Source organism: Terribacillus sp. DMT04, from assembly GCF_019056395.1.
Classification (GTDB): Bacteria; Bacillota; Bacilli; order Bacillales; family Amphibacillaceae; genus Terribacillus; species Terribacillus aidingensis_A.
In genome coordinates this window covers 2,862,281-3,092,966 of the sequence record NZ_CP077639.1, presented here as the reverse complement: position 1 = coordinate 3,092,966, position 230,686 = coordinate 2,862,281, and the positions used below count along the sequence as shown (strand labels likewise).

Annotated in this window: 207 protein-coding genes, 1 pseudogene and 3 riboswitches (1 of these 211 only partly in view); of the genes and pseudogenes, 120 read left to right on the top strand and 88 right to left on the bottom strand. The window is 43.2% G+C overall.

The features are described 5' to 3' along the window. Positions 1-10: 10 nt before the first annotated feature. From KS242_RS15905 to KS242_RS15885, 5 genes are all read right to left on the bottom strand, one after another. The gene (locus tag KS242_RS15905) at positions 11-832 is read right to left on the bottom strand and encodes a hypothetical protein (RefSeq protein WP_217322235.1); all 822 of its coding nucleotides are present in this window, start codon (positions 830-832) and stop codon (positions 11-13) included. A gap of 234 nt (positions 833-1,066) precedes the next feature. Beyond that, positions 1,067-3,010 carry a S9 family peptidase gene (locus KS242_RS15900; RefSeq protein ID WP_217322234.1) on the bottom strand — a complete coding sequence of 648 codons (1,944 nt, stop codon included), beginning with the start codon at positions 3,008-3,010 and terminating at the stop codon, positions 1,067-1,069. A 99-nt stretch (positions 3,011-3,109) separates the two neighbouring features. Beyond that, positions 3,110-4,009, bottom strand: a complete 900-nt coding sequence (locus tag KS242_RS15895) for an NAD(P)/FAD-dependent oxidoreductase (protein ID WP_371747561.1) — start codon at positions 4,007-4,009, stop codon at positions 3,110-3,112. 60 nt (positions 4,010-4,069) lie between these two features. Then, positions 4,070-4,510 carry an Rrf2 family transcriptional regulator gene (locus KS242_RS15890; protein ID WP_217322232.1) on the bottom strand — a complete coding sequence of 147 codons (441 nt, stop codon included), beginning with the start codon at positions 4,508-4,510 and terminating at the stop codon, positions 4,070-4,072. Positions 4,511-4,590: 80 nt separating this feature from the next. Continuing rightward, positions 4,591-5,520, bottom strand: a complete 930-nt coding sequence (locus tag KS242_RS15885; RefSeq protein WP_217322231.1) for a LysR substrate-binding domain-containing protein — start codon at positions 5,518-5,520, stop codon at positions 4,591-4,593. 139 nt (positions 5,521-5,659) lie between these two features. Between KS242_RS15885 and KS242_RS15880 the strand changes: the two genes are divergently transcribed. Together KS242_RS15880 and KS242_RS15875 are read left to right on the top strand one after the other, a co-directional pair. Further along, a complete protein-coding gene (locus KS242_RS15880) occupies positions 5,660-7,666 on the top strand; it encodes a YhgE/Pip domain-containing protein (RefSeq protein ID WP_217322230.1) in 2,007 nt (668 codons plus the stop codon). Between the two features lie 82 nt (positions 7,667-7,748). Next, entirely contained in the window at positions 7,749-8,381 is a 633-nt protein-coding gene (locus tag KS242_RS15875) for a pentapeptide repeat-containing protein (protein ID WP_217322229.1), read from the top strand. 27 nt (positions 8,382-8,408) lie between these two features. On the opposite strand, the gene KS242_RS15870 is transcribed toward KS242_RS15875, so the two are convergent. Then, the gene (locus KS242_RS15870; RefSeq protein WP_217322228.1) at positions 8,409-10,208 is read right to left on the bottom strand and encodes an L-lactate permease; all 1,800 of its coding nucleotides are present in this window, start codon (positions 10,206-10,208) and stop codon (positions 8,409-8,411) included. A 151-nt stretch (positions 10,209-10,359) separates the two neighbouring features. Here KS242_RS15870 and KS242_RS15865 point away from each other — a divergent pair, with 151 nt between their 5' ends. The 5 genes from KS242_RS15865 to KS242_RS15845 all read left to right on the top strand — a co-directional run bounded on the left by KS242_RS15865 (position 10,360) and on the right by KS242_RS15845 (position 16,429). Next, positions 10,360-11,070 (top strand): FadR/GntR family transcriptional regulator, encoded by a 711-nt coding sequence (locus KS242_RS15865; RefSeq protein WP_217322227.1) that lies wholly within the window; start codon positions 10,360-10,362, stop codon positions 11,068-11,070. Positions 11,071-11,198: 128 nt separating this feature from the next. Continuing rightward, on the top strand, positions 11,199-11,915 hold the full coding sequence (locus KS242_RS15860; protein ID WP_217322226.1) for a (Fe-S)-binding protein: 717 nt from the start codon (positions 11,199-11,201) through the stop codon (positions 11,913-11,915). A 16-nt stretch (positions 11,916-11,931) separates the two neighbouring features. Next, positions 11,932-13,362 carry a LutB/LldF family L-lactate oxidation iron-sulfur protein gene (locus KS242_RS15855; RefSeq protein WP_217322225.1) on the top strand — a complete coding sequence of 477 codons (1,431 nt, stop codon included), beginning with the start codon at positions 11,932-11,934 and terminating at the stop codon, positions 13,360-13,362. Further along, positions 13,359-14,066, top strand: a complete 708-nt coding sequence (locus tag KS242_RS15850) for a LutC/YkgG family protein (protein WP_217322224.1) — start codon at positions 13,359-13,361, stop codon at positions 14,064-14,066. The genes KS242_RS15855 and KS242_RS15850 overlap by 4 nt, the downstream gene beginning before the upstream one ends. Positions 14,067-14,242: 176 nt before the next feature. Next, positions 14,243-16,429: an alpha-galactosidase gene (locus KS242_RS15845; protein WP_217322223.1), complete on the top strand. Its 2,187-nt coding sequence runs from the start codon at positions 14,243-14,245 to the stop codon at positions 16,427-16,429. Between the two features lie 229 nt (positions 16,430-16,658). Here the strand turns inward: KS242_RS15845 and KS242_RS15840 are convergent, their stop codons facing one another. Continuing rightward, the gene (locus KS242_RS15840; RefSeq protein WP_217322222.1) at positions 16,659-17,468 is read right to left on the bottom strand and encodes a DnaA N-terminal domain-containing protein; all 810 of its coding nucleotides are present in this window, start codon (positions 17,466-17,468) and stop codon (positions 16,659-16,661) included. A gap of 140 nt (positions 17,469-17,608) precedes the next feature. On the opposite strand from KS242_RS15840, the gene KS242_RS15835 reads away from it, so the two are divergent. After that, positions 17,609-18,220 carry a LysE/ArgO family amino acid transporter gene (locus KS242_RS15835; RefSeq protein ID WP_254391738.1) on the top strand — a complete coding sequence of 204 codons (612 nt, stop codon included), beginning with the start codon at positions 17,609-17,611 and terminating at the stop codon, positions 18,218-18,220. Between the two features lie 437 nt (positions 18,221-18,657). After that, positions 18,658-19,974 (top strand): branched-chain amino acid transport system II carrier protein, encoded by a 1,317-nt coding sequence (gene brnQ, locus KS242_RS15830; protein WP_217322220.1) that lies wholly within the window; start codon positions 18,658-18,660, stop codon positions 19,972-19,974. 39 nt (positions 19,975-20,013) lie between these two features. Here brnQ and KS242_RS15825 read toward each other — a convergent pair whose 3' ends face one another. Beyond that, the gene (locus tag KS242_RS15825) at positions 20,014-20,433 is read right to left on the bottom strand and encodes a DUF4064 domain-containing protein (protein WP_217322219.1); all 420 of its coding nucleotides are present in this window, start codon (positions 20,431-20,433) and stop codon (positions 20,014-20,016) included. 154 nt (positions 20,434-20,587) lie between these two features. On the opposite strand from KS242_RS15825, the gene KS242_RS15820 reads away from it, so the two are divergent. The 3 genes from KS242_RS15820 (at position 20,588) to KS242_RS15810 (ending at position 22,678) form a co-directional block, all read left to right on the top strand. Beyond that, a complete protein-coding gene (locus KS242_RS15820) occupies positions 20,588-20,980 on the top strand; it encodes a YfmQ family protein (protein ID WP_217322218.1) in 393 nt (130 codons plus the stop codon). A gap of 45 nt (positions 20,981-21,025) precedes the next feature. Beyond that, the gene (locus KS242_RS15815) at positions 21,026-21,529 is read left to right on the top strand and encodes a GNAT family N-acetyltransferase (RefSeq protein ID WP_217322217.1); all 504 of its coding nucleotides are present in this window, start codon (positions 21,026-21,028) and stop codon (positions 21,527-21,529) included. A 96-nt stretch (positions 21,530-21,625) separates the two neighbouring features. Continuing rightward, complete coding sequence (locus tag KS242_RS15810; RefSeq protein ID WP_217322216.1) at positions 21,626-22,678, top strand: tetratricopeptide repeat protein; 1,053 nt, start codon at positions 21,626-21,628, stop codon at positions 22,676-22,678. A gap of 63 nt (positions 22,679-22,741) precedes the next feature. Here KS242_RS15810 and KS242_RS15805 read toward each other — a convergent pair whose 3' ends face one another. The 3 genes from KS242_RS15805 to KS242_RS15795 all read right to left on the bottom strand — a co-directional run bounded on the left by KS242_RS15805 (position 22,742) and on the right by KS242_RS15795 (position 26,018). Then, a complete protein-coding gene (locus tag KS242_RS15805) occupies positions 22,742-23,089 on the bottom strand; it encodes a hypothetical protein (RefSeq protein ID WP_217322215.1) in 348 nt (115 codons plus the stop codon). A gap of 598 nt (positions 23,090-23,687) precedes the next feature. Beyond that, entirely contained in the window at positions 23,688-24,905 is a 1,218-nt protein-coding gene (locus tag KS242_RS15800; protein ID WP_217322214.1) for an IS110 family RNA-guided transposase, read from the bottom strand. A gap of 255 nt (positions 24,906-25,160) precedes the next feature. Next, positions 25,161-26,018: an N-acetylmuramoyl-L-alanine amidase gene (locus KS242_RS15795; protein ID WP_217322213.1), complete on the bottom strand. Its 858-nt coding sequence runs from the start codon at positions 26,016-26,018 to the stop codon at positions 25,161-25,163. A 101-nt stretch (positions 26,019-26,119) separates the two neighbouring features. Between KS242_RS15795 and maa the strand changes: the two genes are divergently transcribed. Together maa and KS242_RS15785 are read left to right on the top strand one after the other, a co-directional pair. Beyond that, entirely contained in the window at positions 26,120-26,683 is a 564-nt protein-coding gene (gene maa / locus KS242_RS15790) for a maltose O-acetyltransferase (RefSeq protein WP_217322212.1), read from the top strand. A 71-nt stretch (positions 26,684-26,754) separates the two neighbouring features. Further along, on the top strand, positions 26,755-27,894 hold the full coding sequence (locus KS242_RS15785) for an ROK family transcriptional regulator (RefSeq protein WP_217322211.1): 1,140 nt from the start codon (positions 26,755-26,757) through the stop codon (positions 27,892-27,894). 24 nt (positions 27,895-27,918) lie between these two features. On the opposite strand, the gene KS242_RS15780 is transcribed toward KS242_RS15785, so the two are convergent. The 6 genes from KS242_RS15780 to KS242_RS15755 form a co-directional block, all read right to left on the bottom strand. Next, the gene (locus KS242_RS15780; protein WP_217322210.1) at positions 27,919-28,548 is read right to left on the bottom strand and encodes a class D sortase; all 630 of its coding nucleotides are present in this window, start codon (positions 28,546-28,548) and stop codon (positions 27,919-27,921) included. A 12-nt stretch (positions 28,549-28,560) separates the two neighbouring features. Beyond that, positions 28,561-30,264: a YyaL domain-containing protein gene (locus tag KS242_RS15775; protein WP_217322209.1), complete on the bottom strand. Its 1,704-nt coding sequence runs from the start codon at positions 30,262-30,264 to the stop codon at positions 28,561-28,563. 64 nt (positions 30,265-30,328) lie between these two features. Further along, on the bottom strand, positions 30,329-39,667 hold the full coding sequence (locus tag KS242_RS15770; RefSeq protein ID WP_217322208.1) for an Ig-like domain-containing protein: 9,339 nt from the start codon (positions 39,665-39,667) through the stop codon (positions 30,329-30,331). A gap of 370 nt (positions 39,668-40,037) precedes the next feature. Continuing rightward, a complete protein-coding gene (locus tag KS242_RS15765; protein ID WP_254391737.1) occupies positions 40,038-41,069 on the bottom strand; it encodes an aldose epimerase family protein in 1,032 nt (343 codons plus the stop codon). After that, positions 41,066-42,559, bottom strand: a complete 1,494-nt coding sequence (gene galT / locus KS242_RS15760; RefSeq protein ID WP_217322207.1) for a UDP-glucose--hexose-1-phosphate uridylyltransferase — start codon at positions 42,557-42,559, stop codon at positions 41,066-41,068. Before galT ends, KS242_RS15765 begins: the two co-directional genes overlap by 4 nt. Before the next feature lie 14 nt (positions 42,560-42,573). Further along, positions 42,574-43,746, bottom strand: a complete 1,173-nt coding sequence (locus KS242_RS15755; protein ID WP_217322206.1) for a galactokinase — start codon at positions 43,744-43,746, stop codon at positions 42,574-42,576. 167 nt (positions 43,747-43,913) lie between these two features. Here KS242_RS15755 and KS242_RS15750 point away from each other — a divergent pair, with 167 nt between their 5' ends. The 5 genes from KS242_RS15750 to KS242_RS15730 all read left to right on the top strand — a co-directional run bounded on the left by KS242_RS15750 (position 43,914) and on the right by KS242_RS15730 (position 50,009). Then, complete coding sequence (locus KS242_RS15750) at positions 43,914-45,962, top strand: beta-galactosidase (RefSeq protein ID WP_217322205.1); 2,049 nt, start codon at positions 43,914-43,916, stop codon at positions 45,960-45,962. A gap of 52 nt (positions 45,963-46,014) precedes the next feature. Beyond that, positions 46,015-46,119: riboswitch (SAM riboswitch) on the top strand. A gap of 91 nt (positions 46,120-46,210) precedes the next feature. Further along, positions 46,211-47,629, top strand: coding sequence for an S-methylmethionine permease (gene mmuP, locus KS242_RS15745; RefSeq protein ID WP_217322204.1), 1,419 nt, complete (start codon positions 46,211-46,213; stop codon positions 47,627-47,629). Then, on the top strand, positions 47,589-48,524 hold the full coding sequence (mmuM, locus tag KS242_RS15740; RefSeq protein WP_217322203.1) for a homocysteine S-methyltransferase: 936 nt from the start codon (positions 47,589-47,591) through the stop codon (positions 48,522-48,524). Before mmuP ends, mmuM begins: the two co-directional genes overlap by 41 nt. 78 nt (positions 48,525-48,602) lie before the next feature. After that, complete coding sequence (locus KS242_RS15735; RefSeq protein WP_254391736.1) at positions 48,603-49,469, top strand: SDR family oxidoreductase; 867 nt, start codon at positions 48,603-48,605, stop codon at positions 49,467-49,469. Positions 49,470-49,580: 111 nt separating this feature from the next. Next, entirely contained in the window at positions 49,581-50,009 is a 429-nt protein-coding gene (locus KS242_RS15730; protein WP_217322202.1) for a hypothetical protein, read from the top strand. Between the two features lie 516 nt (positions 50,010-50,525). On the opposite strand, the gene KS242_RS15725 is transcribed toward KS242_RS15730, so the two are convergent. After that, entirely contained in the window at positions 50,526-51,707 is a 1,182-nt protein-coding gene (locus KS242_RS15725; RefSeq protein WP_217322201.1) for an MFS transporter, read from the bottom strand. A 133-nt stretch (positions 51,708-51,840) separates the two neighbouring features. Between KS242_RS15725 and KS242_RS15720 the strand changes: the two genes are divergently transcribed. The 4 genes from KS242_RS15720 to KS242_RS15705 all read left to right on the top strand — a co-directional run bounded on the left by KS242_RS15720 (position 51,841) and on the right by KS242_RS15705 (position 56,655). Beyond that, a complete protein-coding gene (locus KS242_RS15720) occupies positions 51,841-52,764 on the top strand; it encodes an alpha/beta hydrolase (RefSeq protein ID WP_217322200.1) in 924 nt (307 codons plus the stop codon). A 58-nt stretch (positions 52,765-52,822) separates the two neighbouring features. Continuing rightward, the gene (locus KS242_RS15715; protein ID WP_254391735.1) at positions 52,823-53,032 is read left to right on the top strand and encodes a DUF2642 domain-containing protein; all 210 of its coding nucleotides are present in this window, start codon (positions 52,823-52,825) and stop codon (positions 53,030-53,032) included. A gap of 254 nt (positions 53,033-53,286) precedes the next feature. Beyond that, positions 53,287-55,191, top strand: coding sequence for a beta-glucoside-specific PTS transporter subunit IIABC (locus KS242_RS15710; protein WP_217322199.1), 1,905 nt, complete (start codon positions 53,287-53,289; stop codon positions 55,189-55,191). A 21-nt stretch (positions 55,192-55,212) separates the two neighbouring features. Continuing rightward, the gene (locus KS242_RS15705; RefSeq protein ID WP_217322198.1) at positions 55,213-56,655 is read left to right on the top strand and encodes a glycoside hydrolase family 1 protein; all 1,443 of its coding nucleotides are present in this window, start codon (positions 55,213-55,215) and stop codon (positions 56,653-56,655) included. A gap of 43 nt (positions 56,656-56,698) precedes the next feature. Here the strand turns inward: KS242_RS15705 and KS242_RS15700 are convergent, their stop codons facing one another. The 4 genes from KS242_RS15700 to KS242_RS15685 are packed head-to-tail and all read right to left on the bottom strand — an operon-like array spanning position 56,699 to position 60,458. After that, on the bottom strand, positions 56,699-57,766 hold the full coding sequence (locus KS242_RS15700; protein WP_217322197.1) for an ABC transporter substrate-binding protein: 1,068 nt from the start codon (positions 57,764-57,766) through the stop codon (positions 56,699-56,701). After that, positions 57,763-58,524 (bottom strand): ABC transporter permease, encoded by a 762-nt coding sequence (locus KS242_RS15695; protein WP_371747642.1) that lies wholly within the window; start codon positions 58,522-58,524, stop codon positions 57,763-57,765. Before KS242_RS15695 ends, KS242_RS15700 begins: the two co-directional genes overlap by 4 nt. 37 nt (positions 58,525-58,561) lie before the next feature. Beyond that, entirely contained in the window at positions 58,562-59,371 is an 810-nt protein-coding gene (locus KS242_RS15690; RefSeq protein WP_217322195.1) for an ABC transporter permease, read from the bottom strand. Next, the gene (locus KS242_RS15685) at positions 59,361-60,458 is read right to left on the bottom strand and encodes an ABC transporter ATP-binding protein (RefSeq protein ID WP_217322194.1); all 1,098 of its coding nucleotides are present in this window, start codon (positions 60,456-60,458) and stop codon (positions 59,361-59,363) included. The genes KS242_RS15690 and KS242_RS15685 overlap by 11 nt, the downstream gene beginning before the upstream one ends. A gap of 158 nt (positions 60,459-60,616) precedes the next feature. Between KS242_RS15685 and KS242_RS15680 the strand changes: the two genes are divergently transcribed. Continuing rightward, entirely contained in the window at positions 60,617-60,913 is a 297-nt protein-coding gene (locus KS242_RS15680; protein ID WP_217322193.1) for a hypothetical protein, read from the top strand. 60 nt (positions 60,914-60,973) lie between these two features. Here KS242_RS15680 and KS242_RS15675 read toward each other — a convergent pair whose 3' ends face one another. From KS242_RS15675 to KS242_RS15660, 4 genes are all read right to left on the bottom strand, one after another. Continuing rightward, positions 60,974-61,300 (bottom strand): four-helix bundle copper-binding protein, encoded by a 327-nt coding sequence (locus KS242_RS15675; RefSeq protein WP_217322192.1) that lies wholly within the window; start codon positions 61,298-61,300, stop codon positions 60,974-60,976. Between the two features lie 400 nt (positions 61,301-61,700). Continuing rightward, the gene (locus KS242_RS15670) at positions 61,701-62,132 is read right to left on the bottom strand and encodes a hypothetical protein (RefSeq protein ID WP_217322191.1); all 432 of its coding nucleotides are present in this window, start codon (positions 62,130-62,132) and stop codon (positions 61,701-61,703) included. 99 nt (positions 62,133-62,231) lie between these two features. After that, positions 62,232-63,458, bottom strand: a complete 1,227-nt coding sequence (locus KS242_RS15665; RefSeq protein WP_217322190.1) for a glycosyltransferase family 4 protein — start codon at positions 63,456-63,458, stop codon at positions 62,232-62,234. Positions 63,459-63,595: 137 nt separating this feature from the next. Next, positions 63,596-64,327, bottom strand: a complete 732-nt coding sequence (locus tag KS242_RS15660) for a glycosyltransferase family 2 protein (RefSeq protein WP_217322189.1) — start codon at positions 64,325-64,327, stop codon at positions 63,596-63,598. A gap of 86 nt (positions 64,328-64,413) precedes the next feature. Between KS242_RS15660 and KS242_RS15655 the strand changes: the two genes are divergently transcribed. After that, positions 64,414-65,502 carry a glycosyltransferase family 4 protein gene (locus KS242_RS15655; RefSeq protein ID WP_217322188.1) on the top strand — a complete coding sequence of 363 codons (1,089 nt, stop codon included), beginning with the start codon at positions 64,414-64,416 and terminating at the stop codon, positions 65,500-65,502. Here KS242_RS15655 and KS242_RS15650 read toward each other — a convergent pair. From KS242_RS15650 to wecB, 3 genes are read right to left on the bottom strand one after another with little or no spacing between them, the layout of a single operon-like run. Then, positions 65,481-66,314, bottom strand: coding sequence for a dTDP-4-dehydrorhamnose reductase family protein (locus KS242_RS15650; RefSeq protein WP_217322187.1), 834 nt, complete (start codon positions 66,312-66,314; stop codon positions 65,481-65,483). The two genes, KS242_RS15655 and KS242_RS15650, sit on opposite strands and share 22 nt — an antisense overlap. Beyond that, the gene (locus KS242_RS15645; RefSeq protein ID WP_217322186.1) at positions 66,314-67,300 is read right to left on the bottom strand and encodes a polysaccharide biosynthesis protein; all 987 of its coding nucleotides are present in this window, start codon (positions 67,298-67,300) and stop codon (positions 66,314-66,316) included. Before KS242_RS15645 ends, KS242_RS15650 begins: the two co-directional genes overlap by 1 nt. Beyond that, positions 67,293-68,384 (bottom strand): non-hydrolyzing UDP-N-acetylglucosamine 2-epimerase, encoded by a 1,092-nt coding sequence (gene wecB / locus KS242_RS15640; RefSeq protein ID WP_217322185.1) that lies wholly within the window; start codon positions 68,382-68,384, stop codon positions 67,293-67,295. Before wecB ends, KS242_RS15645 begins: the two co-directional genes overlap by 8 nt. Positions 68,385-68,551: 167 nt before the next feature. Here wecB and KS242_RS15635 point away from each other — a divergent pair, with 167 nt between their 5' ends. The 6 genes from KS242_RS15635 to KS242_RS15610 all read left to right on the top strand — a co-directional run bounded on the left by KS242_RS15635 (position 68,552) and on the right by KS242_RS15610 (position 73,317). Next, positions 68,552-68,998, top strand: a complete 447-nt coding sequence (locus tag KS242_RS15635) for a hypothetical protein (protein ID WP_217322184.1) — start codon at positions 68,552-68,554, stop codon at positions 68,996-68,998. Positions 68,999-69,112: 114 nt separating this feature from the next. Beyond that, positions 69,113-70,324: a glycosyltransferase family 4 protein gene (locus KS242_RS15630; protein ID WP_217322183.1), complete on the top strand. Its 1,212-nt coding sequence runs from the start codon at positions 69,113-69,115 to the stop codon at positions 70,322-70,324. Between the two features lie 14 nt (positions 70,325-70,338). Further along, the gene (locus tag KS242_RS15625) at positions 70,339-71,238 is read left to right on the top strand and encodes an NAD-dependent epimerase/dehydratase family protein (RefSeq protein WP_217322182.1); all 900 of its coding nucleotides are present in this window, start codon (positions 70,339-70,341) and stop codon (positions 71,236-71,238) included. 86 nt (positions 71,239-71,324) lie between these two features. Then, positions 71,325-71,948: a DUF1796 family putative cysteine peptidase gene (locus tag KS242_RS15620; protein WP_217322181.1), complete on the top strand. Its 624-nt coding sequence runs from the start codon at positions 71,325-71,327 to the stop codon at positions 71,946-71,948. A gap of 12 nt (positions 71,949-71,960) precedes the next feature. Then, positions 71,961-72,854, top strand: a complete 894-nt coding sequence (locus KS242_RS15615; protein WP_217322180.1) for an NAD-dependent epimerase/dehydratase family protein — start codon at positions 71,961-71,963, stop codon at positions 72,852-72,854. Positions 72,855-72,945: 91 nt separating this feature from the next. Then, complete coding sequence (locus tag KS242_RS15610; protein ID WP_217322179.1) at positions 72,946-73,317, top strand: hypothetical protein; 372 nt, start codon at positions 72,946-72,948, stop codon at positions 73,315-73,317. Between the two features lie 211 nt (positions 73,318-73,528). On the opposite strand, the pseudogene hisA reads toward KS242_RS15610, so the two are convergent. Then, positions 73,529-74,283: pseudogene (gene hisA / locus KS242_RS15605) on the bottom strand (phosphoribosylformimino-5-aminoimidazole carboxamide ribotide isomerase). A 77-nt stretch (positions 74,284-74,360) separates the two neighbouring features. Then, positions 74,361-75,878: a glycosyltransferase family 2 protein gene (locus tag KS242_RS15600; protein ID WP_254391734.1), complete on the bottom strand. Its 1,518-nt coding sequence runs from the start codon at positions 75,876-75,878 to the stop codon at positions 74,361-74,363. Positions 75,879-76,137: 259 nt separating this feature from the next. Between KS242_RS15600 and KS242_RS15595 the strand changes: the two genes are divergently transcribed. From KS242_RS15595 to KS242_RS15560, 8 genes are all read left to right on the top strand, one after another. Beyond that, positions 76,138-76,806 (top strand): peptide-methionine (S)-S-oxide reductase MsrA, encoded by a 669-nt coding sequence (locus tag KS242_RS15595; protein WP_217322178.1) that lies wholly within the window; start codon positions 76,138-76,140, stop codon positions 76,804-76,806. A 9-nt stretch (positions 76,807-76,815) separates the two neighbouring features. After that, positions 76,816-77,535, top strand: a complete 720-nt coding sequence (locus KS242_RS15590) for an N-acetyltransferase (protein WP_217322177.1) — start codon at positions 76,816-76,818, stop codon at positions 77,533-77,535. A 74-nt stretch (positions 77,536-77,609) separates the two neighbouring features. Further along, positions 77,610-78,431 carry a sugar-phosphatase gene (gene yidA, locus KS242_RS15585; RefSeq protein ID WP_217322176.1) on the top strand — a complete coding sequence of 274 codons (822 nt, stop codon included), beginning with the start codon at positions 77,610-77,612 and terminating at the stop codon, positions 78,429-78,431. Next, complete coding sequence (locus KS242_RS15580) at positions 78,428-79,306, top strand: aldose 1-epimerase family protein (protein WP_217322175.1); 879 nt, start codon at positions 78,428-78,430, stop codon at positions 79,304-79,306. Before yidA ends, KS242_RS15580 begins: the two co-directional genes overlap by 4 nt. Positions 79,307-80,019: 713 nt before the next feature. Continuing rightward, a complete protein-coding gene (locus tag KS242_RS15575) occupies positions 80,020-81,201 on the top strand; it encodes a NupC/NupG family nucleoside CNT transporter (protein ID WP_217322174.1) in 1,182 nt (393 codons plus the stop codon). A 92-nt stretch (positions 81,202-81,293) separates the two neighbouring features. Continuing rightward, on the top strand, positions 81,294-82,166 hold the full coding sequence (locus tag KS242_RS15570) for a VOC family protein (RefSeq protein ID WP_217322173.1): 873 nt from the start codon (positions 81,294-81,296) through the stop codon (positions 82,164-82,166). A 92-nt stretch (positions 82,167-82,258) separates the two neighbouring features. Beyond that, positions 82,259-83,449 carry a hypothetical protein gene (locus KS242_RS15565; RefSeq protein WP_217322172.1) on the top strand — a complete coding sequence of 397 codons (1,191 nt, stop codon included), beginning with the start codon at positions 82,259-82,261 and terminating at the stop codon, positions 83,447-83,449. Positions 83,450-83,564: 115 nt separating this feature from the next. Further along, positions 83,565-85,355, top strand: a complete 1,791-nt coding sequence (locus tag KS242_RS15560) for a solute:sodium symporter family transporter (protein WP_217322171.1) — start codon at positions 83,565-83,567, stop codon at positions 85,353-85,355. A gap of 148 nt (positions 85,356-85,503) precedes the next feature. Here KS242_RS15560 and KS242_RS15555 read toward each other — a convergent pair whose 3' ends face one another. The 3 genes from KS242_RS15555 to KS242_RS15545 all read right to left on the bottom strand — a co-directional run bounded on the left by KS242_RS15555 (position 85,504) and on the right by KS242_RS15545 (position 90,621). Continuing rightward, the gene (locus KS242_RS15555) at positions 85,504-86,496 is read right to left on the bottom strand and encodes a glycosyltransferase family 2 protein (protein WP_217322170.1); all 993 of its coding nucleotides are present in this window, start codon (positions 86,494-86,496) and stop codon (positions 85,504-85,506) included. Next, positions 86,493-88,199 (bottom strand): DUF6044 family protein, encoded by a 1,707-nt coding sequence (locus tag KS242_RS15550; RefSeq protein WP_371747560.1) that lies wholly within the window; start codon positions 88,197-88,199, stop codon positions 86,493-86,495. The genes KS242_RS15555 and KS242_RS15550 overlap by 4 nt, the downstream gene beginning before the upstream one ends. A gap of 67 nt (positions 88,200-88,266) precedes the next feature. After that, positions 88,267-90,621, bottom strand: coding sequence for a putative bifunctional diguanylate cyclase/phosphodiesterase (locus KS242_RS15545; RefSeq protein ID WP_217322168.1), 2,355 nt, complete (start codon positions 90,619-90,621; stop codon positions 88,267-88,269). 112 nt (positions 90,622-90,733) lie between these two features. Here KS242_RS15545 and purT point away from each other — a divergent pair, with 112 nt between their 5' ends. Genes purT through KS242_RS15530 form a run of 3 tightly spaced genes read left to right on the top strand, consistent with a single transcriptional unit; the run spans position 90,734 to position 93,678 of the window. Then, a complete protein-coding gene (gene purT, locus KS242_RS15540; protein WP_217322167.1) occupies positions 90,734-91,906 on the top strand; it encodes a formate-dependent phosphoribosylglycinamide formyltransferase in 1,173 nt (390 codons plus the stop codon). Further along, positions 91,893-92,234: an avidin-fold protein gene (locus KS242_RS15535; protein ID WP_217322166.1), complete on the top strand. Its 342-nt coding sequence runs from the start codon at positions 91,893-91,895 to the stop codon at positions 92,232-92,234. The genes purT and KS242_RS15535 overlap by 14 nt, the downstream gene beginning before the upstream one ends. Positions 92,235-92,292: 58 nt before the next feature. Then, the gene (locus KS242_RS15530) at positions 92,293-93,678 is read left to right on the top strand and encodes a vWA domain-containing protein (protein WP_217322165.1); all 1,386 of its coding nucleotides are present in this window, start codon (positions 92,293-92,295) and stop codon (positions 93,676-93,678) included. A gap of 383 nt (positions 93,679-94,061) precedes the next feature. Here the strand turns inward: KS242_RS15530 and KS242_RS15525 are convergent, their stop codons facing one another. Beyond that, the gene (locus KS242_RS15525) at positions 94,062-94,730 is read right to left on the bottom strand and encodes a DUF4396 domain-containing protein (RefSeq protein ID WP_217322164.1); all 669 of its coding nucleotides are present in this window, start codon (positions 94,728-94,730) and stop codon (positions 94,062-94,064) included. 183 nt (positions 94,731-94,913) lie between these two features. On the opposite strand from KS242_RS15525, the gene KS242_RS15520 reads away from it, so the two are divergent. After that, complete coding sequence (locus KS242_RS15520) at positions 94,914-96,239, top strand: MFS transporter (RefSeq protein ID WP_217322163.1); 1,326 nt, start codon at positions 94,914-94,916, stop codon at positions 96,237-96,239. On the opposite strand, the gene KS242_RS15515 is transcribed toward KS242_RS15520, so the two are convergent. Both KS242_RS15515 and KS242_RS15510 read right to left on the bottom strand, forming a co-directional pair. After that, on the bottom strand, positions 96,236-96,589 hold the full coding sequence (locus tag KS242_RS15515) for a hypothetical protein (protein ID WP_217322162.1): 354 nt from the start codon (positions 96,587-96,589) through the stop codon (positions 96,236-96,238). The genes KS242_RS15520 and KS242_RS15515 overlap by 4 nt on opposite strands. Positions 96,590-96,772: 183 nt before the next feature. Beyond that, on the bottom strand, positions 96,773-97,690 hold the full coding sequence (locus KS242_RS15510) for a methyl-accepting chemotaxis protein (protein ID WP_217322161.1): 918 nt from the start codon (positions 97,688-97,690) through the stop codon (positions 96,773-96,775). A 370-nt stretch (positions 97,691-98,060) separates the two neighbouring features. Between KS242_RS15510 and KS242_RS15505 the strand changes: the two genes are divergently transcribed. Both KS242_RS15505 and KS242_RS15500 read left to right on the top strand, forming a co-directional pair. After that, entirely contained in the window at positions 98,061-98,780 is a 720-nt protein-coding gene (locus KS242_RS15505; RefSeq protein ID WP_254391882.1) for an AzlC family ABC transporter permease, read from the top strand. Continuing rightward, a complete protein-coding gene (locus KS242_RS15500; protein ID WP_217322159.1) occupies positions 98,777-99,106 on the top strand; it encodes an AzlD domain-containing protein in 330 nt (109 codons plus the stop codon). Before KS242_RS15505 ends, KS242_RS15500 begins: the two co-directional genes overlap by 4 nt. 23 nt (positions 99,107-99,129) lie before the next feature. On the opposite strand, the gene KS242_RS15495 is transcribed toward KS242_RS15500, so the two are convergent. Together KS242_RS15495 and KS242_RS15490 are read right to left on the bottom strand one after the other, a co-directional pair. After that, the gene (locus tag KS242_RS15495) at positions 99,130-100,491 is read right to left on the bottom strand and encodes an MFS transporter (RefSeq protein ID WP_217322158.1); all 1,362 of its coding nucleotides are present in this window, start codon (positions 100,489-100,491) and stop codon (positions 99,130-99,132) included. Next, positions 100,488-100,646 carry a hypothetical protein gene (locus KS242_RS15490; protein WP_217322157.1) on the bottom strand — a complete coding sequence of 53 codons (159 nt, stop codon included), beginning with the start codon at positions 100,644-100,646 and terminating at the stop codon, positions 100,488-100,490. The genes KS242_RS15495 and KS242_RS15490 overlap by 4 nt, the downstream gene beginning before the upstream one ends. 378 nt (positions 100,647-101,024) lie before the next feature. On the opposite strand from KS242_RS15490, the gene KS242_RS15485 reads away from it, so the two are divergent. The 4 genes from KS242_RS15485 to KS242_RS15470 all read left to right on the top strand — a co-directional run bounded on the left by KS242_RS15485 (position 101,025) and on the right by KS242_RS15470 (position 104,258). Then, positions 101,025-101,837, top strand: a complete 813-nt coding sequence (locus tag KS242_RS15485) for an amino acid ABC transporter substrate-binding protein (RefSeq protein ID WP_217322156.1) — start codon at positions 101,025-101,027, stop codon at positions 101,835-101,837. Continuing rightward, positions 101,824-102,522, top strand: coding sequence for an amino acid ABC transporter permease (locus KS242_RS15480; protein ID WP_217322155.1), 699 nt, complete (start codon positions 101,824-101,826; stop codon positions 102,520-102,522). Before KS242_RS15485 ends, KS242_RS15480 begins: the two co-directional genes overlap by 14 nt. A 12-nt stretch (positions 102,523-102,534) precedes the next feature. Next, the gene (locus KS242_RS15475) at positions 102,535-103,281 is read left to right on the top strand and encodes an amino acid ABC transporter ATP-binding protein (protein WP_217322154.1); all 747 of its coding nucleotides are present in this window, start codon (positions 102,535-102,537) and stop codon (positions 103,279-103,281) included. 209 nt (positions 103,282-103,490) lie between these two features. Further along, entirely contained in the window at positions 103,491-104,258 is a 768-nt protein-coding gene (locus KS242_RS15470) for an SDR family NAD(P)-dependent oxidoreductase (protein WP_217322153.1), read from the top strand. 510 nt (positions 104,259-104,768) lie between these two features. Here KS242_RS15470 and KS242_RS15465 read toward each other — a convergent pair. The 3 genes from KS242_RS15465 to KS242_RS15455 form a co-directional block, all read right to left on the bottom strand. Further along, the gene (locus tag KS242_RS15465) at positions 104,769-105,701 is read right to left on the bottom strand and encodes an aldo/keto reductase (RefSeq protein WP_217322152.1); all 933 of its coding nucleotides are present in this window, start codon (positions 105,699-105,701) and stop codon (positions 104,769-104,771) included. A 95-nt stretch (positions 105,702-105,796) separates the two neighbouring features. After that, positions 105,797-107,995, bottom strand: coding sequence for an MMPL family transporter (locus tag KS242_RS15460; protein WP_217322151.1), 2,199 nt, complete (start codon positions 107,993-107,995; stop codon positions 105,797-105,799). A 73-nt stretch (positions 107,996-108,068) separates the two neighbouring features. Continuing rightward, positions 108,069-108,677 carry a TetR/AcrR family transcriptional regulator gene (locus tag KS242_RS15455; protein ID WP_217322150.1) on the bottom strand — a complete coding sequence of 203 codons (609 nt, stop codon included), beginning with the start codon at positions 108,675-108,677 and terminating at the stop codon, positions 108,069-108,071. A gap of 112 nt (positions 108,678-108,789) precedes the next feature. On the opposite strand from KS242_RS15455, the gene KS242_RS15450 reads away from it, so the two are divergent. Both KS242_RS15450 and KS242_RS15445 read left to right on the top strand, forming a co-directional pair. Continuing rightward, the gene (locus KS242_RS15450) at positions 108,790-109,725 is read left to right on the top strand and encodes an alpha/beta hydrolase (RefSeq protein WP_217322149.1); all 936 of its coding nucleotides are present in this window, start codon (positions 108,790-108,792) and stop codon (positions 109,723-109,725) included. Between the two features lie 159 nt (positions 109,726-109,884). After that, the gene (locus tag KS242_RS15445) at positions 109,885-111,369 is read left to right on the top strand and encodes an aldehyde dehydrogenase family protein (RefSeq protein WP_217322148.1); all 1,485 of its coding nucleotides are present in this window, start codon (positions 109,885-109,887) and stop codon (positions 111,367-111,369) included. 74 nt (positions 111,370-111,443) lie between these two features. Here the strand turns inward: KS242_RS15445 and KS242_RS15440 are convergent, their stop codons facing one another. From KS242_RS15440 to pepT, 5 genes are all read right to left on the bottom strand, one after another. Continuing rightward, complete coding sequence (locus KS242_RS15440) at positions 111,444-111,647, bottom strand: hypothetical protein (protein WP_217322147.1); 204 nt, start codon at positions 111,645-111,647, stop codon at positions 111,444-111,446. Positions 111,648-111,793: 146 nt separating this feature from the next. Beyond that, complete coding sequence (locus tag KS242_RS15435; protein WP_217322146.1) at positions 111,794-113,482, bottom strand: IS1182 family transposase; 1,689 nt, start codon at positions 113,480-113,482, stop codon at positions 111,794-111,796. A gap of 265 nt (positions 113,483-113,747) precedes the next feature. Beyond that, a complete protein-coding gene (locus KS242_RS15430) occupies positions 113,748-114,353 on the bottom strand; it encodes an alpha/beta hydrolase (RefSeq protein ID WP_217322145.1) in 606 nt (201 codons plus the stop codon). Between the two features lie 14 nt (positions 114,354-114,367). After that, positions 114,368-114,820: a MarR family winged helix-turn-helix transcriptional regulator gene (locus KS242_RS15425; RefSeq protein ID WP_217322144.1), complete on the bottom strand. Its 453-nt coding sequence runs from the start codon at positions 114,818-114,820 to the stop codon at positions 114,368-114,370. 98 nt (positions 114,821-114,918) lie between these two features. Beyond that, on the bottom strand, positions 114,919-116,154 hold the full coding sequence (gene pepT / locus KS242_RS15420; RefSeq protein ID WP_217322143.1) for a peptidase T: 1,236 nt from the start codon (positions 116,152-116,154) through the stop codon (positions 114,919-114,921). A 108-nt stretch (positions 116,155-116,262) separates the two neighbouring features. Here pepT and KS242_RS15415 point away from each other — a divergent pair, with 108 nt between their 5' ends. The 6 genes from KS242_RS15415 to KS242_RS15395 all read left to right on the top strand — a co-directional run bounded on the left by KS242_RS15415 (position 116,263) and on the right by KS242_RS15395 (position 121,485). Then, the gene (locus tag KS242_RS15415) at positions 116,263-117,363 is read left to right on the top strand and encodes an NAD(P)/FAD-dependent oxidoreductase (RefSeq protein WP_217322142.1); all 1,101 of its coding nucleotides are present in this window, start codon (positions 116,263-116,265) and stop codon (positions 117,361-117,363) included. Between the two features lie 38 nt (positions 117,364-117,401). Continuing rightward, positions 117,402-118,367: an alpha/beta hydrolase gene (locus tag KS242_RS15410; protein WP_217322141.1), complete on the top strand. Its 966-nt coding sequence runs from the start codon at positions 117,402-117,404 to the stop codon at positions 118,365-118,367. Positions 118,368-118,632: 265 nt separating this feature from the next. Beyond that, entirely contained in the window at positions 118,633-119,523 is an 891-nt protein-coding gene (locus KS242_RS15405; protein WP_217322140.1) for a DUF3800 domain-containing protein, read from the top strand. 212 nt (positions 119,524-119,735) lie between these two features. Continuing rightward, complete coding sequence (locus KS242_RS18125; RefSeq protein ID WP_254391733.1) at positions 119,736-119,999, top strand: hypothetical protein; 264 nt, start codon at positions 119,736-119,738, stop codon at positions 119,997-119,999. Beyond that, a complete protein-coding gene (locus tag KS242_RS15400) occupies positions 119,996-120,985 on the top strand; it encodes an MFS transporter (RefSeq protein WP_254391732.1) in 990 nt (329 codons plus the stop codon). Before KS242_RS18125 ends, KS242_RS15400 begins: the two co-directional genes overlap by 4 nt. An 89-nt stretch (positions 120,986-121,074) precedes the next feature. Next, entirely contained in the window at positions 121,075-121,485 is a 411-nt protein-coding gene (locus tag KS242_RS15395) for a hypothetical protein (RefSeq protein ID WP_217322139.1), read from the top strand. A 55-nt stretch (positions 121,486-121,540) separates the two neighbouring features. On the opposite strand, the gene KS242_RS15390 is transcribed toward KS242_RS15395, so the two are convergent. Together KS242_RS15390 and KS242_RS15385 are read right to left on the bottom strand one after the other, a co-directional pair. Further along, complete coding sequence (locus KS242_RS15390; protein ID WP_217322138.1) at positions 121,541-122,506, bottom strand: cation diffusion facilitator family transporter; 966 nt, start codon at positions 122,504-122,506, stop codon at positions 121,541-121,543. A gap of 18 nt (positions 122,507-122,524) precedes the next feature. Next, positions 122,525-122,833 carry an ArsR/SmtB family transcription factor gene (locus KS242_RS15385; RefSeq protein WP_217322137.1) on the bottom strand — a complete coding sequence of 103 codons (309 nt, stop codon included), beginning with the start codon at positions 122,831-122,833 and terminating at the stop codon, positions 122,525-122,527. A 477-nt stretch (positions 122,834-123,310) separates the two neighbouring features. Between KS242_RS15385 and KS242_RS15380 the strand changes: the two genes are divergently transcribed. From KS242_RS15380 to KS242_RS15370, 3 genes are all read left to right on the top strand, one after another. Continuing rightward, complete coding sequence (locus KS242_RS15380) at positions 123,311-124,900, top strand: SulP family inorganic anion transporter (protein WP_217324193.1); 1,590 nt, start codon at positions 123,311-123,313, stop codon at positions 124,898-124,900. A 522-nt stretch (positions 124,901-125,422) separates the two neighbouring features. Continuing rightward, the gene (locus tag KS242_RS15375; protein ID WP_217322136.1) at positions 125,423-127,273 is read left to right on the top strand and encodes a S8 family serine peptidase; all 1,851 of its coding nucleotides are present in this window, start codon (positions 125,423-125,425) and stop codon (positions 127,271-127,273) included. A gap of 111 nt (positions 127,274-127,384) precedes the next feature. After that, positions 127,385-129,295 carry a S8 family peptidase gene (locus KS242_RS15370; protein WP_217322135.1) on the top strand — a complete coding sequence of 637 codons (1,911 nt, stop codon included), beginning with the start codon at positions 127,385-127,387 and terminating at the stop codon, positions 129,293-129,295. 438 nt (positions 129,296-129,733) lie between these two features. Here KS242_RS15370 and uvsE read toward each other — a convergent pair whose 3' ends face one another. After that, entirely contained in the window at positions 129,734-130,690 is a 957-nt protein-coding gene (gene uvsE / locus KS242_RS15365; RefSeq protein ID WP_217322134.1) for a UV DNA damage repair endonuclease UvsE, read from the bottom strand. A gap of 189 nt (positions 130,691-130,879) precedes the next feature. Between uvsE and KS242_RS15360 the strand changes: the two genes are divergently transcribed. The 5 genes from KS242_RS15360 to KS242_RS15340 all read left to right on the top strand — a co-directional run bounded on the left by KS242_RS15360 (position 130,880) and on the right by KS242_RS15340 (position 134,821). Then, positions 130,880-131,392: a DUF4178 domain-containing protein gene (locus KS242_RS15360; RefSeq protein WP_217324192.1), complete on the top strand. Its 513-nt coding sequence runs from the start codon at positions 130,880-130,882 to the stop codon at positions 131,390-131,392. A 23-nt stretch (positions 131,393-131,415) separates the two neighbouring features. Further along, the gene (locus tag KS242_RS15355; protein WP_217322133.1) at positions 131,416-132,084 is read left to right on the top strand and encodes a PspA/IM30 family protein; all 669 of its coding nucleotides are present in this window, start codon (positions 131,416-131,418) and stop codon (positions 132,082-132,084) included. 95 nt (positions 132,085-132,179) lie between these two features. Further along, on the top strand, positions 132,180-132,821 hold the full coding sequence (locus KS242_RS15350) for a DUF4247 domain-containing protein (RefSeq protein ID WP_217322132.1): 642 nt from the start codon (positions 132,180-132,182) through the stop codon (positions 132,819-132,821). A 25-nt stretch (positions 132,822-132,846) separates the two neighbouring features. Then, positions 132,847-133,242, top strand: a complete 396-nt coding sequence (locus KS242_RS15345) for a DUF350 domain-containing protein (RefSeq protein WP_217322131.1) — start codon at positions 132,847-132,849, stop codon at positions 133,240-133,242. A gap of 25 nt (positions 133,243-133,267) precedes the next feature. Then, positions 133,268-134,821: a polyamine aminopropyltransferase gene (locus KS242_RS15340; RefSeq protein WP_217322130.1), complete on the top strand. Its 1,554-nt coding sequence runs from the start codon at positions 133,268-133,270 to the stop codon at positions 134,819-134,821. Here KS242_RS15340 and KS242_RS15335 read toward each other — a convergent pair. After that, complete coding sequence (locus KS242_RS15335; RefSeq protein ID WP_217322129.1) at positions 134,818-135,258, bottom strand: Lrp/AsnC family transcriptional regulator; 441 nt, start codon at positions 135,256-135,258, stop codon at positions 134,818-134,820. The genes KS242_RS15340 and KS242_RS15335 overlap by 4 nt on opposite strands. 208 nt (positions 135,259-135,466) lie before the next feature. Between KS242_RS15335 and KS242_RS15330 the strand changes: the two genes are divergently transcribed. From KS242_RS15330 to aguB, 4 genes are all read left to right on the top strand, one after another. Continuing rightward, positions 135,467-136,084, top strand: coding sequence for a YitT family protein (locus KS242_RS15330; RefSeq protein ID WP_254391731.1), 618 nt, complete (start codon positions 135,467-135,469; stop codon positions 136,082-136,084). A 59-nt stretch (positions 136,085-136,143) separates the two neighbouring features. Further along, on the top strand, positions 136,144-136,965 hold the full coding sequence (locus KS242_RS15325; protein WP_217322128.1) for a DUF2785 domain-containing protein: 822 nt from the start codon (positions 136,144-136,146) through the stop codon (positions 136,963-136,965). A 76-nt stretch (positions 136,966-137,041) separates the two neighbouring features. Further along, on the top strand, positions 137,042-138,082 hold the full coding sequence (locus KS242_RS15320; protein ID WP_217322127.1) for an agmatine deiminase family protein: 1,041 nt from the start codon (positions 137,042-137,044) through the stop codon (positions 138,080-138,082). Then, on the top strand, positions 138,079-138,954 hold the full coding sequence (gene aguB / locus KS242_RS15315; protein WP_217322126.1) for an N-carbamoylputrescine amidase: 876 nt from the start codon (positions 138,079-138,081) through the stop codon (positions 138,952-138,954). Before KS242_RS15320 ends, aguB begins: the two co-directional genes overlap by 4 nt. A 38-nt stretch (positions 138,955-138,992) precedes the next feature. Here aguB and KS242_RS15310 read toward each other — a convergent pair whose 3' ends face one another. From KS242_RS15310 to KS242_RS15290, 5 genes are all read right to left on the bottom strand, one after another. Beyond that, the gene (locus KS242_RS15310) at positions 138,993-139,319 is read right to left on the bottom strand and encodes a YnfA family protein (protein WP_217322125.1); all 327 of its coding nucleotides are present in this window, start codon (positions 139,317-139,319) and stop codon (positions 138,993-138,995) included. A gap of 81 nt (positions 139,320-139,400) precedes the next feature. Next, on the bottom strand, positions 139,401-140,300 hold the full coding sequence (locus tag KS242_RS15305) for a glycine betaine ABC transporter substrate-binding protein (RefSeq protein WP_217322124.1): 900 nt from the start codon (positions 140,298-140,300) through the stop codon (positions 139,401-139,403). An 18-nt stretch (positions 140,301-140,318) separates the two neighbouring features. Next, complete coding sequence (locus tag KS242_RS15300) at positions 140,319-141,068, bottom strand: ABC transporter permease (protein WP_217322123.1); 750 nt, start codon at positions 141,066-141,068, stop codon at positions 140,319-140,321. Positions 141,069-141,082: 14 nt separating this feature from the next. Beyond that, positions 141,083-142,054 carry an ABC transporter ATP-binding protein gene (locus tag KS242_RS15295; RefSeq protein ID WP_217322122.1) on the bottom strand — a complete coding sequence of 324 codons (972 nt, stop codon included), beginning with the start codon at positions 142,052-142,054 and terminating at the stop codon, positions 141,083-141,085. Positions 142,055-142,067: 13 nt separating this feature from the next. Continuing rightward, entirely contained in the window at positions 142,068-142,721 is a 654-nt protein-coding gene (locus KS242_RS15290) for an ABC transporter permease (protein WP_371747641.1), read from the bottom strand. A 443-nt stretch (positions 142,722-143,164) separates the two neighbouring features. Between KS242_RS15290 and KS242_RS15285 the strand changes: the two genes are divergently transcribed. From KS242_RS15285 to KS242_RS15270, 4 genes are all read left to right on the top strand, one after another. After that, positions 143,165-144,184: a PTS sugar transporter subunit IIC gene (locus KS242_RS15285; RefSeq protein WP_217322121.1), complete on the top strand. Its 1,020-nt coding sequence runs from the start codon at positions 143,165-143,167 to the stop codon at positions 144,182-144,184. Between the two features lie 104 nt (positions 144,185-144,288). Then, complete coding sequence (locus KS242_RS15280; protein WP_254391730.1) at positions 144,289-145,242, top strand: bile acid:sodium symporter family protein; 954 nt, start codon at positions 144,289-144,291, stop codon at positions 145,240-145,242. 106 nt (positions 145,243-145,348) lie between these two features. Continuing rightward, positions 145,349-146,098: a ZIP family metal transporter gene (locus KS242_RS15275; protein WP_217322120.1), complete on the top strand. Its 750-nt coding sequence runs from the start codon at positions 145,349-145,351 to the stop codon at positions 146,096-146,098. Positions 146,099-146,437: 339 nt separating this feature from the next. Next, positions 146,438-148,210 carry an IS1182 family transposase gene (locus KS242_RS15270; RefSeq protein ID WP_254391729.1) on the top strand — a complete coding sequence of 591 codons (1,773 nt, stop codon included), beginning with the start codon at positions 146,438-146,440 and terminating at the stop codon, positions 148,208-148,210. Here the strand turns inward: KS242_RS15270 and KS242_RS15265 are convergent. The 5 genes from KS242_RS15265 to KS242_RS15245 form a co-directional block, all read right to left on the bottom strand. After that, positions 148,123-149,451, bottom strand: a complete 1,329-nt coding sequence (locus KS242_RS15265) for an ABC transporter substrate-binding protein (RefSeq protein WP_217322119.1) — start codon at positions 149,449-149,451, stop codon at positions 148,123-148,125. The two genes, KS242_RS15270 and KS242_RS15265, sit on opposite strands and share 88 nt — an antisense overlap. A 19-nt stretch (positions 149,452-149,470) precedes the next feature. Then, the gene (locus KS242_RS15260; RefSeq protein ID WP_217322118.1) at positions 149,471-150,283 is read right to left on the bottom strand and encodes a carbohydrate ABC transporter permease; all 813 of its coding nucleotides are present in this window, start codon (positions 150,281-150,283) and stop codon (positions 149,471-149,473) included. Further along, positions 150,280-151,203, bottom strand: a complete 924-nt coding sequence (locus KS242_RS15255) for a carbohydrate ABC transporter permease (protein ID WP_217322117.1) — start codon at positions 151,201-151,203, stop codon at positions 150,280-150,282. The genes KS242_RS15260 and KS242_RS15255 overlap by 4 nt, the downstream gene beginning before the upstream one ends. Continuing rightward, on the bottom strand, positions 151,200-152,324 hold the full coding sequence (locus KS242_RS15250) for an ABC transporter ATP-binding protein (RefSeq protein ID WP_217322116.1): 1,125 nt from the start codon (positions 152,322-152,324) through the stop codon (positions 151,200-151,202). Before KS242_RS15250 ends, KS242_RS15255 begins: the two co-directional genes overlap by 4 nt. Before the next feature lie 190 nt (positions 152,325-152,514). Further along, positions 152,515-152,766 carry a GlsB/YeaQ/YmgE family stress response membrane protein gene (locus tag KS242_RS15245; protein WP_217322115.1) on the bottom strand — a complete coding sequence of 84 codons (252 nt, stop codon included), beginning with the start codon at positions 152,764-152,766 and terminating at the stop codon, positions 152,515-152,517. A gap of 261 nt (positions 152,767-153,027) precedes the next feature. Here KS242_RS15245 and KS242_RS15240 point away from each other — a divergent pair, with 261 nt between their 5' ends. Then, positions 153,028-153,840 (top strand): glycerophosphodiester phosphodiesterase, encoded by an 813-nt coding sequence (locus KS242_RS15240; protein WP_217322114.1) that lies wholly within the window; start codon positions 153,028-153,030, stop codon positions 153,838-153,840. Between the two features lie 40 nt (positions 153,841-153,880). Here KS242_RS15240 and KS242_RS15235 read toward each other — a convergent pair whose 3' ends face one another. Next, entirely contained in the window at positions 153,881-154,021 is a 141-nt protein-coding gene (locus KS242_RS15235; RefSeq protein WP_217322113.1) for a hypothetical protein, read from the bottom strand. 197 nt (positions 154,022-154,218) lie between these two features. Here KS242_RS15235 and KS242_RS15230 point away from each other — a divergent pair, with 197 nt between their 5' ends. The 4 genes from KS242_RS15230 to KS242_RS15215 all read left to right on the top strand — a co-directional run bounded on the left by KS242_RS15230 (position 154,219) and on the right by KS242_RS15215 (position 157,771). After that, complete coding sequence (locus tag KS242_RS15230) at positions 154,219-154,545, top strand: MerR family transcriptional regulator (protein ID WP_077306802.1); 327 nt, start codon at positions 154,219-154,221, stop codon at positions 154,543-154,545. A gap of 524 nt (positions 154,546-155,069) precedes the next feature. Continuing rightward, a riboswitch (SAM riboswitch) is annotated at positions 155,070-155,181 on the top strand. A gap of 92 nt (positions 155,182-155,273) precedes the next feature. Then, positions 155,274-156,083 carry a MetQ/NlpA family ABC transporter substrate-binding protein gene (locus KS242_RS15225; RefSeq protein ID WP_217322112.1) on the top strand — a complete coding sequence of 270 codons (810 nt, stop codon included), beginning with the start codon at positions 155,274-155,276 and terminating at the stop codon, positions 156,081-156,083. Positions 156,084-156,095: 12 nt separating this feature from the next. Then, on the top strand, positions 156,096-157,109 hold the full coding sequence (locus KS242_RS15220) for a methionine ABC transporter ATP-binding protein (protein ID WP_217322111.1): 1,014 nt from the start codon (positions 156,096-156,098) through the stop codon (positions 157,107-157,109). Beyond that, entirely contained in the window at positions 157,106-157,771 is a 666-nt protein-coding gene (locus KS242_RS15215) for a methionine ABC transporter permease (RefSeq protein WP_254391728.1), read from the top strand. The genes KS242_RS15220 and KS242_RS15215 overlap by 4 nt, the downstream gene beginning before the upstream one ends. Before the next feature lie 50 nt (positions 157,772-157,821). Here KS242_RS15215 and KS242_RS15210 read toward each other — a convergent pair whose 3' ends face one another. Both KS242_RS15210 and KS242_RS15205 read right to left on the bottom strand, forming a co-directional pair. Beyond that, on the bottom strand, positions 157,822-158,820 hold the full coding sequence (locus KS242_RS15210; protein WP_217322110.1) for an inorganic phosphate transporter: 999 nt from the start codon (positions 158,818-158,820) through the stop codon (positions 157,822-157,824). Between the two features lie 10 nt (positions 158,821-158,830). Beyond that, positions 158,831-159,448, bottom strand: a complete 618-nt coding sequence (locus tag KS242_RS15205) for a DUF47 domain-containing protein (protein WP_217322109.1) — start codon at positions 159,446-159,448, stop codon at positions 158,831-158,833. 185 nt (positions 159,449-159,633) lie between these two features. Between KS242_RS15205 and KS242_RS15200 the strand changes: the two genes are divergently transcribed. Further along, entirely contained in the window at positions 159,634-159,930 is a 297-nt protein-coding gene (locus KS242_RS15200) for a HesB/YadR/YfhF family protein (RefSeq protein ID WP_217322108.1), read from the top strand. A 30-nt stretch (positions 159,931-159,960) separates the two neighbouring features. Here KS242_RS15200 and KS242_RS15195 read toward each other — a convergent pair whose 3' ends face one another. Then, positions 159,961-161,211: a M20/M25/M40 family metallo-hydrolase gene (locus tag KS242_RS15195; RefSeq protein WP_217322107.1), complete on the bottom strand. Its 1,251-nt coding sequence runs from the start codon at positions 161,209-161,211 to the stop codon at positions 159,961-159,963. A gap of 211 nt (positions 161,212-161,422) precedes the next feature. Between KS242_RS15195 and KS242_RS15190 the strand changes: the two genes are divergently transcribed. The 12 genes from KS242_RS15190 (at position 161,423) to KS242_RS15135 (ending at position 172,961) form a co-directional block, all read left to right on the top strand. Next, positions 161,423-162,229, top strand: coding sequence for a basic amino acid ABC transporter substrate-binding protein (locus tag KS242_RS15190; protein ID WP_217322106.1), 807 nt, complete (start codon positions 161,423-161,425; stop codon positions 162,227-162,229). 81 nt (positions 162,230-162,310) lie between these two features. Then, positions 162,311-163,024, top strand: coding sequence for an amino acid ABC transporter permease (locus tag KS242_RS15185; RefSeq protein ID WP_217322105.1), 714 nt, complete (start codon positions 162,311-162,313; stop codon positions 163,022-163,024). Continuing rightward, positions 162,963-163,685 (top strand): amino acid ABC transporter ATP-binding protein, encoded by a 723-nt coding sequence (locus KS242_RS15180; protein WP_217322104.1) that lies wholly within the window; start codon positions 162,963-162,965, stop codon positions 163,683-163,685. Before KS242_RS15185 ends, KS242_RS15180 begins: the two co-directional genes overlap by 62 nt. Before the next feature lie 474 nt (positions 163,686-164,159). Beyond that, the gene (locus KS242_RS15175; RefSeq protein WP_217322103.1) at positions 164,160-164,936 is read left to right on the top strand and encodes an ABC transporter ATP-binding protein; all 777 of its coding nucleotides are present in this window, start codon (positions 164,160-164,162) and stop codon (positions 164,934-164,936) included. Then, entirely contained in the window at positions 164,923-165,738 is an 816-nt protein-coding gene (locus KS242_RS15170; RefSeq protein WP_217324187.1) for an ABC transporter permease, read from the top strand. Before KS242_RS15175 ends, KS242_RS15170 begins: the two co-directional genes overlap by 14 nt. An 11-nt stretch (positions 165,739-165,749) precedes the next feature. Next, a complete protein-coding gene (locus KS242_RS15165; RefSeq protein WP_217322102.1) occupies positions 165,750-166,757 on the top strand; it encodes an ABC transporter substrate-binding protein in 1,008 nt (335 codons plus the stop codon). A gap of 170 nt (positions 166,758-166,927) precedes the next feature. Further along, positions 166,928-167,728, top strand: a complete 801-nt coding sequence (zupT, locus tag KS242_RS15160) for a zinc transporter ZupT (RefSeq protein ID WP_077306828.1) — start codon at positions 166,928-166,930, stop codon at positions 167,726-167,728. A gap of 72 nt (positions 167,729-167,800) precedes the next feature. Next, positions 167,801-168,757, top strand: coding sequence for an aminopeptidase (locus tag KS242_RS15155; protein WP_217322101.1), 957 nt, complete (start codon positions 167,801-167,803; stop codon positions 168,755-168,757). A 287-nt stretch (positions 168,758-169,044) separates the two neighbouring features. Beyond that, on the top strand, positions 169,045-170,169 hold the full coding sequence (locus KS242_RS15150; protein ID WP_217322100.1) for an ABC transporter ATP-binding protein: 1,125 nt from the start codon (positions 169,045-169,047) through the stop codon (positions 170,167-170,169). 78 nt (positions 170,170-170,247) lie between these two features. After that, entirely contained in the window at positions 170,248-170,760 is a 513-nt protein-coding gene (locus tag KS242_RS15145; RefSeq protein ID WP_217322099.1) for a YfiT family bacillithiol transferase, read from the top strand. Between the two features lie 472 nt (positions 170,761-171,232). Continuing rightward, complete coding sequence (locus KS242_RS15140) at positions 171,233-172,018, top strand: SDR family oxidoreductase (RefSeq protein ID WP_217322098.1); 786 nt, start codon at positions 171,233-171,235, stop codon at positions 172,016-172,018. Positions 172,019-172,058: 40 nt separating this feature from the next. Further along, complete coding sequence (locus KS242_RS15135; RefSeq protein ID WP_217322097.1) at positions 172,059-172,961, top strand: NAD(P)/FAD-dependent oxidoreductase; 903 nt, start codon at positions 172,059-172,061, stop codon at positions 172,959-172,961. A 17-nt stretch (positions 172,962-172,978) separates the two neighbouring features. Here KS242_RS15135 and KS242_RS15130 read toward each other — a convergent pair whose 3' ends face one another. The 4 genes from KS242_RS15130 to KS242_RS15115 are packed head-to-tail and all read right to left on the bottom strand — an operon-like array spanning position 172,979 to position 178,152. Then, the gene (locus KS242_RS15130) at positions 172,979-174,130 is read right to left on the bottom strand and encodes a mannitol-1-phosphate 5-dehydrogenase (protein WP_217322096.1); all 1,152 of its coding nucleotides are present in this window, start codon (positions 174,128-174,130) and stop codon (positions 172,979-172,981) included. Further along, complete coding sequence (locus KS242_RS15125; RefSeq protein WP_217322095.1) at positions 174,130-174,561, bottom strand: PTS mannitol transporter subunit IIA; 432 nt, start codon at positions 174,559-174,561, stop codon at positions 174,130-174,132. The genes KS242_RS15130 and KS242_RS15125 overlap by 1 nt, the downstream gene beginning before the upstream one ends. A 2-nt stretch (positions 174,562-174,563) precedes the next feature. Further along, positions 174,564-176,654: a BglG family transcription antiterminator gene (locus tag KS242_RS15120; RefSeq protein ID WP_217322094.1), complete on the bottom strand. Its 2,091-nt coding sequence runs from the start codon at positions 176,652-176,654 to the stop codon at positions 174,564-174,566. A 16-nt stretch (positions 176,655-176,670) separates the two neighbouring features. Next, the gene (locus tag KS242_RS15115) at positions 176,671-178,152 is read right to left on the bottom strand and encodes a PTS mannitol transporter subunit IIBC (RefSeq protein ID WP_217322093.1); all 1,482 of its coding nucleotides are present in this window, start codon (positions 178,150-178,152) and stop codon (positions 176,671-176,673) included. Between the two features lie 312 nt (positions 178,153-178,464). On the opposite strand from KS242_RS15115, the gene motA reads away from it, so the two are divergent. The 3 genes from motA (at position 178,465) to KS242_RS15100 (ending at position 181,014) form a co-directional block, all read left to right on the top strand. Then, on the top strand, positions 178,465-179,256 hold the full coding sequence (gene motA / locus KS242_RS15110; RefSeq protein WP_217322092.1) for a flagellar motor stator protein MotA: 792 nt from the start codon (positions 178,465-178,467) through the stop codon (positions 179,254-179,256). Then, positions 179,253-180,077 (top strand): flagellar motor protein MotB, encoded by an 825-nt coding sequence (gene motB, locus KS242_RS15105; protein WP_217322091.1) that lies wholly within the window; start codon positions 179,253-179,255, stop codon positions 180,075-180,077. The genes motA and motB overlap by 4 nt, the downstream gene beginning before the upstream one ends. Positions 180,078-180,213: 136 nt before the next feature. Further along, entirely contained in the window at positions 180,214-181,014 is an 801-nt protein-coding gene (locus tag KS242_RS15100; RefSeq protein WP_217322090.1) for a hypothetical protein, read from the top strand. Here KS242_RS15100 and KS242_RS15095 read toward each other — a convergent pair. Continuing rightward, positions 181,011-181,802, bottom strand: coding sequence for a histidinol-phosphatase HisJ family protein (locus tag KS242_RS15095; RefSeq protein WP_217322089.1), 792 nt, complete (start codon positions 181,800-181,802; stop codon positions 181,011-181,013). The two genes, KS242_RS15100 and KS242_RS15095, sit on opposite strands and share 4 nt — an antisense overlap. 112 nt (positions 181,803-181,914) lie before the next feature. Further along, entirely contained in the window at positions 181,915-182,847 is a 933-nt protein-coding gene (locus KS242_RS15090; protein WP_217322088.1) for a nucleoside hydrolase, read from the bottom strand. A gap of 98 nt (positions 182,848-182,945) precedes the next feature. Here KS242_RS15090 and KS242_RS15085 point away from each other — a divergent pair, with 98 nt between their 5' ends. Continuing rightward, positions 182,946-183,890 (top strand): fumarylacetoacetate hydrolase family protein, encoded by a 945-nt coding sequence (locus KS242_RS15085; protein ID WP_217322087.1) that lies wholly within the window; start codon positions 182,946-182,948, stop codon positions 183,888-183,890. Between the two features lie 47 nt (positions 183,891-183,937). Here the strand turns inward: KS242_RS15085 and KS242_RS15080 are convergent, their stop codons facing one another. The 3 genes from KS242_RS15080 to KS242_RS15070 all read right to left on the bottom strand — a co-directional run bounded on the left by KS242_RS15080 (position 183,938) and on the right by KS242_RS15070 (position 186,960). Next, positions 183,938-184,195, bottom strand: a complete 258-nt coding sequence (locus tag KS242_RS15080; protein WP_371747559.1) for an HPr family phosphocarrier protein — start codon at positions 184,193-184,195, stop codon at positions 183,938-183,940. 452 nt (positions 184,196-184,647) lie between these two features. Further along, entirely contained in the window at positions 184,648-185,394 is a 747-nt protein-coding gene (locus KS242_RS15075) for a GntR family transcriptional regulator (RefSeq protein ID WP_217322086.1), read from the bottom strand. Positions 185,395-185,517: 123 nt separating this feature from the next. Further along, positions 185,518-186,960: a sodium/proline symporter gene (locus KS242_RS15070; RefSeq protein WP_217322085.1), complete on the bottom strand. Its 1,443-nt coding sequence runs from the start codon at positions 186,958-186,960 to the stop codon at positions 185,518-185,520. 360 nt (positions 186,961-187,320) lie between these two features. On the opposite strand from KS242_RS15070, the gene argC reads away from it, so the two are divergent. The 9 genes from argC to KS242_RS15025 all read left to right on the top strand — a co-directional run bounded on the left by argC (position 187,321) and on the right by KS242_RS15025 (position 195,839). Continuing rightward, positions 187,321-188,358 carry an N-acetyl-gamma-glutamyl-phosphate reductase gene (gene argC / locus KS242_RS15065; protein WP_217322084.1) on the top strand — a complete coding sequence of 346 codons (1,038 nt, stop codon included), beginning with the start codon at positions 187,321-187,323 and terminating at the stop codon, positions 188,356-188,358. Positions 188,359-188,372: 14 nt separating this feature from the next. Continuing rightward, positions 188,373-189,596: a bifunctional glutamate N-acetyltransferase/amino-acid acetyltransferase ArgJ gene (gene argJ / locus KS242_RS15060; protein WP_217322083.1), complete on the top strand. Its 1,224-nt coding sequence runs from the start codon at positions 188,373-188,375 to the stop codon at positions 189,594-189,596. A 12-nt stretch (positions 189,597-189,608) separates the two neighbouring features. After that, a complete protein-coding gene (gene argB / locus KS242_RS15055; protein ID WP_217322082.1) occupies positions 189,609-190,409 on the top strand; it encodes an acetylglutamate kinase in 801 nt (266 codons plus the stop codon). Next, entirely contained in the window at positions 190,402-191,580 is a 1,179-nt protein-coding gene (locus tag KS242_RS15050) for an acetylornithine transaminase (protein ID WP_217322081.1), read from the top strand. The genes argB and KS242_RS15050 overlap by 8 nt, the downstream gene beginning before the upstream one ends. Before the next feature lie 152 nt (positions 191,581-191,732). After that, entirely contained in the window at positions 191,733-192,629 is an 897-nt protein-coding gene (gene purU / locus KS242_RS15045) for a formyltetrahydrofolate deformylase (protein ID WP_217322080.1), read from the top strand. Between the two features lie 13 nt (positions 192,630-192,642). Next, complete coding sequence (gene rbsK, locus KS242_RS15040; RefSeq protein ID WP_217322079.1) at positions 192,643-193,533, top strand: ribokinase; 891 nt, start codon at positions 192,643-192,645, stop codon at positions 193,531-193,533. 45 nt (positions 193,534-193,578) lie between these two features. Continuing rightward, positions 193,579-194,076 (top strand): preQ(1) synthase, encoded by a 498-nt coding sequence (queF, locus tag KS242_RS15035; RefSeq protein WP_077306874.1) that lies wholly within the window; start codon positions 193,579-193,581, stop codon positions 194,074-194,076. A gap of 584 nt (positions 194,077-194,660) precedes the next feature. Then, entirely contained in the window at positions 194,661-195,161 is a 501-nt protein-coding gene (locus KS242_RS15030) for an LPXTG cell wall anchor domain-containing protein (RefSeq protein ID WP_217322078.1), read from the top strand. Positions 195,162-195,218: 57 nt separating this feature from the next. Next, a complete protein-coding gene (locus KS242_RS15025) occupies positions 195,219-195,839 on the top strand; it encodes a class D sortase (RefSeq protein WP_217322077.1) in 621 nt (206 codons plus the stop codon). 36 nt (positions 195,840-195,875) lie between these two features. Here the strand turns inward: KS242_RS15025 and KS242_RS15020 are convergent, their stop codons facing one another. Beyond that, positions 195,876-196,883 (bottom strand): NADP-dependent oxidoreductase, encoded by a 1,008-nt coding sequence (locus KS242_RS15020; protein ID WP_217322076.1) that lies wholly within the window; start codon positions 196,881-196,883, stop codon positions 195,876-195,878. 138 nt (positions 196,884-197,021) lie between these two features. Between KS242_RS15020 and KS242_RS15015 the strand changes: the two genes are divergently transcribed. The 3 genes from KS242_RS15015 to KS242_RS15005 all read left to right on the top strand — a co-directional run bounded on the left by KS242_RS15015 (position 197,022) and on the right by KS242_RS15005 (position 198,908). Further along, positions 197,022-197,459 carry a DUF2188 domain-containing protein gene (locus KS242_RS15015; protein WP_217322075.1) on the top strand — a complete coding sequence of 146 codons (438 nt, stop codon included), beginning with the start codon at positions 197,022-197,024 and terminating at the stop codon, positions 197,457-197,459. A gap of 135 nt (positions 197,460-197,594) precedes the next feature. Then, positions 197,595-198,506 (top strand): DUF1002 domain-containing protein, encoded by a 912-nt coding sequence (locus KS242_RS15010; RefSeq protein ID WP_254391727.1) that lies wholly within the window; start codon positions 197,595-197,597, stop codon positions 198,504-198,506. 15 nt (positions 198,507-198,521) lie between these two features. Next, the gene (locus KS242_RS15005) at positions 198,522-198,908 is read left to right on the top strand and encodes a RidA family protein (RefSeq protein ID WP_217322074.1); all 387 of its coding nucleotides are present in this window, start codon (positions 198,522-198,524) and stop codon (positions 198,906-198,908) included. 36 nt (positions 198,909-198,944) lie between these two features. Here KS242_RS15005 and KS242_RS15000 read toward each other — a convergent pair whose 3' ends face one another. Then, positions 198,945-200,168, bottom strand: coding sequence for an MFS transporter (locus KS242_RS15000; RefSeq protein WP_217322073.1), 1,224 nt, complete (start codon positions 200,166-200,168; stop codon positions 198,945-198,947). Between the two features lie 235 nt (positions 200,169-200,403). On the opposite strand from KS242_RS15000, the gene helD reads away from it, so the two are divergent. Continuing rightward, on the top strand, positions 200,404-202,716 hold the full coding sequence (gene helD / locus KS242_RS14995) for an RNA polymerase recycling motor HelD (protein ID WP_217322072.1): 2,313 nt from the start codon (positions 200,404-200,406) through the stop codon (positions 202,714-202,716). Positions 202,717-202,753: 37 nt separating this feature from the next. Here helD and KS242_RS14990 read toward each other — a convergent pair whose 3' ends face one another. Both KS242_RS14990 and KS242_RS14985 read right to left on the bottom strand, forming a co-directional pair. Next, positions 202,754-204,187, bottom strand: a complete 1,434-nt coding sequence (locus KS242_RS14990; RefSeq protein ID WP_217322071.1) for an anion permease — start codon at positions 204,185-204,187, stop codon at positions 202,754-202,756. A gap of 318 nt (positions 204,188-204,505) precedes the next feature. Beyond that, positions 204,506-205,366, bottom strand: a complete 861-nt coding sequence (locus KS242_RS14985; RefSeq protein ID WP_217322070.1) for an NAD(P)-dependent oxidoreductase — start codon at positions 205,364-205,366, stop codon at positions 204,506-204,508. Positions 205,367-205,468: 102 nt separating this feature from the next. On the opposite strand from KS242_RS14985, the gene KS242_RS14980 reads away from it, so the two are divergent. The 3 genes from KS242_RS14980 to KS242_RS14970 all read left to right on the top strand — a co-directional run bounded on the left by KS242_RS14980 (position 205,469) and on the right by KS242_RS14970 (position 208,434). Further along, on the top strand, positions 205,469-206,476 hold the full coding sequence (locus KS242_RS14980) for an LLM class flavin-dependent oxidoreductase (RefSeq protein WP_217322069.1): 1,008 nt from the start codon (positions 205,469-205,471) through the stop codon (positions 206,474-206,476). Between the two features lie 47 nt (positions 206,477-206,523). Continuing rightward, a riboswitch (SAM riboswitch) is annotated at positions 206,524-206,640 on the top strand. A 104-nt stretch (positions 206,641-206,744) separates the two neighbouring features. Further along, the gene (locus KS242_RS14975) at positions 206,745-207,764 is read left to right on the top strand and encodes an LLM class flavin-dependent oxidoreductase (protein ID WP_217322068.1); all 1,020 of its coding nucleotides are present in this window, start codon (positions 206,745-206,747) and stop codon (positions 207,762-207,764) included. Positions 207,765-207,843: 79 nt separating this feature from the next. Continuing rightward, on the top strand, positions 207,844-208,434 hold the full coding sequence (locus KS242_RS14970) for an NUDIX hydrolase (protein WP_217322067.1): 591 nt from the start codon (positions 207,844-207,846) through the stop codon (positions 208,432-208,434). 39 nt (positions 208,435-208,473) lie between these two features. Here KS242_RS14970 and KS242_RS14965 read toward each other — a convergent pair whose 3' ends face one another. Both KS242_RS14965 and KS242_RS14960 read right to left on the bottom strand, forming a co-directional pair. Beyond that, positions 208,474-209,703 (bottom strand): aminopeptidase, encoded by a 1,230-nt coding sequence (locus KS242_RS14965; RefSeq protein WP_217322066.1) that lies wholly within the window; start codon positions 209,701-209,703, stop codon positions 208,474-208,476. A gap of 50 nt (positions 209,704-209,753) precedes the next feature. Then, positions 209,754-210,263 carry a YiiX/YebB-like N1pC/P60 family cysteine hydrolase gene (locus tag KS242_RS14960; protein ID WP_217322065.1) on the bottom strand — a complete coding sequence of 170 codons (510 nt, stop codon included), beginning with the start codon at positions 210,261-210,263 and terminating at the stop codon, positions 209,754-209,756. Between the two features lie 109 nt (positions 210,264-210,372). On the opposite strand from KS242_RS14960, the gene KS242_RS14955 reads away from it, so the two are divergent. Both KS242_RS14955 and KS242_RS14950 read left to right on the top strand, forming a co-directional pair. Next, positions 210,373-211,125 (top strand): 2OG-Fe dioxygenase family protein, encoded by a 753-nt coding sequence (locus KS242_RS14955; RefSeq protein ID WP_217322064.1) that lies wholly within the window; start codon positions 210,373-210,375, stop codon positions 211,123-211,125. A gap of 15 nt (positions 211,126-211,140) precedes the next feature. Then, positions 211,141-211,650, top strand: coding sequence for a GNAT family N-acetyltransferase (locus tag KS242_RS14950; protein ID WP_217322063.1), 510 nt, complete (start codon positions 211,141-211,143; stop codon positions 211,648-211,650). A 6-nt stretch (positions 211,651-211,656) separates the two neighbouring features. On the opposite strand, the gene KS242_RS14945 is transcribed toward KS242_RS14950, so the two are convergent. Continuing rightward, positions 211,657-212,208 carry a histidine phosphatase family protein gene (locus tag KS242_RS14945; RefSeq protein ID WP_254391726.1) on the bottom strand — a complete coding sequence of 184 codons (552 nt, stop codon included), beginning with the start codon at positions 212,206-212,208 and terminating at the stop codon, positions 211,657-211,659. A gap of 118 nt (positions 212,209-212,326) precedes the next feature. On the opposite strand from KS242_RS14945, the gene KS242_RS14940 reads away from it, so the two are divergent. From KS242_RS14940 to KS242_RS14920, 5 genes are all read left to right on the top strand, one after another. Then, positions 212,327-213,292 carry a ring-cleaving dioxygenase gene (locus tag KS242_RS14940; RefSeq protein WP_217324183.1) on the top strand — a complete coding sequence of 322 codons (966 nt, stop codon included), beginning with the start codon at positions 212,327-212,329 and terminating at the stop codon, positions 213,290-213,292. A gap of 183 nt (positions 213,293-213,475) precedes the next feature. Then, positions 213,476-215,269 (top strand): adenine deaminase, encoded by a 1,794-nt coding sequence (ade, locus tag KS242_RS14935; RefSeq protein WP_217322062.1) that lies wholly within the window; start codon positions 213,476-213,478, stop codon positions 215,267-215,269. A 372-nt stretch (positions 215,270-215,641) separates the two neighbouring features. Next, a complete protein-coding gene (locus tag KS242_RS14930) occupies positions 215,642-216,967 on the top strand; it encodes a Na+/H+ antiporter family protein (RefSeq protein WP_217322061.1) in 1,326 nt (441 codons plus the stop codon). A gap of 67 nt (positions 216,968-217,034) precedes the next feature. Next, positions 217,035-218,435 carry an amidase gene (locus KS242_RS14925; protein ID WP_217322060.1) on the top strand — a complete coding sequence of 467 codons (1,401 nt, stop codon included), beginning with the start codon at positions 217,035-217,037 and terminating at the stop codon, positions 218,433-218,435. 178 nt (positions 218,436-218,613) lie between these two features. After that, complete coding sequence (locus KS242_RS14920; RefSeq protein WP_254391725.1) at positions 218,614-222,189, top strand: 5'-nucleotidase C-terminal domain-containing protein; 3,576 nt, start codon at positions 218,614-218,616, stop codon at positions 222,187-222,189. Between the two features lie 41 nt (positions 222,190-222,230). Here the strand turns inward: KS242_RS14920 and nhaC are convergent, their stop codons facing one another. The 3 genes from nhaC to KS242_RS14905 form a co-directional block, all read right to left on the bottom strand. Next, positions 222,231-223,628 (bottom strand): Na+/H+ antiporter NhaC, encoded by a 1,398-nt coding sequence (gene nhaC / locus KS242_RS14915; RefSeq protein WP_217322059.1) that lies wholly within the window; start codon positions 223,626-223,628, stop codon positions 222,231-222,233. A gap of 105 nt (positions 223,629-223,733) precedes the next feature. Then, positions 223,734-225,161, bottom strand: coding sequence for an aspartate ammonia-lyase (gene aspA / locus KS242_RS14910; RefSeq protein ID WP_217322058.1), 1,428 nt, complete (start codon positions 225,159-225,161; stop codon positions 223,734-223,736). Between the two features lie 25 nt (positions 225,162-225,186). Continuing rightward, positions 225,187-226,182 (bottom strand): asparaginase, encoded by a 996-nt coding sequence (locus KS242_RS14905; protein ID WP_217322057.1) that lies wholly within the window; start codon positions 226,180-226,182, stop codon positions 225,187-225,189. A 175-nt stretch (positions 226,183-226,357) separates the two neighbouring features. Between KS242_RS14905 and KS242_RS14900 the strand changes: the two genes are divergently transcribed. Continuing rightward, positions 226,358-226,675: a helix-turn-helix domain-containing protein gene (locus tag KS242_RS14900; RefSeq protein WP_217322056.1), complete on the top strand. Its 318-nt coding sequence runs from the start codon at positions 226,358-226,360 to the stop codon at positions 226,673-226,675. 34 nt (positions 226,676-226,709) lie between these two features. Here KS242_RS14900 and KS242_RS14895 read toward each other — a convergent pair whose 3' ends face one another. Then, positions 226,710-227,540: an ABC transporter ATP-binding protein gene (locus KS242_RS14895; protein ID WP_217322055.1), complete on the bottom strand. Its 831-nt coding sequence runs from the start codon at positions 227,538-227,540 to the stop codon at positions 226,710-226,712. A 225-nt stretch (positions 227,541-227,765) separates the two neighbouring features. Here KS242_RS14895 and KS242_RS14890 point away from each other — a divergent pair, with 225 nt between their 5' ends. Continuing rightward, positions 227,766-228,329, top strand: coding sequence for a nitroreductase family protein (locus KS242_RS14890; RefSeq protein WP_217322054.1), 564 nt, complete (start codon positions 227,766-227,768; stop codon positions 228,327-228,329). A gap of 42 nt (positions 228,330-228,371) precedes the next feature. On the opposite strand, the gene phnE (KS242_RS14885) is transcribed toward KS242_RS14890, so the two are convergent. The 3 genes in view from phnE (KS242_RS14885) to phnC are tightly spaced (each overlapping or abutting the next) and all read right to left on the bottom strand, a layout consistent with a single transcriptional unit that may run on beyond the window. Next, positions 228,372-229,184, bottom strand: a complete 813-nt coding sequence (gene phnE / locus KS242_RS14885) for a phosphonate ABC transporter, permease protein PhnE (protein ID WP_217322053.1) — start codon at positions 229,182-229,184, stop codon at positions 228,372-228,374. Next, positions 229,181-229,978, bottom strand: coding sequence for a phosphonate ABC transporter, permease protein PhnE (phnE, locus tag KS242_RS14880; RefSeq protein ID WP_217322052.1), 798 nt, complete (start codon positions 229,976-229,978; stop codon positions 229,181-229,183). Before phnE (KS242_RS14880) ends, phnE (KS242_RS14885) begins: the two co-directional genes overlap by 4 nt. Beyond that, on the bottom strand, positions 229,975-230,686 hold the 3' portion of the coding sequence (gene phnC, locus KS242_RS14875) for a phosphonate ABC transporter ATP-binding protein (protein WP_217322051.1). 68 nt of this gene lie beyond the right edge of the window; only the last 712 of its 780 coding nucleotides appear in the window; the start codon falls outside the window, past its right edge; it ends in the stop codon at positions 229,975-229,977. The genes phnE (KS242_RS14880) and phnC overlap by 4 nt, the downstream gene beginning before the upstream one ends.

Sequence of the window (230,686 nt, the reverse complement as noted above, 5' to 3'; positions counted from 1 at the left end):
AGAACCAGGTTCAATTAGCTGAACCTGGTTTTATTGATTCTGCTGCATCCATTGCTGCATCTAATTCTTCCAGCTTGACCTCTGCTTGTCTAAAATCCTCCACCAACCCATTAAGCTTTTCATCCATACTTTCTGGGGTATTAGTAGTTGCATATGTAATTAGCGCTTGTACTTGCCGGTCCAGGGAAGAGCGTAAGTTATTCGTAATGTAAATAATGCTGTTGGTTTCTGATTTGGATAAGACGTTTGGATAGGATTGAAGCATCTTCTCGATATGATTCAATTGTGCATATTCCTCTTCATTTAAAGAACTGATAGTAATATTGGATTGCGTGAGCATTTGCTTCGTTGTTTTGTTTTCGTTCTCTGACATAAAAATGCGCAGTTTATTTTTCTCGCTTGGAAAGCGAATCTTTTCAATGAGCTCGTGCAGGTTCTGGCTTATCGAAGCTTTATATAGGGGCTGGGCGGTTTGCCAAAGCTTGGATGCGTCTTTCTGCTGCTGCTTTGTCATGTTATCGATGTCCTCGTGCAGGGTCTTTATAGCCGGGCTGATGTCATTAGAAGAATCGATAATAGCTTCACTGCCAGCAGCATATGCAATTATATTGAAATTGTCGCGAATGTTATAGTAGTTGGCGTAATTAAAAGAAGCATCTTGTTCTTTGGTAGCTTGCTTATAAATGTTCATCGCATCTTTGTAGGCAGCGGATAAAGAATTCTCCTGACTGGTAGGAGGGCTTTGGTCTGCGGCGGCTTCGGTAGTGGATGTATGGCTGCATCCTGTAAAGAGCAGGGATATAAGAATAATGATTACGATATGTTTTGTCATGTCGCAGAACCTCCTTAGTGAATATGTCATAATACCTGCTATTATGACAAAAATAGAGTTCTTTTGACACACTTTATTGTTAAATTTTTCATAAAAGTATATTTCAAATGAATATAGATGTATTAATTGATTGCGCCGAGAAAGAGGTGGTCAGAGAGAAGGGGAAGATGTATTGGGATGTTTCAATTTCTATAAAAAAGGCCTCAGCTGTATAGAGTTGCTGAGGCCTTCCTTTTATATATATTGCTTCATCCACGCACAAACTTGTTCCAGCAGATCAACACGATAAGATGGTTTGCCGCTTTTCAGCAAGGTGTGATTGGATGCCGGGTATCGGATTAATCTTGTTGTTTTGTCCCAGCGCTTCAATGCGGTGTAGAGTTCATCTGCTTGGCTGACAGGGCAGCGTAAGTCTGCTTCTCCGTGGATGAGGAGCAGTGGTGTTTCCACGTCTTGTACATGTGCGATTGGAGAGTGTTCCCATAGTCTGTCAGCGTTCTCCCAGATGTTGCCGCCAACAATTCCTTCTGTGTAAGCAATACCGATATCACTTGTGTTGTAAAAGGAAACCCAGTTCGAGATACAGCGCTGTGATACAGCTGCTTTGAATTTGTTTGTTTGACCGATAATCCAATTGGTCATTAATCCGCCATAACTCCCGCCTGTAACTCCCAGACGAGATGAATCTAAGAAGGAATAGGTGTTTAGGGCAGACGCAAGTCCGGTCATAATGTCACGATAATCGCCGTTGCCAAAGTCGCCTCTGCAAGCTTGGGTCAAAGCTTGTCCATAGCCCACACTGCCTCTCGGATTAAGGAAAAGTACGGCATATCCTTGCGCGGTGAGAGCCTGCATTTCATAGCTGTACATATTGGTGTAAGCGGAGTGCGGTCCGCCATGAATTTGCAGAATGAGCGGTACTTTTCCAAGCGTAATCTCAGCAGGAGGCATCATCCATCCTTGCAGTTTGGTGCCATCAAAGGAAGTGAACCAGAATTCTTCCGGGATACTTTGCCACGTATCTTCATGGAATGCGGTATGAAAATTTGTAAGCTGTTTTTCTGTCATCGTTTCCAAATCTAGTCGATAAATCTCACTAAGACTGGTCGGTGTGAGCGCGGCATAAATAAGATAACGTCCATCTGCACTTATTGCTGCGTCATAAATATCTTTCTCTCCTGGTGTCACTTGAATCGGCGCATCCCCGGCAAAACGGTAAATATGTACTTTTCCCAGTTTGGTAACAAGCGCATAAACGGCCTTGCTGACAGGATGAACAATTGGTGCTGTGTAAGCATCCGAGAATTTCGCATCATTGAGAGAGGCGCTCCCCACATGAATGTCCTCGCTATGATGTAGTTCTGGAATACCATTTGTTCCGAGACGGTAAAGTTGATTAGAAGTACCGCTGCCGAATGCTTGATCATTTGCGATAAGCATAAAGGTTTGTTCATCAGCATTGTAAGTGAACTTTTGAATATACAAGCTGGAATCTGACCGTTTAGTAATAGTACAATCTTGTATCGCAACGGTGTAAAGATCTTGTATCTGCCTCTCCCGACGATTATAAGCATCTTCGCCTGACAAAGATCCCGCTGTAAAGGCGATGTGTTTGCTGTCTGGGAGCCATTGTGCATGGTTTACGTCGAAGGCGCCTTCTGTTAGCTGGCGAATGCTGTTATCTGCTAAACAAAACAAAAATAGATGCGTGTATGTACCAGCGTAAAAACCTGTGCCTTCTTGTTTGAAATAGATCTGTTCATATACATGTCCAAGATTGTCGGAGTTCACCTGCTTAGCCGGATCAGCATGAATAGCTGCAGTGAATAACAAATGTGAACCATCGGGTGACCATTGATAGGATAGAATGGATGCCGGGTAATCAACTAACTGTGCTGCTTTCCCCTGTCCATCCAGCATCCAGATGGCTTTTTTCTCTTTTCCGCGCAGGAAAGTAAGGCTGCCTTCAGGTGACCAAGATGGAAGCATATCAAAGCCTTCACCAGGTATTGTTTTAACGATCGAATCGCTGATTGTTTTGATAGCTGTGTGATAGTTGTTATTTTTTTTATTGATACTACGATCCACATAGGCGATTGTGTTATCAGAATGAACAGTTAAACCGGATAGCCAATGGTGATCGAGCAAATCTTCCGGGGTGAAATAACGCTTTGCCAATGTTGAAACGCCTCCCTGTCTATTTGACATTAATTGTATCGAAATATAAGGGAATGCGACAATATAAACTCCTAACGTAAAGAGCATGCAGCTAGTATTCTAGAATGCTTCCATCGTCAAATCACTGTTCACTCCTATTGCGGCAAGAGATCCGTGTGCCGCAGCGAGGATGAGTTGAGAAGGACCGGCAATAGTAGAGTCGCCTGCAGCATAAAGACCAGGAATAGAAGTTCTGCCTAAATTGTCAATCTTAATTCCGCCATTATCGTCCGTCTTATAACCAAGCGAAGAGGCGAAATGATGTGTCTGTGAGAGTTCTGTTATTACAAATCCTCCAGTGCGCGCCAATTCTTCCCCATTTTTCAAGATAACCGTTTTTAATATTCCAGCAGATCCCTCCAGTTTAGCTATCTTTTCTTCTACGACGCGAATGTCGTATTGTTGAAGCATTGCTTTATCTTCCTCGGGAATAATGGACAGCCCATTGGTGCAAACAATTAAATCCTTACTCCATTGCGAGATGACCTTTGCCATATGTGCGCCATGTTTGTTCTCTGCGATTAACACCAACGGCTGATCACGTAATTCCCACCCATCGCAATAAGGACAGCTGAACAGACTCTTTCCATACATATCGTAAATGCCTGGTACATTCGGTAAATTCTCCTTTAGCCCTGTTGCGAGAATGACTTTTTTGGCGGAGAATGTTTCGCCGTTCTGTGTTTGGAGCTGAAATGCGGATTCACTCGTTTTTTCAATCCTCACAATCTCCGTATTATGAATGGTAATGGAAGGGTACTTACGCAAGTCATCGTGTGCAAAGCTGCGAAATTCGCTTGGGGAAACGCCATCTCTTGTAATAAAACCATGGGACTCGTGCGTCACAGCATTTCTCGGCTTGGCATGATCAAATAACACAATATTTCTTCTGGCTCTGCCTAAAACAAGTGCAGCATTTAATCCAGCCGGACCTCCGCCTATAATGGCACAATCTAACATGTTCATTCCTCCTATAGATATTATGGATTGTCATTATCTTTGATTGGTATAAAGAAAAAATCAACCCGCTTCGGATTGAAGGTATTGTGAAGCTCGGCGGTCGATTTTTTCTAGTACTTGTTCAATCGTTTGTGATTGCAAGTGTTCTTCCATTTTTCTTTCCGCATCGTTCATCACGTGCTGGATGAAACAATTTTCGTTTTCGTGTGCGTGCGATTCCAGGCCGCATTGAAACAAAGGGTTTTGACCTTCCACAGCTTGGATTACATCCCAGAAAGAAATGTCTCGGACATGCTTCATTAATTTGTATCCGCCTTTTACGCCAGTTGCAGATGAGATTAACCCAGCTTTTACAAGCGTTGTCAGCACCTTCGAAAGATAAGTGGGCGAGACTTTCTGCAATTCAGCTAAAGGCTTTACACCGACTGACTTACCAGATGGAAGCAAACCAAGAAAAGCAATAGAGTGAAGTGCGTAGTTGGTAGCTTTGGAATATTTCATGACGTCAACCTCGTTATTGTAGTTTTCATGTGTCTATAATATCTTCTGGATTTAGTAAAGTCAATGTGCATGCTTTGTATTTAATTCGATTTACCCTCCATACGCTGTGCTGTAATAGCATGCAGCTTTCCTTCTAATTCATGAAAATAGCTCGTCAGGTAATGCTGGAACTGTTTTGCAATTGGGCTGAGAAATCTTCTGGAAGACCATGCTGCGCCAATCGTGCGTTCGCAAACAGGTTCACTTATCCGAACGACAGGCAGCTGTTCTACTTTGCTTCCGGTCAGGGAGACAGCCGGGATAAAAGCGATACCCAAGCCATTGCGAACAAGATCGCCAATAACACCCGGTTCATCGCCTTCAAAAGCAATATGCGGCTGAAAACCAGCTAGCTGACAATATGTATCCGTTAGACCGCGGATACCATGGCCTTCGTTCATGCTGACAAAGGCTTCTTCTCGAAGTTCTGCTAAAGTGACGGAGTGCTTTGTTTCAAGCCAGTGTCCAGGCGGGGCGATAAGCAGAATTTCTTCTGTGATCAGCGGCTGCCATTCTATATCCTCTGACTCAAAGGGAGCCGAAGTAATACAGAAATCAAGCTCGCCATTGCGCAGCTTATCCGTCATTGTCGAGACAGTGTGAACGTATTGTTTGAAGTGAACAGCAGGCTGTTTCTGCAGAAAACCGCTAATTAAATCAGGCAGTACTCTTGGAATAGTCACAGAAAGTTTTAGGCTTTTATCGGCTTCCTCATTCGAGGCATGCAGTTCTCTTCTAGCTTCCTGCAGCTCATGAAGCACCGCATCCACGCGCTTGAGAAACATCTTGCCATTGTCGTTTAATTTGATTTGGCGATTAAGACGCTCAAAGAGTTTTACACCTATATCTTCTTCCAGTCGGCTGATGGCCTTGCTAAGCGAAGGCTGGGCGATATTGAGCGCTTCGGCAGCAAGTGTCATATGTTCTAGTTCTGCGACCTTTTTGAAATAGTGAAGTTGCAGCAATTCCATATTTGGCCTTCTTTCGGATAGCTTTAGAGCTATTGTTTATAACAATATATATATTATACATCATATAAGAAAGCCGTTATGCTATTTAGATGTTCCATATAGATGTTCAATATTTCACAAAGGTAAAGGTGAGGAAACTATGAAAGGATTAAAACTAGGTTTTTTTGATATAAAGCGGATGTGGCAGCACAAGCATGGGCGAATTGCACTTCTATTTCTACTTATTATTCCAGTTATCTATGCTTCGCTGTTTCTAGGTGGTTACTGGGATCCGTACGGTCATGTAGAAGACCTGCCTGTGGCTGTTGTTAACCAAGATGAAGGTGCCAGCATGGATGGAGAACAAATGCATGCTGGGAATGATTTTATAAAAGAATTGAAAAAGAGCAAATCACTCGACTTTGATTTTGTCTCCAATGAGAAGGCAGAAGAAGGTTTGGATGACGGGAAGTATTATATGATAGTGACAATCCCGAAAGACTTCTCTGAAAGTGTTACAACCTTGAGGGATGATGAACCGCAGCAAGCGGAGCTGACGTATGAAGTTAATCCAGGGAAGAACTTTGTAGCGTCACAAATCAGTTCCTCTGCTATGGAAAAAATGAAAACAAAGCTGGCGAGCAGTATCACAAAATCATATGCTGACAGTGTGTTTACAAGTTTCCATGAAGTTGCTTCCGGCTTGCAAGATGCAGGAGACGGCGCAGGAGATTTGCATACAGGAATTACAGATGAGCAAAGCGGTCTGAAGGATTTGCAAACCGGCATTGGCGACGTGCATAATGGCGCAGCTGATTTAGCGAGCGGCGCAGATAAGCTGGCTGGTGCCCAAGGCGAATTGTCTGATGGTATTGGCAGCTTAAACACAGGTGCGAGCGATTTAGCGGACGGATTAGGGCAGCTGGATGAAGGGGCCGACTCGCTAGCAGCAAATAACGAAAAGATAGCGGATAGCTTAACTGATTGGCAGAAACAAAGCAAAAAGCTATCTGAAAACCAACAAGCATTCACATCTGGTTCAGAAGACTTGAGTAAGCTAATTGCATCTTATATGAAAGAGCACCCAGAACTTGAGGATGATCAAGCATTCCAGCAAATAGCTGCAGTATCTGACAAAATGGCAGATTCATCTGCGAAATTAGCAGACGGTCAGCAGAAGCTTGGCGAAGGTGCCAATAAACTCGCAAACAGTGAACACAAACTTGCCGATGGAGTGGATACATTCAGTGAGAAACTTGGTTCTGCTGTTAGCGGTGCAAATAAAGTAGCTAGCGGGGCAGCAGATTTGGATGATGGATTTGCTGCGTACACGAAAGGTTTCGATTCCTTACAAAGCGGCGCAGCACAGCTTGCGTCCGGTACAGATGACCTTTCCAATGGCGCAGCGAAACTTAACGATGGTATTAATAAGCTTTCCGATGGTTCGGATGAGCTTGCAACTAGCTTGCACGATGCTGCGGCTAAAACAAGTGACATTCAGTCAAGTGATGCTTTGACAACAATGTTCGCTGATCCAGTTAAACTGACAGAAAAACAACTGTCCGATGTACCGAATTATGGTGTTGGTATTGCACCGTACTTCTTGTCACTGGCATTATTTGTGGGTGGTTTAATGGCAGCTAATATCCTGCCGCTTGGCAGAAGACAGGACATGCAAGTGTCAGGCACTGTACAATTCTTCAGTAAGCTGACACTCGTTTATATCGTAGCAATTGTACAGGCGGTTATCCTTGATCTGATTTTCTTATTCGGATTCCAAGTGGATGTACAAAGTGTTCCACTGTTGTTCTTGTCCAGCATCATTGTATCCATGACAGTTATGACAATAATTCTCGCACTGGTGACGATATTCGGTAACTTAGGTAAATTGCTTGCCATTGTATTGCTAGTTATTCAGCTGGCATCCTGCGGCGGCACCTTCCCTAGCGAACTAACCGTATCTGGGTTGGCTGCTGTAGGTAAATACTTGCCAATGGCACATTCCTTGCACAGCTTGCAAGAAGCAATTACGCTAGGTGACTGGTCTGTACTAAGTCACCAGCTGATCGATTTACTTATTTATCTAGTAGTAATCGGTGTTATCGGCTGGGTGGTTTCCCATTTGCAGCATCGACCAAAACAAGATACAGAGCAAGAAGCAGCATAATGAAAAGCTCGCCTATTAGGCGGGCTTTTTGCATTGACATACTATGATAGACTTTAAGCATCACATATAAAGGATACGTGTTATGCAAATCGATAAACCGAAACTATTAAATAACTTACCTGAAAAAAGAATGCATGATATTTTCTTTGAAGAAGAACCTGAATTGGAGAATTGTCAGGTACTGCAAGCTGATTTTGAGAATGAATCGGTCGACCGGCTTCGTTTGTCAAAAGTGATCATCCGCAACAGTCGCTTCAACCATACGGATTTTACAGGAATAGATTTACTGGATGTGCGCTTTGAGAATTGCGATTTTTCGAATGTGAAAATGAGTAAATCTTCCATCCACCGCGTGGAGTTCCACGGCTGTAAGCTGCTTGGTGCAGACTTGACGGAATCTAGCTTAGGGAATGTCTCTTTTACAGATTCACTTGTAAATCTTGTATCATTCGGCCAATCAAAGTTGGAGAAAGTCCTATTTTCCTCCAGTGGTCTGCAAGGTGCAGACTTCTACGGCTGCCGAATGAAAAAACTGGAGTTTGCTGCTTGTGACTTGAATGAAGCAAACTTCGAGCAAACGTCATTAAAAGGAATAGATCTCAGCACAAGCAGTTTTCAGCAGCTTACTGTTTCAATCGAAAATTTAAAAGGCTGTATCGTATCACCAAACCAAGCAATTCAGTTTGCAGCTTTAATAGGACTTGTTATTAAGTGAAAAAGCTTCCCAACTCGGGAAGCTTTTTTAAGCGGCTGTCTTTAAGGCACTCTTTGCAGTGACGAGACGCAGGATATACAGCATGACAATTACTGCATATAGAAGCAGCCAGATATTCAAGATGCCATGGATAAGCGCCATGCCAAGGAATCCGGCGGCAAGCACATAATAGGACATGGGAAGAATGGCTTTCCGGATGAGTGCGCCTTCCTTGCCGACTAATCCAACTGTAGCGGACGCGGCAACGATGTTATGGACACAAATCATATTTCCGGCAGCGCCACCGACAGCTTGCAATGCGACTACCGTTCCAGACTGATGTACATCTAAGCCGATGTTGCCAGCAGCGCCAAATTGGAACAAGGAAAACATCATGTTGCTGAAAGTGTTGCTTCCTGCGATAAAGGCACCCAGTGCACCAACTGTCGGTGCGACAATTGGCCAGAAACTGCCGGTTAAGATGGCAACCGATTCAGCAAGAATGAGCGGCATATTTTGCCCGGCGAGTGCTTCTGTTGCGGCATTGACTTTGTCGGCTGCCAAGGAAGTATTGAGGAAAATCTTAATCATAGGCACCGCGAACAACAATGCTATACCAGCGCTGACAGCTGTTTTAAAGGAATGCTTCCAAGCATTTTTGTATGCTTGCAGCTTCATCCTGTGCAGGAAGAAAGTTAGGACAGAAACAATCACAAATAGAAAACCAGGCAGATAAAGTGGTGTGGAAGTAGTAGTTATCCCGGACCCGAATGTATCGGAGAATACAAGCTTCCAGGATTCAAGCAATTGTTTGAATGGATCAAAGGAACGGGACAGAACAAGTATCCCTGCAACCAATACATAAGGAAGCCAAGCCATCCAGGTAGAGATAGAGCGAGCAGCTTTTTCTTGTGCAGGAGCTTGATTAAGTTTGCCAATCCAGTCGGCTTCCCATTGACTTCTGTCTGGGAAATCAAATGTCTTATCTTTGGGCATAAACCAGCCTTGCCGTGCAGCAGGTACTACAATCAGAAGAGCAATGAGAGCACCTAGCAAGGAAGGGAATTCAGGTCCTAGTAAAATGCCGATTAAGTAATAAGGAATAGTAAAGGCAATCCCGGCAAATAAAGCGAATTTCCAAGCACGAAGTCCTTCCAAGAAAGATTTATTCGGTCCAAAGAAGCGGGTAAGCATAGCCGATACAAACAGAGGAATGATAGACCCGACGATGCCGTGAACAAGAACCACATCAGAAGTGATACGAAGCAAATACTCAAAATAGCCCATGTCCGTTTGCTGCAGACCGGACATCACAGCTTGTTGATCTGTCAGCCCTGTATTGACACCAATTAAAATAGGCGTTCCTACGGCACCGAAGGAAACTGGTGTACTTTGGATGATCAAGGATACGAGAACGGCAGCCATGGCTGGGAACCCGACAGCAACAAGTAACGGCGCGGCAATCGCAGCTGCTGTACCATAACCTGCAGCACCTTCAATAAAGGAGCCGAACAGCCAAGCAATTAGAATAGCTTGAATACGACGGTCTGGAGAGATAGTCATAAAGCCGCGGCGAATTGTGTGGATGGCACCTGATTCCTTTACTGTGTTCAGCAGCAGGACAGCGCCGAATACAATGAAGATAACTTCCAGTGCAGTTACGAGACCATTAAAGGCAGCACCAGCTACAACATTTGTTTTCGTTCCCCAGACGAAAACGGCAATTAGTGCAGTAACAACAAGTGCAATTGGCATTGCTTTACTTGCCGGCCAGTTTAAAATGACTAAGAATAACAATATCGTTACGATTGGTACAATAGCGATTAAAGATAATACAAGTAAGCTCATTGTCCTCTCCACCCCTTTGGTAAGCGTTTACAATTAAATAGTATAAATAAGGTCATCTGATGACCCGCTTATATTATAGAATGGTCTTTTTTAAAAATGCAATGAAATTTTGGAAAATTTCCGTTTATAATGAGGGAGAGGTGAGAACCCAATGAAATACAAACAAATAAAACCAAAAAAGATATATGAACAAGTAGCAGATGAGCTGCTTGTGATGATAAGAAAAGGTAATCTGCAGCCAGGAGAAAAGCTGGATAGTGTGACCCAGCTAGCTGAGAACTTTCAGGTTGGGCGTTCAGCGATTCGTGAGGCGTTAGCTACACTTCGGGCGATGGGCTTGGTGGAAATGAAGCAAGGGGAAGGAACCTATGTGAAGGCGTTCGAGCCGGAAGAAATTGTTTACCCACTGCAGCATGCCTTGCTTATGAGTATGGAAGACCGATCAGAGCTTATGGAAGTTCGTAACATACTGGAGACGGGAATTGCAGCATCAGCAGCACGAAATAGATCAGAGGAAGATTTAGCACAGATGGAGCAAGCTCTCACGGAGATGAGGCAATATGAAGGCGATCCGGAAAATGGCGAGAAAGCTGACCTTGCCTTTCACCTGACGATTGCACACGCAGCCAAAAACAAATTGCTGCTTCGTTTGATGCATCATGTGTCTGATTTAACAGCAGAATCGATGAAAGAGACAAGACAGATCTGTTTATTTGGGACAGAGACTGCGCCAGAGGAATTGAACAAACAGCACGAAGCAATCCTCCAAGCCATCCGCTTGCAGCAGCCGGAACAAGCACGAATGGCTATGATTTCACACCTGGAATACGTAGAAGATGTATTGCGCGCTTATATGGAATAGAGAGAAGCCGCCCGGAAAGGGTTGGCTTTTTTCGTATAGGTAGCACTTGGAAAATGTAAGCGTTTGTAGTATGCTAAAATCAGACAATAGAACAGGTCATCTGATGACCTTATCTGCGGGGTGAAAGCATGAAGGTTACTTTATTTGCGACATGTATTGTGGATATGTTTCAATCCGATGTTGGGATAGCAACCGTTGAGATATTGGAAAGGCTGGGCTGTGAGATTGCGTTTCCGACTGGTCAGGTCTGCTGCGGGCAGCCTGCCTTCAACTCTGGGTATGTTGAAGATGCGAAAAAAGCAATGAAGAAAATGATTGCCACGTTTGAGGATGCGGAAGTAATTGTGACGCCGTCCGGTTCTTGTGCCACGATGTTCAAAGAATATCAGCATGTATTCAAAGATGATCCAGTTTGGCGTCCGCGAGCAGAGCGCCTGGCAGCAAAAACATATGAACTAACGGAGTTTATTGTAGATGTATTAAAAGTGGAGGATGTTGGTGCGAAGTTAGATGGCGTTGCAACGTATCATCCGTCTTGCCATATGACACGGCTGCTCGGTGTGAAAGATGCACCAATGAAGTTGTTGTCTCGTGTAGAGGGCTTAGAAATGCAACCGCTTCCGAACGCACAGAACTGCTGCGGTTTTGGCGGGACGTTTGCTGTGAAGATGGGGAACATTTCAGAACAAATGGTTGATGAGAAAGTAGATTCTGTATCTGAAACAAAAGCGAGCTATCTGATTGGGGCAGACGGCGGTTGTTTGATGAATATTGGGGGAAGAATGCAGCGGCGAGGCAAACCGGTCAAAGTGATGCACATTGCCGAAGTATTGAACAGCAGATAAAGGGGGCGGAACAGCCATGGCGATGAAAATAGGGAATGAGAAGTTTAAAAATAACGTTAATAAACAGATGGAAGACACGTTTATGCGCGGAGCAGTTGCCGGAGCACAAGAGCGGCTTCGCACAAGAAGGCTGGATGCAGCGGAGGAGCTCGGCAACTGGGAGGAATGGCGGTCTCATGGCGAAGAGATACGTCAGCATACATTAGACAATCTCGACTATTATTTACAAGAGCTTTCGGAGAATCTGCAAAAGCGCGGGGGACATGTATTTTTTGCAGATACAGCTGAAGATGCCAATGATTATGTGAAGGGCATCGTAAAAGAAAAGCGTGCCAAAAAAATCTTGAAGGCAAAGTCGATGGTTACTGAAGAAATCGGTTTAAATGATGTGCTGCAGCAGGAAGGCTGTGATGTCATTGAAACAGACCTTGGCGAATACATTCTGCAGCTGGATGATCATGATCCACCTTCCCATATCGTTACACCTGCACTTCATAAAAATAAAGAGCAAATCAAGGATGTATTTACTGAAAAACTGGAATATAAATTGACGTCCAAACCAGAAGAGCTTGCACTGCATGCAAGAGAAAAACTTCGTGAAGAATTTTTGCAAGCGGATATTGGTATTACAGGCTGCAACTTTGCCATTGCTGAGTCCGGCTCTGTTGGCTTGGTAACGAATGAAGGAAATGCCGGGATGGTGTCTGACTTACCAGATACGCAAATCTGTGTAATGGGGATGGAACGGATTGTTCCAACATTTGAGGAATTTGAGGTGCTTGTCGGATTGTTAACGCGGAGTGCTGTCGGCCAGAAGCTAACGAGCTATATTACTGCTTTAACAGGCCCGCGGACAGCGGAAGAAGTCGATGGTCCAGCTGAATTTCACCTTGTTATCGTGGACAATGGCCGCTCCGGTATCTTAGGAACTGAATTTCAGTCAGTCTTGCAATGTATCCGGTGTGCAGCATGTATTAATGTTTGTCCGGTCTACCGGCATATTGGTGGACATTCTTATAACTCTATTTATCCAGGTCCGATTGGAGCAGTGCTTACACCGCTGTTAGGCGGTTATGATGATTTCAAAGAGCTGCCGTACGCGTCAACACTTTGTGGTGCTTGTACCGATGCCTGCCCGGTTAAGATTCCGCTGCATACGCTCCTGCACCAACATCGCCAAGTAATTGTCGAACGGGAAGGACGTGCGCCTATATCAGAAAAGCTAGCGATGAAAGCATTCGGACTAGGAGCTTCTTCTAATCCGCTTTACGCAGCAGGGTCGAAAATGGCCAATTCCGTGATGAAGCCTTTTACAAAGGATGAAACCATATCAAAAGGACCTGGTCCGTTGAAGGCATGGACAGAGATTCGTGACTTCCCTGCACCTAACAAAGAACGTTTCCGTGATTGGTTCAAGCAGCATGACAAGGAGCGTGGTGATGCATGATACAAAATCGGGAAAAGTTTCTAGCGAATGTCGCCAGCCGTCTTAGCCGAACATCAGTACAAACAGAAAGACCAGTTCGTAATTGGAAGTTCCGGCCGCAAGATAAAACACTGACAAATAAAACGCCAGATGAACTTGTCAGCATTCTTCGAGATCAATGCCGACTCATCCATACCGATCTGATAGAAACCACAGCACAAGATCTGCAAAATGTGCTGGAGGAAACAGTCGCTTCTTATGGCGGCGGTCCGCTGGCAATTTGGAAGGATCCACGCTACAAAGAATTTGGTTTGCAAGGACAAATGGAGAAGTGGCGAATGGAAGGAACTGCTGTACACGAATGGGATCCGAATCTTGGTTATGATAATGTTGCCATTGCAGAAAAAGCCAACATTGGCATTACCTTCAGCGATATCACACTCGCTGAATCAGGTACCGTTGTGCTTTTTTCTGGTGAAGGAAAGGGACGGTCGGTCAGCCTGCTTCCGCATAAATACATTGCACTCATACCAAAAAGCACCATTGTTCCGCGTATGACCCAGGCGGCGCAGCAAATCTCCAAACAAGTGCAAGAAGGAAAAGCAATTGCCTCTTGTATTAACTTCATTACGGGTCCAAGCAACTCTGCGGATATTGAGATGAACTTGGTTGTAGGTGTACATGGACCAGTGAAGGCAGCTTATATTGTTATTGAAGATAGATAAGGCGACATGCTCTGCAGAAGGCGATTCATAGAATAGCCTTCTTATTCTTTTTCTTGATTGATAGCGCTTTCTTTGCTAGGCTTAGCTTGTTAGAATAAGATGCTTTATATAAAGAATAATAACAATTATAAACGCCAGACAGATTATAGAATAAAGCCTGAGGGGGTATTCAGTTAATGGGGATTCAATTCGATAAGACACAGCGTATTTTTCACTTGCAAGGAAAAGCAACTAGTTATGTCATACAGCTGGAGCGGGATGGCTATGTAACCCACCAGTATTGGGGGAGAAAGATTCGGCAGTTTCGAAATAGCAATCGCCAGCAGTACATAGATCGTTCCTTTTCCCCGAATCCTTATTATCGTGACCGAACGTTTTCTTTAGATAACCTGCCTCAGGAATATCCACAGTATGGTAACTCAGATTTCCGGAAGCCGGCTTATCATATTCAATTGGATAATGGATCAACTGTAACTGATTTGCGGTACAAATCACATCGTATATATAACGGCAAACCAAAGCTTACAGCACTGCCAGCGACCTATGCGGGTCAAGCAGATGCTGAAACGCTGGAACTTGTGATGCAGGATGAACATTTAAACTTGGAAGTTCTGTTATTGTATACCGTCTTCAGCAACTATGATGTGGTAACAAGATCCGTTCAGTTTCGTAACAAAGGCAAACAAAAGCTAAAACTGCTGCAGGCCGCCAGTGTTAGTGTTGATTTTCGCCGATCTGACTTTGATATGCTGACATTTCCTGGTGCGTGGGGGAAAGAGCGACATATGGAGAAACGGCCTTTGCAGTCAGGTATACAATCTGCTGAAAGTACACGTGGAGCGAGCAGCCACCAGCAGCATCCATTTATCGGGTTAATGGAAAAGCACACAACAGAGGATCACGGGGAAGTATTCGGCTTTCACTTGGTTTACAGCGGAAACTTTCTAGCACAGGCGGAAGTTGATCAATTTGCAACCACGCGTGTCACACTCGGAATTAATCCATTTGATTTCTCCTGGCTGCTAGAACCTGAAGAAACCTTTCAAACGCCTGAAGCTGTCCTCGTCTATTCCTCGGATGGTCTTGGCAGTATGTCTGATACGCTGCATCACTTTTATCAACAGCACCTTGTAAGAGGGGAACACAAAGATAAGGAACGGCCAATTCTTATCAATAACTGGGAAGCAACGTATTTTGATTTTAATGCCGATAAAATAGAGCAAATCGCGAAAGCAGGCAGTGAGCTAGGATTGGAATTGTTCGTACTGGATGACGGCTGGTTCCAGAACCGAAACTCTGATTCTACTTCTCTAGGAGACTGGTTTGTTGATAAAAAGAAGCTGCCGAATGGGTTGGAAGACATAGCGAAACGGGTGAATGATTTTGGAATGCAATTTGGTCTTTGGCTTGAACCAGAGATGGTATCAGTAGACAGTGAGCTGTACCGCGAGCATCCGGATTGGTGTTTGCATATTCCGGATCGCTACCGAACAGAAAGTCGTGATCAGCTTGTCCTTGATTTTTCCCGGGCGGATGTTCGAAAGGAGATCATCAAGCGCGTATCTGATATTCTTGGCAGCGCACCGATTAGTTACGTAAAGTGGGATATGAACCGTCATTTATCAGAAGTAGGATCGGCAGCTCTTCCTGCTGAACGGCAGCGAGAAACAGCACATCGACACATACTTGGTGTTTATGAAGTGATGGAGACGCTCACCTCTCGTTTTCCGCATATCTTATTTGAAAGCTGTTCCGGTGGGGGCGGACGTTATGATCCGGGCATTTTGTATTATATGCCGCAAACGTGGACGAGTGATAATACTGATGCAGTATCCCGGCTTAAAATTCAATATGCCACCAGCCTGCTATATCCAGTTGCATCAATGGCATCCCACGTATCCGATGTGCCAAATCACCAAGTACACCGTTTTACTTCGTTAACGATGCGCGGCGATGTAGCGATGGCTGGCAATCTCGGTTACGAATTGGATCTTACCAAACTTAGTGAAGAAGAGAAGCAAGTAGTCAGCCAGCAAATAGCATTTTATAAGGAAATTCGGAGTCTTGTACAATTTGGAAACTTTTATCGCTTGAAAAGTCCCTTTGACGGAAATGAGACAGCTTGGATGTTTGTCACGGAAGATAAAACGGAGGCCTATGTCTGTTATTACCGAGTGCTTGCAGAACCGGCCGCCCCGCTTGCTGTGCTGCGAATGAAAGGGCTTGATCTATTAAAGGATTATGCTGTGCAGGGAACGGATGAAGTGTATAGCGGAGAAGAACTGGAATATAGCGGAATTAGAGTGCCAGCAACACTTCAAGGGGACTTTGTAAGTTATACATGGTATTTAAAAGCAGAATAAGTTGCCTTTGAAGGCGGCATTTTTGAAGAACTAGATAAAATCTGCTGCGGTTATCGTATACGCTAACTATTCAGACAGTGCATAAACAAAGGTACGAGCATATCATTCTAGCTGTAAATATATCAGTCACATTATTGGAAACACAATTGCTGTTGTGGAGGAATATCTCTTGAAAGGACTGATATAAGTAGCTTTATTATAAGGAAAGGCTGCGACTAAGCAGCCTTTTTTATGTTTGGGAAAATGTATCTTTTTCGTCTTTGGTACGAAACCAGATTATATATCCGGGAGCGCAGGAGGCAATTAATTTTGCATGTGTTGACTCCAGCCAGTATTTTGCGAATTCATTGCTGGTTATAACAAATAGATGATTATCCTTTTCAAGGAATCTAGTACTCTCAAACCAGGTTGAATATACTGGCTGAGATAATTGATCTTTCAGTGCTTGTTTCAATTTCTTTTCTTGCTGCAGCTGCATAGGAGTAAAATCTTCCTGTAGTGGAAGTGAGAGGCTGGTACCAGATGATATGTCTGATTCTGTGCTGACGTCTAATAGAGCTCTCTCATGTAAAAGCTGCAGAGAGATTGGTAATTCTTCAAGCAGATGTTCCGGAAGCAAAGGCGTATGGTCATTAGCTCGAAATACAGGAACGATTGGCAAACTTGGATCGGATGAGGCAAATCGCTCATACATTCGGACGAATCCATACATCTCTAAAAACCGCAATTGCTGATGTAAATGCTCAATTTTTATTCGTGTTTTCTCAGCCAACAGTTGCAGATTAACAGGCTGTGGTTTCTGCTTGTCTGACTTTAGTGCCTTAGATATATGAAACAAAAGAAAGAGAGCTTCGCTGCCAAGAGCAGCACCCCAAAAATCACTAATATAATCGGTTCTATCTGTGCATTGTACGGTAGGAATGGAAGAAAAGGGTTGATCTAACAGCATTTCTTCATAATCCAATTCTCTGATATGTCCGGGATCTGTATGGCGGTGGGAGTAGTTGTGAATGAAGTAACGGTAGCTTTCTCTAGACATAAATTATCCTCCATAAATTAAAGTGGGTTACTAGGTTAGCAAAGAAAAACATGGAAAAGTAGGCTTGAAAATCATCCGTTATTTGCTATAACACATAATTCTTTATGGTCAAGAGAATCCGTTCTCTTATCAAGTCATTCATGTCTAATTCACACGGCGTGCTTCTGGCATTCGGACTCATCTTACCTCTTGGGGGTCAAAATGTATTTTTATTCAACCGAGGGATTATTCAAAAGCGATGGATTTCTACATTACCTGCCGTAATTACAGCGGGTATGGCAGATACAGTGATGATCTCCATAGCAGTCAGTGGAATTTCTGTACTTGTATGGAGTATACCGTGGATTCAAGTTGTATTGTACGGAGTAGGGTCATGTTTTCTTCTTTATATCGGATATAGCGTATGGAAGGCAGCTCCGAACAATACTCGAACTGGAGAAGAACGCTTTCCACCTCGTAAGCAGATCGCTTTTGCTGCATCAGTCTCCTTATTAAATCCACATGCTATTTTAGATATTATTGGTGTTATTGGAACGAGTTCATTGGCATACACCGGGACAGAAAAATGGACGTTTACGATTGCTTGTATCCTTGTGTCGTGGTTATGGTTCATTGGATTAGCTGCCGCGGGGAGACTGGTCGGACGATTGGATACCCAGGGTAAGATGATTGTAGTACTCAATCGAGTATCAGCGGTACTGATATGGATAATGGCTATTTTGATACTTGTCAGGTTCATAAAAGCATTATAGAAAATATACAAAACAATAGTGCTTTGACTTTATAGTAAGTTCGAACAATTCTGATATAAAATTCACAATTGTTCGGAATTTTCGATTGAATTGTTCATTTTGAACGTAAGCATTTACTGTGATTTTCATCCAATCTATTCAATCGAAATGAAATAACTCAACGTCCTATAGATTAGAATAACAGGAAATAGACCATACTGTTTCCAAAAAAAGAATATGCAGGTTCAACGAAGAAACGCTTATCAGCTGGCCGAGCCTCATTATGCATAAATATAAAATTGAGGATTTTTTGCATAGAATTCCTTTTAAAAAAACTCCTTGAATGTTACCTTATTCAGTATTATACTAGCTTCTATTGTGTCAGAAAATCTGACAAAAGTCAGACTATTTTTACGTTATTTATCAGACTTTTCGAATAGTTAGTTGGAGGTTTTTGTGTGTCACAGAAGGTACCAGGTAAATTTACAATCATGCTTGGCTTGATGCTTTTTGCTTTATTCTTTGGAGCAGGGAATTTAATTTTTCCACCAATGCTAGGGCAGCAAGCTGGTGAAAATATATGGGTAGCAAATGCAGGGTTTCTTGTAACGGGTGTTGGACTGCCTTTAATTGGTATAATTGCTTTTGTTTTCTCTGGTGAGAAAGATCTTATGTCCTTATCCAGCAGAGTACATCCGGTTTTCGGAATTGTTTATACGGTTATTTTGTATCTTGCTATCGGTCCGTTTTTCGCAATTCCGCGTGCGGGGAATGTATCTTATGAGATTGGCTTGAAGCAGCCATTTTTGTCTGCAGATACTGGGCCGTTTCCATTAATTGTTTTCTCAATTATCTTCTTTTTGATAACGTGTTTATTGTCCTTAAACCCGACGAAGATTATTGATATAATTGGTAAATTCTTAACACCAATCAAGCTGACGTTTATTGGCTTGCTTGTGCTAGTTGCAATCATATATCCAATCGGGAAAATCAAGGCACCGACAAGTGAGTATGCGAGCAATGCTTTCTTTAATGGATTCCAAGAAGGTTATTTAACACTTGATGCGCTTGTAGCATGTGTTTTCGGGATTATTATCGTTAATGCACTTAAAGGTAAAGGCATAACAAAAAAAGCAACGGTAATGAAGGTTTGCTTACTAGCAACTGGCCTGGCAGCAGTTGTTCTTGGTGTAATTTATACAGCACTTGCTTTTATGGGGGCTTCCAGTGTCAATGAGCTTGGTTATCTGGATAATGGGGCCGAAATTCTGGCTGATGTTTCTAACCATTACTTTGGCTCTTGGGGACAAATCTTCCTTGGGCTAATGATTACAGTAGCCTGTCTCACAACGAGTGTTGGTTTAATTACATCATGTTCAACTTTCTTTCATGAGTTAATGCCACGTATTTCTTATAAGACTTTCGCAGTTATCCTGTCTATCTTTAGTGCGATTGTTTCGATGGTTGGGCTTACACAACTGATTTCCATTTCTGTTCCAGTATTGATGGCAATCTACCCGATTACGATCAGCCTTGTGTTCCTAACATTCCTTCATTCGCTATTTAAAGGGAGAAGAGGCGTATACATCGGCAGTCTTGTGCTGACATTTTGTGTGAGTTTCTTTGACGGATTAAATGAGGCTGGTCTGCAAGTTACAGCAGTAAATAATCTTTTCATGAAGATATTGCCTTTTTATGATGTGGGTCTTGGATGGCTTGTGCCTTCTATCTTAGGAGGTTTGCTTGGACTACTAGTGTCTCGGATTAGAAAATAAGATGAAGAGAAATCTCCTCCTGTTCGGGAGGAGATTTTCTTATGCTGGCCGGGTTCTAAGCTTCCCGCCGGCAATAAACAATAAGATAGGGACAATAATGGTTAGTAAAGATAGAATTGCTGCGCTAAATAAAGTAAAGCGAGCTGCGGCCGGTTTCTTAGAGATTAACAAGAAACCAACCAATACAATGAAACAAATAATGGCGATATAAACTGTAGGGATGACGAAGAAAAATTGCAGTACACCCAGTGTTTCCGCTGCCATGTCGCTGAGTGAAATCGACGGCGCTTCGCCTGTGTCCAGCTGTCGCTGATATTTCGGATCATTTTCTAAAAATGTCGTCACGGCTTGTTTCATAGAATCGTTCTGCGGCAGTGTGATGGTGAATACGAGACTCCCGATAAAAGTTAGAAGCAATAATGTGAGTGCAATACTTGTTAAGGTTTTAGAAGTTTTCAAGATTGTTTACCTCCTTTTTCCAGTATAAGCGCAGCTGCTGGCTGTTGGAATAGAACCAAAGACGTATCTGTCAATTACTTGTCAAAATTGTATCAGTGAAAGTGGCAGGAAATATGGTATTATAAGCAGGATTAAATGGAATTGAGGCGAGCATATGTCTTGGGTTTTTATTGTTGTATTGATTGTTGCCAGTCTGATTAAGATTTTGGCTGCTTCTGCACCGAGTGCTGTTGTTGAAAGAATAGGCAAACGATTTCAGCTTCACCCATCCTTATCATATGATGTCTCCGTTAAAAAAGGTGAAGAAGTCTTACTGGATGAGGAGAAACAGCGTCTAGTAGATGCTTTTAACGAGTCTAATTTTCTCGAAAAGTATTACTATCCGCCAGCTCCTGAAGGAATTCCATTTGAGATTGAAGCGATCAATGCGTATTATTATCTATACCCTTATGCAGACAGAGTAGATGTCTTTAAATATAGAAAGAAAAAAGTTTATGCGTATAGTTTACGTTCTGAATTCATGCAAAGACAGGTGCACACCGATTAAAGTTTCCTTTATAATGGATAGAAACAGGAAACGGATGTGTGCCGGATGACAATAAAAAACTTAACCATAGGTTCTCCGCTAATTGTTTCGGCGGCAGCATTTTACCAAGATGCATGGCAAGTGGAGGATACGACGATTGCCTCTCGTTTTGAACGCCATAGTACGTATCCAGGATATTGCGGACTCGTACAGCTAGACGAAAAAGGCAATATAGTGGGGTTGGTATACGGATATATCTCGAAACAGGGACAATATTATCATGATTTATTGCACTCGGCGCTGCAGGAGAATGGCAAATCCGCTTGGCTTGAAGATTGCTTTGAATTAGTAGAGTTAGTAGTCTCACCAACATTGCGCGGACAAGGAATTGGAACGTCGCTGCTCATGCAGCTACTTACTGATGTTTCAAATTCAACAGCTGTCTTGACAACTCGAGAGAAAAATACCGGAGCAATTCGTCTATATGAACGGAATGGTTGGGAATTGCTGAAAGACGCCTTTTATCCGAATGGTAAAGCATATCGAATATACGGGAAAAAGCTGTTATAATCCGATTCACCACCTGGTGGGTCTTTTTTCATTCTAACTCCTAAACATTACCGTTAACCAACCGATGATTCCTAAGAAAAGAAGGAGGGTGAGCCAATGCACCAGACAGATTTGAAACAAACAGAAACGTTCAACGTGCTGCTTGATGATCTGTATGAAAATATCAAGTCAGAACAGATAAAAGCTGCGGAGCATGTCCGACTTAAGATAGCTGAACAGGAAATGGTTATTCGTGATGAGCAACTGCTTGCAAGGAGTATGCTGTACGATGCCCGCTTGGAGACGCTGAAAGGTAACTTGGAAAAGGGCGAGCAACTATTGGAAGGTGTTGCTGATGCATTTGCGCTCACCAGCGAAAATCTTTATTATTATCATTTCTTTAAAGGTCTGCTGCTTTACAGGCAAACCAATCTTCAAGAGGCTATTATCGAATACGAACGTGCAGAGCCATTCTTATCAGGGCAAATTGATCATCGAGAAGTATCTGATTTTTATTATAAGTTGGCAAATACTTACTACCATATGAATATGACTGCCTTCTCGATCTTAAATGCGGATAAAGCAATTGAAGCAGCTTTACGCTACAAGCAAGACTTACAGGTTGCTAAGTGCCGCTTGCTCCAAGGGTTGAATTACATGGAATCAGCCAACTTCCGTAAAGCAGAAGAACTGTTTCAAGCGTCATTAGAGCACGATACATCGCAGTCTGAATTAAAGCTGCCGTTATACGTGCACCATAATCTTGGTGTACTTTATTTTAAGCAAAATCAGCTTGAGAAGGCGATTCTCCATATGGAGCAATCGATGGACTACAAGCATCCAGACTATTATATAAAGAGTCTTTATTATGTAACCGACTGCAGCTTTCGCCTTGGTCTGAAAGAACGTGCTATGCAGTATTTTGCAGAAGGTTTTACGTTAAGCAAAGAACGTGATGATGATGCGTATAAGTGGATGTTTGCCATGCTTCATAAACAATATGTGGATCAAGATAGTCTTGAAGGCGTTTGGCGGGAAGGAATTGAGTATTTCCAGTCCATTCATGATAACCATAAAGTACGTCATTTTGCAGAGCAGTTCGCGAAATATTATACAGACCATCGAGATTTCGAAAAAGCATCTCGCTACTATTTGCTGGCTTTGAAATAAATAGGTGCGTGTGTTAAAAGGCTTGTTGGAAAAGGAGTCAAGAGGGCAAACTCCTTTTCCATGTCATGACAGCTTCCAAGCTGGAATTAAGCTATGAAATTGGAAGAAGTAGCTCATTGGGATGTGCATCATGGTGTATAAAGCAAGTGTTGTCGCATAGGTGAGGAACCAAGTTGGGATTGTGACTTGCAGGAATACGTATAATAGCAGCATTCCAACCGGAAATGGAACGAATACAATAAGCCAGATAGGTGCTCTGAAAGCCTCCGTTAAAGCACCCAAGCTGACGACAGCAAAACCGATGGTAAGTGCCTGCCAGATTGGTAATCCATGCTGAAAAAATAAGCTGCCTATGTAATAAGACAGTCCGGTAAGTGTTATAGCTAGAATAAAATCAACTATATACTTCAACTTATTCCCTCCTCTTACTTTCCTGATTATACAATTATACGAAACAAGAAGTGTGTGTATGAGTAAAGAGTCTGGGAAATAATTGTTTAAGATATAAAAAAATCCAAACAATACTGCAATTAAAAGCAGTATTGTTTGGATTTTTTGCATTGTAAACGAATAGGAGAGCAGCGCTTCGGAAATACACTCCGCTTTCCTGCGGGAGTCTCCGTGTATTTCCTACGCTGATTCTTGTTGTGAGGACCCTTAGCTGATTCTTGTTGTGAGGACCCTTACTAGTATAGAAAGAATACGTAGACTCCTCGAAAATAAAAAGCGATTTTCTTGTCGGGCATCTACTTCAAAAGCCATTCTTGTCCGACGATAACAGCTAGATTTGGAAAGAAGCAGCTGTCAGAGGGCTGTGTGAAAAAGTATGGATCTAGTCATCGTTCGTTTTTAGGATGAACTAATCTTGTTTTGTCTCATACTCTTTCCTACGTTTAGTCAAGTACTTATTCATAGCTTTTTAATATAGGTTATAGCCTTTTTTGGGTATAGGAAATAAACCTCGTTGTATTTATTTTTAAAACGAGGGAGAATTCGTGATACAATGAAGTTAGTGGTCCATAGAGACCGTGTACGAGTAATCGTACAATGTATTATTCTTGATCATGGAATAAATACATTTGAGAAGCTTGTTCATGCAAGCTACGGTGGCAACCTTATCCTTCTTGGGTACAGGTTGCTTTTTTAGTTTGTAATAATAGTCGACAATGTGATTGGGAGCTGCTTTTTGTTGGCGGATCATGTTTCGGACAATGAAGTATAATATTTTTCTTCCCTTAGGGTTTCCTCGTTTATTAATGTGATCTTGGCCATGATACTTTCCAGATTGATATCTTCGGATATCAATTCCTACAAAAGCGTTGACTTTCTTATGATCTGGGAAGCGAGACAAGTCACCAAATTCACCGATAAAAAGCGCTGCGCTAATTTCTCCAATTCCTGGAAGGCTGGTTAGTAACTCGAACTCAGGCAGTTCTTTTGAACCATCAATCATTTGATTAGAAATTTTCTCTTTTTCCTCTAATAGTTGAAGTAGCTGGAGCGCATAGTACTGCACTTTTTGGGTTTGAATACTATCTGGAGATACTGCAGGATAGGATTCTTTGGCATAATCTATTATTTGAACAGCCTTTTGTTTTGCACGATTTTCGGAAATTTTCTTAGTGGTACTTCTAATCAATAGATTTTTTATCTTGGTCTGGCTCGATTTCAAAACAAGCACAGGATGAGGGAACAAACTGATAAGTGTTAAGGCATAAGGTGTAATCCTGCTTGAGAAGAATTGTTCCAGCTCCGGAAAACTTAATTGAAGGGCATGGTGCAGATACATACGCATACGCTTTATCTCACCCTCTATTTCTTGATAGAAACGCGCAAAATCACGGAGTCGATGATAAAGGTCGGGCTGTTGAACTTTTTCTTCCCTGGAGTGCAGGTGGTGAGCTTGCGCTAATTTATGCGCATCATTTTTGTCTGTTTTCCAGCTTCGGAGAGTAGCCATTTCGAGCTGTTTTTTAGCCGCAAGGGGATTCAACAGACAATAACGTAACTGATTCTTTTGACAGAAGGTTTCCACTGGTTTCGAATAAATGCCGGTGGATTCAAACACAAGAACCGGGTCACCAGGGAGATTCCGGATTTCCTCAAGTAAGGTGTTAAAGCCTGTCTGCGTGTGTCTTAGTTCCCCTTCAGCTAAACAGATTTCACCCTGATAAATGACTTTATAGCTTTTCCCCATTGATACATCTAAAGCAATTACATACTCCAATTTATATCTCCTCTCACGTGTTTTGAAAGGTCTTCACTTTTTCATTTCGATTCCAATTTCCTATACACGAGCTCCATTGGCCCCAACATACTTAAATCTGATTCAGAAATGAAAGTGAAGAAGCTCGGTTTTAAATTCGGATTCAAGATCCCAGAGGCTGATCGAGCTTTCTTTCACCTCTCACTATACTCCTAAAAAGAAAAATAGTGGGCAAAGTCATCCGTCGATGACCTTACCCACTAATCTTAGTATGTTTTAACTTGCATAATTTTTAATACCGTCTGCGATTGAATTCGCAACTTTGTCCTGATATCCTGTGTCTTTTAGGAGAATGGCATCAGCTGGATTGGAGATGAATCCAGTTTCTACAAGTACAGCTGGCATTGATGTGTGCCGTAATACGTAGAAGTCAGAACTGCGTGTGCCGCGGTCTCCATTGTCTGTATTCGCTGCAAGAGCTGTTTGAATGCTGGAAGCTAGCTGCTTCCCGCTGTTGCTGGACCCATAATAGTATGATTCTAGTCCTTGTGCGGCGGAAGTAGTTGCACTATTGGCATGTACACTGACAAAAATATCTGCTCCCCAGTTATTTGATATGCTGGCGCGGTCAGCTAATGGAATAAAGATATCTTCACTGCGTGTCATTTTTACATCAAACCCGTTATGAAGCAATTGATTCTGCAGTCTCTTAGAGATAGATAATGCTACAGATTTCTCTTCTGTGTCGTTTCCAATGGCTCCAGGGTCCTTCCCGCCGTGTCCGGGATCAATAATAATCTTCCGGATAGGGTGGTGAGCCGGTTTGGATGATTCTTTCGGAGCTGGCGCTGTCTGCTTTTGGACAGATGTTACATAATCCAAACTGACAAATCCCGTTTGACTATGAATGGTAATCTGTCCCCAGCCATCACCTCTATCAATATACTGAAACTGTGTACCTGCCGGGAATTTTCCGAGTATAGCAGCGTCGGTCGTAGGAGCGGCTCTAATATTTAAGTTTGCTGTTGTCTGTCCCGTTTGGGAAGTGCTAGCATCTGCTTGGGTTGGCAGGATGAAGAGAATGGCAACGAGTATTAAAAGAATAGGTAGTGCAATTTTTATGGCGGTATGCATCGTAATTCTCCTTTGCGATATAATAGAAACAGTATGAACATCGTTTAAGAGTTTTATAACATCAGATACATAATCTGTGAGAATAATAGGGGGGAGAGCAAATGAAGACAGAACGAGAAAAGATGGTTGCTGGTGAGCTTTACCGACCTTCTGATAAGGAATTAACTGATAGGCGTATGGAAATGCGGGAGCTAGTTAGGCGTTATAATAATTCGACAAGCTATGAGCATGAAGAACGAGCGGAGATACTTGAGCAAATTTTTGGCTCTTCAAAAGGCAGTGATGCATACATTGAACCTACCTTTCGCTGTGATTACGGGTACAACATTCATCTTGGGAAAAACTTTTATGCGAACTTTGACTGTGTGATGTTGGATACTTGTGAGATTAAAATGGGGGATAATTGTATGCTTGCTCCAGGTGTGCACATTTACACAGCAACGCACCCGCTTCATCCTGTGGAGCGTAACTCCGGATACGAGCTGGGCAAGCCGGTAACCATTGGGGATAATGTCTGGATTGGCGGACGTGCCATTATCAATCCTGGCGTAACCATTGGACATAACGCCGTCATTGCATCAGGAGCAGTTGTCACGAAGGATGTACCTGCCAATACGGTAGTTGGAGGCAATCCGGCGAAAACGATAAAAGTAATTGAGGTCTGAGATTTTTGTGAGAAGCTGGCGTCAGCGTAAACATGCTATACTCGGAGTATCAAAAAAGTGGAGCGGTTCATATGCAGCGTGGTACGTTTCAATTAATGAAAACAGTAAATAGGTCATTAATATTAAATAAAATCCGATTAGCGGCCCCCATATCAAGAGCTGCTATTGCCAAGGAGACAGGGCTGACACCGCCAACTGTAAGTACAATCGTCAAAGAATTGATGGAACAAGGATTAGTGGTGGAAAGTACGCTTGGTTCTTCCAGTGGTGGGCGGAAACCGAAGATGCTCCGTATTCAGACGGAAGGATTGTATGTGATCGGAGTGGATGCCGGACCGGAAACAGTTGATTGTATACTGACGACCCTTACTGGTGAGGTAATTGGTACTGTTTCCAGTAAACTTGACGTACATACTAATCGTGAATTTCTTATGCAGCTGTCCCAAGCTGTCGATTATTTACTGGAAAGTTATTCGGTGAAAAAAGAGCATATCCTGGGTATTGGCATAGCCATGCACGGAGTAGTCGATGCGGAAGCTGGAATAGGACAGGTTGCCCCGATTTTAAAGCTGCATCATATACCAATTAAGCAAGAAATGGAAAGGGTATTTGGTGTACCTGTGAAAGTGGAGAACGATGCACGTGCCATGGCACTTGGTGAATCATGGTTTGGCAAGTACGATACACGTGATACAATCGTTGCAGTTAATATAGGAAGCGGAATTGGCGCTGGTATTATCATTCAGGGCAGGCTGCTTCGCGGAGCAGCAGGACTTGCTGGTGAATTCGGTCATATGTCGATAGATTTGAATGGTGAAATATGTGCATGTGGAAATCGCGGCTGTTTACAGACCTTTGCCAGTGGTCCGGCTATCGCCAAGCGAGCTGGAATGATAAGCGGCGAAGCTGTTTACCAGGCAGCTCTGAAGGGCGAGGAAACAGCAATAAATGTCCTGCAAGAAACCGGCAGGACATTAGGCATAGGATTGATTAACTTGATTCACCTTTTGAATCCTGACCGCATTATATTGGGCGGCGGAGTGATGCAAAGTGCAGCATATCTTCTTCCGATGCTAAGAGAAGAGATAGAAGCGAGAGCGCTGACTGAAGAAGCAACCAGAACGGAAATCCTTATTAGCGAACTGAGAGAGCGGGCTACAGTGCTTGGTGCAGTTGCCTTATTATTGGAAGAAATTTTTGCATCCGTATAAAGAGCACAGCAGCTGGCTGTGCTCTTAGTTTGGCTTTGCGTAGATAAGATAACGTTCTGTCGGAGAGCCAATTCCGGTAAATGGATAGCAGGTCATTAAAACTAAAGACTCACGATTACCAGGTGTGATGACATCTGTTTCTGTTTCATGGACGATTTCATGGGCAGACATGGTGTAAGTGAACGTGCCGCTTCTGGTTTCTATAACTAATTCATCACCATCTTCCAGCTCACCTGCGCGTTTGAAAGTAGAATCATTATGACCAGCTAAAAATACTTGTTCTCTTTGACCAGGTAAACCGCTGCTCGGAACATGTCCCACACTGGCTCGAAGCTCTGGCGGATCCGTCCCTTCCGAAATTGGAACCTCTAGATTAATAGAAGGAATCCGCAGAACACCAACAATGTCACCTTCTTTAAGTGAATCGGAAATCGTTTTTGTACTATCTTGCTCCGATTCATCTGAGTTGTTCCGCGGTTCTTTCTCCGCGTTCACTTGAGCTGTTGTTCCTTCCTGATTTCCTTCAGCCAGCATACTAGTCGCTTCGGCTAACAATTCTTCACTTTCCTTTTCTGATTGAACATAATTGTATGCGGTGAACGAAAGAAAAACGATGCCAACGATCAAGAGAATATATCCAGTTAATTTCAGCATCTTACATACCTCCTAGGAAGGAATAAGGGACTGTTCTGGTTCTTCAGATAAGTAGTAGCTGGCATACAAACAATAAGCACTAATATGCTGCTGCAAATCATCAATGCGCACCCGAAATTGCTGTTGTCTATTAAAGAAACTCCCTACGACTAAACCAGGTTTCTCCATAAACATTGCTATCTCAGGATAAAAGTATCCATTCCGCTGCTGATCTGCCCGGGAATGGATGGTCTCTTCTAAACGTCTCAAATCAAACCCGCGCAGCAGATGACCTAGTTGATTGTGGTGCATTCGATCAATCAGCATCCGTGCACAAACTAAGATGTGCAAGTGAGTAGGGGATGGCAGCGTGTTTCCTTTCATAGCAGCTATACGTTTTTCAATGGAGTCGAGCTTCATCTTAAAGTATCGCCGGTCCGGTATAATGCCTGTCATCTCGTACACTGCATAGCTTAACCAGTGGTTTGGTGCAGGCTGTGCTCTTCGATTAACAAAATGTTCAAAAGCAAGCTTGCTTCTTTCCAGCCATAATGGCTGATTGTCCAATTGAAATAAACGCAGCAGCGCATAAACTGCTTTTGCGTCATAACCAGCTTGGTGCTGCTTTGCTGTAATATTAAGGAAACTGCCGCTTTTATTTTGGAGTGCGAGTATACCATTTGCTAATCTTTGTGCGACCGCTCGATATCTGTTATCTCCAGTGAGAGATTCATAGTCCGCAATCGCTATAATAGCAGCGGCTGTCGCACCGAGAGAAAAGAGCTGATTTTTCGAATCTCTTTGAATGAGTGTGCTTTGGTTATCTTTTTCGACTTGGAAAGTCAGAAGATAATCCAAAGCTGCTTTTATCTTTTGCAGCAGTGTTGCGTCTTCTTGCTGCAAAAGTGTCTTCCATCTATACCCGTCTGCTAAAGCGTGAATTGCATCTGCATGCCGCATTACATTATAAGCCGAAATAGAATCAGCCGAAGCTGCATAGACACCATAATCAAACTTTCCGGTAGATAGCACCCGGTTTTTAAGATGATTTGTTCCGCATTCTATAAGTTTGTCAATATGATTAGCTAGATGTCTGACTGTACGTATACCATTTTTGTGGCTTCCATGCTGAAGGGGAATTACAGCATTTGTTCCGATGAATACGGATATGGTATCGAACAAGTAGACTGTCTGCTCTTTGTAGTCGGAAAGTTTAAATGGATTTAAAGGTCGGTTCCAAGCTCGCTTCAGCAGATAAGTATTAACTGCTTCCTCGTTCCAAGTCATTAATCCAGTGCTTTTTGTTTCTTGCAAAAAACGGTTGCCATTTATCTCTTGATTGAGGAAGGCAAGCCTAAAGTCTTGTTCAAAGCTAATGCCGTATGGAAAGCTGCTAACTTTTGAGACAGCAGTCTTCTTCTCGAGCATATGAAAAGCCAGAGGTTTTACTTGGCTGACAGCATTAATCTTCACCCACGGAAAGATAACATTGTTTTTCTTGCTGTGTGTATCGATTCGTTTGAGCAGATTTGCCACAGCTGTATCGAAGTGATGGTGACCGGAAATACAGACATCGGCCCGCGCATCCGGCTTCCCCAAGGAAGCGAAGAGTATGTATGTGTAGGATGTATGTGCTTGTACAGATGAGGAAACCTTGTCTTTAAGAGCATGCAGCTGTGTCTCTATTAAATCCAATTGCATTTGAATTTTAGTTGTAGAATAAGGTTGTATTTGCATGATGCTTCCTCCTTTATGTAGGAGTAAGAGGAGTGAAAACCACTCCCCTTACCAGGTTCATTACTTATTGTTTTTTTCTTCTGAAGCGAGATGCAAGCAGAGAAAATGCTCCTGCAAACAACGCGCCAGTTCCTAGTAAAATAGATGTGAAGAAATTGTTGGACGTTTGCGGCAGCTGGTTTCCATTATAAGAGGACCCGCTAGGAAGGAGATTACTAGAATCGCCATTTCCTTGCATGGAGCCGTCTGTATTTATAGGTGAACCATTGCCGGATCCAACAGTTACTGTTTCTGGCTCTGTCTTGTTACCGTCTTGATCTTCACCAATGACAGTAACTTCCTCTCCGGAATTTAATCCTGGAGCCGGAACCGACCAGTTGCCATTTTCATCAACTGTTGTTTCTTCTGTATTCCCATTAGGAAGGACAACGACAACCTCGGTACCAGGTACGCCTCCCCCGGAAATTATCTCTTCATCTTCATCAATTGGATTCACTGTAATTGGGTCAGAGGTATCTGCCTCGTTTTCATCTACAGTGACAACAACTGGGTCACTTACATTTCCCGCAGAATCCGTTACAACTACCGTTATCTCTTCCCCAGATTCTTGAGAAGGAATCTTAATTTCCCAATTTCCATTTTTATCTACTTGTGTTTCCGCTGTAGTACCGTCAGGCAGCGTAACAACGATTGTAGAGTCAGGTTCAGCATCTCCAGAAATTAACGTGTCTTCTTCATCAATCGGATTCACAGTTGGAGCATCAGGTGCATTTGTATCTGCTTCTTCAACAGGGACAACGACAGGATCGCTTGTGTTATCAGCCGGATCCGTTACGACAACAATGATGTCATCGCCAGGCTCCTGAGCCGGGATTTCCACTTCCCAATTGCCGTCTTCATCTACCGGAGTTTCTACCGTAGTACCATCAGGCAGCGTAACCACAACCGTAGAGTCAGGCTCAGCATCACCAGAAATAGTCTCATTATTATCTGTGACAGGGTCAACAGAAGGGGCATCCGGAGCTTCTGTATCCTGGTTCGCATCTTCAACAGGAACAACGACAGGATCACTTGTGTTGTCCGCTGGATCCGTCACGACAACAATAATGTCCTCGCCAGGTTCTTGAGCCGGGATATCAACTTCCCAGTTACCATCTTCATCTACCGGAGTTTCTACCGTAGTACCATCAGGAAGTGTAACCACAACCGTAGAATCAGGCTCAGCGTCACCAGAAACGGTATCATCTTCATCTGTGACAGGGTCAACAGAAGGAACCTCTGGAGCTTCTGTATCCTGGTTCGCATCTTCGACAGGAACAACGACAGGATCGCTTGTGTTATCAGCCGGATCCGTCACGACAACAATAATGTCATCACCAGGCTCCTGAGCCGGGATGTCAACTTCCCAGTTACCATCTTCATCTACCGGAGTTTCTACCGTAGTACCATCAGGCAGTGTAACCACAACTGTAGCGTCAGGCTCAGCGTCACCAGAAACGGTATCATTTTCATCTGTGACAGGATCAACAGAAGGAGTAGCTGGAGCTTCCGTATCCTGGTTCGCATCTTCGACAGGGACAACGACAGGATCGCTAACGTTATCAGCCGGATCTGTTACGACAACAATAATGTCGTCGCCAGGCTCCTGAGCCGGGATGTCAACTTCCCAATTGCCGTCTTCGTCCACTGGAGCTTCCACTGTATTACCGTCTGGCAGTGTAACAACGACTGTAGAATCAGGTTCAGCATCACCAGAAATGGTCTCATTTTCGTCGGTTACAGGATTAACAGAAGGAGTATCCGGAGCCTCTGTATCCTGATTTGCATCTTCGACAGGAACAACGACAGGGTCGCTTGTGTTGTCCGCTGGATCGGTCACGACAACAATAATGTCGTCGCCAGGTTCTTGAGCCGGGATTTCCACTTCCCAATTGCCGTTTTCGTCTACTGGAGCTTCTACTGTATTGCCATCAGGCAGCGTAACAACGACTGTGGAATCAGGCTCAGCATCCCCAGAAACGGTCTCATTTTCATCTGTGACAGGATCAACAGAAGGAGTATCCGGAGCCTCTGTATCCTGATTTGCATCTTCAACAGGAACAACGACAGGATCGCTTGTGTTGTCCGCTGGATCCGTCACGACAACAATAATGTCGTCGCCAGGCTCCTGAGTCGGAATATCAACTTCCCAGTTACCATCTTCATCTACTGGAGCTTCTACTGTATTGCCATCAGGCAGCGTAACAACGACTGTAGAATCAGGCTCAGCATCCCCAGAAATGGTATCATTTTCGTCGGTTACAGGATCAACAGAAGGAACCACTGGAGCTTCCGTATCTTGATTTGCATCTTCGACAGGAACAACGACAGGAGCACTTGTGTTGTCCGCTGGATCCGTTACGACAACAATAATGTCGTCGCCAGGCTCCTGAGCTGGGATGTCAACTTCCCAGTTACCATCTTCATCTACCGGAGTTTCTACCGTAGTACCGTCAGGCAGTGTAACAACAACCGTAGCGTCAGGCTCAGCGTCACCAGAAACGGTCTCATTTTCATCTGTGACAGGATCAACAGAAGGAACCTCTGGAGCTTCCGTATCCTGGTTCGCATCTTCGACAGGGACAACGACAGGATTGCTTGTGTTATCAGCCGGATCCGTTACGACAACAATAATGTCGTCGCCAGGCTCCTGAGCCGGGATTTCTACTTCCCAATTGCCGCCTTCATCTACCGGAGTTTCTACTGTATTGCCATCAGGCAGCGTAACAACGACTGTGGAATCAGGCTCAGCATCACCAGAAACAGTCTCATTTTCGTCGGTTACAGGATCAACAGAAGGAGTATCCGGAGCCTCTGTATCCTGATTTGCATCTTCAACAGGAACAACGACAGGATCGCTTGTGTTGTCCGCTGGATCCGTCACGACAACAATAATGTCGTCGCCAGGTTCTTGAGTCGGAATATCAACTTCCCAATTGCCGTCTTCGTCCACTGGAGCTTCCACTGTATTACCGCCTGGCAGTGTAACAACGACTGTAGAATCAGGTTCAGCATCACCAGAAATGGTATCATCTTCATCTGTGACAGGGTCAACAGAAGGAGTAGCTGGAGCTTCTGTATCACTGTTTTCTACCGGAACAATGACAGGGTCACTGGTATTACCAGCTGGATCTGTCACTATGACGATAATTTCCTCATTGGGGTTTTGAGCAGGTATGTCAGTTTCCCAATTACCGTCTGCACCTACTGTCGTTTCCACTGTTGAACCATCTGGAAGTGTGACAACAACAGTAGAATCAGGTTCTGCACTGCCAGAAAGAGAAGTATCAATATCTGTTACAGGGTCTACAGCTGGACTTTCTGGTGCAAGACCATCTGTAACCGTAATAACTTGTGCTTCGCTTTGGTTGCCTGCTGCATCTGAAGAAACAATAGTAAGTTCGTCACCGGCAGCTTGTACTGGAATAGAGACAGACCAGTTGCCGTTACTATCTGTAGTCGTTTCTAGCTGTGATCCATCTGGTAAAGTAACCGCAATAGTAGATTCAGGTTCTGCAATACCACTCAGCGCAGTATCCGTATTAGATACTGGTAAAGCAATAGGTGCAGGTGGAGCTTCCGTATCATCACCAACAGTTATTACTGTAGGTTCACTTGAATTACCATTCTCGTCCGTTTCAACAATTTGTATTTCACTGCCTGCTTCTTGTGGCGGAATTTCAGCAGACCATTGCCCTTGGTCATCTGCTCTAGTTTCTATCAACGTACCATCAGCCAAGTAGAGCGTAATAAACGACCCGAATCCAGAAAGACCAAAGATGAAGTTATCGCCTGCAGAAATAGGTGCTGCTACAGGAGGTGCAGGAATTTCTGATGCACCAGGCATCACTGTAATGCTGACAGATTCACTGACATTACGCGCATCATCAACAGCTACCACTGAAATCGTTTCATCAGCGTCTAAGTTAGGGATGCTAGCGGTCCATTCTCCATTTACACCTGCAGTTGTATTTATTATCGTACCATCAGGTAGCGTAACCACGATATCTGCATTAGGTTCTGCAGTACCGGAAAGAGAAGTATCATCTGAGCTTACAGGATTAACTGCAGGTGCTTCTGGAGCGGTTGTATCAGAATTCGTTACTTCAACTGTATTTGCGCCGCTCACATTCCCTGCTTCGTCAATTGCGACAACAGAGACTACACTTCCTGCTTCTTGAGCCGATATAGTAATTGACCAGTTACCGTCAGCGTCAGCTGTTGTGTTAACAGTAGAACCATTTGGCAATGTGACGATGATATCAGCATTTGCTTCCGTCGTACCGGAAAGAGAAGTATCATCATTATCTACTGAATTGATCTCAGGTACAGCTGGTGCTTCGGTATCTGCGTTGGTAACGGTGACTGTCTCAGAATTACTCGTATTGCCAGCCACATCCACAGCTACAACGGAGATCTGGCTGCCAGGATCTTGAGCCGGAATGTCAACCGTCCAGTTGCCATCAGCATCCGCAGTAGTTCGAACAGCAGAACCATCCGGTAGCGTTACGATAACGTCCGCATTCGCTTCCGTCGTACCGGAAAGAGAAGTATCGTCGCTATCCACTGGGTTGATTTCAGGAACTATCGGAGCAGTAACATCAGCGTTTGTGACAGCAATTGTTCCAGATTCACTCGTATTGCCAGCCTCATCAACAGCCACAACAGAAATCTGACTGCCAGGATCTTGAGCCGGAATGTCAACCGTCCAGTTACCGTTAGTATCCACAGTTGTTTGAACAGCAGAACCATCAGGCAGCGTTACGACAACGTCCGCGTTTGCTTCCGTCGTACCGGAAAGAGAGAGGTCATCGCTGTCTACTGGGTTAATTTCTGGAATTGCAGGAGCAGTTGTATCTGCGTTTGTGACAGCAATTGTTCCGTTCCCGCTAACATTGCCAGCATTATCAACAGCTACAACTGAAAGAGTGCTGCCAGGATCTTGAGCCGGAATGTCAACCGCCCAGTTACCGTCAGCATCAGCAGTAGTTCGAACAGCAGAACCATCAGGTAGTGTTACGATAACGTCCGCATTTGCTTCCGTCGTACCGGAAAGAGAAGTGTCGTCGCTATCTACTGCATTAATCTCTGGAACAACTGGTGCGGTTACATCTGCATTGGTAACATCCGCTGTTCCAGCCTCACTCGTATTGCCAGCCTCATCGATCGCCACTACGGAAATCTGGCTGCCAGGATCTTGAGTCGGAATGTCAACGGCCCAGTTACCCTCGGCATCTGCGGTAGTTTGAACAGCAGTACCATCCGGCAGTGTGACGATAACGTCCGCATTTTCTTCCGTCGTACCGGAAAGAGAAGTATCGTCGCTATCCACTGGGTTGATTTCAGGAACTATCGGAGCAGTTGTATCTGCGTTTGTGACAGCAATTGTTCCGTTCCCGCTAACATTGCCAGCATTATCAACAGCTACAACTGAAAGAGTGCTGCCAGGAACTTGAGCCGGAATGTCAACTGTCCAGTTACCATCCGCATCCGCAGTAGTTCGAACGGCAGAACCATCAGGTAGTGTTACGATAACGTCCGCATTCGCTTCTGTCGTACCGGAAAGAGAGAGGTCATCGCTGTCTACTGGGTTAATTTCTGGAATTGCAGGAGCAGTAATATCAGCGTTTGTGACAGCAATTGTTCCAGCCTCACTCGTATTGCCAGCCTCATCAACAGCCACCACAGAGATCTGACTGCCAGGATCTTGAGTCGGAATGTCAACCGTCCAGTTACCTTCAGCATCTGCGGTAGTTCGAACAGCAGAGCCATCCGGCAGCGTTACGACAACGTCCGCATTCGCTTCCGTCGTACCGGAAAGAGAGAGGTCATCGCTGTCTACTGGGTTAATTTCTGGAATTGCAGGAGCAGTAATATCAGCGTTTGTGACAGCAATTGTTCCAGCTTCACTTACGTTGCCAGCCTCATCAACAGCCACAACAGAAATCTGACTGCCAGGATCTTGAGCCGGAATGTCAACCGTCCAGTTGCCATCAGCATCCGCAGTCGTTCGAACAGCAGAACCATCAGGCAGCGTTACGATAACGTCCGCATTTTCTTCCGTTGTACCGGAAAGAGAAGTGTCATCGCTGTTTACCGGGTTGGTTTCTGGAATTGCAGGAGCAGTAATATCTGCGTTTGTGACAGCAATTGTTCCGTTCCCGCTAACATTGCCAGCATCATCAACAGCTACAACTGAAAGCGTACTGCCAGGATCTTGAGTCGGAATATCAACCGACCAGTTACCATTCGCATCCGCGGTAGTTCGAACAGCAGAGCCATCCGGCAGCGTTACGATAACATCTGTATTCGCTTCTGCCGTACCGGAAAGAGAAGTGTCATCGCTGTCTACTGGGTCAATATTAGGTGTATTTGGTGCCTCTGTATCTGCATTCGTAACTTGAATTGCACCACTGTCGCTTTGGTTTCCGGCTTCATCGACAGCTGCAACAGTTAGCACAGCGCCAGGATCTTGAACTGGAATCTCAGCCGTCCAGTTGCCATCCGCATCCGCGGTAGTTTTTACCTCCGTTCCGTCTGGCAGCGTTACGATAATGTCAGAATTTGCTTCCGCTGAACCAGATAGGGAAGTATCATCGCTATCTATCGGATTGATATCAGGTACTGCAGGAGCAGTAACATCAGCGTTTGTTACTACAACAGATTCGGATTCGCTTTCATTGCCAGCTTCATCGATTGCAATTGCTGAGATTTCATCGCCGGGTTCCTGAGCCGGAATCTCTGCATTCCAATTGCCGTCAGAATCGGCAATTGCTTCTACTGTAGTTCCATCCGGAAGCGTAACGATAATGGTTGCATTTGCTTCGCCCGTACCGGAAATGAATGTATCATCGCTATTTATCGGATTGATTTCCGGAGCAGCTGGCGGGGCTGAATCATAATTATTTACAACCACGACGCTTGCATCACTTTGGTTTCCTGCATTATCAATTGCCACAACGGAAATCTCGCTGCCGGGTTCTTGTTCAGGAATTTCTATATCCCAGTTACCGTCAGCGTCTGTTCTTGTCTCTACTTTTGTACCATCAGAAAATGTAAGTTCAATGTCGGTGTTTGGTTCTGCTGTACCAGAAAGAGAATTGTCATTGCTATCAACAGGATTAATTTCTGGAGCAGCCGGTGCTTCTGTATCTGCATTCGTTACAGTTGCAGTACTCGCTGCACTCTCATTTCCTGCATCATCCGTGGCTGTTACGTTAATGATATTGCCAGGATCTTGGGCTTGAATATCAACCATCCAGTTACCGTCAGCATCCGCAGTCGTTTCAACAACTGACCCGTCTGGCAACGTAACATCAATCGCTGCATTCGGTTCTGCTGTACCAGAAAGGGACGTGTCATCGCTATCAATAGCGTCAATTTCTGGAGCGGCGGGTGCATCAGTATCTGCATTCGTTACTGTAACAGTCCCAGCGTCACTCTCGTTACCAGCCTCATCGACTGCAATAGCAGAAATATCGGATCCTGCTTCTTGAGCAGGAATATCAACTGTCCAGTTGCCGTCTGCATCCGCAGCGGCTTCTGCTTCCGAACCGTCAGGCAATGTCACGATAATTGTTGCGTTTGGTTCCGCCGTACCAGAAAGAGTTGTATCGTCGTTATCAATTGGACTAATTTCCGGAGCGGCGGGTGCATCAGTATCTGCATTCGTTACTGTAACAGTCCCAGCGCCACTCTCGTTACCAGCCTCATCGACTGCAATAGCAGAAATATCAGATCCTGCTTCTTGAGCTGGAATATCAACTGTCCAGTTGCCGTCTGCATCCGCAGCGGCTTCTGCCTCCGAACCGTCAGGTAATGTCACGAAAATGGTTGTGTTAGGTTCCGCTGTACCAGAAAGAGTTGTATCGTCGTTATCAATTGGAGTAATTTCCGGAGCGGCGGGTGCATCAGTATCTGCATTCGTTACTGTAACCGTCCCAGCGTCACTCTCGTTACCAGCTTCGTCGATTGCAATAGCAGAAATATCAGATCCTGCTTCTTGAGCTGGAATGTCAACAGCCCAGTTGCCGTCTGCATTCGCAGTTGTTTCGGAGGTCGTACCATCAGGCAATGTTACGACAATGTCAGCATTTGCTTCAGCTGTACCTGTTAACGTAGTATCCTCATTGGTAATTGGTGCAATAACGGGAGCAGCTGGCGGTTCTGTATCTGCGCCACCGCCGACATCTGTTACTACAGCCGTGCCAGGGTTACTTTGATTGCCAGCTGCATCCGTTGCAACGACAGAAATCTCACTATCCGGCTCTTGTGCTGGAATCTCAGCCGACCAATTACCATTGGCATCGGTTTCTGCTTTAATAACAGTTCCATCTGCAAGCGTAATTGTTATTGTTGATTCAGCTTCTGCAGTACCGGAAAGAGTAGTATCATCGCTATCAACCGGTGCAATTTCCGGAGCTGCAGGTGCTTCGGTATCTGCATTTGTCACGGTTGTTGTGCCAGCTGGACTTTGATTACCGGCTGCATCGGTCGCAGTGGCAGAAATAGTTCCGCCTGGCGCTTGTTCTGGTATTGCAGTTGACCAGTTGCCGTTTGCATCGGCAGTGGCAGTGGCAGTCGAACCATCAGGCAAGGTGATATTAATCTGTGCATTTGCCTCAGCAGTACCAGATAAAGTTGTATCATCACTATCCACAGCGCTAAGAACAGGAGCTTCCGGAGGTTGTGTATCGGATATTCCTGTCGCAAGTGATGCCGCAGCACCTCTTCTGTTAAGCAGATCTACCGTAGCGATAAGAGAATCTGTTGTGACACCACGGAAATCTAACCGGCCGTCAGGTGCCGTTGGAAGTTCTGTAATTCCTAAGCTGCGCAAGTTAATACGAGCTGTAAAAGTAGTTGGGCTTGCTACAGAAAGTCCGAGTGTGTGTCGGACATTTGCTCCAAATGAGTTGGTAGCAGTGTTGAACGTAATATTAGATCCTTGCACTGTACCAGTATGATTAAGTGCAATACCGCCTACACCCGCATAAGGAATGGAATAATTAATAGTAGTTGCGCTGCGAATATTAGGGTTCTGCAATAGACCAGACAATTCTTCAGGCAGTTGGAAGTTAGGAGAGTAATTGCTTATCGCACCGATATTCGCTAACTGATTCCCGCGAAGTCGAAGTGTCAGCACACCGTCTTGATAAGTGGCACCTAGCGTTTGGTTGCCCAGAACAGCTATATCGGCAGCTTCAGCAGTGTACTTGCTGAGCACCTTTTGCTCAGAATCGTATACGTAAGGAGTGACAACGATTGCCGCAGCAGTTAGAAGAGCGGAGGAGCGCTTTGCCATCCGCAGTTTGTTTTTTCGCTGCATATTCTTTTTGTGGTCATAGTTCTTTTGTTTGCCCATCCTTTTACCTTCTTTCGTTAGTAGTTTGGCTGATGCAGGGTTAAACGACTGATAACAAAATCGAGATACTCATCAACTAGATTGTCGCAACCTCCTCGTTATGTACAATATTGCTGCGAATTGTGTTACAAAATGTAACTTCTGCGTAACATTAGTCGATACAATAAAGAATTTTTGTGTAAAATTCAAAGAATACCACTATAAAATGGATATTTTGATAGGTTAGTACCTTTTGTGAAAGACTTCATCTAGGGAAAAGGTAACCGTTAAAGAGAGGCAGAGCGAAATGCGCTCGTTAAGAAGGGTTTTTATACTAGGAGGTAAGACACAGAAAAACAGCTAATCGAATGATTAGCTGTTCCTTAGATTTTTATTTAATAGAAAAAGAGAAGATAGTTTCTTTCTCATACTTCTCTTCTGGCTGCAGAATAATATCGGGAAAGCCGCTGTGATGCAAGCTGGCAGGAAAAGCTTGCGTTTCAAAGCATATTCCTAAATATTTCTCTGATTGGCGTTCTTTTAATTCCAATGTATCATCAAGACCATTGCTCGTGTACAAAACAACACCCGGTTGGTTGGAGTCGATTGTCATTAGACGGCCGCTTGCCGGATCATATAAGCCAGCTTTCGGTTTCTCGTTGTTAGAGAACAAAAAGTAATGATCAATACCTTCTCCAGCCAGCCGAAGCTGTTCATGAGATGCACTGAAAATATCGGCTAGCGTTCTAAATGATTGCAAATTGAAGGGGGAGCCTTCCGTATCCAACAGCTTTCCTGTAGAGATGAGCTCTTCATCTAGCTCTGTGAAATAACTGCTGGCAACCATTGCTTGCTGTTCTGCAATGGATCTTTTTAAGCCGCCGCTCAAGTTGAAGTAGGTATGATTGGTTAGTGTCACAGGTGTAGCTTGATCAGTCGTCGCTTCATAAAGAATGGTGAACTTATTATCCTCAGTCAATGTGTACGTGACGACTACGTTTAATTTACCAGGGTAGCCTCCTTCACCATCCGCACTTGTGTAGGAAAGTCGGAGGCCATTCGTTCGGTCGTGCTCGAAAGTCTCTACATCCCAAAGAACTTGATGAAACCCTTCCGGCCCGCCATGCAAATGGTGATTGCCTTCGTTTGCGGGCAGTGGATAAACCTTGCCATTCAACTCAAATTGGGCATCTTCTATACGACCAGCTACTCGTCCGATAAGCGCGCCAAAGTAATTCGGATTATCTTTGTAATCCTCCAAATTGCGGTAACTTAGCACGATATTCTCTGACTTTCCATGCTTATTTGGAACTTCTAAAGAAGTAATAATACCCCCGAAGTTTAGTACTTCAAGTTTCATGCCGCTTGAATTGGTAACTGTATATAATGTCCAATCATCTTGTAATGGAGTTTTTTCAATCAATTCGACACCACTTTCTGATTTAGTTTCGTAATAAAGCGCTGGAAGGTTTCATCATCTTTGAAAACACCAGCGTCCTCAAGCACTCGGACGAATTTCTCACCTAACTCTTTGCGAACTACTTCTTCTGCGTATTCCAGGTTGTGCAGAAAACCATGCTTATCGCGCAGTTCTTGCGCCCAGTCCTGTTGGGCAGGATCTACTTCCTCCACTTCGCCAGCTAAGAATTTATAAATTGTCTCCAGCTCTTCCTTGAGCCGGGGAGGAAGTACCGCTAGTCCCATCACTTCAATCAGGCCAATATTTTCTTTTTTGATATGATGAACATCTGCATGTGGATGGAAGATACCAAGCGGATGCGTAGCGGACGTTCGGTTGTTGCGTAAAACAAGATCTATTTCATACAAATCATCACGCTTCCTTGCAATCGGTGTAATCGTGTTATGGCGTGTTTTATCTGTGTAAGCGAGAATCTCTGCATTGGAATCATCGTAGTTATACCAAAACGAGTAAATACTCTCAGCAGCTGCAGTCAGCTTTTCTTTGTCACTCGCTTGCAGCCGAATGACAGAGAGCGGCCAATTGAGTACGGCAGCTTTCACTTCAGGGTGGGCGTGTATAGAAAATGTGTACTTTTCTTCTGCATTTGTCATAGCAAATGTATATCGCCCAGCTTGGTAGTGGTCATGCGATAATATAGAACCTCCCACAATAGGCAAATCTGCGTTAGAACCAATAAAGTAGTGGGGAAACTGTTCGACAAACTCGAGCAATCTGGCAAATGCTTCTTCATTTATCTTCATGTCGCGGTGTTCCTCTGACAGCACAATGCTGTGCTCTTCATAGTACACGTAAGGAGAGTACTGGAGGTACCACGTTTCATCTTGCAAGGAGAGTTCAATGAGTCTGTGGTTAGAACGTGCAGGGTAGCCGATTCTCCCCGCGTAGCCCTCATTCTCCTTACACAGCACACAAGCAGGATACGAAACGTCTTGTTTTATCATTCGTTCGCGTTTGATTTGTTCTGGATCTTTCTCGGGTTTGGATAAATTAATGGTAATATCCATCTCTCCGTATTTTGTTTGCGCTTTATAAGAAATGTTTTTCTTGATTCGATTCATTTGAATGTAGTTGCTGTTCTTACTTAGATTATAGAAATAGTTGGTTGCTTTTTCAGGTGATTCGTCATAATAGTGATCAAATAGTGTCTGAACAGTAGAAGGACGAGGCATAAAGCAATCCATTAAGGATGCAGCAAGCATCTCCTTCTCATCTAGTACATTATCAATGATTTCTTCATTAACAGCGTAATCTATTATGCGATCAACTAAATCAGGTATAGATCCTTCGCTCGTCAGTATTTTATGCATTGGGTAATTGTCCATTCCGAGCAAGTGAATCACTTGGTTACGTACATACGTTTTATCTCGTTCCTTGATTAAACCTTCTTGACATGTTTGTTCCAATAAAGCTTCGATATCTGAATAAATCATCTGTCTCACATCCCTTATGCTAGTTCTTTAGCGCCATCACCAATTGTTGCCGTATAGAAAGTTGCTTTATATCCGATTTCTTCTTCATAACGCTGTTGAATCCCTGCCTGGATAGCGTCTGCTTTGTCTTTTTCAACAAGCGCAATGGCGCAGCCGCCAAATCCGGCACCTGTCATGCGGGCTCCAAGAACACCTTGTTGTGACCAGGCAGCCTCCACAAGTGCATCTAGTTCCTTACCAGTTACTTCATAATCATCCCGCAATGAACGGTGCGACTCATTCATCAATTCCCCGAAAGCGGTCAAGTCATGCTTCTGCAGCCGCTTCAAGGCCTCGATTGTTCGATTGTTTTCATAAACGGCATGACGGGCGCGCTTTATGTGGGTTGGATTGCTAATCAGTGTATAATGCTGTTCAAATGCTTCTGGTGTAAGTTCTCCGAGACTTTGAATAGACAATTGCTGCTGCAAATCTCGCAGTGCTGCTTCGCATTGGGAGCGGCGTTCGTTATACTTCGAACCTGATAGTGCCCGCTGTTTATTCGTATTCGCTATCAAGATGACGTGCTCGGTTAAATCTACTGGGGCATGCTGGTAATCTAACGATTGACAGTCTAGCAGTATAGCGTGCCCCTGTTTACCCATGCCGACTGCGAATTGATCCATTATCCCGCTATTCACGCCAATATAGTCGTTTTCAACGCGCTGCCCAATCTGAACGAGTGGAATTCGGTCAATCCCAATGTCATACATGTGATCCGCCAGGACGCCGGTTACAAGTTCAATAGAAGCAGAAGAGGAGAGGCCTGCGCCGTTCGGTATATTTCCGTAAAAAAGAATATCCATGCCAGCATTCATTTTGTCAGCATATTGCTGTAAGTAAAGCAGCATGCCTTTTGGATAGTTCGCCCAGTCATCTTCGTCACGATAGCTGAGATCTTCTAAAGTAGAAGTTATGATACCGCTTTCATTGAGGTTGATACTATAAAATCGCAGTAAGTTATCTTGGCGTTTAGCTGCTAGAGCATACGTACCATAGGAAATGGCTGCGGGGAAGACATGACCGCCATTGTAATCCGTATGCTCACCAATTAAGTTGATCCTGCCCGGAGCGAAGAAGCGGCGAGGTGTTTCTGTTGTTTGGAAGATCTTCTGGAACTCAGCTGTCAAATTAGGGATATTCGTCATAATGATATAACCTCCTTGGTATACTTTATTAATTTAATTAATTAAGTTACGGTTAGTGTACTATATGCGTAAGGGGGTAGCAAGGATTACTTCTTTTAAGAAGGAGAATAGAGATGATTGGCGTATCATATATTGTAAACGCTTACTAAGTGCAGGGGGAAACGGAGATGACAAACAACAAACGTAATATAAACGTACCATTTCTGCTTCATGGCGGAGATTATAATCCAGATCAATGGCTGAAATATCCTGATGTCTTAAAAGAAGATATTCAATTCATGCAAGCAGCAAACACGAATACATTTTCTATCGGTATATTTGCGTGGAGTGCTTTGGAACCGGAGGAAGGTGTGTACACGTTCGAATGGCTGGATAAGATTTTCGATGATATTCATGCTTTTGGTGGGAAGGTAATTCTGGCTACCCCAAGCGGAGCGCGTCCAGCGTGGTTGTCACAAAAGTATCCTGATGTTCTTCGGGTTAACGCAGCTCGAGTCAAGCAGCTGCATGGTGGCAGGCATAATCATTGCTTCACCTCTCCTGCTTATCTAGAAAAGACCCAAAACATGAATCGGAAACTAGCAGAAAGATACGGCGAGCATCCAGCGTTGCTGTTATGGCATATTTCCAATGAATACAGCGGTGATTGTCATTGTGATCGGTGTCAGACTGCTTTTCGTGAGTGGTTAAAAGAGCGCTACGATGGCGGTTTGGATGCGTTAAATGATGCGTGGTGGGGGCCGTTCTGGAGCCATGCCTTTACAAATTGGGAACAAGTAGAATCTCCATCACCGAATGGGGAGGATGGTGTCCATGGTTTGCGCTTGGATTGGCGGCGGTTCGTGACAGATCAGACGATCCGGTTCATGGAAAATGAGATGGTTCCGATTCGTGAGCTTACACCGGATATCCCGGTAACGACAAATTTTATGGCAGACACCCCAGATTTAATACCATTCCGTGGTCTGGATTATCAGCGATTTGCAGATAAAATTGATGTAATCAGCTGGGATGCGTATCCGACTTGGCATAACGATTGGGAAACAACAGCCGAACTGGCAATGAAGGTAGGGTTTATCGATGACTTGTACCGTACGATGAAAGATCAGCCGTTTCTTTTAATGGAGAACACACCGAGTATGGTCAACTGGCATCCGGTGAACAAAGCAAAGCGGCCTGGAATGCATATACTCTCCTCGATGCAAATGATTGCCCATGGATCGGATAGCATCTTATATTTTCAGTGGCGTAAATCACGTGGGTCAACGGAGAAATTCCATGGAGCTGTTGTCGATCATGATCGTTCGCCGGATAACCGTGTCTTCCGTGAAGTAGCAGCACTCGGCGCAAACATGGAAAAACTGGCGTGCTTAGCAGGTGCGCATCGGACGGCGGAAGTGGCTTTGCTTTATGATTGGGAAAACGATTGGGCGCTAGAGGATGCGCAAGGATATGGGTTGGATTCCAAGCAGTATATCAAGACGATGCATGCACATTATCGGCCATTTTGGAAACGTGATATCCCGGTAGATGTGATTGGAAAAACACACAATTTCCAAAAGTATAAGCTATTGGTTGTACCTATGCTTTATATGATGGAAAACAAGACTGCAGAAAAATTAGAGAAGTTTGTGCAAGCGGGCGGCCGACTCGTGATGACCTATATTAGCGGTGTGGCAGACGAGCATGACTTAGTGCACCCTGGTGCTTGGCAGGAAAAACTCGCAGATATCTTTGGATTGCGTCCTGCCGAAACAGACACGCTGTACCCGGCGGATCGCAACAGTGTAGAGTACAAAGGGAAGGCGTATGAATTAAAAGACTATGCCACTGTATTAAAACTTCATGGAGCAAAGGCAATTGGCAGCTATGAAAAAGACTTTTATGCAGGCACACCTGCTATCACCGAACATGCTTATGGAGAGGGCAGTGCTTATTATATTGGTGCTAGGCTGGAAGATGCATTTCAAGAGGATTTCTACGAGGAGTTGCTGTTAAAGGAGCATATCGTTGCGCCTGTTCGTATTAAGAAGGAAGCAGATGTCTCTGTCCAAGTCCGGTTTCATGCCCACACCACTTTTGTCTTTATCATGAACTTTAGTGAAAGTGAAAAAGCAATTGAAATGGATCAAACATATCAAGATATACTTCAAGGTGGCTCATTAGAAGGGCACTATTTGTTAAAACCATATGAAGTAAAAGTGCTTCAATTCTAAATATTTTATTGACATTTTTGACAGCCGCTGATATTGTAAATGCAATTCCATAATCTTATCCAGAGAAGCAGAGGGACTGGCCCGGTGAAGCTTCAGCAACAGGTCGCAAGGATACTGTGCTAATTCCAGCGGGTGGATGCCACCTGATAGATGAGACGTTCGCAGATTATTTGTCAGTTCAGCACATCCTCTTGGGTGTGCTTTTTTTGTTGACAAAATACTTAGATTGATAGAAATGAGGCTGTCATATGACATCGAAACGAAATTTTAAACGACACATGCAGACGCGTCATCTTATTATGCTTTCACTCGGTGGTGTCATTGGGACAGGGTTGTTTTTAAGCTCTGGTTATACAATTCAACAAGCTGGTCCTTTTGGAACGGTGCTAGCCTATTTAATTGGAGCGTTAGTTGTTTACCTCGTTATGCTTTGCTTAGGCGAACTTGCTGTACATATGCCTGAAACAGGAGCATTTCACAGCTATGCACATACATACATAGGACCAGCAACAGGATATGTTGTTGCATGGCTGTACTGGCTGACGTGGACAGTAGCTTTAGGCTCAGAGTTTACAGCTGCCGGACTGCTTATGCAGCGCTGGTTTCCAGAGATCAATGTATGGATTTGGAGTGCGCTGTTTGCTGGTTTAGTTTTCTTTTTAAATAGTGTTGCCGTGCGCTTTTTTGCTGAATCGGAGTTTTGGTTCTCATTCGTAAAAGTAGCTGCTATTATTCTTTTTATCTTAATTGGCACAGCTGCCATTTTCGGAATTATCCCGATGCACGATACAGAAACGGCACCATTGTTTACGAACTTTACGGATGCTGGATTGCTGCCTAATGGAGCTTTTGCCATTCTTTTGACAATGTTGGCAGTTAATTTTGCTTTTTCTGGTACCGAGTTAATTGGTATTGCATCAGGAGAGACAGAAGATCCGCAGAAAACCGTGCCAAAAGCAATTCGTACCACAGTCATCAGACTGGTTATCTTCTTTGTCGGGACCATTATAGTGCTATCCGCCTTGCTTCCTTTTCAAGAAGCCGGTGTGCTGGAAAGTCCCTTTGTAACGGTGCTGTCACGCGTTGGGATACCATATGCTGCGGATGTGATGAACTTTGTTATTTTAACAGCAATCCTTTCGGCTGCGAATTCAGGGCTATATGCTTCGAGCAGAATGCTGTGGTCATTGGGAGATAAAAAGCTTATTCCGCAGTACTTTGCCAAGCTTTCTAAACAGGGTATCCCGCTGCGCGCGACTGTCTGGAGCATGGGAGGGGGAGCACTCGCTTTACTGTCGAGTATCATTGCGCCGGAAACTATTTATCTTGTTTTAGTATCTGTTTCTGGTCTTGCGGTTGTAGCCGTATGGATGAGTATTGCTTTATCTCAATTTTTCTTCCGGCGCCGTTTTCGCAAAGCGGGGCATGCGGACAAAGAACTTGGCTACCGAACGCCATGGTATCCAGTTGTGCCGATTACAGCTTTCTTGTTATGCCTGGCGTCTGTTATCGGTATCGCATTTGATCCTACTCAAGTGATTGCCTTGTATTGTACAATCCCATTCGTGCTATTTTGTTACGCTGCTTATTATATTACCGAATATACAAAGAAGAGGAGACAACGTCATGCCAAGCAATCCGATTCAACAACTGCTGAACAAGCATAAAGTAATGATTCTTGATGGTGCATTAGGAACAGAATTAGAAAGACAAGGATGCAATCTAGAGGATCCCTTATGGTCAGCACGCATTCTTTTGGAGCAGCCAGAATTGATTCGCCAAACACACTTGAACTATTTCCGAGCTGGTGCCGATTGTGCCATCACTTCCAGCTATCAAGCTTCTGTTGAGGGTTTCCAGTCTCGGGGGCTGGAGGAGGAAGAAGCGCTGAACTTGATTGGAAAAACAGTTAAGTTAGCAGCAGAAGCAAGAGAGATTTATAGCCAAGAAGCAAAAGTTCCTAATCAAGTGTTACCGCTCGTTGCAGGATCTGTGGGTCCATATGGCGCCTTTTTGGCAGACGGTTCGGAATATCGAGGAGATTATCAAGTATCCGATAAGGTACTGAAAGATTTTCATAAACCGCGTATGCAAGCTTTGCTGGAAGCTGGCGCCGATCTGCTGGCTTTTGAAACAATTCCATCGTTACAAGAAGCGGAAATCTTAATTGATTTGCTAAAAGAATATCCGAATTCTTCCGCGTGGCTTACGTTTACGCATCAGGATGCGCATCATATTAGTGATGGAACTCCTCTTAACCGCTGTGCAGAATTGGCGGCTAGCAGTGACCAGATTGCAGCAATTGGATTAAACTGTGCGCCAATTTCGGTAGTGACAGACGCTGTGAAAGAACTAAGAAAACATACATTAAAACCTATCATTGTTTATCCAAACTCAGGTGAACAGTATGATGCAGTGTCTAAAACATGGTCAGGTACAGAGGGATTGGAAACACTGGCTGGCTGCTCTTCGGAATGGTATAAAGCTGGTGCGCAAATTATTGGTGGGTGCTGCCGCACGACGCCGCAGCAGATTCAGCACTTGACCAAGCAATGGCGTTAGAATTGCAATTGACGTTTTGTAATGGGGAAACAGAGGAAAAGTAATGTATCCATTATTAAGAAAAAGGAGCGTTTCCCCATGAAACCAAAAGATATGATGAATGGCCAAACTAGTACCCACCAGCAGGATCGTCAACCCGGGATAGAAGCGAAGATGGACCCATTGCCGAATCAGCCGCTCGACTATAAAGGTGCTGGCAGATTGGAAGGAAAAGCAGCCCTTATAACTGGCGGAGATTCTGGTATAGGCCGTGCAGTAGCGATCTTATATGCTAAGGAAGGTGCAGACGTTGCCATTTCCTACCTTGATGAAACGGAAGATGCAGAGGAAACGAAGCGACTTGTAGAAGCGGAAGGAAAACGCTGCTTGCTGCTGCCGGGAGATATTAAAGTTGAAGAGCATTGTATCAACTTAGTCGAAAAGACAGTTGAGGAATTTGGGAAGATTAATATTCTCGTAAACAATGCAGCAATTCAATATGTGAGAGAGGATGTTTTGGAGATTTCTTCTGAGCAATTTGAGGAAGTGTTCCAAGTCAATTTCTTCTCCCAATTTTATTTAACGAAAGCTGCCGTCCGTCATATGAAAGCTGGTGACTCGATTATAAGTACATCTTCTATTAATGCTTATCGCGGAAATCCAATGTTCATGGATTACTCTGCGACCAAAGGGGCAATTACAGCGTGGACACGCAGTATTGCACAAAGTCTTATCAAGAAAGGGATTCGCGCCAATTCGGTTGCGCCTGGACCGGTTTGGACACCGCTCATTCCAGCTACAATTGGCGAAGATAAAATTGAACAGTTTGGCCAAGACAGCTTAATGGGCCGTCCAGGTCAGCCATCTGAACATGCGTGGCCTTATGTGATGCTTGCTTCAGATGAAGCTTCTTATATGACAGGGCAAGCCATCCATATTAACGGCGGTTCTTACACATCATCTTAATTATTTAGGCCTTGTCGGTTTCCGACAGGGCCTTTTTTGTTTAATGCAGCCAGGATAGGGAACAACAATTTTATCAGGTGACACGCAGAACTGACGGAAGGAGGGGGAAATGTGTATATTAAATTCCATGATGAAAATCATGAAATCAAATATCAACTATTAAGAGCGGACGTTAAGAATGCAGAAGCTCTGGAGAATAAAGGGTGCCTTGCTGTTCTATACCTAATGGCAGGAGACAGCAGGCTGGACAAGTTGTTCAGATCGTACTTTCAAATTGAGAGCTGCCAGTTTGCATATAAAAGGATGTTAAATGACTATGAACTGGATTCCGACTTACTTCGCCTAGCTAAGCTGGCAGCTCATCTGTTTGATGGGCGAGTGGAAATGACACCAATGCTGCTTGATGAGATACACGAAGATCGGGATTGGTTCTTAGCCTGGAATGCCGTAATGATGAGGCGCTTTGGCACCGTAACTGGCTACGAAGTACCTTCGAATAAGTTTTACCAAAGTTATATTACAGAAGACTTTAGTGTGTAATGACAGAAAATAATTGGAAAACACCAAACTTATATGCAATCTCGCTTAAGAGGATGTATGTAAGTTTGGTGTTTTTTTAGAAACGTAAAAGAATTGGAGAATAGGTACGCTACAGGCATATTGCATTCCGTATTTTTACACAAAAAAGTATCCAACAAAACGTTGAATACAGTTTAAGTAAAAAATTTAGTTAAGGGGGTTACATGAATTATTCCCTCTGTGCAGAAAGTTAAACCTAAAAGGTGAAGGTTTTTTAAAAAAGAGCAGAAATAGTAGGCACATTAAAAAGAAGCAGCTGTCTTGCACTCGCTGCTTCTCTTGCTTTATTCGTTATCGGATTCCTCTTCATTCATTTCAAACAGATGATCTAAGTATGGTTCTAGCTCGAATGAATCTTCCTCGGCATAGGTAGTGAAAACGTCTCTGGTTAATGAACTCATGATTAATCCTCCTTGTGATTGGGTTTGTAGTTATAAGATACCCAATCTAGCTAACTGGTAATCATCCAATTACCGATTAAGAGGATTTTTTTAAACTATGAAAGTTTCGTTTAACCGAAAACACTTGCATGACAATCATGAGCAGATTGACAGCAATCAAAACGAAAATTGAGTAAGAGAAGCTGCCGGTCATATCATTTACCGCGCCTAAAATTATTGGACCGAACGAACCAATAATATAACCTATAGCCTGCACCATCGCTGACCAAGAAGCAGCTGCTTGATGCGTGGAGGTTACGTCGATGGGAAGGAGCATGTTCATCGCGAACAGTCCGCCTGCACCGAGACCAATAAAGCATGCGGCCAGCCAAGGCATCAAGGAGAATAAAATCATGCCAAAGCCAATCATTTCAAAAATAGCCGCCAGTACAAGCCAGAACAAACGGCTCGGAATTTTGTTTAGTAAGTAAGGTACTGCTAGATTAGCAGGAACCTGCAGAATCATGAAAATAACAAGCAGATTGGCTGCATAGGTCTTGCTGTAGCCCATATTCTCAACAATAGGGGGCAGCCAGGCGGTCAAAGAATAAAAGATGAAAGCCATACCGCCGAAAGAAAAGGTGAGCAGCCATGCATTCCACTGATTCCACGGTAACTTCTCAGCACCGCCGAAAGTCTGGACAGCACGATCATTTTTTTTCTGAGGCAGTACCACTAAAACCCAGATTACAATTGCAAGCAATGCCAGCAAGGACCAGGATGCCAGCGCAATTTGCCATGAGTCAAATAGACGCTGAATAGGTGCTACACCGCCGGAAGCGAAACCTGCACCCACTGCCAATGCTGCCGTATAAATGCTGATCATAAATGCGCTATTGTGAGGGAAATACTTCTTTATATAACCGGAAAGAAGCGGGCCAGCTGCAGCAATACCTATTCCTGCTAAAAAAGCTGTCATGAGCAGAAATGAGGAAGTATGAGAAAATAAGCGGATTACCGTACCAATGCCAATAACACCTAATGACCAGGCAATAACATATTCAAGCGAGAACCGATTGGCTAGCTTTGCTGCCACAGGTGAGAAGACGCCCATACATAAAACGGGTATGGAGGTGAGCAGGCTTGCGCTAGATGCATTCATATGTAACTCAGATTGAATCGTTTCGATGAGCGGAGAGATAGAGTTAATGGCAGGCCGAAGATTTAACGCCGCCGCAAACAAAGCAATGCCTAACCAAATGACTGTTGATTTCTTCACGTACAGTACCCCCATCCTTATCCATTCATTTATTGTAAACCTTCTGGAAGACTGCCGCAATGCAGCTGTGTTTAAATTATAGGGGAATAGTGGAAAATATTTTAGTAAGAAGGAAAGGGAAGGAGTTCGAATAATGGAATTAAATCCAAAGATTAAAGCATTCTTGGAGGAGGTAAATGCGCAGCCAATATCGCTGGAAAACGTGTCGCCTGAACAGTTTCGGAGTCAGGCAAGAATGCAAAGCGATGGACCAAAACAAGAAGTTGCTAAGGTAGAAGATCAAACAATTGATTTAAAAGACAGATCAGTACCAATCCGAATTTATCGGTCAGAGGATAAGACACAGCCTGCTCTTGTTTTTTATCATGGTGGCGGATGGGTTGTTGGCAGTATTGAATCACATGATGCAACGTGTCGTGAGCTTGCCAACTTGGCAGCGTGCACAGTTATCTCCGTTGACTACCGACTGGCGCCAGAACATCGTTTCCCAGCAGCTGTAGAAGATGCGTATGATGCGTTTCAATGGATAGCAGACCATGCAGAGGCACTGGGGATTGCGGGCAGCAAGCTTGCCGTAGGCGGTGACAGTGCAGGCGGGAATTTAGCAACTGTCGTTTGTCTGCTGGCAGAGGAAAGAGGAGAACAGAAGCCAGTTTTCCAACTGCTGTTATATCCTTCTACTGGGTACATTGGTGAAGAACCAGCATCGCTAAATGAAAATGCAGAAGGATATTTATTATCGAAGAACTTGATGACTTGGTTCCGATCGCATTATTACCGGACGGAAGCAGATCGACTTCATCCGCATGCAGCTCCAATTCATTCTGATCTGCTGCATACATTGCCGCCAGCAGCAATCTTGACTGCTCAGTTTGATCCGCTTCGAGATGAAGCACAAGCTTTTGCAGCCAAGCTGCAGCAAGAGGGTGTTGATGTATTTGTTAAGAATTATGAAGGTTTAATTCACGGTTTTGCCGGATTCTCGGCGCACGTAGAAGAAGCACGTGAAGCAATGGAAGAAGGAGTTGCTAAGCTAAAACAAGCTTTGCATGCTTAATGTATGGCACATCTATCTCAGCTAGGCATATGTTGTAAAACATAAAGGAGGGATAGGTGTGCATTTTCAAACAAATCAGGTGACAGCAGAACCATATGTATTTCAACTATTACAAAGTTTAACCGGCGGAAGAGTGGTCGTGGAATCCCCGGGTGACAGCTACCGTGGCATTCTTATTGATGCAAAACCGGATCATATCGCTATAAAAGATGGTGATTCTGTTTTTTATATTAGAACAATGCAAATTATCTCCGTCATGCCAGATTAAAATCAGTGTAAGCGTTGACAAGTATCCGCTTACATGATAAGTTATGAGTGTAATACAAAACAGCATACAACTATCCTTTAGGATTGTTACTGATAAGCAGGCAAAACCTAAATTATATTCCTTAAGCAAAGGCGACTTTGTGCATGGGGTGTAGTTTGGGTTTTTTTGTGTACCAAAGAGGGCTTATCTGCGAAAAAAGGATAAAGGCGGCATCCTTTATCCTCATCATACTATCCCCGAATGGAGGGTCTAACATGAACCATCGTAAAACAGCTGAAGAAATTTTGCAATTAGTAGGTGGGGAGGCTAATGTTCAAAGTGTTATTCATTGTATGACACGTCTGCGTTTTAATCTTTATGACAATAGCAAAGCAGATCGTCAGGCGTTGGAGCAAGTAGATGGTGTGCTTGGTTCCAATATTAGCGGTAGCCAATTCCAGCTGATCATCGGGAATGAAGTGCCAAAGGTTTACAAAGAAATCATTGCGAACAGCGGGTTAAGCGAATCGAGCAATACAGAAAGTGCATCAAAATCGAAAGAAAAGAAAAACGTGATTAGTTCCATCTTTGATGTTATCTCGGGTGTATTTACACCGATACTTCCAGCGATTGCTGGAGCAGGGATGATCAAAGGGATTACTGCATTGCTGCTTACATTTGGCTGGCTGCAAGATACTTCCCAAACTTATCAGATTTTAACGGTCATAGGAGACGGTGCTTTTTACTTCCTGCCAATCCTGCTTGCGGTCAGTGCAGCGCGTAAGTTCGGTTCTAATCAGTTTGTAGCGGCTGCGATAGCTGCATCCATCCTGCATCCAACGCTTACCGCGATGTTTGCAGCAGGAGGAGACATCTCCTTTGCTGGATTGCCGGTAACGATTGCAACGTATTCATCTACGGTGATACCAATCTTACTTGCTATATGGATTGCCTCTTATGTAGAGAAATGGATTGATCGTATAACACATGCATCACTAAAGCTAATTATTGTCCCAACAGTAACTTTGTTAGTTGTAGTACCAGTCACATTAATAACAGTAGGACCTCTAGGAGCAATTTTAGGAAACTATCTATCTACTGGCATGAGTTTCATGTTTGAGCACGCAGGTATTTTGGCTACTATTCTGCTTGCAGGTACTTTCTCTCTAATTATCATGACTGGGATGCATTATGCGTTTACGCCAATCGTTATTAATAACATTGCAGTCAATGGCTATGATTACATTATTCCAGCGATGTTCCTTGCCAATTTCGGACAAGCGGGCGCAGCTTTTGCGGTTGCACTTAAATCGAAGAATAAAAAGTTTAAATCATTGTCCTATACAACAGCAATAACTGCAGTAATGGGTGTTACTGAACCAGCTATGTATGGTGTGAACATGAAGTTAAAGAAACCGTTCGTAGCTGCATTGATTGGTGCAGCAATCGGCGGAGCTCTTTACGGAATTACAGATGTGAAAGCTTATATCGTGGCAGGAATTGTTGGTCTTCCGGGTATTCCTGTCTTAATAGGACCTGAATTTGTCTTTGCGCTTCTTGGTCTGTTGTTAGCATTCGTTTCAGCAGCAGTAGTTACGTGGATTCTTGGCTTTGAAGATGTTCTTGCTCCTGCTGAAGAAACAACAGCTGCAGATCAAGATACGGTTGAAAAAGAAGAAACAATCGTAACAGACAAAACATCGGAAGTTATTGCAAGCCCACTTACAGGAGAAGTTCGACCGCTTGGGGAAGTTAGTGATCCGACATTCGCACAGGAGATTATGGGAAAAGGTGCAGCTATCTTCCCATCAGCAGGTGAAGTTGTTTCACCAATTGATGGAGAAGTCGTTACAGTGTTTGCAACCAAGCATGCGATTGGCTTAAAAAGTTCAAGTGGTGCGGAAGTGCTAATTCATGTAGGTATTGATACTGTCAAATTAAATGGGGAACATTTCACAGCACATATTGAATCAGGAGCCAAAGTGCAAAAAGGACAGAAGCTGCTGTCCTTTGACAGAGAAGCCATTCAGGCTGCTGGATATGACTTAATTACACCAGTCATTATCACGAATACTGCAGAGTATGAAGATGTTAATCAGCTTGCAGAAGGGACAGTTCGTACTGGAGAGGCATTACTAGACTTAGCAGTACCGAATGAAACGTCGAAAGAAGCATCTTAATTTGTGAAGGAGAGAAAAACAATGACAAAAACGACAGTATTTCCAAAAGACTTCCTTTGGGGCGGCGCTACTGCCGCTAACCAAATGGAAGGTGGCTTCCATGAAGGGAATAAAGGTTTAAACATTGCAGATGTCCTGCCAGGTGGTAAGCAGCGCCTGCGCATATTAGCTGAACCTGGCTTTAATTTTGAAATAGATACAGACAAGTATACGTATCCAAACCACGAAGCAATTGATTTCTATCACCGCTATAAAGAGGATATTGCGTTGTTCGCCGAAATGGGCTTCAAGGTATTCAGGATGTCGATTGCTTGGACGCGTATTTTCCCGCAAGGCGATGAGCTGGAGCCAAATGAAGAAGGACTGGCGTTTTATGACCGTGTATTCGATGAACTGCATAAGCATGGCATCGAGCCAGTTGTCACGATTTCGCATTATGAGATGCCGGTTAACTTGGTAAAAGAATATGGCGGCTGGAAGAACCGGGAAGTTATCACATTCTTTGAACGCTACGCAAAAGCTGTGCTGGATCGTTATAAAGATAAAGTGAAATATTGGATGACATTCAACGAAATTAACAGCGGACTTATCATGCCAATTATGAGCCTTGGATTCTCCATCCAGCCTGGTGAGCATAAATATCAGTCTGTTGTACAAGGGCTTCATCATCAGTTTGTAGCTAGTGCAAAAGCAGTACAATATTGCCATGAAGTGAACCCTGAAGCACAGATTGGCTGTATGATCATTTATGCACCTGTTTATGCCTTTGACAGCAATCCGGAAAATGTGTTTTATGCCAATCAGGAAGCACGCCTGTTCAATAACTATTGCGGCGATGTGATGGTACGCGGTTCTTACCCAGCTTTTGCTAAGCGTTTCTTGAAGGAGCAAGGGGTAGAACTTGAAATTGCAGAAGGTGACTTGGAAGCAATTCAAAATGGAACAGTTGATTATATCGGCTTCAGCTACTACATGTCCCGTACTGAGAAAATGAAGAAATCTGAGGAAGAAAAGGCGCAGGGGAATTTTATGGCCGGTGTGAAGAATCCTTTCCTTCAAGCAAGTGACTGGGGCTGGGAAATTGATCCACTAGGTTTGCGAATTGCACTGAATGATCTGTATGATCGTTATCAAGTACCATTATTCATTGTTGAGAATGGTCTTGGTGCGTATGACAAAGTGGAAGAAGACGGCAGTGTTAATGACGATTATCGCATTGCATACTTACGTGATCACATCCAAGCAATGGGAGAAGCGATAGAAGACGGTGTTGATTTGATGGGCTATACAAGCTGGGGCTGCATTGACTTGGTGAGTGCATCTACTGGGGAGTATTCGAAGCGTTACGGTTTCATTTATGTGGATAAGCACGATGATGGAAGCGGTACACTAGAGCGAAGCAAGAAGAAATCCTTCCATTGGTATAAAAAAGTAATTGCGTCAGATGGAGCGGACTTGTCCTAATATAAAGCGAAAAGGCATGTGTCACTAGACACATGCCTTTTGCTTATTCCATTTTAAATTTGAGGAATAATTCATTAAAGCGACCCAGCTTCTCTGGTCCAAGGTTCTCATAAACTTCGAGCCGTTCCGTTTGTTCAGGTGATGGGTAGAAACGTTTGTCATTCACCATTTCTTCTGGCATATATTGTAATGCTTCCTCATTCGGTGTGGAATAGCTTACGTACTCGGTGTTTTTTGCTGCAACTTTCGGATCGAGCATGTAATTAATAAACGCATGTGCAGCATCAACATTCTTGGCTGTTTTTGGTATAACCATATTATCAAACCAAAGATTGGAACCTTCTTCTGGAAGCACATAATCTAAATCTTCATTTTCCCCCATGATTTCGGATGCATCACCGGACCAAACAACGCCGATAGACGCTTCGCCGGATGCAAGCAGCATCTTGTTCTCATCGCCAAGCAGTGCTTTCACATTCGGCTTTAGAGAGACTAGCTTATCATAAGCCTCTTGCAAATGATCGGGATCTGTATCATTCAGCGAATAGCCAAGGCTGTTTAGTCCCATGCCGATAATTTCACGAGAACTGTCGGTGAAAATAATTTCATTCTTTAAAGCTGGATTCCAGAGATCATTCCAGCTGTTTATCTCCATACCGTCCAGTTGTTTACTGTTATAAACAATTCCTACGGTTCCCCAGAAGTAAGGAATTGAATATTTATTATCCGGGTCAAATGATAAATCTAAGAAACGTTCGTCAATATATTTCAAGTTCGGAATCTTGCTATGATCAATTGGCAGCAGCAGATCTTCTTCTTTCAGCTTTTCAATCATATACTCAGAAGGAACGGCAATATCATAGCTTGTACCGCCTTGCTGAATTTTTGTCATCATCGCTTCATTGGTATCAAATGTTTCATAAATGACCGTGATACCAGTTTCTTCTTCAAAGCTGTCTAACACTTCAGGGTCAATATAGTCGCCCCAGTTATACACAGTAAGCGTATTGTTGCCCGAGTAGCCTTGCGAGGCATTCAAACGGGAGATTGTGAAAAGCAGAATACCGCATACTGCCAGAATTACGACAGCCAAACGAACAAGTTGTTTCATTTGTACACCTCCACATCAGGTGCTTTCTTGGTCCGGTTTGTAATTAGATAATAAATAACCACGATGACCATTGTTATGAGAAAGATAATGGTGGACAGTGCATTTATATCTAATGAAATACCACGTCTTGCTAACGAATAGATCTCTACTGACAATGTTGTAAAGCCATTCCCGGTTACAAAGAACGTAACGGCAAAGTCATCCAGTGAATAAGTTAACGCCATAAAGAAGCCGGCGAATATTCCAGGAGTGATATAAGGTATCACTACCTTGGTCATGACTTCCCAGCGAGAAGCGCCTAAGTCTCTTGCTGCATCCAGAAGAGATGGACTCATCTCCGAAATCTTTGGCAGGACCATCAGCACAACAATCGGAATGCTAAAAGCGATATGCGAAAGCAATACCGAATAAAAGCCAAGTTTTAAGCCTGCTATTGTGAACAATATTAGAAAAGAGGCACCGATAATAACATCCGGACTGACAATGAGTATATTGTTCAAAGACAATAGACTGTCTTTCGCCCGGTGAGAACGCACCTTATTAATCATCATAGCACCCAGCACACCTATAATCGTTGAAATCAAAGCAGACAGCAGCGCAATAACAACTGTATTCAACACAATAATAAGCAGTCTGGTGTTCTGAAACAGCTCGCGATACCAATCAAGCGTAAAGCTTTCAAATCCATACATTGTTCCGCCGCTGTTAAAGGAATAAAAGATTAAATAAAAGATTGGTAAGTAAAGCAGTGCAAACATAACAATTAAAAATATCCGTGACAGGGGAGAAATTCTCTTATCCACGTGCTCTCCTCCTTTTTGTTCCAGTTGCAAACATAACAATGAACATAAAGATGATCAGGAAGACGGCAATTGTTGATCCCATGCCCCAATCCTGCGTGACAAGGAATTGCTGTTCGATTGCGGTACCGAGTGTAATAACTTGGCTGCCTGCAATAAGACGAGTCAGCATAAACAAAGACAATGCCGGAATGAATGTAATCTGACATCCTGCTTTCACACCATCAATTGTTAGCGGGAAGACAATTCTTCGGAATGTCGTCCAGCGGGAAGCGCCTAAGTCGTTTGCTGCATCCAAGTAGGTTGGATTCAGCTTGTCCAACGAGTTAAAGATAGGCAGAATCATAAACGGAATGAAAATATATACGGCAACGAACACAAAGCTGAAATCCGTGAATAACAGCTGTCTGGATCCGATACCTACTGCTTCAAGCAATTTATTTGCCATCCCGTAGGTGCCGAAAATACCAAGGAAAGCATAAGCTTTCAACAACAAATTAATCCAGCTTGGCACAATTATTAATAGCAGCCAAAGCTGCTTGTGTTTTAGCTTTGTCAGCAAGTAAGCTGTTGGGTAAGCAAAGAGCAGCGTAACAAGTGTAATCAAAAATGCATACCAAAATGAACTTAATGTCATTTCCAAATAGATTGGAGTAAAGAAATTTTGATAATTTGTTAGTGAGAAATCACCATTCAAGTCTTGGAAAGAATAATACAACACGAGCAGAATCGGTGCGATAACGAAGAAAGCGATCCAGATAATATAAGGGACCATATACAGACTGCGAGTTGATTTATTCTCCATCACTGTATGCCTCTAGTCGTTTATCAAATTCTTCTTCTGTTTCATTCAGACGCATAACGTGAATGGCCTCCGGCTCGAAGGCGAGACCGATTTCTTCGCCGACTACTGCTTTCTTCGTTGAATGGACAAGCCATTCATTTCCAGCTTCATCATAGCTGGAAATTTCATAGTGAACGCCGCGGAACAGCTGGGAATCCACTTTAACGCGCAAATTACCGGAATCTGCGCTTGTTATATGCAAATCCTCGGGTCTGATGACAATTTCGATAGGTTCATTCGGCTGTAAACCTTGGTCTACACAAGCAAATCGCTTGCCGGTGAACTCTACTTCATAGTCACGGATCATCCGTCCATCAACAATGTTGGATTCTCCGATAAAGTCTGCCACAAAGCGGTTGATTGGCTCATCGTATATATCCGTTGGCGTGCCGCTTTGCTCAATTTTACCGTTATTCAGGACAAATATCTCATCTGAAAGTGCCAATGCTTCTTCTTGGTCATGGGTAACGAAGATAAAGGTGATGCCAAGACGCTGCTGCATCTCACGTAACTCGTACTGCATCTCCGTACGCAATTTCAAATCAAGAGCTGATAATGGCTCATCCAGAAGGATTACTTCCGGCTCATTGACGACAGCGCGAGCAATAGCCACACGCTGGCGCTGTCCGCCAGACATTTCGCTGATTTCCCGTTTTTCGTAGCCTGCAAGATTAACAAAGCGCAATGCTTCGGTTACTTTTTCGTCAATCTGCTTTTGCGGCATTTTCTTAATGCGCAAACCGAAAGCGACGTTCTCAAAAACGTTTAAGTGTGGAAATAGAGCATAGTCCTGGAATACCGTATTTACAGAACGCTTATTGGCAGGTATTTTGTTTAGCGGTTTCCCATCAAACAGCATATCGCCAGAAGTCGGTTCTGTGAAACCGGCAATCAAACGGAGTATCGTCGTTTTTCCGCAGCCCGAGGGACCTAGAAGGGTATAAAATTTACCCCGCTCAATCTCGAAACTGACGCTGTCTAAGATGGTGGCTTCTTTATCGTATTGCTTTATGACATTGTTGAATTGAATGATCGGCTTCTTTGTCATTGTCATCTCCCTTGTTTCTACTACGTATTTTAAAAAACTAGACGTACCATTATACGACAGAATATGCTAGTTGAATAGAACTTTTTCTGTATGAAACATTTTCCGGTATGATACGTATATGTAAGTAAGTGAAAAGGTGTATAGAGAGGCGGAATAGAATGTCTGCAGTGAGAACGATGAAACTGATTACTGGAATTATGGAAGCTATCTTGGCAGTTCCTGTTTTAGGTGCAATTATTATTGTATCAAATGGCTGGATGCCTTTGATTATCATGCTTGTTTTGCATATTATTGCACTTCTGTTGGCTGTCCGGGTGCAAGGACCGCTTGGCGGCAGTATTGTAGGGATAGTTGCTTCCTGTCTCGGCTGGATTCCTTTTGTCGGCTGGATCCTACATGCCGCAGCAGCGATTGTCTTGCTGGTCGAGTCTTTTTCAAGACGGCTTCAGCGCTAAACTTAGCATACCCAGAATAATGAAAAAGACTGCCTAATAGAAATGGCAGTCTTTTTTGCATTACGCTGCCATTGTACGGCAAGCATCTGCACACGCAAAGCACACATCCGCGCAATCTTGGCAATGTTTTGCTTCGTGCTGGCGGCAGATTTCGCCGCAAGCTTGGCATACTTCTGCGCAAAGAGTGCACACTTGCTCGGCAAACGGACTGTTTCGCTGCATCGATTGAACAGCAAACGCACACATATCCGCACACTCGCGATCCATCCGGATGCAATCTGCCATCATCTTAACGTTATCTTCCAATAAGCACGCGTCATAACAGCTGTTGCACGCTTCCATGCATTCGATGCAGGCTTGGATACACTTCTCATAGTTCGGGTTCATTATGGTACCTCCTCTGTTATTACGGTACCTGTTTACCCTGCCCGAATCGCTTTCTAACATGAAAAAGTATGTAGAAAACGGCACCTTATACAGATGCCGTTAGCTATTTATTAATAAGGGAATGGCGGGGAAGGAGGTGTCAGGAATGAGGCACCCCATCTTGTGCCACCTTCACATTTGTGATCACATTTGTCGCAATCACACGCATGTTTTTCCTCTTCTTTTTCGCAGCATTCTTCTTGCTTGCATATATATTTGCGTCTCGGTTTAATCTTGCAGTCTGGCCAATAATAACCCATATAGTTCACCACCTCTCTACAATACAATATGAAAGCAGCGACAGATTAGGCAGGGCTATTAGAAAAGAGGACAAGCAAAATTTGCTCATCCTCTTGAAGTTTTACTCGGCAAACGAAATTCCGTTAAAGCTCTCTGGACCTACTCGAATCGCTCCAATTAAGTTCGTTGATACGAACGCAGTATACGTGAGCTGCCCGCTCGCTGGCGGTGCAACGTTAATGTCTGATCCATTAAAGTTAAACGACTGCGGTCCAAGTATTTGCAGGTCTAGGTTGTAAACAGCTGAAAATACAGTTGGATCTGTTGGTGCTGTACCTCGTACGATTCTAACTGTCACGCTAGTCAGCAAAGGAAGCAGGGGAAGCTGTATAGAGATGATGCCGCTTAGCTGTGTTCGAATCGGAGTTGTTGCTTCTGTTACGACTAGACCAATCTGACCAAATAAAACTGGTGTACCGGTTGCAATCGGTGAGGCAATGGAACCGGACGTACTAGCATTCTGGGATGTTCTTGCATCAAGAAGTATAGTCATGGTGATGTCCTCCTTTCTAATGAAGATACTTTATTGTATGATTCGTACTCCATTGTGAAAGGGACAGCCAACCCATGGCAGGTGATTCGATTTTCAGGTTCACTCCGGAAGCCCGAGTGCTTTTTTGTATAAGTTGATGGTGTTGTTTCCCATATTTATAAGCGACCATTGCTGTTCGGCCCAATGTTTCGCTTGGTTGCCGAGCTGTTGGCGAAGTGGAGCGTCTTGAAGCAAACGAGCTAGCTGCTGTGCCAGACTTTCTGGATTACCAGTCTCTGAGAGCAGTCCAGTTACACCTTCTTGCACCATCTCAGGTAAGCCGCCGGCATCGCTGACAACTACAGGCAGACTGCTAAGCTGTGCTTCTATAACGGAGTACGGCTGTGTATCCTGCAGACTTGGTGAAACAAAGATATCGGCAGTATCCAGAAAGCCCTTTACATTTGGTATGGAACCAAAGAGTTTAATGTCTGCTGACAGACCTGCATCCTTAATTTGATTCTTAATTGATTTAACAGCATCTCCGCTGCCAAGTATCCAGCATTCCCAATCTGGTGTGACTGCTTTTAGCTGTCTCAAGGCCTCCACCAGAATGTGCACACCTTTCACTTGGACAATTCTTCCCGCAAACAAAATAACGGGTTTCTTCTTAGCGGGTATAAGCTCTAGCTGCTGCGGACTCTGCCGGAAAGCTTCTATATCTATTCCATACGGAAATTGAACAAATCGTTGTTCTGATAGGTGATGCTGCTGCATAATATCCAACTTCGTAATATTGGCTGGTGTGTGGATCAACTCACTAACATGACAGCCTATATGCTCCAAGTGCACGTTATATTGGTATTCAAAGCTCTCATATAGTTCTGCAGGTTCTATTTTTGGATGACGTCCTTTAATTGATAGCGCTATTTCCTTTGAAAGATAGCCGTGAATACTTGTAACGATAGGAATGTGAGCAGGTTTTATACGGTCGATAGCAGCTGCTGCAATGATATCTTGTGCGTGAATTATCTCGTATTTGGATAAGTCTAATGCCAGCCCGGTTAATTCCAAGCTATATTTCAAAACCTCTGTTAGATAAATGGATGTGTATGATTCCAGCTTTGGAAAAGACGCCAGCATCTGCTCTTCGATAATAGGCTTGACGTCGGCCGCTTTAAAAGGAGCTTCTTGGCCAATAATTCGATATTCTGTCATTTCTTCATTTTGTGCCAGGATATCAACTTCATGTCCGTTTCTTGTTAACTCATTGCGGAGGTTTCTTACAACTGTCCATAATCCTCCGACATACGGAAGCGGATAATAGGAAATAATCAAGATTTTCATATACATCAGCTCCCTAGTTTGTTTTTCCGTATCGTTTCATAAGCGGAAGGAGTCGGTGATCAGGTATGCGGTAGCCAGGAGGGGCAAGTTTAATTAAGGAAGCTATCTGCTTCTTTTTCATCGTACAATCTCCTTCTTTAATAGAATGTAGGGTGTTGTTGCAAGTAATCTTCGAGAATCGGACGATAATGTGTTTCGATTGTGTTCATTTCATGTATGATTTGCGGCTGATATCTGGAAGTTCCGGATTCCTCGTGGGAACGGAAATGAATGAGCGGCTGGTCAATGTAATGCATACGAAAACCGCTTAGCAGGATTCGGAACCATAAATCATAATCGTGTGTATATAAAAACCCAGGGTTGAAGGCCCCGGTAGTATCTAAAATGTCTTTACGGATTACAATCGTGCATCCGTTGACAGGATTTACTGTCAGGAAGGTTTCGTAAACTTCTCTTAGATTATTTGTAGGAGAAAAGCGTTTGCCGCACCAAGGAATATAAACTTGATTATCTTTGTCCATCAGATGGTAGTTGGAAAAGCAGACTGGCGCTTTGTTGGCTAACATATAGTCCATTTGCACTTGAATCTTATGCGGCAAAAACATATCGTCAGAGCTTAGCCAGGCTATATATTCCCCGGTGCTATGCTGAATGCCGTAGTTAAGTGCAGTGGCTGTTCCGCCATTATCTTTTCGAATATAAGTGATCTGCTCCATATAAGGCTGAATTTTATCAACCTCTTCCGTAGATCCATCGTCTACTACGATGACTTCTATATTTGGGTATGTTTGATCCAAAGCACTTTGAATCGCGATAGGAACATATTTATCATTGTAAAAAGGGATAATAATCGTTACTTTCGGCAGCATTGCCGCGTCCTCCTAAATATCATATTTTTTCTGCCTCCAGCATAAGCATGAAATGGATATTGTACGCCTAGTAAAGGAGGCAGAACATGAAAGTGTTATTTGTATTTTACGTTCCAAGCGGTGGCGTAGAGACGCTTAATCGGCAGAGAAGAGCTGCGCTGGAATTGGAAGGTATCTCTGCACACTTTTTGTATTATGAAAAACGTCGTGAACTCGTAAATGACCACGGAGCGCCGGTGTATATAACAAACGAAGATGCAGACATCAAGCAGATTTTCGACGCGAATAATTTCGATGCAGCTGTTGTCACATCTGATTTCTTGAGTTTTGCACGTTTTCGAAGACTCGGGTTTACAGGCAAGCTTATATTAGAATCGCAAGGATTTGGACCTAAAGAAGTTGCTTACTCACAACTTGAGCTGGCAGTACCGCTTGTTAACAGTTATGCAAATGGGTTGCTGCATCCAATGACACAACATATTGCAGATATATACCAGCATTTTTATCCGACAACACCGACGTTTGGGTTTGACATCTGCTTCGATACGGACAGCTTTGCGTACATGGCTGGAACAGCTGCCGACCAACCAATCATCGCATGGATAGGCAGATTAGAAGACAATAAAAACTGGCGGGAGTTTCTCCTGATTGCCCATAAACTGTTAACGGAATATCGGCAGGATTTGCAGTTTTATATGTTCCATGATCCTTCGCTTGCGGCACAAAGTGAAAATGACGACTTTGAACAGATGCTGGACAGTTTGCAGCTGCGAGCGCATGTGTCCATTTTCCCGGATGTTCCGCATACCGATATGCCTTATTACTTCTCTTTAATAGGTGATTCAGGCGGTTTCTTACTATCAACATCCAAGGTAGAAAGCGCTGGGTATGCAGTAATAGAAGCTATCAGCTGCACCTGCCCTGTACTAACGACAGATTCAGATGGCGTACGCCGAGCAGTTATTCATAATCAAACAGGGAAATATTACGATATAGGTAATCCTGATTCAGCGCTTCGAGAAGCGAAAGAATTAATAGTTAATATAGATCAGCGTACGTATATTCGCGAGAACGGACTTCGGCATGTGAAGGAAAGGTTTAGTCTTAATAACTATGCAAGCTCGTTTAAGCAAATGCTGCTGGACTTAGGCATTCAGGATACGAGCAGCGGATAAATTTGCCGTTGTTCCTCCACCATTTCACGAAAGCTTGGTACAGCATATGCAGGTGATTTTCTGGTGTTTACAATGGTTCTATCCAGCACATGAGCGGCATCCGGGATAATGTGGATGTCGTTCTTTTGATAGACCTCTTTGAAAAGCTGCAACAGGTCGTGTTTGCTTATTTTATTTTCAGGACAAAGGTGGAATAACCCGCTTGTTTGCTGTTGAATGAAGAAGTCTGTTGCTTTGGCTAGCTCGAGTGTTGTTACGCCATTCCAGTAAACGTTCTCAAATCCTTTAATTTGTCCGCTTTGATTCATAAACCAATGAAACAGACCAATACCGTCTTGTTTTAGCTCGGGTCCGATAATCGACGTTCGAATAGTCAGGTGCGGTGCTGTTGTGATTTCACCAAGCTGTTTGGATTGTGCATAAACAGAATCTCCATCACGGAAGTCTGATTCTTTGTATTGTCCCGTTTTACCGGAGAAGACACAATCTGTGCTAATTTGAATCAAACGCCCCTGTTTTCTGTCCATGAAAGCAGCAAGCTGGTGAGGCAGCAGACTGTTTACTCGGAAAGCTAAGAGTGGGTTTTGCTCTGCAGCCTCATTTAGAATACCGGTACAGTTGATAACAACGGCCGGTTCTAAGGCATTAATCAGCTGTTCTACTGCAGAAGTGTCAACTGCATCCAGGTAAATACTATTCTTATCCGTTCGATCGCGGGAAGTATAATACACATCGTAATCCGGCTTCTTGCGCAGGTAACTGTACATTACATGCCCCGCCATTCCCTTTCCGCCGAGGATAAGTATTTTCATTAAATAAAACCACCTTTTGCGAGCATGCTTTGGATTTCTTTTAGTGAAAGCAGGTTCTGGCTGGAATTGTAATCAGTAATCTCCACTTTTTTATAACCTTTATACTGGTCTTTAATTGCTTCTGTTTTGATATCTGGCAGGATAACAAAGTAGCGATCATCATAAACAATTGCCGAATTGCTTTCATTAATCGTCAATAATAACTCATGAATTTTCTCTCCAGGACGAATGCCTAACGTTTCAAACTCAATATCCTTTGTGCCAGAGGCGTCCATTAATACTTTTGCAAGATCTGTAATCTTAATAGCAGGCATCTTCATTATGAAGATTTCGCCGCCTACAGCTTCAAAGGTTGCTTTGAATACAAGTTTGATGGCGTCTTCTACTGTTAAGAAGAAACGTGTCATTTCTGGATCGGTGATGCCGATTTTGCCTTTTTGACGAATTGCTTTCTTGAAGACGTGAATGACACTTCCGTTTGTTCCAAGTACGTTTCCACCCCGAATACATACGAAAGTTGTGTTTGCATGAAGTGTATTTGCGTGTGTAATCAATCTTTCTCCCATTGCCTTGGAGAGGCCATAGAAGTTGGCAGGATCGGAAGCTTTGTCGGTTGAGATGTAAATTACTTTATCGATTTTATGATGAATGGCTGCATCAATAACATGCTGTGTTCCTAATACATTAGTCTTAAGCGCTTCCAGCGGCTGATCTTCACATACTGGTACGTGTTTAAGTGCTGCAAGGTGGAATAAATAGTCCACGCCTTCGGTTGCTTCAATTAATGCTTCGCGGTCACGGATATCGCCGATTTTGAAATGCAGCTTCGGGTTGTTGTCAAATTCGTGCTTCATTGTAAACTGATGTGATTCATTACGGGAGAAGATACGTATCTCTTTCGGGCGGTGAAGCAGCAGCTGTTTGACAAGCTCATATCCCCAAGAGCCCGTTCCTCCAGTAATAAAAATTGTTTTATCTTTAAACAATCTTCAAACCTCCTAAAATAATTTTGATCACCTTATCCGATACATTTGGGTCAGCATATCCTTTTGGAAACTCCCAATCTTTGGTGGCAGCAGCCATTATGAGTGCGGACCGTGCAATCGCCGTAGTGTCGATACCTGAAACGATATTGCTGCCGCAAGCGACAGTTTCAGGCCGTTCTGTCGTTTTGCGTACTGTCACTGTTGGTACGTGGAACAGACAGCATTCTTCTTGTACCGTTCCGCTGTCGGTCATTGCCAGCAGTGCATGTTTTTCGAGTGTCACAAAATCAAAGAAACCAAATGGCTGATGGAACTCAACGAGCGGACTTACAGTCACGTCATTTAGCTGACTGATCTTTGATTGCGTCCGTGGATGGATGCTGCAAATCATGCGCTTATTTAATTGCTCAGCTGCAGCGCTTAATCCGTTGATAATCGTCCGCAGTTTATCCGGATGATCTACATTTTCTGCGCGGTGTATGGTTGTCAGCAAATAGGATTGTTTCTTCAGCTTTAGTTCTTTAAGAATTCGACTTTTTTGAATGCTGGCAGTGTATTGATTAAGCACTTCAAAGATTGGATTTCCGGATACGACGATGCGATTCGCCGGAAGACCTTCGCGCAGTAAGTTTTCTCTGCTGCCAGGTGTATAAGGCAGGTTAAGGCTGGAGATTGCATCAATAACACGTCTGTTCTTCTCCTCTGGCACCTCCAAATCAAAACAGCGGTTGCCTGCTTCCATATGGATAACTGGTATGTGCATCCGTTCTGCGAGCAAAGCGCTGAGAGCGCTGTTTGTGTCTCCTAACACAAGTACTTTATCCGGTCTCTCCTTTTCCAGGATGACCTCCAGCTCCTTATACATCGTTGCCAGCTGCTCGCCTAATGTCTGCTGGCTCTGTGACAAAATGTAATCCGGCTTTCGGATATGCATTTCATCAAAAAATACATCACTTAAATTGGAGGTGTAGTTTTGACCGGTGTGTACAAGTACGTGCGATTCTGCCAGCAAATCTAGTTTTCTGATTATGATAGATAGCCGGATAATTTCGGGGCGTGTTCCTAAGACAGTTAAAACCTTCACAAGTAACCTCCTTTAAAACCGCTAGCTGCAAGCGTATTTTCGTTGATTAGTATATGGATAGATTGTGAAAGGGATTGGATAGATACACAGGAATGACATTTTTTTTCTTGTCAGCAATAACAAAGGAGCGGGATGTTCATATACTGGCTGTGGAAAGGATGATAAAAGTGCCGAAAAAAATACCTACGCGACTATATGGCAGAAGAGCAATGGGTCCTTCCGCAGGAGGAACCATTTGGGGAGGGGCGTTTTCACCTACGAGAGGCTTTCCGGCGACGTTTCCTGTGGCATCTTCGAAAGCAGCAGAACCGATAGACGAAGTTCCAGCACCCGAACCTGTTCCTCCAGTTGATGCAGTACCCCCAACAGAAGTGCAGCAGCCAGCCGTGCCATTAGTGGTTCCTCCTACAACAGAAGTGCAGCAGTCAGCAATACCATTAGCGGAACCACCAGCTGAACCAAATTTTGTGCCAGCAACTCCAGTTCCATACCAGCCAGAACAGATAAACGGTTTTAAAACGGAGTTGAATGCTGACGGAACCAGGTCTATTTTCATTAACAGCAGCCGAATCACCATACCTGATCTCGACATTTTAGCTGCTATTCCGGATTGATTAAGCTTCCTGCTGAGGCAGGGGGCCTTTTTTGTACCAAGCACACGCTTCAAGTTTCGCCATATACTGTTAAGGGCTTATTAATGGGCGTTTATTCGTATGGGAGGTAATACAATGAAAATCTTGTTAGCAACATATTGGTCCATTCCGCATTTGGGCGGGGTATGGAATTATCTTTCTCAGCTGAAAAGCAGACTGGTGGATCTGGGTCATACTGTTGATATTATGGGGTATGGCGGAGAGAACACGTATATTCAAGTCTCTGGACACGAACAGACTATCCCAAAGGAACGTTGGTCTGCTTATGTGTATAGCACCCTCCAGAAGAACAGTTTCCCAAAAGTGTATTCAAATCACTTAGTCGAATACACAGAAGTGCAGCGGTACACATATGAACTAGCCGCCGCAGAATTTGGGCTCGCTGATTATGACATCATTCACACGCACGATGTCATTTCCACCGTGGCATTGGATCGAGCACGTCCTGAAGGTGTTCCGCTTATCGCCACGCTGCACGGCCTGGTATCTCATGAAATACGTCATCAGCTTACAACCATTCATAAATCTCCGACATCCAATCTTGCACGTGCCTACTTTGATGAGATTGAGAGATTAGGAGCTTCTAGTGCAGATGTGACAATTACAGCCAATGAGTGGCTGCAGAAAATACTAGTGGAAGAATTTGGAGTACCTGAAGATAAATTCGAAAAACTGCATTATGGATTCTCGGTGGAACGTTTCCAAGAAGAGCAAGCCAAACCAACAACAATGCAAACGCCGCCAGGAAAGAAAGTAATTATCTATGCGGGCAGACTTATTGAACTCAAAGGTGTTCATTATCTTATTGAGGCATTAGCATCCTTAAAAGAACGTGATGATTGGGTGTGCTGGATTGTCGGAGATGGCAATCGAAAGCAACATTTGCAAGCTCAAGTGACGAGTTTAGGGTTGGGTGATAAGGTGCTTTTCCTTGGAAAGCGAGAGGACGTTCCAGTTCTATTAAAATTAGCGGATATTAGTGTGCTTCCAAGTTTGATGGATAACCAGCCTCTTAGTGTGATTGAATCACAGGTTAGCAGTAAACCTGTTATTGTGACAGACGCGGGCGGACTGCCTGAAATGGTTGAACATGGGGAAACAGGCTTAATCGTACCTAAAGGGGATGCACCAGCTTTACAAGAGGCAATTGAAACATTGCTGGAAGATGATGACTATCGTAAGCAGCTCGGAGAACAAGCCCGAGAATGGGGCCTGCAGCATTGGTCAATGGATGTAGGCGTAGAACGACTCTTAGAAATTTATAAACGCTTTGCACCAGACAGCTGATCAGGAGGTCCATCATGAAAATAATTGTGACTGGCGGAGCAGGGTTTATCGGTTCCCACCTTGTGAAGACACTACAAGGTGAGGGGCATGAGGTGGTCATTTTAGATGATCTCTCAGCTGGAAATACTGATATGCCGCAGGATATAAAGTTATATCAATTTGATGTTAAAAGCGCAGATGCGTATCGAGCCGTCATTGAAGAGCAGCCTGACATACTGTTCCATTTAGCAGCGCAGGCAGATGTGACAAAAAGCATATTAAATCCAGTGCAAGATGCAGATGTAAATATTGGCGGTACGATTAATATGCTGGAAGCGAGCCGTACCGCAGGGGTAAAGAAATTTATTTTTGCGTCCACATCTGCTGTCTATGGTGACATCGAGAAAATACTGGTCCATGAAGAGGATAAAGCAAACCCCATCTCTTATTATGGTTTATCCAAATTATCTGCTGAGAAGTACATTCAGCTATTTCATCAATTTTATCAGCTTCCATACACAATTCTCCGTTACGGAAATGTTTACGGACCAGGTCAGAAGCCGAAGGGAGAAGGAGGCGTTGTAGCGGTGTTCTTAGAAAAATTAAAGCGAAAAGAACCAATCATGATTCACGGAGATGGCACCCAATCCAGGGACTTTATCTTTGTGAGTGATATCGTTACAGCTAATATTGCTGCCATGCAGAAGCAAGAAAGCGGTATTTACCATGCTAGTACGGGTATCAGCGCATCGATTCTTGATTTAGTGGAGTGTTTCAAGCAGATACATCCTTCCTTAGACATGCAATTCACTTCCAGTCGTTCAGGAGACATTTCGCACAGCTGCCTTAGTAATGATAAAGCTGTTGCGCATCTAAAATGGCTGCCAACTACATCTCTTACGGATGGTATCAGGAAGGCATGGCTCCAGATGTAATTTTCTTTAAACTGGACGGTTTGCTCTTCCAGAAACAAAACGAGTGAATCTAATAGATAGAGGAGATTGCAAAAGGAGGGATATATGTGGGGAATGATTTGTTAAAAGGCGGCTATGATGCTGTGTTTAGTCTTGGAGATCTTTGTCTTGGAGCAATCCAAATGAAGAAAAATAAGCTTCGGCCATTTTCAGGGCCGCTTGATTGGATGGGCTCACCGCTGCTGCCTAATGTAATACAGCTGTTTGAGAAGCGTTTCGTCGATTTTATGCTGCACGAAAACCTGCGTATTGTCGGTCACGCTACAACAGATATGCTGCTTGTTTCAGATGACAGGAATCTTATTATGTCGAATCATGATTTTCATACAGCAGAGAACAGTTTGACACAGCTGGCGGCATATCCACAAGTGAAGCAGAAGCTGGATCGCCGTGTGAATCGGCTGCTGGAAAAACTCCTTACAGCGCAGCGTATTTTATTTGTTCGCACGAATGCAACAGTGGAGGATACGGCAGAACTGCAGCGTGTGCTCCGTTCCATAATTGAACATGATTTCCGAATTCTTGTCGTGAACCATGGTCCGGTTTCCGGGATTGTCGAAAAGCACTGGCCGATAGATAACGTTTATAGTGTAGAGCTGCCAGACAATGAAATATGGGAAGGGAATAATGCACTCTGGAAACAGTTGTTTCAAGATGTACATTTGGTGTAACAGGAGGTATGTATGGAAAAGCGGATCCTAATTACAGGGGCAAGCGGTTTTACCGGTCGTCATACAGTAAAGCATTTCCTGGAAAAAGGGTATGCTGTCGATGCGGTAACAAGGAAAACGAAGCTTGATGACATTGGAGAGAAGCTGACAATTCATACACTGGATTTGACGGAGAAAGCTGCCGTACATGCACTATTGGAAAAGATAAGACCAGACTATATTCTCCATCTTGCAGGAGAGAATAGTGTGCCTGCATCTTGGGAGACACCGTTAAAAAGCTGGCAGGCAAATGTGGAATCTACACTTTATATAGTGGAAGCTATTCGAGCCATTAAGATACCAGCTCGTGTGGTCGTTGCTGGAAGTGTGCTGCAAGATGACGCAGCCAGCTTAGTATCGCCTAAGCACCCATACAGTCTAACGAAAACATTGCAGACGACGGTAGGTCTCGCGTGGCATAATCTGTTTGGCGCAGATGTTATGATTGCCAAACCTTCTAATATAATTGGCCCGGGTAAATCAAATGGTGTATGTACATTATTTGCGAAACAAATCCGTCAGCTAAAGGAAACAGGTGAAGTGCAGTTTCAAGTTGGCGATGTCACAGTAACAAGAGATTTTATTGATGTGAGAGATTTGGCGGAAGCTTACGAAGTGTTGTTTCTGCATGGGAAAGCTGGAGAAACGTATGAAATCACCTCGGGACGATGGGTTTCATTAGGAGAAGTTTTGTCGGTACTTCGACAAGTGAGCAGCTACAATTTCTCGATACATGCGAAAACTGAGGCAGCAATTGAAGCAAAGCTGTCAATGACAGCAGAAAAAATACGTGCACTTGGCTGGGAGCCGATGCGTACGCTTACTGCTTCTTTAACAGATGTATGGGAATACACAGCCAAGCATTAGATTGTTCACACTTTCTTTACACACAATCCATGGTGTAAGCGTTGTATTTCGTACACCTTTGCCATATAGTGAACCCATAGGAGGTGTTTATATGGGGATTTTTGATTCCTTTAAGGAACTTATCGGTAGCAAGATAAGTGATATTGCACCAGAAGAGCTTGTTAATAAAGCAGGTGAACTGCTGAACGGAGAGCAAGTATCCGAGCAAGCGCAGCAAGCGGTTGATTCTGTGTCAGAAGCAGCGGGTGTTGACAATCTGACTGCTCAGGCTAGTGATTTGGCACAGCAAGGAACAGAGCTCGGACAAGAGGCTGCGGACCAAGGTACAGAAGTGTTGGAAGGTGCTGCAGCTCAAGGTACTGAAGCAATACAAAATATGACAGAACAAGCCAATGAAGCAGCAGGGAGCATTACCGAGAAAGCACAGGATTTACTTTCAAGTTTCACAGATAAATGGAAATAAGAGAGAGGCTGAGACATAACTGTTTAAGCTATATAAAAATCCAAACAATACTGCAATTAACAGCAGCGTTGTTTGGATTATTTGTATTGGAAATTTAGATGAGCGCATCGCTTGGGAGATATACTCCGCTTTCCTAGTTTAGTCAAGTATCTATTCATAGCTTTTTAATAAAGGTTATAGCCTTTTTTTGGTATAGGAAATAAACCTCGTTTTAGTTATTCTCTTTCGCTAAAACATCAGTCAATGGAACATCACCGCCGAATAAGTCGAGTGCACTTCCGATTGTGTAACACATGTTATCATTTGTTAGTTTTCGGAAGAGGTCGATATCTTCTAAGGAACGTATTCCCCCGGCATATGTTGCTGTGACGGGCATGTGGGTGGCCAAATGACGGACGAGCTCTTCTTGGATGCCGTTTCGTTTTCCTTCTACATCGACGGCGTGAATAAGAAATTCATCGCAATAGGCGGCAAGCGTCGTCAAATTTCAGCGTTAACTTCAAAATTGCTTCGTTTTGTCCATCGATCTGTGGCAACGAACCATTTTCCATCATAGTAGGTACAGCTCAAATCAATAACTAGCCTTTCTTTGCCGACTGTTTTTGTTATTTTTTGCAGTCTGTTTTCATCTAGGATCCCGTCATGAAAAATGTAAGAGGTGACGATAACATGACTTGCACCAGCTTCCAGATAAGCTGCTGCATTTTCAGAATTGATGCCTCCTCCGATTTGCAATCCGCCGGGATAAGCTTGAAGCGCTTGTTTTGCTGCTTGCTCATTACCAGGTCCAAGCATGATAACATGCCCTCCAGAAACTTGCTTTTCTTTAAATAAGGCGGCATAGTGTGCGGCGCCATGAGAAGATACAAAGTTCTCTACTACTTTATCATGTTCTGACGTGATGGAAGAACCGACGATTTGCTTCACTTGCCCATTATGTAGATCAATACAAGGTCGAAATAACAAGGCGATCCCCTTCTTTCTGTCTATTGCTCCAAGTATAAAGCAAAAAAGCCGCCAAATGGAAGGGCGGCCTGTATCTGTTATGCTTGATGTCTGCCTCGAAGTGTCCAGATCTGATAAATCATAATAAGCGACATAAAGATGGTCAAACCAGTCAACCCAATCCATCCTGCCATCAAGTACGGGCTTGTCGCAGCTTGGACTGCTTCGCTCGTTAGGTAATCGCGGAAATAATAGCAAGCAAAGATGACAAGACTAACGCCTAACAGCAAAGCAAGTACACCTTGGACGAGCTTGCTTTTCGTTTTTCCAGCTTCTGCTTGGTATTGGTTTGCCCAGCCATCCTTTTTGTCATTGGATAGCTTTTCGGCCCATACTTGAGCGAATGTCATGAGATTTACCCAGAGGTAGATTTCGGGACTTATGAGTAAAAAGGCGAGTATTACGTCAATGGGTCGGTGCATTGGTGTTTTTAATGCCAGAATCGTATTTAATATAGAAGCAAGTCCAATCGGTATTACCCATATCCATGACCACTGAAATTGATCAGTTGCAATTGCTGCACCGAGCATTAATACAAAAATGACGCGAACGAGCAAATCCATTAATGATTTCAGCTGAGAGCGCCACAAATGGCCAGTATGCCTTGATTTCAACATCAAATCACGATCGGTGAGCAAGCTGACAGTACCAGAACTCCATTTTACACGCTGATTACGGAATGTATGATAAGAGCGCATTGCATCAACAAAACAGCGTGCGCGCGGACTAACGAGTGTTTTCCAGCCGTTTTTCTGCAGCTGCCACGTTAGCAGCATATCCTCTACATCGGAGTCGTTTTGCCAAGGACCGTCCAGTTTATTGCTTTGCATCACTTCATATAATGCCTCTGGTCTGAACAGTGTCGCCTGGCCGCCAAGCACATAGGTACTGCCGCCTCGATATTGGAGGTTGAGGAGCCAGCTTGCCATATCTTGCTTCTGTTGATGTGTCCACCATCTAGCCATTGGACCGCCATATTCGCCGCTGTAGAGCTTCTCTTCATAATAAGGATCATCTTTCGAGAGAAGGCTTTTCTTTTTGGGCATGCGCATTGTATATTTAGCCATCACACCGCCAATATTACGGGCGCTCATTAATCCGTCCCATAAATACTGAAGTGCTCGGGGAGCCAAACGGCTATCAGCATCCATTCCGAGTATTCCTTTCACAGAACGCTGGTAAGCTATCTCATAATCTGTTCGTTCCATCTCAAAAATATCCATATTATCGCCGTAGATATTCTTCCAGACAGCATTCAGCGCTCCAACTTTTCGCTGTTTGTTATTTTCTGTTACGATAATATTAATAGACAACCCGAGTTCTTCGCCTGTTTCCTGGGCAATTTCTTCGGTGCGATCCGTACAATTATCTGCTACAACAAAGACGTCAAGTTCGACACCGCTAGGCAGTACCTGCTCTTTCAATCCCATCAAGCAATCGTGAATGGCCTTTTCTTCATTATGGGCTGGGATAAAAGCTACAATTCGCGGACGCATATATGTGCGCTTGATTTTAGATAAAGTACGTGTTTCCGTGCTGCCTGGAACAGTGATCATGTTACTTGCTTCCTCCTTTTGAGTTAAGCGAGCAGGCTTATAGGAAGTTAACGCATGTTGTAAAAAGATACACAAAGTGAATCTGCTCATTCTTATTTACTGGTTCTTAAGTCACATAATAGCATATGAGAACGCTGTTGGATGACAGAATCGTTAGTCAAATAAAGGGGTGATTCGCTAACTATAGGTCAACTCTTGTTGAATAATGTGGATTTCATTTACAGTTCTTTTGTTCTAATGTTAAAGGAGGTATAGGCAAATGGATACAAACATACAAGAGATAGAACAGCATATGCTGGAAAACAGACGAACAGATACGCTTGTTTTCGGAATGGGATGCTTCTGGAGTCCGGATGCAAATTTCGGACAGCTGCCAGGAGTTCTTCATACGCGTGTTGGTTTTGCGGGTGGAACAAAATTAAACCCGACATACCGCCAGATGGGAGATCATACGGAGACAGTGGAAATAACTTATGATTTGGATATGGTATCCCTTGAGGAGCTGCTGCGTAAATTTTGGCAGAATCACAATCCAAATCGACCTGTGTATAAGGAAAGACAGTATATTAGTCTTTTGCTTTATCGTAATGCGGATCAAAAACGTGTGATGGAAATGGTAAAGCTGCATTTGGAAACAGAACAAGATGAAGCGATATATACAGAAATAGCGCCGCTGCATCAATTCACCGAAGCGGAGCCTCATCATCAAAAATACTACTTAAAACGGTTTAAAAGAGCGACAGAACAGCTGATGACTTGTTTTCCGGATGAAGCTAACTTTCATCATTCGACAATCGTGGCACGGCTGAATGGATTTGTTAGAGAGTACGGGACATTAGCAGCGATTAAGCAGGAAGTCACGCAGTGGGACATCTCAGAAGAAGAGATACTGCAACTTCAACAGCTGCTCAATCGTTTGAAATGGTAGGTGCTCGTGATGCCATTTGAGTACCGTATATTTCCTAGTCAAATTGATATAGAACAAGTTGATAAAGGTGCGAGTGTTCAAGAACTTTACGGTGTGCTGGAAAAAGCAAATGCAGATATAAACCAACGTCCTGCTTTTAGTGCTAGAGTTATTGTATATACAGAGGATGAAAGTTATGACACTTTTCATAATGTGCTGCTCGATTATGCATATAATCTGTTCGCTAAAAAGTATGCCTATCAGAAGCAGTTGGTGAATGAGCAGGCACTTCCTACTTACTATCGATGGGAAGCTGTCGGAAGTGGGAAAACTACTGAAAGCAAATTTTTAGAAGTTTGGGAAGCGTGTATGACGGACTCGGCAAATCAAGCATCCACACACTCAGCAAAAGTTCAACTCCATGATGTAAAAGCCCTTCTGGGAGATGCATGGCAGTTCAGCTGCCGTATTATCTATCAAGGTGACCTTCCAATTGCTGTAACGATTCCGCATTTGGAACCAGGTAAGACTGGGGAAGGGCGCATCTATTATATTGGCAGTTTGCCAAGTGTGCGCGGACAAGGAGTAGGGCGGCTTGTTCATGCGGCTAGTTTATATATGCTACAAGAGATGGGAGCTGCGGTATATAAAGGCAGTACGCATGCTGCTAATGTACCAATGCAGTGTGTTTTCCAGAGTAATGGCTGTATAGAAGGAAAGCGAATCGCAACGTATTACAAGGGAATGTGACACCTAAACTTGTCCTATTTCGGTATACTAGAAGAGAAAGTACATAGGACAGCTATCTGAGGGGGAAAAGTGATATGTATAAACTTGTTGCAATTGATATGGACGGCACGCTGTTAAATGATCAGCACGAAGTAACAATGGAGGTGCATGAAGCGCTTCAGGAAGCCAAAAAACGAGGCGTGAAGATTGTGCTTTGTACAGGCAGGCCAATTAATGGTGTGTATCGTTATCTGGAAGAGTTGATTTTAAATGAAGATGGGGACTTTGTTATCGCATTTAATGGGGCGCTTGTTCAAAATGCGCATACGAATGAAGTAGTCACGCAGTTATCTTTAACGCATGATGACTTTATTGATTTACATCAGCTTAGTTTAAAACTCGATACACCAATGCATTATTTCGATGCAGAAAACTTGTATACATCCAATAGGGACATTAGCAACTATACGGTTCTAGAATCTTATATGACGAAGATGCCGCTTCATTACCGGACAGTAGACGAAATTCCGCGCGATGTGCTTATTCCTAAAATGATGTACATCGATGAACCGTCACGTCTGAATGAGACAATCAGCAATGTACCGGAAGAATGGAAAAAGCGATATACAATGGTACAAAGTGCACCGTATTTCTATGAGATTCTGCATCCAGAAGCAAGCAAAGGGAACGCTGTGAAGCAGCTAGCCGAGCAGCTCGGGATTCAACAAGGAGAAGTAATGGCAATAGGTGACAACGGCAATGATTTATCTATGATTCAGTATGCAGGCTGCGGTGTTGCAATGGAAAATGCGATTCCAGCAATCAAGGAAGCAGCTGATTATATTACAACCTCTAATAATGCACACGGAGTAGCAGAAGCAATCCGTGAAAAGATACTGAAGGTGAAGGATGCATGATCTGTATAGAGAATGATTTGCTGAAGGTGGAAGTAGCTGAATTAGGTGCAGAAGTGCGCAGTGTTATACATAAGGACACGAAGATCTCGTATATGTGGAACGGAGACGCCGCCTATTGGGGCCGTGTGTCACCCGTTTTATTCCCGATTGTCGGACGTTTGAAGAATAATCAATATAAAGCGGAAGGCAATAGATACGAACTTTCGCAGCACGGTTTTCTGCGTGATGCCGCATTTAAAGTATCACATACGACTAAATCTGCTGTTACATTCACTCTGGAATCCAATGGGAGCTTCAAAGAGATTTACCCTTATGAATTTCGAGTCGAGATTGCTTATCAGCTGGATAATGACAAGCTTTCCGTGGAGTGGAGAGTAACCAATTTGGAACAAGCGAAAACGATGTATTTCTCTATTGGTGCTCATCCCGCATTTCGGCTTCCGCTTCTATCGGGCGAAGAAACAGCAGACTATAAGCTTCAATTGAAACCTGTGCAACACAAACAAGTAACCGCTTATGAACTAGTTGACGGTTTAATCCGGGAAAGTGGCCAGCCAACAGAACTGCCGGTGATGACTGTAAATGCGCATCTGTTTGAAAACGATGCACTTGTGTATGACCATATTGAAGAAGTTCATCTTCAATCAGACAATGGTAATGGCGTAGCAGTTACGATGTCTGGTTTTCCTTTTGTCGGTATCTGGTCAAAATACGACAAAACAGAAAAAACGATGGCACCTTTTATCTGTATAGAACCATGGTTCGGAATAGCAGATACAGTGGAGGCAACGGGAGAGCTTTCAGAGAAGGCGGGCGTTCAGCAACTTCAGCCGAGAAGTGATTTCCATTCTGTTTACACGATGACGTTCTATTAAACAAGAGAGTCTGGGACAAAACAAGATTAATTCATCCTAAAAGCGAACAATGACTAGATCCATACTTTTTCATGCAGCCCTCTGACAGCTGCTGCTTTCCAAATCTAGCTGTTATCGTCGAACAAGAATGGCTTTTGAAGTAGACCCCGACAAGAAAATCGCTTTTTATTTTCGAGGAGTCTACGTATTCTTTCTATACTAGTAAAGGTCCTCATAACAAGAATCAGCGTAGGAGATACACGGAGACTCCCACGGGAGGAGGCTCCCCAGCCGCCCGCAGGAAAGCGGAGTGTATTTCCGAAGCGATGCTCTCATATTCCTTACAATGCAAAAATCCAAACAATACTGCTTTTAATTGCAGTATTGTTTGGATTTTTATATAGCTTAAACAGTTATGTCCCAGCCTCTTTCTTTGTTGTGAAAAGAAATGTATACATAGAGCGTGAATAGTAAGACTAATACAAGCGCAATACCTTTAGAAAGGTGTATAACAAAGAGCTGTTTAGCTTCTTTCAGACAAGCTTGTTTTCTTCCTATTATCCTTGTACACTAGGAGAGATAAGTTAGAATATTTTAAATACATTTATTTTTGATATGATGCTACGTATTGACGAATTAATATGGCATAATAGGACTCGTTGTGAAAAAAATGTTTTACTTTGATGAGTAATGTCGTCTAAAGCTTACAGCGAAAGGCGCGAAAGGGGAGCATCATGAGTTACATTATCGGTATCATTGGTTTATTCGTGTTTATGGGATTAGCATGGATTGCTAGTTCAAATAGAAAAATGGTGAAGATTCGCCCGATTATTATCATGATTGTGCTGCAGCTTGTATTCGGTTACATCCTCTTGAATACAGGAGCGGGCAACGTGTTGGTAGGAAGTATATCTAAAGGGTTTAATCAGCTGCTCGTTTATGCAGCAGAAGGAATCTCCTTTGTTTTTGGCGGACTGGTGAATCCTGAAGAATCTACTTTCTTTATGAATGTGCTGCTTCCAATTGTTTTCATTTCTGCTTTAATCGGTATTTTGCAATACTGGCGCATTTTACCTTTCCTTATTAAATTTATCGGAATTGCACTTAGTAAGGTGAACGGTCTTGGGAAGCTCGAGTCTTATAACGCAGTGGCATCGGCAGTACTTGGACAATCCGAAGTATTTATCTCTCTGAAGAAACAGCTTGGCTTACTGCCGCGTCACCGTTTGTATACACTTTGTGCATCTGCAATGTCTACTGTGTCGATGTCGATTGTCGGCTCTTATATGACAATGCTTGAACCGCGTTATGTTGTAACAGCACTTGTCTTGAACTTGTTTGGCGGATTTATCATTGCCTTACTTATTAATCCTTATGATGTTGACCCAGAACAAGACATGATTGAAGAGGAAAAAGGTGAAAAACAAACCTTTTTCGAAATGCTTGGGGAATATATTATGGATGGTTTCAAAGTCGCAGTAGTCGTTGCGGCAATGCTAATTGGTTTTGTAGCTTTGATTGCCATGATTAACGGCGTCTTCGATGCTATATTCGGAATTAACTTCCAAGAACTGCTTGGGTACGTCTTTGCGCCATTTGCCTTCTTAATGGGTGTTCCTTGGTCGCAAGCAATCGATGCAGGAAGTATTATGGCTACTAAAATGGTATCAAATGAATTTGTTGCAATGCAGACGCTAGACAGCGGCGTTTACGAGTTAAGCGGTCGCGTTACAGCAATTGTGTCTGTATTCCTCGTTTCGTTTGCGAACTTCTCTTCCATTGGTATTATTGCTGGTGCGGTGAAAGGTCTGAACGAAAAACAAGGAAATACGGTAGCGAAGTTTGGCCTGAAACTTCTATACGGAGCAACCTTGGTCAGCTTCTTATCTGCAACGATTGTTGGATTGTTATATTGATAATCGGAAGAACATCACGGAAACGTGGTGTTCTTTTTTTGTGTTACTTGACGTTAATAACTTTCTAAAATACACTTAATTACATTAAGTAAGTGAGTGATGGAGGGGGAGTTTATATCTTTTATCAACAACCGCCGCAAACTTATATTGGTCAAGTGAAATTACGTGTAACAGATCTCAATCGATCTATCGACTATTTTACAAAAGTAATCGGCTTACAAGTAATGGAAGAGGGAATTGGCAAAGCTGCGCTTGGTTCAGGTGCCAATATTTTGTTATATCTTGAAGAAGGCAAAGAGCTTAAGCGAAAGCCAGATCGGCATGCTGGTCTGTATCATTTTGCATTGCTGCTGCCATCCAGAAAAGATTTAGCAAATGTAGTTAAATTTTATGTGCAACACCGGGTAGCATTCGGAGCTTCTGATCATGGGGTTAGTGAAGCAATATATTTAAATGACCCCGATGGAAATGGCATCGAAATATATGCAGATAAGACAGATTCAAGCTGGAATTGGGTAAATGGAGAAATTCAAATGACAACTGACCCGCTTGATGGGGAGAACTTACTAAAAGAAGCTTCCGATACGGAATGGGCAGGTCTTCCGGAAGGGACTGTCATTGGTCATATTCACTTGTATATGCGGCATATCGGTGAAGCGGCAGCATTCTATAACAATGTATTAGGCTTTGAGACGGTTGTTTCAGGATATCCAGGCGCTTTATTTGTCTCCACAGGTCGTTATCATCATCATATTGGACTCAATACGTGGCATGGAGCAAATGCACCTTCTATAAGTATAGATGAAGCAGGCATGGATTGGTTTACAATCGTCTATCCAGATGAAGACGCCCGTAAGAAGGCAATAGAAAGAGCAAAAGCAGCAGGTTTGGACGTGAAACTGAATCAAAACAGGTACTCACTCCAGGACCCGGTCGGTTCAACGGTAAAACTGACAGTACAGTAAATGATTAGACGCATGACAGCAGCCGCTGTTGTGTGTCTTTTTGTTTTTGTGCCATAATGTTAGCAAGAAAGCAGAAGACAAAGGAGTTAATTATGAAAGAACTAATAGATCATTTAAAGCAATTTCTTCCTCCATTCATACAGGTTGAGGAAGCGGATAACACGCTGCTTCTTTTATCAGAAAATAGAGAGCGGTGCGGTATCGTTGACCTGGATGCTGATGGTCAGTTAATCGGATTTGATTTGAATGTGGAGCTGCCTGCTACAGAAGGAACAGAAGCAGTATTGGCAGCAAGACAGTTTGCATCCGTTTTCTATCCAGAAGCGAACCAGACAGTCCAACTAGAGGCATTCGAGGATCGTACTGTTATTCGTTTGGAAGAATCTGATTCCAAGTATCAATTGCCAATCCCAGGCGCAGGACTGACTGTTGAAGTACATCGTTCTGGCTATATTACGGCAGCGCAATTGTATAAGCATACGTATACACTGCTTGATAGTAAGAAGTTGGTGTCCGTTTCAGCTGCCAAGGAGAATCTGCTGGAAGAGTCACCAGTTGTTTTAACAGTGGCAGATGGAGCTGCTGTTTATCAGCTTTTCGATCAAGCAATTGGAGTTCGTGCGGATGGAACTGTATTGTACAGTGAATTGCCGCCTGTTTTGACGGATATAGAAGAACCTGAAGCGAGTGGAGATTGGGCTACTTTAATGGGACTGGATAATACCTTTATTAAGTATTACCAAGAAGAAGGCTTGCAGCTATGGGCAGAAAAAGAGCTAGTTGAAACACATAGCGCAGAAGATATAACAGATCAGATTGCTGTTCGTAAAAATGAGGAAGTGATCTTCTATTCTGGCTCTACGCCGTGGCAGAAAGGCGTTTTGATAACGCAAGAGGGGCTGCAGCTGCAAGCAATCCGATTTTTATCCCATGTTGCTGAGGAAGAGAAGCCGTGGGACCAGTGGAAATTAGCTGGTGCCGAAATGGCTGCCGATGCGGCAATAGAGGACGAACTAGAGCCAACCTATATTTTTCAGTTTCAGTATGTATGGGACGGTTATATCGTCGATGCCGTTACAGCTAGCATTCATGTAGGTATGTATACAGGTCTTATTAGAGAGTGCATCATCGATAGATTACCACATGCTTTAACAGCTGTGAACACACTGCTTCCTGTTCAGCAAGCAAAAGAACAGATTCGTGATGCGCTGCAGCTGGAGTTAGCTTGGATGGCGTTACAAGATGAGAATACGTATGAGCTGGCGTATGTTCGAACGCAATAGAATTAGTGATAGTGCATACAAATTTGTAAAAACAGGTTTCCCAATACAAGAAATAGGTTACTTAATAGATGCCTAGGTAGTTTTCAGGCCTATCTTCTACATAAAGGGTGATCACATGTTCAGTATTGGTGAAATTATCTTTATCCTGGTTACTTGCGCTATTTTTATGGCATTAGTGGCAGCGGTATCATATTACATGACAAAGGGAAATGTAGGTACAGCTGATGAATACTTCTTAGCTGGTCGCGGTTTAACAGGTGTGTTCATTGCCGGATCACTTGTGTTAACCAATCTATCTGCCGAACAGCTAATTGGTTTAAATGGCCAGAGTTTTGCAAATAACATGTCAGGGATGGCGTGGGAAGTAACAGCTGGTCTGGCTGCCATCATCATGGCTATTTTCCTGCTCCCGAAGTTTCTGGGTATTGGTATTTCGACAGTACCAGAATTTTTGAGCAAGCGCTATGATGAAACAGTACGCCGTATGACAGTAATTCTTTTCCTTCTGGGCTATATGTGTGTAACAATACCTTCTATGCTCTATTCAGGTGGGGTAGCCGTCCTTCAGTTATTCGATCTTCCTGAACTTCTTAACATTACATATACGCAGGCATTGTGGCTGACAATTTGGTTCGTTGGTATTATTGGGGCAATTTATGCTATTTTCGGAGGATTACGCGCTGTAGCAGTATCCGATACTCTGAATGGAATTGGACTTGTTATTATCGGTTTTCTTGTTCCAATACTTGGATTTATCATGCTTGGTGATGGGAGTATGGTCCAGGGGATGAAGCATATTGTTCAAAATAGCCCTGAGAAACTAAATGCTATCGGCAGCAGTGATGATAATGTTCCATTCTTTTCTATTTTTACAGGTATTATATTTGCTAACCTGTTCTATTGGGCACTGAATCAATATGTTATTCAGCGTGCACTAGGTGCGAAAAACCTTGCAGAAGGACAAAAAGGTGTCCTGTTCACTGGTTATCTCAAACTATTAGTACCGATTTTCATGCTCCTTCCCGGTCTTATTGCATTCCATATGTATGGTGATTCTATCCGAGATAGCGATTTGAGTTACCCGACTTTAGTTAGCGACGTGCTGCCGATTTGGATGCTGGGATTCTTTCTTGCTGTACTATTTGGGGCGGTTTTAAGCAGCTTTAACTCCATACTAAACAGTGTGGCAACGCTGCTTGTGCTTGATATTTACAAACCTGTCTTCAATCCGGAAGCTTCTGACGATAAACTTATCAAGGTCAGCAAGATACTCGGCATTTTCATTGCGCTCGTATCCTTCTTTGTTGCACCATTCTTGATGTATGCACCTAATGGATTATGGAACTTAATCCGCCAATTTACAGGATTCTTTAATATTCCAATCCTTGTTATTGTTTTAATGGGGATGCTTTTCAAGCGAATTCCTTCTATTGCAGCAAAAGTGGTTATTGGATTCCATGTTATTGCGTATTACATGATGGTTTGGGGATTCCGACAGATATTCGATTGGGATCCAGGAATCAATTATATCCATGTATATGGCATCTTACTCGCAATCGAAGTAGCCTTTATGCTAATTATGGCAAAGGCGAAACCACTTCAAACAATCAAGCCGGTCTTTTATGCGGAAAGTGGGGAAGATCATCTGGTTCCTTGGAAGCATGCTATTCCTGCTTCCATTACATTAATTATGGCTATCTTACTTGTTTACGTGGTCTTCTCGCCAATTGGCTTAGCTTATGAGCATGCTGCTGTGTCAAACTGGTTCTGGCCATCAGTTGCTGTTCTTGTTGTTGCCAATATCATTCTTTATATAGTATCCATCAAGTTTTGGCATAAAAAGTACAGCAGTTATGTAGAAAAGCAGACAGAAGCCGCGAGGGAATCACGGATTAGCGGAGATTAACAAGAATAGAGACAAAGCAAAAAAGCCACTCAAAAGAGTGGCTTTTTTCATGCTGCTGAGCACACAGCAGCAAACAAACAGAAATATTTTGGGGGTATCCTGTTTGTAAGCTATTCTAACAGAAAAGCTGACCTAATGCAAAAAAATGTTAAGTCTTTGTAAATTTTGGTGTGCTTATTGAATGTATTTGCTCCAACTTAGAATCAATCGAATACAGAGGGCGTTTTTTTACTTCTGCAAAAATAGTACCAATATATTCACCAATAATCCCAATTGCCATCAATTGGAGACCGCCCAGAAGCCATATAGAGATAATTAAAGATGTCCAGCCAGCGTCAGGATCACCGAATAACTTCTGAAAAGCCGCATAACAAGCCGCAAGCATACTGACTAAAAATAGTGTGAAACCAATTGCAGCTATCAACCGAATTGGTGCGACACTGAAAGATGTAATTCCTTCAAAGGCAAAGCTAAGCATTTTCTTGAGCGGATATTTTGTTTCCCCGGCCAGACGCCGTTTTCTTTCATAAGGAACGATGTCGGACTTGAATCCGATCTGCGGAATGATGCCACGCAGAAATAATTTAGATTCCCCATAACGGCTTAGCTCATCTAACGCTCGCTTGTTCAGCAGCCGATAGTCAGCATGATTTGAGATTAACCGGATGCCAAGCGTATCCATGAACCGGTAAAAAAGGGCGGCAGTATTGCGCTTAAAACGAGTATCGGAGGCTCGATTGTTACGGACGCCGTATACAATTTCATATCCTTCCAAGTAACGCAGTACGAATGTACGAATCACGGAGATGTCATCTTGCAGATCAGCATCCAGTGTGATAACACAGTCTGCATAATGTCTGGCATGCATCATACCAGCAAGAAGTGCGCGCTGATGACCAGCGTTAGACGCTAGTTTAATACCGGTAACGAGCCGGTTGGCTAGGTGCTCGATTTTAATCAGCTGCCACGTATGATCTTTGCTGCCATCATCAACGAAGAGGATGGTGCTTGCTGGTGAGATGAGCTGTTCTACCATTAGGGAAGCCAATGTAGAACTAAGCTTCGCGCATGTATCAGTCAATATTGCTTCTTCGTTATAGCAAGGAATTACTAAAGTCAGTACAGGTAATGAAGAAGTCAATGCATTCCCTCCTTTGATTGCACCCGGTACAGATGGATACGCCACGCTGAATCAGGATGATCGAAACTTTGCTCGAATTGCAGGTTGTTAGCTGCAGCGTTCTCAATCGGAACGGAAGATAGGATAAAGTTACCGCCTAAATCGTGTAATGCGAGCGTGTTTAACTCGAGACTTTGGATAGTCTTGCTCGAATGCTTACGGAAGTCATAGTGTTTGCCTAACTCTGCAGAATAGATGTATAAGCGGCTGCCCCACTCATCAAAATAACGTTTTAATTGTTTGTCTTTTGCAAGTTCATCAGCAATTACTTCGCGGAATTGATGCTTGTACGCAAGTGGAATGATGTTATTGTATGTATCTACTGTATAAAACCCGTTATATTGCGCGATGGCAGGATGCAGGCCAATACTTGCTACTTTATAAGCGCTTTGCGGCAGTCCAATATAATCGCGGATCTCCTGAAACTGTTCGACGGCATAAAATTCTCCAACTGAAGGAGCTTGCTTATAGCGGTAAACAATCTCTTCATTTGATAAAGCCAATACGACGAGCTGCAGGCAAAGAAGTACATAAACTAATCCGCGAACGCTTCGTCTGCCAAGCTGCCATAACAAATAACAAGCTAAGCCGAAACTAATGTAGATGACGAGTGGGCGCAAAAAATGGAAGCGAGCAAAGTTAAACGCAGATAACAGATCGACATGTTCTTTTGGGAACTTCCATATCTTGTTGAACCACAGCGCATACCAAAAGGAGAGGAGCAGGTTTAATCCCGTCAGGCCTAGATAGATATGCATTGGTCTTGTGCGTCTCTTTGTGAAAAGAACAAGCAGCAGTGCAATCGCGAGCCCAGGAAGAATGACAAGTGTATGGAGCGTCATCACGTGGTTGTGACCTAGTAAAAAGTTTTTCTGAAATAAACGAAGCGTTTGCGAAAAATCTTGTCTGGAAGAGACGAACTCCACCCGATGCATCGTCTCGGACCCTGCAATCATTGTGTAGACGAGTCGATAATCTGTCGCGAGGAACACAGCTGTCATCCACACAATGCTGATCAAAAAAAACAAATTTAAACGCCGATAACGAATGACATCGACTAGCCAGATGATTCCCATCAGAGCGAGGAAAAAGAAAAAGCCAAGTACGAAACTCGCATAGAAGGGAAGCAGTGTAATGACAACCCAATGTTTCCAAGTGGCTTTCTGAGCACGTATAGACAGGAAAGCCCACAGCGCTAAAGGATGCCCCATTGTACTGAGCATTCCTGAGGGCCAAAAAGGTGTGAGCGCAAAAGCAAGTGATACGAAAGCAACAATCCAATGTGCTTTCTCATTCCGGATTATGTGCGTACGAAGCAGCAAATACATACCTAGAAAAGCGACCAGTCTTGTGAGCAGCTGGCTGATAGCATAAGCTGTCATTGTCGGAAACCAGGTGTGCAGCCAAACGATAAGTGTCCATTCGGTACCAAGTGCGTCTCTCGGCAAACCGCTAATTATCTGAGGAATAACGGCGTGAACTCCGCCAAATAACTGGCCGCTTTCGGCGAGTACCTTATACCACGCCAAGTTGGAGTCAAGATTATCGTGGACGCGGATATGAGCTTGATCTCCAAGTAAAAACAGAGGGGAGACAAAGATAAGTATTGCTGCTATACAAAGCAGGATTGCTTTTCTGTTTGCATACGTCCGCACAAAATCCACATCCTCTTAAGGTATTGGCTATTAGTATGCGGGAACAAGCAAATGCTTATACAAAATACCCGCAGACTTAATGCTCGGCGGGTATCTTCTCAATATAGGAAGCTTCAAAGTCAGCTTGCGGCAGCGGCTTGGAGAATAGGTAGCCTTGCACCTCTGTGCAGCCGAGTAAACGGAGTTTTTTTAGCTGTTCTTCGGTTTCGACACCTTCGGCAATGGTGTGAAGCTGTAAGTTATCAGCCAATGATTGAATGGCAGCAACAATTGTCTGGTTGTGCTGAATGTGCTGGATAAACGTTTGATCAATCTTGAGAATATCGACCTGGAGCTTATCCAAATAACTCAAGGAGCTGTAGCCGGTACCAAAGTCATCAATACTAATTCGGACACCTGTCTCCCGCAGCTTCTGCAAAATCATATTGATTTTCGTTTCATTTTGCATGACAACACGTTCGGTAATCTCAAGTTCCAGTAAAGAACCTGAAATATTGTAGTGCTGCAGACGGTCACAGAAGAAGGTGGAGAAATCATCCTGCAGAAAAGTGCTGACAGATACGTTAATGGAAATACGTGGCGTTTCATGATCTGCTGCCTGTTCCCAATCTGCCAAACAAGCCATAACACGTTCAATGACACTTCGTTCTATTTCAACGATTAGGCCGCTTTCTTCAGCGATGGGGATGAAGACATTTGGTGGTATAAAACCGCGCTCTGAATGGTTCCAGCGAAGCAGTACTTCAGCTCCTGTTATGTTTCGTTTGAAACTATGGAATTTAGGCTGGAAGTACAAGTCGAATGCTTTCGTCTCAATCGCTTTCTGTAATTCGTGTTCTATCTCAAATCGAAGTACTTGTTTCTCTGCCATTTCTTGCTGAAAGACTGTATAGCCGTTGCCGCCGTTCTCTTTTGTTTGGTACATCGCAATATCGGCATATTTATATAGATTATCCATATCCTCTGCATCTGCCGGATAGGAAGCAATTCCGATGCTAGCTTGTAAGACGAGTTCGTATTCTTGAATACGCATTGGCTGCTGGAACTTATTAACAATTGCTTGCGCGATTTGAGTAGTCGGCTCACCTGGAACAATCAGCAGGAACTCATCACCGCCGACCCGGTGGACAGTACCGCTGCCATCAAGAATTTTCGTCAGTCGATCGGCCGTTTCCATCAGAACTTCATCACCAAAGGAATGGCCGAAAATGTCATTTATCCGTTTGAAAAGGTCATAATCAATGAGCATAATACTGAACGGCTTGTGCTTCTTTGTATATTGCTGCATGGTCTGCTGCATTAAGCGGCGATTCGGCAGTCTGGTTAAATCATCATGATAAGCAAGAAATTGTATTTGTTTTGCAGTTTCTTTTGTTTGAGATGTATCTTTCATTACGAGAAAGTAGCCGACAACCTGCTGCCTAATAATTGTCGGTATACCGGTCACATGTACATCAATGTGCTTACCTGAACGCTGGACGAGCTTGGTATCCCATTGCTGGGGGCTGCCGCTTTTAAGAATTGTAAGGTTCTCCTGAAAAGTTTCTTTATCAGGAAATAAAGATGCGGCATCCAAGCATGGAATAGCATCATTATCAAAGCCTGTTACATGCGTACTTTTCTTATTTGCATGCTGAATTGTATTGTCCGCTTCAACAGCGAAGACTGCATAAGGATTGTCATCAAATAAGGATTGATAGAGCTGATGCATCGTCAGCAATGTCCGGTTTCTGTAAAACAGTGGTATAACGGTTAGGAATATATTTATAAACAAGATAATACCTACAGGCAGCAAAAATAACAGCCCGTCATCTTCAGCAGATGAAGAAGAAACAAAGGCCGCGAGAATGCTGTAACCTAACCCAACTACAGCAACACCAGTCAGGAAGCTTCCTGCTAACAAAGTGAATTTACTCCATTTTATTTGCCTTCTATTTGTGTACATGTTCAAAAAACGGAACAAAGAGAAGACTGTGGATTGAGTCAGTGCAATCGTGACAACCACTTCGGCTGGATTAATATCCATTCGATCTGTATACAAGGCCAACGGTGTGAAGATATGGAGCGCATAAATAATGACAGCTAATAAGACGCTGAGCAGCAAGTTATATTGTGTATTTTCAATTGGAATACGAATCATACGCAATGTGATAGCACCGCCCACCGCGCTTACGAGAAAACTGACGAGAAAAAATAGCGTCGGCGCGTACTGCAGTTGATTGGCGTCAATTGATAAGATAAATAAGAATGTTGCCAATGTACCGCTCACACCTGCCAAGGCAGACACCATGACTACCTTCCAGGCAGTTACTCTTGTCCGCATCATATGCTGACTCACATATAACACGACCAAAGTAAGGACACTCAGAAGCAAAATGCTGATAATCGTATAGATAAGGTGGATACCAGGAATATCAATGAACGAGAACACTTTTTTCCTCCTAGAAATACAGTTACGGATTACCTGATTTGTACAGGCATGGTAACATAAGCATATCAGATAAAGCTGAATTATGGCTGCAAAATTTTCAGGAGGCGAACAGATGTTTCAAACGAAGAAAATGCTCTTACTTGGATCAGGAGAATTAGGAAAAGAAGTTGTACTGGAAGCGCAGCGGCTTGGACTTGAGACGATTGCAGTGGATCGATACGACGGAGCACCAGCAATGGCTGTCGCAGATCGAAGCTATGTGATTGATATGCTGGATGCTAGTAAGCTAAGACAGATTCTCGAATGGGAAAAAGCAGATTTTATCGTTCCGGAAATTGAAGCTATTGCTACAGATGAATTAGTGGAGTTAGAGAAAGAAGGATACCATGTCGTGCCGACGGCCAAAGCAGCACAATTGACGATGGATCGAGAAGGTATACGTCGATTTGCTGCCGAAACATTAGATGTGCCAACGGCTGCCTACCAATTTGCTGATACATATGAAGAATTTCAAGCAGCAGTAGAAGAAATCGGGTTTCCATGTGTGATTAAACCGTTAATGAGTTCATCAGGCAAAGGGCAGAGCATTTGCCGAAGCAAAGAAGATATCGAGACAAGCTGGCAGATGGCGATGGAAGGAGGCAGAGTACAGAAACCGCGTGTCATTGTGGAAGAGTTTATTCGTTTTGATGCAGAAATCACACTGTTAACCGTTAGAGCTGTGAACGGAACGTACTTCTGTGCACCGATTGGGCATGAGCAAGAGAATGGCGATTATATAGCTTCCTGGCAGCCGCATCCACTGACAGATGCGCAGCTGGAGGAGGCGCAGGAAATAGCTGAACGAGTGACAGCAGGACTAGGCGGATATGGATTGTTCGGCGTAGAGCTTTTCCTTGCTGATGACAAAGTATACTTTAGTGAAGTTTCGCCTCGGCCGCATGATACTGGTATGGTGACAATGGCGACACAGCAGCTGTCTCAATTTGCTTTGCATATTCGCGCAATCCTGGGGTTGCCAATCACAGAGATAAAGCTAATGCAGCCTGGTGCCACAAGCCCATTGAAGGCCGATGCAGCACTTGAATCCTACCATATTTCCGGTATACGGGAAGCGCTGCAAGAACCGGAAACCCAAATTAGAGTGTTCCGCAAACCGACGGCAACTGTCGGGCGTCGTGTTGCAGTTGTTTTATCAGCTGCAGACACAGTTGAGGAAGCGAAAGCGCGTGCGGAGCGCGCGCGGAAACGGTTAAGCGTGGAGAGTCAAAATGAATTATCATAATTTGATATTTCGTGCTGTTGCTAATTCGGACAACGGGGAAGTATCTAGTCAGACGACTTTTCATTACCGACAGGAAGGTCAAATCCTTACAGCAGCTTATCATGGCGGTTCAATTCTAGAAGGCAGGCTAATTGGTCTGGTAGATCCGGATGGCAAACTTCGATTTCGTTATCATCACATTAATGAACAAGGTGAACTGCGCAGCGGGCAGTGTTTGTCGACACCAGAAATCTTGCCGGACGGCCGAATTCGATTATATGAGCAGTGGGAATGGATGTATGATGACGAGTCGCACGGACATTCAATTGTGGAGCAAGTGGAAGGGTAATAATCAGCTACTGCCTGCTTTTATTGGGGATTAGTGATGATAGAGAGGAGTTGCGCCCATGAAAAAAAGATTTGTGTATTTGATCTTAGGTATCACTTGTTTTTTAGTTGGATGCAGTACGAATAGTGCATCAGATGAACCATCAAATGCTGAGCGAGTGAGCAAAGAAACGGCTGAGACAAAGACAGTTGATATGGATACACTTAACAATTTGAGCACAAATGGCACACTGCCGGATCTGAAGAAGCAGCCAGCCGGCCGCGTTGCTGCATCTATTTCAGAAGATACAGCAGATGCTGATAAAGATGTTTCTGAGGATGCTGTTGATGCAGCAATTCCGTATTTGAAAGACGTAATAAAGGAAGATAATAATCCAGAGACTTTACATAGAGCGCTGATTGCTTCTTTAGGAAGTCCTTCTTATAAAGAAACAATTGAAGCAGCTGAAGCATTGCAGCCTTCCTTTGAGGATCCTTATTTGCCGCGGCCAGAAGCAGCAGATAAGGAAGCAGATCCTGCAGTTGAGAATAGTATCATTTTGCTGGATGCCAGCTCAAGTATGCTTCTGGAAGTAGATGGGGAGCAGAAAATGCGAATAGCGAAAGATGCGGTGAAGAGTTTTGCGAAGACGCTTGGAAGCTCCAGTAATGTCTCACTAATAGTATACGGCCATAAAGGATCGGAATCAGATTCAGATATGGAATTATCTTGTAATGGCATTGAAGAATTGTACCCCTCTGGTGCTTATGATGCAGAAGAGTTTACAGAAGCAGCAGAAGCAATTGTCGCAAAAGGGTGGACGCCGCTCGCAGGTGCAATAGAATTTGCAGCTAAGAAAAGCAGTTCCTTAGAAGGAGATACAGCAATTTATATCGTAAGTGATGGGAAAGATACGTGCGGCGGTGATCCTATTAAGGCGGCTGAGCAGGCGGCAAGCGAGGAATCAGGTATTGTAAATGTTATTGGTTTTAATGTCGATGAAGAATCCGAAGACCAGCTGGTTAAAGTAGCAGAAGCAGGAACAGGTGAATACTACCGCGCGGATAGTGCAGAAGATTTGCAGACAACAATCGAGTATGAATGGCTGCCATCCACAATTGATCTTGTGTGGGCGCCGGTTAATATTCCGCCAAATAGCTGGGAAGTACTTGATGAATATAAACGGCAGCGCAAAGAGCTCGACAAGGTAGCGAATATCATGCGAAATGAAGAAGAGCGGTATGAAGCTGCACTTGCCAAACTATCAGAAGATGAGATTATTTCTGGAGAGATGCAAGATAAAGTGATGCGATTAATCCAGGAACGTTTTACTACTGCGCAGGAAGAACTAAGCGGGTTGGAGCAGGATAAAATTGATGCGGTAGATGCACGTCAGAAAGAGATACGGGAAGAAGTCGAGGTCTGGGTGGAAGAGATGAAAAAGCTAAAAGAGAAATCTGCGTAAACAGAAGAAGAGGCCGGGACAAAACAAGATTAATTTATCCTAAAAACGAACGATGACTATATTAATACTTTTTCATGTAGCCCTCAGACGGCTGCTGCTTTCCAAATTTAGCTCTTATCATCGGACAAGAATGGCTTTTGAAGTAGACGCCGACAAGAAAATCGCTTTTTATTTTCGAGGAGTCTACGTATTCTGTCTACACTAGTAAGGGTTATCATAACAAGAATCAGCATAGGAAATACACGGAGACTCCCGCAGGAAAGCGGAGTGTATTTACGAAGCGCTGCTCTCACAATGGAAAAGATCCAAACAATACTGCAATTAAAAGCAGTATTGTTTGGATCTTTATATAGCTTAAACAGTTATGTCCCAGTCTCTTCTTCTTACATACTATGCTTTATACCTTTTCGCACCATAATCCAATTGACTGGATAGCTTGTTGCAAAGCCGACAATCATAGCGATTTGCATCATAAACCAGAAGAGGAAGCTGTTTGGGTGCAAGCCGTTGAAGATGATGGTGTGCGCTACATACATAAAGCCAAACATCCCTATTTCAAATGCAATTAAAGAAAGCGCATCTGTCTTGACTGCATCTGTAATATGACTGTCTTTTTTCTTACTCATTCCCATACCAAAGTATTGAAAGAGAATACCAAATAGGAAGGCAAGGATAAACTCTACTGCATAATCCGCATACAACGTACTTCCTGCAATTGTAAAGCCTGTCCAAAATACGATTGGAGCGCCAATCATGTCACCTAAAGCACAACCGCCGCTGCAGTGTGTGGTGGAAACAAAAACTTGCTGCCAAAATGGCTTGTCAGCATGATGCATGTCGCCATCCATATCCTGCCCTTTTGCCATACTATCTTTACGGCCAATCTTATAATAAGCCCAAATACCGATAAACGGAAAGTAAACACCCATTAACGGCCAAACGAGATACATAATCTTCATCATCTGGCGATGGCTGCGAAAATCAAGCATTATGAGAATTGCTTGGAGCACGCCTATTAAGATAACGATTAAAGCGATAGACTGTAAGTTCATTTAAATCACCCTTTTAAGAAATAAGCTATCCGTAATCTACCCGTCTTGCTTTTCGTAGAAACGGCAGCTAAGCAGATTGCAGAGAATTATAGCAAGTTCGGTGTGGGAGAGCTGTTAATTTTTTGTAAAAGAGCACTTGGGTGTTCGTGCTTACGGTATAGTGGAAGAAAAAGGAGGCTTTTTATGGAAAGTAACCGTGATGTGCAGTCAGCAAAGCGAACTGGCGGAATAGGTTTTCTGCTTTCGCTGCCAATCTTATCGTGGGCTTTATACGATTTTGCCAATACAATTTTTTCTTCTAATATCACAACTGTCTTTTTTCCTTTCTATGTAACAGACACCATCGGAAATACAGAAGAAATGCAGCAGCTCGGTAATACATTAATAGCCTATGCGAATGCACTATCCAGTCTCTTTCTGGTCATCTTCTCTCCTTTGTTCGGGGTGTGGATAGACCAAACAGGGCGTAAACAGCGTTATATTGTACGATTTGCGAGTATCTCAATCGTCGCTACCATCTTGATGGGCGTATTTGCGGGCTGGGAATCTGACAGATTGCTGTTCGGACTGCCAATTCCGTTTATAGCCACTGTATTGGTATTTGTGCTTGCTAAATTTTTCTATAACAGCAGTCTGGTGTTTTATGATGCGAAAATAAGTGATTTGGTGCCAAGGGATCGATTATCGACTTTGTCTGGATTTGGAGTGGCGGTAGGGTATATTGGTACACTCGTCGGACTGCTCGTTTATTTTCTAATGGATTATGGCTACGAATATGTATTCTTGGCCACAGCCGGACTATATCTTATCTTCACCTTACCTTTAGTATTTTTCCTCAAGGACAAGCAGCCAAAACAGAAAAATACTCGAGTCAGCATATGGGGAGGTTATAAAGAGATCATTGCTACATTTAAAGAAATCAGCAAGCATCGCTCGATATTTCGTTTCATGATGGCTTATTTCTTTGTTAATGATGCAATTGCTACGACGATAGCTGTCATGAGCGTTTATGCAGTTTCTGTGGTTGGTTTCAGTTCCGGTCAATTTATCTTGCTATATCTTGTATCCACTGTAACTGCGATTGTTGGATCGTTCTGTTTTGGTCAAATTGCAGCTAAAATTGGCGCACATCGATCCTTTTCATTCGTTGCATTAGTAATGATTATCGCTTTAACAATTGGCGCATTGGCGACTGCGCAGTGGATGTTTTGGATTGCGGGAGGACTTTTCGGAATTGCTCTGGGATCTATTTGGGTAACATCAAGAACACTTATTGTGGATTTGTCCCCAACAGAGAAGCGAGGGCAGTTTTTTGGATTGTTTGCCTTTTCGGGGAAGGTCTCGTCTATTATTGGACCTGTCATCTATGGAAGTATTACGCTGGTGCTGAAGGATTTCGGGGACTTGGCAAGCAGACTTGCTCTTACCTCACTCATTTTACTTACCATCATAGGCTTAGTCATACACGTAACGACGAAGCAGCGTGCAGATTGGGCGGAGGCGCGTTAGCGCGCCTCCCATTCATCTAGTGAGTCTACGAAAGCGCCGGAAAAATGAACGCTTCTTGCAATATTAAAAAGCTGAACCTTCGCTAGGATGGAAATTGGATTGATGATGACAATGTTCTTGAACCCGAGCTCGTCATATAATTCGAAAGCATCCGCAATCTTATAAACCAAATCCTGTTTAACCACATCTAAATTGCTAACATCGACGATAAGGTCATAGTCGGTAGCTTGAACAAATCCGAATGCCTCATATAGCTTTTCCATGAAAGCTGCGGATTCATCATTCTTAAAGAAACCCTCAGCCGTAATAAGCAGGACCTTCTTTTTGTCATCAATCTCAAATTTATACATACTTTATTACTCCCCAAACATCATTCCTTAACGGGACTTAGCGTACTAGCTTTGCTGATTTATGTCAATTAACCAAGCAACCTCTGTTATGTCATGATTATATAGCATACATAGATAAAAAGATAGGAATATTGTACTAGTTGTTTTTGTCTGAAGGGATAATGTTCCTGAAATTTACATTCTCTAGATTAGCAAGACGAGTTCATTTGCTTGTTTATCTAAATTTTGAGCAGCCTGTTTTAAGGTATAAAGTTCTTCTATCACCTCTTGTACACGTTCTTTTCCTTCCTTACTTTGATGCTCAGCTTCGTGGGTGCCTGTCTCCATTTGCGCGATATGCTGCGTCATTTCGCTAATATTGACTTGTGCTTGTTTTGTTGCTTCAGATGCATGGGAAGCCAATTTTCGTACTTCTTCCGCCACGACATTGAAAGCTCTGCCATGTTCTCCTGCATGAGCGGCTTGGATAGCTGCATTTAAAGCAAGCAGATTTGTTTGACTTGCAATGTCTTTAATCGTCTGGACAAGCTTTTGAACAGAGTCAGCATGCTTTGTCAGTGCTTCAATTGCCCCCTTATTGGCTGAAGTAATCGATACCATATCATCAATAGAATCTGCGGCACGATTATTCTTTTCAATTCCAGAATCAGTTCTTACACGAAGGTTGTTTGCCATTTCCTGCAAATCAGAGGTGATTGTTTTTGTACCATTTTCTCTAAATGTGATATCCGTTGCAATTTTCAAGACTGCTGATACCGATCCTGTTGTGTCTCGGACGGGCATGTAAGTAGCTTCCAGCCAGATAACCTTCTCATTTTTGGCAATTCGCATGATTTTATCTTGAAATGTGCGGCCGCTGCGCAGTTTATTCCAAAAATGTTCGTAATCAATGCTATGGCTGAAATCAGGTGCGCAGAATTGCCGGTGATGCATTCCTGTCAGTTCTTCTTGCTGGTAGCCAATTGTGTCAGCAAAATGCTTATTTGCCCACAGCACCTCACCATAGGGAGTAAATTCGATCATCGCTAACGATTCTTCTACTGCTGTTAAAACTGCTTTGTTGTCTAAGACTTGAGTTGATTCTTTTATTATGTTTTCCATTCAGTTTCTCCTATATAGATGAATATATGTAAGCTTGTAAAACACTTAGTAATATTTTCAAGTTAGTTAAGAAATATTACCCAAAATAGAACGAAAAAAAACATTATGCTAGAGAAAGAATTAAAGCGTGTTCTATTACAAGAAAGGTTAATAAGGAAAAGGAATCGGGCTTCTATATCCATTCCTCTATTACGAAGCGTAAGTGAGTTATTTAGGGTAAGCGTACTATTATCATATAGGATAAAGATAAAATGAGGTAGAATAATGAACTTTATCGTGGTCATGAAAGTGTATTTCAACAAATTCTCCTCTTTGATATACTATGTTTCATAGAGAAATGGAACGGATAAGGCGGAGAGGGGTGGCAGAAGTGGAAGCGATCGGGAAGGCAGGGGAAAAAGTCCGATTGGATTTTAAGCAAGGAATCAAGGATTGTATCCCAACTTTGCTAGGCTATATCAGTATTGGAATTGCAGCAGGTGTTGTTGGTGTTGCAGCTGGAATGAGTGCATTGGAAGTAGCGCTGCTGGCTGTTCTCGTTTACGCGGGTTCTGCACAGTTCATCTTTGCAGCATTACTGCTGGATGGAAGTCCAGTTGCAGCTATTATTCTAACGACATTTATTGTTAATCTGCGTCATTTCCTGATGAGCGCCACACTAGCGCCCCATTTTACACGTTATTCTATTGGACGCAATATATGGATTGGCATTCTGCTGACGGATGAGACATTTGGTGTGGCTGCCGGAAAAGTACAGCAAAAGCAGCCTATGTCAGCGAGCTGGATGAATGGTTTAAATATAACAGCGTATCTATGCTGGATTATGGCTTGTACAGCGGGAGCTTTAGTCGGTAACTGGATTGCTGAACCGGAAATGTTCGGTCTTGATTTTGCACTAACAGCGATGTTCCTTGCACTGCTCGTACTGCAGCTGGATGCTGTTGAATCAGTAAAAATAAAGCACTATCTCAAGCTTGTTCTCTATATCGCTGTGCTGATGCTGGTTTTGTCCTGTTTCATGACTTCGCATATGGCAGTGCTGCTGGCAACAATAATTGGAGCGACGATTGGAGTGATTACAGAAAAATGAGTATTTCCTTGCCTATGCTATTATTAATAGCAGCTTGTGCTGCTGTGACAGCATTACCGCGGATATTGCCATTTCTGATCATCCGTAATTTAAAGCTGCCCGTATCGGTCATGAAATGGCTGTCTTATATACCTATCTGCATCTTAACGGCATTAGTTGTATCCAATATTATAGAAGAAGGAAATCCAATCGCATTGAATTGGCAAACAATCGCTATCATGATTCCCACGTTACTAGTCGCACTATGGACAAAAAGTCTGCTGCTCACCGTGCTGTTTGGTGTTGTTTTGATGGCGGTTTTGCGCTTTTTGCTAGAGCTAGTCTAACTTAGCAATCGGTTAGAAAGGAATTAATCGGCAGCTGTATTCTCCAATCGTTTTGCATAGACCGCTGATAAGCTAAAAGCGATACCCGTAACAGTCAGGATAATCATAAGTGTATGAAAGCCAGCCAGTGAAAGATCCGCGCCAAAAACAATAGCTAATACAACGGAAGAGAGAATTGAACCAATATACCGGCAAGTTTGGAATAGACCTGAGCTTGTTCCTGTAAGATGGTCAGGTGAGGCATCCAGCATGGCGGCTTGTAAGGTGACATTGCCAATACCGTAGCTGATACCAAGAAATATAAGCGTAACAGCGAGATTTACGATTGTAAGATGCTGTGAAATGAATACAAGAACAGCAGGTCCCCCGAACATAAGGATGCCCCCAACAATGGTAGGCACACTTGTACCAGCATGGTCAATCCAGCGGCCCATTAGGAATGCGACAAGTGTGCTGGCTCCGGAAAGAAAAATCATCATTAATCCGCTTGTTTTGAGACTGAAGAGCATCACATCCTGAAAGAAGCTCGGTAAGCCAAAAAAGAGGCTGTAATTGAATATATTCAAAAAGATAAATTGAATGTAAACAAGTGTCAGGCGTCGGTTAGTGCGTAGTAATCTTACATCAATAAATGGATGAGCTGCTTTCAATTCCCTCACAAAAAAAGCTGCAAGTGATACAATCCCTGCACCAAGCGGAATCCAATGCAAACCATGCTCAAAGGAAAGCAGAAAATAAAGCAAAAAACTCATTCCGATAGCAAAGAATGCGATGCCAATGCTGTCTAGCTGCTTCCAAAAAGCACGGAACGTGTAATGTGTGGTATCTGGATCCTTAGGAACAGCAAACCATGTTAATAGGAAACTTAACAAAATAAATGGAGCGTTTACAGTGAAGATTGCCGGCCAGCCACCAAAGTCAATGAGAAAACCGCCCGCTGTTGGCCCGAATGCCAGCATGGAAGACGTGAAGATCGACAAAATGGCTAAAGCAGATGCTTGTTTTTCGTGGATATGTTTTCGAACAAGTGCCATGCCGGCCGGATAAATGGCGCTGCTGCCAACTGCCTGAAACAAGCGCATGCCCAGCAGTACCATAAATGTTCCAGCAAAAGGTGCACCGACTGCAGAGACAGCAACGAGCAACAGCCCGATTAGCATCATCTTGCGTCTACCAATTAAATCGCCGACTTTACCGGCGATTGGAACAAAGATAGCACTGGCAAGATAATAAGTGGAAATTAGCCAGGAAACAGTTGCAAAGCTTAGTGAAAATTCATGCTGAATACTGTGCAAAGCTAAAGAAATCATCGAAGAATTCAGCGGATTAAGCATCGTGCCGGTGGCAACAGCTGTTAGGAAAAGGCCGCGCTGCTTTTTATTCATATGATCATCTCAAAACATAAGTTTGCCATTTGAGATAACTTAAACCGAAGAAAGACAAGCTGATGCGTTGTTTGATGAGCTTTTTGGGTAACACTAGTTGTAGCGTTTGTATTTTCAGCTGGTTTTGTATAATGAGTGCTGGTTGAATCGTGCATGTTTAGATACCTCCAGAGTGTCTCTGCTGTTTAATGTGACCAGTTAATGGAGGAAATACACATACTACTTGTTTCTGTAAGCTGCATTTTTGATTGGTAAAAGCTGCAACATTTTACAGCGAAAAATACGCGCTTATAAGGCATGTTCTGACAGCTGATTGGGTACAAAGTAAAGTAAATGGAGACAGGCAGAAATAATAATCAGTTTGCGTTATGGGCAGTTGTTAAGTCTGCATGACTGTTCATTCATGCGTTTATACTAACATAAAGAATGCATGTACAATCCTGATTAAAATACTCAGACTTATTTCTTTACTTTTCCTGATGTTGGCCTTACACTGTTGAAAGTTAAAATTTATAGAAAAGGGCGTTTTGCACATGAAGAAAGCACTATTAGGTTTGTTATTTATGTCGGTATTCGCAATTCTTGCTGCTTGCGGAAATGGAGATGATTCTGCTTCAGATTCCAAAGACAACGGCAACCTATGGCAAGAAGTGAAAGACGAAGGAGTCATTACAGTTGGAACGGAAGGCACATACGCTCCGTTCACTTTCCATAACGATAACGGTGAATTGACTGGCTATGATATAGATGTCATGAAGGAAGTTGGGGAGCACCTTGGCTTGGAAGTGAAGTTTGAGGAAACACAATGGGATTCCATGTTCTCTGGCTTAAACAGTGAACGTTTTGATGTTATTGCGAACCAAGTAGGTAAAGGGGAAAATAACGAACGCGTGGACCAATATGATTTCTCTGATCCTTACACGCAATCACAATCTGTTGTTGTAACGGCAGCAGATAACAACGACATTACTTCTATAGAAGATGTTGAAGGTAAGACGTCTGCGCAATCATTGACAAGCAACTACAATGCCCGTGCAGAAGAGGCGGGAGCGAAGATTGAAGGTGTAGAAGGCTTAGCGCAATCCATTCAGCTCATTGAGCAAGGCCGCGTTGATCTGACATTTAATGATAAGCTGGCAGTGCTTGATTATCTGAACAATACAGAAAAGAATGCCCCGGTGAAGATTGCATTTGAAGCTGGAGAACCGACAGAGACGTATTTCACTTTCCGTAAAGGCAGCGGTGAAATAGTTGAACAGTTCAATAATGCACTGGATGAAATGCGAGAAGATGGTACGTTAGCAGAAATCTCAACGAAGTGGTTTGGCGAAGATGTTAACAAGTAATATGGTACTCGGCGGGATTGTCATCCCTTGGGAGCTTATGCAGCAGTCATTCTGGCCGATACTGATTGAGGGGATCAAGGTAACGATCCCCTTGACCCTTATTTCATTCTTTATTGGTATGATTATTGCACTTATTACAGCTTTAGTGAGAATCTCGAAGATGAAGCCTTTAAAGTGGATTTTTAATATCTATGTTTCTGCTATTCGAGGTACGCCGCTGCTCGTGCAGTTATTCATTATCTTTTATTTGCTGCCAGAATTAAATGTGACACTTGATCCCTATCCGACAGCAATTATTGCTTTTTCTCTAAACGTTGGAGCATATGCGTCAGAGATTATCCGAGCATCCATCCTTTCCGTACCAAAAGGACAGTGGGAAGCAGGCTATACAATCGGGATGTCTTACCGGAAAACGTTATTCCGTGTCATACTGCCGCAGGCGTTACGTGTCTCGGTCCCGCCATTGTCAAATAGCTTTATCGGATTAGTGAAGGAAACATCATTAGCATCGCAGATTCTCGTAACCGAGCTGTTTCGTAAATCACAGCAGATTGGTGCGACTAATTTAGATCAGATAGTTTATATCTATATTTTGGCTGCCTTCATTTATTGGATTATCTGCTTTATTCTTTCATTGGCGCAGGGTCAGCTTGAACGCAGATTAAACCGCTACACAGTAAGGTAAGGAGGGGTAGCTATGTTTGCAGTAAAAGGTCTAAAGAAAACATTCGGAGACAATACGGTACTAAAATCCATTGATATGCAAGTGGATAAAGGGAAAGTAATCGCTATACTTGGACCATCTGGATCGGGCAAAACAACTTTGCTGCGCTGCCTGAATGCGCTGGAAATTCCAGATGAAGGTATCGTTGGCTTTGAGGATCATCAAGTAGATTTCAGTCAAAAGGTGAAACAGCAAGAGCTGATTAAGCTTCGCCGTAAATCTGGAATGGTTTTTCAGTCGTACAACCTGTTTCCGCATCGTACAGTACTGGAGAACGTTATGGAAGGACCGGTACAAGTACAGAAACGCGATAAAAAGACAGTAACAGAAGAAGCGATTGAACTGCTTGATAAAGTAGGGCTTAAGGATAAAAAAGATTTGTATCCGTACCAGCTTTCAGGAGGACAGCAGCAGCGTGTCGGTATCGCCCGAGCACTTGCTATTAAGCCGGAACTCATGCTTTTTGATGAGCCAACATCCGCACTAGATCCCGAATTGATCGGAGAAGTACTGCGTGTCATGCGAGATCTAGCTGATGAAGGCTGGACAATGGTTGTTGTTACCCATGAGATTAAATTCGCTCAGGAAATTGCCGATGAAGTCATCTTTATCGACGGCGGCGTCATTGTGGAGCAGGGAGCACCAGCAGAAGTGCTCGCGAATCCGAAAGAAGAACGCACCCAGCGCTTCCTGCACCGTATATTGAATCCGACAGACTAAATAAAAACCGAACTTATGAAAATTCTTAATGAGGATTTACAGAAGTTCGGTTTTTGTGTATCTTAATACGCTACCTGCATGAACAGTTAAAGTTTTCTTGAGCGCATTAGAATGAATAAAAAATAAATATTAAACCAAATTACTTGAAGAAAGTAACCTAGTTACCGATAATAAGTATGAAGGTACATATTCTGAAAGGGGATCTGAACATGGAATTCAACAACAAAGTCGTACTTATAACGGGGGCAGCAGGTGGGATTGGCGTCGCAGCTGCTAAGAAATTTGCAGCAGAAGGAGCAAAACTGGCACTTGTAGATCTCTCTCAAGAAGCATTGGAAAAAGCAGCAGCATCCATTGATGGAGAAAAGATATTGCTAACAGCTAATGTTGCTAAAGAAGAAGAAGTAGCAAATTACGTTCAAAAAACAAAAGAACATTACGGCCGTATTGATGTCTTCGTTAATAACGCAGGAATCAACGGTGAATTTGGAGATATTGTAGATTCTTCCGTGGAGAATCTTGAAAAAGTATTAAGTGTAAATGTAGTAGGTGCTTACCTAGGAATGAAGCATGTTCTGAAGGTCATGACTGAACAGAAGAGCGGCGCTGTTGTTAACACAGCGTCTAATGGCGGATTACTTGGGGCACCTGGTATGAGTGCTTACATCGCATCAAAACACGCATTAATCGGTATCAATAAAACAGCTGCATTGGAAGTGGCTGACTATGGCGTACGCGTGAATGCTGTCGCACCATCTGGTGTAGACACCGCGATGATGCGTTCAATTGAGACAAATGCAGCTAAAGGGCATGAAGAAGAAGCTAGAAAAGGCTTTGAAGCTAGCGTTCCAATGAACCGCTATGCAACAGCTGAAGAGATTGCTGACCTGATGCTCTTCCTAGCATCTGATAAAGCATCGTTCATTACCGGTTCTTATTACCGAATCGACGGCGGACAAGGAACTACATCTGCATAATAAGCGAAAGCCAGAGCAAAAGTGTTTTCTTTATGTAAACCCAACCAACACTGCTATTCATCGCAGTATTGGTTGGGTTTTTTCTTACACAAAGGGGAGCATAGGATGCTGCAATGGTAGAAAAGCAAGCTTGTTCAGTCCATCGTATTCTAAACAGAAATTAAACAAACGTTTATTTAAACAAGAAAAAGAGCCTGGAAATAACAAGATGCATGCTTCCTAAAGGGGAATGGTGACTAGATTCATACTTTTTAATACAGCCCTCTGATGGTTGCTGCCTCTCCAAACTTTAGCTGTTATTCTCGGACAAGATTGAACTAGACTTCGAGCAGTATGCGTATTCTGATAACACGAGTGAAGGTTTTCCATAACAAAATCTGCGGAGTGTATTTCCGAAGCGATGCTCTCATCTTCGTTTCCATGCAAAAAATCCAAACAATGCTGCTGTTAATTGCAGTATAGTTTGGATTTTATATAGCTTAAACAGTTATGTCCCAGCCTTTTTACTTCTTATCGGAAGATATTGCTGATTGCTTCAATATCTTGGTCAGTCAATTTCACGTCTAATGTTTTCAGGTTGTTTATTACTTGATCCGGACGTTTTGCTCCAGGAATGATGGAATCAATACTGTCACGTGTCAGGTACCAGGCCAGAACAAGATGTGCTATTTCTGCATCTTTTTTAGCTGCAATGTCGCGAAGCTGATCAACTTTTTTCAGGTTTTGCTTAAATGCATCTCCTTGGAAGAGAGGATTTTTTGCGCGCAAGTCATCGAATGTTGTATTCTCATCATATTTACCTCCTAGCAAGCCGGAAGCGAGCGGGAAGTAAGGAACGAATGAAATATTATTTTCGGCTGTATACGGAAGCAGTTCTTGCTCTGCACCACGCTTGAATAGATTATATTCAGCTTGCAGTACATCCACGTAGCCATCAACATTTGCTTCTTTCAACTGGTCGATAGAGAAGTTGGATACGCCGATAGCGCGTATTTTCCCTTGATCTTTAAGTTCTTTCAACGCGCCGACTGCTTCTGCTTTAGGCGTCTCTTCATCAGGGAAATGGATGTAGAACAAGTCGATGTAATCTGTCTGTAAACGTTTTAAAGCACTTTCGACAGAGTCTTTTAAGAATTTCGGTGAATTGTCCATAACAGTGTTGTCACCGATAATCTTATGTGCTGCTTTTGTTGCGATAACGAGATCCTCGCGTTTCCCGCTTTCCTTCACAACTTGCCCCACAAGTTCTTCTGAACGTTCTGGTCCATAAATATAAGCTGTGTCAAAGAAATTCATACCGTTTTCAATAGCTTGGCGAACCACATCTTTTCCGCGCTCTTCATCAAGATTTGGGTATAGATTGTGGCCGCCAACTGCATTTGTACCAAGACCAATTGGATTTACATACAAACCGGATTTGCCTAATTGCACACGTTCTGCCATTTCTCACTCAGCTCCTTTTATAAGTCTATCTCTACTGTAGCAAAAGGAGACAAGCTAATGGAAAGGATTTGCTTGCGGAACTACAAGCTTGTTAGTTAGCCGTGTGCTTTTTGTTTATTTTCCTCTGTTTGTTCCATCCGTTTCTTCCATGGCCAGAACGCCCATTTACCAAGAATTGCTGTGATAGCAGGTACTAAGAATGGACGGACTAAGAAGGTGTCGAGCAGGACACCGATTGCTGTGATTGTACCAAAATGTACAAGAATTTGAATTGGCAAAGTCGTCAGTACAGCAAATGTTGCTGCCAGAATTAAACCAGCAGATGTAATGACACCGCCTGTATGGGCAACGCCATCGGCTATTGCTTGTTTAATCGGCATGGTTTTGCTGCGCTTCCAAATGCTTGAGATCATGAAGATATTATAATCCTCTCCAAGCGCCACAATGAACACGAAAGCATAAAGCGGGATAAAGCCTTGAATTGCATCGACTCCGAATCCGTAGTGCAAGATAAGCCAGCCAAGTCCTAAAGCACTGAAAAAGGACAGTAGAACGGTTGCGACAAGATAAATGGTAGCTGTAATAGAACGCAAGTAGGTTAGCAGCAACAATGTAATAAAGCCAACAACAATTGGAATGATCCATTTTTCATCATGCTTGGTAACTTGCTGCGTGTCATACTGTTCAGCAGTCTGACCGCCAATCCAGACAGTGTCCGAGCTGCCAGTTACATCTGCAACGGCTTTACGAATGTCTGGTATGTGAGCCATGGCTTCATTCGAATAAGGATTTTCCTCTAGCTCCAGCTGGATACGAACCAATTGATTGTCTGTTTCTGCTTGTTCCGGCTCCATCACAGCAGCTGCATAAGGCAAGTCGGCTAGAGTGGTTCGCACAGCTTCTGGGTCATCTGTTTGTGTGATAACCGATACAGGAGCCAATTCACCGGCATTCATATGTTCTGTTAAGATGCTGAAGCCTTCTTTTGACGGCATATCATCTGGGAAGGAAGACAGCGTATCATACGTGTACGTAATACGAGACGCCACACCAGCCAAAATACCAAGTATGATGATTGTCCCAATAGCAATTTTCCATGGATGTCGCACGACCATATTTCCGATGCTTTTGCCAAATTTATTGTGTGGCTTCTTCGTGCGAACGGGCTTTCCTTTTTTCTGTGCGCGTTTCTCCTGCATCTCTTCCGTTCTCGGAATGAATGGGAAGAAGGAGGCGCGGCCAATAATCGTTAATAAAGCTGGTACAAGTGTTAGACTTGCCAGCAGCATGATGAAGATAGCAATTCCGAACGGGATAGCGAACCGATTGATCGATCCATAATCAGCAACCAGCAAAACGAGCATGGCAACGATAACAGTTAGTCCGCTCATGGCAATTGCGCCACCTGCAGAGGTAAGTGAACGAACAATTGCTGTCTTCCTGCTCTTGATTTCCCATAGGTTTTCTCGGAATCGATTGATCAAAAATAGACAGTAATCCGTACCTGCACCAAATAATAGTACCGTCATAATGGCAAGACCTTGTGAATCAAATGAGATAAATTCTGCTTTACCTAATGCGCCAAGGATAGGGCTGATAACTAGATAGGCGAATCCTACTCCAACTAAAGGTATTAACGCAAGAATCGGAGAACGATAGATGACAAGCAAGAAGATTAAAACAATGATTACAGTACCGAATAAAAGCGTTGTATCTCCCTGTGAAAAGAGACTAACCGCATCCACTGATATGCCAGCAGGACCTGTTGCGCGGACGAGCAAATCACCGCTGTTTAGCTCCTGATTGAATGGGTTTTGCTCGAATACCTCATTTGCTGTTTCTTCGACTTGTGTTAGACCTGCTTCCACGGTTTCCGTTGCTGTGCCGCTTTCAAAGATAATCGGCATAACAAGTGTTGTCCCATCATCGGAAAGTTGCTCTTTCAAAGCGGGAATAGGTATATCTTGAAACGGCGTTACCGTAGCAGCCTCGATATCCGTATTTTGCAGCTCGGCACTGAATTGCTGAATTGTCTCCAGATCTTGATCTGATAATCCATTTTCTTGATACCATGTTAATAAAGCGGGCAGTCCGCTGTTATCCGAGAACTCCTCCTCAATAATACGAGCTGCTTCCTCACTGTTCGTATCGTTTAGGAAAGTTTCTGCTTGTGCATCTTCTTGGGAATTTGCTTGCGGCAAAGTAAGATTCAATACAAGTGCAAATACAATCCAGACCGCAACAACAACCCAACGGCCATATTTTCCACTAATAAAACTGCCAATCTTTTTCACACATCATTCCTCCTAATTAATTTATCAACTGATAAGTTATACCCGAAAAATAAAAGATTATGCGTATAATCTTTTATTTTTTTCGAATTCCGTTAAACAGGATATCGACTAGCATATTTGATTTTTTTTCTGCAAATTTGCGACGTGCTTCATAATCCTGTTTCGCTGGAGGCAGGAATGACTTCATCATTTCCAGTACAAAAAAGGATAGCTCCATCGGCGGGGCGGAAGGAAGCGACATGACATCACCTTTGGCAATCCCTTCTGTTAGTGTCTGCATGACTGGATTAAAGTAGCTGCGCATCCACCAATCCTGAATCGTTTGGCGATGCTCCTCATCAATCTCATATTGCAAATCGTGAAACATCTGTGTCATATCACCTTGATGGTTCATGATCATAAAGTAAGCGATACGCTGGATGCGCTCTTTACTGTTCGCATAATCTTGGAGTACATCCGTCATTGCTTGCTCGGTTTGCGCCATGATCGTGCGGACAACCTCCAAGTAGATGGCCTGCTTATTTGGGAAATGATGATATAAAGCTGGCTGGGTAATACCGCACTCTTCTGCAATACGTCGTGTCGAGATTGCACGGTACCCATGTGACATAAAGAGTCGTTCAGCTGTCGCAATAATCGTGCGCTGTGTTTGTTCAGCGGATACTTCTTTTTTTCTAGCCATAATAACTGCCCTCTTTAATAACTTATCAATTGATAAGTTAACTCATTTTGTTTTAAAAAGCAACGATTAGATATACTTATTGTAAAATAGAATACAAAAAGGGGGTAGTAATATGAGAAGAAAAGGATTACTTCTTTCTGCTGCTGGTGTAGTAATTGGATACGCAGCAGTTGTGACCGCGCTTGTGAACAGGGAGCTGCGCCGGATGAAGCCTTTCACAGAGGAAGAAACAATAAAGCGTGAGGCAGAGGCAGGACGTTTTAATCGAGCTGCTTATGAGGCATTGCCAAAAGAGGAATTCAGTGTTGTATCTGCTGGCGGAAAGATACATGGCACCCATTACATAGCTGACCCCGATTCTCGCTATGTGATGGTCATTTCACATGGAGTGGCAGTAAATAAATATAATTCTGTTAAATACATGGATATCTTCCTGGATATGGGTTATAACGTCGTTCTATATGATCAGCGTATGCATGGACAATCTGATGGTAGCAGCATTACGTATGGCTTTCAGGAACGGCACGATCTCGCGCAAGTAATCAAATGGACAAAGGAACGGTATGATTATGATTTGAAGCTAGGTGTGCATGGTGAGTCTATGGGAGCGGCTACAACGCTCTTATATGCTGGAACCGTTGAAGATGGCGCTGATTTTTACATTGCTGACTGCCCATATAGTGATTTTGCTGAGCAGGTCGCTTACCGGCTGAAGGTTCAATTCCACCTGCCGCGTCAATTATTTCTGCCGGCTGCTGAATGTATTGTCCAGCGTACGGACGGCTATCGCTTTCGGGATGTTTCACCGATTCATTCTGTAGCGAATATTGAGAAGCCAGTCTTGTTCTTGAGCAGTTTGCCGGATACTTATATACCAGTTCAGATGACAAAGGATCTGTATGCAAGAAAAGAGATTGGCTATAAGCAGCTGCATCTATTCCAACAAGGAGATCACGCCATGTCCTTAGCTGAAAATAAACAGGAATATGTACAAGTAGTGCAGAAGTTTTTAGATAAAATCGGAATGGAAGCTCAGCCAGTTGGCTGAGCTTTTCTATGTCGAATTTTAGCGGACAATTCTTCTAGGCTCTTCGTTGCTATCTAAAGCAAAAGGATGCTACGATAGCACATGTAAGCGGTATCCATAAGACTTATCTCGCATCACGACGCTTAGACAAAATTAGAAGTTATTCTGAGGAGGAATTCTATGAGTCAATTAGCAGCAAGTATGCATGAGAAAGTGGAGCGTTTCTTAAGTGGGTCGAAGAAGCTGTATATCAATGGTGAGTTTGTTACAAGTGCTACGGAAAAGACGTTTGAATCGTTTAACCCGGCAACGGGCGAAGTATTAGCAACTGTTTATGAGGCCGGAGCAGAGGACATTGATCGTGCTGTAAAAGCTGCGCGTGAGGCATTTGATGAAGGACCTTGGTCGACAATGACAGCTGCAGAGCGCAGCCGAGTTATGTACAAGCTGGCAGACTTAATGGAAGAGCATGCAGACGCACTTGCACAGCTGGAAACGCTGGACAATGGGAAGCCAATCAGAGAGACGACAAATGCGGACATTCCGCTGGCGATTGAACATATGCGCTATTACGCAGGCTGGACGACAAAGATTGTTGGACAGACAATCCCTGTAAATGGTCCATATTTTAACTATACAAGACATGAAGCGCTTGGTGTGGTAGGACAAATTATACCGTGGAATTTTCCGCTGCTGATGGCGATGTGGAAGCTTGGTGCAGCTTTAGCAGCTGGTTGTACGGTCGTATTAAAGCCTGCTGAACAAACACCGTTATCAGCTTTATACTTAGCAGAATTAGCAGATAAAGCAGGGTTCCCTGCAGGAGTACTCAATATTGTGCCTGGATTCGGTGAAACAGCTGGGCAGCCGCTAGTGGATCATCCACATGTGGATAAAATTGCTTTCACTGGCTCGACGAGTGTAGGAAAACAAATCATGGCCAATGCTTCAAAGACATTAAAACGAGTGACATTGGAGCTTGGGGGCAAGTCGCCGAATATTGTTCTGCCCGATGCTGATCTGACAAAAGCAATCCCTGGTGCTTTAAATGGGGTTATGTTTAACCAAGGACAGGTGTGTTGTGCAGGATCTCGAGTTTTTATTCAGAAAAAGCAATTTGACAATGTCATCTCCGATATGGCAGCGCACGCAGAGAAAATCAAACAAGGGGCAGGAATTCATGCTGATACAGAAATCGGACCACTTGTTTCGTTGGAGCAGCAGGAGCGTGTACTGAGCTATATTGAGAAAGGCAGAAATGAAGGAGCAGAACTCGTTACTGGAGGCGCAAAGCCGCAGGAGCAAGGCTATTTCGTTTCGCCAACAATCTTTGCGGACGTACGAGATGATATGACAATTGCAAAGGAAGAGATTTTCGGGCCGGTCATCTCCGCAATGCCGTATGATGACCTGGATGATTTGATTCGACGTGCCAATGACAGTGAATATGGATTAGCTGCAGGTGTTTGGACACAAGATGTAACCAAAGCGCATTACATTGCGAACAAACTTCGTGCCGGAACGGTTTGGGTGAACTGTTACAACGCATTTGATGCAGCTTCTCCATTTGGCGGCTACAAGCAATCTGGTATTGGCAGAGAAATGGGCTCATATGCATTGGACAATTATACAGAAGTGAAGAGTGTTTGGATTGGGATGGAATAAAGAAGAAGAGCCTGCGCGAGATAGCGCAGGCTTTGTTATTTGTGGACAATAATCCGAGCAACGGTGCGTAGCACTCAGCTTGATGTATCAACACGCTGCTTGGCTGTTTTTACTATCGAAGCTAATCCGCTAGCAAGAATACCGATCCCTAGCAAAAGGTAAAGCAGTGATCTGTCCATTTCAGTCCATCCTGCAATGGAAGAATAGATGATTGCTAAAGCAAATAAAACGATAATTGAGTTAAATATTATTGAGAATCTCTTATAAGATTTGTTCATAGTTATTCTCCTTCCTAGATGAGGTGTATGCGTTGTAAGTGTTAGGATGAATCATACCGATTTCTGTCACACTCTAAATATACCACATATTGGTTATATACCCACTAATGCTATAAGTGAAAGAAGGCTGAGCAATAAATAGTGATTTAGAATATAAAAGAGAGCGGGACATAACTCCTCTCTGACACAAAAAAGATCTCGGTCACCAGGAAAATGGTGACCGAGATCTTTTTTGATCTGATATTTTTTGAATTCCTTACTATACTTGCTGATCGGGCGGTGAACTTCCTGATGTTCACCGCCATGAAGGCGAATCCTAATTCGTTTTCCACTTTCTCTTTACTTCGTACCGAGAAACGAGTGAAACACAAATGAGCCTTCAGAAATCCGAAGACTGGCTCGACATCTATTTTACGTTTCCCGTAAATTTTCCCTGTTTCTTTTTCGCTGAGTAATTGCTGGGTATATGCTTTTTGTTTTTCCCATCTTTCGTTGTAATAGATTTTCCGGTTGTTTCCTTCTTTCGCTTTCGTACATTCTGCACGTAAGGGACAAGCAGTACAATCGTCACATTCATACACGCGATAATGACGCTTGAATCCAAATTTGTCGCATCTTTCGGATAGGTACCGAAACGCTAATTTCCGGTTATTCGGGCAAGTGAAAAAGTCGCCTTCGGCATCGTAATCCCAGTGAGCTACTTGGTAAGGATCTTGTTTATATTTCTTTTGCTTTTCTTTTCGGTAGTGATTATAGGTGATGAGAGGGATGCGCTTCCGATTATTTACCACATCATCATAATTTTGCTCACTGCCATATCCGGCATCCGCGACAATATAGTCGGGCAGCTCAAAAAAGTCCCGTTCAATCTTATCAAGGAAAGGGATGAAAGTTCGCGTATCCGTAGGATTCGGGAACACATCATAGGCCAGGGCATATTGACCTTCAGTAGCCAGCTGCACATTGTACCCAGGTTTAAGCTGGCCATTTTTCATATAATCATCTTTCATGCGCATAAAAGTGGCACCATGGTCAGTTTTGGAGTAGCTATTTCTGTCTCCGAAGATTTCCATGTCGACCTGATATTTTGATTTCCGTTTAATGAAATCATTGACTTGCTTTCGGTACTGTTTTGGTGCTTTACGTTCGGAACGAAGCTGCTTGCGTTCGGCAGTATCATCACTTGCTTCTATGCGACGATCGTATTCCTGCACTTTTTCGTCCAGTTTTTCTGCTACTTTTGTTAACTCTTCGCCCGATAGGGCTTCGGGGTTCTCCAGCTCGATTGCGGGGATAATTTCCTGCTCCAACAGTTCTTCATACATCTGAGCCGATCTTTCCACCAATTGCGTACTGTATTTCTCAGTGGACTTCCGCCATACAAAAGTAAACTTGTTGGCATTTGCTTCGATTTTGGTGCCATCAATAAAAATGGCTTCTTCTTCAATGACTTTTTCTTGAACCAGCTGGCTGCGAAATTGGACAAAGCACTGGCGTAAGAGTTCTTTTACGTGAGGGTTCACACGGAATCGGTTGATGGTGCGATAGCTGGGCTGATAATCTTGGGCAAGCCACATCATGCGTACGCTGTCTTGAAGTAATGACTCAATCTTACGGCCCGAGAAAACGGATTGCGTATAGGCACATAAAATAATCTTCATCATCATGCGAGGGTGATAAGCAGGGTGTCCGGTTTCCCGACGGAAACCGTCAAAAGCTTCATCTGGAATACTTTCTACTAAATGGTTAACGGTAAAAGCAATATCATTTTCAGGTAATTTTCTTTCCAAATCTAGAGGTAAAACGACTTCACACATGGTATAATGTTTAAACATAAGGACCCTCCTCTTTTGTGTTTTGTGTCGTAACTTAATTCTATCAGAGGGGTCCTTTTTTTGCTTCTATAAACGATACATTAACGATAAAAAGATGAGGCAGACATCTCCGAATTCTCGGAGACGCCTGCCTCATCTTAATTACTCATTTTTTGGGTTTTGTCCCAGTCTCTTTTATATGTATTAAATTGAGATGTCAAGCATCCGCTCTGGAAATACACATCCTACTAATAATTAACCATTTAGAATAATGGCTGCTGCTTTGTTAAAAATGTTTACGATACCAAGCTGCGGCAGCTTGAACTTCTGTTTGCGTTAGGCTATGGCCGTTATTTTCCCAGTGGATAGCTGTATCCGCACCTGCATCTTGAAGCATCTGTTCTAGGTCAGTTGCTTCTGATTTGGGACAAATAGGATCATTTGTACCTGCTGTAATCAGTACAGGAGTACCTTGCTGCTGTGCCAATGTGATATTCCGTCTAGGTACCATCGGATGATGGAGGATGGCTCCTTTTAGCGGATTGGAATAGTGATATAACAGGCTGGCAGCAATGTTAGCACCATTTGAATAACCTGCGGCGATAATATTATTTCGATCAAAGTCATATTTTTCTGCGGCTTCATCGAGAAAGCTGCGCAGTTCTTCTGTGCGAGCAATTAAATCTTCTTCATCGAATACACCTTCAGCTAGTCGTCTGAAAAAGCGCGGCATGCCATTTTCAGAGACATTTCCACGTACACTTAATACACCCGCCTCTGGATCAATCATATCAGCGAGCGGCAGCAAATCCTGCTCTGTACCACCTGTGCCGTGGAGCAGTAGAATTACCGGTTTGTCTGCTTGTTTGGCAGGTTTGAATATATGCTTCATGCTTAACTCCTCCTTTATTTGTCTGCTGAGGTTCCCTCAGCATAAAAACCTAGTGTTTTAATTTGTTCAATAACTTGTGCTTTTTCATTGTCATCCAGACCGGACAAAATACTATGAATCGCTTGTTCATGTTTAGGGAAGTAATCTTTCATGAAAGCATGTCCTTTTTCAGTCAGTGTGGCAAAGGTGATGCGTCTATCGTCAGCGCACGGACGTCTTCTAATCATTTCCTTCTGGACAAGGCGATCTACCACATAGGAAATACTGCTGCTGGATAATAATACTTTACTGCCGATCTTCTGTATTGGCTGGTCGCCTTTGTGAAACAGCAATTCCAATACAGCAAATTCTGTTAAATTAATTCCTTGTTTCTTGATATCTTCTTCAATGCGTTTCTTAATGGACTGAAGAGCCCTAGTCAGAACTACAAATAGCTTCAAAGATAAGCCGATGTTGTCAGTAGCCATAGTCGTCTCGCTTCCTTTATCTCGAATTCGAGATAATTATATAAAAGAATTCGCTTGTTGTCAATAAAGGGAAGAGAGCCGGTAATACCGGCTCCATGTTAGTTTGCTTGTTCTTCAAATAGCTTGGCAATCTCAATGATCACATTTGTTGCTTTTTCCATATTATCAACAGAGATATATTCAAACTTTCCGTGGTAGTTCTCGCCGCCAGTGAAAACGTTTGGTGTTGGCAGGCCTTTATACGAAATTTGGGATCCGTCAGTTGCTCCGCGAATTGGTTTGATGACTGGCGCGATGTCTAATCGTTTCATCGCATCGGATGCAATATCGACAATCTCCATAACAGGTTCAATTTTCTCTCGCATGTTATAGTACTGATCATGCATATCAAGTTCAATACTTTTTTCACCGTATTCTGCTTGAATTTCTTTTGTGATTTCTTCGAATAAAGCTTTCTTCGCTTCAAACTTATCACGATCATGGTCACGTAAAATATACTGCAATTTTGTTTGTTCTACATCTCCTTGAATGGAGAGTAAGTGGAAGAAACCTTCACGTCCTTCAGTAAATTCTGGTGCCTCATCTTCTGGGATCTTCCCGTTGAATTCCATGGCGATCTTCATGCTGTTCACCATTTTATTTTTAGCTGTGCCCGGATGCACATTGTTTCCATTAAAAGTAACCTTTGCAGCCGCGCCGTTGAAGTTCTCATATTCTAATTCACCTAACGGACCGCCATCCATTGTATAAGCATACGTTGCGCCAAATGCGTCTACATCGAATTTATGTGGGCCGCGGCCAATCTCCTCATCAGGCGTGAAAGCTACACGAATTTTTCCGTGTTTGATTTCTGGGTGTTGGATCAAGTACGCCATTGCTGTCATAATTTCTGCAATTCCCGCCTTGTTATCGGCACCAAGAAGCGTTGTGCCATCTGTTGTTATTAGCGTGTGCCCTTTATAGCTTGGCAGCTCTGGAAAATCTGCTGCAGATAGTACAACGTCCAGTTCTTTATTGAGCGTAATGTCATTTCCATCGAAATGTTCAATTACTTGCGGATTAACATTTTTACCTGTAAAGTCCGTTGCTGTATCCACATGAGCCATGAAGCCGATTACTGGAACGTCTTTTTCTGTTGTAGCTGGGAGTGTTGCCATGACGTAGCCGTTTTCATCAATGGTGACTTCCTCCATTCCGATTTGCTTTAGTTCTTCCACCAGCATTTTCGCCAGTTCAAGCTGACCGGGTGTTGAAGGCGTTGCTTCCACATCCTCATTAGATTGTGTATCCACTTTTGCATATGTAGTAAGACGGTCAATTAATGTCTGCTTCATCATCTTCATCTCCTTTGGTTTATATTGCTAGTGTAGCACGAAAGGCATTCTCTGAAACAGCTAGCAGAACCGTGTATAATAGGTGGAAAAGAAAATGGGGGAAATGTCATGCGTATTGTAGTTGTTGGCGGCGGCATTGCCGGAGCGAGTACCGCCTACCACCTCGCTCGAGCAGGAGCAGAAGTAGTACTAGTCGATTCCAAAGCGAAAGGGCAGGCAACAGCTGCCGGGGCGGGTATCATCTCCCCGTGGCTGTCAAAACGAGTACGGATCAAAGCCTATTACATACTGGCAAAAGCGGGAGCTATCTATTATCCGAAATTGCTGGAGATGCTGAAAGAAGATGGGCAAGCGGATGTCAGCTATAAGCAAGTCGGAGCATTATATGTAAGTGCAAGTAAAAAGCGGTTGGATGAACTAGAGAAACTTGCGTATAAACAACGATTGGAAACACCTGAGATCGGGGAAATCATACGCTTAGGCCCAGAGGGCGCAAGGGAGAAATTTCCGCCGCTCCGGGAAGATATGACAGCTTTATATCTGGAAGGAGCGGCAAGGGTTGACGGACGGCAGCTGCTCCAGGCGCTGCTTGAGGCAGGAGAGCGTCATGGCGTTCGTTACGTGCAAGGGCATGCAAGCTTGCTGCACGAAGGAACGGATAAAGTAACAGGCGTGCGTATCAAGGAAGAAATGATAAAAGCAGATCACGTTGTTGCAGCTGCTGGGGCTTGGATTAATCAATTTTTGGAGCCGGTTGGTGTGAAACTGCCGATTGAACCTCAGAAAGGTCAGATTATGCATATGCATGTTGATGCTGACACAAGTGAATGGCCTGTTATCATGCCAAAGAGCAGCCATTATATGCTCGGTTTTGATGGCGGGAAAGTAGTAGCCGGCGCCACGAGAGAAGTACATTCAGGCTATGATACAAAACAAACAGCCGCCGGCATGCAAGAGGTGCTCCGAGAGGCCTTAAAAGTAGCACCGGGTCTTGCACAGGCAGAAGTAACAGAGTTTCGTGTCGGTCTTCGCCCGGCGGGTCCTAACCCATACCCAATCTTAGGAGCAGTGAAAAAGGTGACTGGATTGCATTTAGCAGCTGGATTTGGCCCAGCCGGACTTAATCTAGCGCCTTACGCTGGAAAGATGGTGGCAGCAGAAATACTAGGAAAGCCAGATGATGTAGAAATAACGCCTTATTTATTTTAAATAAACTGCGATTAAAACGAAGGGAGGGAAGAGATGGTATGCTGCGAAAGAAAAAGATATGGATTATCGGAACGGTTATAGCGGCAGTCGGTTTCTTGATTCTTATGGGCAGTCTCTTTTCCCCGGAGATAAGAGCTTTTATGGATGCAGACCAAAGTGATAAGCAACCGGAAATACCTTATCCGAATAAGGTGGCTGCGGTGAAAGATGTTGTCTATCCGACGGAGAACTACGATGGCAGATTGGATTTTTATTATCCGATAGATGCGGAAGGAACACTGCCAATTGTTATTTATATTCATGGTGGCGGCTGGGTCGGCGGGGACAAAGCCTCACAAAATCCTTTCACAATGTGGATTGCCTCCAAAGGCTATCTCGTTGTGAATGTAAATTATGGATTGGCACCTGAATATAACTTTCCAACGCAGTTGTATCAGTTAAATGATGCGATACGTTTTGCACTGAGGGAAGCTCCAAACTATCATGGCGATACAAATCAAATTTTTGTCGGCGGTGGTTCGGCGGGAGCGAACTTGGCTGGTATGGTGGCAGCCATGGCTACTAATCCAACGACGGAATCAGTTGTGGAAGAGAATTCCGCCTTACAGCCGGATCAGCTGCAAGGAGTTCTGCTTTATAATGGAGTTCTGAATTTGGAAGAGGCACAGCAGACAGGCTTCCGTAATATGACGACATTCCTCTGGTCTTATACGGGTAATAAAGATTACATGCATGATCCAAGGCTGCGTGATATGTCACCGGTATTCCAGATTACACCCGACTATCCGCCGACATTCATCTCATCGGGTGAAGTAGACAAACTGCATCCGCAAAGTGTAGAAATGGCAAATGAATTAGAACAGGCAGAAGTGGAAGTAAACAGGATGTTCTTTGATGATTCTCACCCTGCTGCAGGTCACGAGTATCAGCGAAAATTATATTTGGAAGAAGCGCAATACAGTTTTGAGAAGATGATCGACTTTCTTGAAGCGCATTCGAAATAACCTTTGCATGGTAACAGATTTAATTAAGTATAGTCAGAAAGCTCTTCCGTTAAAGGGTTACTTTATATAATATAGTTTTTTGATATAATAAAAGAGTGTTCCTCACAGAGGAACACTCTTTTACAGATGGTTAATTTTCGAACACTCACGTGAGTGCGTACTAATCAACCCATCAATATTTCGGTCGCTCACATGAGCGCGTATTAATTGTGAAATAATAATACTATATGCATTATACCATGTCAACTGAAAATGGAGGGAATACATGAAACAAGAACCTCTGAATATGGAGAAAGTTCGTATTTTTTTTGATGAAAGTGGTAGCAACAATATTAAACAACGTCCTACACTAATGGCAGGGTTATTAATTCCTGAACCAATCTATCAAACAACTGAATACAAAGAGATGAATAGTAAATTAAAAGAACGTAAATACATGCCTTTGCACTGGACTGAATATTCGGGATACATGCCCTTAAAAAGAGACATCATTTCTGTAATCGATATATTTATAAAATATTCTCGCGTATGTAAGATGAATATTATAAATTACGATGAAACTTCTCTAAGAGAACGAAGAAAATTTTATGATGACAAAGACTTGTCTAAGAGAATGATTTACACGAAACTTCCTGAAAGAATATTGTATGGATTGTTAAGAAACTATGGTAAAGACGTTAATATAAAAGCGGAATTATATATTGAAAATTCTTCTACCTATACCAAATTAGAATTAGATAAGATATTAGTAGATCAACTAAATACACAGTCAATGTATAGAGGGGAACAATTTAAAGTAAGTGACTGTAACCTTACCCCAAAGAAAAATGAGATTGGAGTTGAAATTGTAGATTTGTTAATGGGGTTTGTCAGAACTATAATACAAAACAAAAAAGAGAGATTGAGCAAAGGAGAGAGAATGAGAAACGCTCTTGTGTTGCAATTTCTTGAAAGCCCTATATTCTATTCATTTCTTAGCGACATAAAATATTATGAATGGCAAAGTTCTAGAGAATTAACTAATGTTAGGTTTAAGGAGTACGTGGATTTATTTCTAGCATCACATTACTCCACGTGTGAAAAAACACGGGGAAACATGTCGACAAAGAATTGGGAGTTTCTAAGAAGAAGATCGAGTCATAGAAGAAGAAAGTAATCTAGAAATCTTACTCTGGCACTTGAAATGGAATGGCGGTTACTGCTTGTCTTAGAAAGCCAATTATACTAAAAAAAATTATGTTCAAATAGATGTGATGAAGCGCATTCGAAATAACCTCAGCTCTCATGCTGAGGTTATTTTTTTATTAACCTATGGAATTATATGTAAGTTATCTATATAATTAGAAAATATAGAAAAGGGGGAATACAATGCGTTTTAGGGATTTCCATCCGAATATAAAGATACGACTCATAGAATCATTCGTGTCCAGCTTAATCGGCAGTATGGTGATGCCGTTTATGACCATTTACTTAGCGATGCATTTCGGAGCAAAAGTGGCGGGTATTCTGCTGCTTGTTAATGTGTTCTTAGGCATTGGGATGTCTTTGCTAGGCGGATACTTCAGTGACGTCTTTGGACGGCGCAAAATCATGCGCTGGCAGAGTCACTTCGACTCATCGCCTTTTTTATGATGATGCTAAGCAATTCACCATGGTTTGAATCACCAGCTATTACATATAGCATGGTTATGCTGAACAGCCTTTGCTGGGGATTAGCCGGACCAGCTAATGATGCTATGCTGATTGACGTCAGTACACCTGATCAGCGTCGCTTGATTTATTCAATCGGATACTGGGCTAGCAACTTATCGGTTGCTTTAGGTGGTATTGCCGGTGCCTTTATGTTTGAGAACTATTTATTTGAATTATTTATGGCACTAACGATTGCTGCTGCTGTGACGTTATGCATTGTTTACTTTTTCATATCAGAAACGTACTTCCCAGAGAAAGTCGAGGTTAAGCCACTGCAGCATATTACGCATATAGTTGGTACTTACCGGAATGTTATGCAGGATCGGCTGTTTGTTTGGTTCATAGCAGGAGGCATACTTGTTTTAAGTATGGAGTTTCAGCTGACAAGCTATATCGGCATTCGACTGTCAGAAGAGATGCCGACGCAGCAGTTTCTGTTCTGGGAAGTAGATGGCGTAAAGATGATGGGTTTCTTGCGAAGTGAAAATACCATTCTTGTCGTCCTGCTTGCGCTGTTTACTGCCAAATTAATTACAGGGATGAAGGATCGATTCGTACTTGTTACAAGCTGCCTTGTTTTTACAATGGGTTATGCAGCGCTTACGTTCTCGACAAATGTTTGGGTGTTGTTCATTATGATGGCTGTGCTAACAATTGGCGAGGTATTTCGGGTGCCTGTTGAGCAATCTTATATGGCTGCTATTCCGCCGGATGATAAGCGCAGTGCTTATATGGCTTTTGGGGGCTTGCAGTATAACCTAGCTATGCTGATTGTTTCCGTAACTGTAACCCTTAGCGGATATCTGCATTCCATCATCATGGGCATATTGCTCACATTGATTGGACTGGCTGGAACCTTTATCTTATTCAGAATTACACCTAACCTAGATAGAAGGAAACTGGAAACGGAACAAAAAGTGGGTTGATTTCGGCAGGTACGTACACAATCAGACAAAAAGGTACATGCATAAAATAAGATAGAAAGGAGCAGAACGTAAAGAGAGGGGTAGGCACATTGATACCCGGAGGAAGAAACAATGATCAAATCTCACGAGCAGAGCTGTTAGAAATGCAATTGAAAGTTCGAGAGGATTTCCAAGCTGAAATCGATGCTATCAAGGAGGATTTGGTTACGATTAATGAGCGGCTGCTGCCGGTGGGAAAGTGGCTGGAAAATATCGAAAATCATACAGAGAAGATGGCAGAGACGCTGGAAAAGCAAAATGACGCACAAAATCAGGTAATGGAGAAACTGTGTGAGCAAGAGATGAAAATACAGGAGATACAATCGAATAACAGCTTTAAAAAAGAAAAGCTGCGCGTCAAAGGTGCTGTACTGATAAGTGTGATTTCTATATTTGGTGCTGGTTCCGGCATTGGCATGGTAGTTGGTAAACGCTTGACGGAACTGTTATTCGGCAATTAGACAGCCGTTCTGCTCCTTTTGTAAGAAAAAAGACGAGGAAAAATCCTCGTCTTTTCTAATGAGCATGGGTATGAGAATGAGATTCTGCATCATGCTGACACATGAGGGATTCCTCGTGTGTATGAGATGCTGTTTCCATTTGAATAGTTACGTGGCCAATACCTAGATGTTCCAAATCGTGCTCAATGTTTCGGAGCATATGCTGGCTTTCTTCGACTAGTAAATTTCCTTGAACGACCGCATGGCAGGAAAGAGCATTTTGTCCGCTCGTGATGCTCCATACGTGCAAGTCATGAATGGATATAATACCAGGTGCCTTTTCCATGCAATCAATGATTTTAGACATTTCCACATTACGTGGCGTGCCTTCCATTAGCACGTGAATAGCATCCTTCGTTACACGCCAGCCGCTTGTGATAACAAGAGAGGCAACGATGACGCTGGCCACGGGATCAGCCCAGCTCCACCCGAAAAGGAGTACAAGTAAAGCAGCGGCGATGGCACCTACCGAACCTAGCAAATCGCCTATTACATGAAGGAAAGCTGCTCGGATATTCAAGTTGTCGCTTGTATCGCCGCGCATGAGAATCCAAGCAACGACTATATTTACAAGAAAACCAATAACAGCGATCGTCAGCATGCCGCCTGAAACAATATCAGCAGGCTCTTGGAACCGTTGAATCGCTTCATAAAAGATGTATAGCGATACTAGAATTAACGTAATACCATTGAATAGTGCAGCTAAAATCTCAAATCGCTTATACCCGTATGTTTTGCTGTAATTCGCTACGCGCTCGCCGATTATGAAGGCAAATAAACCGACGCCTAGAGATACAGCGTCACTCAGCATATGGCCGGCATCGGACAGCAATGCAAGGCTGTTTGTGAGGAAACCTCCAATTGCTTCTAGCAGCATGAAACCAGCTGTCAGGATAAAACTAATCAATAAAGCTTTTTTATTGGCATTATGTCCGTGATGATGATGACCATGTGCATGATCGTGTACATGTCCGTGTCCCATACATATTCCTCCGATAGATTAATTATGGCAGGCGTGATTAATGGCTTCTGTTAATAAATCAATGACGTGCTTGTCATCATGTGAATAATAAATCGTTGTACCTTCCCGTCTGGATTTTACAAGACGGATTTTTTTCATGGTACTCAGCTGATGCGAAACAGTAGATTGATGCAGTTCCAGTTTCTCTGCGATTTCATTGACACTGTATTCTTGGTCAAGAAGAAAATGCAAAATTCGGATTCTAGTCGGATCACCAAGTGCTTTAAATATTTGCGAAACGTGCGTTAATTGCGCTTCTGTCAAATCCGGCTGCATTTTATATTTCATGGGCAGTCGCTCCTCTTATTTGCTTATATGCATATATTAGCATATATAAATATTCTAAGCAAATTCTAATCTTACTCTAACTTATAAATTTATTACTAAATTAGCAAGGTAATAAGGAGGAGGGCGGCCGGAAAAGTAAATGTTATTGCACAGGCGGATAGAGGTAGGAAGAAAGAACCGGTAAAGCAAAAAACTCACAATTATTTTACAAGAACTACGCAAATACTTCTGTGCAAAAAGGATTCAAGAAGCACAGTTTCTATCAGTATAGGAGGATAGTTTGTTTAAAAAAACTAAAGAAAATGCTGTTCATTTATGAGAATAATAAAATCTATAGACAATGGTATGATATACAAATTTCTTATTTTCACGAATACTTGGTTTACCAGCTAAATGAGAGGAGGCAGCAGACAGCTTTTCTGCAATGTATGTTAATGAAAAGACAAGGTGACAACAAAAACGAAAGGCAGTGATGAGATGAGAAGACTTGGAAGATACAACGGTTATAATTTGCAAGCGCTACGGCGGGATATTATTGCCGGAATTGTCGTCGGTATCGTTGCTATTCCACTTGGCATGTCCTTTGCCATAGCATCGGGAGTCAATCCAGAGTATGGTTTATATACAGTCATTATCGGTGGTCTGCTTATTTCATTACTAGGCGGATCAAGGTTCCAAATTGGAGGACCGACAGGAGCTTTTGTCCCGATTCTGCTTGGAGTCGTGATTCAATTTGGCTATCAGGATCTTTTGCTGGCAGGTATGATGGCTGGGATATTGCTTGTTTTATTCGGTCTGCTGAAGCTCGGAAGTTTAATTAAGTTCATTCCGCGCCCTGTTGTTATTGGATTTACTGCAGGAATTGCTGTCATTATTTTCACAGGTCAGATTGGAAATTTCACAGGCATACAAGCAGAGCAGGAAGAGGGATTTTTACAAAAGATGCAAGCGCTCGCAGCAGCTGCAGACACAATTAATCTATATAGTGTGATTGTGGCAAGTGTATCATTAGCGGCAATACTGCTAACTCCGAGAATTCTCCCTAAAGTACCTGGTGCGCTAGTAGGGCTAATTCTATCAACAATCGCAGCAGTCTTATTCTTTCCAGGAAACGTTGCAACGATTGGCAGTGTTTACGGAGATATTCCCAGTCAGCTGCCGCAGCTGCAATTTCCGGCTGTTACATTGGACAAGATCATCTACTTGCTGCCCTCGGCTATCGCGATTGCTTTATTAGGCGGAGTGGAATCACTTTTGTCGGCCACAGTGGCGGATAATATGGCCAAAACGAAGCATCACAGCAACCGAGAGCTCGTCGGACAAGGTATAGCAAATATTGCTGTTCCGCTTTTTGGCGGTATACCAGCAACAGGTGCCATTGCTCGCACGGCAACGAATATACGGAATAAGGCTTTCTCGCCTGTATCGGGTGTTGTGCATTGTATTTTCGTATTGCTCATTTTGCTTCTGCTAGCACCTTATGCTTCGGCCATTCCGTTAGCCAGTATGGCACCGATTCTAATGGTTGTTGCCTGGAATATGAGTGAACGGAAAGAGGTAGTTCACATCATTCGCATGCGTACATTCGATTCGTTTATTCTCGCAGTTACCTTTGTACTGACTGTTCTGGCTGATTTGACAGTTGGAGTGGGATGCGGCCTGCTGTTAGCTTTTGTTGTTTTTGTTAAACGAATGAGTGCAGTCCTGTTTGTAAAAGATGAACAAATCAATATCAAAGAAACAGATGGATTACGAATATGTCAGTTTGAAGGACCTTTATTCTTCGGATCTACCGATATTTTAGAAAATGAGGTAGAGAAAGCGATGCGCGAAGAACCGGATTCGCTTGTACTTGATTTGCAGAAAGTCTCTTATATGGATACATCCGCTGAAGCTGCACTGCACAAACTTGTAGAACACTACGAAAAAGCCAGCAAACAGCTGCTGTTACTTGGTGTCCATGGACAGCCAGAACGACTGCTGAAAAAGACCGGATTGCTTGCGAGAATTGGAAAAGAGCATACAGTAAATAAACGGGAGGAAGCCGTCCGTATATGCACATCTTAGCCCCAAAAGAGGCGGGGCCTTAACTGTTTAAGCTATATAAAATAAAAATCCAAACAATACTGCATTGTTTGGATTTTTTGCATTGAAAACGAAGATGAGAGCATCGCTTCGTAAATACACTCCGCTTTCCCGCGGGAGTCTCCGTGTATTTCCTACGCTGATTTATGTTATGGGAAACCTTCACTCGTGTAGACAGAATACGTAGACTCCTCGAAAATAAGAAGCAATTTTCCTGTCGTTGTCTACTTCAAGAGCCATTCTTGTCCGGTGTTAACAGCTAAAGTTGGAGAGGCAGCAGCCGTCAGAGGGCTGCGTTATAAAGTATGAATCTAGTCATCGTTCGCTTTTAGGATCAATTAATCTTGGTTTTCCAGGCTCTTTTTATGCAAAGGCGCATATAATTATCGCCTTGTATAGAAATCTAGTGGAAATGATTGATACATATACGAAACATTGATTAACCTTTGCCAATATATGCCGATATAAAGAGCATGACTTTATTCGGGAAAGGGATTTTTATACATGAGAAAGCCATTAGCGAAGCAATTGGCATTTGCTTCTTTATTAACGGGTTCAATCTTTCTGCTGCCGGTTGAGAAAGCAGATGCTCAGGAACAAAATCAAGTAATCGTTGTCTATGAAAATAAACAAGGAGAGCAGGATATAAAAAATAGCGGGGCCGTTGTAAAAGAGCAATATGACCGGCTTTCTGCAGCGACAGTTTCAGCTGATGCAGATTCCATTGAAAAATTAAAGCGTGACCCTGATATTAAGTATGTCGAGAATAATGTTACCTTCTCTATCGCAGAAAGTGGAGAGGCACCATCTCAAGTAGCAGAACAATGGAATCTGGCATCCATTCATGCTGCTTCTGCCTGGGAAGCAGGTTTGACAGGAAAAGGTGTGAAAATAGCAGTGTTGGATAGCGGAATCGCTCCGCATCCCGAACTCGCGATTGCTGGAGGTTATGCAGCTGTAGACTATACAACTTCTTATGCAGATGATAAAGGGCATGGCACACATGTAGCCGGTATTATTGGTGCAAAGCATGACCAGCAAGGGATAGATGGAATTGCTCCAGATGCAGCATTATTTGCAGTCAAGGTTCTTGATGAGAAAGGCGAAGGAACACTCGCTGATTTATTAGAAGGAATTGATTGGGCAATTGCCAATAACATGGACATTGTTAATTTGAGCATGGGCTCTGCTGATTCCAGCGAAGCCATGCAAGACGCTATGAACAAAGCTTACCAAGCCGGTCTTTTGTTAGTAGGTGCGAGTGGAAATGAAGGTGCTGGCCATCCAGTCGAGTATCCTGCCGCTTATGATGCTGTCATTGGCGTATCCGCAACCGATGCACGTAACAACAGTGCAGCTTTTTCCTCCGTGGGCAGTGAGGTAGAGTTTGCAGCTCCGGGGAAAGACATCGTCAGTACTTATCTTGGTTCTGAATATAGGCTGATGAGCGGCACATCGCAAGCTACATCTCATGTTACAGCTATGCTTGCTCTTTTGAAGCAGCAGTATCCGAATGATACAAACGTACAGCTGCGGCAGCGCTTGCAGCAGTATACCGCTGATTTGGGACAAGCAGGACGAGACGAGCTTTATGGGTACGGATTCGTTCAATATCCGCAACCTGAATCTCAAGAAGTAAGAAAGCCTGCTGAGGCAGAATTAGCAACACAACAAGATGCTGTTAAACAAGAAGTGCAGCACAAAGAAATAGCGAATAGCGAGACAGATAAAGAGCAGAAAGAAGAGCAAAACAAAAAGGAAGAAGCAGCAGCGTTACAGGAGCTAGTGAATGATCTCGGTATGACGGAGAAACAGTTAGCAGAATTATTCACAAAGCATGATTTAGATTTGTACAGTTATTCGAAACTAAAAGCTATAAAAGACATTATCTATCAAGACGTAAATGACATATCTGTTCATTTCGTTTTGGAGGAAAATGGCATGAGTGAGGAAGAGTTGGACGAGCTGCTGGCAGCTAACAATCAGACACTAGCTGACTTTACAAGTTTGCAAGAATTAAAGGATTATATCGCTGCCCAAACAGAGCGTGAGGAAAAAGCTTCACCTTTACCGGGAGTGATGCAGGAAAAAGAAGAATCAAATAAGATGCCAGCATCTGCGGAACCTAAGTTGAAGGTAGAGCCAATTATAACAAAAGAAACTCCTGAAAAAGAGAATGAGGAAATCGTACTCTCCTATAAAACAGCTGAGCATGACAAGTTGGAGGATAAAACAAAAGGTGAGCAGCTGCCGGACACTGCTTCCTCGTTCGGTAATGTAATAGCTGCGGGGGTTGCTGTTGCTTCCGTCGGGGCGCTCCTTTATGTGATCGAGAGAAGAAGAAAGAGATATTGAGATTGCTAAGCTGCTTTGTATAAATCAATCATACTTTTTGCTGTATAGATTCCAGCTTCGAAGTAATAAAAATGAATAGAATTTCTTATTGAGAGGAAAAAAACACACCCAATGAATTTTTCAACGAAGATTGTATACCTTGTTTCGTTGTTGCTGAGCCTGGTCATTTGCTTTCCTGCTGTTAAAGCGTATGCAGAGGAAGATAAACAGCTAATCGTCGTGTATGAAAACAAAGAGGGAGAAGAGGCTGTTCGTGAAAGTGATGCCGCAATTGATGAAACGTATGACAATTTGCCAGCTGCGGCTGTAACTGCTGATGCAAAGACAGTCAGAGACTTGAAGAAAGACCCGGATATTAAATATGTGGAGCCGGATAGCAGGATTTATTCAACTGGCAGCAGTACTGCTGTGCAGGCATCCTCACAGATTTTAAATCAATGGAACCTCGCTCCAATTCAAGCGTCTTGGGCTTGGAGGGAAGGAATTACTGGTAAAGGGGTTAAGGTAGCTGTTATAGACAGTGGCATTTATCCACACCAAGATTTAAATATAGCCGGAGGATACGCGGCAGTAAATTACACAACCTCTTATAAAGATGATGCTGGACATGGTACACATGTAGCGGGTATCATTGGCGCAAAACATAATCAATATGGTACCGACGGTGTGGCTCCGGATGCAGAACTTTATGCTGTTAAAGTATTGGACAAAGCTGCCGCTGGAGATATGTCTGACCTCTTGGAAGGTATCGATTGGGCAATCTCAAACAAGATGAACATCATCAATGTGAGTATAGGGACAAAGTATAAAAGCAAGGCGTTGGAGGATGCAGTAAAGCGTGCATACCAACAGGACATTTTATTGGTTGCTTCGAGTGGAAATGGAGGAGCTGGGCATCTTGTCAATTACCCGGCAGCCTTTAATGAGGTTATTGCTGTTTCTGCATCTGATTCGAAAAATAATATTGCTTCTTTTTCCGTTGTAGGAGATAACGTAGAGTTTGCAGCTCCTGGTTCAAACATTTACAGTACCCATCTTGGTGCTAATTACGCGATCATGAGTGGTACTTCACAAGCTGCGCCGCATGTATCAGCGATGCTGGCGCTGTTGAAGCAGCAACATCCAACAGAGACCAATAACCAGCTGCGCTTGCGACTGCAGCAGAACAGCAAGGATCTTGGAGAAGAAGGCAGAGATCCGCTATTTGGATATGGACTGATTCAATATCAATCTGATCAAACGAAGAGCTATCAGCAAGCATTAGATGCTGTCCAATTGACTGAGAAGAGACAAACGCTAGCGAATTACGATAAAGCGCAGCAAGTAGTGAAAGGTTTATCAAACAGTGAGGAAAAACAAAGCTTACAAAAGCGTTTGGACAACATAAAACAAGTCATCATACTGCAGGAAGCGAAAGATAAAGTTTCCAAAGCCGAGAAAAGCAAGCAGAATAAGGATATAGCTGCAGCACAATCTGCGGCAAATAAAGTGACGAATCGTACAGAGAAAAAGAGTCTGCACAATCGACTGGATAAAGTGAAACAAGCACTGCTAGTGAAAGAAGCGAGTTACAAAGTCGGGCAGTCAGAGAAAAGCAAGATAAAGAAGAATGTGGACATTGCACAAAAAGCTATTCAGTCATTGGCAAAAGGGAAAGACAGGACTATCTTGCAAACACGTCTCAATAAGGTGAAGCAATCACAGTTTCATGCAGCAAATGCTAGCGTAAAGGCTGCTGAGAGATCGCCTGCTGACAAGAATCTTAAAAAAGCACAAAGTACCATTAATGAGCTGCAAGCAGGAAAAGATAAGGATAGTTTACAAAAGCGGTTGGAAAAGTTGAAAAAGAAACTGTCTGATGCAAAAAAGCTATCGGATGCAACATACAAAGTGAAAAAAGCTGAGAAAGACAGAACAAAGAAAGCGAAGCAAGCCGCCCAATCTGCAGTTAATAAAGTAAGTTCCTCTAAAGATAAGAAGACCTTACAGACAAGAATTAATAAAATAAAAGTAAGAAGATGAAAACGGAACTGAGACATAACTGTTTAAGCTATATAAAAATCCAAACAACAATTAACAGCAGCGTTGTTTGGATTTTTGCATTGGAAACGAAGGTGAGAGCGCCGCTTCGGAAATACACTCCGCTTTCCTGCGGGCGGCTGGGGAGCCTCCTTGTGCAAAAAACGCACTGCGGGGGTCTCCCCTAGCCTTCCTCCCGCGGGAGTCTCCGTGTATTTCCTACGCTGATTTGTGTTACAGGAACCTTCACTAGTGTAGGAGGAATACGTAGACTCCTCGAAAATAAGAAGCAATTTTCTTGTCGGTGTCTGCTTCACAAGCCATTCTTGTTCGACGATAACAGCTAGAGACAGCAGCCGACAGGGGCCTGCACGAAAACGTATAGATCTGGTAATAGTTCGCTTTTGGTTGAATTATTCTTGTATTGCCAGGTTCGTTTGCTTATAATTCCACCGTTGCTTCGCCGATTCGTTTTACCCCTCGAATGCGGGACACATCTTCAGCCAGCTGCAAAGCTGCCTTATCTTTTTGTTTCGCCTCAATCATAAAATCTACGTCCTGCCCGATTGCTTTCAATTGCTTAATCAATGGCATCAAAAATTCCACATCTACATAGTCGGCATGACTGCGGTAGGCTTTCTCGGATTTGGGGGAGGAGGTATGAATCTTCGGCACATGCTTTCGATTCTTCCATGTATCCATGAAGCGGGGCAGAATCTCCTCTAACGGCTCCTCCTCGGTATGGTTCGCCATATAATGATGAATATCAAACATCATTGGAATTTGATGTTTTTCGCATACTTCTAATGTTTCCGTAGTCGTATAGGTTTTATCATCATTCTCCAACGTCATTTGAGCTTTAATCGGCTCGGGAAGCTGTTTAATATTTTCATGGAACCGTTCTAATGCAAGTTCTTTATTGCCATATGCACCCCCGACATGGATATTAATATACGCTTCGTCTTCTAAGCCCATCGCTGTCAGCATATTGTAATGGTACTGCATATCTTTGACTGCATTTCGGGTGATATGAGGTTTATCACTCGTAAACAGGGTAAACTGATTCGGATGAAAGCTTGAGCGTATATCGTATTCCCGAACGAGCCGGCCAATTTCTTCATATAAATCAGTGAACGGTGAAATATAGTCCCATTGCACTTCCTCATGCGTTGCCAATGGTGCCAGCGACGAAGAAAAGCGGTAAAGTTTAATTTGATGGGCGATATTATAATGAAGAATACGGATGGTTCGCTCTAGATTCTCTCTCGTAATAGCATGCAGCTGAGCTGACCTCTCTTCTTTCTCCAGTTTGGACCAACGTGCATAAGTCATGGTTTTTGCTGGTGAAGCTTCATATAAATTCAAGGCTGTTGATACGTAGCCGAAACGGATGTTCATACATCTTCTCCTTTGTGACAATCTCATGTTATTTTCCCCTTCTTTCAGCCTTGGTAATCCTCTTTTCCAATGCTAGTCCATGTAACTGTCTCTGCATATCTGTATAATTAGAGAAGAACCAGAAAAAAAACGAAACTTTTTGTATCCCGAGACGTATAGAAGGTACAAGATATAAGGATGGTGAAAGTTTTGGGTATTCTTTCCCGCTTATTTAAGAAAAAAGCTCCTGAACGTCCTGCTGTGAGAGAACGCCATGCGCTCTCCATTCAGGTGGGTGATATTGTTGAATATGATTTGGTCACTTACGAAGTAGTCGGTAAGATCACTTCCAGACAAGGAAATTATGAGTGGTTCGACTACCAGCTCGTGGAGGGAGACACGATAATATGGCTTTCAGCGGAAATGGATGATGAACTGGAGCTGGGCATATACAAAAAAGTTCCGCTTGCTGTTTCGAAACCGTATCCGAAGGAGCTAACGTACGAAGGCAGAAAATATTTCCTTGATGAACAAGGTGAAGCGAAAGTCGTTGGCGAAGGAAGAAGCCGGAATGTAAATGGCTCAATCGTCCACTTTGCAGATTATTACGATGAAGAAGAAGAGCATTTCCTTGGGCTTGAAGGTTGGGGAAGTGAAGTAGAAGTAAGTTATGGTTACGAAATTAACACGCGTGAGATCAAAATCATTGCGGGTTCCAATTAAAATTATTAAAGGAGAGATTTTGTATGTTTAAATTTTTTAACAGAATGAAGACGGTTGTGAGTTCAGAATTGAATGCGATGTTAGATAAAGCGGAAGATCCGGTAAAAATGCTCGATCAATTCATGCGTGACATGGAAGCGGATATTCGTGAGGCTGAGACAGCAGTAGCAAAACAAATTGCCAACGAAAAAATGTTAAAACGAAAATACGATGATGCAAAAGCAATGGCTGACAAGCGCCAGCAGCAAGCAGAAACAGCAATTGAAGCGGGCAATGATGATCTAGCGCGCCGTGCACTGGAAGACAAGAAGGCACATCAAGAAACAGCTGATACCCTTCATGCTTCTTGGGAACGTGCAGCAAGTGATGTAGCATCCATTCGTCAGAAACTGGATGAAATGAAGAAAGAATATGCTGAAATGAAACTGAAGAAAGATTCCTTAAAAGCACGAGCAGAATCTGCAAAAACACGTACAAAGATGAACCGTACAATGTCCGGTATTGGAAGCGATGAATCACGCGGCGGCTTTGAACGCATGGAAGAAAAAGTACTGCAGTATGAAGCAGAGGCAGAAACAAGTGAGGATATGTCCAAGTCCAACCGTTCACTTGATGATGAATTTGCTGCATTGGATAAAGGCGGAGTCGATGATGAGCTTGCTGCTTTGAAAAAGAAAATGGGCAAAGAATAAGCAGCCACTACGTTCGGCAGGCTGACCCTTGCGTGATGCAAGGGTTTTCGTCTGTCAGCAATACATACGGAGTATAGAAGAAGGGAGGAGCCTTCATGAAATATTGGCTGGCAGGGATTTGCTTAATTTTTGTTTTTGTTTTGGCTGGCTGCGGTGATTCGAATAACGATGCTGCTTCAATAAGTGACATTCCAGACGAGCCGGAAAAAGAAACGGTAACGTCAAAATTTGAAAATAGTGCAGGAGAATCAATTGAAACATTAATTGATAACAACTTCTACTTACTGGATGTTGTATCTGGAGAGAGAAGCGGAAATGCAAATGTTTACGCGACTCGTCTATATACAGTCGAAGAATTAATTGAATTGTTCAAACAGACAGAAGGCCCGGATGAGATTAGCGAAAAAAAGAACGGACAGCAAATTATTATTTATGATGATGTGTTCATAACAGTGAAGCCGAGTGAAGAAGACAGCGATGTTACACTAATTGAAGTGGCAGACAGGACATTTGTCCGTGAAAACTACTCCCCGAACTACTTGAATACTTTCTTTACATTTGCTTTGTTGAATTCTCTTTTTGGTAATAATTGGAGTCAAAGCAGAATGAATACATGCCAAAATGGCGGCTGTTATGGCGGTTATACATCAGCAAACCGTACGAACGATGGTGGCTCAGGCGGTGTCAGCCGTGGCAATTCGAACTATCGCGGCGGCGGTCCGAGTGCGGGAAAATAAATAAAAAACAAGGAGGCAAAGTCTTATGAACCCATTTTTATCGACGTTTTTGTACTTTATTATCGCAGTTGTGATCGTTATTATTGGTCTTATTATCTTTGAACTGATCACACATAAATACAAGGATTGGGAAGAAATCGAAAAAGGCAATACAGCAGTAGCACTATCAATTGGCGGTAAGGTAATCGGAATTTGCTTGGTGTTGTCATTTTCCATTTATCACAGCAGTGAACTTTGGGAAACACTCATTTGGGGTGCTTATGGAGTGCTTCTGCAAATGATTGCTTACTTCGTTTTTGAAGGTGTAACGCGACGATTTTCTGTTCAAGCCAAGCTGAAGGAAAACAACGTGGCTGTCGGGATTGTCTCGCTGGCAGTTTCGGTAGGACTTGGATTTGTTATCGGTGCGTCGATTACGTAAGCTTAAAGCAGTTCGGAGATGAAAAATGATGCAGCAGAGAGTAATGAATAAAACTTCGCTCATATACTGGGCTTCCGGTATTGTATCAATTTGCGGTATCGTGTTTGAAGTTTTGTTTGGAGCGCTGGGATCTTATATTCTCGGAGATGGTGTGAAGCAATATACGCTCACCATCTCTTTGTTTTTGACAGGTATGGGGATTGGCGCGAGTATTAGTGAACGAGTAACGAAGAATTTAATATTAGCATTTATCTACATAGAATTTTTCGTGGCTTTAATCGGCGGATTTTCCAGTTTTACAATGTTTGGGATTACAGCATATACCCCCGAAGGAACAGATGCATTTTATTTGTATTTGGTTACGCTAATTGTCGGTACGCTGACGGGTGTGGAGCTGCCGATACTTATTCGTAAGGCAAATGAAATTGGAGAGACGCTGAATCGAAGTACGGCACGTGTGCTGTTCAGTGATTATGCTGGAGGATTAATTGGAGGGTTGCTGTTTGCTTTCCTGCTTCGCCCCCAATTCGGTATCGTTAAGTCTGCCTTTTTAGTAGGGCTAATTAACTTAGCAGTAGCATTAGTTGTTCTCTGGCTGTTCCGCTCAGAAGTAAAGCGTTTAGCGATTCATGCTCTAGTCGGCTCAGTCATTGGTATTCTGCTGATATTGGGTGTCTTTTTCGGGGAAGAAACAGCGTTCTCCTTCGAGCAGAAACTATACCAGGATCCGATTATCCATATGGAACAAAGTCAGTACCAAAAAGTTATCCTCACACGAAATGATGATGATGTGCGTCTTTACTTGAATGGAGGTCTGCAGTTCAGTTCCATTGATCAGCATCGCTATCATGATGCGCTCATCCATCCTGTCATGTCCCAGGCGAAGCAGCATGACCATGTGCTGATTTTAGGCGGAGGGGATGGTCTGGCTGCGAATGAGGTTTTAAAATATGATGATGTACGGGATATTACCTTAGTGGATCTTGATCCTGCTGTGACCGATTTAGCTAAAACAGAGCCGAAGCTACTTGATTTGAATAATCGTTCTTTGCACAATGAAAAAGTGACAATTAAGAACGAAGATGCGTTTAATTATTTAATAGCATCAGACCAGATATATGATGTTATTATTGTGGATCTGCCTGATCCGAATGATGAGAGTTTAAACAAGCTGTACACGGAAGAATTCTACTCTTTAGTCCGTAATCATATGCACCCGGAAGGAGCGATGATTGTCCAAGCTACCAGCCCAGTTTTCGCTACGCAATCTTACTGGACAATTGACGAAACAATCCGCGGAACCGGCTTGGAGACGGAGAACTTCCACTTAGATGTTCCAAGCTTTGGCAACTGGGGTTTTGTCATGGCTAGCAGAAATCCGATTGATGCCAATAAGCTAGAGGTGACAGTGCCGACACAGTATTTGAAATCGTCTATGATTCCGGGAATGACAGAATTCGGCAAAGATGAAGATAGAGAAATCATCAAAGCCGACGGAGAAAAGGCTGAACTTCGGCCGAATACACTCGTCGATCCGCATTTAATTGAGATTTATCAGTCGGAATGGAAGCACTATTAATCTTCGCGCGGCAGCAATGCCCGATAAGCAACAGGAGAAGTGAGTACAGTAGAAGTATTGAATGTCCCGTAAGGTATGAGCCGATCAATCAGTTCCCGCATCCCATTCATGTCGGGTACAGCTGCTTTCAACAAGTAATTAATCGGACCTGTCACACGGTGACATTCCAATACTGCTTCTTCTTTTGCAATTAAATACTCAAATTCTAAGTGAGGAATCTTCAATTCACTTACTTGAATAAATAGGAGGATATCCAGTCCTACTTTTGCATGTGCCACACGAGCTGTATAATGCTCAATTACACCCCGCTCTTCTAATCTTGCCATACGCTCCGATACACTCGGTCTGCTCAAGGAAAGCCGCTTTGACAATTCGCTTATCGTAATACGGCCATCATGCTGAAGCAATTCCAACATTGCACGGTCAATATGATCCATCTTATACGCTTCCTTTCACATTGCAGGTGAGTCCTGCATATTATTTTCAATATGAACCTTAAAAGAAGGTATTGCCTGCAAATATCTATTCATTTCTCGTGTTATTTATTCTAACATAGAAAGTGAGTAAAGAGGATATCGGTCATACTTACTTTGTGCATCTAGGTGATATTATGATGGGTTTCTAATTAGAGAGGAGCATGTCGTTTTGCTGCATAAATATCTCAAAATCGTACTAGGCTGTTTCCTGGCCAGCATTGGTCTGTATATGCTGAAGAGCACAGAGCTGGTAACAGGCGGAACAGCAGGACTTTCATTAGGATTTTCCTATTTGCTTTCACTGCCATTTGGAGTTGTATTCTTCCTTGTTAATATCCCATTTTATATTTTCTCCTTCGTCAGGATGGGATGGCGTTTTACGGTCACTACAATTGCTGCTGTATCCATCTTGACTTTGTTTACCTTTCTCCATCCGCTATATCCAGCCATTGCACTGCCAAGCATCATTGCCAGCGTTGCTGGCGGATTAATTATTGGTTTTGGTTTGATTATTTTGTTCGCAAACCAAGCATCTTTAGGAGGAGCAAACATTCTTGCTTTGTTTCTGCAGAAGCGTTTTAATACGAATCCAGGAACGGTCAACTTTATCTTTGACTTCTGCGTTGTACTGCTAAGTCTTTATTCTGTAGGTCTTGTGAAAGGGATTTACTCAATTGTATCTATAGCAGTGACTTCTTTTGTTATTAGTTATTTCAAAGAAAAATTCGCCAAACCAACGCCAAAACCCCAACCAAATCCAGCACCAGCTGCTCAAGCGGCCAAGTAGACGAAGGATAAATCCTTCGTTTTTTAGTGGTATAATTTGGCTTTAGAGGGGGCTGAAGAATGGAACGAGATGTTTTGAAACGAAGACTTGAACACTTGGCTGCGGACAGCAGCCATTTGAATAAAGAGGAAATAAATCATTTGGTGCCGTGTATGCTGCTGTACATTGGTGATCGTGATTCAGTTTTACGGGATAGACTTATTTACGGTTTCAGCAGCTCTTGGATTGCTGAAGGAATGGTATCCTCTCAAGTTATGATACAAATTCTAGAAAAGGTCATCAGCCGTGCATATCTGTTCCATAAAGAGACATATACAAGGAGCTTTTCAACTTTATGGGTTGCGGCACTTCTTAATCGGCATCGACAAGAGGCTTACTTGTCTGCCGCAATGGTCCAGCAGGTTTATGACGCACTATACCGTTATATCGAGCAAGAGTCCAATGGAGAAGGCTATGATGAGACACATGGATGGATTCACACATTAGCACATGCTGCCGATGCTTTGGACGAACTGATTGTACTGCCGGAAATAACAGCGGATCAACGCTTGCAGCTTGTATCAGAAATCGTTAACAAAATGGCATTTCCCTTCCGTGCCTTGGCGTATGAAGAGGACGAACGGATGGCCGTTGCCGTTAAGTCTTCTCTGCAATCCGGTGTTGATCCAGAGAAAATCGCCGATATTGTAGAGAAAAAAGCGGAACAAGTGCTTGCGCTATGGCCGGAAAGTACAACCGCTAATCTGCTAATGAGATCAAACTTTAAACAATTCATTAGAAGTCTTTATTTCTGCCTAACTGCTTATCCTTCTTTACAAGCAATGCTATATGAATATGAACAGTTATTTTCTGGTATCTATCATAAAAACCAGCCTTCCTGATTGTTGTGGTGGTGCATTTTGTTATATGATATTCCGGAAAGTCCGTTTTAAATCTAATATAAAAGAGTGATGCTAAATGGAACAACAATTCACATATACAATGCCTCCTGAATGGGAGGAGCATGAGCGTACGCTGATTAGCTGGCCTGTAAAGGAATCGCTCATTTATCCAGAGGATTGGGAGTCTGTTTGTGCCGGGTATACTGAACTTATTCTAGCGATTGCAGAATTCGAGCCAATCACTGTTTTGGTAAATGCTAAGGAGCAAGAGATAGCAGCTGCTTATGTAGGAAACAAGGCTAATGTAACGCTGCTGGAAATTTCTCATAATGATGCGTGGCTGCGTGACAATGGTCCAACATTTGTCCGTGATGATGCTGGTAACTTGGCAGGTGTGAACTGGCGATTTAACGCATGGGGAGAAAAATACTTCCCGTGGGATTTAGATGATGCAGTAGCTCCAGCTGTTCTGGAGCACTTGGATGTAAAGAAATTGGATGCACCAATTGTGATGGAGGGTGGCTCTATACACGTGGACGGTGAAGGGACACTCATTACGACAGAAGAATGTCTCTTAAATGCAAACCGTAACCCGGATCTTTCTAAAGAGGAAATCGAAGTGTACTTGCGCCAATACCTTGGTATTGAGAAAGTTATTTGGCTGAAGCGCGGAGTGGCTGGAGATGAAACAGATGGACATGTTGATAATGTTGCCAGCTTCTTGGCACCAGGCAAATTATTGCTGCAGGTGACAAATGATCCTGACGATGAAAACTATGAGATAACACAAGAGAATCTGCGAATCCTTGATGAAACAAAGGATGCAAAAGGCCGCCAAATCGAAGTTGTTGCTGTCCAGCAGCCACCAAAGATTAGCTGGAACGATACACGTTTAACACTTAGTTATATTAACTTTTACTTTGTGAACGGAGGCGTCATTTTACCGGTATTCGGAAATACAGCAGCTGGGACAGATGAGCGTGCGATAAGGCTGCTGCAAGCGCAGTTCCCGGAACGCCGTATTCGGACAATTGATGGATTGTCGATCATTAAAGAGGGTGGAAATGTGCATTGTACGACGCAGCAGATGCCATCGGTAAGAGGAGGAAGACAGTGAGAAAAGTAACTGTAGCAGCTACACAAATGGCATGCACTGGAGTGGTCGAAGAGAATATCGCCAACGCAGAGAAGATTGTTCGCCAAGCAGCACAACAAGGCGCGAATATCATTCTGTTACAGGAGTTATTTGAAACACCTTATTTTTGTCAAAAGGAAAAGCCAGCATATTACACATATGCAACTGAACTGGAGCGGAACAAAGCTGTGCAGCATTTCAGAGGAGTTGCGAAAGAACTTGGCGTTGTTCTGCCGATAAGTTTCTATGAAAAGAAAAATAATGCGAATTACAATACTGTAGCCATGATTGATGCAGATGGTACTGTATTGGGCATCTACCGTAAAACACATATTCCAGACGGTCCAGGCTACGAAGAGAAATATTATTTTTCACCTGGTGATACAGGATTTAAAGTATGGGAAACAGCATATGGCAAGATAGGCGTAGGAATATGCTGGGATCAATGGTTCCCAGAAGCAGCCCGCAGCATGGCGCTCCAAGGCGCTGAGATATTACTGTATCCAACTGCCATTGGGTCTGAACCAGAAGACCCTAGCGTCGATTCTAAAGAGCATTGGCAAATGTGCATGCGAGGACATGCAGCTGCTAATCTGATGCCTGTGTTAGCATCCAATCGAATCGGTGTGGAAGCAGATGAAGAATCGTCTATCACATTTTATGGATCCTCATTCATTGCTGGACCACAAGGGAACTTACTGGCAGAAGCAGGCCGTACAGAAGAAGAGATTTTGACAGCTACATTTGATTTGGACGAGCTGGCGATGCAGCGTACAGAGTGGGGACTATTCCGCGATCGTCGACCAAGCATGTACCGTAATATCTTAAGCTCTGACGGTTCTACCATTATATAAAGACGACAAATAGCTGCCAGCTTTGCTTGGCAGCTATTTTAATTTCGTGGAGCTAAAAGCATAACAGCAACTCCAACTATGCATAAAGAAGCCCCAATACAGTCGTATACATCAGGCGTCTTCTTATCAATAAGCCAGCCCCATAACAAGGACAATACAATGAAAACCCCACCATACGCGGCATAGACACGTGCAAAAGAAGGGAAGGTTTGGAAAGTAGCAATCACACCATAGAGTATCAAGGCAATGCCGCCGAGAAACCCGAGATAACCAGCTTTTCCTTCGCGCAGCCAGAGCCAAATTAAATAACCTCCGCCAATCTCGGCAATACCTGCTAGTAAGAAGATGGCTATAGAGAGAAACATATTGAATCTCCTTCATATATCATACACACTTATAATATCGTAATCTAAACAAAAAAACGACCCTAGCGTGGGTCGTTTTAGTCAGTCTTTAAGCAGATTATTTTCTTCAAGGAAGTCTTTTGCTACGCGCTCTACACTCTTTTGTTCTATATCAACTTGATAATTGAGCTCCTGCAGCGAGTCTTTCGTCAGTGCCTCCTGCAGCGGTTCCAGTAATTCCGGTAACTCTGGATATTTTTCTAATGTTTCTTGGTTAATAGAGGCAGCTAAGTTATAAGACGGGAAGAAATTTTGATCATCTTCAAGAATTCTCAAGTTGAGTTCTTTTACTTGAGGATCGAAAGCAAATCCTTGCGTCACATCAATTTCTCCATTATCTATAGCAGTATAGAAAAGTCCAAATTCCATTTCGTTAATATTAGAGGCAGGTACGTTAAAATCATAATATTCTTCTAAACCAGGCATTCCATCATCGCGGTTCGCAAATTCTGTTTCCATACCAAAACGCAGGTCATTCGGGTTCTCATTTACATATGCCGCTAAATCACTTAATGTCTTAATTCCAAGTTCAGCGGCTTGTTCTTCTTCCATTGCGAGAACATACGTATTATTGGCTTCCAAAAGGTTTGTCCATGCCACACCGTTCTTCTTATCTAGCTTTTGAAGTGTCTCCATTGCTTTATCTTTGTCAACAATAGGTTCTTCTCCCAGATAAGTCACCAAAGCAGTTCCTACATATTCCCATGTCATATCTACTTGCTGTGTTTCAATTGCTTGGCGAATTGCTGATGAACCTAAGTTCTGGATTTCTTCTACGTTGAATCCATTATCTTCTAGGATAAATGTGGTCATCTTGGCAAAAATCAGCTGTTCAGTGAATGTCTTAGCTCCAACAGTAATGTTCTTTCCGCCAGGGCCGCATGAACTAAGAACAAGCAGCATGGCTGTTAGTAATGCCAATAGGGATAATCGTCTTTTCATATTATTGGTATCCTTTCATTACGAGTTTTGTGCTTTTCTGGCTAATCGGAGTCCTTTTGGTACCAAGGCAAACTGCAGCCATTTGAACAAGTAATCGATTAGGATGGCTAACAGGGTAACAGGGACAGCTCCGGACATCAGGAAGGCATTATCAAATAGACGGATACCAGTGAAAATCCATACACCTAGACCGCCTGCACCGACAAGATAAGCAAGTGCAGCAGTACCAATATTAATAACTAATGCTGTTCTTACTCCTGCTATAATCGAAGTAAGGGCATTCGGTAATTCTATTTTCCAAAGGATTTGAGAACTCGTTAGTCCCATTCCTTTGGCAGCATCAATCATGTCATCGTCAACAGAATCGATACCGGCAATTGTGTTTTGGATGATTGGCAGCAAAGAGTAGACGAAGAGGGCAACAATTGCTGCGCTGATTCCAATACCGAGAAATCCCATAGCTAATGCGAGTACGGCTAAACTCGGGACAGTTTGACCAAGATTAGCAATACCGATAATCAGCCATTCTGACTTGCGGAATTTTGGTCGTGTAACGAAAATACCAAGTGGTACAGCGAGCAGGACAGCGGCTGCACCAGAAAGTAGGACAATCGTAACATGTTCACCTAGCAGACGAAAGAAAGTGTCCGGTTGTTCAACAATGGTACTGAACATATCATTGGTAAACGCCCATACAAAGAAGGCAGCGAGAAGTCCCCAAAAGACAATCTTAATGATTAGGGCGATGGTTTTATTTGTCCGTTCCATATTTCCAGCCCCCCTCAAACGCTCTCCTTGATCTCACGATGAAGGAACTGCTCGATCAAGTCTAAAGTGATGCTGCCTTTATTCGTACCATTGTTATTTTCTACTATTAATTGATCTGCTTCCTGGTTTAGCAGCTTGGATATAGCAACACGCAAGGAAAGATTTTCATTAATATTTTGCGCTTCGAGAGATTCCGAAACAGGCTTTAATGTCAGCGCGGTTGCCAGATCTTTTACAGTGTAAAGACTCATGCTTTTCAGCACGCGATCTTGTCCAACAAACTCTGCTACAAAACTGTTTGCTGGCTTGTTTAACATTCTGGCTGGCTCAGCGTATTGCATCATTTGGCCGCCTTTAAGAAGGGCAATTTTATCTGCCATTTTCACAGCTTCATCAATATCATGGCTGACGAAAAGAATCGTCTTCTTTAGTTCTTTCTGAATTTGGAGGAATTCCTCCTGAAGATGGGTACGGATAATCGGATCCAACGCACCGAATGGTTCATCCATTAGCATAACAGGAGGATCAGCTGCCAAAGCACGAGCAACACCGACACGCTGCTGCTGACCTCCGGAAAGCTCATGCGGAAATCGTTTACGGTATTGGTCAGGATTTAATCCGACTAAATCCATCAATGTGTTAAATCGGTCGCGCATTTTCTTTCGGTCCCATCCAAGCAAGTTTGGAACAATCATTGCATTATCTTCAATATTCATATTCGGGAAAAGACCATTTGATTGGATAACATAGCCAATATTTCGGCGCATCTCAATTTTATTAGAATGCTTAACGCTTTTCCCATTTAGCATGATATCGCCATCTGTAATGCTTTCCAGTTGGTTAACCATCCTTAATAAAGTTGTTTTTCCACAGCCTGAAGGACCGAGCATAATTACTAATTCGCCTTCCTCAACAGTAAAGTTCATATTCTCAATAGCTTTTACATTGCCATTATATACTTTGGTTACATCATTAAAATGAATCATATTGTCACCCTTATCATTTTTTTACACCTTTTGGTGTGAATAGGTTTTCGATTAGGCGTAAGAACAAATCAGCAATTAATGCTAAAACAGCCACAGAAAGAGCGCCTGCGAGTATCATTGTTGTATTGTTGCGAAGAATACCTTGATAGATAATTCCGCCCAGTCCGCCTGCACCAATTAAAGTAGCAATGGCGCCCACACCGATATTAAGTACAGTCGCTGTACGTACGCCGGCCATAATTAATGGTATTGCATTCGGAAGTTCTACTTTATATAGTCGCTGGAATGTAGTCAGACCAATGCCATTTGCAGCATCCCGTATATCAGGATCGACATTATTAATAGCTGTGTACGTATTCCGAATAATCGGCAGCTGTGAATAGAGTACAAGTGCGATTATAGCGGGTAACGTACCAATTCCTTCATTAATAAGAGAAAGAATAGGAATCATGATTCCAAATAAAGCAAGACTTGGGATAGTCATCATGATCGAAGCAATTTGGAGAATAGTTGAGGCAGCGTATTTATTAACGGAGCAATAAATACCTAATGGGACACCAATTACGATAGCGATAATAATAGCTGAACCGACAAGCTTGATGTGATCCCAGGTATATCCGAGTAAAAACGTAAAATTACTGGTGAAATAGTCAATTAAATCCGAAATGAGTGGGCACCTCCTGAATTTTTCCTGCAAAGGTCCTGGACAGACTTCTGCTTTTTTTGTTATACCCAAATAAGGCAATATTTTAACATGAAATAATAACCATATCAAATTTCAGGATGAGTTACTATGCTAAGCATGTTGAAGCATATAGAAGCATTGGTCTACTTAGACGCAGCTGAATACTTGAAATAGAGCGATATCCGACTCGACAAGGTAGTGGAGATAAGCTTTTGAAAGAAAGAGTAAACTGAAAATTTCTTATATTTCAAGAAACTTATTTACTTTAATCTAAAAATGATGGTAGTATATCTAAATACTATTATGCACTTATCAAATATTTACTATCCGATATGGATTTACGTCCACTATTGGAAAAAGAGAGAAAATGAAGCTTAATAGTCAGAATTAAATAACTATTAAACCGAAGAGGGAGCGAGAATTTAATGAAAGAATACGTAATCGACCGAATGTACAAAGCATCACAAGGAATGGCTAATGCAGTCCTCGTAACCCTCGGTATTGGATTATTAATGGAAACCTTCGGTGAATTTTTAAATTGGCCTACATTAATAGCAGTTGGTACGGTAGCAAAGGCGTTACTAGCGCCGGCTTTAGGAGCTGGGATTGCTGTCCAGCTTGGCGGGAACACATTAGTTATCTTTAGTGCGATGATTAGTGCGACAGTCGGCGGAGCAGCCATGACAGTGGGAGACGATGGATTATTGACTTCTATGGTATCAGGTCAGCCAATTAGTGCAGTGCTGGCAGCCTTGGTTGCAACGTTTGTCGGGAAACGAGTGGCAGGAAAGACGCCGCTTGATATGATGGCAATACCGTTTGCCGCTGTATTTGCAGGCGGGATAGCTGGAGCAGGTCTGGCAGCAGTAACGACACCATTATTAACTTGGGTTAGTGCACAGATTGCTAATTCCGTTACAGGATCTCCGCTGCTTGCATCAATTGTAATTTCACTAGTATTTAGTGTTTTATTAATGACACCCGCATCATCTGCGGCGCTAGCAATTGCATTACAGCTGGATCCAGTATCCAGTGCAGCAGCTTTAATTGGCTGCACAGCACAATTTGTTGGCTTTACATTTATGAGTATTCGTCAAAATGATATGGGTGGTTTTCTGGCGCAGTTTGTTGTTACACCAAAAGTCCAATTCCCTAACTTAATCAAGAATCCGGCACTTGTGATTCCGCCATTTGTAGCAGCAGTTGTGTGTGCACCAATTGCAACAGTGCTGTTTGACTTTACTACAAGCTACGAGCTTGCAGGCTTAGGCTTAAATTCATTCATTGCACCGCTTAACATTCTTGCAAGTCAAGGGGTTAGTGCATTCATCATTTATATAGCAATCGGAGTAGTGCTTCCGCTAATCATTTCACTAGTCCTTTATCATGTTATTAAATCAATCGGCTGGGCGAAAGTTGGGGATTTGAGAATGGAAATTCAGTAAACGAGAAACGCTGCGATATCTGCAGCGTTTTTTTTATTCAAGCAGCACTAATTTTTATTGATATACTGAGAGGAGAAACAAAAAGAAAGGGACGGATACCTTTCATGAAACCCCTTAATCAAGTACTAACGAAATACATGCCATTCTTGACGCCGACTAGTGTGCTGTTAGGCTTTTTGCTAGCAGACATCCTGCATCATGGGGAAGCGCTTGTACCTTGGATTTTTGCTTGTATGACATTTGCAGGAAGTTTATCGGCCAGTTTTAAAAGCTTGCTGCACGCTGTGAAAAATCCAGGTCCAATGCTGCTTTCATTAGCCGTCCTGCACATAGCGATGCCTTTAATCGCACTCGGATTAGGACATTTATTTTTCCCCGGAGATCTTTTCACCATAACGGGACTTGTCCTGCTGACTGCAATCCCAACTGGTATAACAGCTTTTGTTTGGGTTGCTATGCAGGAAGGAGATATTGGGCTTACATTATCGACCATACTCGTAGGTACGCTGCTGTCGCCCATTTTAGTTCCTTCCACCCTGCATTTGCTAGTAGGCGGAGAAGTTCAGATGGAAGTACTTCCAATGATGGAGGGATTGCTATGGATGATTGTTGTTCCTTCACTGGCAGGGATGGTTGTTCACCAATTCTGCAGCAAAGAAACTACCAGTAAACTGAGCACCAATTTAGCTCCATTCTCCAAATTGGGACTGATCTGTGTTGTTTCCATAAACAGCTCTCTAGTAGCTCCGCATTTACATGAGTTTGATGTATCTATTCTTGTTAAAGTCGTCCTTGTATTTTGTTTATCATTTTCCGGGTATCTCCTAAGCTGGCTTCTAGGGAAACTATTTCATTATGAAAGAAGAGAAATCGTCAGCATTACGTTCATCGGAGGCATGCGGAATATCAGTGCAGGTGTTGTGCTTGCCGTCAGTTTCTTTCCTGCTCCCGTCGCTATACCTGTTGTCATTGGTATGCTTTTTCAGCAAGTACTAGCTGCTGTCTTCTCCAGTTTATTGAGAAAATGGAAGTACAGAAAGCTGCTGCATAAAAAATAGCAGGAGGCCGTCATTGGACGGTCTTTTTTTATGTCAAAACTTCACCTATGTTTAATTTCTATTTAATATGGCAATGGCTCTACATGATGAAGAAAGGAAGATGGATATGTGGGAAGCTATATTATGGGGGGCAGTTGCAGGATCGGCCAGTTTAATTGGAGCTGCACTGCTCATGTTAGTGCCTGTCAAGAAACGGATTATTGGTCTCATTATGGCTTTAGGGACAGGTGCCTTAATCGGCTCAACTTCTTATGAGCTTTTAGAAGAGGCTTATGAGATAAGTGGCGGCATACAAGAAGAAGCAATTGGATTTCTTGGCGGAGCAGTAGTCTTTACCATTTTAAATGCTATTATTTCGCGGTATGGCGGGAAACACAGAAAAAGAACCGACCTTCATGAAATACATAAGAAAGAGGAGGAAGGTTCAAGTTCTGGGCTGGCAATCTTTGCAGGAACCGTTATGGATGCTATACCAGAATCGGCGATGATCGGTTTGAGCTTAGCAACCGGAGGAGGAGCCAGTACCGCTTTAATCGTTTCAATATTTATCAGTAACTTTCCTGAAGGGCTTTCCAGTACTGCCGGGATGCAAAGCGGTGGATACTCTCGAAAAAAAATCCTTTTCATGTGGGTTGCCGTTTTGATAATATCTGCTCTCAGCGCTCTCGCAGGAGCAGTACTTTTACAGGATACAAGCGCTAGTACAAAAGCTATCCTCAATTCATTCGCTGGGGGAGCAATCATTGCAATGGTAGCCTCCACAATGGCCCCAGAAGCATATAAGGAAGGCGGATCTGTTGTAGGTATTGTGACAGCGCTTGGCATGTTCATCGCCTTCACCTTAGCACATGTTTGACTCGAGGAAGAGCGGGGGATATACAATTAAAAGAGTGGAGGCGATTCAATATGAAAAACCTTATTCGAAAAGCAATCAAATATGGTCCGGTAGTTTATCCTATTGTAAAGAAATTTATGAATAAACGAAAACAGAAACGATCCGGCAAGGCGAGCTATTAAAAAACGAGAGCGGGACAAAACCCCAAAAAATGAGAAATTAAAATGAGGCAGGCGTCTCCGAGAATTCGGAGATGCCTGCCTCATCTTTTTATCGTTAATTTACTGTTTATAGAAGCAAAAAAAGGACCCCTCTGATAGAATTAAGTTACGACACAAAACACAAAAGAGGAGGGTCCTTATGTTTAAACATTATACCATGTGTGAAGTCGTTTTACCTCTAGATTTGGAAAGAAAATTACCTGAAAATGATATTGCTTTTACCGTTAACCATTTAGTAGAAAGTATTCCAGACGAAGCTTTTGACGGTTTCCGTCGGGAAACCGGACACCCTGCTTATCACCCTCGCATGATGATGAAGATTATTTTATGTGCCTATACGCAATCCGTTTTCTCGGGCCGTAAAATTGAGTCATTACTTCAAGACAGCGTACGCATGATGTGGCTTGCCCAAGATTATCAGCCCAGCTATCGCACCATCAACCGATTCCGTGTGAACCCTCACGTAAAAGAACTCTTACGCCAGTGCTTTGTCCAATTTCGCAGCCAGCTGGTTCAAGAAAAAGTCATTGAAGAAGAAGCCATTTTTATTGATGGCACCAAAATCGAAGCAAATGCCAACAAGTTTACTTTTGTATGGCGGAAGTCCACTGAGAAATACAGTACGCAATTGGTGGAAAGATCGGCTCAGATGTATGAAGAACTGTTGGAGCAGGAAATTATCCCCGCAATCGAGCTGGAGAACCCCGAAGCCCTATCGGGCGAAGAGTTAACAAAAGTAGCAGAAAAACTGGACGAAAAGGTGCAGGAATACGATCGCCGCATAGAAGCAAGTGATGATACTGCCGAACGCAAGCAGCTTCGTTCCGAACGTAAAGCACCAAAACAGTACCGAAAGCAAGTCAATGATTTCATTAAACGGAAATCAAAATATCAGGTCGACATGGAAATCTTCGGAGACAGAAATAGCTACTCCAAAACTGACCATGGTGCCACTTTTATGCGCATGAAAGATGATTATATGAAAAATGGCCAACTTAAACCTGGGTACAATGTGCAGCTGGCTACTGAAGGTCAATATGCCCTGGCCTATGATGTGTTCCCGAATCCTACGGATACGCGAACTTTCATCCCTTTCCTTGATAAGATTGAACGGGACTTTTTTGAGCTGCCCGACTATATTGTCGCGGATGCCGGATATGGCAGTGAGCAAAATTATGATGATGTGGTAAATAATCGGAAGCGCATCCCTCTCATCACCTATAATCACTACCGAAAAGAAAAGCAAAAGAAATATAAACAAGATCCTTACCAAGTAGCTCACTGGGATTATGATGCCGAAGGCGACTTTTTCACTTGCCCGAATAACCGGAAATTAGCGTTTCGGTACCTATCCGAAAGATGCGACAAATTTGGATTCAAGCGTCATTATCGCGTGTATGAATGTGACGATTGTACTGCTTGTCCCTTACGTGCAGAATGTACGAAAGCGAAAGAAGGAAACAACCGGAAAATCTATTACAACGAAAGATGGGAAAAACAAAAAGCATATACCCAGCAATTACTCAGCGAAAAAGAAACAGGGAAAATTTACGGAAAACGTAAAATAGATGTCGAGCCAGTCTTCGGATTTCTGAAGGCTCATTTGTGTTTCACTCGTTTCTCGGTACGAAGTAAAGAGAAAGTGGAAAACGAATTAGGATTCGCCTTCATGGCGGTGAACATCAGGAAGTTCACCGCCAGATCAGCAAGTATAGTAAGGAATTCAAAAAATATCAGATCAAAAAAGATCTCGGTCACCATTTTCCTGGTGACCGAGATCTTTTTTGTGTCAGAGAGGAGTTATGTCCCGCTCTCGTTTTTTTGTTATCTGCTGCGGCTGCCCTTTTCGAGAACCGTGTCAACTTCTGCAGCTGCTTTATCTAAAGCTTCTTTCGGATCGGTACCTTGGTAAAGACTTTCCATACCAGTTACAATTTGCTGACGTGCTTCTGGGAAAATGGAGATAAGCGCACCTTGTGTAGCTGGACTAGATACAGTGTCATGAAGCTGGTCGACAGTTACTTTCAGCTGCGGGTAGTTCTCCCATTCCTGCTTTACAAGATCTTCTTCGTAAGCGGCGGGATTGATAGCAAAGTATCCAGACTCGACATGCCATTTTGCTTGTACTTCAGGTGTGGAAAGATACTTCATAAAGTCCCAAGTAGCCTGTTCCTGCTTTTCGCTAATATCTTTTGCCATCCAAAGTGAAGCTCCTCCGATAACAACACCTTGCGGATCCACACCGTCTGGATGCGGCAGATAAGCAACGCCAACTTCAAAATCTGCATTATCCACAAGACCTTTGACCCCTGCAGATGAATCGAGCATCATCGTAATCGTTTCGGATTGGAAGGCGGCTCGCATATCATCCCAAGTCTGACCAACATTGTAGAAAGTACCAGCTTTATGCATGTCACTGATCAATTCAAACACTTTTTGTCCCTTTTCATCGTTGAATGCAGCTTTCGTTGCTTCGCCAGAACGGCCATTTTCCTTATCTACGTACATGCCGCCTTGTGTAGCAAGCAATTCTTCGAAGAACCAGCCATAATTTAGGATGGACAAACCATATTGTGATGTTTGCTCGCCTTCTTTGATCGTCAGCTTCTCAGCCGCTTCTTTCAGTTCACTGTATGTGCGAGGTGCTTTCTCTGGATCCAGCCCTGCTTTCTTAAATGCATCTTTATTATAAACGAGTACCGGAGTCGAGGAGTTGAACGGCATGGAGTATTGTTCACCTTCTACTTGATAGTAGGAGGAAATATTTTCTTCCCATTGAGATGTATCGTAATCTTCCTCGTCAATAAATTTCTGTACCGGCTGTACGTTACCGCTGTCAATCATCTGCTTCGTACCAGCTTCAAAAATCTGCGTTACTGCCGGTGCATCTTCTGTACCGGCGACAGTTTTTAGTTTTGTCAGAGACTCTTCATAAGAGCCTTGGTAGACTGGTTTAACTGTATATTTGTCTTGCGACTGGTTGTAATTATCCACAATTTCATTAACGCTAGCTTCTAGTTCTCCACCCATTGCATGCCAGAAAATGATTTCCGTCTTGCCATCCTCTGTTGTTCCGCTTGCAGATTCTGTGCCCGAACAAGCTGTTAGAAAAAGGACAAATAAAACAGATAGGCTAATTAGCAGTTTTTTCATGATCAAACCTCTTTCGTTTTTATTTGAGTGCACCTTGTGTAAGACCTTTTTGTAATTTTTTCTGCCCGGCGAACAACAGTATTAAAGTAGGCAGTATGATGATAACAACACCAGCCATGACGACTCCCCAATCCGAAGCAATCTCTTGTGTTTGCAGCTGTTTAAGTCCGATTTGGACCGTCCGAGCTGACTCAGTGTTCGTAACAAGGAGCGGCCATAAATACATGTTCCAGTTTGTCAAAAAACTGTAAATGCCCAAAGTAACTAGACTTGACTTGCTGACAGGCAGAATAACGTTCCAAAAGAATCGAAACCTGGAAATACCAGCGACTTGAGAAGCCTCGTAAAGCTCCTGCGGTATTGTTTTAAAATGCTGGCGCAACAGGAACGTACCGAATGCCAGTGCAAAGAATGGGATGGTCAAACCGACATAATTATTCGTCCATCCAAGACTTTGAACAGTCATGAAGTTTGGAACCATGGTTGCTTCCCAAGGAATCATCATGGTCGAGATGAACAGGAAAAATACAAGGTCCCTGCCCTTGAATTTCATGAAAACGAAAGCAAACGCTGCTAAACTGCTTACGAGCAGCTGACCAATCATAACAATTGCTGACGTTGCAAAGCTGTTGATCAAATATGTGAGCAGCGGAACCTTCTCAAATACTTCCACATAGTTTGTTAACGAAAAGCTGCTAGGCAGCAGCTGCCCATCCAGCACTTCCTCGCCATCCATGAACGAAATACTGAAAGCGTAGAAAATCGGAAACATCATGACAGCGGCGCAGATAATCAGGACAGTATACAGGCTGATGCGTTTTGTGCTGGTCATTGATAGTGCACCTTCCTTTCGCCTAACTTAAACTGAAGCACGGTTAACACTAGAACACAGAAGAATAGGATAACAGCTTGTGCACTTGCCGATCCGACATCGTTATTAATAAAGGCATCCTTATAGATGGAGTAGACAATTACATTCGTTGATTCCACAGGTCCGCCTTTCGTTAGAATATCGATTTGACCGAATGTCTGGAAAGCATTAATGAAGGACACGGTTATGATAAAGAACAAAGTTGGTGACAGCATAGGCAGTGTAATGCGGCGCAGCTGATAAAAATAACTTACCCCCGCAACTCGCGCATTCTCATATAGATGAGGATCAATATTTTGCAGACCGCCTAATATAATTAGATATGCGAAACCAGTACTCATCCAGATGGTGGAAAGAGAGACGGCCAGCAAAGCGTAATCTGGGTTTTGCAGCCATTGAATAACTGGTAAGCCAAGCCACTGGGCAATCTTGCTGAACACCCCGATTGATGGGTTGTACATAAACATCCAGATGACACTGGATGCTGCTACACTCATCCCCATCGTCGAAGAAAAGAAAGTCCGGAAAATGCCTATTCCCATAATCTTCTCACTGGTCAGCAATGCTAGGAAAAGGGCCAGTATGATAGTTGCTGGAACTGTGAATAGCACAAACAGAACGGTAGCTTTTATACTGCTATGAAAACTATCAGAACTAAAAATATATTGATAGTTTTCCAGACCGGCAAATTCAAATGGACCAATCTGATCTGCTAGAAAAAAGCTTAAATATATGGTGCGAAACATTGGATAAAAAACAAAGACGCCGAACAGTATGATAGAAGGCAATAGATAGAGCCAGCCTTCAAGAAATGCAAATCGACTCTTACTTGGCTGCTGTTCCTCTGCTGGAACAGACTGCAGTTCGCGGGCGGCATTCATCTAAGCACCTCTCTGGCTGACTGAGTCGGCTGAACTTCATTAGAGGTCCAAAGCAGCCTTCCTTTGTCTTGAGAAAACAGATGGATTGAATTTAAGTCAAAACGAATTGGAATCTGATCTCCAACCGAAAATTGCCATTGGCCGTTCCAACGGGCAATCCATTGCTTCTTCGGATCATCCATGATAAATGTGATAAGCGTCTCTGTACCGAGGATTTCTGTATTAACGACTTCCACAACCACATCTGCTTGCTCGGGTGCAGAGAAGTGAATATGCTCTGGCCGAATGCCGAATAGTACCTGCTTGCTAGCTTCTTTGCTGCTGCTTTTCATCGGGTTAGGAAGTGTGCACTGCTGTGACAGATAAATGCTGGCTGGATTTATTCCCGCAGCCATCACATTCATGGCAGGAGATCCAATAAATGTTGCTGTAAAGGCATTGGCAGGATGGTTGTATATGTCAAGCGGTTTGCCGATCTGCATGACCTGGCCTTCATGGAGAATCATCATGCGGTCGGCCATTGTCATTGCTTCTGTTTGATCGTGTGTGACGTAAATCATTGTAATTCCTAACTTACGCTGAATTTGTCTGATTTCTGAACGCATGCGAGCACGAAGCTTGGCATCTAAATTAGACAGCGGTTCATCCATCAGGCAAAGAGGCGACTGTGTCACAATAGCTCTTGCCAAGGCGACACGCTGTCTCTGACCGCCTGACAGCTCGCGAGGCTTTCGTTTTAGATAGTCAGCCAATCCAAGCATTTCAGCAGCTTCTGTACAACGATGCTGTTGTTCTTCACGTGATATTCTCTTTGTATGTAAGCCAAACATAATATTCTGTTCCACATTCAAATGCGGATACAGGGCATAATTTTGAAAGACCATGGAAAGATTTCGTTTATTTGGAGGTGCATGATTCATTCGTGTTCCATTCACGAATAAGCTGCCATCTGTGATTGGTTCCAGTCCAGCTATCATGCGGAGGATGGTGCTTTTTCCGCAGCCAGAAGGACCAACCAGCACGAAAAATTCACCTTGCTCCAGTTTTAAATCGACTTTTTCAATGACATTTTTCTTGCCATCATAGGACTTCTTTAATCCGGCTAGCTCTACATGTGCCATAATCTGCTCCTTCCTGAAGGTCATTATTTAGAACAATTACACTATAACTGGTGAAAGTTGAGCATTCGTGAAGGGTTCGTGAAAATTGATTTACATATAGGAGGTCAAGGTGGATTAATTTTACATAATGTGAACAATCCCAATAAAAAAAGTCTTGCAGGCATTTGCCTGCAAGACTTTTTGCTTGCGGTTACTTTTTACGAACTGCTCTTAAAATTAAGCTTAGGACAAACACGAAGATGATTGCTCCGATTAGAGCTGGAATAATCGCGATGCCAGCTAAGTCAGGGCCGAAATCTCCGAAAATCAAACCACCGAGCCAAGCACCGATGATACCGGCAATAATATTACCAATAATTCCGCCTGGCACATCACGCCCCAGAATTAATCCGGCAAGCCAGCCGATAATACCGCCGACGATAAGGTATAAGATAAAACTCATTATAATTACCTCCAGTGTTAAGTAACTAGTTTTCTTCTGTAACTAGTAATAGCTTTCCCGACGAACACAATTCGCAAACCTCCTTTGTTACTGCTATAAAGGGAAATACCTTGATGATTTACATGTTTTTAAAAATAGCTCCATCATTCTACACAGCAACTCAACATCACCTTAATAATAAGCCGTTATAGTTAAAGTACAGAAATCGTTCTATTTATAAGCAATGATGACAATCCAGATACTTACAGGGAGATGATCTGAATGACAAATCAGTTTAATCCGTCGTATGAGTCAGTAGCTGCAAGGTCGCTTGCTAATCAGTCGTTACCAAAGAGCAGTCTACCCGTCATCGCACACCGCGGAGCGTCCGGATTTGCACCAGAAAACACGATTGCAGCCTTTGATTTGGCAGTCGAGATGCATGCTGATTATATTGAGTTGGATGTGCAGATGACAAAAGATGGTCAGCTTGTTGTCATTCACGATACCTCCATTAATCGCACTAGCGCAAATGCACCGGATGAAACTGTATATGTGAGGGATTTATCGTATGCTTCGCTGCAGTATTTTGATGTCGGTGCTGCTTACGATGCCATGTATGAAGGTGAGCGTGTACCGCTGCTGGAGGATGTAATTAAAAGATATAAAGGGGAAACCAAGTTTCTAATTGAACTGAAGTCTCCGGAACTGTACGATGGTGTCGAAGAAGTAATAGCAGAGACGCTGGAGAAAAATGAACTGGCTAATGTTTTGCATGCAGAAGTAATTTTGCAATCTTTTAATTTTGGGTCAGTCGCTTACTTGTCACAGCTTTTGCCACATGTCCCGCTCGGTGTGCTGACATCACGAAGTGCGGATCTTACAAATCGGAAACTGGATAAGATATGTACGTACGCTGATTATGTAAATACACATTTTACTAACGTAACACAAGACGATACACTGGTTAGCAGAATTCATTCACGTAATATGCGGATCATGCCGTGGACTGTGAGAGCACCTGGTGAAGTGCAGCCGCTTATACATGCTGGTGTAGATGGTATCATTACAGATTATCCTAATTATGTGAAATAAGGTAAGGAGACCTGAATCGTGAAGGTCTCCTTTATCTTTGTTATCTATTTTGAACGAGTCGAAGCAATTCAAATGCTCTGTCTCCAGCTATTGCTGCGAGATCCTCCCAGTACTCGTCGCGTTTTAAGTCGAGTTCAACAATTTGCTTGGCTAAATCCAGGGCTTCCTGTTCATTTGCCACCTGTCATGTGCTCCCTTCTGTGAGTTCCTTCTTCTTTATAAATGCAGTATATAAATAACCGCATCCAGATGCATTAAACATGTCAGTGATGTTAACGAGGTTTTTAGTTGTTTGTTAGGTTTCCTTACATAACGCTAGGAGTATTTACAAATTACGGTATAATGAGCTGTAACAGCACAGGATGATGAGGTGAACAGATGAGTAACGAGCCTTCTTATAAGAACAGGAAAGTAATCACAATAGGTATTGTGAGCGAGCTGACTGGTCTTACAGAGCGTAAGATACGTTATTATGAAGAACGCAAGCTCATTTTTCCAGAACGTTCAGCGAAGGGAAATCGCAAGTACTCTTTTTCAGATGTAGAGCAGCTGATTGATATCGCCAACAAAAGAGAAGAGGGTGTGCAAACTTTCGAGATTCGTCAGCAGATGCTAAGAGATAAGAGAAAGGAAGCGGAAAGAGAAAGCCGCCAGCAAATGCTTCGCGGACAAATCAACGCCCGCTTTGGGATACAGAGAGAATAGATGTGTACGTATGTGTTGGGAGGCCTTGTACACAGAAAAGCCGGATGATGTTCATCCGGCTTTTTATGCTGTTTAAATACAGCCAGAGCTCGTTCTCTTTGTTGTTTACAGTCCACTATCGGCGCGGGATCTGTACCGACGACACAGTGATGAAGTGTACAGGATGTTCCCTTATTTTCAAAGCAAATGACAAAATCCTTTAATGTCTGATAATAATATTCGTATCGATGAGAAAATCCTGTATTTAAATGTGGAGTTACATGGAATAAAAGCCATATGTTGTCGCCTTCTGCAGCTTGATCAAGCGCTTGTTTGAAAGTGTGGTGTTATCAAGTAACCGTAAATATTTGCGATACCATACAGCCAATGTTGTCAAAATGTTCCTGTTATCCTGTTTTGCAATATTATCCTTTACGCTAGTACATCAAATGTGTGTGATTTTTCGCTAAATTGTAAATTATTATTGACAATCTATTCTTTGGAAGGTAAAGTAACAAACAGATCAACACAAACGCATAATGAAATTCTTATCAAGAGTGGCGGAGGAACAGGTCCTGTGAAGCCCAGCAACCAGATCAGATGATCTAGGTGCTAATTCCTGCAGCCGGTAGGCAATACCGGACTGAGAGATAAGAGAATCGCTGCATACGTATACGGTGCGCTTCTCTTATTCAAGAGAAGCGCTTTTTTAATGTAGTTGATAACAGCTAAGAAAAGGGGATAAAAACATGAAAAAAATCTTAAGCTTCGGACTAATTGGATTATTAGCATTATTTTTAGCGGCATGCGGCAATGACACTTCTGGTGCACTAGCAGAGGACGAAATCTTGGTAGGGGCTACGGGCGGACCGCATGAACAAGTGATGGAAAAGGTAAAAGAACTTGCAGCTGATGAAGGAATTGAAGTAGAGATCAAAACGTTTAACGATTACAATACACCAAACAGTGCTTTAGATGAAGGAAGCCTGGATGCCAACAGTTATCAGACGTTGAGCTTCCTGGAAGATCAGAAAGAAAATAAAGGCTATGAACTAACGGAAGTATTTAAAACACTAACATTTCCAATGGGTATCTACTCTGAAAAAATTAAAGGCATTTCAGAACTAAAAGAAGGCGATAAAATCGCTGTACCAAATGATCCAGCAAATGAATACCGTGCATTAAAATTGTTTGAACAAGCCGGTGTGTTAAAAGTTGATCCGGAAGCAACGAATACAGCAACTGCAAAAGACGTAGTTGAGAATCCGCTTAATCTGGAAATCGTAGAATTGGATGCAGCACAATTGCCAGCGCAATTGGAAGAAGTTCAAGCAGCAGCCATTAATACAAACTTCGCAATGGGTGCAGGATTAACAATTAAAGATGACGCCATTTTTGCTGAAGATATCGAAAACAATCCGTGGTCTAATTACTTTGTTGTTCGAACAGCTAATAAAGATGATGAGATTGTGAGCAAGCTGAAGGATATCTATCAGTCTGACGAGATGAAGCAATTTGTAGAAGAAGAATTCAACGGATCTGTTGTTCCAAGCTGGTAAGGGGGAAGTAAATTGATTGAATTAAAGAATGTAACCAAAACCTTTACCACTGGCAAGAAAACAGTGGAGGCATTGAAAGATGTCTCCCTAAAAATTAAAAAAGGTGAGATCTATGGCGTGATCGGATTCAGCGGAGCGGGGAAAAGTACCCTGATCCGCTGTACTAACTTACTGGAACGTCCGACCGAAGGAGAAGTACGTATAGATGGAATAGATCTTACAAAGCTGAAAAAAGGGCAGCTACGTAAAGAGAGAAGCAAAATCGGTATGATCTTCCAGCATTTCAATTTGCTTACGACAGCTACTGTGTACGAGAATGTAGCTCGTCCGCTGAAGCTTAGTAAAGTTCCAAAACACGAAATCACCGAGCGTGTGAAGAAATATTTGAAAATTGTCGGTCTGGAAGAAAAGCAACATGTATATCCAGCTCAATTATCAGGCGGACAGAAGCAGCGAGTTGCAATTGCTCGAGCGCTTGCTCAGGAACCAGAGGTCTTGTTAAGTGATGAAGCAACGAGTGCGCTGGATCCGAATACAACATCCTCCATTTTAGAGCTGCTGCTGCGTGTGAATAAAGAATTGGGAATTACGATTTTCTTAATTACCCATGAACTGGATGTTATTCAGCGTATTTGTGATCGCGTAGGTGTGATGCATCAAGGAGAGTTAGTCGAAGAAGGTTCAGTCATTGATGTATTCACAAAACCACAGCATCCGCAGACAAGAAACTTTGTCTTTGACGATGCGAACTTCAAAGTTCCGGATAGCGTCAAGAAAGGACTTAGCGCAACAGGGCGGATTATTTCGCTTACCTTTATTGGAAGTTCTTCCAGTGAGCCTTTCCTTGCATCAATTACGAAGAAATACGATGTTGTTCCAAGTATATTAGCAGGTGGAATTGATCAGCTGAAAGAAAACTCTGTTGGGAAACTGCTCATTCATCTGCAAGGTGATGCTGCTGAAGTTGAGAAAGCTATCTCTTATTTAGAAGAACGTGAGATAACGGTTGAGGAGGTGGCGTCATGATTGCGGAATTTTGGACAGAGTGGGGTGCTGATATTACACAAGCACTTTGGGAAACCATTTTGATGACAGCCATCCCATTGGCAATATCAATTATCATCGGACTTCCTTTAGGTATTTTGCTCGTAATGACACGTAAAGGCGGTCAGGCAGAAAATCGGACATTTTATTCAATTACAAATGCGATTATAAATGTTATTCGTTCTATCCCATTCATTATCCTTCTTTTCCTATTGATTCCGGTAACGCGGTTTGTAGCTGGAACAACAATTGGGGTTGAGGGTGTTATTCTGCCTCTTGTAGTTTATACAGCACCTTATATTGCTCGTTTAATGGAATCTGCACTGCTGGAAGTGAACAAAGGCGTTATAGAAGCGTATGAGTCGATGGGTATTCCTACAATGAAAATAATCTGGAGTGTTATTGTCAGAGAAGCGCGCTCTACTATAATTCTTGGTTTGACAATTGCTACGATTGGTTTAATTGGAGCTACAGCAATGGCAGGCCTTGTTGGTGCCGGAGGACTTGGTGATTTGGCTTATCAATATGGTCATTTACGATTTGAGCCTGTCGTCATGTATGTGGTTATTATTGTTCTAATTGTACTTGTACAGGCGATGCAAACACTAGGTAATATCTGGGCAAGGAATTTGCGAAAAGATTAATATGGTAAGAAAAAAAGCACGCTTGGCTAGTCCGAGCGTGCTCTTCATTTTTAGAAGAAGATATTTAAGATGGCATACATTAACGCACCTAAGCAAGCAGTAATTGGTAATGTGATAACCCACGTAATGACCATACGCTTAGCAGTTCCCCAGTTAACTCCTTTACGACGGTGTGCAGATCCTACCCCCATAATAGAAGAGGAAATAACATGCGTCGTACTTACTGGCAAGTGGATAAATGTTGCACCAAAGATAATGAATGCTCCAGTTATATCGGCAGCTACACCGTTTACTGGACGAATTTTCATGATCTTACCGCCAACTGTTTTAATAATCTTCCAGCCGCCGATAGAAGTACCAAGTCCCATTGCAGTCGCACAGGATGCTTGCACCCAGAGCGGTATCTCGCTGGATGTATGAAGACCTGCAGTAATTAAGGCCATCGTGATAATACCCATCGCTTTCTGCGCGTCGTTCGTACCATGGGTAAACGACTGAAGTGCAGCTGTTAAAATCTGTACCCGACGGAAGTTTTTATTTGTCTTCGGCAAGTTTTTCTCCCGGAAGATGAGTTTGATGATGTTATATAAAATAAAACCTACAACAAAAGCAAGGATTGGAGAAAGAATCAATGCTTCTAAAATCTTAATAAAACCGCTTCCGTTTAAAGTAGCAAATCCGCTGGAAGCAATGACTGCCCCAGCTAAAGCACCGATAATAGCGTGCGAGGAACTGCTCGGTATCCCGTAATACCAAGTAATTAAGTTCCATGCAATTCCGGCAATCAGAGCTGCTAAGATTACCACAGATCCATTTACAATATTATCAGGGTTGGCGATATCACTTGTAATCGTCTTTGCAACTCCAGTAAAAGTCATTGCGCCGACGAAATTCATGATAGCTGCCATAATAATTGCATGTTTTGGTTTTAAGGCCTTAGTAGAAACAGATGTTGCAATCGCATTGGCTGTGTCATGAAATCCGTTGATGAAGTCGAAAGCAAGAGCAAATATGACGGTTAGAATGGTGATGATTAATAAAACATCCATTGGTTATCCCTCACGCATTCTTCATGATAATGGTTTCAAGATTGTTTGCTACAGATTGGCAGCTATCTGCAATTTCTTCTAAGATATAGTAAAGCTCTTTGTATTGAATGACCTTAATCGGGTCTTTTTCATTTTGGAAGAGCTGTTTCAAAGACTTACGGAATACCGTATCGCAGTTTTGCTCATGCTCTTTAATCTTAATTGCATGTGCTTGAATATCTTTTAGTTTATTTTGAGAAAGCAATTCAATTGTCGTCATAATTTCTTTAGCGCAAGAGCGTATTTCACTTGAAAATTGATCAATATAGCTGTCAGAAGAATAAATACCATAGGTATCCATCATCCCAGAGAATTCTTCCATCCCATCAAGCACATCGTCTAGACTGTTTGTCAGCTGCAGGATATCTTCTCGCTCGATAGGTGTGATAAAGGCATGGTTCAATTCTTTAATGATTGTATGTACAAGCTGGTCACCTTTTGTTTCATATTCCTTCAGCTTATTGGAGAACTCAGAAAGGGTAGCTTCGTCCTTCACTTTATATGTAACGAAGTAATCTGCAGTATTATCAATATTCTTTGCAATATCGGTAAGCAGCAAAGAAAATTTGTCTTGTTTCTTCTTGAACATTACTTAACCTCCGAATGGTGTTTGAATAAGTTACTTTAAGGGAACAGGAAATATTAATTTTTTGTAAACTATCCCTAAAAGATTGTAAACTTTTTATTAATAATTATCAACGACTTCGCTTGATTTTTGTCGAATGAGGTACATACTGCCACTATTTGTTATAGTTGTATAGAAGGGGTGAAATTATGCAAATATCTATTACTAAACCAGCTTCAAACTGGTTTATTCAAGAAATGGACCTTGAACCCGGCAGTGCAGTACGTTTCTATGTGCGTTATGGCGGATTTGGGGGAATTAAAGAAGGTTTTTCACTTGGAATATCTGCAGAACAGCCAAATGATCCGATTTCGAGTATGGAAGTACAAGGTATTACTTACTTTATTGAAAGGTCGGATGCATGGTATTTCGAAGGTGTAGACTTGAGTGTTAAGTATTCACGTAAATGGGATGATATTCAGTACGATTATCCTGCCCATAGCTAAAAAATAAGCAAAAGCCGCTCCGGCTTTTGCTTATTTTTTTTCTCGGACTGAAAGTAAAGGATGTACTTGATCTTTTATACCGGTCATTCCAAGCAGAGCTAATAGAATCCGCTGCGGACCGTAAAAAGCGTCTGTTGAATCATAAAACTCTGCTAGTGTATGATGCCCGCCGCTATTCCCGCCACCGCCGAGAGTGAGAGCGGGGATTCCAAGGCTGATGGGCACATTGGCATCTGTGCTGAGCGGATCCTCCATGGTAACTTCTATACCAAGAACCTCTGCTGCACGCAGTGCAATTTGGCGAATAGGAGTATCTTCGACCTGGCTTCCAGCTGGTCTGTCCCCGACAAGTTCTGCTGAAACAGTAATACTGCCTGGCTGCCCGCAGGCTTCACTTTCCTTTTGGGCTGCTTCGTGAATAAGTGCTAATGCATTTTCCTCCAACTCCGTAAGTGCTTGGCTGGAAACAGAACGCAAATCAAGCTGGAAGCCTGCATCCTGGGCAATTGTGTTAATCGATGTACCGCCATGAATTGTTCCTACATTATACGTTGTTTTCGGTTCCTGAGGTACAGTCATAGCTGCCAATGCAGCAATAGCACGTCCGGCTGCATGGATGGTACTTGAGCTGCCAAAATCTCCAAAGCTATGTCCGCCTTTGCCTTTAAATGTTACGTTATATCGCTTGCTGCCGACGCCGCAATAAATCAAGTCGCCAGGAGCTCCTGGTTCTACAGAGATAAAGCCATCCACATTTGTGTTTTCTCGGAAGAACGCCTTCATTCCGCGAAGATCGCCTAAACCTTCCTCTCCGACATCTGCAAGAAAGATAATATCTCCTTCTGTCTCAATCTTATTATCGTCCAGTGACCGCAGTAAGGTAAGAAGTACAGCCAAGCCTCGGCCGTCGTCTCCAATTCCTGGCGCATAAACGATACCATCCTTTACATGGGCGGCAACATTGGTTCCGGAAGGGAAGACAGTATCCAGGTGGGCAGCAATAACAACAGACGGACCATTCCCTGTGCCTTTACGAATACCATATACATTTCCTTCACTATCCGTTTTCAGATTCTCCAAGCCGAATTCCGCCAGTTTGTCTTTGAGAAAAGCAGCGCGATTCGCTTCGTGAAAAGGAGGAGCTTCCACTTCCGTTATTTCAATCTGATCTTTCGTTGTTGCCTCATTATCCTGTTTAAGGAAGAAAAGTGCATCTCGGACTTGCTGCAAATTCAAGAGCTGTTCAAATTCCTTGGCGAATATTGGACGAGTTGGGTGCATAGATATCCCTCGCTTTCCTTTATATACATGCACTGTATCATAAAAACATAATTTACTGACAATTTAAGTGCATAAAATAGTTAAAAAGAATTGATTCGTTCTAATTTTATATTTACAAGACATAAGATGTTATGTAGAATAAATGCATAGAAATGAATAATTATAGATTTTAATGCAAGTTTACTAAATAGATAGAAAAGGGAGATAGACAATGAAAACAGTTAAAAAGCTTATCGCAGTTACTGGACTTTTTAGTGTTCTATTTTTAAGTGCATGTGTATCCAATAATGAATCAAGCGGTTCAGGCGAGGAGACACTTACTTTCGGTACAGAAGCAACATTTGCTCCTTTCGAGTCCATGAAGGGTGACGAGGTTGTCGGATTTGATGCGGATTTGCTTGATGCTGTTATGAAAGAAGCTGGACTGGATTATGAATTCGAAAATACGGGGTGGGATCCAATGCTTGTTGGGGTAAAAGATGAATCACTGGCTGGAGGCGCAGCTGGTATCACCATTACGGATGAGCGTAAAGAAACGTATGATTTCTCTGCCCCTTATTTTGAAGCAATGCAAACTATTGCAACGACAGAAGGCACAGATATTCAATCAGCTGAGGACATTAAAGGCATGAAAATCGGCGTACAGAATGGTACAACAGGTGACAGTGCAGCCCAGCAGATTGTTGGCGAGAACAGCACAGACATTTCTAAATACGAGTCTTCAGCAGCTACCATGATGGCATTGCAGAATGGTGACGTGGAAGTGGTCATAACGGATAACGGTGTTGCACAGCATTATGTGAAAAACAATCCGGATGCCAATCTTACATTAATAGATGATAAAGATAGCTTTGAGCAGGAATATTACGGTATCTTACTTCCAAAGGGCAGTGAACATAAAGAAGCAATAGATGAAGCAATTCAAACGATTATGGAAAACGGGACGTACGAAGAAATATACCAAGAATGGTTTGAAGGCACACCTGATATCGAAGCGTTAGAAAGTGCACAGCCATAACTAGCTCCCTTATAGCGTAACGAAGATATCCGTTACGCTATATTTACGTTTTGTTTTATAAGTTATACTGAGGTGAGAGAAATGGATTTTAGATGGGAAATTGTTATTGAATATTTGCCTTTCTTTATGAGAGGACTCGGATATACAATCCTTGCATCACTGATAGGATTCGTCGTTGGCGCTATCATCGGTCTAGTTATTGGGATGGGTAAAAGTTTGTCCAATCCGATACTTAAATTGCCGTTCACTTGGTATGTGAATATTTTCAGAGGTACACCGCTGCTCGTACAAATTTTCTTAATTCATTTTGCAGTCATGCCTATTTTTATTAAGCCACCAGAACCATTGATTTCACTAATCGTAGCATTGGCGCTTAATTCAGCAGCATATATTGCAGAAATCTTCCGTGCCGGTATTAATTCCATTGATAAGGGACAGCGGGAGGCTGCCTACAGTTTAGGTATGAGTCATGCTCAAGTGCTGCGTCATGTGGTACTGCCGCAGGCGTTTAAACGAATGATTCCGCCGCTTGGAAACGAATTTATTGTACTTGTGAAAGATTCTTCCCTAGGTGCCGTTATTGCAGCTCCTGAATTGTTCTATTGGGGGAAAGTTGCAGTCGGATCTTATTCCAGAGTTTGGGAGCCATACTTGTCAGTTGCTGTTTTATATTTTGTTGTTTGTTTAGTATTATCATATGTACAGAGCTTTTTAGAAAGGAAGTATGCAACAGATGATCAGCGTAAAAAATCTAAAAAAGTCGTTCGGCGAGCTCGAGGTGCTGAAGGACATTAACGTCGAAATACAAGAAAAAGAAGTTGTCGTTGTAATTGGGCCATCCGGTTCCGGCAAATCTACCTTTATTCGCTGTCTCAATCGCATCGAAGATATAACGGATGGCCACGTTTATATAGAAGGAACAGATATATCCAACAAAAAAGTAAACATCAACAAAGTGCGGACGGATGTCGGCATGGTATTTCAGCAGTTTAATCTGTTTCCGCATAAGACGGTGCTGCAAAATATTATGCTGTCACCGATGGTTGTACGTAAATGGAAGAAAAAAGATGCAGAAAACAAAGCGTTGGCACTGCTGCGTAAAGTAGGATTAGAAGACAAAGCGGATGTATATCCCGATTCGCTTTCCGGCGGACAGAAGCAGCGTGTCGCAATTGCCCGTGCATTGTGCATGGAACCAAAAGTCATGTTATTTGATGAGCCAACCTCCGCACTTGATCCGGAGATGGTCGGGGAAGTCTTGGAAGTGATGAAGCAGCTAGCCCAAGAGGGAATGACGATGATTGTCGTTACACATGAGATGGGCTTCGCGCGCGAAGTAGGAGACCGCGTCTTGTTCATGGACGGCGGTTATATCGTCGAAGAAGCTGAGCCGGAAGAAATCTTCAGCAATCCAAAAGAAGAGCGGACACAGGCATTCTTGAGCAAAGTTTTGTAATTGTTCCGTATCGAATCAATAAGGAAAAGCAAAAGCGTGATTCCGGACTGACACATGAGCGATAAGCAATGTGTCAGTCCGGTTCTTTTGTGGAAAGGATAGCTTCCGAGGCAGTTAGTATAGCGCTGTTTTTTCTTTTCAAAAAAAGGTCGTCATATAACCTTACAAGTTTGCTGTCATGCAAGATTCCCTATGCTAAAGTTACATTAAGATTTTCGGGTAACAACGATTGTAACCAACAGGCAGCATTCGTCATGTTCTCGGTTAATCCCTCTCATTTGCAAGCAGGATGCATTGTTCGGCTTGTTCTATAGCTTGTACAGGTGATATGTTGCGTGGCATATCAGACTGTGCAGGCTTTTTTTTATGCATTTTGCAGAAAATAAGAAACTTGTGCTGGACATGCTGTGAATTTGTCATCATTTACCGGGCGTTTGCGTATGATGGGTTTATAGAAATGACAGGAGTGGCGCTATGTATAAATTAAAAGTCGTAGAAGCTAGTAAGATATTCAGACGTGACGGCCAGGAAGTGGTGGCTTTGCAGGAAACAACCATGCAAATCCCTGCGGGGCGTTTTGTCAGTATTATTGGCCCAAGTGGCTGCGGCAAATCGACACTCTTCAATATGATCGCTGGACTTATCAAACCAACCACTGGCGAAATTCTTTTAGACGATAAAAACATTGTCGGTAAAAGCGGTTATGTCGGTTATATGCTGCAAAAAGACTTGCTGCTGCCATGGCGGACGATTCTGGATAATATCATTCTTGGCTTGGAGATTAAAGGAGTGGCAAAGCGAGATGCGAGGAAAAGAGCATTGCCGCTTTTAAAAAGATATGGTTTGCAAGGGTTTGAAGATAACTATCCACCCGAGTTGTCCGGAGGGATGCGCCAGCGGGCGGCTTTGCTGAGAACGCTATTGTATGACCAGGATATTATATTGCTGGATGAACCGTTCGGAGCACTCGATGCACAGACGCGGCTGCAAATGCAGAGCTGGCTGTTGAAAATTTGGGAAGATTTTCAGAAAACAATTTTGTTTGTGACGCATGACATCGACGAAGCAATCTTTTTATCAGATGATATTTATGTGCTTTCCAAACGTCCTGGTAAGCTGAAGGCGAAGGTACATGTGGAGCTGGAGCGGCCGCGAGGAGAGGGGACCCTGCTGTCGGATGAATTTATCACACTAAAGCAAACATTGCTGGATTTGCTTAGAGAGGAACCAGATGAGAATGACACAGCCTGAGAAAAATCGATATATAGAAGATGAGAAAAAACGTCGGCAGCGGATGAAGCGGATTGTAATAGCGGGGCAGCTTAGTCTAGGTATTTTAGTAATTGTTTTGTGGGAAGTTCTTACTCGTTTAGGCGTTATAGATGCTTATTATTGGAGCAGTCCGAGTACCATCTATGAAACTGCTAAAGTTGCACTCTTGGAAGGAACCCTTTGGAGTGATTTAGTTTACACATCACTTGCAACACTGGCGGGCTTTGCCTCGGGTACTTTTTTCGGTTCGTTAATTGGGTTGTCCTTTTGGTGGTCTGCCTATTATTCCAGAATCTCAGAACCTTACTTGATTGCATTCAATGCTATACCAAAAATAGCCCTTGGACCTGTTATCGTTATCTTATTTGGCATCGGTTTTTTTTCAAAGGTGATGCTGGCCTTTTTGATGACAGTAATTGTTACCGCACTTGCAGCGCACAGTGGTATTAAAGCGGTAGATGAAGATTTGGAGAAGCTGCTGTATTCTTTGGGAGCAAAGCGCAGACATGTATTTACCAAAGTAGTTGTGCCGACCGCGATGCCATGGATTGTAAGCAGTTTGCGGATAAATATTGCTTTGGCACTGGCTGGCACGATTGTCGGAGAGTTTATTAGTTCCCGCCAAGGAATTGGACGAATGATCTTGTATGCTGGTCAGATTTTGGATATTGACCTTGTTTGGGTCGGAGTTTGTGTATTGTCCATTTTGTCGCTGCTTATGTACGCCGGGACAGTTAGTCTCGAGAAACTGCTGCTTCGCGGGCAAGAACCAAAACAATAGGAGGTGTCTGTATGAAAAGGTTCCGGTTATTAGGGATTCTGTGCGTAGCTGTTGTGCTAGGTATTCTTGCAGGGTGTACCGGAGGAGAAAAAGAAGAGAAGCTAAAAAAGCTGACGATTGCAGAACCGGTGCATTTGACGGGCTATCTGCCTTTGTACACAGCAATTCATGAAGGATACTTTGAAGAAGAAGGTCTGGATGTAGAAGTTGTTACAGCAACTGGCGGAGCACATGTAACAACAGTTGTGAGTGGGGATGCCTGGGGCAATATAGCTGGTCCAGATTCGAATGCTTTAGCGAATATAGACAGCAATGATCCAATCGTCTCTGTTGTCAATGTTGTGAACCGAGCTAATGTCTATTTAATGGCCGGCGGTGAAGCACCCCCTGCAGGCGCATCAGAAGAAGAGCTGGCTGCTTTTCTGCAAGGAAAAACGATTGCAGCAGGGCGTTTTGGAGGCAGTCCGAATCTGCTTACGCGCTACCTAATCATGGAACTTGGGTTAGAGCCAGGGAAGGATGTTCTGCTTGAGGAACCAGCGGATGCAAGTGCTGTTGTTTCCTTAGTGGAAAACGGGCAAGCAGATATTGCAAATGGAGCAGAGCCGCAAATCTATGATGGTATTGAAAAAGGTGTTTGGGGGGAACCTTTCTATGGATTCCCAAGTTTGGGTGATTATCCGTATTCCGTTATTAGTGTGAAGCAGTCTACGATTGAGGAAGATCCAGAAACTGTACAGAAATTTGTTAAAGCAATAACGAAAGCCTTACAAACTGTCAATGAAGATGAAGAAGTCGGAATGCGGGTATTGAAAGAGGAATTTCCGACAACAGACGAAGCAAGTCTTCAAGCCTCCTTGGACCGGGCATATGCAGATAAGCTTTGGAGTGAGGATGGATATATTACCGAAGAAGCGACCGATAAAACGATGGATGTTGTGACAAAGACAGGGGTCTATAAAGGAGACTATCAATACGAAGAGCTAGTCAATATGGAGTTTGTCGAAGCATTGGAATAATAAGGGCTGGCAACAAGATTGCCAGCTATTTTTTTGGAAACTTCCCAGATGCTTCACCATATAGTAGGAAGGGAAGAAGGGTTGTAATGCTGCTTAAAAGTTTCTACTGTGAAACTTTATTGATATAGTGCATAATAAAAGAAACAGAGATGGATAAGAGGAGGACAATGATGGACGGAAATGTTTTACTGGCTCTAGGTTTAACACTGATGGCTGGCCTCGCCACTGGCATAGGCAGCTTGATGGTATTTTTTACTTCTACTACAAATACGAAATTCCTATCACTCAGTCTCGGTTTTTCGGCTGGCGTGATGATTTATGTCTCGATGGTTGAAATATTCGTCAAAGCAAAAGATTCCCTAACAGGTGCAATTGGCGCACAAGCGGGCAACTGGGCTACAGTTGGTGGATTCTTCGGCGGAATGCTCCTTATTGCTCTAATTGATAAATTAATTCCCAATCAATCCAATCCGCATGAAGGCAAAAAAGTGGAAGATATGGATGATCAAACGCACAATCAGGCCTTGCTCAAAATGGGAACTTTTACGGCACTCGCAATTGCTATTCATAACTTCCCGGAAGGTATCGCTACTTTTACGTCTGCCTTACAAGACCCTTCATTGGGAGTAGCTATTGCCATAGCGATTGCTATCCATAACATACCAGAGGGGATTGCTGTTGCAGTTCCGGTATACTTCGCCACCAACAACAAAAAGAAAGCATTTGGTCTTTCTTTTTTGTCCGGCCTTTCAGAGCCTTTAGGTGCCGTTCTTGCTTTCCTTATTCTAATGCCATTCTTAAATGACGTCATGTTCGGTGTGATCTTCGCAGCGGTAGCAGGCATTATGGTCTTCATTTCACTAGATGGTTTGCTGCCAGCAGCGAAAAAATACGATGAAGGACACACATCTATTTACGGATTAATCAGCGGTATGATGGTAATGGCTGTAAGTTTACTTTTATTTATTTAATTTTGAGAATCGTCTGCTTAAGCGGGCGGTTTTCTTTGTGTATAATAGGAAGAAACAAGAGGAGGTGCCTTCGTGGGGAGTAAGTTAGTAGAGAATAGCAAGAATGTCCTGATCAGCAGTTTGGCGCTGAAGAAAGAAGAAACATTGCTTATTGTAACAGATGATAGCAAGAAAGAACTGGCAGAGGCGTTGTACGCAGCTGGCAGGTCAATTGGCGCCGAAACGCTCATGCTTGTGATGCAGGACAGAGAGAAGTCAGGAGAAGAGCCTCCAAGCGGCGTGGCAGAAGCAATGAAACATTGCGATGTAGCTGTATGTATTACGGAGCATTCCCTAACACATACAACAGCCAAGAAAGATGCAGCAGCAGCGGGTGTTCGCGTCGCAACGATGCCAGGCATTACATATGATATGTTTCTGGAAGGAGCTATCAGCGCTGATTACGATACAGTGGAAAAAAGGACATATCATGTTTCACAAAAATTGGATCAAGCACAAAAGGTTACCATATCCAAAGATGGGGAAACGCTAACCTTTTCTATTCAAGGACGGAATGGTGTAGCTAGCACAGGCGTTTACCGTGAAACTGGGCAATCGGGTAATTTGCCTTCTGGAGAAGCTTATATTGCACCGCTGGAAGGGACAGCATCTGGCCATATTTGGATTGACGGCTCCATTTCTGGTTTGGGGAAAGCAGAAGAGCCAGTACTTCTTACAATCGTGGATGGACGTTTGACAGCTGCCAGCGGTCGGCAAGGAGAGAGGCTGCTTCACATGCTCGGGGAAGGCGAAGGACGCCATGTGGCTGAGTTTGGTATTGGTACCAATGATAAAGCACGAATTACCGGTAATGTATTGGAAGACGAAAAAGTATACGGAACCATCCACATCGCATTTGGCAGCAACAACACATTCGGCGGTACAATTGCGGCAGGCGTTCACATTGACTGCGTCGTAAAAGCACCAACTGTACATCTGGATGACTCGATTTTGATTGAAGCAGGCAATATGGTGAGGCAGGACCAATAGTCTTTTTAATCCGATAAATGTAATAAGCACCCTTTAGGCTGCACGTGTTTAAAACTAGTTCCTATATGTCTGCAGTTCTCCATTAGCATGAACTTCTCGCAAGGAGACTGTGGCCATGCTCGAGGAAAGCGGAGTAATATGCTGAAGTGGTCGTTCGTACACTGCATGTTTCTTAGCTTTTCTAACATTTCGCACAATAAAAGCGCTTACATTTTGTGCAACTGCCAAATAGTAATTACTGGAGAAACAAGGTAAAGTAAGAGTATACAATAAAGGAGGCGCTTACATTGGCAAAGCTACAGTTGAACGGTATCCAAAAGGTCTACGACAAGAACGTTACGGCGGTTGAAGATTTTAACTTAGAGATAGATGATAAAGAATTCATCGTGTTCGTCGGTCCCTCCGGTTGCGGAAAATCGACCACATTACGTATGATTGCCGGCCTGGAAGAAATCTCTGGCGGTGATTTCTATATAGATGGAGAACGAATGAATGATGTGCCGCCAAAAGACCGGGACATTGCGATGGTATTCCAGAACTACGCACTGTATCCGCATATGAACGTATACAATAACATGGCATTCGGCTTGAAATTACGTAAATACAAAAAAGATGAGATAGACAGACGTGTACAGGAAGCAAGCCGTATCCTTGGACTGACTGATTACTTAAACCGAAAACCGAAAGCACTTTCCGGCGGTCAGCGCCAGCGTGTTGCGCTTGGTCGTGCAATTGTCCGAGATGCAAAAGTGTTTCTTATGGATGAGCCGCTCTCCAACTTAGATGCCAAACTCCGTGTACAGATGCGAGCAGAAATCCAAAAGCTGCATCAGCGCCTTCAGACAACCACAATTTATGTTACACATGACCAAACGGAAGCAATGACCATGGCAAGCAGACTAGTCGTGATGAAAGATGGGGTCATCCAGCAAGTAGGGGCACCAAAGGATGTTTACGACAACCCTAACAATATGTTCGTCGGCGGCTTTATCGGTTCCCCTTCTATGAACTTCCTCAACGTTACTATTCAGGAAGGCAAGGCGAAGCTTGGCAATGTGACGTTCCAGCTTCCGCCGGCAAAACGGAAAATGCTGCAAGATGCAGGGTACGGCAATGGAGAAGTTGTGATGGGAATCAGACCAGAACATATTCACGATGCTGACTACGAAGAAAGTCTTGCACATGCACATGAAGTGGAAGCTACGATCGATGTAGTCGAATTAATGGGTGCGGAAAGCTTCTTATATGCAAGTGTTGAAGGAGAAGAATTTGTAGCTCGTGTTGATGCACGCTCGGATATTAAAGGAAAAGATAAACGCACACTCCTATTTGATATGGAACAAGTGCATTTCTTCGATAAAGAAACAGAAGGCCGAATTACAGCACCAAATGCTGCTTCGCAAGTATCCTGACTTTAAAAAGACTGTACCTACTCGGCGGTACGGTCTTTTTTCTGTTAAAATAAGTTAAATGAGCGGGGAGGTAATCAGATGGACAGAAGGTATCCGATTGGGCAGTTTAGTGTAGAAGGAGATATTTCAGCATTACAGACAAAACAATGGATAGAAGAAATAGAACAGCTTCCAAAACAGGTGAGTGAGCTGGTAAACAAGCTTTCAGACCTCGAACTGCAACGTACATACCGAGAACGAGGATGGAATATTAGGCAGCTTGTGCATCATTTGGCTGATAGTCATCTGAATTCCTTTGTACGTTTCAAACTGGCGTTAACAGAAGAAACACCTGTTATAAAACCATACGATGAGGCAAGCTGGGCACAGCTCCCTGATTATGAAATGCCTGTGCAGTCTGCTCTGGACTTACTTGCTTCCATTCATCGCAAATGGGTTGTGTTGCTGCATACGCTCACCCCAGCACAGCTTCAACGAACATTTATTCATCCGGAGACAAGAGAGGAAGTCAGCCTGAAAGAGAATATAGGCATCTATGCTTGGCATGGCCAACATCATTTGGCACATATTCATTTGGCTTTAAAAGATTAACCGAAAAAGCGTCTGGGACATAACTGTTTAAGCAATATAAAAATCCAAACAATACTGCAATTAAAAGCAGCATTGTTTGGATTTTTGCATTGTAAAGAAATATGAGAGCATCGCTTCGGAAATACACTCCGCTTTCCTGCGGGCGGCTGGGGAGCCTCCGTGTATTTCCTACGCTGATTTTTATTATGAGAACCCTTACTAGTGTAGAAAGAATACGTAGACTCCTCGAAAATAAAAAGCGATTTTCTTGTCGGCCTCTACTTCAAAAGCCATTCTTGTCCGACGATAACAGCTAAATTTGGAAAGTAGCAGCTGTCAGAGGGCTGCATGAAAAAGTATGGACCTAGTCATTGTTCGCTTTAAGGATGAATTAATCTTGTTTTGTCCCGCTCTCTTTTTTTATACAGAAAGGGTTTTACTTCATGCAGAGTAAGGAAATAACTAGTAGATACATAAAGGAGTGGATGACGGGATGGAAGCATCGCTGGATGGGAAAGTGGCAATTGTGACCGGAGCAGGCTCTGGTATCGGAAGAGCCGCGGCAGCTATGCTGGCGGCCAAAGGTGTGCGGGTAGGTCTTTTTGATAAGCATGCAGAGACCATAAAGGATGTGGCTGCTGCTATTGAGGCTGCAGGCGGATCAGCAATTGCCGCGACAGTCGATGTTACCGACACTGCACAGTTGAAACAGGCATTTAAACAAACGATTGATCAATTTGGAAAGCTGGATATTGTGTTTGCTAATGCAGGTGTTAATGGGACGCTTTCCCCGATTGAACATTTGCCAGAGGAAGACTGGGATCAGACGCTTGATATCAATGCGAAGGGTACCTTTCTGACACTTCAGAACGACATTCCTTACATGAAAGAAAAAGGCGGAAGTGTTATCATCACCAGTTCAATAAATGGTAATCGTACGTTTTCGGGCTTTGGTATGAGTGCTTATAGTGCCTCCAAAGCAGCACAGACAGCTTTCGGGAAAATGGCTGCACTCGAGCTGTCGTCATATGGTATTCGTGTGAATGTCGTATGTCCAGGAGGCATTGAGACGAACATCGAGGAACGAACAGAAAAAGATACAGCGCATTTAGCGGAGATAGAAATTCCGAAAGTTTTCCCTAAAGGACAGCATCCGCTTAAAGGAGAACCTGGGAAGCCGGAGGATGTAGCGTCCATCGTCTGTTTTCTAGCATCAGACGCAGCTGGTCATATGTCAGGAAGTGTTCTATATGCTGACGGAGCGGAAACACTGCTGTAGCCATGTGCAATCAGATGATTAATAGGAGGAGTACAAGTATATGCATGATGTAATTATTATTGGCGGCGGAATCGCAGGCGTACAAGCTGCCATCCAATTTGGCCGATATAAGCGGGATGTCCTGCTGCTGGATAAACCAAATGATGGGAGATCACATTGGTGTCAAAGCTACCATAACTTAATTGGCTGGCCTGATGGCGTATCAGGGAATCATCTGCTGGAACTCGGGCGAAAACAAATAGAAGCTTATGGGGGTATTCGTGTCGAGCAGCAGGAGGCCGTGGAAGTGGAGAAATGGAAACACGGATTCACAGTTAAAACTGCTGACGGGCAATCGCATGATGCAGCATTGCTTTTGTTTGCTACCGGGATAACAGATCGGATTCCAGTTAAAGATTTGTATCCATTGCTTGGAACGGATGTATATGTTTGTCCTGATTGTGATGGATATGAGATAAGCGGCAAGCGAACGGTTGTCGCAGGTACTGGTGAAGCAGGAGCAGGATTAGCAGTGATGCTGACATATTGGTCGGATGATGTTATTTTCATTAATCATGAAAAAGAACCTGTGAGTGAGGAAACCTTTGAAAAGCTGAAGCTGCATTCCATTGAATATTATGAGCAGCCTATTGAAGAGGTAGTGCTCGATGAAAGTGGCGGATTAGAAGGATTTTGTCTGACAGATGGCGAGAAGCTATGGGCGGAGAAGGCATTTGTCGCATTCGGAAAGAACCGGGTGAATAGTAATATGGCAGCATCTTTAGGTGTGGAGCTTCATAAAAACAATCATATTGAAAACAACCCCCGCACAAAAGAAACGAACGTAGAAGGTGTGTGGGCGGCCGGCGACGTTACTGTGCACTCGGAGCAAGTCAGCATTGCAATGGGAGATGGGATGCAAGCAGCGATTTGGATGCAAAAGAGGCTGCTGAAAATAAAGTGAATGAAAAAGACAGAGCGTTAGGCTCTGTCTTTTTGCTGTTCATATTTTTTTATCGCTTCCAGTACAAGTGTACTGTCTTGGGGCTGCCCGCTAATGCTGGCGAGAGTCGAAGCAGCACCTTCTGACTTGATACGCTCCTGTAACTCAGCTGCTTCATCATCATCAGCTGGATTGAAATGTAAGGCATAAGCAATCGTAGTCAGCAATGCATCAGCTGACTTCCCTTGCTCCAATAAAGCTAGAGCTGGATACACGAGTCTGTCTTTCGGACCAAGCTTACGGATTGGCCCGCGTCCTACACGCGTGACGAGATCCGAAATATATGGGTTTTGATAACGCTGCAGGATTTTTGTAATATAGTGGTTCAATTCGTCTTCCTGGAAGCCCCATTTGTCTTTCAATAATGCACTCGTTTCCTCTAAAGCATGCTTGGCTAATGTTAGAATCTCTTCATCTTTGATAGCCTCGATAATCGTACTATAGCCTTTAGCATACCCTGCATAGGCAATAGCGGCATGTCCTGTGTTAACAGTGAGCAGCTTTCTTTCAATATAGGGATCCAAATTATCGACAAAAGTGATTGCTTCGATAGCCGGAAGCTCACCTTGCCAATTTTTCTTCTCCACAACCCATTCAAAGTAAGGCTCCACTTGTACTGTCAGCAAATCCAGCTGTTCTTGAATTGGAACAATCCGGTCGACTGCTGCGTCACAGAACGATGTGTAGCTTTCAACTTGTTTCTTATCTTGTTCATCAATATGCGACATAACAAATTCGCTTAGTTGGCTGGAGCCGCGAATCATGTTTTCACAAGCAATTACATGAACTGTCTTTGGCTGCTTCGCACGCTGAACAAGTCCTTTTGCTATAACTGGTGCTACATGAGGCAAGATGGACGGCCCAACAGCCGTCGTAATAAGATCAGCTTCAGCAATCGCATTGACGACAGCTTCTTCTTCGGTAGTACTGTTCAAAGCGCTCACCCCGGTAATCGTCTCGGAATGTGCTTCTTCCTGCGCATAAACAACTTCATACTGCTGCTTCTCCTTCAAGGCAGAGATGATATCTGCATTGACATCAGCAAAAGTTACCTGGATATCGGCATGGGAGAGAAGGGCGCCGATAAAGCCTCGTCCGATATTGCCAGCTCCAATGTGTACGCTTTTCATTATGCATCCACCTCTGAGAACATATCTATGATCTCTTGTTTGCTTGTCGCGCTAACAAGCTTATCGATGTTTTCCTCCTCTGAGCAGACAATAGCAATTTGTGAAAGAATATCTAAATGTTCATTATTTTTACCAGCAATGCCGAAGACAAGTTTTACTTCATTTCCTTCAAATGTCACACCCTCTGGCGCTTGAATGACAGAGATACCGGAAGCAATTACTTCATCTTTAGCATCTTCAGTACCATGCGGGATAGCAACAAAGTTACCCATATACGTGGAAGTCAGTGCTTCACGTTCAATCATTTTGTCCACATAGGTTGCGTTAACATAACCATTATCCACAAGAATCTGACCGGCTTTACGAATGGCATCTTCCTGATTTGTTAATTTAGTGTTCATTAAGATATTTGCTTCTTGTAATACTTGCATAATTACCCTCCTAAGTGATCTGTGAATTGCTGGATGTGGGCAGTGAGCAGCTGCGCCAATTCCTTGCTGAGTGCTTCTTGATCTGCTGAGCGTATCAAAGGCTGGATATGCTCTTCTAATATGAGACTTGAGATCTTACTAAACAGCTCGTAACAGCTCAAAGGCAAATTGTCCGGTGCAGCAAGGATGAACAGGCGGTCTGCCTTCATCGCTCGATTATCCATCCCCATAATGGAAATAGGGGAGGATAGCGCCATCATCCAAAATGCAGGCTGTTCTATGTCATTGCTTCGGCTGTGATACAGGGCCATCCTTGTGTCGGGAATACCCATTCCGCCAAGCTCCTCACGGGTTTGCAAAAGCTCAGCGAGTGTTCCTCGTTCTTCGATAATCAACTGTTCAGCAGCCTGCTGGTCTATATATGCAAATAAACCAGTCTGGCTTTGATAAGCTTTATCGATGATAAATCGCTTCCACAATGTGCGTGATACTGCTGCCAGTGTCTGAAGTTCTGCCAGCTTTGGTTCAAAATTAGCTGTTTCCGTCCTTTTAGGTGCTGCTGTCTTGGCGGGTGTTATATGCTTTCGTTTCGTATAGATGGTTGGCAGCTCCTGCTGAATGAATGCATCCATCCGTTTCACATCCGGGGCGGGCAGCAGCGGATTAACATGCAAGTACGGTCTGTTAAATTGATCAAGGCTAATCGTCGATACGAGTAAGTCAAACTGGTCTGGCTCTAGTTCTTTTAATTCTAAGTAAGACGATAATGTGACCTGTGTAATCTCTGGGAATTCATTTTGCAATCTGCTAGCCAGCATTTTGGAAGTGCCAATGCCGCTGGCGCAAACAACTAAAGCGTGAAGCCGCTGTCTGCTGCGCTGCCGCTCAATTGCAGAAGCAAAGTGCAGCGCCAAGAAAGCCACTTCTCCTTGTCCAAAACGAAAGGCAGGAAAGACAGTTTCCAAAGCCTTATGAACTGCTGCAACTACTTCCTTGTAATCGTGTTCAATTTTCTCGGTGAGCGGATTATAAGTCTGAATACCTTCCCGCGCTCGGCTGATGGCGGGTTCAATATGCGCGAGCAGACTGTTGGTAAATGCTTCGTCCTTTTCAAGCTGCGGTAGCTTAGTGGAAGCAGCAACGAGCTGAATGAATGCTTGGACTTGCAGTTCGAATAATGGGTCAGAACGATGCATGGTTTCATTCCGTTTTGCACCTTGAATCTGAACAGCAATACAGCCGATTTCGGATGTGGAAAAGGTAAGAGATAAGTTAGTTTCCAATTCCCTGCTAAGTGCAGCGGCAATCGTATATTCTTCTGTTTTTTGTAAAGATGTCAGCAGCGGAGGGGAGAGGCTGACAAACTGCTCCTGTTTAATCCGCTGAATGGTAATACTGATATACGTGATGAGCGCTACATAAGCATTATCTGCAATCGAGTAAGACAGCTTGGCTATATGATCCATGACATACTTCTCGACTAACGTCATCTGCTGCTCTTTGATAAATTGCTGCAGAAACTGATGTAGGTTTCGTTCTTCATAATCGTTTGTGAATGGATAAATCGATGCTTGATCCAGCTGTTCCATTGTTAGCTGGACAAGCGCTTTTCGTTTTTCGTTTTCTTCGCCTTCCAACTCAACGCCGACACCGCGTCGTCTCGTGATAGTCAGCATGTACTCCGCCAGTTTTGCCTCCAAAGCATCTAAATAAACGGAAACGGCCGTTTTTGACAGCTGTACTTTGTTTGCCAAAAACGCGACTTTAACCGGCTCCGATGCTTTTATTAACAGAAAGAGTAAGTGAAGCAGTCTTTCTTCTTGGGTCGTATCTACTTCAACCGCTTCATGCAGCTGTTCCTGTAAGGCTTCCATCTGAGCAGACTCTCCTTCAACGCGAATGCCAGAACCAGTGACACGAAGTAAAGATAGTTCATACTCGGCAAGTGTCCGTTCCACCTGTTTCAATTCCCGGTGAATAGTTCGAGAGCTGACATGTAATAACTCTGCCAGCTCTCGAATGGAGACGAATTGGTGTCTGGAACGCAGCAATTGCAGGATGATTCTTCTTTCTCTGCTGCTAACCAATTCCAATCAAATCACTCCCTGTTTATTGGTGCTTCTTTAAATTCTCAATCAGTTCAGCATATTTCGGACTGTTCAAGAAGTTTTCGACGGAGATGTGCTCCGCATTTGGCTGTTTGTTACGTGCGCGATCTGTTAAATTCTTTTGTGTGATGACAATATCTGCATCGTCCTGAATGTTAGAGATAGCAGCATTGTCTACATGAACATCCAATCCTGCGTCTTTCATTTTCTTACGCAGAAGGGAAGCGCCCATTGCACTGGAGCCCATTCCAGCATCACAAGCAAAAGTAATCTTGTTTACATTGCTGTAATTGAAAGTCTCACTGCTATTGTCTGTATGTTCTGGAGCTGTATCCAAATTCTCAGCAGCATCATCTGCTGCACCGCCAGACTGGTTAATGCCAACTGCAGCTGCAGGCTTTGTGCCTTTCATTTCTTTTGATTTCGCAGTTGCTTCTTCGATGTCTGTTGCTGCTTTTTTACTGCTTTTCAGAATAACAGACGCAATGACAAATGATACGGCTGTGGCAACGAGAATACCTAATGCCAAACCGAGGTAATCACCTGGTTTACCAATTAAGAAGATAGCAATGACGCTCCCTGGTGATGCCGGTGAACCTAGACCAGCATTTAGTAAGCTGAAGGTAAGTGTACCTGATACACCACCGCCAATTGCTGCCACAATTAAAGCAGGCTTCATTAAAATATACGGGAAGTAAATCTCGTGAATACCACCAAAGAAATGGATGATAGCTGCACCTGGTGCAGAAGCTCGAGCGCTGCCTCTACCAAATAGCATATATGCAAGCAATATACCCAGACCAGGTCCAGGGTTTGTTTCTAGTAGGAACAGGATTGATTTACCTGTCTCAATTGCTTGTTCCGATCCAATAGGTGTAAAGATACTATGGTTGATTGCGTTGTTTAGGAACAACACTTTTGCTGGTTCAATCAAGATATTAACAAGCGGCAGAAGGCCAAGTCCTACAAGCCAGTCTACCCCAGAAGCTAAAGCATCTGTTAAGCCCTCAATTAGCGGACCAACAAAATAGATAGCGCCAATTGCTAAAGCACCACCGATAATACCGGCAGAGAAGTTGTTAACGAGCATTTCGAAACCGGAACGTACTTTGCTCCCAATGTACTGGTCAAAGAGCTTGATGGCGTACCCGCCAAGCGGACCCATTGCCATTGCTCCTAAGAACATCGGTGTATCCGGTGAACCTACAATTGCACCCATGGTAACAATTGCCCCGACGACCCCGCCTCGAATATCGTGTACAAGACGACCACCGGTGAAACCGATTAGTAAAGGTAAAAGATAAGTAATGGATGGATCTACAATTGCTGCGATTGTTTCATTAGGAAAATATCCATCAGGAATAAATAAAGCAGTAATAAGACCCCAAGCAATAAATGCGCCGATGTTCGGCATTACCATGCTGCTTAGATAGGAACCGAACTTTTGAATACGAGCGCGGACACTGGTTTTGTCCTGTGCCATGCTGTTTCCTCCTTTTATAAAAAACAAAGTAGTTTGTAAGTGCTTACTTCTATCTTACGTCTCGTGTATGCGATTTCACAACAGAAACAAACACCACCTTTGTCACATGTATTCCTGCCAATGGTGTCTAATGTTATGTATGTAGCTTAGGTAGAAGGCCGCATCTTATACTGTCGAATAGAAATAGGACACTTTTGTTACTATTAGCCTTCTCAACTGGAAAAGAAACGTAAAGTTTATTAAAAAAAGATACAGATTTCTGGAATGTATCCGATATAAGGAGTAATCAAACTAAATTAGGAGAATGGAAATATGGATAAGTCTTCACTAATTGGTATCATATTAGGCCTGGTTGCGGTTGGTGTCGGGATGGTGTTAAAGGGTGTCAGTCCTGCTGCACTTGTTAACCCTGCCGCCATACTGATCATTCTAGTCGGTACGGCTGCATCCGTAACTCTAGCCTTCCCAGGCAACGAATTAAAACGATTTCCGAAGCTGCTCGGTGTTGTATTTAAAAGCAAACAGCAATTTAATACGAAAGATCTTGTGAGCATGTTTTCTGAATGGTCTCAAATCAGCAGAAAAGAAGGATTGCTGGCATTGGAAAGCAGTACACGTGATGTAGAGGACGACTTTCTTCGTAACGGTTTAAGCATGGCTGTCGATGGAGAATCACCAGAATATATCCGAAATGTGCTGAATGAAGAAGTAGATGCCTTAGAAGACCGTCATGCAATTGGCGCTGCTATTTTCACACAGGCAGGTACTTATGCACCCTCACTCGGTGTATTAGGCGCTGTTATTGGTCTAATTGCAGCACTTGGCGACATATCAGATATTGATAAGTTAAGCCACGCTATTGCAGCAGCTTTCGTTGCCACGTTGATGGGTATTTTCATGGGGTATGTTATTTGTCACCCAATTGCTAACAAGCTAAAGCGAAAAACGCAGCAAGAAGTGCAGCATAAGCTGTTAATGGTTGAAGGAATTCTTTCTATTTTGGAAGGTGAAACGCCGCGAATGCTTGAGCAAAAGCTGCTAGCTTATCTGCCGAGCAAAGAGAAAGCTGAGTTTGGCGATGCAGAAGAGGAAGTAGCGGTATGAGCAGGAAGCGCAAGCACAAAAAACACGAAGAACATGTCGACGAATCTTGGCTTCTTCCTTATGCGGATCTTCTGACACTGCTGCTGGCGCTTTTTATCGTCTTATTTGCAACAAGTTCCATCGATGCGCAGAAATTCAATAAGATATCCGATAGCTTTAGCAGTGTTTTGCATGGCGGAGAGGGTTTATTAGAATCAAATACGAGCATGACGCCCGGAAATGAGACAAGTTCTACAGTGATTGACCAGAATAACGAAGAAGAGAAGAAAGATAAAGAAACACAAGAGGCTGCCGTAACGCAAGAAGCCGTCAATGAAGAAGCAGATGAAGCTAATCTTGAAGCGGCAGAACGGGAAGAACTGCAAAAGATTCAAGAGAAGATTGAAACCTATATTAAAGATGAGGACTTGAGTAATAAGTTTTCCACGGATTTAACAGATGAGGGACTGCTGTTAACGATTAATGATAATGTCTTATTTAATTCCGGCAGCAGTGAAGTCAGTGTAAAAGATGAAGAAATCGCCAGAGAGATTTCTGATTTGCTCGTAATGGACCCACCTCGAGAAGTGATTATTAGCGGACATACAGATGATGACCCAATTAGTACATCTACCTATCACTCTAACTGGGAGCTCAGTGTCATGCGTTCCGTTAATTTCATGAAGGTTGTATTAGAGAATGACAAGCTAGATCCGCGTTGGTTCAGCGCTAAAGGGTATGGAGAGTTCAAACCAATTGCCTCAAACGATACAGCTGGAGGCAAAGAGAAAAATCGTCGTGTGGAAGTATTAATTCTTCCGCGAACAGCAAAGACCGAATAACAGTCCTGGCGGGCTGTTATTTTTTTAATTTAATGTTATGAAAATGCTTACAATAGAATAGTGGAATAAGGTAGGATTGAGTTAGGGTAATTTGTGAAATAATAGGTAATGAGCAGGATAGAACGGAGGAAATTAGATGATCACGAAAGAATCTTTACCGCAGCCGGTGAAAGAGGCCTCTGAACGTAATCGGCAGCAGCAGGATGAACGGATGGACTTATGCCCCGCAGTTTATAAGGAGAATAAAATTCCGTTGCATTATTATTTTGTATATATGCCTAGCAATGAACGATTACTTGTCGCAGAAGACGGCAGAGTGCCGGCAGAACATGAAGTAGAGGAATTGGCCGGTCGGTACTATCGATATATGACGAGCGTACAGACGATTCGGCGTTTGACTTCTGATAATGGAGTCAAGCTGACGGATAAGCGTTACCATACGTTCCAGGACTTATTGGAGAATGTTGAAAAAAACGTCATGCATTTAGCGACAGAGATGATTCAGCAATCGTTTGCTCAGTTCTCTGATCTATTGCATACAATTCGGGAACAGCAGTTAATTATATTGAAACATACCGACGAAGCAGAGAAGCTAATGAACGATACTATTGAAAAAGGTACGTTTACAACAGCAGAGCAAGAATTAATGGAGAAGCATGTGAATCAAGTTATACAAGCACAATACACAATTGCGCAGAAGAAACAGGAAACGATGGACAGTCAAGCAGAGGTATTTGAATTCTTTAAAGAAGAAATGTGGCTGGATTTGAAGTTGATGACGTACTATGTTCGACTTCGCTACTTACGAAAAGAACTTTGGAACGAAGACGAAGCTGTCATGAAAAATCCTGACAGTCCAGCATTGCTGCCGGACAGTCAGGATGATCAATTTGATGCTTTTATTAAACATAAACTGCGAAATGAAAGAAAAATCTAGCTTAAAGGCACGGCTTTCGGCTTGCGGTTTTCAAATTGATAAATATGAGTGAAACCGCATTGCCGCGCAATTTGCGCGGCTTCTTTTATTCCAGCGCCGACTGTTTCTGCTTTATGAGAATCCGACCCAAGTGTCAAAATTCGGCCGCCTAATTCGTGATAAAGCGATACGATTCGCGGAGTCGGCATCGCTTCACCAAGTGAGCTGCGCATGCCGGACGTATTGATTTCGATCCCAATACCACGCTGTATCGCTTTTTCCAGAATAGCAGCGATTTGATCTTTGTGCTGCTCAAAAGAATAAATGCCATGACCTTCTTGAACAGCATATCGCTTCATCAAATCAATATGTGCCAAAACATCGATATCTGCATCGGATACAAGCTTGTACATCTCTGTAAAATAGTCTTGATAAAATGTCTCTGGATTAGCGCGCAGATGCAGACGCAGCTTCTGGTTGCCGATATTATGCACAGAACCCATGATAAAATCAAAAGGAACAGGCTGAAGTGCTTTTTCATAGATATCCATCATCAAATGCGGTTCGCACAGCTCAATTCCCATTTTGATGGACAACTGATCGCCAAATTGTTCCTGTGATGCAGCAATGTCTGCTTGATATTTAGTGAAATCCATATGACCATAGGTAGGCGCCAAAGGATTAACAGAATAATGTTCAGTGAAACAAATCTCTTTAATACCTTTACGGATTGCTTCCTTGCAGACATCTTGCATGACTGCTTTAGAATCAATCGAATTGTTCGTGTGATGATGGTAATCCATATACATGTCGCTAATCTGCCTTCTTTCCGTTTCGTACGTATTACGTTATCCACTTGTGGATAACAGCCACGGAATAGTATAACAAATTTATTGTATATGTGCGATACCAATTATATATTTAGAACTTCATTAAGTCTAAAATGTAAGAAAAGAATGCATCATGATTCACATCATATACTAATTCAATTCTTTTCCCGTCTTTATCTTCATATGTACGACCTTGTGATGGTCCGTTTGCTTCCACACTGACAGACACAGTTTTCTTCTTTACTAGTGCTTCCTTGCCGACGGAAGCAGTGGTCAGCACATCCCACAAATAGTAAGTGGAATTCGTTTCAAAGTGAACGAGCGGTGGTACGGCAGCATAGCTTTGTCCGACAAAATCTACACCTTCATACTTACGATTTTTTGCCCAGTTGTTGCGGATATCCACAGTTAAAGGCACTTGATTCGTACTTTCCAGCGCGACCATGTCAATTAGTATGTCACTTTTCCAAACAACGTCCATGGCTTCTGGATCCCAGAAGGCATTCCATTCTGCTGTTCCATCATGCTCAGGTTCTTCCACATTACCATTCGGCAGTAAGGTGCCGCCCATCCAGACAAGCTTCTCGATATACTGTTCAATAGAAGCATCCACTTTTAACGCTCGAGCCAAATCTGTCAGCGGTCCAATGAAGATAAGAGTTGTTTTCTCTTTTTGCGCTTTCAGCTTTTCAATTAGATCTAAGTGTGCTGGCTTTTCAGCAACCTTTGTTTGCACGGGAAGCTGTTCATTTAGAATCGGGAGCGCATCAACGAAGAAAGCATGCATGCGCCAATCTTTTGGAAAAGGATTTTTGCCACGCGAAGTAGATGCAGCTATTTCCAGTGTCTCTGGAATACCGAATTTGTCATTAATTTTACGACTAGCTGATAATGCGGGTTCCAAATAGCAATCAGCTGGAATAACGGAACAGCCAATAAGCTTTACATTCTCCATTTTTAGCAGCAGGTATAGCGATATTAAATCATCTACACCGCCATCATGATTCAAGTAAACATTTTTCATTCTAAGACTCCCTTTCTTCTATGCTGTCTGACTTTCTTACTATATCATAGAAGAGAGAATTAATTTTGAGTATTCGAACAATGGAGGGGAACTGCATAATGAAGCTAGTAACCTATAAAGCTGGAAAAGAGCTGCACCCATATCGAATTGGAAGCAGTGTTGAGGGACGTGTCATTGATCTGCAAGAGGCATATCGGCATTTTCTATTGGCAGAGGGAGAAGTGGATTTAGCGATGTCGGTAGCGAGCCTGCTTCCCGCTGATCCGCATGTATTCTACCAAATGGGCCCACAAGCATTGAAGCGTGCTTACCGAGCGGAGGCATTTGCTCTCACAGAGGGGCTTGAGACTGTGCAATACAGAGCAGAAGAAGTGAAAGTAGGACCGCCAGTACCAAGCCCTAGTAAGATTATTTGTGTAGGCTTGAATTATAAAGATCATATAGAAGAAATGGGCAGAGAACTGCCGGAATATCCAGTTCTGTTCGGTAAATTTGTGAATGCGGTTTGTGCACATGACCAAGGTGTATACCATTCGAAGCTAACTGAAAAGCTGGACTATGAGGGGGAGCTTGCGGTTGTCATTGGCAGAAGAGCGCAAGAAGTACCGGAGAAAGAGGCAATGGAATACATAGCTGGCTACACAATTGCCAACGATGTGACAGCACGTGATCTGCAGCGGCGGACACCGCAGTTCCTGCAAGGGAAGACGCTGGATCGAAGTGCGCCAATGGGACCGTACCTTGTCACTGCTGATGAGATTGAAGATGTATCCAATCTTGCAATTCGGACGTTTGTGAACGGGGAGAAGCGCCAGGACTCTAATACAGGACAGCTTATTTTCTCTGTTCCGCATCTCATTTCATTCATCTCAGGCATTATGACGTTGGAGCCGGGGGATATCATTATGACCGGCACTCCGAATGGTGTTGGTTTTGCGATGGATCCGCCACAGTTCTTGAAAGAAGGGGACGTAGTCGAGATTGAAATAGAAGGTCTCGGCCAGCTTCGGAATGCTATCATTCCGAAACCATCACGATTGTAAATAAAAAAGACAGCTCGCCCTCTCGGCTGAGCTGTCTTTTCTTGTGTTTATTTGTCACTGATTTCAACAGGCAGCCCGTTACTTAAGAACACATCCCGCATTGCTTTTTTCGCTTCTTCCGCATCTTCACCGTATATTTCCAAGCGGAAAAAGTCTGAAGTAAGCACCGAATTAGAAAGGCCAAGCATGCTTTTCGCATCCACTACCTTATTATCCATTACAAGTACAATGCTTGATTTGAATTGATTTGCAGTCTGGTTGATATCTACAGCAACATGAATAAGCGTCTTTTTGGATCGCATCATCATTCTCCCCCTACTAGCATTTTGCCACATCAAATTGTACAACAGCAGCGGAAAAGTGCAAGTGTACATTTTGTTAGCGCTTACACTCTGTTTGATTGCAGTATAACATATTTCTTTGTTCGTGCAACGATTTTCATGAAGCAATACAAGAGCTAGGGACAAAACAAGATTAATTTATCCTAAAAGCAAACGATGACTAGATTCATACTTTTTAATGCAGGCCTCTGATCTGCTGCTTTCTAACTTTAGCTGTTATCGTTGGACCAAGAGTGGCTTTTGAAGTTGACACCGACAAGAAAATCGCTATCTTTTTCGAGGAGTCTACGTATTCTATCTACACTAGTGATGCTCTCATCTTCGTTCCCATGCAAAAATCCAAACAATGCTGCTGGTGATTGCAGTATTGTTTGGATTTTTATATAGCTTAAACTGTTATGTCCCAGCTTCTGTATTCAGAAAAACTCGAAATTTTTCTCGCTCTGACGAAAGCTTACTTCGAATTTCCACTTTTTCGAATTAACATAGTAAACATTTACATCTACGGGTTCATCTGCTGCCGTATAAGATGTTCTGGTTACCTTGATTAAAGGAGTGTGTGCATCATCCAGCTGGAGGACATCTTTTAAGTAATCATCAGCCATAATAGCCTCGATTTCTTCATCCGCTCGTGCTACCTTCACCTGGAACTCTTCATTTAAAATTTCTGCAATAGAGAAGAAATTTTCATTTGATTGCAGCGATTCAACTGGGAAACGCGGGTGCAGATAATGCTGTAAATAAATGATAGGATCACCATCATAGAAACGAATGCGCGTCATTTTGGTCAGCAGCTCATTGTCACCGTCCGTTAACTTCAGCAGCGGAGAAATCGCGGCTGGTGCTGGTACTTTCTCAACATCGATTGTACGTGAAGTGATTTTTTCCCATTCACTTAAGTAGTAATTGGTAAATCCAGTCATTCTTGTCCATAGCTGTTTTGGGCGATTGTCAGATACAAAGGATCCGCGCCCTTGAAGCCTGTAGATAAAACCGTCACTTTCCAGTTTGGATAAGGCCTGTCTCACAGGTGTTCTGCTTGCATGATAAAGCTGATCCAGTTCTTTTTCAGATGGAAGCTTTTGGCCTTCTTTATAGTATCCGCTCATGATCTTACTGACAAGATCATCATAGATGGTCTTATACAAAGACTTAATTTTCACATCGTCTCATCCTTTTAAATAGAATAGCTGAACCTAATAATAGGAAGGTTCACTAGGAAAGTCAACGTTATCACGGTAAAAAACAGGTTTGCCGCTATAATCCTGGCAAACCTGTCTTCCGTTTTACAGATTCATGCTTTCTTCTTTCAGTGGAGCATTGTCACGCTGTTTAGTTAGTTTGCTGACAATGAGCAGTACAAGTGTTGAAATAACTAAGCCTGGGATAATCTCGTACAGATACGCATCCAAGCCTAAACCTTTCCAGATTACCGTCACAAGTGAACCAGTAATCATACTGGAGAAGGCCCCCCATTTAGTAGCAATATTCGAGTAAAGACTGAATATAAGAACCGGAGCAAAGCTTGCTGCTAATCCAGCCCATGCATATTGAACAAGTGCAAAGACTGATTGTAAATTGAGCAGCGCTATACCAATAGCAAGCAGCGTCAGAACTACCATAGCCGTCCGGCTGATAATAAGAGATTGTTTGCTTGAGTATTCTTTCTTCGAAATGGATTTCCAAATATCACTTGCAATTGCTTGCGTTGTCACCATCAGCTGCGAAGAAAATGTCGATTGAATGGCGGCAAAGATAGCACCAACAATAACACCGGCAATAATCGGGTGCGATACTTCCATCGCAACAGTAGGGAATACATATTCCGGATCCTCTAAGTTAGGAAGCAAGACACGGCCGATTAATCCAAGCAGGTTAGCTCCTGTCATAGAGATGATAATCCATGCCATCGCAATAATCGATCCTTGCTTAATAGTGCTATTGTCTTTAGCAGACAAAAAGCGCTGCGATATATGCGGCTGACCTGGTACACCAAAACCAAATGCGATGTGACCGATAATTACCCCAACTGCGAGGGAACCAATATTTCCTGCTGCTGGTGAAGCAAGTAATGGGTCAATACTTCTCACTGTATCAAAAAACGTACCAAAACCGCCAAGCTGGAACAAAATCATATAGAGCGGGAAACCAGCTAGAACAAGTAACATCATAACCCCTTGGGTAACGTCGGTAACCATAACCGAACGATATCCGCCCAGAATGGAATAGCCCAATACGAAGATACCACTAAGTACAAGGCCTGTATTGAAATCGAAATCAATGACAGCATCTAACGTTTTACCTGCAGCAGATAGCTGAGACCCCATATAGGCAACAAAGAAAATGATGATGATGACGCTAGAGGTGATTTTTAATAAGTGCGATTTATCATTGAAGCGTTTTTCGAAGAAGTCAGACATACTTAATGCCTCCGATTTCTCGGAAAACTTACGTAATCTAGGAGCAACGACAAACCAGTTCACAAAATAACCAATCAGGAATCCGGGCAGCATCCACATGGTCGAGATACCTGCAAGATATGCTTGACCGGCAGCTCCAATGAAGATCCACCCGCTGGAGTCTGTTGCTCCTGCACTAATGGCGGTAGAAAAAGCTCCGAAATTCCTGTCTCCGAGATAAAATCCTTCCTCGCCTTTTGATATAAATTTTTCCGCGGTGTATCCAATAATGAATACCGCAGCCAAGTAAATGATAAACGTGGCAATCATTCGTTATCTTCCCCTTCCTCCTTCATGCGGCCTGCTTGAATGAATGCGGCTAGCATTCCTAGTACTGGGACGATGACATATAAGAACCAAATAAGCGGCGTCATGCAAGATCCTCCTCCATAGTTTTTTAGACAATAAGGATACTTTTCTTAACTTCTACCGTTGTTACATCATTACATCATTTAATTGTGTTAGTCCGTGATGAAAACAATACACTAATTGTACATAGTATTATAAGTTGAGTCAAGAAGTGCAAAATCATGCTGAATTGTAATTTCTTCATGCAGAACTATTGAATAAAAATACACACTAAAGTATAATTACTAATCAATTCGAACTTGTTTAGAGGAGGATGCAGTCTTGAAAGTAGCAATAATTGGCGGTACAGGTTATGGAGCGGTAGAATTGCTGCGTTTCTTGCATATACATCCATATGCAGAAGTAAAAACAATTATCTCCCATTCTAGTGCGGGGAGATCATTGACGGACTATTATCCGCATACAGATGGGTTTGTAACCGGAAGTTTAGAAACTTTTGATGTAAAAGCATTAAGTGAGCAGGTGGACTTTGCGTTTTTTGCCGCTCCGCCGGGTGTGAGCAGAGATTTGCTCCCGAGACTTGCAGAAGCAGGAATTCGCTGTGTCGATCTGGCAGGTGATTTTCGATTAAGGGATGCCGCTGTTTATAAAGAATGGTATCAGCAGGATGCAGCTCCAGAAGAACTATTAGAGAAAGCCGTATATGGACTTCCAGAGCTGAACGCGAAGCAGATAAGCGAGGCTGATGTCGTAGCAAACCCCGGCTGTTATCCGACGGCGACGCTTCTTGGGCTGCTGCCGGCAGTACATAACGGGCTCATCAACCCAGCCTCTATTATTATTGATGCCAAATCCGGGCTATCCGGAGCTGGCAAGGCACCAACAGCCATTTCACACTACAGTGAGATAAATGAAAATATTAAAGCGTATAAACTAGGTTCCCACAAACATATTCCAGAAATCGAACAAGCGTTAGCAGGCGTATCCGGTTCTCAGCATCCAGTCAGCTTTACCACACAGCTCGTTCCGATGACACGCGGTATTATGGCAACAATGTATGCGGACCTTACAACCGATAAAACAACATCTGAATTATTGGAATCATATGAAAACTATTATGCAAGTCATCCATTTGTTCGCCTTAGGTCATTAGGCGAGTGGCCGGCAACGAAGGAAGTAGCAGCTAGTAATTTCTGTGATATAGGGCTTCATTTGGACGAACGTACGAATAGACTTACAGTCGTATCTGTAATTGATAATTTGGTTAAGGGAGCAGCAGGGCAAGCCATTCAAAATATGAATATTATGCAGGGCTGGGAGCAGACAGCAGGGTTATGGACGCTGCCGGTTTATCCATAAAGGAGAGAAATAACATGATAAAGACAAAACAAGCGGCATATACAATCATAGAAGATGGAAATGTCAGCAGTCCTGGCGGTTTCCAGGCGGGCGGGGCTGCTATTGGTTTGCGAAAAGGAAATAAACTGGATCTTGGATGGATTTACTCGGAAATCCCGGCATCTGCTGCTGGCGTTTATACATTAAATAGCTTTCGTGCTGCACCGCTTCTTGTGACGGAAGAAAGCATTCAGCAAGAAGGGAAGCTACAAGGGATTGTTGTGAACAGTGCGAACGCCAATGCCTGTACAGGAGAAGAAGGGCTGATAAATGCTTATACCATGCGGCAGACATTTGCTGATCAGCTTGGCATTCCGGCAGCGTATGCAGCAGTAGCTTCAACTGGTTTAATCGGTGTCCAGCTGCCTATGGATAAAGTGATTGATGGTATTCATTCGATAGAGCCGCAAGGTCAGGCGGATGATTTTGCTCATGCCATTTTGACAACAGACACTTGCACGAAGCAAGTTGCTGTCACCGTCTCCATTGATGGTGTTCCAGTTACGATAGGCGGTGCTGCGAAAGGTTCTGGTATGATCCATCCGAACATGGCAACGATGCTTGCCTTTGTGACGACAGATGCCGCCATACCTGCTGATGTGCTGGAGCAGCTGCTCAAGCAATCGACCGATCAGTCTTATAATATGATTACGGTTGATGGAGACACGAGCACCAATGATATGGTGCTTGTGCTTGCAAACGGAAAAGCCGGCAATAAGGAGCTGCATGCAGACCACCCAGAGTGGGAGAAGTTTTACGAAGCATTCCATTATGTATCACAAGAGTTAGCGAAAAAGATTGCCCGTGATGGAGAAGGTGCAACAAAGCTTGTGGAAGTTCGAGTACAGCATGCAGCATCGGCAGGGGAAGCTGGTGCAATCGGGAAGACAGTTGTTGCCTCTAGTCTTGTTAAAACAGCCATCTATGGAGCAGATCCAAACTGGGGCAGAATCATTATGGCTGCAGGAAACAGCGGCGCAACGTATAATCCAAATAATATTTCCGTTTGGCTTGGTGACGTGCAAGTTGTTAAAGAAGGGAAACCAGCTGTATTTGATGAGCAAACAGCTAGTGAACAATTGAAGCAGCAAACCGTAGTAATCACGATTGATCTGCAGGAAGGATCTGCAGAAGCGACTGCCTGGGGCTGTGATTTATCTTATGACTACGTCAAAATCAATGCTTCCTACCGGACGTGAGGGGGCTATCCGATGAGATTCTTAATAATTAAGTGCGGCGGCAGCATCATTGATAAACTGCCGGACAATTTTTATGACAATATCGCTGCGATTCAAAAGCAAGGCGACTGGAAACCGGTCATTGTGCATGGAGGCGGAAAGCTGATCAATGAACTGCTGCAGCAAACGGGAGTAAAAGCAGAATTTGTAGATGGACTCCGTGTCACAACAGAAGAAGTGCTTGATGTGGTGGAGATGGCATTAAGCGGTGCGATGAATAAATTTCTTGTCCGGAAGCTGATGTCCAGAACGAGCGCGTACGGGATTAGCGGACTAGACGGTAAGCTGCTTTATGCAGAGCCTGTAGCCAATGCAGCAAAACTTGGGCTGGTCGGAACGGTAACAAAAGTGAACACCGAGCTGATCGAGAAGATTGTAGAACAAGATAATATTCCTGTCATTTCACCGCTTGCTGGCGGAGAAGAAGATGCCAGGTTCAATATAAACGCTGACCTGGCTGCTTCTGCTATTGCACGGGCGCTTCAAGCAGAATTATGCTTTATCAGTGATATACCAGGCATTTATCGGCAGGTTGACGGGGAGAAACAAATGCTGAGCCATGTAACCGATGCGGAATTAAAGCAGATGATCCAGCAAGGTATGATTAAGGACGGCATGATTCCGAAAGTCCAAGCCGCTTTGGAGGCACTTGAACAAGGTGCGGAAAAAGTAACAATCGTCAGTGGACTAGCTGAAAATAGCTTGCTTCAGCTTGTAAATGGAAATGTCGAAGGAACGACTATTACTTTATCCGAGGAGGCGTACCATGTCTGAAACGAATGCAGCAATGTCATCGGTCATGCCAACATACAGCCGATTTCCTATTTCCGTTATGAAAGGGGAAGGCAGTTATGTTTGGGACGAAAACGGAAAGCAATATTTGGACTATACAGCTGGTATTGCTACATGTAACCTAGGTCATGCACCAGCTTCTGTTAAAGAAGCTGTAAAGAAACAGCTCGATACGTTATGGCATTGTTCTAATTTATACCATATTCCTATTCAAGAGCAGCTGGCAAACCTGCTTACTGCGAACACATTCGCTGATCAAGTTTTTTTTGCAAATAGCGGAGCAGAAGCGAACGAAGCAGCAATTAAACTAGCTCGAAGCTATGCGCAAAAGGTGAAAGGAACGTCAGCTTATGAAGTGGTCACGTTCAGCCAATCCTTTCACGGTCGTACGTTAGCGACGCTTGCTGCGACTGGACAAGAGAAAATGCAAAAGCATTTCGCGCCGCTTGCAAAAGGCTTTCGCTATCTTCCTTATAATGATAGCCAAGCACTGGAAGAATTGATTGGACCAGATACATGTGGTGTGCTGCTGGAGCTTGTGCAAGGAGAAGGCGGCGTCAATCCAGCTGATCCTGCTTGGGTCAAAGAAGTAGAGCGTCTTTGTAAGGAACATGATGTTTTGTTTATGCTGGATGAGGTGCAAACAGGTGTCGGCCGTACAGGCACACTTTACGCACATGAGCAATATGAGGTGCAGCCGGATGTGATGACAACAGCAAAGGGGCTTGGTTCTGGTATTCCCATTGGCGCTATGCTGGCAACTGAAAAGGCAGCAGCTGCTTTTGAGGCCGGCAGCCATGGCAGTACTTTCGGCGGCAATCCAGTAGCAGCAGCAGCTGGAAAAGCAACGCTTGACGTAATTGCCCATACCGAATTCCTAGCAGAAGTGCAGGAGATAGCTGACTATTTTCGGGAAGAACTGCAAACACTTGTAACGCAGTCTTCTGCTTTTACCGATGTACGCGGAAAAGGTTTGCTGCTCGGACTTGGAACAAGCGGGAAGGCTATTGAACTCGTCCATCAAGCACGAGAGCTCGGATTACTTGTACTTGTTGCTGGCGAGCATGTGCTGCGAATTCTCCCTCCGCTCAATACAAGCAAAGCAGAAGTTGATTTCTGTCTAGAGACACTCAAGCAAATCACTCGTGTATAAAACAGTGAGCCGCTCACACAATACATACGATTCCGGTCAGCTGGAATCGTATTTTTTTGTTTTCCTTCCCTGTTGTGGAAATAAGGTACAATCGTTAAGATAAAAGAATTAAGATAAAGAATTAAGATATAGGAAAGTATAGGAGGATTATCATGGCCGTGCATTTTCTAGAAAAAATCAAAGCATTTCAGCAGCAAAATGAAAACAGATACCGAATTGTCATTTCTTGTCCCGATCAGCCGGGGATTGTAGCTGCAATATCGGAATTTCTTTATAAACAAAAAGCAAATATTATGGAGTCCAACCAATATACAACCGATCCAGACGGCGGCAGCTTCTTCTTGCGCATCGAATTTGAATGTCAGCGAGAAAGTGATACCCATCAGCTGGAAGAAGACTTTCAAACTATCGCAGCACACTTTCAGATGGATTGGCAGCTTGTGCGCGTACGCGATTTAAAAAAACTAGCGGTTTTCGTTTCGAAAGAATTGCATTGCTTGCAGGAGATTCTTTGGGAATACCAAAGCGGCAATCTGATGGCTGATCTAGCGGTAATTGTCAGCAATCATGAAGATGCCCGTGATCTAGCCGAAGCATATGGTATACCGTTTCACCATATTCCGGCTAATAAAGATATTCGCCAGGAAGCAGAGCGCCAGCAGCTTTCTGTATTGAAACAGTATCAAATTGATACAGTGATCTTAGCCAGATATATGCAGATATTAACGCCGGCCTTCCTGGAAAACTACAAAAATAAAATCATCAATATTCATCATAGCTTCCTTCCCGCCTTCATCGGTGCAAAACCTTATGAACGCGCATTTGAGCGAGGTGTTAAGCTGATTGGAGCGACGAGTCACTATGTCACATCTGACTTGGACGAAGGGCCGATTATTGAGCAAGATATTCATCGGGTCAATCATAAAGATAAAGCAGCAGACTTAAAACGCGTAGGACGTCTAGTGGAACGCAGTGTGCTGATGCGGGCGATAAAATGGCATGTAGATGACCGTGTGATCGTGTTCGGCAATAAAACGATCATCTTCTAAAGGAGGACTAGCTATGCGAAAAAAGCCGAAGATTACGGTAATCGGCAGTTTGAATATGGATTTGACGGCAACCTCAGCGAAACGACCGGCAGCTGGTGAAACAATACTCGGCGAGCGTTTTGATACCTTTCCAGGAGGCAAGGGAGCCAATCAAGCTGTTGCAGCCGCACGGCTTGGTGCAGATGTCAGCATGATTGGCATGGTCGGACAAGATGCTTTCGGCGATGAATTGGTGCGTGTTTTGGAACAAGAAGGCGTGCGCACCGACCACATCGGAAGAGTAGATACATCTACGGGAGTTGCTGTTATTCAAGTGGTGGGCGGAGACAACAGCATTACTGTGATTCCGGGGGCAAACTTTCAACTAACACCAGCGTCTATTAAGGAAAAAAAGGATGTTATTGAAGCGAGTGATATAATCCTTATCCAGCTCGAGATTCCAATAGAGACAGTTGCCGCCGTTGCTGCATACTGTCAGGAAGTTAATGTGCCTTACATACTGAATCCTGCACCAGCTCAAGCGCTGCCAACTGCAATTATTCAGCAAGCAAGCTACATCACACCAAATGAATCGGAAGCTGCCGTTTTGTTTGAAGATACGAACGAGGCGCTGCGGGAATTTGCCGATAAACTTGTGATTACCAAGGGAGAAGAAGGCATCATCTATAGCGGAGGAACCATAGCTGCATTTCCTGCCCAAGCAGTTGATACAACAGGAGCTGGCGATACATTTAACGCTGCACTCGCTGTGAGACTGGCATCTTGCAGTCAGCTGGCTGACGCTTGTCGCTACGCAAATGCCGCAGCTGCCTTGCAAATCGGATCACCCGGTGCGCAGGCTGGCATGCCGACACATCAAGACGTAACCACCTTCATGAGACAAAACGGCGAAAATCCTTTATAATAAAAAGCGCTTGTGCAATATAGCAACAGCAAGGAGGAAATACAAATGGCAGGAAGAAATCCAGAAGAAATGGAAGACGTAACATTGCTAGGCAACCAAAACAATGTCTACGATTTCGATTATAAACCTGAGGTTCTTGAAACCTTTGATAATAAACATGTATACCGCGACTACTTCGTGAAATTCAATTGTCCGGAATTCACAACATTATGCCCAATCACGAACCAGCCCGATTTTGGTACCGTGTATATCAGCTACATTCCAGATGAAAAGATGGTCGAAAGTAAATCACTTAAGCTGTATCTATTCAGCTTCCGCAACCACGGTGATTTTCACGAAGACTGCATCAACATCATCCTGAACGACCTGAAAGAACTCATGAACCCACGCTACATCGAAGTATGGGGCAAATTCACGCCACGTGGCGGCATCTCTATCGATCCATACGTCAACTACGGCCGTCCAGGCACGAAGTATGAGCAAATGGCAGATCATCGTATGATGAATCATGATATGTATCCGGAGAAAGTGGATAATAGATAATATAGGCATGGACAAACTTTATTAAGGTTTATAAAAACCAAACAATGCTGCGTTAAACGTAGCATTGTTTGGTTTTTTTGTATTGGAAATTAAGTTGAGAGCATCGCTTCGGAAATACACTCCGCTTTCCTGCGGGCGGCTGGTGAGTCTCCTCGTGCTAACGCACTGCGGGGCCTCACCTAAGCCTTTTTCCCGCGGGAGTCTTCGTGTATTTCCTACGCTGATTTTAGTTATGGGAAACCTTCACTCGGGGGAGGTAGAATACGTAGACTCCTCGAAAATAAGAAGAGATTTTCTTGTCGGTGTCTTATTTCAAAAGCTATTCTTGTCTAAGGGTAACAGCAAGAGTTGGAGAGGCAGCAGCTGTCGGAGGATTGCATTAACAGTAAGGATGAATTAATCGTTAGTTTTATGCTTTTAGAATGAATTAAACTTGTTTTGTTCAATGCTCTTCTTGTTTATATTATTGATAATGAGATTTAATTTTAGTGTCGAATGCTCACTATGATTGTCGAAGGGCTAGAAAAAATGAATTATCCTAGTAGAATATGAGATGAAAATACATATTTACAAAGGAGATTCATATGTCGAAGTTTATCACAAGTTTGTTCATCTTCGCGTTGCTTGTCGTTGGTTTTGCTTCGGGTGCTAGTGCTGCTGATAATGATAAGGATTGTAAAGACTTTGAGGGTAAGCCAAATGAACTGGTACAGTTCTGGAATGACAATGGGTACAGTGAAAGTAATGATCCGCATGATCTTGACCGTGATAATGATAACTTGCCATGTGAAACAACCAAAGCAGATTTTGATAACTATGCAGCAGATAGTACAAATAAAGAGACTGAAAACGATGAAGCTGTTGTTGTTGAGGAAGAAGACAACGATTCGAATACATCAACACAATCAGAAGTGAACACAAATACTTCTGCTGAAAAAGAAGACAGTGCAGAAACTGCTGCAGTGCAGCAAGGAGAAGAATTACCGAAGACAGCGACAAATAATGGAGTGCTAATGCTAATTAGTGGTGGACTTGTTGCAGCTGGTTTGATTACATTCGCTTTGAAAAAGACGCAAAAAGCATAATAATCATTAACAGACTAGACATTTGTCTGGTCTTTTTCTTTAAGGGGTGAAGTAAATATGAAAAAGCTAATCGGCTCACTCTTTATCTTAGCTGGTATTCTGTTAGGATCTTATACACTCATTCAATGGAATGGCAGTGCATCTTCTGCTCAAGATTTTGAAGAAGAAGACAAACAATTGGCTGAAGAAGTTCTGGAAAAGAGTCACAAGACGAATGAAATCATAGAAGAGAAAACTGACAAGATTTCTGTTGCTTCTCCTAAAGAAGAGAATTATAAAGTTGGTGATAAAGTAGCTATGCTGTCCATACCTAAAATAGAAAAGAAATTTTCTGTATTCTGGGGAACAGATGAAAATACGTTGGAAAAAGGTGTGGGAATGATGGATAGCGACAGCACCACAACGCCTGCCAAGCAAGGACATACAGTATTAAGCGGGCATCGTGATACGGTATTTGTTGAGCTTGGAGAATTAGCAAAGGGTGATCATCTTTTGCTTACAGTAGATGAAATTGTCTATTCCTATGAAATATCGGATATATGGATAACAGATAAGGACGATAGAACTGTTATTGTGCCAAAGGCGGAAGCGACCTTAACACTCACGACTTGCTATCCATTTGATTTTATCGGACATGCAGAGCAGCGTTATATTATTCAAGGCAAATTAATAGGTTAAAACAAAGCCTGACAGATAATCTGTCAGGCTTTCGTATTATTCCGCTTCTGCTACTTTCACCAATTGCTTCCCTAAATTCTCCCCTTTGAACAATCCAAGGAATGCGTCTGGTACGTTTTCAAAGCCGTCTACAACGTTTTCTTCGAAGGTTAGCTTGTCTTGTTTGAACCATTCAGACAGCTGCTTTTTGCCTTCTGCAAATTGTTCACCGTAGTCTGCAACGATAAAGCCTTGAATTTTGGCTTTCGCTTTGACGAGGTACCCTTGGATGCGCGGGCCTTGGTCTTCTTTTTTATTGTAAGAAGAGATACTGCCGCAGAGCGGGATGCGGGCATGTGCATTCAATAATGGATACACTGCGTCAGATACAGGGCCGCCGACGTTGTCGAAGTAAACGTCTATCCCGTTTGGGCATGCTTTTTCTAATGCTTCTGCTACATCTTCTTCTTTGTAGTTGATGACTTCATCAGCGCCTAAAGTATTCTTCACGTAATCGAGTTTTTTTGGTGAACCGGCAATGCCGACAACGCGTGCGCCGAGAATTTTCGCGATTTGTACAACGGTGGAGCCAACTGCACCGGCAGCACCGGACACAACGACTGTTTCACCGGACTTCGGCTCACCGATATCTGTTAAGCCGAAATAGGCGGTAAGACCGGGCATACCGAGCACGCCTAAAGCTGTGGAAACTGGTCCAAGCTCAGGATCGACCTTTTGCAGTGTTTCTGCATTTGCTGCATTGTAACGCGCCCAAGACAGATTGCCGAGCACATAGTCGCCTTTTTGGAATTTATCAGATTGTGATGCTGTTACTTGTCCGACAACGCCTCCGGAAATCGGGGCATCTACTTCATAAGGAGCAACATAAGATTTTGCATCGCTCATTCTGCCGCGCATATAAGGATCTACACTGATATAGATACTCTTAACTAGCACCTGTCCTTCTTTAAGTTCCGGGACTTCTGTGTCGACAAAGCGGAAATTCTCCTCTGTTGGCATGCCTTCCGGTCGTTTGGCTAATTGTATTTCTTCATTTTTTGCCATGGGGCATCATCTCCTTTTTGGTAATGTAGCAATTGTAAAGCGCGACATTTCTATATACAACTCTTTTGCTTCTTGCGTTTCACTAGATGTTGAAAGGGAATATTGCATGTACCAAAAACAAGTAAAGGAGTTTTTAGCATGCCTTGGACAATGAATGACTATCCTGCTTCACTGAAAAACTTGGACAAAGCTGTCAAAAAGAAAGCAATCGACATTGCGAACGCGATGCTTGACGAAGGCTATGAGGAAGGCAGAGCAATTCCGATTGCTACTAGTCAGGCGAAAGAGTGGTATGAAAATGCTTCGCAAAAAGAAGTAAAAGACTTTATGAAAAATGGCGATCCGACCGAGCGAGATGATGATGCTTCTCACAGTAATCCAGATTTAATGGATAATGCTGAAGAAGTTGTAGCGCATGATGACGGTTGGGCGGTACAAGCAAAAGATGCGAAACGACCTTCTAATATATTTGATAACAAACAGGATGCCATCAATCGAGCAAATGAGATTGCTGAAAATAAAGGGACAGAGACAATTATTCATAAAAAAGACGGATCTGTTCAGAAACGTTCTTAATGGAAAGCTGCATCAAGATGGTGCAGCTTTTTAATATTGTCTTCTTGGGCTATCTAAGATATAGCTTTATTTATTTTCTGAAAAGTTTATAATGAGGAAGCAAGACCATTTTGATGAAAAGGTGGAATATTTTCCATGAGTTGGTTAACGAAATGCATGGCGGCATGTGTTGCATTTGCCTTAGTGCTTGGCTTTGCCTTTTCCGATGTTGTATCCGCAAATACTGGAAAGAACACGGATAGTATTAATGAAAAATTCGGTTTACCGATTGTCGTTGTTGGAGATTCGCTGTCAAATGCACAAAAACAGCAAGTTAGAGAAGATCTTGGTGTCACAAATACAAATAATGTAGAGGAAATTCCAGTTACAGCAGATGATATCGTGAAGTATATAAATGGAGATGCTAATTCCAGAATGTATTCTTCGGCGATGATTACGAGAGAAGAAGAAGGCCATGGTCTCGATATAGACATTGTGACACCAGATAATATTACACAAGTAACTGTGGATATGTACAAGAATGCTTTGCTTACTGCAGGGATTGAGAATGCAACTGTAGAAGTTGCATCCCCAGTGAAAGTGAGCGGTCATTCAGCGCTGACAGGTATATACAAAGCGTATGATACAGCGGATGGCAACTTGGATCCGGAGCGGACAGAAGTTGCCAATGATGAGTTAGATCTGACAACAGATCTTGCACAGCAAGAAGGGCTGGATGATGAAAAAGTAACCCAGCTCATGACAGATATTAAACAGGATATTGCCGAACAAAACCCTGCTACACGGGAAGAAGTGGAGCAAATTGTATCCGAACAGCTGAGTAAGCTGGAGATTAGCTTAAGTGAAGAAGACAGACAGCTGCTGATCGATTTGTTTGATAAAATGCGTCAGCTGGACATCAATTTCGATAGTGTGAAAACCCAATTAGAGGATATTGCTGGCACGATTCAAGATAAAATTGACGAAGTTGCCAACAATGATGGTTTTTGGCAGGGCGTGAAGGACTTCTTCAAGTCTATTGGTGATTTCTTTAAAAATCTATTTTAATTAGGAGAGATATATATGCGTAATATCATTCAAACAGACAAAGCACCACAGGCAATCGGACCATATTCACAGGCGATCGAAACTGCTGGTACAGTTTATATTTCCGGACAAATTCCTTTGAACCCGGAAACAGGAGAGATGGCGGAATCAATTACAGAGCAGACAGAGCAGGTAATGAAGAACTTGACTGCTATCTTGGATCAAGCTGGTTTATCATTTGATCAAGTAGTCAAAACAACGATCTTCCTGACGTCTCTGGATGACTTTGCTGCTGTAAATGAAGTGTACGGACGTTATCTATCCGAGCCTTATCCTGCACGTGCAACAGTGGAGATTTCTAAACTTCCGAAAGGAGCCAACGTAGAAATCGAAGCGATGGCTGTGCGCAGTTTTAATATGTAAACAAAAAGGATTGCCGAAATAATTCGGCAATCCTTTTTAAATGGAGTGAGCTCGTGTATTGCGGCGGACGTTCTTAATATGAGCTGTGAGCAATGTGACACCGCATATAATCAGCAAGGCACTTGTCATATAGAAGACGGCGGAGAAGCCGAAATAACCAGCCATGATCCCTCCCATAATGGGACCGATGAAATTCCCGAGAAAACGCAAGCTGTTATTATAGCCGAGCACTTCCCCTTGCATGCTGATAGGAGCTGCTTGGCGGATGTAAGCTACACGCAGTGGAATAATGCCGCCGATTGCCATGCCTAAGAATAGCCGTATCACAGCGAGTTCCCATACCGAATTCACCATGGCGCCTGGAATATAGACAATACCGGCAGCGAAGATGAGGCCGATCAGTATCTTAACATAACCAATACGGTCGCCCAGTTTCCCCCACGTTCTCGTCATCAGCAAGTTGCCCAGCCCGGCAGCAGAAAAGGCAATTCCAGAATAAAAGGCGATGTTTTCCGGTCCATGCAGTTCTTGTACATAAAGAGACAGGATAGGCTGCACACTGAAGTTAGCAATCTGAATCAAGGAACTTAAAATCAGAACGACTAACAAAATTGGATCTCGTAAAATGTGTGCCAGCACTTCCTTGGAAGTATAATGTGATTTCTCACCTTTCTGGATCTTGACGGGATATTCTTTTGTCCCGAATGTTACTAAAAGTGCAGAAGTGAAAACACTTAACGAAACAAGGAAGAATGTACCGTGGAAGCCAATACTGTCAGCAAGAATACCGCCAAGCAGCGGGCCGAAAAGCATCCCGGTAATACTACCGGTCTGTAAGGTGCCGAGCACACGTCCAGCGATATGGCTTGGTGTATGTGTCGAGATAAACGCTTGAGATATTCCGATAAAACCAGTGAAAATACCCATAAACAATCGCAGCATAAACAGCTGCCATACATTTTCGGTGAAACCAAGCAGGAGAATGGAGATCCCCATGCCGAAGGAAGTTATAATTAAAATCAATTTCCGGCCGTAACGGTCACCTAACTTTCCCCAAAATGGAGAGCAGATAAAGGCAGTAACAAAAGTCACGCCAAAAATGATGCCAGACCAGCTTTGCACGTCACGTTCTGATAAAGTGCCGAAAGATGAAATATATAAGGACAGAAATGGCATGATCATACTGAGGCTCGCGGAGATAAAAAAGTTTGCGAACCACATAATAAACAGATTGCGTTTTGCGAGCTGTTCGTCCGTCATTAGATGGATAACACTTCTTTCGCATTAATATTTCGATACCCTAACTAATTATATACAAAAATAGAAGGAATATGCAATGAGATAGCTTGGAAGCAGGCGGGATAGGGAAGAATTGCAGGGGAAGAATGAACATGGTAAAATAAAGGATGTTCTGCTATATAACAAAAATTAGCAAACCATATAAAATTATACATTATTCATATATAAATGTCAATTGCTTTGGAGGGACGTCGGTATGTCAGAAGAAGAAAAAGAATTGCAGGGTGAACAAGCCCGTGTTGCCCGTGTCCAAGAGACAATAGAAGCAAAAAGAGAAAAAACAGCAGGGCTTATTCAAGGTCTTCGGGAGAAAGTTATTGATCTTCGGAAGAATTTTTGGGAAGACGTAACAGTCAACTTAGATGAGCCGGATGATGTGAATGAAACGCAGGCGAGCTTAAAACAGCAGGCGGAGCTGTTAGGAGAAAGAGAACGAACGCATCAGCAGATTCATAATGAAGTGAAGACTCTTGACCGCTTGCAGCGCAATCCTTATTTCGGCCGAATTGATTTTCGGGAGAATGGTACAGATCATGACGAGGAGATTTATGTAGGGTTGGCTAGTTTAATGGATGAGAAAGAAGAAGATTTCCTCATTTATGATTGGCGTGCGCCAATTTCCAGTATGTATTATGATTTCTCACCGGGAGATGCTTCGTATGAAACAATTGAAGGTACAATCGAAGGAGAAGTAACGCTAAAACGCCAGTTCATTATCCGAAATGGCAAGCTTGTGGCGCTGTTTGATACGGGGGTAACGATTGGTGACAGTCTGCTTCAATATGTATTAGGCGGCAATGCCAGCACGGAAATGAAAAGCATCGTTGCGACCATCCAGAAGGAGCAGAATCAGATTATCCGGAACGAATCAGCGGCCAATTTGATTGTGCAAGGAGCAGCTGGAAGCGGTAAAACATCAGCAGCGCTTCAGCGGGTTGCTTATTTGCTATACCATTATCGAGATCGTATTACGGCAGAAAATATTGTTTTACTTTCGCCTAACCCGCTGTTCAACAGCTATGTATCCAATGTTCTGCCAGAGCTTGGCGAGGAAAATATGAAGCAAGCAACTTTCTATGCGCATATGCACGGGCAGCTAAAAGGAAAGGAAACGATCGAGACACCGTTTGAACAGATGGAATATATGCTGCTTGCTTCTGGCGAAGAAAAAGAAAAGCGGCTGGCAGGAATTCAATATAAAGCGAGTCTTGATTTCAAGAACTATATTGATGACAAACTGGAAGAATTCATGCGTGCTGGACTCATTTTCAAGGATGTCAGCTTCCGCAAACAGCGCATTGTGAGCAAGCAAGAAATTCAGTCACATTTTTACGGACTTTCTAATACGCTGCCGCTTGCTAATCGAGCGGAACTAACAGCAGCGTGGATTGTTGAAAAGCTTCGAGCATGGGGCGATTGGGAAACACGTAAAGATTGGGTGCGGGAAGAAGTCGAGCTGATGGAGAAAGAAGACTACGTGGAAGCTTTCTCAGAACTGCAGAAGAAAGACCGTTCAGAAACAAGTGACTTTGAAGAGAACAAGCAAGAAGAAGAGATTCTCAGAAAGTGGGTTGTCGAACGGAAGCTTCGTCCGCTGATTGAAAAAGTTCTGAAGCATGCCTTTATTAATGTGAAAAAATCGTATTTGCGAATGCTTACTGCCGAAAGACGGCCAGAGATGCCGGCTTCATGGCCTGCATTAATCGAAGCGACCAAACAAAACCTGATGCAGAAGTACATGAGCTGGGAGGATGTAACACCGTTTGTTTACTTCCGTGACAAGGTGCTGGGCGATCGTTCTGATAAAACCATTCGTTATGTATTGATTGATGAGGCGCAAGATTATTCTGCTTTTCAGTTTGCATACTTGCAGCAGGCATTTCCTAATGCACGGATGACGTTGCTCGGAGATATCAACCAAGCAATTCAAGCGCATTCGCTTACCGGCGAAAATGTGCTGTCTGGTAATACTGCTGACAGTCATCGGATTGAGCTGTGGAGAAGCTACCGGTCCACAAGACAGATTGTCGACTTTACGAAAGAGCTATTGGAACATGCAAAGCATATCCAGCCGTTCAACCGTGATGGCGACTTGCCGACCGTAGCGAAAGTGAAAGATGAATCCGAACGACGCAGCATGATTTCAGAGAGAATCCGAGCTTTACAAACAGCTGGTTACGAAACGATTGCAGTAATCGCTAAGACGAGCAAAGAAAGCAGAGCAGCGTATGATTGGATTAAAGAAGAAATGGAAGCAGATCTAATAACAGAAACGACGTCGCAATACAAAAAAGGCCTCTCTGTCATTCCTGCTTATTTAGCTAAAGGAATTGAGTTTGATGCTGTTATTTTATATGATGTATCGGATATGGCGTACGGTCATGAATCCGAGCGCACACTGCTGTATACAGCATGTACACGTGCGATGCACGAATTGCATATGTACAGCAGTGGCAACCTAAGTCCATTCATTGAGTCAGCAGCAGAAACAACGTATAAAAGCCTATAAAAAAACAGGAATCCGCGCAGGATTCCTGTTTTCTGTTTTACCATAAACCGATGATTTTCCACCAGACACCGCCAATACCAATCCAGACAATTAGATGGATAATGGAGATGATGAAACCGAGTCCCCACCATTTTTGCTGAGAGACAAAGCCCGCACCGAAGAATACTGGAGCAGGACCGCTGCCGTAATGTGTCAGACATCCGAACAAGTTACTGAAGAATGCTAACAAGAGAGCTGACAATAACGGAGGGGCACCAGCTGCTACAACAACGGACAAGAAGGCAGCGTACATCGCGCTCACATGTGCTGTGTTACTAGCAAAGAAGTAGTGCGAATAGAAATACACAATTGCCAGCAATAGCAATGCTACCGGCCAGGACAGCGTACTTACGACATTACTCATAATATCACTGAACCATGGTACAAGACCGAGTTCGTTCAAGTAATTTGCCATCATAACGAGGACGGCGAACCAGACAAGTGTATCCCAAGCGCCTTGCTCTTGCTTAATGTCAGACCAAGTAAGCACTTCTGTCAGCAAGAGTACAACTAAGCCGATAAATGCAGCAGTCGTTGAGCCGATACCAAAACTTCCACCGAAAATCCAAAGGACGAGCAGCAAGAAGAATACAGCAATCATGAACCACTCGGACTGCTTTAGTTTACCCATGCTTTGCAGTTTCTCTGTAGCCATTTCCGTTGCTTTTGGTGTTTCTTTAATTTCAGGCGGGTAAAGCTTGAAAACGACAAACGGAATAATGATCAAGCTAATAATACCAGGGACGATGGATGCAAGAATCCAAAGACCCCAAGAGATGGATTCTCCAGTGATGCTTTCTGCAGCGCTGGCAGCCAATGGGTTGGCTGCCATAGCTGTCAGGAACATCGCCGAAGTGATAGCATTTCCCTGATAAGAAGCAGTCACTAAAAATGAACCAATCTTGCGCTCTGTCCCATCCCCGCTTCTGGAGCCGTAAGAATTCGATAAGGATTGAATGATCGGAAAAATAATCCCGCCGGCACGTGCTGTGTTCGATGGCATCGCTGGCGAAAGAATTAAATCACTTCCAATTAAGGAATAGGACAATCCTAATGTCTTTTTACCGAATAAGCGGACAAATAGATATGCAATTCTGGAACCAAGACCAGTCTTGATAAAACCTCTCGAGATGAAAAATGCGATGACAATCAGCCAAATTGTGCTGTTTTGAAATCCGCTAAGTGCTTCCTCTAATCCTAGTGTGCGTGTTAATACGATAGCTGTTAAAGATAAGATGGCGACACTTCCCATCGGCATCGGCTTGATAATCAAGCCGATGATGGTTGCTACAAAAATGGCGAATAAATGCCAAGCTTCTTCTTTTACACCATCAGGTGAGGGAATGAACCAAAGAATGACTCCTATTAAAACCGTAATAAGGAGCGGAATCCATTTGACTTCCCGTTTAGGTTTGTTAGATGAATCAGCCATAACGAAAACTCCTTTAGTAAAGTAAATAAATTATTAAATACAACATTATATTAGCATAAAAATATTGATATGAAAGGATTGCTCTATTTTGAGTGATGTATTTAATTGATTTAAAAAATTTATTAAATCAAAAGATTTATAACGATTCTAATGTAGTGAAAATATGCAAAAAAATACTTCACATGAAATAAGTATCTCTGCTTTCCATACCCGCTTATTCTCGTTAGTATGCCAATGTTAATTACTAAAAATAATTGAGAATAAAAAAAGAATCCGAAAAAAATCGGATTCTTTAACGCTATGATACAAAATCTTATGTCAGTCACGTGCCAACAGCGCGTAGACAGCTGCGACATCTTTTTTGCCGTAGCCATTCTTTTGCGCAAGAGCATACAGTTCCTTCACACTATTTGTCATTGGCAGAGGAGCTCCTGCTTCATAAGCTGTTTCAGAGATTTGCTGCAAATCTTTGTAAGCATGCTCGAGCGGGAATTGGGGGTCAAAGTTCTGCTGCAGGATGGTGTCTCGTTTTCCAGCCTGAATATCACTTGTTACGGGAAGAGCCAGCAGCACGTCCATCAAGTGTTCGGCATTGAGACCGACTGCTTCACCAAAGCTTATAGCTTCTGATAAACCAGTAAGAGACTGTACAAGCAGCATATTCACTGCTAGTTTTGTCGCGGAGCCGTTCCCGTTTTCCCCCATATGCTGAACGCTTTGTCCCATTTTTTCGAGCAAAGGTGTAATTTGTTTAACATCTTGTGCATCACCGCCAACAAGAAAGTGCAGCTTTCCTTGCTGTGCAGGTGCTTTTGAACCGGAAACTGGTGCATCAACGAAACGGATATGATGTTTCTTAGCCGCTACAGCCATTTCCTTCGTGAATGCTGGTTTTACTGTACTAACATCAACCCACAAGCTGCCTTTCTTCATTCCGCTGAACAGTCCTTCTTCTCCGAGGACTACAGCTTTCACAGCGCTTGGGTCAGTGAGCATTGTAAATACGACATCTGCTTGTTCGCCAACTTTTTGAGGTGATTCTGCCCAGACAGCACCATTGTCTACTAAATGTTGTGCTTTTGCTTTCGTACGGTTATAAACAACTAACTGCTCTCCTTTTTTGAGCAGATTAGCTGCCATGTTTTCTCCCATAATTCCTAATCCAATAAACCCAATCACAAAACCAGCCTCCTTTTGTTCTGACATTACTAGCATACAGAAAAACGGAATGTTTTTAAAAGTCTTTCGCACCGGCTATGATAAAGGCAGGGAGTGAAGAATATGAAGCTTAGTATATTGGATCAATCTCGTCTTAAAGAAGATGGCAATGCGGCAGAAGCGCTACAGGAGACAGCTCGTTTAGCAGAGCTGGCTGATCAGCTGGGGTACGAGCGCTTCTGGGTATCAGAACATCATGGGGGCAGCTTAGGACATAGCAGTCCAGAAGTCATGATGGCGCATCTGGCAAGCAGAACGTCACGAATTAGAATCGGATCCGGGGGTGTCATGCTGTCCCACTATAGTGCTTATAAAGTGGCAGAAAACGCGCGACTACTTGAAGCACTTCATCCAGGAAGAATTGACATCGGAATTGGACGTGCTCCAGGCGGTATGCCCGCTGCTAAACGAGCATTGCAAGAGCATAAAATCGTACCGGAGGATTGGTATGACCGCCAAATACGTGATCTGCTTCATTACTTGAATATAAGGAATGAGGAAAAGCATCGCTTTGGAGAATTAAAAGCAATGCCAGACATTCAGACAGCGCCTGCTGTCTGGCTGTTGGGCGGCAGTGCAGGCAGTGCAGGCCTTGCTGCTTATCACGGCATAGGATTTGCTTACGCGCAGTTTATCCGCGGAGAAAAAGATACAGCTGTACTGGAAATGTACCGACAATCTTTTCAGCAGGAGGCAGGGAAGCCGCAAGCGTTAATCAGCTTGTTCTTATTCTGTGCTGCGACGCATGAACAAGCAGAAGCATTAGCGAAAAGCCATGAAGTAGCATCCCTTTTGCAAGAACAGGGTAGACCTGTAAACGGGATGCTGCGTCCAGACACAGCTGCAGCGTACAAATTATCTCCTTATGAAAAAGAACGGCTGCAAGATAACAGAGCAACAATGGTCATTGGCACCCCAGCTGAAGTGCTTCAGCAGCTGGAGGAACTGCAGAAATATTATGGCCACGATGTGGAATTCATGCTGACAAGTCCGGTTTATGATGAGCAAGCCAGACAGAATGGCTTCCAGCTTTTAATGGAGACTTACAAGCAGCGGGGTTATTCTGTTTGAATCAGCTGCTGTTATTCTGGTATAGTAGAAAAGACAATTCATAAGAAATCTTATAACGAGTGGCGGAGGGAAAGGCCCGATGAAGCCCGGCAACCCACTGCAGGAGGGCAGTCCTGCAGGAAGGTGCTACGACCTGCAGCTTTATGTAAGCTGCGTGATAAGATAACGACGGCTGCAAGTAACGAGCTTCTTCTTATCGAAGAAGCTTTTTTAGTAGGATCGATGTGTCGTTCGGTAGGATTTCCTATGGGCAAAAGGAGTAATAGACATGAAATATGCGTATTGGCAGCCAGTAACAAACAGCTGGCTGCGGCATGTGGAGGATGAGGCATCTCTTAGCTTGTTATGTGTAAAGGAAACAGCGCGCATGGCAGAACGCAGTGGTTTTGATGCTGTATTTCTTCCTGATACCTACCTATACCAAGGAAAGAATGCAGATCAGCAGCTGGATTTTTGGGAAACAGCTAGCGCTGTGGCAGAGGCAACAAATAAACTGCATATCATGGCAGCAGTTCGGCCGAGTATTGATCAGCCAGTGGAAGCTGCTAAGCAAGCAGTGACTATTGATCAGATTAGCAACAGTCGATTTTCACTTGCGGTTGTATCTTTTCTTCGGGAAGAAGAACAAAAGCGAGAAGCTGGTGATATAGCCGGAACGGAGGAATTTTACCTGCAGACAGAGGAATTTTTTGAAGTGCTGCGCGGTGTTTGGGCAGCGGGCAGTTACACATATGATGGATTATATTATCAAGTCCAGCATATCGATTATCTCCCAGCTGCGAACAAAAAAGAAATATCGCCTTTGTACGCTGGCGGAGAGAGCGACTATTTGCGGCAGACCATTGCGGAATCATGCGATGCTTACGTGATGAAAGGCGGTACGGTACAGGAAACAGCTAGTATGGTAGCTGACATGCAAATTCGCCGGGAAGCTGCTGGCAAGCAGCCTTTTACCGAGTTTGGTATGACTGCTTATGTCATTTGTCGTGAGACAGAGGAAGAAGCCTATCAAGAATGGGAACGGATTACCGGCGTCGACTACGAAGCATATGTAACAGAGGAAGAATTAGCACAAAAAAGTATCATCAGCGACGATGCTGTTGCTGCAAGAGGACTGCGTCCGAATCTAGTTGGAACGCCAATGCAAATAGCGCAGCGGATTCTTGCTTATGAACATGCAGGCGTTAGTTTGCTTTTGCTGCAATTTTCCCCACAGCTGCGGGAAATGGAACGTTTTGCAAACGACGTCATACCGCTGGTCGAGGAAATGCGCGAAAACTCCATTTAATTGGGAATGTGTGTAGACAACACACAGGCAATCGCTTACATTAAAGATGAAGAGTAAAGGTATAGTATGGGGGCCTAACATGGAGCTATTGACAATTTTTGATGACCAGCACCGAGAGATAGGCGTGAAAGAAAGAGAAGAAGTGCATCGGGACGGGGATTGGCATGAAACGTTTCATTGCTGGTTCGTCGAACACGATGGTACAGATCTATACATTTATCTACAGCAGCGCGCCTTCAATAAAAGCGAATTTCCCGGGAAATACGACATTACCGCAGCGGGTCATTTGGAAAATGGCGAAACCCCTGTAACCGGCGGCTTGCGCGAAGTACAAGAAGAATTAGGGGTCACGCTTGAAGAGAGTGATTTGTTTTATAAGGGTGTTATCCAAGAGGAATTATTTGCTGCTAACTTGATAGATAGGGAATTTTGTCATCAATTCTTCTACTATCTGGAGGAGTTGCCGGTTATTCTGCTAAATGATGAAGTTATACAAATTATTCGGATGCGAGTGAATGACTTGGAAAGCTTGGTTGAAGGAGAACATGCGAAGATGGAAGCGGAAATCGTTGCAGGAGCACCGCGTCAGCGAATTGATGTAACACGCGATGCGTTATGCCCGCATGAGCTCGAGTATTATCGAGAAGTAATCGCGATATGCCGTACATAAAGAAAAGGAGCAGCGATTTTGCTGCTCCTTTTCTTTATGTTAAAAAGCCCAATTGCCGTTCTCAAAGATGGCTTCCACTTTACCGTCCGGTGTTTCACCAGTAATGGAAAGTTCACCAGAGCCAACCATGAAATCAACATGCGTTAAGCTGTAGTTGAAGCCCATTGCCGTTAGTTCTTCTTTTGACTTGTTTTGTGCATCTTTCACGCAAAATCCGATAGCTTGTCCAAGCGCTAAGTGACAAGAAGCATTTTCATCAAATAATGTGTTATTAAAGACAATACCAGACTGGGAGATAGGAGATTCGTGCGGCACAAGTGCTACCTCGCCAAGGAATCTCGCCCCGTCATCTGTGTCCAGTAAGTTTTTTAATGTTTCATAGCCTTTCTCGGCAGTGAAGTCTACCACTTTTCCTTTTTCGAAGGTAAGCGAAAAGTTCTCCAGCAACGTACCCCCATAATTCAAGGGCTTCGTACTGCTGACAGTCCCATTTACGCCATTTCTTACAGGAATAGTAAATACTTCTTCAGTAGGAAGATTCGGGATGTATGTACTAGCATCTTCTTTTTTAAATTCCGCGCATGTCCATATTGCTTCCGGGTGCAGCTCAATTGTTAAGTCTGTTCCAGGACCTGTATAGTGCAGTTTTCGATAATCTCTTGTATTGAGATGATCTGCATTCTTTTTCATGACGGCTACATGCTGTTCCCAAAGCTCTACTGTGTTGTCCTGATCAGAGCGGGTAGTGAAGAAGATTCTGTCCCATAATTTATCAACAGCTGCTTGACCAGTTAAGTCAGGGAAGACAGATTCGGCCCATTCTACTGTTGGAACAGAAGCAATCAGCCAGTTAATGCGTCCATTTGTTTTGTAAGCTTGGTAACCTTGTCTGGCAGCGCCTAACGCTTTTGTATAACGAGCAACTCTGGCAGGGTCAATGCCATCAAAAAGAGAAGGATTTGGTGTTTTGATTTCTAAAAATGCGGTATCAGCTGCTGCCAGTTCTTCATAAACACGACCGCGGAAAGGAGTGAAGAAATCAAGATCTTCCTCTTTCGCGTAGCTGATTTTTGCTTTGGTAATATTGTCATCCTGGTAATCAACAACAACATCGCGCATACCTGCTTCATATGCTTTTTGTGCAACAACTTTCGTAAATGGTGCAGCGGATAAATCTGCCGAAATCATTAGATCTTGTCCTTCTTTCACACGTAAGCCGATATGCAGCAATAATTCAGCATATTTTTCTAACTTTTGTTCAAAATCCATGTTTATTCCCCCTTAAATACGATCCATCTTATTTTACCAGAAAATTGTGACTAGAGCCGATACTCGAGAGAGAATTTAGCAATGGGGTCAAAGTGGGAAGAACGTTTAATATGGCGGGGGAATATCCAGCGTTTAGATAGCTTTGCTGTGGCGGCACTCAAATCAATACCGCAGCCAGAAGAGAAAGCTTGCCAAACAAACTTCGTGCAATAATTCCAATTTGTATCTGCCAATGTCCTGTTAAAACGATAGCCCTTCATGGAACCGATATGTTGCACTGCCCATGCTGCTGCTTCTGTTGGGTCAGCTTTTGGGCGGAGAAGTGTGAGCGTCCCACCGTAACGATGCCGCGACAAATAAGCAGGCAGAGATTCTGCTATACCTCCTGATGGATGTGCGTGGTATATCTTGCCATCTCCTCCAACTATTCCAGCATGGCTGAAAAAGAAAGTAGAGGGACCGATAGAGCTGTACAGCACATCTCCGGCGCGCAGCTGTGCATTCATAACGGCTGCTGTTTGGTATAGTTTCTGAAATTCTGCAATGGATTTCTTCTTCATCAAACACCACTCCTGACGTAAATGTCATAAAATCGCAAACGAAAACATGTTTCTTTCCCTTTGCATGTATTATGATAGAGAAAGATTCTAGATTTGTGGAGGTTTATGCATGCACGCGTTAAAAGAACAAGGCTACAGCCGATATGATTTACAGAAAGAGCTTGCTTATGATGGATTGGAGAAAGATTTAGCCGAGCTGCAAGCTGTCTTTGATACATTACCGACGGATAGCTATGCACCCGAATTAAACCGCTATCGTCGCTATTCTCGGGCAATCATCTTTGATAAGGATGAGCGTATGGAATGGCTGCCAAGTATTGAGCGGGAAAATGGCAGTATGGCGCAGTATTTTCAAGGCCGCTTCAACCCGGAATATGTGGACTCTTACAGAGAATTTCCATCCCTTCCCGATCATATTCTGGAAAATAAATTACTGCAGAAGATTATCATGCATGATTACAAAGAGACTTTTTGGCGTCAGGAAGACTTGATCTTGCCGGTTCATGCAGGTATTCATTTTGTGAAGCTGGAAGTGACAGAAGACGGGCAGGAAGGCGTCTCTTCTCCTAACCTTATTCACCAGGATGGTGAGCCGTTCACCTTTGCACATCTGATGAAGCGGGATAATGTTGTTGGCGGTCTGAATATCGTTGCAACGCCTGCTTGTGCAGGGAAACTGCCGAAGGATGCAGATGAAAGCCAGTTTCATGAAAGCTTTGAAATTCATCGGCCATTAGAATCGTATGGTGTTCATGATGAGGCTGTAAGCCATTATGTCAGTCCTATCCAAAAAGGAGAAGCAGACCGACCAGGAGTACGTTCTATTCTTTTGATTGATTTTCAGCCAACTGTACTAGCGTAAAAAGGAGCGAAAGTGATGACCGTATCTATTCGGAAAGCATGTCTAGCTGATTGCCGCCGTATTGGAGAAATTAGCGCACGGAGTTGGCAATATGCCTATAAAGATATTTTGCCGGCTGCTTATTTGGCGGCTATTCACCCTGAAGACAGGGCAGAACGGTTTGAAAAAGTACTATCGTCAGGATCGCTCCTGCTCGTGGCCGAGTCAGAAGGAACTATTGCCGGATTTATCAGCGGCGGCAAATGCCGTGATAAGCTGTATCCGGAGTATGATGGAGAAGTATATGCCATTTATGTTGATCCAGCGTCTGTCAAACAAGGGGTTGGTACAAAACTGATGCGTTCATTAGAAGAACAGCTTGCGGCTGAAGGGATGACAGGAATTGTCGCGTGGATGCTTGCAGGGAATGAGGCGAAGTACTTTTACGAAGGACTTGGCGGGCAGAAAATCGGTGAAGATCAATTTAATATAGAAGGGATTGCTTATCCCGAAATAGCATATGGATGGAAAATAGCGGACAAATGATGTCCGCTATTTTTGGATACAGAGCTGCTCTGCTCCTATGTATTGCTGGCCGTCGAACGTTAGCTTCCACACAGCAGGCATAGCCAGCTGCTTCCAAAAAGCATAATGAAATTGATTATCATAATGCCCCAAAGCCAGCGTCATCAAGTTACCATGTGTTCCAATAGCGACACGTTTTCCGGGGTAGGAGGCAAGTATGTCTTGGAAGGCAGCAACGCCCCTAGTCCTGGCAGTTTTGTTTGATTCTCCGCCTGGAAAGTGAAAATCTTCCTGCATCCATAATTGATGAATAGCCTCATGAAAGTTCTTCGCTGGGCTGTCAGCAAGTTGACGTTCACGCAGCCGCTCATCCATTATCACCAGGTTGTTAGTGGCGATCGTTTCCCATGCGCGCCGATAAGGGCTTGATATCTTGATCTCAACTTGTTCAGCAGCTAGTAGTTGGTGCACAAGTTTGGCAGCTAAGTAGCCTGCTTCTGATAAAGGTCTGTTTCGTTCATCGGATGTATAAATACTATGTGCGTGACGCACAACATAAAGTGATGTCAGCAATTTCATTTTTCCTCCTCTTCCTCTATTCTATCAATTACAGGGAAAGTATTTGCAATTTATGAAGTTATAGATTACATTTTGTAAGTAACTAATAAAAAGTACGTTAAGGAGGCGAAGCATGATGATGGAACTTCACGGTATTCACCACGTTTCCGCCATTACAGCTAATGCAGCAAATAACTATGAATTCTACACAAAAGTATTAGGAATGCGCCTTGTTAAAAAAACCGTCAATCAAGATGACACATCTATGTATCATTTATTTTATGCAGACAAGCTCGGCAGTCCGGGAACAGATTTAACATTCTTTGAAATTCATCGGGCAGGTCGAACGTATACAGGAAACAACAGCATTTCGCTAACTTCTTTGCGTGTTGCCTCTGATAAAGCAATTGTATATTGGAAAGAACGTTTAGATTCATTTGGCATAGCAGCACAGCAAGTTGAATTGCAAGGACGGCAAGTGCTGTTCTTTGAGGATCCGGAAAAGCAGCGGCTTATGTTAGTATCTGATCAAGAGAATGAAGGGGTGCATGCAGGCATTCCATGGGAAGAAACCGATGTTCCATCTGCTTTTGCCATAATTGGTTTAGGACCAGTAAAACTGACAGTTCCAGAACTGGCGTCAACAGAGCGCGTACTGCTGGATTTAATGGGATTTCGAAAAAAAGCGAATGCCCAGCTCCCTGATGGAACTGATTTACACATTTACGAAGTAGGGGAAGGCGGAACAGGCGCTGAAGTGATGCTGGAAGTGATGCCAGCGTTGCAAAAAGAGCGTCCTGGACGGGGAAGTGTGCACCATGTTGCTTTTCGTGTGAAAGATAAAGAAGCTTTGGAACGTGCGAAAAAGATTCTGTACGCAGCCCATCTGCCGAACTCGGGATTGGTAGATCGCTATTATTTCCAATCACTTTACTTTAGAGAGCCAAATGGTATTCTTTTCGAGCTTGCAACAGACGGACCTGGTTTCGCCACGGACGAAGATCCGGACAGCTTAGGAGAAAGATTGGCTTTACCGCCATTTCTGGAAGGCGAACGAGATACAATAGAAGCAAAACTAACACCCATTGATACAAAAAGGACGTAATAACAACAACCGCCTCCAGGGGCGGTTTTTAAGTTTTACAGGGTTGACGCATACCGTCATATTGTGATTTTATAGATAGAAATATATGCGTAAAAGAGGCATTCTCGGGCAGTGTTTCATAGTGCGGGATTTTTTTGCAGTGTTATGGGCATAACGTATAAGGATAATAGGAGCTGAGGCACAGTGGGAAAAAGAACGAAACAATACGAAGCAGCAAAACGATTAGGTGAGGTTGCGTTAGGAAAGCGTCCCGCTGATTTGATTATCCGAGATGGCATCCTTGTTAATGTATTTACAGGAGAACTGCTGGAGCATACAGATGTTGTCATTTCAGACGACCGAATCGCATTAGTCGGAAAGGCAGCAGCAGAACATGAAGGACCAGATACAAAGATTGTCGAGGCAAACGGACATTATCTAGTACCGGGTCTGATTGATGGTCATATGCACGTGGAGAGCACCATGCTGTCCGTTACGGAGTTTTCCAAAGCTGCGCTTGCGAAAGGGACAACAACTGTATTCATGGATCCGCATGAAATAGCGAATGTATTTGGTGCAGAAGGCGTTCGTTATATGCATGAAGAAGGACAGCAGCTGCCGTTGAAAGTATATACGACGTTCCCATCCTGTGTGCCAGCAACGGATGATTTAGAAGATGCAGGTGCCAGTCTGACAGTTGCCGATATACAGGAAGGACTCAGCTGGGATAACGTGCAAGGTCTCGGTGAAGTAATGAACTTCCCAGGTGTTGTGCATGGCGAGGCCAAGATGCTTGGCGAAATTGCTGAAACAATGAAAGCAAACAAAACTGTAACCGGTCATTTCCCTTCAGAAGATCCGTATGCATTAGAAGCCTATATTGCAGCGGGTGTAACGTCTGATCATGAAACGATTGCGAAAGAAGATGCATTACATAAGCTTCGCGCAGGTTTGCATGTGCAAATTCGAGAAGGATCCGCATGGCGCGATGTGAAGGAAGTAATCAAAGTAATTACAGAATATAATGTGGATACACGCAATATCTCATTAGTGACAGATGATGTTTATCCGGAAACTTTAATTACAAAAGGGCATATGAATCATGTTGTTCGCCGTGCCATTGAAGAAGGGCTGAACCCTGTAACAGCAATCCAATTGGCGACAATCAACTCTGCTCGTTATTTCCATATGGAAAACGATATTGGCAGTATCAGTGCCGGTAAATTTGCAGACCTGCTCGTTGTAGAAGATTTGCACAAGATGGAAGCATCTGTTGTCATAGCAGACGGCCGTATGCAGTATGCAAATGGAGAACTGCAGCAGCAATTCCCAACTTATACATATCCAGAAACAGTCCGAAGCTCTGTGCATCTAGCCCGTGACATGCAGGCAGATGATTTCCTTCATAGGACAGATCGCCCAGACGGTGATGTGCACGTGCATGTTGTCAAAGCAATTGAAGGAAGTGCACGTACAGAGAAAATGACAGCAACACTGCAAGTGGAAAATGGAGCAGTACAAATTGATAAGAACCAAGACATCATTCATTTGTCTTGTATTGAACGGCATAAAGGTACCGGCCAAATCTCTAATGTGTTCGTGCACGGCTTCCAATTCGAGCAAGGTGCAGTGGCATCAACGGTGGCACATGACAGTCATAACCTGCTTGTAATGGGCGTTGACCGAGAGGATATGGCTATTGCAGCCAACAGACTCGCTGAAATTGGCGGCGGTTTGGTTGCTGTACGCAACGGTGAGATTCTAGCTGAACTGCCAATGCCGATCGCAGGTCTCATGTCAGATCAGCCGCTAGAAACAGTCGTCAGCCAAGTAAGCGACCTAGTCAAAGCGTGGGAAAAACTCGGCTGCAGCATGACAGACCCAGTCATGACATTCTCCCTAATTGCGCTGCCGGTAATCCCAGAAATCCGAATCACAAACCGCGGGCTTGCCGACGTCACAACATTCAAGCTGATTGATGTGATTATTTCAGAATAGCATAGCTCGATTTAGACAAATATATCTTCATCAAGCAAAATCCGAACTTAGTATAGAATTCAGCAGATGAATTCACATTAGTTCGGATTTTTCTTTTTATGGAATCAGTATTTAACCAGTAATTTATCTTTTCATCCTCTGTAATTAGCTAGGTTATTAGCGAGATAGTAGAAAAAGTTATGTTATTGATTTTGTCTACGTCTATTCCGTCTTTGTGTTTGATAATAAATTATCTCTTTACCTAGCTCCGGATGAGCGGCGCTCGAACGCTATTTTAGTAGTTAACAAACGGTCATGTGATTGACAAAAACCTGGAGTATCTGTTATTATACTTTAATACTTTACCATAATAAAGCGATGGAGGAATTTGAAGTGAACGCAGTAGTGATTGGCGTTATTTTAGTACTAATTTTAAGTTTGTTACGAGTCAATGTAGTTTTCTCTCTTATATGCGGAGCAATTGCTGGTGGCTTGGTCGGCGGTCTTGGTACAGATGGCACTTTAACCGCCTTTACAGACGGAGTTGGCGGAGGAGCTGAAGTTGCCCTTAGTTATGCTATGCTAGGCGGGTTCGCTGTGGCAATTGCTAGTACAGGACTGCCAGAAGCAATGGTTCGCGGCATCATTTCTATTAGCGGAAAAAAAGAGACGGCATATTCCAAGAAACGCTCCCGAGCACTTGTGCTGATTTTAATCTTACTTATGGCGTGTTTATCTCAGAATGCGATTCCCGTGCATATTGCATTTATCCCATTACTCATTCCACCATTGTTGAGCATTCTGAATGACCTAAAGATTGACCGGCGTTTAACAGCAACTATACTGACTTTTGGTCTCGTGACGCCTTACATGTCTCTGCCAGTCGGTTACGGCGAAATATTCCAAGGGCTTGTGGCGAGTAATATCACGTCGAATGGTCTTGAAGTTACTTCTAATCAAGTTACCAAAGCAATGATTTTTCCAGCATGCGGTATGATAATTGGATTGTTAATCGCACTCTTTACTTATCGGAAGCCTCGTGTTTATGAAGACAGGGAGCTGCCGGTTCCAGATGAAGTGAAAAAGGAAAACAGCCAATTTAAAGTACGTACATTAATTTTTTCTATACTTGCTATCGTTGCGGCATTGTCTGTTCAAATTTGGACGGATTCGATGATCTTTGGTGCACTTGCCGGGATTGTAGTTTTATATGCAACAGGTACATTGAAGTGGAAGGAAGCAGATAGCATCCTGACGAACGGAATGCGGCTTATGGCATTTATCGGTTTCGTCATGATTGCTGCTTCTGGTTTTGCAAATGTTATTGGAGAAACAGGCGATGTCGAAGGTTTAGTTGAGAGTGCGGCAAACGCTATAAACGGCAGCCAAGCATTAGGAGCACTATTAATGCTAGTAGTCGGGCTTCTTGTGACAATGGGGATTGGCTCATCCTTCTCCACAATTCCGGTTATTGCCACTATTTTCGTACCATTAGCTACCGAATTAGGATTCAGTCCGCTTGCAGTGATTGCTTTAGTTGGAACAGCTGGAGCATTAGGAGATGCGGGATCTCCGGCATCTGATTCCACGCTTGGACCAACTGCAGGACTGAACGCAGACGGGCAGCACAATCATATTTGGGACAGTGTTGTTCCAACCTTCTTGCATTATAACTTGCCAGTCATTGCCCTTGGCTGGATTGCTGCAATGGTTCTCTGAGGTTGAATGCGAGACAAGCTAGCGTTATGATACATGTAGATGCAGAGATAATGAAGGGGCGATAGAAGTGGAAGGCAAATCAGTACGAGAACTAGTGACAGAGATTAAAAATAAAGAAATCTCTCCAGTCGAGGTTGCTTCCTATTATATGGAGCAGACGGAAAAATTGAACGGAGACATCAATGCTTTCGTTACGATGAACAATAATTTGCTTGCTGATGCGAAGGAAGCGGAAGCGGCCGTGATGCGTGGTGATCGTACCGGTTTGCTGCATGGCATACCAGTCGGCATTAAAGATTTAACGCCAGTAAAAGGAATGCGGACTACTTTTGGGTCCCCAGCAGCCAAAGACTTTATTGCTGATCGAGACGCAACGATTGTGAAGCGACTTCGCCAGGCAGGTGCACTCATTATGGGCAAAACGAATACACCTGAATTCGGCCATAAAGGGACGACAGATAATTTAGTGTTTGGCGCTACGGTAAATCCTTGGGATCACACGAAAACAGCCGGAGGCTCCAGCGGCGGTTCTGCTGCTGCTGTAGCTGCAGGCATGGTGCCGCTGGCAGAAGGAAGCGATGGCGGAGGATCCATTCGTATACCTGCCAGTCTCTGCGGTATTTTCGGATTTAAGCCAACATATGGCCGCATTCCAATGGATAATAATCTGAACAATGTTTTCGGATCTAGTGATCCTTTCGTTAATCATGGGCCGCTCTCCAAGAAACCAGATGACAGTGCTATGTTCTTAGAAGCAGTACAAGGACCGTCTGCAACTGACCCGTTCAGCCTGCCGTTATTAGACAAGCATATTGGTTCTTCCTATTTAGAGGAACAAGCAAAAGGCCTTCGTATTGCATATACACCGGATTTCGGCATGTATGCAGTTGATCCGGAGGTGCGAAAGGTAGTCGAAGCAACCTTTGATCACTGGCGGGCTCTCGGAATGTCAGTTGAAGTTGTTGACCTTAACTTTGATATGGATCGCCATCAGTTTAATGGATTTTTTACAAGCATGTGGTATGCTGCTTCTGCAGCAGGCAGTGCGAAGCTGCTTGAAGAACATCCTGAATGGGTGTCTGACTCCTATCGCGAGATGATCGAAAAAGGCAAGCCGTTAATGGCTTCTGAATACCGCGCTTATGAACGCAATCGGACTACCGTTTGGAACCGACTCCAAACTGTGCTTCAAGATTACGATTTGGTGCTCTCACCAACTTTAGCTGTACCGGCTTTTGATTATCACTTACTCGGACCATCTGTAATTGACGGACAAGTTGTGAAGGAAGATGCAGATTGGATGATGACGCATGCATATAACGTCACAGGTCTTCCATCCGCTTCACTTCCTGCTGGTTTGTCCCGAAACGGTTTGCCTATCGGCATGCAGATCGCCGCAAACAGATTTGAAGATGCTCGTGTCCTGCGCGCCGCACAAGCCTATATGGATGCCTATCCACTTACTTAAAAAGCAGCTTCGGCTGCTTTTTTCTTTTTGTCTAGCAGCAGCAGCTCTATTTACAGAATCTTTACTAGAATCAAAACTTTCCTCCTATATCAGACAACCCAATTTACCGCTAATATGGTAATTGACGGAGTTTGGGAGTTTTTGCTGAACTTACTACTATTTTGGGGGAATCATGTAGATGGGCAAAAAGGCAATATCCATTTTTGCAGTAGCTGCACTAATCTTTTCTGGAGTTTTACCAAGTTTCGCTGCTGATGTACAGGCAGCAGAATCTCAGAAGTCACCAATCTTATCGGAGTATGTCGAAGGAAGCTCGTATAACAAGGCAATAGAGCTTTATAACCCGACAGATGAAGCAATTAATCTGAGCACTTTCGAACTCGCTGGTTATTTTAACGGGAATACAGAGGCGTCAGCACAGATGACGCTAACGGGTACATTAGCACCGGGAGATACATACGTCATTGCTAATCCGCGTGCGAGTGAAGCATTGCTAGCCAAAGCAGATATGACCAATGGCAGTGTGATTAACTTTAATGGTAATGATGCTGTTGCACTGCAGCAGAATGATGCAGTGTTAGATGTGGTCGGTGAAATTGGCAATGATCAGAATACAGCGAAAGATACAGGCCTGATGCGGTCCGCTGATGTGACAGAAGGCAGCACAGTCTTTGTGTCAGAACAGTGGGAAACAACTGCTAAAGATGCATTTGAAACAATTGGTTCACACGGGCAAGAGCAGCCAGGAGAAGAGCCGGAAGAAGAAACGGAAGCCGGTACGGTTCAGCCAATTGCCAATGTGAAAAATAAAACAGGTGAAACAGTAACGGTAGAAGGAATCGCAACAGCTGATAATGCAAGTATCGGCGGTGGTAAGTTATCCACTTTTGTGCAGGATGAATCAGCTGGTATTAATGTATATCATAGCGATGCCACTGCTTTTCCTGACATAAAAGAAGGCGACCGTATCCAAGTTACTGGAGAAATTACTAGCTATAAAGGGCTGACAGAGATAAGCCCGGCAGCAGATGGCGTAACAGTCGTTTCTGCTGATAATGAAGTACCATCAGCCGAAGAGTTAACAATCAGTCAGCTTCAAGCGGAAGAGACGGCTGAACCAGCTGAAGGCAAGCTTGTTCAAGTAACAGGCTATATTAAGGATATTCCTGACAGCCCAGCTGGCGGCGGATATAATATTCAGTTCCTGAATGAAAACTATGAATCTATTACAGTTCGCGTAATGGAGTCTGCGTTAAATACTAGTACTGTGGAAGAAGGAAAGTGGTATACCGTTACTGGTATTCTAAGTCAATATGACAGCTATCAAATTCTGCCGCGCAAAGCGGATGACATCGAGTTGGCAGCAGAACAGCCAGATGCGCCAGAAACAGCTAGTACGTACCAAGCTGTTGTAAAATCCGTTACAGATGGAGACACAATTCGTTTGCAGGAGCCTGTACTGGGATCTGATCGTGTCCGTTTCGTAAACGCAGATACACCGGAAACATTCCATTCCGTCAAAAATGAATTGGATCAAAATCAGCTGAATCACGGAAAAGAAGCTTCTAACTTCCTAAAATCGAAGTTGGCAGCAGGCGAAGAAATCACGCTTAAAGTAGGGGGGGAGCCAACTGATAACTACGGCCGCCTGCTAGCACAAGTTATTACCGCTGATGGAGAAAACATGAATCTGGAATTGGTGAAAGAAGGATTTGCGGTTACGTACTTCATTTCACCAATTGGTAGTCCGGATGAATACGCCAGCTTTCAGCAAGCTGTTGCGCAAGCAAGAGCACAAGAAAAAGGTATTTGGAATCCAGAATCACCGCTAGAAGAGCTGCCGTTTGAGTTCCGCGCACGCTATGATGGCGGTGGACTTGATAAGTATGTGGGCAATTCAGATACGAATGAATATGTAACACCAGATCAATGGGAATCTATTCCGGTAGAAAAACGCATATTCTTCTGGACAGAGCAAGACGCCATTGAAGCAGGCTTCACAGCAGCAGATGGAACAGAACCGCCAGTTGAAGGTGACAATTTGGCTGTCCAGCTGCTTGGTATGAATGACTTGCACGGTAAGATTGATCAGCAATATGACTTGGATATTACGGAAGATGACGTGACAGATGGAACATTTGGGCGAATGGATTATACTGCTGCAGCAATTAAAGCGCGAGAAGCAGAAAATCCAAATAGCTTACTTGTTCATGCAGGCGATATGATTGGAGGCAGCTCACCTGTATCCGCATTGTTACAGGATGAACCAACAATCGAGATTATGGAAGCGATGGGCTTTGATGTCGGCACAATAGGCAACCATGAGCTGGATGAAGGAACAGATGAATTGCTTCGAATCATTGAAGGCGGGGAGCACCCAAATGGAACACCAGGTTATGATGGAGCAAATTTTGCCACACTATGTGCAAACTGTGTGGATAAAGACAGTGGAGAGACGATTCTGCCGCCTTACAGCATCGAAGAAGTTGACGGAGAGAAGATAGGCTTTATCGGCGTTAATACGACAGCATCACTAGGTATGGTAATGCCAGAAGGAATTCAGGATATTACAATCACAGATGAAACAGAAGCAGTGAACAAAGCGGCTAGTGAGCTAAAAGCACAAGGCGTGAGAGCCATTGTTGTGCTGGCGCATATGCCTGCTACGCAAAGCGGAGACAGTGCAACAGGTGATGCTGCTGATATGGCAAAGGCAGTGGATGATGAAGTCGATGTTATCTTTGCTGCCCATAATCATGCAGTCGTGAATGCAACGGTTGATAACAAACTGATTGTCCAAGCTTCCGAATACGGAAAAGCGTTCTCTGATGTTGATTTAGAAATTGACCGTGCAACAGGAGATATTGTCTCGAAGCAGGCAGAGATTGTTTGGGTAAACCAAGCTGCACATACACCTGACCCGACTGTAGGTTCTATCTTGGCTAAATATGCCGAAGAAGTAGCTCCGATCATGAATGAAGTCGTAGGTGTTGCAGATCATACAATGACTGGCGGTTATGCAGTCAAAGGTGAAGTAGGCGATAATGCACTTGGCAACTTGATTGCTGATGGCATGAACGAAGCTATGAACAGTGATTTTGCAATGATGAATGGCGGCGGAATAAGAGATGACTTGCTCGAAGGAGAAGTTACATGGGGTGAATTGTTTAATATCCAGCCGTTTAATAATACGCTTATGACATTTGAAATAGATGGAGCAGCCCTAGAAACGATTTTAAATGCTCAGATTACGTCGTACGGTCCAGATTACAGCATTAGCGGCTTCACGTATACATGGAATGGAGAAACGAATCAGGTTGTCGATATTAAGCTGCCTGACGGTTCGCCTATCAATGAAGAAGAAGTGTATACACTGACAGTTAATAACTTTATGGGCACGTCACTAGGTGATAAATACCGTCCAATTAGCGAACTAGGTCGTAATCCGGTAATGGGACCAGAAGATTTGGAAGCGACTGTGTCATATGTAAGAAGCTTTGATATGGAGCCGATTGCTTATGAAGCAGAAGGACGTATTTCGGAAGTGAGCGGTGATACACCGACTGATCCGCCGACAGAACCTGAGGATCCGCCGGTAGATCCAGAAGACCCGCCAACCAATCCAGAAGATCCTCCAACCGAACCTGACGAGCCAGAAGAGGATGAGCAGCCGAATCATCCAATTGTGGACTTTGTTAAAGGAATTGTTGACACAGTTTGGAATTGGGTAAAGAACCTGTTTTGGCGCTGGTAATGAAAAACACCTTCAAGCAACTACTGCTTGAAGGTGTTTTTTTAGCTTTTCTGTGCATTTTCTCCGTCTGTATACCAAATGAACTTACCTGTATAGCCATAAATAATAGCTAATGCGATTGCGACAAAGCTTAACCACATGAAAGGCAAATAAGAAAATGTGGAAACGCCAAGGATGCCGGCCATATAAATACCGTTATCCGTCCAAGGCACCATACCAGAAGTCAGCGTACCGCCAACTTCTGTATTACGAGATAGGACCCGGCGATCAAGATGCTGCCGATCATATGTCTTTTCCATCATTTTCGGAGTTAGTATTAAAGCAACATACATGGCACAGCCAAGAACGTTCCCTAGGAAAGCAACAATCAAGGTTGCTACGGTTGTGTTACCTGCAGAGACAAGCTTACTTTCAAAGGTCGAAACTATTACTTGCAGCACGCCAAGCTTTTCAAGCAAACCACCAAAACCAAGACCAAAAACAATAACCATTAGCGTATCGAGCATCCCCATTACGCCGCCTCGATTCAGGATGCCATCAATGAAGTTGACACCTGTTTCGATAGAGAAGCCATTATAAGCTGTTTGAAGAGCTGCAGGAAAGTCCATACCTTGGAATATGGTAGCCCAGATAGCTCCAAGCAGTGCCCCAGCCACGATGACAGGCATGGACGGTTTCTTCAGCGCAAGCAGTACGAGGACAAACAGTGCTGGTATCAGCATGACAATTCCGATATCAAAGTTGTCCTGTAATGCTCCTTTTAAAGACTCAACGCGCGCTTGGTCAATATCGTTGCCTCCATATAAGAATCCGGCAACGGTAAATAAAATGGCCGAAATGACGAAAGCTGGTACAGAAAGGAACAGCATCGCGCGGACGTGCTCGAGTACGTCAACCTTGGAAAGAGAGGAAGACAGCACCGTACTATCAGATAACGGAGACAGTTTATCCCCAAAGTACGCTCCAGAAAGAACAGCACCCGCAACAAGCGGCAGCGGCATGCCCAATCCTTCTCCGATTGCCATCATGGCGATACCAGCTGTACCAGCTGTACCCCATGAAGTTCCGGTAGCAATGGACATGACCGAACAGATAATCAGCGTGGCAAGCAAGAAGATGCTCGGATGAATAAACTCCAGTCCATAATAAATAATGGTAGGGACAACGCCGCCTGCAATCCAAGTCCCAATCAGCGTCCCAACCGAAACGAGGATCAGCACAGCCTCAAGACCATTCGATATACCGTTAATAATAGACTTCTGCAAATCTTGGAATGCATGTCCAAGCCGTATGCCAAGTATAATGACGACAAACCAGGATATGAAAAGTGCCAGTTGAATCGGCAAGTCAAGATAGACTGTAAATGACAATACGAGCGCTAGAAAGATTCCTAGTATGATAATAATCTCTGTTATTGTTGGTAATCTTGCTTCTTTCACTTCCAGTCCTCCTCAAAGATGTGTTAACCGCTTACAATCAGAAGCGGAAAAGAAATGCGCAAGTGCCTCTGATTTTTAAAATCAGAACACACGCGCATTTGTCTATTATCTATCAAAAAGTTCCTCGCCCGCAATACCTGGTTTGGTCATTTCGTATGGATTTAAGATAACATCAAGCTCTTCTTCGGATAAAACATCGTATTGCAAGCAAAGTTCACGGATAGATTTACCAGTAAGAATTGCTTCGCGAGCAATGCGTGCTGCAACTTCATAACCTAAATGCGGGTTTACGGCAGTTAGCAAGCCAACACTTTTATCCACATATTCTTTCATCAAATCCTCATTTGCTTCAATACCAATCAAACAGTTATCAGTGAACGAACGGAAGCCATTGTTCATAATGCTGATTGACTGCAGCAAGTTGAAGACAAGCACAGGTTCCATTACATTCAATTCTAGCTGTCCTGCTTCAGAAGCTAAGCAAATCGTATTGTCATTTCCGATAACTTGGAAGGCTATTTGGTTAATCATTTCGGCCATAACGGGATTTACTTTTCCTGGCATGATAGAGGATCCCGGCTGTCTCGCTGGCAAATTAATTTCATTCAAACCAGCTCTTGGACCAGAAGCCATTAAACGCAAGTCATTGGCAATCTTGGACATATTCATCATACATACTTTCAGCGTAGCGGAAACTTCTGTATAAGCGTCTGTGTTTTGCGTAGCATCAACAAGATGAACTGCCGATACGAGTGGAAGTCCGCTTATTTCAGTTAAGTGCTCTGTCACACGCTCAATGTATTTCGGGTTTGCGTTCAATCCAGTACCTACTGCAGTAGCGCCCATATTCACTTCATATAAGTGCTGACGGGATTGTTTGATACGCTTTATGTCTCTTTCCAGTACGCGGCTGTACGCTTCGAATTCTTGTCCCAATCGAATCGGTACCGCATCTTGTAAATGTGTACGCCCCATTTTGATGATAGAATCAAACGCCGTAGCTTTTTTCTTGAACTCACCGTGCATGTATTCCATTGTGTCTAGCAATTTCTCCAGCATGTTTAATGTAGAGATATGAATTGCTGTTGGAAATACGTCATTTGTTGATTGTGACATATTTACATGTGTATTCGGGCTTAACTGCTGGTAATTGCCTTTCTCATGTCCAAGAATCTCTAGTGCACGGTTGGTGATTACTTCATTCGCATTCATATTAATGGAGGTACCAGCGCCGCCTTGAATTGGATCGACAATAAATTGGTCATGCCACTGTCCATCGATTAATTCATCTGCTGCTTGCACAATAGCGTTTCCTAATCCTTCATACAATCGTTTTACATCCATGTTCGCAAGAGCTGCTGATTTTTTAACTATACCAAGCGCCTTGATCATCTCTTCATGGATACGATATCCCGTGATTGGGAAGTTTTCTGACGCGCGCAGCGTCTGAATGCCGTAATAAGCATCTTTTTGAATTTGTTTCTCTCCTAGAAAGTCTTTCTCTATCCGGTAATTTTCTTGTAAGTCTGCCATGACCTGAACCTTCCTTTTCACTTATTTAAGAGGGCCATATAGTAATATCATCAGCTATTGGCGTTTCCATCATACGTTTGACTTCCTTTGGCTCAGCGGACCTGCCTAGCGCCCACATGAGCTTCGGAACGATTGCTTCTGTGTTCATATTACTTGAACGGGTAATCAGTTCTTGATTGATGCGGCGTCCAACTTCGTAAATCGTCATGTCTTCGCCTTCTTCCAAGCACTGCGTTGTAATAACAACCACAACACCTTTTTCCACCAATTCATTGATTTTCTGCAGAAGGTCATGTCTTTCGAAAGGAATACCGCCGCTGCCATAGCTCTCAATTACGACGCCTTTGTACATGTTTGCTAATACATCAAATACTTCGGGCTTGAGACCCGGATACAACCTTAATAAGAGTACATCAGTACAGAGGGAAGTATCAACGGTAAACGGTTCATTTTGTGATTGAATTTTTTTGTTATATTCAATTCTGTCTTCATGGATGAACGCAATGTATGGATAATTGATGCTTTCAAATGCATCATAACTTTTTGTGCGCAGTTTAATTGCTCTCGTTCCTTGTATGACACGACCGTCAAATACAACATAAACACCGCCAATCTCCTCACAAGCAAAACGAATAGCATCCGTAATATTTCGTTTGGCATCTGTCTTTTGAAAGGTAATTGGAATCTGTGAGCCGGTAATGACAATTGGCTTGCTGGAATTTTGCAGCATATAAGACAGTGCTGCAGCTGTATAAGCCATTGTATCGGTACCATGGGTAATGATAAATCCATCGTACGCATCATAACGATGCTGTACTGCCTCCGCCATCGTAACCCAATCTTCAGGCTGCATATTAGTGCTGTCTAAATTCATAAGTGATAGTGTTTCCATTGTATAGTCATTGTTCATATCAGAAACATAATTCAACATTTCATTTGCATTAACAGCTGGTGCCAAACCGTTTTCGCCTTCAACTGACGCAATGGTGCCCCCGGTAGTTATCATTAATAGCTTTTTCATTTCCTGCACCTCTTCTATCTATCTATTATTAAGAAGTTATTCGCATATTGCGTACCTTCAATCTTATTATAGATAAAATGTAAGCGATAAGCAATGCGGTAGTATTCACTTCGCGTACAGCCCGTTTATTTTATGCTATAATAATAGGAAGTAAAAATAGCGGAGGACGTGTAAGATGAATCTGGATAGATTATCAGAATTGAGGAAGAAAAAGAATTGGTCACTGCAGGATACTGCGGATCGTCTCGGTATTGCGAAAAGTACGTATGCGGGCTACGAATCTGGATATCGGCGTCCGTCCTTTGAAGCATTGCTTATGCTGGCAGAGTTGTTTGAAACGACGTGTGACGATTTGCTTGGCCGTTCTTTCAGCACAACATTAGAACTGACCGATGAAGGGGATATGCAGCTATCTGTTGATCAAAGGGAGTTGACGGAACAGGAGAGGATAGGGGCAATCGCCTTTATTCGAACAACTAGAGAAATGCAATAAAAAACGCTTTGCAGACTGTCTGCAAAGCGTTTTCTTATGCGAGTGTTTTCTCCATTATACGTTCTTCTGGAAGAGAAGCACTTCCAAGAATATTATATGGCAAGCAAAGCGGGACGCCAGTTCGAGGATCAAGAATAACATCTGCTTCAATGTTAAACACTTCGCGTAAGTTGTCCGCTGTAACAGTATCAACAGGCGAGCCCTCACAAATGACGCGGCCTTTTTTAATAGCAATCATATGGTCAGCATACCGAGTAGCATGATTCAAATCATGAACGACCATGACAATGGTGCGATTTTCCTCACGGTTCAGTTTATGAAGCAGCATAAGCACTTCCAGCTGATGTGCCATATCTAAGAAAGTTGTTGGCTCATCAAGGAAAAGCGTCTCTGTTTCCTGGGCCAATGCCATTGCAATCCAAGCACGCTGGCGCTGTCCGCCCGAAAGCTGATCAACTGCACGCTGTTCGAAATCTGTCATACCAGTTACTTCAATAGCCCATGCAATTACTTCCTTATCATAAGGTGTAAGTGTGCCGAAGCCTTTCTGGTGGGGGTAGCGGCCATAAGCGACCAGTTCTGAGACTGTCAGTCCTTCTGGTGCTACAGGATTTTGCGGCAAGATCGCAAGCTGTTTCGCGACAGCCTTCGTTGATTGCTTATGAATGCTTTTTCCGTCCAATAACACCATGCCATTTTTCGGCTTCATAACGCGTGCCATTGTCTTAAGTATAGTAGATTTACCAGAGCCGTTTGCTCCGACTAAGGCTGTAATTTTCCCTTTTGGTATTTCTATTGTCAAATCTTTTACGATAGATTTATCTCCATAGGCTACTTCGAGTAATTCCGTTTGCAAACGTCCCATTACTGGTGTACCCCTTTCATCTTCTCTTTTGTGTGAGAATGAGAATCGTTATTAACTATATTGTCACAAAACAGGAAGCTATTCAAGCGTTATAAAGGAAATTTCATAAAAAAGTAAGATTATTTCCAAGTAGTCCCTGCGTTGACATAGTGCTGAATAGTCGGCTATGATAATGATAATGATTTTCAATTAAAGAGATCGGTATATAAAAGGGGAGGAAATCAAATGCAATTAGAGCAGTTGATTAAAAACAGAAGATCGATTACAAATTATGATACTAGTAAAGAAATTTCTTATGAAGAAATACAAGCATTACTGGACATTGCCGTTTGGGTTCCGAACCATAAGATGACGCAGCCGTGGCGCTTTATCCTAATCGATGGAGAAACGAAACAGCAGCTTGGCGAGCTTCATGGAAAAACAGGAGCAAAGGCAGCTGCAACGCCAGAAGAGAAGGAGAAGAAGGCGGAAGCGCTGAAGAACAAGATTACAGAGGTCCCGCTTTGGATTGCAGTGGTAGTAGAAGAGCATCCGCAAATGAAGTTCCGGGAAGAAGATTTCGCCTCTGCCAGCATGCTGATACAGAACTTCAGTTTGCTTGCTTGGGAGAAAGGTATCGGGACAATCTGGAAGACAAATGCTTTGCTTGAGAATCCGGAAGCAAGAGAGCTATTGCAAATTCAGCCAGGGGAGCGAAATATTGCACTTCTGCAAGTTGGATATATTGGAAAAGAGCCGAAAGCGAAGCAGAGAATTCTTGCTAGTGACCGGACAACGATCTTGAAATAAAAAACAGCGGTTCTGCGAGTGAGCAGAACCGCTGTTTTTTGCTTATACAATTTTCCTTCTTAAGTAACCAGAGATTAAGTCAATTACTGATACGAGTATAATAATACCCAGTAAAATAACCCCTACTCGCGGCCAGTTACGGGAAGTTAATGCAAAGATAAGCGGTGCGCCAATACCGCCTGCCCCAATAATTCCAAGAATGGAAGCACCCCTGACATTCAATTCAAAACGGTAAAGAGTATAAGAAATGAACCCAGGCAATACTTGCGGCAGAACAGAATAAACAAGTACTTGGAGGCGGTTAGCTCCAGTAGCAATCAACGCTTCTTTTGGTCCATGATCGATAGATTCTACTTCTTCAGCGAATAGCTTACCGAGCATCCCAATAGAGTGAAGACCTAATGCTAGTACACCAGCGAAAGAACCTGGTCCGACGGCCTTAATAAAGATAAGGGCCAGCACAACCTCTGGAAACACACGAATAAAACTTAGAATAAACCGGCCAATACCTGTTACGAAAAAGCCCGACTTATCTCTGCGGCTAGCTGCCCAGAAACCAAATGGAATCGTAAGAATAGCTGAAATGAACGTACCGAGGATAGAAATCGCAAGCGTGTCGATTAAACCCCATAACAATCCTTCTGGACCCGGGACAAACTCCCAATCAGGATGGATAATACCATCTAGTATAGCTTTTGAAATTTGGCCGGCAGTTTCCTTAATTTCAAACTCCTCGACACCTGCGAAAGCCCAAATATAAATAGCAGCTAAAATCACTAGAATTAACGCACGGTTGAATATACGTTTACCGCGACCTTTTGGGTTAGCGGCTGTTTGTGTAGATAGTTGGCTCATAGCAATTTCTCCCGAAGTTTATTACTCACAAAGTCAATGATTAACACAACTGCAAGTGTTGCGATAATTAGTGTGTTGACTCGCGGATAATTAAAGAAGCCCAGGTTGCTGTCGTAATACAGACCAATACCGCCGGCCCCTACGATCCCCAAAATTGCAGCAGCTCGCACATTCACCTCAAATGTATAAAGTACATAGGAAACAAAATAAGCAGCTGCTTGCGGGATGATAGAAAAAGCAATCCATTGAAACTTGTTTGCACCAACTGCAGTCATAGCTTCTAATGGTCCTTTATCAATACCTTCTACTGATTCATACGTAAGTTTTGCAATAATACCAACCGAGAAGATTGTTAAAGCAAAAATACCTGGAATCATACCCAAACCGAAGATTGCTACAAAAATAGCAGCTAACAGCAATTCGGGAATTGTGCGGATCAAGTTAAGCACAAAACGCGCCGGATACGAAATCCATGGAACCCGGTTAACATTATTCGCACATAACAGAATAACAGGGATGGAGATAATTGCACCAAAAGTTGTACCAATTACAGCCATACGAATCGTTTCCAGCATCGGCTCAATAATATCCTTAAAGTAAGCCCAATCCGGCGGAAACATCTCAATGATAAGATTCGCCATTTGATCGCGGTTATCAATCAGCTCTATAACACTGGAACCTGTTCCTAAGTAACTGAGCACAAGCAGGGCAATAACTAATGCTGCTGTCAGATAATGTTTTAGCTTAGAGGGCGGTTTCGGCACCATCTTCTTTGGAGTCTGGCTCTGGCTCATTCCGCTCCAGCCCCTAACCCGCGCTGCTGTTCTTCTTCCAGCTGCTGTCCGTATATTTCTCTGAACTTCTCATCAGTTGCTTCTTCTACAGGACCATCAAACACGACTTCTCCGGCATTCAATCCAATAATGCGTGTTGCATACTGACGTGCGATATCAATGAAGTGAAGGTTAACTACCGTTGTGATGCCAAGCTCCTGATTTATCTTCTGCAAGTCATCCATAACTTGTTTAGTAGTTAATGGATCAAGAGATGCTACGGGCTCATCGGCAAGGATAATTTTCGCTTCTTGCGCTAACGCACGGGCAATAGACACCCGCTGCTGCTGGCCGCCGGAAAGCTGATCCGAACGTGTATAAGCCTTGTCTACAATATTAACTCGATCTAATGCATTTAGAGCTAAATTGACATCTTGTTTTGGGAATAATCCGAAAACAGTTCGCAATGTGGAATGATAGGCGACACGTCCTGAAAGTACATTTCGAAGGACAGAGGATCGCTTAACAAGATTGAAGTTTTGGAAAATCATGCCGATATCCCGTCGAATCATTCGCAGACTTTTCCCTTTAGCTGCAGTGATAGAGGCATTATCAATCATAATTTCCCCTTCAGAGATTTCGTGCAATCTATTAATCGAGCGCAGCAAAGTGGACTTACCAGCACCGGAAAGACCGACAATGACAATAAACTCGCCTTTTTCGATAGTT

What these genes read in the sequence shown, in the direction of transcription:
- KS242_RS15070 (WP_217322085.1), bottom strand. Translation starts at nt 186,960, where the DNA reads ATGATTGCCACGTTTATCATTTACTTGGCTGCGGTATTCATTATTGGA.
- KS242_RS15840 (WP_217322222.1), bottom strand. Translation starts at nt 17,468, where the DNA reads ATGTCTAGAGAAAGCTACCGTTACTTCATTCACAACTACTCCCACCGC.
- KS242_RS15625 (WP_217322182.1), top strand. Translation starts at nt 70,339, where the DNA reads ATGAAAATAATTGTGACTGGCGGAGCAGGGTTTATCGGTTCCCACCTT.
- KS242_RS15750 (WP_217322205.1), top strand. Translation starts at nt 43,914, where the DNA reads ATGACAAACAACAAACGTAATATAAACGTACCATTTCTGCTTCATGGC.
- KS242_RS15650 (WP_217322187.1), bottom strand. Translation starts at nt 66,314, where the DNA reads ATGAAAATACTTATCCTCGGCGGAAAGGGAATGGCGGGGCATGTAATG.
- uvsE (WP_217322134.1), bottom strand. Translation starts at nt 130,690, where the DNA reads ATGAACATCCGTTTCGGCTACGTATCAACAGCCTTGAATTTATATGAA.
- KS242_RS15690 (WP_217322195.1), bottom strand. Translation starts at nt 59,371, where the DNA reads ATGGAGAATAAATCAACTCGCAGTCTGTATATGGTCCCTTATATTATC.
- KS242_RS15535 (WP_217322166.1), top strand. Translation starts at nt 91,893, where the DNA reads ATGAATTATCATAATTTGATATTTCGTGCTGTTGCTAATTCGGACAAC.
- KS242_RS15755 (WP_217322206.1), bottom strand. Translation starts at nt 43,746, where the DNA reads ATGACGAATATCCCTAATTTGACAGCTGAGTTCCAGAAGATCTTCCAA.
- KS242_RS15450 (WP_217322149.1), top strand. Translation starts at nt 108,790, where the DNA reads ATGAGAAGAAAAGGATTACTTCTTTCTGCTGCTGGTGTAGTAATTGGA.
- KS242_RS15780 (WP_217322210.1), bottom strand. Translation starts at nt 28,548, where the DNA reads ATGCTGAAATTAACTGGATATATTCTCTTGATCGTTGGCATCGTTTTT.
- KS242_RS15000 (WP_217322073.1), bottom strand. Translation starts at nt 200,168, where the DNA reads ATGACGGACGAACAGCTCGCAAAACGCAATCTGTTTATTATGTGGTTC.
- KS242_RS15175 (WP_217322103.1), top strand. Translation starts at nt 164,160, where the DNA reads ATGTATAAATTAAAAGTCGTAGAAGCTAGTAAGATATTCAGACGTGAC.
- KS242_RS15100 (WP_217322090.1), top strand. Translation starts at nt 180,214, where the DNA reads ATGATCACGAAAGAATCTTTACCGCAGCCGGTGAAAGAGGCCTCTGAA.
- KS242_RS15390 (WP_217322138.1), bottom strand. Translation starts at nt 122,506, where the DNA reads ATGGGACACGGACATGTACACGATCATGCACATGGTCATCATCATCAC.
- KS242_RS15810 (WP_217322216.1), top strand. Translation starts at nt 21,626, where the DNA reads ATGCACCAGACAGATTTGAAACAAACAGAAACGTTCAACGTGCTGCTT.
- KS242_RS14990 (WP_217322071.1), bottom strand. Translation starts at nt 204,187, where the DNA reads ATGGCTGATTCATCTAACAAACCTAAACGGGAAGTCAAATGGATTCCG.
- KS242_RS14950 (WP_217322063.1), top strand. Translation starts at nt 211,141, where the DNA reads ATGACCGTATCTATTCGGAAAGCATGTCTAGCTGATTGCCGCCGTATT.
- KS242_RS15700 (WP_217322197.1), bottom strand. Translation starts at nt 57,766, where the DNA reads ATGAAACAACTTGTTCGTTTGGCTGTCGTAATTCTGGCAGTATGCGGT.
- KS242_RS15305 (WP_217322124.1), bottom strand. Translation starts at nt 140,300, where the DNA reads ATGAAAAGACGATTATCCCTATTGGCATTACTAACAGCCATGCTGCTT.
- KS242_RS15240 (WP_217322114.1), top strand. Translation starts at nt 153,028, where the DNA reads ATGACAAATCAGTTTAATCCGTCGTATGAGTCAGTAGCTGCAAGGTCG.
- KS242_RS15210 (WP_217322110.1), bottom strand. Translation starts at nt 158,820, where the DNA reads ATGGATGTTTTATTAATCATCACCATTCTAACCGTCATATTTGCTCTT.
- KS242_RS15255 (WP_217322117.1), bottom strand. Translation starts at nt 151,203, where the DNA reads ATGAATGCCGCCCGCGAACTGCAGTCTGTTCCAGCAGAGGAACAGCAG.
- KS242_RS15685 (WP_217322194.1), bottom strand. Translation starts at nt 60,458, where the DNA reads ATGACAAAGAAGCCGATCATTCAATTCAACAATGTCATAAAGCAATAC.
- KS242_RS15145 (WP_217322099.1), top strand. Translation starts at nt 170,248, where the DNA reads ATGGACAGAAGGTATCCGATTGGGCAGTTTAGTGTAGAAGGAGATATT.
- KS242_RS15080 (WP_371747559.1), bottom strand. Translation starts at nt 184,195, where the DNA reads ATGATGCGATCCAAAAAGACGCTTATTCATGTTGCTGTAGATATCAAC.
- argJ (WP_217322083.1), top strand. Translation starts at nt 188,373, where the DNA reads ATGATAAAGACAAAACAAGCGGCATATACAATCATAGAAGATGGAAAT.
- KS242_RS15885 (WP_217322231.1), bottom strand. Translation starts at nt 5,520, where the DNA reads ATGGAATTGCTGCAACTTCACTATTTCAAAAAGGTCGCAGAACTAGAA.
- phnE (WP_217322052.1), bottom strand. Translation starts at nt 229,978, where the DNA reads ATGAGCCAGAGCCAGACTCCAAAGAAGATGGTGCCGAAACCGCCCTCT.
- KS242_RS14920 (WP_254391725.1), top strand. Translation starts at nt 218,614, where the DNA reads ATGGGCAAAAAGGCAATATCCATTTTTGCAGTAGCTGCACTAATCTTT.
- KS242_RS15850 (WP_217322224.1), top strand. Translation starts at nt 13,359, where the DNA reads ATGATACAAAATCGGGAAAAGTTTCTAGCGAATGTCGCCAGCCGTCTT.
- purT (WP_217322167.1), top strand. Translation starts at nt 90,734, where the DNA reads ATGTTTCAAACGAAGAAAATGCTCTTACTTGGATCAGGAGAATTAGGA.
- KS242_RS14980 (WP_217322069.1), top strand. Translation starts at nt 205,469, where the DNA reads ATGAAGCTTAGTATATTGGATCAATCTCGTCTTAAAGAAGATGGCAAT.
- KS242_RS15815 (WP_217322217.1), top strand. Translation starts at nt 21,026, where the DNA reads ATGACAATAAAAAACTTAACCATAGGTTCTCCGCTAATTGTTTCGGCG.
- KS242_RS15785 (WP_217322211.1), top strand. Translation starts at nt 26,755, where the DNA reads ATGCAGCGTGGTACGTTTCAATTAATGAAAACAGTAAATAGGTCATTA.
- KS242_RS15880 (WP_217322230.1), top strand. Translation starts at nt 5,660, where the DNA reads ATGAAAGGATTAAAACTAGGTTTTTTTGATATAAAGCGGATGTGGCAG.
- KS242_RS15380 (WP_217324193.1), top strand. Translation starts at nt 123,311, where the DNA reads ATGAGAAGACTTGGAAGATACAACGGTTATAATTTGCAAGCGCTACGG.
- KS242_RS15565 (WP_217322172.1), top strand. Translation starts at nt 82,259, where the DNA reads ATGAAAGAACTAATAGATCATTTAAAGCAATTTCTTCCTCCATTCATA.
- KS242_RS15855 (WP_217322225.1), top strand. Translation starts at nt 11,932, where the DNA reads ATGGCGATGAAAATAGGGAATGAGAAGTTTAAAAATAACGTTAATAAA.
- KS242_RS14970 (WP_217322067.1), top strand. Translation starts at nt 207,844, where the DNA reads ATGGAGCTATTGACAATTTTTGATGACCAGCACCGAGAGATAGGCGTG.
- KS242_RS15515 (WP_217322162.1), bottom strand. Translation starts at nt 96,589, where the DNA reads ATGTATAAATTTGAGATTGATGACAAAAAGAAGGTCCTGCTTATTACG.
- KS242_RS15440 (WP_217322147.1), bottom strand. Translation starts at nt 111,647, where the DNA reads ATGAACAAATCTTATAAGAGATTCTCAATAATATTTAACTCAATTATC.
- KS242_RS15485 (WP_217322156.1), top strand. Translation starts at nt 101,025, where the DNA reads ATGAAGAAAGCACTATTAGGTTTGTTATTTATGTCGGTATTCGCAATT.
- KS242_RS15670 (WP_217322191.1), bottom strand. Translation starts at nt 62,132, where the DNA reads ATGACTATACTTCTTGATGCAAGAACATCCCAGAATGCTAGTACGTCC.
- KS242_RS15655 (WP_217322188.1), top strand. Translation starts at nt 64,414, where the DNA reads ATGAAAGTGTTATTTGTATTTTACGTTCCAAGCGGTGGCGTAGAGACG.
- KS242_RS15090 (WP_217322088.1), bottom strand. Translation starts at nt 182,847, where the DNA reads ATGAAAAATGTTTACTTGAATCATGATGGCGGTGTAGATGATTTAATA.
- KS242_RS15820 (WP_217322218.1), top strand. Translation starts at nt 20,588, where the DNA reads ATGTCTTGGGTTTTTATTGTTGTATTGATTGTTGCCAGTCTGATTAAG.
- KS242_RS14905 (WP_217322057.1), bottom strand. Translation starts at nt 226,182, where the DNA reads ATGAAAAAGCTATTAATGATAACTACCGGGGGCACCATTGCGTCAGTT.
- KS242_RS15455 (WP_217322150.1), bottom strand. Translation starts at nt 108,677, where the DNA reads ATGGCTAGAAAAAAAGAAGTATCCGCTGAACAAACACAGCGCACGATT.
- KS242_RS15465 (WP_217322152.1), bottom strand. Translation starts at nt 105,701, where the DNA reads ATGGCAGAACGTGTGCAATTAGGCAAATCCGGTTTGTATGTAAATCCA.
- KS242_RS15575 (WP_217322174.1), top strand. Translation starts at nt 80,020, where the DNA reads ATGAGTTACATTATCGGTATCATTGGTTTATTCGTGTTTATGGGATTA.
- KS242_RS15445 (WP_217322148.1), top strand. Translation starts at nt 109,885, where the DNA reads ATGAGTCAATTAGCAGCAAGTATGCATGAGAAAGTGGAGCGTTTCTTA.
- KS242_RS15280 (WP_254391730.1), top strand. Translation starts at nt 144,289, where the DNA reads ATGAAACCCCTTAATCAAGTACTAACGAAATACATGCCATTCTTGACG.
- motA (WP_217322092.1), top strand. Translation starts at nt 178,465, where the DNA reads ATGGATAAGTCTTCACTAATTGGTATCATATTAGGCCTGGTTGCGGTT.
- pepT (WP_217322143.1), bottom strand. Translation starts at nt 116,154, where the DNA reads ATGAAGCAGACATTAATTGACCGTCTTACTACATATGCAAAAGTGGAT.
- helD (WP_217322072.1), top strand. Translation starts at nt 200,404, where the DNA reads ATGTCAGAAGAAGAAAAAGAATTGCAGGGTGAACAAGCCCGTGTTGCC.
- KS242_RS15335 (WP_217322129.1), bottom strand. Translation starts at nt 135,258, where the DNA reads ATGGATCATATTGACCGTGCAATGTTGGAATTGCTTCAGCATGATGGC.
- KS242_RS15185 (WP_217322105.1), top strand. Translation starts at nt 162,311, where the DNA reads ATGGATTTTAGATGGGAAATTGTTATTGAATATTTGCCTTTCTTTATG.
- aspA (WP_217322058.1), bottom strand. Translation starts at nt 225,161, where the DNA reads ATGGCAGACTTACAAGAAAATTACCGGATAGAGAAAGACTTTCTAGGA.
- KS242_RS15770 (WP_217322208.1), bottom strand. Translation starts at nt 39,667, where the DNA reads ATGGGCAAACAAAAGAACTATGACCACAAAAAGAATATGCAGCGAAAA.
- KS242_RS15475 (WP_217322154.1), top strand. Translation starts at nt 102,535, where the DNA reads ATGTTTGCAGTAAAAGGTCTAAAGAAAACATTCGGAGACAATACGGTA.
- KS242_RS15005 (WP_217322074.1), top strand. Translation starts at nt 198,522, where the DNA reads ATGCGTAATATCATTCAAACAGACAAAGCACCACAGGCAATCGGACCA.
- KS242_RS15165 (WP_217322102.1), top strand. Translation starts at nt 165,750, where the DNA reads ATGAAAAGGTTCCGGTTATTAGGGATTCTGTGCGTAGCTGTTGTGCTA.
- maa (WP_217322212.1), top strand. Translation starts at nt 26,120, where the DNA reads ATGAAGACAGAACGAGAAAAGATGGTTGCTGGTGAGCTTTACCGACCT.
- KS242_RS18125 (WP_254391733.1), top strand. Translation starts at nt 119,736, where the DNA reads ATGCGTTTTAGGGATTTCCATCCGAATATAAAGATACGACTCATAGAA.
- KS242_RS14945 (WP_254391726.1), bottom strand. Translation starts at nt 212,208, where the DNA reads ATGAAATTGCTGACATCACTTTATGTTGTGCGTCACGCACATAGTATT.
- KS242_RS15415 (WP_217322142.1), top strand. Translation starts at nt 116,263, where the DNA reads ATGCGTATTGTAGTTGTTGGCGGCGGCATTGCCGGAGCGAGTACCGCC.
- KS242_RS15115 (WP_217322093.1), bottom strand. Translation starts at nt 178,152, where the DNA reads ATGGCACAGGACAAAACCAGTGTCCGCGCTCGTATTCAAAAGTTCGGT.
- KS242_RS14900 (WP_217322056.1), top strand. Translation starts at nt 226,358, where the DNA reads ATGAATCTGGATAGATTATCAGAATTGAGGAAGAAAAAGAATTGGTCA.
- KS242_RS15375 (WP_217322136.1), top strand. Translation starts at nt 125,423, where the DNA reads ATGAGAAAGCCATTAGCGAAGCAATTGGCATTTGCTTCTTTATTAACG.
- KS242_RS15470 (WP_217322153.1), top strand. Translation starts at nt 103,491, where the DNA reads ATGGAATTCAACAACAAAGTCGTACTTATAACGGGGGCAGCAGGTGGG.
- KS242_RS15710 (WP_217322199.1), top strand. Translation starts at nt 53,287, where the DNA reads ATGAACCATCGTAAAACAGCTGAAGAAATTTTGCAATTAGTAGGTGGG.
- KS242_RS15325 (WP_217322128.1), top strand. Translation starts at nt 136,144, where the DNA reads ATGGAACGAGATGTTTTGAAACGAAGACTTGAACACTTGGCTGCGGAC.
- KS242_RS15140 (WP_217322098.1), top strand. Translation starts at nt 171,233, where the DNA reads ATGGAAGCATCGCTGGATGGGAAAGTGGCAATTGTGACCGGAGCAGGC.
- KS242_RS15195 (WP_217322107.1), bottom strand. Translation starts at nt 161,211, where the DNA reads ATGCACCCAACTCGTCCAATATTCGCCAAGGAATTTGAACAGCTCTTG.
- KS242_RS15680 (WP_217322193.1), top strand. Translation starts at nt 60,617, where the DNA reads ATGTCTGCAGTGAGAACGATGAAACTGATTACTGGAATTATGGAAGCT.
- KS242_RS15845 (WP_217322223.1), top strand. Translation starts at nt 14,243, where the DNA reads ATGGGGATTCAATTCGATAAGACACAGCGTATTTTTCACTTGCAAGGA.
- KS242_RS15495 (WP_217322158.1), bottom strand. Translation starts at nt 100,491, where the DNA reads ATGAATAAAAAGCAGCGCGGCCTTTTCCTAACAGCTGTTGCCACCGGC.
- KS242_RS14890 (WP_217322054.1), top strand. Translation starts at nt 227,766, where the DNA reads ATGCAATTAGAGCAGTTGATTAAAAACAGAAGATCGATTACAAATTAT.
- KS242_RS15355 (WP_217322133.1), top strand. Translation starts at nt 131,416, where the DNA reads ATGTTTAAATTTTTTAACAGAATGAAGACGGTTGTGAGTTCAGAATTG.
- KS242_RS15490 (WP_217322157.1), bottom strand. Translation starts at nt 100,646, where the DNA reads ATGCACGATTCAACCAGCACTCATTATACAAAACCAGCTGAAAATACA.
- KS242_RS15135 (WP_217322097.1), top strand. Translation starts at nt 172,059, where the DNA reads ATGCATGATGTAATTATTATTGGCGGCGGAATCGCAGGCGTACAAGCT.
- KS242_RS14960 (WP_217322065.1), bottom strand. Translation starts at nt 210,263, where the DNA reads ATGAAGAAGAAATCCATTGCAGAATTTCAGAAACTATACCAAACAGCA.
- KS242_RS15610 (WP_217322179.1), top strand. Translation starts at nt 72,946, where the DNA reads ATGGGGATTTTTGATTCCTTTAAGGAACTTATCGGTAGCAAGATAAGT.
- KS242_RS15595 (WP_217322178.1), top strand. Translation starts at nt 76,138, where the DNA reads ATGGATACAAACATACAAGAGATAGAACAGCATATGCTGGAAAACAGA.
- zupT (WP_077306828.1), top strand. Translation starts at nt 166,928, where the DNA reads ATGGACGGAAATGTTTTACTGGCTCTAGGTTTAACACTGATGGCTGGC.
- KS242_RS15615 (WP_217322180.1), top strand. Translation starts at nt 71,961, where the DNA reads ATGGAAAAGCGGATCCTAATTACAGGGGCAAGCGGTTTTACCGGTCGT.
- KS242_RS15310 (WP_217322125.1), bottom strand. Translation starts at nt 139,319, where the DNA reads ATGTTTCTCTCTATAGCCATCTTCTTACTAGCAGGTATTGCCGAGATT.
- KS242_RS15085 (WP_217322087.1), top strand. Translation starts at nt 182,946, where the DNA reads ATGAAGCTAGTAACCTATAAAGCTGGAAAAGAGCTGCACCCATATCGA.
- KS242_RS15265 (WP_217322119.1), bottom strand. Translation starts at nt 149,451, where the DNA reads ATGAAAAAACTGCTAATTAGCCTATCTGTTTTATTTGTCCTTTTTCTA.
- KS242_RS15410 (WP_217322141.1), top strand. Translation starts at nt 117,402, where the DNA reads ATGCTGCGAAAGAAAAAGATATGGATTATCGGAACGGTTATAGCGGCA.
- KS242_RS15425 (WP_217322144.1), bottom strand. Translation starts at nt 114,820, where the DNA reads ATGGCTACTGACAACATCGGCTTATCTTTGAAGCTATTTGTAGTTCTG.
- motB (WP_217322091.1), top strand. Translation starts at nt 179,253, where the DNA reads ATGAGCAGGAAGCGCAAGCACAAAAAACACGAAGAACATGTCGACGAA.
- KS242_RS15695 (WP_371747642.1), bottom strand. Translation starts at nt 58,524, where the DNA reads ATGTTTGCACTGCTTTACTTACCAATCTTTTATTTAATCTTTTATTCC.
- KS242_RS15385 (WP_217322137.1), bottom strand. Translation starts at nt 122,833, where the DNA reads ATGAAATATAAAATGCAGCCGGATTTGACAGAAGCGCAATTAACGCAC.
- KS242_RS15590 (WP_217322177.1), top strand. Translation starts at nt 76,816, where the DNA reads ATGCCATTTGAGTACCGTATATTTCCTAGTCAAATTGATATAGAACAA.
- phnE (WP_217322053.1), bottom strand. Translation starts at nt 229,184, where the DNA reads ATGAGCCAACTATCTACACAAACAGCCGCTAACCCAAAAGGTCGCGGT.
- KS242_RS15270 (WP_254391729.1), top strand. Translation starts at nt 146,438, where the DNA reads ATGTTTAAACATTATACCATGTGTGAAGTCGTTTTACCTCTAGATTTG.
- KS242_RS15520 (WP_217322163.1), top strand. Translation starts at nt 94,914, where the DNA reads ATGGAAAGTAACCGTGATGTGCAGTCAGCAAAGCGAACTGGCGGAATA.
- KS242_RS15010 (WP_254391727.1), top strand. Translation starts at nt 197,595, where the DNA reads ATGAGTTGGTTAACGAAATGCATGGCGGCATGTGTTGCATTTGCCTTA.
- KS242_RS15735 (WP_254391736.1), top strand. Translation starts at nt 48,603, where the DNA reads ATGAAACCAAAAGATATGATGAATGGCCAAACTAGTACCCACCAGCAG.
- rbsK (WP_217322079.1), top strand. Translation starts at nt 192,643, where the DNA reads ATGCGAAAAAAGCCGAAGATTACGGTAATCGGCAGTTTGAATATGGAT.
- KS242_RS15870 (WP_217322228.1), bottom strand. Translation starts at nt 10,208, where the DNA reads ATGAGCTTACTTGTATTATCTTTAATCGCTATTGTACCAATCGTAACG.
- KS242_RS15015 (WP_217322075.1), top strand. Translation starts at nt 197,022, where the DNA reads ATGCCTTGGACAATGAATGACTATCCTGCTTCACTGAAAAACTTGGAC.
- KS242_RS15200 (WP_217322108.1), top strand. Translation starts at nt 159,634, where the DNA reads ATGCAAATATCTATTACTAAACCAGCTTCAAACTGGTTTATTCAAGAA.
- KS242_RS15890 (WP_217322232.1), bottom strand. Translation starts at nt 4,510, where the DNA reads ATGAAATATTCCAAAGCTACCAACTACGCACTTCACTCTATTGCTTTT.
- KS242_RS15350 (WP_217322132.1), top strand. Translation starts at nt 132,180, where the DNA reads ATGAAATATTGGCTGGCAGGGATTTGCTTAATTTTTGTTTTTGTTTTG.
- KS242_RS15720 (WP_217322200.1), top strand. Translation starts at nt 51,841, where the DNA reads ATGGAATTAAATCCAAAGATTAAAGCATTCTTGGAGGAGGTAAATGCG.
- KS242_RS15320 (WP_217322127.1), top strand. Translation starts at nt 137,042, where the DNA reads ATGGAACAACAATTCACATATACAATGCCTCCTGAATGGGAGGAGCAT.
- KS242_RS15205 (WP_217322109.1), bottom strand. Translation starts at nt 159,448, where the DNA reads ATGTTCAAGAAGAAACAAGACAAATTTTCTTTGCTGCTTACCGATATT.
- KS242_RS15580 (WP_217322175.1), top strand. Translation starts at nt 78,428, where the DNA reads ATGATCTGTATAGAGAATGATTTGCTGAAGGTGGAAGTAGCTGAATTA.
- KS242_RS15340 (WP_217322130.1), top strand. Translation starts at nt 133,268, where the DNA reads ATGATGCAGCAGAGAGTAATGAATAAAACTTCGCTCATATACTGGGCT.
- argB (WP_217322082.1), top strand. Translation starts at nt 189,609, where the DNA reads ATGAGATTCTTAATAATTAAGTGCGGCGGCAGCATCATTGATAAACTG.
- KS242_RS15345 (WP_217322131.1), top strand. Translation starts at nt 132,847, where the DNA reads ATGAACCCATTTTTATCGACGTTTTTGTACTTTATTATCGCAGTTGTG.
- KS242_RS15600 (WP_254391734.1), bottom strand. Translation starts at nt 75,878, where the DNA reads ATGATCACTGTTCCAGGCAGCACGGAAACACGTACTTTATCTAAAATC.
- KS242_RS15405 (WP_217322140.1), top strand. Translation starts at nt 118,633, where the DNA reads ATGAAACAAGAACCTCTGAATATGGAGAAAGTTCGTATTTTTTTTGAT.
- KS242_RS15020 (WP_217322076.1), bottom strand. Translation starts at nt 196,883, where the DNA reads ATGGCAAAAAATGAAGAAATACAATTAGCCAAACGACCGGAAGGCATG.
- KS242_RS15215 (WP_254391728.1), top strand. Translation starts at nt 157,106, where the DNA reads ATGATTGCGGAATTTTGGACAGAGTGGGGTGCTGATATTACACAAGCA.
- KS242_RS15430 (WP_217322145.1), bottom strand. Translation starts at nt 114,353, where the DNA reads ATGAAGCATATATTCAAACCTGCCAAACAAGCAGACAAACCGGTAATT.
- KS242_RS15125 (WP_217322095.1), bottom strand. Translation starts at nt 174,561, where the DNA reads ATGCAAGTATTACAAGAAGCAAATATCTTAATGAACACTAAATTAACA.
- KS242_RS15225 (WP_217322112.1), top strand. Translation starts at nt 155,274, where the DNA reads ATGAAAAAAATCTTAAGCTTCGGACTAATTGGATTATTAGCATTATTT.
- KS242_RS15795 (WP_217322213.1), bottom strand. Translation starts at nt 26,018, where the DNA reads ATGCATACCGCCATAAAAATTGCACTACCTATTCTTTTAATACTCGTT.
- KS242_RS15250 (WP_217322116.1), bottom strand. Translation starts at nt 152,324, where the DNA reads ATGGCACATGTAGAGCTAGCCGGATTAAAGAAGTCCTATGATGGCAAG.
- KS242_RS15285 (WP_217322121.1), top strand. Translation starts at nt 143,165, where the DNA reads ATGAAAGAATACGTAATCGACCGAATGTACAAAGCATCACAAGGAATG.
- KS242_RS15875 (WP_217322229.1), top strand. Translation starts at nt 7,749, where the DNA reads ATGCAAATCGATAAACCGAAACTATTAAATAACTTACCTGAAAAAAGA.
- KS242_RS15370 (WP_217322135.1), top strand. Translation starts at nt 127,385, where the DNA reads ATGAATTTTTCAACGAAGATTGTATACCTTGTTTCGTTGTTGCTGAGC.
- KS242_RS15030 (WP_217322078.1), top strand. Translation starts at nt 194,661, where the DNA reads ATGTCGAAGTTTATCACAAGTTTGTTCATCTTCGCGTTGCTTGTCGTT.
- KS242_RS14965 (WP_217322066.1), bottom strand. Translation starts at nt 209,703, where the DNA reads ATGGATTTTGAACAAAAGTTAGAAAAATATGCTGAATTATTGCTGCAT.
- KS242_RS14895 (WP_217322055.1), bottom strand. Translation starts at nt 227,540, where the DNA reads ATGGGACGTTTGCAAACGGAATTACTCGAAGTAGCCTATGGAGATAAA.
- purU (WP_217322080.1), top strand. Translation starts at nt 191,733, where the DNA reads ATGGCCGTGCATTTTCTAGAAAAAATCAAAGCATTTCAGCAGCAAAAT.
- queF (WP_077306874.1), top strand. Translation starts at nt 193,579, where the DNA reads ATGGCAGGAAGAAATCCAGAAGAAATGGAAGACGTAACATTGCTAGGC.
- KS242_RS15500 (WP_217322159.1), top strand. Translation starts at nt 98,777, where the DNA reads ATGAGTATTTCCTTGCCTATGCTATTATTAATAGCAGCTTGTGCTGCT.
- KS242_RS15905 (WP_217322235.1), bottom strand. Translation starts at nt 832, where the DNA reads ATGACAAAACATATCGTAATCATTATTCTTATATCCCTGCTCTTTACA.
- KS242_RS15275 (WP_217322120.1), top strand. Translation starts at nt 145,349, where the DNA reads ATGTGGGAAGCTATATTATGGGGGGCAGTTGCAGGATCGGCCAGTTTA.
- KS242_RS15400 (WP_254391732.1), top strand. Translation starts at nt 119,996, where the DNA reads ATGATGATGCTAAGCAATTCACCATGGTTTGAATCACCAGCTATTACA.
- KS242_RS15525 (WP_217322164.1), bottom strand. Translation starts at nt 94,730, where the DNA reads ATGAACTTACAGTCTATCGCTTTAATCGTTATCTTAATAGGCGTGCTC.
- KS242_RS15660 (WP_217322189.1), bottom strand. Translation starts at nt 64,327, where the DNA reads ATGCTGCCGAAAGTAACGATTATTATCCCTTTTTACAATGATAAATAT.
- KS242_RS15560 (WP_217322171.1), top strand. Translation starts at nt 83,565, where the DNA reads ATGTTCAGTATTGGTGAAATTATCTTTATCCTGGTTACTTGCGCTATT.
- yidA (WP_217322176.1), top strand. Translation starts at nt 77,610, where the DNA reads ATGTATAAACTTGTTGCAATTGATATGGACGGCACGCTGTTAAATGAT.
- KS242_RS15665 (WP_217322190.1), bottom strand. Translation starts at nt 63,458, where the DNA reads ATGAAAATCTTGATTATTTCCTATTATCCGCTTCCGTATGTCGGAGGA.
- KS242_RS15025 (WP_217322077.1), top strand. Translation starts at nt 195,219, where the DNA reads ATGAAAAAGCTAATCGGCTCACTCTTTATCTTAGCTGGTATTCTGTTA.
- KS242_RS15260 (WP_217322118.1), bottom strand. Translation starts at nt 150,283, where the DNA reads ATGACCAGCACAAAACGCATCAGCCTGTATACTGTCCTGATTATCTGC.
- KS242_RS15895 (WP_371747561.1), bottom strand. Translation starts at nt 4,009, where the DNA reads ATGTTAGATTGTGCCATTATAGGCGGAGGTCCGGCTGGATTAAATGCT.
- KS242_RS15095 (WP_217322089.1), bottom strand. Translation starts at nt 181,802, where the DNA reads ATGTATATGGATTACCATCATCACACGAACAATTCGATTGATTCTAAA.
- KS242_RS15300 (WP_217322123.1), bottom strand. Translation starts at nt 141,068, where the DNA reads ATGGAACGGACAAATAAAACCATCGCCCTAATCATTAAGATTGTCTTT.
- KS242_RS15775 (WP_217322209.1), bottom strand. Translation starts at nt 30,264, where the DNA reads ATGCAAATACAACCTTATTCTACAACTAAAATTCAAATGCAATTGGAT.
- KS242_RS15180 (WP_217322104.1), top strand. Translation starts at nt 162,963, where the DNA reads ATGATCAGCGTAAAAAATCTAAAAAAGTCGTTCGGCGAGCTCGAGGTG.
- KS242_RS15510 (WP_217322161.1), bottom strand. Translation starts at nt 97,690, where the DNA reads ATGGAAAACATAATAAAAGAATCAACTCAAGTCTTAGACAACAAAGCA.
- KS242_RS15480 (WP_217322155.1), top strand. Translation starts at nt 101,824, where the DNA reads ATGTTAACAAGTAATATGGTACTCGGCGGGATTGTCATCCCTTGGGAG.
- KS242_RS15630 (WP_217322183.1), top strand. Translation starts at nt 69,113, where the DNA reads ATGAAAATCTTGTTAGCAACATATTGGTCCATTCCGCATTTGGGCGGG.
- mmuP (WP_217322204.1), top strand. Translation starts at nt 46,211, where the DNA reads ATGACATCGAAACGAAATTTTAAACGACACATGCAGACGCGTCATCTT.
- KS242_RS15050 (WP_217322081.1), top strand. Translation starts at nt 190,402, where the DNA reads ATGTCTGAAACGAATGCAGCAATGTCATCGGTCATGCCAACATACAGC.
- KS242_RS14975 (WP_217322068.1), top strand. Translation starts at nt 206,745, where the DNA reads ATGAAATATGCGTATTGGCAGCCAGTAACAAACAGCTGGCTGCGGCAT.
- KS242_RS15435 (WP_217322146.1), bottom strand. Translation starts at nt 113,482, where the DNA reads ATGTTTAAACATTATACCATGTGTGAAGTCGTTTTACCTCTAGATTTG.
- KS242_RS15865 (WP_217322227.1), top strand. Translation starts at nt 10,360, where the DNA reads ATGAAATACAAACAAATAAAACCAAAAAAGATATATGAACAAGTAGCA.
- KS242_RS15230 (WP_077306802.1), top strand. Translation starts at nt 154,219, where the DNA reads ATGAGTAACGAGCCTTCTTATAAGAACAGGAAAGTAATCACAATAGGT.
- KS242_RS15675 (WP_217322192.1), bottom strand. Translation starts at nt 61,300, where the DNA reads ATGAACCCGAACTATGAGAAGTGTATCCAAGCCTGCATCGAATGCATG.
- KS242_RS14955 (WP_217322064.1), top strand. Translation starts at nt 210,373, where the DNA reads ATGCACGCGTTAAAAGAACAAGGCTACAGCCGATATGATTTACAGAAA.
- KS242_RS15705 (WP_217322198.1), top strand. Translation starts at nt 55,213, where the DNA reads ATGACAAAAACGACAGTATTTCCAAAAGACTTCCTTTGGGGCGGCGCT.
- KS242_RS15190 (WP_217322106.1), top strand. Translation starts at nt 161,423, where the DNA reads ATGAAAACAGTTAAAAAGCTTATCGCAGTTACTGGACTTTTTAGTGTT.
- mmuM (WP_217322203.1), top strand. Translation starts at nt 47,589, where the DNA reads ATGCCAAGCAATCCGATTCAACAACTGCTGAACAAGCATAAAGTAATG.
- galT (WP_217322207.1), bottom strand. Translation starts at nt 42,559, where the DNA reads ATGATTTATTCAGATATCGAAGCTTTATTGGAACAAACATGTCAAGAA.
- KS242_RS15530 (WP_217322165.1), top strand. Translation starts at nt 92,293, where the DNA reads ATGAAAAAAAGATTTGTGTATTTGATCTTAGGTATCACTTGTTTTTTA.
- KS242_RS15835 (WP_254391738.1), top strand. Translation starts at nt 17,609, where the DNA reads ATGTCTAATTCACACGGCGTGCTTCTGGCATTCGGACTCATCTTACCT.
- KS242_RS15295 (WP_217322122.1), bottom strand. Translation starts at nt 142,054, where the DNA reads ATGATTCATTTTAATGATGTAACCAAAGTATATAATGGCAATGTAAAA.
- KS242_RS15860 (WP_217322226.1), top strand. Translation starts at nt 11,199, where the DNA reads ATGAAGGTTACTTTATTTGCGACATGTATTGTGGATATGTTTCAATCC.
- KS242_RS15130 (WP_217322096.1), bottom strand. Translation starts at nt 174,130, where the DNA reads ATGAAAAGCGTACACATTGGAGCTGGCAATATCGGACGAGGCTTTATC.
- KS242_RS15245 (WP_217322115.1), bottom strand. Translation starts at nt 152,766, where the DNA reads ATGAGTTTTATCTTATACCTTATCGTCGGCGGTATTATCGGCTGGCTT.
- KS242_RS14940 (WP_217324183.1), top strand. Translation starts at nt 212,327, where the DNA reads ATGGAACTTCACGGTATTCACCACGTTTCCGCCATTACAGCTAATGCA.
- KS242_RS15170 (WP_217324187.1), top strand. Translation starts at nt 164,923, where the DNA reads ATGACACAGCCTGAGAAAAATCGATATATAGAAGATGAGAAAAAACGT.